The following is a 230,686-nucleotide window of genomic DNA, read 5'->3' as shown; positions in this document are numbered from 1 at the left end:
CCGACCCGTAGAGCGCCGCCATGGCGGCCTTGGAGCGGAACGCCTTCAGGATGAACAGGTCGACCAGCGCCACGGCCCGCTCGGGCCCGCGCGGGGTCGAAACCGTCTGGTGCACCAGCGCGATGTGGCCCACCTTGCGGCCCTCCGCGTGGGCGGCCAGCACGGTGGTGCCGTCCGTGAAGGCGCGCTCGTAGAGCCAGCGCAGGCCCTCGGCGGTGAAGCGGCCGGGCTCCGCCCCGAAGCCCTCGGCCGCGAGGGCCGCCGTGGCGGGATAGTCGAGCGCAGCCTCGGGGCGCACCTCGACCTCGGCGCGCCGCGCGCGGCGGGCCGCTCCGGGCCGCGGCGGCGCGGCCTCGACCGGGGCGGCCTCGAAGCCGTCGGCGGCGCGGCTGGGAACTGCCGACATGCGATCATCCCTCCTCGCGCCGCTGCACCGCGTCGGGGGCGGGGCGCCCTGGCCGCCCGACGGGTGAGGCTGCCACGCGAACCCTGAAGGGGGCTTTAAACGCGGGGTGGGGCGATCCTCACCAGTTCGGCAACCGCCCGTGGGCGAAGTGGAGGCCGAGCCAGACCAGCCCGCCCAGCGTCGCCACGCCGAGCCCGTCGACGGCGAGGCGCGCCGCCCGCAGCAGGGCGCGCCCCCGGCGGCCCGGCTCGGGGCCCTTCGGGGCCGCGGGCGGCGGGGCGACCGTCGCGGCGCGGCCCATGGAGGCCAGGAGCTGCTCGCGCTCGACGAGCCGCCGGGCGATGTAGGCCGTCACGGCCGCCACGGCGGCGGAGGCCCCCTCGCCCTCGTGCAGCACGGTGCGGGCGTGGCGCCGGTCCTGGATCAGGCGGTAGCTGCGCCGGTCGCGCGCCATCTCGACGAAGCACACCATGTCGATGAACAGGCGGGGGTGCTCGCCCGGCACGAGGCCCGCGTCGAACAGGTCGACCTCGGGCGGCACCTGGGCCAGCACGGGCTCCAGCATCTCGCGCAAGAGTTCGAGCCGGGCGAGCTCGGCGTCGCGCAGGTCGCCGAGCGCCTGCGCGCGGTCCGCCACCTCGGCGCGGGCGATGCGGACCGCGGCCGACAGGCTCGGCAGCCGCGCGATCCGCTCGGCCCCGCTCCGCTCCGTCCCGTCCCGCTCGGCGGGCACCTCGTCCATGCGGCTCCCCTGATCTCCCGGACCGGACGATATCAGGGGCCGGCGGCGTGGTCCATTTCGGGACGGAAAGGGCGCCCGGCCCGGGTCAGCCCGCCGCGACGGCGGCGAGCAGGTCCTTCAGCGTGGCGGCGGCGCCGCGCTCCTTGATCGAGGCGCGGTAGCGCGCGTAGTCGGCGACGAAGCCCGCGTCGTCCTGCACGCCCCAGCCCTTGAAGGCGCCGAGGCCGAGGCCCTTCGACAGGTCGGCGTCGTTCGCCAGGGCGAAGTCGGCCTCCGTCACGTTGGGCTCGACGACCGGGAAGCTCTCGCCCTTGTCGTCGACCCCGCGCAGGTATTCGGTGAAGGCGGCGAGCAGGAAGGCGATGCGGCGATGGTCGCCGCCCTTCCGCACCACCTCGCGCGCCGTGTCCTGCACGAACTGCGGGAGCTTGGAGGCGCCGTCGGATGCGATGCGCAGGAGCTGGTCGCCGATCGCCGGGTTGCGGTAGCGGCTGAGCAGCATGTCCTTGTACTGGCCGACCGACATGGAGGGCGGCGCGTCGAGCAGCGGGCCCGCGTCGCGCGACAGGAACTGCTCCAGCAGCGCGTCGACCGCCGGGTCCTTCATGGCGAGGTGGACGATGCGGTGGCCGAGCAGGATGCCGGGGAAGGTCATCATCGAGTGGGACGCGTTGAGCATCCTGAGCTTGACCTGCTCGTAGGCGTCCACGGCGTCGGTGAACTCGACGCCGACCTTCTCGAGCTCGGGCCGCCCGTCGCAGAACCTGTCCTCGACGACCCACTGGATGAAGTCCTCGGCGAAGATCGGCGAAGCGTCGTCGATCCCCGTCTCGGCGTTGAGCCGCGCCCGGTCGGCGGGGCCGACCGCAGGCGTGATGCGGTCCACCATGCAGGACGGGAAGGTGACGTTCGCCTCGATCCACTGCGCCAGGGCGGGGTCCTTGGCGCGGGCGTAGGAGAGCAGCGCGTTCTTCACCACGCCGCCGTTGTGGCGGAGGTTGTCGCAGCTCAGCACCGTGAAGGGCTTGGTGCCGGCGTCGCGGCGGCGGCGCAGCGCCTCCGTCATCACGCCGAAGGAGGTGGCGGGCATCCCGCCGGCGAGGTCCTTGGCGACGGCCGGGTCGTCGAGCTTGAAGTTGCCCTTCTCGTCGATGTTGTAGCCGCCCTCCGTCACCGTCAGGGTCACGATGCGGATGGCGGGGTCGGCCAGGCGCTTCAGCACGGCCTCGGGATCGGCGGGGGCGTGCAGGTACTCGACGATCGCGCCGACGACGGACACCTCGGGCGTGCCCTCGGGCGGGTAGGCGACGAGGGAGTAGAGCCCGTGCTGCCCCTGCAGCGCGGCCGCCTTGGCGCGCTCGCCCTCGACGTCCATCAGGCCGATGCCGAGGATGCCCCAGCCCTCGTGGCCGGGCAGCGCCAGCACCTTGTCGATGTAGACCGCCTGGTGGGCGCGGTGGAAGTTGCCGACGGACAGGTGGGCGATGCCGGCCGTGACCTTCGAGCGGTCATAGGCGGGGCGGGCGACCGAGGCCGGCAGGGACGACAGGGCGGAGGGATCGATCACGGGCGGCCTCGTTCGGCGGTCGGCAGTCAGGCATGCATCGAGGGCGCGCGCGACGGGCTCAGGTGTTCCTCGCCTGTCCCCGCGCTCCCCCGGCGCGGGTTGGACCGCGACAGTGCATCGCGGCGCCGGGTGGCGCAAGGGAGGGGGCGATCGACCACGGACGGACGCGGCCGATGGGCCGCGGCGGCGCGTCAGGCGTCGGCGTAGGCCTTCTGCACCTGGTCGGGCGACGCGCTCGGCGCCCCGCTCGACCCCGCCGTGCCGGCCGCCGCGGACTCGTCGTCCTGCGCGGAGGATGGCCCCGCCGCGGGGGCTTGGGGCGCGACGAGCTGGGACAGGAGCACCTTGAAGCGCTTCTGCGACGCTTCGAGCGACGCGGCGGCGCCCGACGGGTCGGATCCGTCCTGGGACAGGCGGTCCGCGGCGAACTGTGCCGCGCTCTGCTGCATGCCGATGGCGAAATGCCTCTCGATGTCCTCGTCCGTCGCGGCCCGAGGCGTGGCCGCGCTCCGGGCGAGGTTCACGCTCGCGGTGTTGCCCGAAGCTCCGACCCCCACGCCGGCCGAGCCGACGCCGGTGGCGTCGGCGGAGGCCGCTGCGGAGGCCGCGACGGGCGCGGCGTTCGTCGTGGCCCCGGCCGGAGCCGACGAGGCGGAGGAGACCGTCGAAGCGGAGGCCGGGGCCGTCGACGTCGAGGTGGACGACGAGGTCGAGGTGGTCGGCGTCGAGGTCGGGGACGTCGACGGACCCTGCGTGGCTCTGTTCTGGGTCTGGAACGCCCCGAACATGGAACTGACTGAGGCGGCCAAGTTCACGGTCAAACTCATCGTCTACTCCCCATAGATCGGCTACGATGGAGACATCAGACCACGGGTCATTCAGAGTTGAAACCTCTTGATCTATGTTAGATGATCGATGGGATAGCGAGATCTGCGCAATCGATCGAACGGCCGTCATCGTCCGTTGACGACGTCGCGCGGCGTCGAGGGTCGCGATCCCCGCGGGACGCCGTTCCGCCCGTCCATCGCCGCCGGGTCGGCGCCGATGCCGCGCGGGGACCGACTCGACCCGCGCCCCGCGACCGGCCATCCTGGCCCCCGCCGACGTCACCCGGAGCCCCGCCCTGCCTTCTCACGTCATCCGCGACGCCGTCACGGCCCTGCCTCTCCCCGATCCCGCGCTGCTGCGCGAAGCCGAGGGCGGGGACGCCACGGCGGCGCGGCACGACGCGCTGGCGGCCCGCGTGCCGGCGCTGCGCCTCGTCGAAGCCGTCCAGCCGCGCGGAACGCCACGCCGCCCGCCCGAAAGCCTGCGCGTCGCCGCCTGGAACCTCGAACGCTGCTGCGATGTCGAGGCCTCGGCGGCGCTGCTGCGGCGCGCCGGGGTCGACCTCGCGCTGCTGAGCGAGATGGACCTCGGCATGGCGCGCTCGGGGCACCGCCACACGGCGCGCGACCTCGCCGCCGCGACGGGCGCCGGCCACGTCTACGGGGTCGAGTTCGTCGAGCTCGGGCTCGGCTTCGGCGCCGAACTCGCCCGCTTCGCCGGGCAGTCCAACTCCGGCGCGCTGCACGGCAACGCCGTGGTCACCGCCCTGCCGTTCCGCGATCCCTTCATGCTGCGGCTCGACGCCGGCGGCGCCTGGTTCGGGCTCGACTGGCACCACCGCCGGCTCGGCGGCCGGACGGCGGTGGGCGCGACGGTGGAACTCGCGCGCGGGCCGGTGCTCGTCGTCAGCGTCCACCTGGAGAGCGATTCGACCCCGGCCGAGCGGCGCGGCGCGGCCGAGCGGCTGCTCGCCGCCCTGCCGCCGGGGATGCCGGCCGTGGTGGCGGGCGACCTCAATACCAGCGCGCTGCCGGACCCGTCCGCCGAGCCGGACCTCGGCTGGTTCGAGCGGCCGGACGGGCGCGAGCCGCTGTTCGGTGCGATGCGCGAGGCCGGCTTCGACTGGCTGTCCTGCAACGCGCCGGACCAGACCCGGCGCCTCATCCCGGACGGGCGGCGGCCGCCCCACGTGCGGCGCGTCGACTGGTTCTTCACCCGCGGCCTCGCGGCGTCGAACCCGCGCACCCTCCCCGCCGTGGACGACGGCGGCGCGCCGCTGTCCGACCACGAGCTGGTCACGGTCGACGTCGGATGAGGCCGGGATGGCCGCCGGGAAGCCAAGCTCGTGAGGGCCGCGGCGGCCGCGCCTGCATCAAAAAGACATATTTGAGCGTTGGCCGGGCGGAGGACGCGCCGCGCCCTCCCGCCGTGCCGATGGACCTACCATGAACCTCATCATCCTGCTGATCGTGCTGCTGCTCCTGTTCGGCGGCGGCGGCTTCTACGTGGGCGGCCCCTACGTCGGAGGCGGGCTGGGGACGATCCTGCTGATCATCCTCATCATCGTGATCATCAGGGGCGTATAGGCGGGCGGGGGCCCGATCGAGCGCCGACCCGGAGGGCGGGTCGGCGCCGTCTCGTCGGCCGGGCGCGCCGCTCAGTCCTGCGGCATCGTCTCGTTCAGCCTGTCGTAGTTCTTCACCACGATGTCGGCGTTGCCGGGGTACTGCAGTTTCGGGATCGTCGGCAGCGCGGCGTTGAGCTGGTCGACCGTGTCCTTCTTGTCCTTGGCCGAGATCTGCTTGTCCGCCTGCACCTGGGCGATCTGCTTCTTGATGACGGCCTCAGGGCCGATGTACTGCTTGGTCTGCGGATCGATGCCGGCCATCACGATGCCGATGTTGCTCTCGACCGCGTCGTACTGCTTGTAGTCGGCGAACTTGTACTTCTGCGCCGTGGCGTCGAGCTTGGCCATCGTCGCGGGGTCGGGCTGGTCGGTGCCGTCGGGCAGCTTGTCCAGGATGCCGTTCACCTCCTTGTTGGCGGCGACGAACTGGTCGACCAGCGCGGGCGTGAGGGCGATCTGCTGCACCGCGGCGGCGTCGCCAGCGGCGTCGGCGGCGGGGGTCTGCGGGGCCGCGGGGGCGCCCGGCGCGGCCGGACTGGCGATCGGCGCCGTGGTCTGGGCAGCGGCGAGGCTCGGCAGGGCGAGCGAGAGGCCCAGGCTCGAAGCCAACAAGGTCGAGGCGAGGAGGGCCGGGGTGAGGGTGGCGCGCATGGACGTGTCCTTCCGGTTCGGGCCGGGCTCGCCGTCCCGAGCCGGGTCGGCGGCGTCGTGCCCCGGCCCACAACGCGTTCGGCGCGCCGGGGGTCCCGGCGCGGTGCCGCCATGTCGGCGGCGCGGCCGCGGGCCGGCGGAGCCCGGCCGCACCGAAACGCAGGGCTCCGAACTCAGGTTAACGGTGCCGCTTTGCCCTTCTCCCCTCTGGGGAGAAGGTGGCGCGAAGCGCCGGATGAGGGATCACGACAGGTTCGACATGCGACGCAGGGTCGACATCCGGTCGATGCGGCGCGCGTCCCCCCCCCTCATCCGTCGCCGCTTCGCGGCGCCCCCTTCTCCCGCCAGCGGGAGAAGGGCGCTTCCGGCGGCCCTGCGTTAACCTGAGTTCAGAGCCCGGCCGCGCCGAAACGGCATCGCCTTGACACGGCACCGGAAAGAGTCCCTGCTTGGCGGGACCGGACCCTTCGGGCGCTTCGCGGCGTCAAGGGACAGGTCGGCGGCGGCCACGGGCTTCGCGAAGCCGGCGGCCACGAGGACCGCGCTGTCCGGCGCTTCGCGGCCGGGCGCGCGATCGGGCGGGATGACCTCCAGGGCCGGGCTCACATCCACCGTCGGACGACGGGCGCCGCGACCGGCGCGATGCTCGGCCACGAGGACCACGCGCCATGACCAGCCCCAAGGCTCCCGCGGACGCCCGCGCCAAGGCCGAATCGAAGTTCCACCTCGCCGAACGGCGCAAGAGCGAGGCCGACCAGGCGCTGGGCGAGGCCCGCGCCGCCAGGACCGCGGAGGCCCAGAAGACCGCGCGCCTCAAGGCCCTCCGCCTCGCCAAGGAGGAGGCCGACCGCGCCGCCGCGGCCGCGGCGCCCAAAGCGGCCCCCGCGAAGGCGCCGCCGAAGCGCAAGGCCCGCGTCGCCGCTACGGCTTGAGGCCGGGGCGCTTCCCGAGGATCCACCCTTCCCAGCGGCGCGTGGCGTCCGTGAGCGGCGGTGCCGCCGCCCGCTCGCCCGTCACCACGGCGAGCGCCGCCAGGAGCCCGACGGCGGCGTCGAAGCCGTCGTCGTTGCCCGCGTCCGGCGGGAAGCCCGCGGCGAGCGCCGCCGACAGGCCCTCGTCGAGCACGACGCGCCGCTCCTCCGCCCATGCGGCGATCTGCGGCGCCAGGGCCGCCCGCAGCGCCCGGTCCCCCTTGCGCCGGATCGCGAAGCCGAGCTGCCCGTAGCCGTCGCCGGGGTAGGATTCGGCGAGCACGAGGCCGCCGCGCTGCGCCAGCGCGGCGAGGTGGCCCTCGAAGGGCCAGAGCGCCGCGCCGCCGCGCCGCGCCGGGCCGATCACCTCCCGCCAGCCGTGCAGCGCCGCCTTGCCGACCTGCTGCGCCCCCAGGGTCCAGAACATGCAGCCGGCGGCCCCGCCCTCCGGCCCCGGCCGCTCGCATTCGCGCACGAGGTCCGCGAGCCGCGCGGCGCCGTGCCCGTCGAGCAGGTGGGCGAGGCGGGTGCCGCCGGGCCGGGCCGGGTAGAAGGGCCGGCGCGGGCCGACCTCGGCGGGCGTCGCCGCGACGGCGAAGATCTCCGGCCAGTCGCCCGCCGCCACCGCGTCGAGCGCGGCGGCGAAGTCGCGGTAGCCGGTCGCGGCCCCGAACCGGGCCGGAAAGCCGATCGGGAAGTCGAAGGCGGCCAGCGTGGGCCCGTCGGCCGCGAGCGCGCCCAGCCGCCGCACCAGCGCGGCGGGCTCCGGCACGCCCGCCGGGCCCGAGGCGCGCCACCCGCCGTCCGGGCCGCGGTGCGCCTCGGCCGACCAGCGCCCGGCCGCGCGGACGCTCCAGTCGCAGTGGACGACGTGGCGGAACACGCGAAAAGCGGCGGGCCCGCGGTCAGGCGGCCGGCTTGGCCGTGGCGGGGAACATGTGGCGGCGCGCCTCGTCGTCCATCTCGGCCTTGAAGCTGTGCCGCCCCTTCAGGGCCTCCGCGCGCTGCGCCGCCGGCCGCGCCCCCACGGCGTCGAACAGGCGCTTGACGTTGGGGAGCTTCGCCCAGGCGTCCTCGCCCATCACGAAGGGCAGCCGCCCGGCCCAACCCCACACCGCCATGTCGACGATCGAGTATTCGTCGCCGAGCATGTAGCTCCGCTCCGCCAGCCGCGCGTCGACGATGCCCCAATGGCGGGCGGCCTCGAAGTCGTAGCGCTCCACCGCGTAGTCCTGCGGCTTCGGGGCGAAGTGCTTGAAGTGCACGGCCTGCCCCGAATAGGGGCCGATGCCGGTGGCGACGAACATCAGCCAGGACAGCATCTCGCCCCGCGCCCTGTCGCCCGCCTTCGGCAGGAAGCGGCCGGTCTTCTCGGCGAGGTAGAGCAGGATCGCGTTGGAATCGAACACCGTGGCGTCGCCGTCGACGATGACGGGGAGCTTGGCATTGGGGTTCAGCGCCTTGAAGGCGGCCGCGTGCTGCTCGCCGCGGCGGGAGTCGACCGGCACGGCCTCGTAGGGGAGTTCCAGCTCCTCCAGGAGCAGCGCGACCTTCATGGGGTTGGGGGCGAGGTTGTAGTAGAAGGTGATCACGGCACGGGGTCTCCCGACGGTTGGGATCATAGACGCGAGCTTGATGCGTCAGCAGCATCGTCTATCGGCGATCACATCGATTGAGCGCCGAAATACTGATCTGTTCTCGTTTTTCGACGTCGCGACCGCTCGACATCGTGACCCGACGTTTCTACACGAGCCCGGAAAGGGTTTCCAGCCTCGACCATGAATCCGGCGAGGAGACGGGCTCTCAGAGCCTGACCCAAATGGCAAGCGGGAGGGCGGATCGGATTCCCGAGCGCGTCCATGGCCCGTTCGAGCGCGCCGGCAGCGCCAGCGGTGGAGACGAGCCCGCAGCGACTCGGACCGAAATGGAGGGCTGTTTCAGCGGCCTGCCAGCTCCACCCGCATCAGGCTCACCGCGCCGCCCAGGAGCGCCAGCGCGGCCGCGACCCCGAGCCCGATGCGCGGCGCGGAGGCGGCCGGCGCCAGCGCGAAGAGCAGCGACATCAGCACAGCCCCGAGGGTCTGCCCCGTCAGGCGCGCCGTGGCCTGCATGCCGCCGGCCGCGCCGCTGCGCGGCTTCGGGGCGGACAGGAGCATGTTGCGGTTGTTGGGCGTCTGGAAGAGGCCGAAGCCGAAGCCGCTCACCACCGTGAACAGCACCAGCGGCAGCAGCGTGCCGTGCAGCGGCCACAGCGCCGCGAAGCTCAGCCCGACGCACAGGCACGCCCCGCCGAGGCCGCACAGGAGGCCCGTCGACACGCGCTCGGCGAGGCGGCCCGACAGCGGCGCCGCCAGCGCCACCGTGAGGGGCCAGGGCGTCATGTAGAAGCCCGTCGTCACGGCGTCCTGCCCGAGCCCGTGCTCCAGGTAGAAGGGCAGCGCCACGAAGCTCGCGGTCGCGGCCGAGAAGCAGCACACCGACGACACGACCGACAGCGCGAAGGAGGGCGCGCGCAGGAGGTCGAGCGGGATCAGCGGCGCCGGCAGCGGCCATTCGCGCCGCACCAGCGCCGCCCCGCAGGCGATCCCCAGCGCGACGAGGCCGAGCCCCAGCGCGGGCCGGCTCGCCGCGAGGTCGACGCCGACCACGATCGGCGCGAAGAGCCCGGCGTTCAGCGCCACGCTCCAGCGGTCGAGCCGCCGGCCCGTGCCGCGCGTCGCGGGCAGCGCCGGCGAGAACAGCAGCACCACGGCGCCGATCGGAAGGTTCACGGCGAACAGCCAGGGCCAGCGCGCGACCGACAGGATGGCGGCGCCGATCGTCGGCCCCGCCGCCGAGGCCAGCGCCACCGTCAGCGCCGTCCAGCCGATCGCCCGCCCGAGCAGGCGGTGCGGGTAGGTGTGGCGCACCATGGCGGCCATCAGCGACATCACGCAGGCCGAGCCGAGCCCCTGCAGGAAGCGCGCGCCCACGAGCACGGGCAGGCTCGGCGACAGCGCGCAGAGCACCGAGGCCGCGGTGAACAGCGCCACCCCGGCCACGAAGACCCGGCGGTAGCCGAGCGATTCGCCGAGCGCCGCCGCGGGCAGCAGCGTCACCACCACGGCGAGCTGGTAGCCGGTGACGACCCACACCGAGGCCGCCGGCGACACGCCGAGCGCCGCCGCCATGGTGGGCAGCGCCACGTTGGCGATGGCCGTGTCGACCACCGCCAGCGCGATGGCGGCCAGCACCGCGACGGCCGCCACGGCGCGCCGCGGCATGGCGAGGCCGTCCTCCTCCAGGGGCAGGGTCGCGGCGCTCATCGGGCGGCGAACTGCGCGTCGTGGAGGCGGCGGTAGGTGCCGTCGCGCGCCACGAGGTCGCCGTGGCGGCCCTGCTCGACGAGGCCGTCGCGGTCCACCACCACGATGCGGTCGGCGTGGCGGATGGTGGCGAGGCGGTGGGCGATCACCAGCGTGGTGCGCCCGGCCGACAGCTCCGTCAGCGAGCGCTGGATCGCCACCTCGGTGGCGGTGTCGAGCGCGCTGGTCGCCTCGTCGAGGATCAGGATCGGCGGGTCCTTGAGGAAGATGCGCGCGATGGCGAGCCGCTGCTTCTGCCCGCCCGACAGCTTCACGCCGCGCTCGCCGATCACCGTGTCGAGCCCCTCGGGCAGCCGCTCCAGCACGGCGTCGAGCTCGGCCCGGCGGGCCGCCTCGCGGATCTCCGCCTCCGTGGCGCCGAGCCGGCCGTAGGCGATGTTCTCGCGCACCGTGCCGGCGAACAGGAACACGTCCTGCTGCACGATGCCGATCTGCCGCCGCAGCGACGCCAGCGTCACGTCGCGCACGTCCGTGCCGTCGATGAGGATGCGGCCCCGGTCGACCTCGTAGAAGCGCGGCAGCAGGGCGCAGAGCGTGGTCTTGCCGGCGCCGGACGGGCCCACGAAGGCCACCGTCTCGCCCGCGCGGATCTCGAGGTCGATGCCGTCGAGCACCGGGCGGCCGGGGCCGTAGCCGAAGCCGACGCCCTCGAAGCGGATGTCGCCCCGCAGGTCCGGCGCGGGCCGCGCCTCGGGGCGATCCGCGACGTCGGGCGCGGTGTCGAGCAGGGCGAGGTAGCGGCGGAAGCCCGCGATGCCCTTCGGGTAGGTCTCGATCACGGCGTTGATCTTGTCGACGGGGCGCAGGAACACGCCGACGAGCAGCAGGAAGCCGACGAAGCCGCCCTCGGACAGGCTGCCGTGCAGCACGAACCAGGAGCCCGCCACCATCACGACGAGCTGGTTCACCCGCATCGCCATGTAGGACAGCGAGGTGGAGGCCGCCATGACGCGGTAGGCGTCGAGCTTGGTGCGGCGGTAGCCGGCGTTGTCCTGCGCGAAGAGGGCGCGCTCGTGGTCCTCGTTGGCGAAGGCCTGGACCACCCGCATGCCGCCCACGTTCTCCTCGATCCGGGCGTTGAAGTTGCCGACCCGCCCGTAGATGGCCTGCCAGTTGCGCGTCATCTGCCCGCCGTAGCGCGAGGTGATCCAGGCCGTCAGCGGCACGATCAGCGCCGTGATGAGCGCGAGCTTCCAGTCGATCGCCGCCATGAGGGCGAAGGCGCCGAGGAAGGTCATCACCGCGATGAGCAGGTCCTCGGGGCCGTGGTGGGCCACCTCGCCGATCTCCTCCAGGTCCTTGGTGACGCGGGCCACGAGGTGGCCGGTCTTCTGCTCGTCGTAGAAGCGGAAGGACAGGGTCTGCAGGTGGTCGAAGGCGCGGCGGCGCATCTCGGTCTCGATGTTGATGCCGAGCCGGTGGCCCCAGTAGGTCACCACCGCGAGCAGCCCCGTGTTGACCGCGTAGACGACGAGCAGCGCGGCCGCGGCCAGCGCGATCAGCCCCCAGTCCTGCCCGGGCAGCAGCCGGTCCACGAAGGCCCGCACGGCCAGCGGGAAGCCGAGCTCGAGCAGGCCCGAGACCACCGCGCAGCCGAAGTCGAGCAGGAACAGGCCGCGGTGCGGGCGGTAGTAGGCGAAGAAGCGGCGCAGGAGGGTGGCGTTGGTCATGCCCACCCCTATACCGCGCGGGGCGCGCGGTGGCATCGGCGGAGCTGCCGTGCATGCGGTCGCCCTTGACGCTGTCGCGCCCGACCCGATACCGTCCGGCGAAGTTCGGGCCTCGGTCACCTTCGCTGGTGTCACGGGGCCTTTTGCCGTTTCGGGTCGCACCCGGAGGCGGGTGGAGAGGACGAGCACGGATGGCCAACGTCGTGGTGGTCGGCGCCCAGTGGGGCGACGAGGGCAAGGGCAAGATCGTCGACTGGCTGTCGACCGAGGCCGACGTCGTGGTGCGCTTCCAGGGCGGCCACAACGCCGGCCACACGCTCGTCATCGACGGGAAGGTGTACAAGCTCGCCCTCTTGCCCTCGGGCATCGTGCGGCCCGGCAAGCTGTCGGCCATCGGCAACGGCGTGGTGCTCGACCCCTGGCACTTGGCGAAGGAGATCGAGGCGCTGCGGGCCCAAGGCGTCGCGGTCGACCCGAGCAACCTCAAGGTCGCCGAGAACGTCACGCTGATCCTGCCGCTCCACCGCGAGCTCGACGCCCACCGCGAGGGCGCGGCGGGGCCGGACGGCGCCATCGGCACCACCAAGCGCGGCATCGGCCCCGCCTACGAGGACAAGGTCGGCCGCCGGGCCATCCGGCTCTCCGACCTCGCCGAGCCCGACGCGCTCGACCGCAAGATCGCGCGGCTGCTCAGCCACCACGAGCCGCTGCGCCGCGGCCTCGGCCTGCCCGCCATCGCGGCCGCCGACATCAAGGCCGAGCTCGTGGAGATCGCGCCGAAGGTGCTGCCCTACATGGCGCCGGTGTCGACCATCCTCGACGCGGCGCGGCGCTCGGGCAAGCGCATCCTGTTCGAGGGCGCGCAGGGCGCCATGCTCGACGTCGACCACGGCACCTACCCGTTCGTCACCTCGTCGAACACCGCGGCGGGCGCGGCCTCGACCGGCTCGGGCCTCGGGCCGGGCGCGGTCGGCTACGTGCTCGGCATCGTCAAGGCCTACACGACGCGCGTCGGCGGCGGCCCCTTCCCGACCGAGCTCCACGACGCGACGGGGCAGCTCATCGGCACCAAGGGCCGCGAGGTCGGCGTCAACACCGGCCGGCCGCGCCGCTGCGGCTGGTTCGACGCCGTGCTGGTGCGCCACGCGGTCCGCACGAGCGGCATCACGGGCCTGGCGCTGACCAAGCTCGACATCCTCGACGGCTTCCCCGAGGTGAAGATCTGCACCGGCTACCGGCTCGACGGCGAGGTGATCGACCGCCTGCCCGCCAGCCAGGCCGCGCAGGACCGCGTGGAGCCCATCTACGAGACCTTCGCGGGCTGGGAGGGCACGACGGCCGGCGCCCGCTCCTGGGCCGACCTGCCCGCGCAGGCGGTCAAATACGTGCGCTACATCGAGGAGCTGGTCGGCGCGCCGGTGTCGCTGCTGTCCACCAGCCCCGAGCGCGACGACACGATCCTGGTGCGCGACCCGTTCGCGGACTGAGGTCCGGGACCGACGCGCGCCTCTCGCTCGTCCCCGCGCAGGCGGGGATCCAGCGCGGGAGGGCGACCCTGGGCCTCGGCCTCACCGGCTCTCGAAATCGCCCCGCTCGGCACCTGCGGTCAGCAGCCGCCCGGGGTGTGGTGCGTGGCGAGGCCGGGCGGGTCGAGGCGGATCACCGGCCTCTCGAACGGTTCTGCCGCCGGCGCGCCGGCGCGCGCCGGACCGGCGATCACGGCCCAACGGGCGGGACGAGAGCTCCCGGTCCGCGGCCACCCGCGCGTCAGGGCTCGTCGAACAGCGCGGCGGCGTCGAGATCCAGCCCCGGCGGGTCGAGGCGCAGGGGGCCGGAGGGGACGAGGCGCGTGCGGATCTCGTCGCCGTCGCGCGCGTGGTGGATCACCATGCGGCGGTCGATGTCGACGATGAGGTAGTGCCGGATGCTCGGCACGGCGAAATAGCCGGCGAGCTTGCCGTGGCGGTCGAAGAAGCCTGTGCTCGGCGACAGCACCTCGACGACGACTACCGGCGCCGGGACGATGACCTCGTTCGCCGGCAGGCGCGGCCCGCAATAGACCAGGGCGTCCGGCTCGTAGGCGGTTCGCGCGTCGATGCGGACCGTCATGCCGTCCGGAAGAGCTTCGCAGAGCACGCCTGCCCGCGCGATGGCTCCTTCCAGCGCGCGCTGCGCGCGGAGCTTGGCCCTCGCGTGCCCGGCGCGCTCCGGCGCCATGGCGCAGACGCGCCCGTCCACGAGCTCGTGCCGCCCCGGCCGGCCCTCGGCCCAGACCAGGAACTCGTCGACCGTCATGGGAGCGGGCGAAGGCTCGGACATGGGCGCGAGCCTACCACCGCCGCAGCGGTCCGCAACGCGAAAGGGCCGTGCGGTCTCCCGCGCGGCCCTTCCCCGTTTCAGCGACCGTCAGGCCGCCTCGGGCGATCTCAGGCCGCGTCCTGCAACAGGTTGCGCAGCACGTAGTTGAGGATGCCGCCGTTGCGGAAATATTCCAGCTCGTCGGCGGTATCGATGCGGCAGATCACCGGCACGTGGCTGACCACGCCCTTGTCCGAGGTGATGACCAGTTCCATCGTCTGGCGCGGCTTCAACGTGTCGCCGAGGCCCGAGATCGTGACGGTCTCGTCGCCCTTGAGGTTGAGCGTCTGCCAGGAGGTGCCCTCCTCGAAGACGAGCGGCAGGATGCCCATGCCGACGAGGTTCGAGCGGTGGATGCGCTCGAAGCTCTGCGCGATCACGGCGCGCACGCCCAGCAGCTTGGTGCCCTTCGCGGCCCAGTCGCGCGAGGAGCCGGTGCCGTATTCGCGGCCCGCGAAGATCACCAGCGGCACGCCCTCCTGCTTGTACAGCATGGCGGCGTCGTAGATCGGCATCTCCTCGCCGCCGGGCTGGTGGCGCGTCACGCCGCCCTCGACGCCGGGCACCATCTGGTTCTTGAGGCGGATGTTGGCGAAGGTGCCCCGCATCATCACTTCGTGGTTGCCGCGGCGCGTGCCGTACTGGTTGAAGTCCTGCGGGCGCACCTGGTGCTCCAGCAGGTAGCGGCCGGCCGGGGAGGCCGCCTTGATCGAGCCCGCCGGCGAGATGTGGTCGGTGGTGATCGAATCGAGGAACAGGCCGAGGACGCGCGCTTCCTTGATGTCGGAGACGGGCGCGGGCGCCTTGGTCATGCCCTCGAAGTAGGGCGGGTTCTGCACGTAGGTGGAGCCCATCGACCAATGGTAGGTCTGGCCCAGCGCCACGTCGATGTTCTGCCAGTTCACGTCGCCCTGGAACACGTTGCCGTAGCGCTCGGCGAAGATCGCCTTGGTGATGGCGTGGCGGTGCAGCGTCGCCACCTCCTCCTGCGAGGGCCAGATGTCGCGCAGGAACACCGGGCCGTCCGTGCCCTGGCCCAGCGGCTCGGTGGCGAGGTCGACGTCGAGCGAGCCGGCCAGCGCGTAGGCCACCACGAGCGGGGGCGAGGCCAGGTAGTTGGCCTTCACGTCCGGGTTGACGCGGCCCTCGAAGTTGCGGTTGCCCGAGATCACGGCCGAGGCCACGATGTCGTTGTCGTTGATGGCCTTGGATACGGCGGTCGGCAGCGGGCCGGAGTTGCCGATGCAGGTCATGCAGCCGTAGCCGGTGAGGTTGAAGCCGAGCGCGTCGAGGTCGGCCTGAAGGCCCGTGGCCTGGAGGTACTCGCCCACCACTTGGCTGCCGGGCGACAGCGAGGTCTTCACCCAGGGCTTGGACTTCAGGCCCTTCGCGACCGCGTTGCGGGCCAGCAGGCCAGCGCCCAGCATCACGGCGGGGTTCGACGTGTTGGTGCAGGAGGTGATGGCCGCGATGACGACGTCGCCGTGGCCGAGGTCGAAGCTCGTGTCGTCGACGACGAAGCGCTCCTCCGGCTTCTCGACCTTGTATTCCTTGACCAGCGAGGACAGGAACGAGGACTTGGCGCTTTCCAGCGTCACGCGGTCCTGCGGGCGCTTCGGGCCGGCGAGGGACGGCACGACGTCGGCGAGGTCGAGCGCGATCAGCTCGGAGAAGACCGGCTCGTCGGTCGAGGAGCGGAACATGCCCTGCGCGTTGGCGTAGGCCTTGACCAGCGCGATGCGCTCGTCGCCGCGGTTCGACGCGTCGAGGTAGTTGATCGTCTCGCCGTCGATGGGGAAGAAGCCGCAGGTGGCGCCGTATTCGGGGGCCATGTTGGCGATGGTGGCGCGGTCGGCGAGCGACAGCGAGTCGAGGCCGGGGCCGAAGAACTCCACGAACTTGTTCACCACGCCGAGCTTGCGCAGCATCTGCGTGGCGGTGAGCACGAGGTCGGTGGCGGTGCGCCCCTCGCGCAGCTTGCCCGTGAGCTTGAAACCGACCACGGGGGGCAGCAGCATGGACAGCGGCTGGCCCAGCATCACGGCCTCGGCCTCGATGCCGCCGACGCCCCAGCCGAGCACGGCGAGCGCGTTGACCATGGTGGTGTGCGAATCGGTGCCGACCAGCGAGTCCGGATAGGCGACCTCGACCTCCTGGCCCTCGTGCGTCTCGGTGCGGGTCCACACGGTCTGGGACAGGTATTCCAGGTTGACCTGGTGGCAGATGCCGGTGCCGGGCGGCACCACGCGGAAGTTGGTGAAGGCGTTCTGGCCCCAGCGCAGGAAGCGGTAGCGCTCGCCGTTGCGCTCGTATTCGAGCTCGACGTTGTCGCCGAAGGCCTTGGGGGTGCCGAACTCATCCACGATCACGGAATGATCGATCACGAGGTCGACCGGCACCAGCGGGTTGATCTTCTCGACGGGGCCACCGAGCTTGCCCATGGCGTCGCGCATGGCGGCGAGGTCCACCACGGCCGGCACGCCCGTGAAGTCCTGCATCAGCACGCGGGCCGGGCGGAAGGCGATCTCGCGCCCGTCCGCGCCCTTCGACGTGAGCCAGCTCACCACCGCCAGGATGTCGTCCTTGGTGACGGAGCGGCCGTCCTCGAAGCGCAGCAGGTTCTCCAGCAGCACCTTCATCGAGTAGGGCAGCTTCGACACGCCGGGGAGCCCGTTCTTCTCGGCCTCGGGGATCGAGAAGTAGTGATACGTCTTGGAACCGGCTTCGAGCGTGCGGCGGCACTTGAAACTGTCGAGCGAGGCCATGGGGCATCCTTCGCGGGTCGGCGGGAGCGTTCTGGAGCGGTTCGAATATAGGATTTCCATGCCCCGTGGCTACAGGCTAAGTGCGGTGCAGCATGGTGGAACGATGACGCGGCCCGACACACTTCCGCGGCTGACCCTGACGGTGGACGGCCTCGCGGCCGAGCGCGGCGGTCGCCCGGTCTTCGCCGGCCTCGGCTTCGCGGCGCGGGGCGGGGAAGCGCTCGGCGTCGTGGGCCGCAACGGGGCCGGCAAGTCGACGCTGCTGCGCGTGCTGGCGGGGCTGCTGCGCCCGGCCGCCGGCACGGTCCGGCTCGACCCGCCCGACGCGGACGACCCCGACACGCCGGCCGGCGAGCGCGCCCACTATCTCGGGCACCTCGATGCGCTGAAGCCCGCCCTGAGCCCGCTCGACCACCTCGATGCGGCGGCGGCCCTGCTCGGCCGTCGCGGCGACCTCGCCGCTCCGAGCGGGGGAGCCGCCGTGACGCTCGAAGAGGCGCTGGACCGGGTGGCGCTCGGCCACGCCGCCGACCTGCCCTGCGGCTACCTGTCGGCCGGGCAGCGGCGGCGCGTGGCGCTCGCCCGGCTGCTGGTCGCGGCGCGCCCGCTGTGGCTGCTCGACGAGCCCGCGACCGCCCTCGACCTCGCCTCGCAGGAGGTGCTGCGGGGCATGATGCGCGACCACCTCGCCGGCGGCGGCCTCATCGTCGCGGCGACGCACGGGCCCCTCGGGCTCGACGGGGTGCGCGAGCTGTCGCTGGAGCCGCGGGCGTGAGGGCGCCATCCCGGAAGGCGCGCGCCTGATGGGCGCGCTGTGGGCGCTGTTCCGGCGCGACCTCCGGCTCGCCCGCCGCATCGGCGGCGGCGGCACGACCGGGGTGGTGTTCTTCCTCTGCCTCGTCACCGTGGTGCCCTTCGCGGTCGGGCCCGACCTGAACCTCCTGTCGCGCATCGGGCCGGCGATCCTGTGGATCGCGGCGCTGCTGTCGACGCTGCTCGGCCTCGACCGGCTGTTCGGCTCCGACCACGAGGACGGCTCGCTCGACCTCCTGCGCACCGCCGGCACGCCGCTGGAGGCCGTGGTGGCGGTGAAGTGCCTGGCCCACTGGTGCGGCACGGGGCTGCCGCTGGTGCTGGCCTCGCCGGTGTTCGGGCTGATGCTGGCGCTCGACGGGCCGGCGCTCGGCGGCGTCGCCGCGACGCTGCTGGTCGGCACGCCGGCGCTGACCTGCCTCGGCGCGGTCGGGGCCGCGCTCACCGTGTCGCTCCGGCGCGGCGGCCTGCTCCTGTCCGTGCTGGTAATCCCGCTGGCGATCCCGGTGCTGATCTTCGGCGTGTCGGCCGCCGCGGCGGCGGCCGGCGGGACGGTGCCGTTCCTGCAGCCCTTCCTCGTGCTCTGCGGGTTGAGCGCCGCGGCCCTGGCGGGCACGCCCTTCGCGGCCGCCGCGGCGCTCCGGCTCACCGCGGAATAGGGGCGGACAGGCCGTCCTCATCCCGGCCGGCGCAGCATGGCCCTCAGGCGCCGGAGCGGCGGCCAGGCCGCCGCGCGATGCACGGGGGCGAGGCGCTTCTGGAGGACGGCCAACCGCTCGCCGAGCCGCACGATCTCCTCCTGCCGCTGCGCGATCGACCCCTTCAGCCGCGCGTTCTCGGCGCGCAGGTCGGCGAGGTCGAGCTCCAGGCGGCGGACGCGCTCCGCCGCCGGCCCCTCGAAGTCGCCCGCGCTCACGCCGCGACCCGCCACAGGCTGGGATCGAAGCCCCGGCTCTCCGCTTCCCCGGCGAAGAACCGCGCGTAGGCGGCCACGCCCGCGGGGTGCTGGAGATCGTAGGAATGGCGCAACGCCGCGTGGCGGCCGTGGTGGTGGTGCATCAGGTTCGTCACGATCTCGCCGCCCGTGCCGATGCGGCAGCCGGGATGCGGCAGGCGGCAGTAGCGGTCGTAGGTGGCGAAGGGGTCGCCCGACCAGGTGAGGTGCTTGTCCCGGAACATGTGGCGGACCGCGTCGGGGATGCGGATTCCCGACGCGAAGCGCCCGTAGGCGTAGGGCCGCGCCTCGGCCCCCGCCGGCGCGGAGGCGGCGCGCCGGCGCTCCGCGTAGTCGGCGAGCAGCGCCGCGAGCGCGCCGGTCGCGGGCGGCTCGGGCGTGTAGCGCGACACTTCGAGCGGCCGCTCCGGCGCGAAGCCGGAGAAGTGGAAGAAGCCGAGCGGCCGCCCGTCGACGGTCCAGCCCCCGTCCGCGCCCCAGCCCACCGTGCGGCGGCCGAGGTTCCAGTAGGCGACGTTGAAGCCGGTGTCGCGCGCCACCACGGCGTGGGCCGCGAGGCCGGGGATCAGGTCCATGAACTTCTGATCGACGAAGAGGCCGCGGTCCTGCTCGTTGACGCAGTCGTGGCGCAGCCGGCCGGCCCACCAGCGCAGCAGCGGCTCGGTTTCGGGCGTCTGCGAGGCCGCGATGAACCCCAGGTTAAACACGCCCGTCTGCAGGATGTGCAGCTCCGTGCGGGCCGCCCCCTCGCCCGGCGGCGAGCAGAAATGCGGCGTCAGCACGAGCGAGGCGCCGCCGTCGAGCAGGGCCAGGAGGTCGTCGAGCCGGCGGTAGAGCGCGATGTCGGGGTCGAAATACACGACGTCGCGGTGGCCGCGCTCGAACAGGCGCAGCATCAGGAACGGCTTGATGGCCGTGTTGAACTCGGTGACGTCGTAGGCGAAGGCGAAGGACGGGAAGTCCGCGACGCCCAGCGCCGCGGCTTCCACCACCTCGACGCCCTCCGGGTAGGCGCAGGACGGGTCGACCAGGTCGGCCAGGCCCAGCACCAGGGCGGCATCGGGGTGGAACCGGCGGACCGTGTCGAAGAACACCCGCGCCTGCGACAGGTAGTTGTTGGAGCAGATCGTGGCGATGACGGTTCGGGCGACCATGGTGCGGCCTCTGGTGCCACCGCGCCGCGGCGATGTCCAGGCGAGGCCCCGCCCTCGCCGCCCTCGTCCCACGGCCCAGGGTTCCGAACTTGGGTTAACGCAGGGCCGCCGGAAGCGCACTTCTCCCGCTGGCGGGAGAAGGTGGCGCGAAGCCGCGACGGATGAGGGTGGGACGCGCGCCGCATCGACCAGATGTCGACCCGCGTCGCATGTCGAACCTGTCGTGACCCCTCATCCGGCGCTTCGCGCCACCTTCTCCCCGGAGGGAAGAAGGGCAAAGCGGCACCGTCAACCTGAGTTCGGGGCCCTCGCCCCACGGCCGCCGGGCCTTGCGCGCCGCGCGAGCCGGATGATTATGCCGGGCGCCGGGTCGGGCGGGGCCCTGCCCCCTCTTGCCGTGATGGAAGGACGCCCATGATCCGGGTGCTAGTCATCGAGGACGACGCCGAAACCGCCGCCGAGATCGTCGAGGACTTCGCCGCGGCGGGGTTCCACGTGGCGCTCGAGGCGGACGGGCCGTCCGGCCTCGCCCGCGCCCAGGCCGAAAGCTTCGACGTCGTGACGCTCGACCGCATGCTGCCCGGCCTCGACGGCCTGACGGTGCTGGACCGGCTGCGCGCGGGCGGCGTCGCCGTGCCGGTGCTGGTGCTGAGCGCGCTGTCCTCTGTCGACGAGCGCATCCGCGGCCTCAGGGCCGGGGGCGACGATTATCTCGCGAAGCCGTTCTCGGCCGCGGAGCTGCGCGCCCGCGTCGAGGTGCTGGCGCGCCGGCCGACCGACCGCGACGGGCTCGTGCTGCGCTTCGAGGACGTGCACCTCGACCTGCTCGGCCGCACGGCGCGGCGCGGCGAGCGCGTCCTCGACCTCTACCCGCGCGAGTTCAAGCTCCTGGAGTTCCTGGTGCGCCATTCCGGGCAGGTCGTGACGCGCGCCATGATGTTCGAGCAGGTGTGGGGTTACCGCTTCGACCCCGGCACCAACCTCGTCGACGTCCACCTCGGCAAGCTGCGCCGCAAGGTCGACGCGCCCGGCGAGCCGCCGCTGATCCACACGGTGAGGGGCACGGGCTTCGTGCTGCGCGCCCCGTGAGCAGCCCCGCGCGGGCGGGCTCTCCCGCTTCCGCCCCGCTCGCGGCGGCATCGCGGCCCGTGCGCGCCCCGCCCGCGCGGCTGAGGCGCCTCCGGCTGGTGCAGACCACGGCCTTCCGCTGGACGCTGGCCTCCGCGGCCGTGGTGGGGCTCGGCATCGTGGCCACCGGCGGGTTCTTCTACGGGCAGACCGTGGGCTACCTCACGAGCCGGCTCGACGCCGGGCTGCTGCTCGAAGCCCGGTCGCTCGCGCCGGAGTCGCGCCGCGTGCTGGCGCTGCGGCTCGAAAAGTCGCTCGCCGTCGACGCGCACGGCACCAAGGCCTACGGGCTCTTCGGGCCGGACGGCGCGCGGCTCGTCGGCGACGTCGCGGCGCTGCCCCCGCGCCTGCCCCCGCCCGACCGGCCCACCCCGGTGGCGGTGGAATGGGACCGCGGCGGGGTGCGCGAGTCCATCGAGGTGCGGGCCATCGCGGAAACGCTGCCCGACGGCTCCGTCCTGTTCCTCGGCCGCAGCACGGCCGACATCGCCGAGATCGACGAGATCGTGAAGCGCGCCATGGCGCTCACCGCGGCGCCGGCGGCGCTGCTAGCGCTGATCGGGGGAGCGCTGGCGAGCCTCGGCACGCTGCGGCGCGTCGAGGCCGTGCGGCACGCCTGCGCGCTGGTGATGGGCGGCGAGTTCTCCCGCCGCCTGCCCGTGGGGCGGCGCCGCGACGAGTTCGACCGCCTGAGCGAGATGGTCAACCGCATGCTCGACGAGATCGAGCGGCTCGTGGAGGAGGTGCGCGGCGCCGGCGACGCCATCGCGCACGACCTGCGCACGCCGCTCACGCGCCTGCGCGCGCGGCTCGACCGGGCGCTCGACCCCGCGGCCCGCCACGCGCCCGTGGAGGAGGTGCTGGGCAAGTCGGTGGCCGACCTCGACCAGCTCCTCGCCACCGTGACGGCCGTGCTGCGCCTCGCGGAGGTCGAGGAGGGGCGGCGCCAGGGCGGCTTCCGCGACGTCGACCTCGGCGAGATCGTCGACGCGGTGGGCGAGCTCTACGGCGCGGTGGCGGAGGAGAAGGGCGTGGCCTTCGCCCTTGCGCGCCCGGACGCGCCCGTGCCGCTGCGCGGCGACAGCGACCTGCTGTTCGAGGCGGTCGCCAACCTCGTCGACAACGCGGTGAAGTACACGCCGGCCGGCGGGCGCGCCGGGCTGGAGCTGTCGGCCGGGGCGGACGGACCGCTCGTGCGGGTGTGGGACACCGGACCGGGCATTCCCCCTGAGGACCGCCAGGCGGTGATGCGCCGCTTCTACCGCGTCGACCGCTCGCGCCACCTGCCCGGCACGGGGCTGGGCCTGAGCCTCGTGGCCGCCATCGCGCGGCTGCACGGCTTCGCGCTCACGATCGGGGAGCGCGAGGGCGGCGGGTGTGAGGTGGGGATGGGGGACGAGGATCAGGCGCGTCCGGGTCGCAACCGCTCATCGCAGCGAGACGCCTTCCCCGGGAGGTGATCCGTGACGGAAACACCCATGGTTCCACGGGCAGAAATCGATCACCGTTTACGCGGGCCGCCAGCATAATTTCAGCGGTTCTACAATAAGGATCAGTGCCCGCGCACCGCGCGCCGCCGCTTCGGGCTCGCGCCGGGTGCGCCCGCCGAAACCCTCCGACTTCTCGGTGAGGACGAGACCGCCGTCTCGCGCGTGTCCGCGGACGGGGCCCGGTGCCGAAGGCGGGATGGGTTCGGCACGCTCCAGATCTCCGCTCCAGTGCCCGGCCAACGTATGCCGCGCCCGCTCCGAAACGCGATCATGGCTCCGGCGGATGGCGAAGACGACGCTGCGATCCTTCCACCAGCCGTGACGATTTCGGATCCTATGGGGAGCGCTCGATCCCGGAAAAAGCGGGCAGGCTGGCTGTATGGGGATCCTCTGCTTCCCGGAATGGGAACGTTTCGCCTCACCTCACACTGTGTGGGGATACCCATAACTCGACCACTCCCGCCCTGGAGCAGCGTCGGACATGCGCCGCATAACATGCCCACTGGAACCCAATAAGTTGCCTATCGAACCACGCTCGCAAATTGCGAGGGCACGGCCCCTCGAGGCGTCGATGTTCCCGCCCTCACGATAGGAACCCCGACGCGAACGCCCGACGCCGAAACTTCAAGTGGACGGAGGCCATGTCTCCCGACATCGGCCGATATCCCGCGTGGTCCGGTTCGTCCGTCTCGCCTCCGTCAGGGTCGTCGTCGGCCTCGGCGGGACACACCCTCGCGGGAATCTCTTCGAAGCGGCCAGGGGACAGTCGACGCGCGCTCTTGCGCCATTCCGATCCGTTCCGTTTATGTTCGATCCTCAACCGCGGCCGGCGGTCGACGTGACGAGCGGGAACGGTTGAACGGAACGGAGTCGACGATGGGCAAACGGCTGAAGTTACCTCCGAGGAAGCAAGCCAAGGTCTCGATCCGGAGCCGGGACTTGCGCACGCTCGTGATCCGCGGGATTCCCGTGGTGGTGGTCGGAGGCGGTGACCGGCGCTCCCCGATGTTCACGAAATGGGGCTGCCTGGAGCAGGACATGCTCTACGACCTCGAGCACTCCGCAAGCGGGCTCAACGACGACCTCCATTGGTGGGAAAACACCCGTCAGAGGCTTGTGCGGGGAGCGACCGATGAGGAGGTCGCCGCATTCCGTGAGGCGCGGAAGAGAGCCCCGACGCCCGGCGAGATGATGTTCCTTGAGCTTGGCACGACCGACACCGATTGGGAGTCGCCGCTCCTTTGGTTGGTCGACGAGGCAGGCATGCGCACCGTGCTCTTCGGCCCGCTCGCCTCGCGTTCGGGCGCCGCGGACCAAGAGGTCGTCGCCGAAGCGTCTTGATCGCGTCGACGAACCGTCCCACGCACGCGGCCGGCGTCGCCGCGACCCGAACGTGGACAAGTCGTGAGTTTCCGGAGTCGGCCGTTCGAACGTCGGGGATACGGCCGTGCCCGGCGAGTGGCCGCGACGCGAGCCTCACCGATGGGCGGAGATCAACCGCCACCCTCATGCGGGTGGTAGGGTCGCACGCCTCAGTTCCGCTTCCCACTCACCCCTCCTGAACCGGACGATCGTCAGGGATGCGCTTCCCCTCCAGAGTACGGAGAAGACCCTCCCGTCCTTGCGGATGTCGAGGCCGAGCTTGGGTGGAATGTCCGTTTTCGGGTTGGCGTCGCGACCCGCTCGGAACCGAGGCTCGGCGTCCTTCGGCAGGCGGTGAGGCGGCTCCCGCATCATCAACGTCACGTCGCCGATCGTCGCCGTCGCGGTGAGGACGTCCCCTGCCCTGTGCACCTTCCCATCCCTCCAGAGCACGAAGAGTGCGTCGTTCAACAGCCTCGTGGCCTCTTCCCTGACGCGCGACATGTGACTCCCTCGCCATTCATCGGGGCAAACGGCGCCCCACCACCCGTCCTTGCCGTCCCGGACCCGCCGACCTCCCGGAGCCGAGCACGCGCGCCGGTGGCCCACATCGGCGCACGGGGCCGTTCCCGGCGACGGTCGACCTCGATGGCGCATGTTCCGCCCCATCACGGACGGACACGACGAAGCCGCCGATGCACCCCCGTGACCGATCCTCGCGACAACCGGCACCGTTCCCGTCATGTCCAAGTCGTGCGTGTCGGTGGGGATCGGCTCGACGTCCGCGATGGATCGCCAGGGAGACGACTTCGGCGGAGCCTCCGGAACCAGCGCCTTGAAGGTCGGCGAGCGTGTCGACCCGGGCCCTGGGCCCGGGCACGCTCGAATCATCCGAGATCCCGGTGGTCGTGGTCGGGGCCGGTCCCCACGTCTCGTCCCGTTGACGAACCGCGCGAGCGTCCCCGACCGTCCCCTCGGTCGACCCGACCAGCTCGCCGGACTGGAGTCCATGCCTTCCCACGCGGCCCATCGACCCGAGCCTGCCCTGGACCCGGACCCAGGCGGCCAACGCCGAACGTCCTCATGACGTTGTGGTGCGCCCCAGGAGAATTCGATTCATCGGCGCCCCCGAATGCCTCGCGGGCGGAACCCGGCCTTCGGCTCGGCGGGCCCGCCCGCGCTCCCCGTCCGCATCGGGGCGGTCACCCGTCCGCATGATCCCGTCCCCACGGTCGATGTGGATGTGCGAAAATTGGGGCGGCCGCGATTCGGCGCGACCCGGACGGATGACGTCGGGCGACCACCTCGTGGACCCGTCCAGTGGTGTTCGAGGACCCCCGCGGGAGGGCGAGGATGAGCCGTTTGCATGCGCCGTTCCGGACCACTGCGGACGCCCGACGCCTGGGGGCGATCGGCTTCCACATGGCCGAGATGGTGTTCACTCCCGAGGCGCGGGCGAGGCGGGAGAGAGACCCCGTGTTCCGGGACGACCTGCATCCGGTGATGGAGTTCCTGCGCCCCCATGTGTTCTCCGACCGCGCCGCGCGGGACGCGGCTTGCCGCTCGACGATGCCGGGAGGAGTCTTCGCGCTGGAGCCCGTGGGCGTCGACGGCTTGGCCTTCAGGTGGCCCGGCATGTGCCTGTTCGCGATCGGGCACGGCGTCGGCGACCTCGGTTTCGAGGACGTGGCGTCGGCCATAGCGGATCCGGAGATGATCGGCCTCGTCGAACGGTGCGCGTGGCGGGGCGGTCCGAATGGGAAGCATCGGGCCGACTCGATCGTCCTCTCCGTGTCCGGGGCGCTCTACAGGCTCCTCGTGGACGAGGATGGGATGGCGGAGGTCAGGGCGAAGTCACTATTCGGAGCCGTCCCGGACGACGAAGTCGCCGCGACTGCGACGTGGCTGCTAGAGCGGCTGATGGGGCGCCTCGATTTCGGGCCGAAGCCGGTTGCCTGAATGGATGGTTCGGGATCTGGCCGGTGCCGTCCGCCGGACCACCTCCGGCCGACTTCGCCGTTCGACCATCGTCCAGGCCTCGTGTCCGGACGTGAAGGCGTCGCGGTTCGGTGGCCCCACGGTGAGCATCAGGAACAGCTTCCCCGGAAGGCACCGGCGCTTTTCCGGGATCAGCATCGGGCGAGCGATGCGCACCAGGGTCCTGCCAAGGAGATGAACCGCGTTCGGGGGCCAGGGACGTCCCCGGCGCGCGGCACGTCGGCTCCTCGGCGATCGTCGGGGCTCCCCGTGCCCCGCCACACGTCCTTCGCCGCCCCCTCGCCCGACCTCGGTGAACGACCCTCGGTCCATCGGACCCGTGCTCGCCCCCAGCCCTCCCCGGCGATCGATGGCTCGGGGGAACATGTCCCTTCTCCGATGCCGACGGACATCTCGAAGCGATCGGTGGACGCGGGCCGATCGACCCTTGCGACGGGGCGCCTCGTTCCCTCAATGTTCGAGCGGATCGCGCCCGCCTCGGTGAATGATCCGTGCGGGAATGGATCGGGATGGAGGTGACGATGGCCAAGCATCTGAAACCGGTCACGCGGAAGGTGGTGGGCGTCTCGACCCGGAGCCGGGACCTTCGCACGCTCGAGGTCTCCGGCACTCCGGTGGCCGTGGTCGGGGGCGGGTCCCGCCTCTCGTCCATTTTCACGAGTTGGGGGAGCTTGGAGCACGACATGCTCCAGGATCTCCGATCTTCCGCGACCGGCCTCGATGAGGAGTTGGACTGGCAGGGGAACACGCGGGAGAGAACCGTGCGGACGGCTTCCACGCAGGAAGCGGCCGCATTCCACGCGGCGCGGGCCGATGGTGGGACGTACGTCGTCGAGACCGGTAGCGGCGACACATACTGGCGGACGCCCGTACTCCGGTTGATCGACGAGGCGGGCATGCGCACCGTGCTCTTCGGCCCGTTGGCGCCCGCGTCGGGCGCCAAGGTCCCGGACGAGGTTTCCGAGGCGGTGTGACTGCGCTCGCCGATCCCGTCCTCGCCACATCCGGCGTCACTCGAAGGGGGGATCGGGTCGGTGGCCCACCGGGGCCGCTCGCTCGGGCCCGGCGAAGGGGCACCCCTCTTGGACCGTTATCGTGGCGTTGGAGGCATCGACCCGCGGAGATCCAAGGCCCGCTCCAACTCGGGGAGGGTCACGCCGAGTAGATCGGCCATCGTCTCCGGGACGATCAGGCCCGCCTCGTGAGACCCGAGGCATGCGCCCAGCAGCCCACCCGACCGTTGCATCTTGAGCCCCGGAAGCTCGTCGTGGACCCGCGGAAGTTCGGCGTCGATCCAGTCCGTGAGCTCCACCGGACCTATTGATCGGAGGACCCGGTCGCTCACGGCGCCCTTCGACCCGAGCTTGATCTGGATCCTGGCACAGGTGAGGCTAACGCCGAACGTCCTCATGACGTGGTGGAGCGCCTCGGGGGTGCGACCGCCGTCCAGGAACGCCTTCCCCACCACGGCCGCGGGCGCGAGGAGTTCACCGGCGAAGGCCTGCGCACGATCCTCGTTCGGATCGGGTCGGCGATCCGCCCCCATGATCTCGTCGCTCCAATCGATGCGGATGGCTTCGAGGTCTTCGTCCGCGTCCCAGAGCGCATGGCAAAGTTCGTGCGCCAGCGTCACGCGTCGCGTGCCGGGGTTCTCGTTGATCCCGAGCACGTTGACCAGCACCCCACGGTCCTCGCCATTGCGGATGGTCGCGCCGGCGAGCGCGGGCTGCGAACGCATCCGCACCACCGGTATTCCGAACCTTCCTTCCATGAGCTCCGCAAGGTCGCATACGGGACCGGTACCCAGGGCGAGGAGTTCCCGGGTGCGGCGGGCCAAGTCCGCGCCTTGCCGCCAAGCTTCCTCCTGCGTCCGGGGACGCCGGTGCTTCGGTCGGTGCGGCGCCCTCCTCCGTGGTGGGACGTCGCCCCCGATCCCCGCGAGCCAGGACGCTAGGCGAAGCTGGGCGTTGTGGATCGACGCCGCCTCGAGCAGATCCAGGACGATCTCGGTGCTTGGGGGCTGGGGCGCCCCCGTGACCTCCCTCCGCCTGTGCGCCAACGACTCGGTCGCCTCCGCGGGTACCTCGTGGCCGATCGTCCAGTAGTCGAACCCCAACGCCCAAGCGATGCGGGTCAGCAGCCACATCGGGATCTTCCGCAGGCCGGACTCCGCCTTCTCGAGGACCTCCGGTCCGACCCCCACCCTGCGAGCGAGATCCCCGGTCGGCACCCCGAAACTTCGCCGTCGATCCGCGAAAACCTCCGCGACCGACGGTCCCGGCCGAGCGATCAGAACAACGGGTTCTTCGGCGAGCCGCGCCATGAGCGGCCAGCCGAATGCCTCGATGCATTCGAACGCCGTCATCTTGCGTCCCTTCGCACCCTCCTTCCAGCGCGCCAGATGGGTTTGACTTCGGACGAAGCGCACGCCGCTCGCCAGGGCTCGGTGCTTCGGCTCCAAGTCTCGGTGCAAGCTGGGGCCGAACACCGCGTCCAGCGCGTCGTTCAAGTCGCCGGTCTCGGCATCGCTCATCGGATCCATTCGATGTCTTCCTTTCCGGCTGGGGCTTTGGGGTATTCCTTCAACTCCTCGTCATACGGAATGTAAGCGACGTCATAACCGCGATCCTTCAAGGCCTGGGCTGCTCCCACCAACTCGTCTTCGCGGTCGGGTCCATATCTTCCCGAGTTGCCATTTATCAGGATGGTGCGCTCGCCGAGGAACCACAGCTCGCCCCCGCAGTGGGCGTCGGCGCCCCCCGTCAGGTTCGTGTGCTTAATCGCGTTCCCCGCCAATCCGAGCGCTTCGGCGAAGGCACATATCTCGGGGGCATATGGTGCGGTGTCGGGCAGGATCACCCAGAGGCGGCGACCCTTGGCGGGGTCCCCGTTCGCAAGCGGCAGGCCCACGATGCAACGGGTGTCCGCCTCGCCGTCGAGATCTCGTCCTCCATTCCCGGGACCGATAACCTCCTTCTGCGCGTGCGTCGGGGCGATCCGCGGTGGCCTCTTGCCGTACTTCCGTCGGAAGGTTCGGAGGGTGTGGGGCATGCGACGGCCTTCGTCAGGTCTTGTCCTTGTTCCCAAGTTCTTGACGGACATGGGTTAACCAAGCCTGCCCGTCCACGCCGCGGTGGGTCGTGATCGTCGACACGACGAAGACCACCATACGGGGCGGGCATTCGGACCGCCGTCGGCGTTCGTTGCATGTCGTCCGGGACCCGCCGGGCACCGGCCGACGGTCCCCGAAGCCGACGCCCCGCGTCGAGGACGCCTCGGAGCGGGTTCGATGCGTCGATGGTGTCCGGGGGTGGACCTCGTTCGTACCGCTCGCGATGCGTCCCCCTCGGACGGGAGCCGAGCCGGGGGCGGCGCTCCGTCGGGTGCACCGAGGACTCAATCGGACCGGACCGGCCCCCGGACGTTCTCGATCGGCAGGACGGCTTCCACCCTGGCTCGGTCGTAGAAGTTGGCCAGGACCTGACCGTTGGGGATGGCGGGGTCCACGCCCTTCTCGTCGAGCAGGCGCTTCATCTTGCAATTGTGCAGGCCGTACGTCCGGCTGAGTTCGACCAAGCTCGCCATCCTCGCGGTGAACGCCTCCACCGACGCCAGGGTGACGAAGCGGCTGGTCCGATGGGTCCTCGCCCCGACGACGGTGGTGGTCCGCAGGTGGCCCCTGGCGGCCAGCGCCGCAGGCGTGCAAAGGTTCACCTGGAGCCGTCCCGCGACGGCGCTGAACCTGAGGTGAGGAACTACCTGGGCCTTGTGGACCCTCTCGATCTCCGCGACGTCGACGAGGAAGGACGGCACCCCGGGGATCGTGGGCCGCCTGCGGGCGCCGGGCAACTTGCGCGCCATGAGGAGCCGGATGATGGCCGCGGACCCGACGTTGGTCAGGCGCGCCGCCTCGGCGATCCCCACGGCTCCCGGCGGGGGCGCCTCGCAGGGTCGGGCTCCCTTCGCGAGGCGAGCCAGGAATGCCTCGAGTTCCTCCGCGCAGAACCTCGACCACGTCCGCTCCGTCCTGACCTTCGGTACGACGGGATGGATGAGGCCGTCGTCGACGAGGCGCTGGAATTGAAGGATGGACAGGCCGAGGTGCGCCGCCGCCTGCGCCTTCGACAGGGCCGCCGCGAGCCGCCCCACGAGCGCGTCGACCCGCTCCACCGGCGCCGCGACCGCGCGGTGCCTGTCGTCGTCCGGGACGTCGGACAGCACGCCGGCCGCGACGAGCTCGCGGCGAAGCCGCCGCGACGTCTGGCGCCCGTCGTGGCACGCCGTCGCGACCGAGTGGACCCTGCGTCGTTCGACCACGACCCCGAGGACGTCGTCGCCGACGTCGACGGGCATCGTGTCGAGGATGTGTTCGCGCAGGAGGTCGCGGACCGGCGCGTAGTCGGGATCGCCGGCGCCCGCCCTCGCCCAGGCGTACAGCTTGCCGAAGACGTCGCGCGACTTGCCGTTCCGGGACCTGCCGGGTTCATGCGTGTCCTGGAGATGGTCGAGCAACGACCGGACCTGCCCGGCTCCTCCAGAGACCAGGTCGAAGCCGGCGGCCGACGCGGCGCGCCAGTCCTCCTCATCCAGCACCCCCACGGCGACCTTGGGGCCGAACAGGGCCACCGCCCCCACCATTTCGCAGGTCCGCGTCGCCGCATGCAGGGGCATGTCGTCCAGCAACGGCGAGGGTCGACGCGGGTCGCGCCCGCGCAATCGATGTCCGAGGTACGTCTCGAAGGCGGACGGTCTGCGCCGTGGAGCCGCCCGCTCCAGAGCGTCGAGATCCTCCAGGGCGGTCGTGAGCCGCTCCACGGACACGTAAGGTCCCCCGCTTCGGACCGGATTGCGCCCTTCCCCCGCCAGGCGCACGAAGCCCACGTCGTGGACGGGGCAGGTCCGGATGCCCCTGACGAACCAACTTCCCCTGACGTACGTCGCGACGTCGGGTTCGAGGCTCGATCCGGCGAGGTCCGCACGCAGGCAGGCGGGGCAGCCGTGGAGCTCCACCCTCCTCAGGTCGCGTCGCTGGAACGTCTGGCCCCGGTACGCGACGCGATCGGGATCCAACCGGACGAAGGCGCGGGGCCGGAGCGTCGCCGCGGGTATGCCCGTGATGTCCGCGACCCTCGCGATCGCCCGGTCGGCCCCGGTGGTCAGGCCGGTCACCGAAATGCCCGCGACGTCGCAGAAGTTCGCGAGGTCGGTCTCGTAGTGGCGCGCGACCCGCGAGACGAACCCTTGCAGCGTCTCGTCGGCGGGGAAGGCGGGGAACTCGAAGGGAAGGGCCATGGTCAGCCCCTCCGGCGCGGTCGGGACGGCTTCGCGCCACGGCTCGCCTTCGCGCCCCCGGCGGCGTTCGGGGCGGAGCCCCCGTCGCCACCGAGGATCGCGGCCACGTCGAGGTCGGCCCAGCGCGCGGTCAAGAAGGGGTTCTCCGTGTTGGCCGCGCCGGTCGACCGGGCCCAATGCGTCGCGAAGTGCTCCAGCGTGAGCGAGCTCGGCGACCGATCTCGCCCGTCCTTGATGCGGAGCGCCCCCACGATCGTGAAGCGCGTCATCTCGATCGCGGTGCCGAACTGGCCGAGGGCGGCGTGCGCCAGGCGGGGCACGACCTGGTTGCGCAGGTTGCGCGGCGTCCCCATGCCGACCTTCTCGGCGAGCCTCGCCACGGTCTTCGCCAGGACCTCGAGCATCCCCCCGTCCAACGGGGCGAAGGCGAAGACGTCGGAGCGCCTCCGGACGTGCGCGTCGCCGCGGAGGAAACCGACGATGGACGGATCGCCGGACAGCACCAGACCGACCTTGTGGCGGGCGTTGATCAAGGCCATCTTCAGCGTGTTCCGGATCTGCCTCGCGGACTTGGCGTTGGCCACCTCCGTGATCGAATGGACCTCGTCGATCCAAAGGAACCGGATCTTCTTGACCCGGATGACGCGCCAGGCGGCGTCCCACGCCACGGGCGCCTTCAGGCCCTTCCGGACCGGGTGCCCGGCGGCGGTCGCGATCTCGGCGCCGAGGTCGGCGAGCGAGCAAGGTGACGGGACCTGGACGAACAGCATGCCCGGCCTGCGGCCGTCGAGCGAGAGGCCGGGGACGCGCCGCGACGCGTGCTCCACCAGGGACGTCTTCCCCGCTCCGGAGGGGGCCGCGAGGATGATGGCCCGCCCGTCCTTACCGGACAGCGTCCCCACCACCATGTCGCGCAGGCTTCCCTCGAACCGCCCGTCGTCCGAGCGCCGGGCGTAGACCTTCAACAAGGTCTCCAGGATGCGTCCATCCTCCTCCAGGTCCTCGACCCGCACGCGCACGGGGCGGTCGCGGGCCACCTTCGGCTCGGGGCCGTACTCAAGCATCGTCGTCCTCCTCGAACTCGACGTATTCGTCGGAAACGGGTCCGTCGTCGCCGTCGCCACCGTCTTCGGCCCGCCCGTCGTCCGGCGGGGATGGGGGCGGGGCGGCCCCGGCCCCGGCCACGGCGTCCGCGGTCCCCGCGCCGTCGCCGACGGGCGAGGTCTCCTCGTCGACCTCGTCGATCCCACCGACGACGACGCCGCCGGTGAACGGCGTCCCCCGGGGGGTGGCGTCGGCCATGACCTCCTCGAGGGTCGGGTGGGTGCCGCGCTCCCACGGCGGCACGTACCGGCTCGCGAGCGCGGCCTCGATGCGGTCGAGTTGCTCCGCGGTGGGCCTGAGGCGGCCGAGCCCGAACTGCTCGACGCCGGCCTCGACGAGTTCCTTGGTCTTGGCGATGGCGTCGAGGACGACGGACTCGCGCACCCTCGCCTTCGCCTTGAACCTGCGTCGGAGGTCCTGGTCGGCGGCGATCTTCACCGCGAGCGAGGTGCCCTGCATCCCGGGATCCCGGCAGACGCAGGTCTCCCATTCACCGTCGATGAGGACGGACACGCATCCGAGGTCCATCGCGTCGACGCGGACCGTCGCGTCCCGTGCGCCGCGCTGGTTGAAGTCGCGCACGAGGGCGGCGGACCTGTAGGTGAGGTCGAGGAACCCGACGCCGTGGGGTCCGGTCCTGCAGATCCGGTCCACGCCCAGGGCGTTGCGCCGGACGGTCGGGCCCGGTTCCGCCCCGATGCCGTGCGTCCCGTCGAGCCGCTCGAAGGCGTCGATCGGGGTCTCCCTCCTCAACCCCCTGTGCGGTCGACAGTGATAGGAGTCCACGACCGAGAGGATCAGGATCTTCCTCAGCACGGTCTCCAGGATCGCGGCCCGTTCCGCGGAATCGTAGTCGCCCCGGTCGACGGGGTTGGAGAAGGTGCGGCCCGGGAGGCGCCCGCCGACGTGGAGCTCCAGGGTCCTGAAGAACCGCTCCACCCGTGGCCTTCCCCGGGGCCTGGCCGCAGGGGGCAGCTTGATGTTCGCGTGCAAGCCGGCCGCAGCCATTTTGAACGCGTCGGACTTGAACCCGGCGCCCCCGTCGGTGACGATCAGTGTGGGCACGCAGCTCATGTCCCAGGCCGTCTGCGCCCCGGCCCATCGCGCGAGGCGCGTCTTGTCCGAGACCACCATCGCGAGGCACGAGACGGCGTTCTCGGCGGTGTTCCCAGTCCGCGAGAGGCTCATGGCGAGCACGATGCGGCTGGCCGTGTCCAGGGCCGTGCAGGCCCAGAGTCGAACCCGCCCGGCGCTCTTCCGCCATTCAGCGTCCAGGCGCTGCCACACCCCGTGCTTCTCCAGCACCGCCTGGACCTGCACCTCCCATTCGTCGATCTCGACGCGCTGGCCGATCCACGTCACGTCGAAGCCGTCCTCGTTCGACTTGAGGTTCTCCACGGAACCGGCGCCGTACCGCGCGGCGTGCACCCTGGCCTTCGGCATCCCCCCGATCGCCTTCGTGAGGACCTTCTTCGACGGACACGCGAAGGGTCGGAGACCCTCGCGCTCGCGCTCGACGTTGGCCGCCCTGACGGCGATCTTGAGGTCGAATAAACATTGGTCGATCGTCGGGCGCTCCATCGAGAGATAGCCGTCGGCCGCCCCGGCGACGAGGCGCTCGAGGCCGGGATCCAGGCGCCGGTGGTGTCCGCTGCTGACGTGGCGACGGTCCCGTAGGGCGAGTGGATCGCGCCCGCCCCGCACGAAGGCCCGCGTCCACCTCAGCAGCCCGTCGCTCGACGGGCGTCTGACGGGTGGGCATTCCGCCTCCGCCGACTCCCGATGGGCGTCCACCCGTTGCTTGGGACCCTCGCCGCCCTCGCCGAGGCGCGCGAGGCGCTCCGCCTCCAACTCGGCCGCGATGACGGCGATGGCCTCCGTCGCCCCGGCGTGGGTGCGGACGGCCCGGCCCGCCTCCACGAGCGCCAGGAATCTCCCGACCCACTCGCGCCGCCGAAGGACTTCGGGCCTCTCGGCTTCCGGCAGGGAGGAGATGTCGTCCAGGGCGGCTCGCGACCTGGCCCTCTCGCGGCCGGGGGCGTGGTGGTCGCGATTGAAGATGTAGTCGTGGCGGCCGGCCTCCTCCGTGAGGCGGGCGTCGTCGAACGTCTCAAGGATCCCGGGCTCGCGGAAGCGCTCGAAGGTGTGGGCGCGGCCGTGCGACTCCCGCCATCGATACTCGATGCCCCTGACGACCAATCGGTCGTCCGCCCCGAACCTGTGGTGGCGGGGTTTGCGGGGCCTCCCAGCGGTCACGGTCGCGTCTCGCGCGGCGCGACGACGGTCTCGGGCGCGATCCTCCCGTCGGTGAGGCGCTCCAGCGCGCCCGCGCCGATGAGCCTGGCCGCCGCCCGCATCCCCTCGCCGCGGAGCCCGCTCGCCACGCAGGTCTCGGCGATGGTCGCGCCTCCGACCGGCAGCGCGGCGAGGAAGCGTCGGTCGTTGTCGGGGCTGGGATGCCGCCGCGAGGAGGAGATGAGGTCGGCGTCGTGGAGGACGTCCGGCGGCACCTGCAGCTCCGTGACCAGCGTCGCGGCGTCCGCGACGCCGACCGCGAGCTGCGAGGCGATGAGGTCCACCAGCTCGCGCGTCCCCTCGCGGTCGGCGATCTCGGAGGGTTTCACCTCGACGAGGATGCGCCGGCCATCGGTCGTCTCGAGCAGCAGGTCGAACGTGTGGCTCATGGGCCGGCCCTCCGCGACGTACCTGACGGCGGTCGGCTGCTCCCACACGTTGCGGACCCAGGTGCAGGCCAGCAGCGCCAGCATCACGGCGTATTCCAGGAAGGACTCCGCCAGCAGCTTGCGGAGGTCGGGCCCGACGACGGTGCCGCGACCCGAGCCCTTGGACGGAGCGCCGGGGATCCGCGTGGCCGTGGACGGGCGGAGGACGCGGCGCGAGAAGTCGTGCCGCGTCGGCGAGGCGCCGTGATCGCGCGGGGGCGCGGTCCCGCCGCGGGCGGAGGTCCGCCGGCGACGATCCGCGCCGGGACGCCCGGGCTCGCGCCGGGGCGTGGCGCGGCGCGGCGACGTCCGGCGCCCCTCGGCGTCGCCGCCGCACCCGGCGTCCTCCGACACTTCGCCCCGAGGGCCGTCCCGGCGGCCGGCGGCGCTCACGGCCGCTTCCCGCGGGCCGTCCGTCCGCGGGGATCGTGCGGCCGGGGGCGGGCTCGCCGCGGGTGCGGCGCTCCGCCCGGGACGAGCCCCTCCGGCGGCCGGCGCATCGGCCCCGACGCGTCGAGGTCGTCGAACCCGAGGCCGCGCGATCGGGCGACCATGAGCGCGGCCCTGATCGTCGCCGGCCCGGCGAGATCGTGCATGGCGGCCACGGCCGCGTCGAAATCCATCGTCATTCCGGTCCTCCTTCGTCGTTCGATCGATCGTGCGTCGCCCCACGCACCGACACCGCTCCGGGGCGATCCCCGCCTCGTCCCGGCGGACCTCGCGCGGACGGGTGCCCGGCGGAGCGCGGGCCCCGATCGCCCACCGGCCGGTCGGTCCGGGCCATGGCGCCGGACGCCGTCAAACCCCGTCCCCGTCTTCGACGGGCGTCGGCTCCACGGTCCGCTCCGGCGCGACCGACCAGCCGTCGCGCATGCGGACGAGGCCGTCGGCGATCAGGCGCACGACGGCGGGAAGGCCGTCGTCGCCCAGCCCGGACGCGAGGACGGCCTCGGCGATCATCATGGGTCGGGTGATCGTCCCGCGCATGTGGACGACCGCGGGATCGTCCGCGGCCGGACCGTTCGCCAGGACGGCCGCGACCATCTCCGCCCGGCGCGAGGGGGACCACATCGGGGCGGCGACCTCGCCGAGGCTCCGCCACTGGTCGAACTGGACGGGGTCGGCTGCGTCCGGTCGACCGATGGGACGTCCCGCACCGCTCGGGATCGCCGACGCACCCGCGACGGCGTCCGTCCCGATCCGCTCGGCGGCCGCCCGCCCCCGCTCCTCGACGAAGGACCGCGGGAACGATGCACGGGTGTGGGTCCCGTCGGGCAGCGGCGGCTTCGATGCGAATGCCGCGCGCCGCCGCTGGGCCGCCCTCGCCTGCCCTTCCCTGCGCCGCGCCGCCAGCGCCAACGCGCGCGAGTCGCCGTCGAACAGCGCCGTCACCGTGGTGACGAAGGCTGCCGCCCGGCGCCTGGGATGGGCGGCGACCTGCGGGCGGGGCACCTCGCGCTGCGGGGGGGGCACCTCGCGCCGCGCGCGGGGCCGAGGCTCGGTCCGACCGACGGACGGCTCGACGACATCGCCGTCCGCGGCCCGCCGGATCGTGCGTGGGGCGGCGGCGCCGACCCGGATGGTCCCGTCGCTCAACCCGCCCTCCCCGACCCCACGGTGTCCGCGGCCGCTCGCGCGGCCGGCGGCGGCACGAGGCCGTGCAGCGCCCGATCCCGCGCCAGCGCGGCCGCGAGCACGTCGCGCAGCAGGTCCCCGGGACCCCCTTGGTGGCGCGAGAAGATCCGCTCGCGACGGGGTACGTCCGCCGGCGTCGCCGCGGGCTCGTCGGCGATGGCCCAGAGCGCGTAGCGGCATCCACCACGGATCTGGCGCACCATGTCCGGGTCGACGCCGATGCCGAGGCCGAGCCTGTCGCGCATGTCCAGCAAGCGGTCGGCGCGAGCGTAGTCGTCGTCGATGGTTCGCGGGGCGAGCATCGCCGCGAGGGCGGACCGATCCGTCGCGGGGAGGCCGACGGCGACCGCGTCGTCGCGCCAGAAGTCGGGCGGGGCGCCGTCCAAGGTGGTCGGGCCGCTCGACGTCCGGGCACCGCGGGCCGGCGGGAAGCCGAACAATATCGGGCGAGGCCGACCCTTGGTCGTGATGCGGCCGTTCTGGTCGAAGATGTCCATGGTCGTCGTCCTCATCTGAGGGGTTGAATCGTCCGCGCGGCGGCTGGACGGGTGGGTCGTCGTCGCGCCGGTGGGAAAATCGTCCCGGTCGGATGCGACCGGGACGACGTCTCAGCTCCCGCCGATGCGGGGCGGCATGCGATCGCGCCGGTACGTCCCGGCCGCGCGGTCGCGCCGACCGAGCGGCGGGCGCCTCGTCGTTGCACGCGATCCGACCCCAGCCGCCGGTCGCTCCTCGCCCGGGGTCGTTCCCCTCCCCCGCCGGTCGATCCGGGGGTGGCGCACGCCCGGAACCCGTGGCGTCGAATGCCATCTCCACATCCGGAGGACGTCGTCGTACAAGATCTTCGCGATCAGGTTGTTTAAGTCGGTCGACGTCGGGGCGCGGCTGAGGTCTCGGTTCCGCTCGAGGCTCGCGATCGCCCGGTGCGTCGCGGAGGTGTGGGCCGCGGCGGCCCTGAACCGGGCCGGCTGGCTGGGGCGCGTCACCAGGGGAGCCGGCGTCGAGGGCTCCGGGGGCGGCCCGGGCTGGAACGCCTCCGCGGAATCGGCGGCGAGCACCGGTGCGGGCACCTTGCCGAGCATCAGGATCGCCCGGATCGTCGCGGGTCCGGGCCGGCCGGCGTCGGTGATCGAGGCGGTTCCGTGTGCCATGTATCTTCCTCCATTCGAGTACGGTGAGGCGCGGCCGTTCCCGACCGGGGGCGCCCTCGCCCCATCGCCCGGTTGACGGGGTGAGCGGTGCGATTTGGAAAGCCGCGCTCGAAAAAGATTCACCTCCGCGCGACGTCGTGCGACCGCATGGGGATGGACGCCGGGGTCCAGCACGGCCCGGTCGTGGGCCCCCGTATCGACCCCCGCTCCTTCGGGCGTGCCCGCGATGGCGTCGGCGCGCGCGAAGGGCCCCGTCCAAGTGTGGTTCGATCCGACGAGCATCGTCGCCGGCTGCCCGGCGACTCGCGCCCGCCGCCCGTAGCGTGAGGACCAGCCGGCCCGTGGTCCGGGATCGGACGTGGCCCTTCAGAGAGTCTCCGACCCATGCTCGCGATCCCACTCGGCGGCCGACGAGATCGCGGATCCGGGGGCACCCGACGCGAGACGGCTATATAATCATCTAAATGAGTTATCATAACTCTCACGATTTGCAATTGCGGCTCCGTGAGATTCACCGTGGACGCGACGGACGACCGGACCTTGGGTCCCTGACGTGCAGGGGTCCTACGGGCGAGACCGCTCCGTCGGGTGGATCCGATGTGATGGAGGGACGACGTGGGCATGCCGGCGACTGCGCGTCCCGTTCACGACGCGCCCGGTCTCGTCCACTGGACGCGCTCGACGCCGGGGCGGTCGCGGGCGTACCCTCAGAAGCTCGCCGGGGTGGGTGCGTCGTGTGGCGGACGTCGTGGATCCGAGGACCGGCGTCCTCAGGCGGATCCCGGATCGGAGCCGCGGTCGGCCGCGGGTTCGCCGCACCCGGAAGCCGATCCGGGCGACGTACGGCCGGTTCGGAGGTCGAAGGAAGGACGTCGACGCGACGTGGGTATGCGTCGATGCGGGCGCGACCCGTGCGATCGCCGCCGCCGTGACGGCCGTGCGCGCGAACGTCCTTCCGCAGGGGCGAGTGGCCTGACCACGGATTTCCACGAGGGGACCGGCCGGGGCGACTTCGCTCCCGGCGTCACTCCGCCGTGTTCACCCCGACCCCGCGCGTGCACGCGCCCGGACGCGGCGGCTCCGACGCGATCAGGCCCGACGGACGACTTGCAGGAGACCTTCGAGCTTCGCGAGGTGGGGCGATGCGGCGCTGTCGCGCCGGCCATACCTCGATGCCCTGTACAAGCGGACGTGTTCGCTTGCGCGGGTGACGGCGACGCGGAAGATCTCGTCCTCCGCATCATGCTCCCCGACGACCCGTCCGAGCTTCCTCATCCCCCCAATGTGGACGGCGCGGAACTCCATGCCCCGGCTCGCGGGCATCGTCATCGCGCGGACGGCGTCGATGTCCGCGGTGGACAGGGTCACGTGGCGATGGAGGCGCGGCCGATCGAACGCGTTCTGGTTGTCGATGCGGTCGAGCAGCGACGGGAGGTCGCCACTTCCCAGCGCCTCGCCCTCCTCGCAGACGACCAGGACCTGGTAGGCGGCGACCAGCCCCAATCGGTCCTCGAGCGAGGCGTCCGGGCGCAACGCCTGCGCCAGCGTGCCGGGGCGGTCGAGGATCCACGCCACGAGCGCCTTGTGGCCGGTCCGGGAGGCCAGGGCGACGAGGTCCGTCGCCAGCCGCGCCAAGCCCTCGGCCGCATCCCTCCCGAGGTCCGGAAGATCCCGGAGCGATGCCAGGATGCGTCGGGGGGTCGACCCTTTTTGTGAGGCGCACGCGAGGACGAGTCCCGCGTCGCGCGCGGGCACGCCGTAGGGCGGGGACGCCGCGAGCGCGAGGAATTCTTCGACGGTCGGATGATGATCGGCCGCGAGGGCCAACACGGCCTTCAAGGCGAGCACGTCGTGGCGGAGCCGAACGTCCCCGAGGGTGAGGACGGGCACTCCCAAGGCGGCGAGGGCGCCCGTGAGATTGTCCAGCATCTTGTGCGACCTGGCCAGCAAGGCTTGTTCCCGCAAGGGGACGCCCGCCGCACGCAGTTCCTCGATCCCGTCCCGGATCGCCTCGGCCTCCGAAGCGAAGTCGGGCGTCACCGTGAGCCGCCCACCGGTGGCGCATCCCCGTCGCCGTCCGCTTGGCCCGTCGAGCGCCTCGTGCAATGCGAGGACGCCGCCGTTCCGCGCCCTGTACCGGCGTTCGAGGCGCAACGTGCGTCCCCCGAAACGCCGTTCGAAGTCCACCACGCCATCCGCCCCGGCTCCCCTGTGGCGGTCGACGGCCTGCCCGGCGTCGCCGGTCGCCCATAGGCCGGGACCTCCCTCGCAGAGTACGCGGAGCAGCTCCAGCCCGGCCGGCGGGACGTCCTGCAGGTCGTCGACGAGGACGTGTCGATGTCGGTGACGAAGCTCGGCGACGAGGACCTCGTCCTCCGCCAGCACTCGGACCGCCATGGCCAGCACGTCGCCCGCGTAGACGGCGTTGCGGCGGGCGAGTTCCCGGGCGAACTCCGCCTCGACGCCGTTTTCCGTCGAACCTTCGATGCGACCGGCCGCGAGGTCCCGCAGGACGCGCGCCGGCGACTCCGTCGGGAGGTCGGCCAGGATCCCGATGGCTTCGGTCCGGTCGGCCACGCGGACGCGTCCGTCACGCTTGATCCGGTCCGGCCATCTGACGACGATGTCGTGCGCGAACTCGACCAGGGTGCACGCCGCGACCTGGCCCACCATCGCCGGGTCGTGCGCCGCGACGTGCTCCTCGAGCGCCTCGGCCGCCCACGGCGTCGAGGCGATGGCGAGGATCGTGGCGGGCGTGTCCCCCGCCCGCGTCGACGACGGGGGGCTCCCCCTGGTCCGGTCCACGAGTTCGAGCAGACGCTCCGCCACGACCGTGGACTTCCCCGTTCCCGCGGCGCCAATGACGAGCAACGGCCCATCCGACCAAGACGCGCACTCGCGCTGCCGGGCGTCGAGGTCGACCCGTCGCCATGCCCGCGGCGGGCGATCGTCGGGGGGGAGCAGCGCATGGGTCGCCTGACGGACGACGATGCTCTCGGGAAGCCGCAGTCCGGTCGCGATGTCGGTCACGCCCATGCCGGCCGCGAGAAGTCCGCGGACCTTCGTGGACGGACAGAGCACCTCGTCCGCGAACAAGATCGCCTGGATCTCGACCCTCTGCCTCGTCGAGTAGCCGTTCATCAGCAAGCCGCCGTCCGCTCCCCGTCGCGACCGGCCGACGCCCAGCCTGGGATCGCGGTGCATCACGGCGTGGCCGACCTCGTGAGCGATCTCGACGGGGCGTTCCGGCTCGGGCACGATGACGGACACGCCCACGGTCTTGCCGAAGAGGAAGGCGCGGTCCGGCAGGCTCGGGCTCGGCTTGTAAGTGGCGAGCGTCAGGCCGTGGCCCGCCAACAAGCCGTCCGCGACCGCATGGGGCGTGTCCCCTGCCAAGAGTCGCGACGAGGCGTCCCTCGCACGCCTCGCGATCCAACGCACCGCGCGCCACCTGTCCATCGACCCCGCCTACGCCGCGCCCGGCCCGTCCCGGATCCGTCCCAACGCTGCGGTCCAGCCTGGCAGCCACGGGTGAACCCCAGGTTTCCGCCACGGTCGACGTCAAGGGTCGCGGAGCCAGTACTCCTTCCGCGCGTCCGACATGTCGCCGGCGAGGACGAGGTCGTCGCAGGTCGGGAGATCGACCACGGTCTCCCCCTTGCTGGCGTGCCAGGCGCGCGGTCGGAGCCGGGATGCGTTGGCCGCGGCGACGATGCCGATCGGATCGACCGCGAGTCCATCCGCAAGGTCGTGGACGATCTGAGTGGGGACGGCGCCCTTGAACCGACCGGCCTCGAGTTGCAGCAGCACGGAGACGTCGATGTCCATCGTCCGGGCGAGTTCGTCCATGGTGGTCCCCGCCCCTTCCAGCAGATCGGTCAGGTCCGGGTCGCCCTCCCGCGGTCTCAGCACACGCATCACGTCGATGGGCGCTCCTGCGGGATCCTTCGTCCGCTTACGTCGGGTCGGGGCATCGTCGAGCCCCTCGTCCACGAACGCCATGAAGGCGTCCAGCTTGGCGTCGACGTGCCCGCGGATGCCGACGGCGTGCTCCACGTGCCGCCCGCACCATTCGTCCACGTCGGAACGGGTCGGGACGGGGCACTCCCGATCGAATGCGCGCAGGATCTCCTCCAGCGTCGCCTGAGCTGCTTCGGTCATTGATGTCTCCAGGTCGTTGTTGATCACAGGCTCTTGTACTTCGCGACGAATCTGTAGAAGGTGTTTCTGACGGTCTTTTTCGTCACGTTCAGGGACTTCGCCAGGGAAGTTATCGTCTCCCTCGCGAAAATGCCTTCCACCACCACTTTCTCCGTTGGGGTTCCCAATCTCCCGACCGCGTGCAGGATGTCGAACGCTTTCCTCCTCCTGAGCTCATCCTCGCTCCCACCCGGGGACGTCGCCCACTTGGTCACCCCCGAGCCTGCGATCGTGGCCTTGTCCTGCCTGTTCAGGGCCGATCCCACTTCGTCTATGATCAACCACTTGAGCTTGTAATTGAACCTCTGCCTGAGGATCCGCGCGAGCGCACCGCGCTTCCCGACCAGCGCCATCTTCAATGCGGTCTCCACGTTGCTGGTCATGACCGACCCGCACTCCGAGTAGAGTGCCTTTCCGGCCTTCTTCCGGGTCCTTTGCTCCACGATCTCGAACAGCCTCTCCTCGACCATCTCATAGGCCTCGGAGGCCATGCTCTCCGCGTGATCCATCAGACCGGAGAACAGGATCGACGGGTCGATGTCTCGCCATTGACCTCCGGAGATCAGGGATCGCCACTCGTCCTCGCCCATCGGCGGCGGTGCCGTCTCCGCCTCGCCGTCGTCCGCCTCGTCCAGTTCGTGGGGATCCTCGGTCGCCCTCTCGTCCATTCTCCGGTCCTTCCCAGCGATCTCGGCGCCGTCCCGGTGGATCGGTCGCACGACGCGAGCCTGGATCGAAGGGATTGTTGATGGCCTAACGGCGGATGTCCCGACCGATCGCCGGAGCGCGACGCATGAACGTGCGCGGGGGAACGACGTGCGTCGGTGCCGTCCCTCGACGGGGGTTCGCATCGGAGCGGCGCGGCCCGTGGACCGCGGCGGGTCGCCCGCGCGGCGCTCGCGCACGCGTCAGGGCCCTCCAGGGTCGATCGAGCCGTGGTTCCAATGGTGACCTGCCATCCCAGGCGTCTCGACACCGCCGTCCGGCGGCACATCGGGATGTGGTCGTCCAAGACGCGCGACATCGAGGGCGTGCACCCGCTCCAGCTCGGCGGCGACCGCCGCAAGGACTGGCGGCAGCGCCGCTCCGACCTGCGGGTGGAGAACCCGCCCGTCTTTTACCCCCGTGGGATGGTCGAGCAGATGGCGACGGTCGCGAGCTGGCTGTCCCTCGCCGCCCGTTACCGGCGCATAATGAATCGCGTGGTGGCCGACGTGCGCACCGCGCACTACACGGACGAGGTGCTGCGAGTGACGATCCGGCGGGCCGACGAGCAGGCGGGCTCCGTGCAGGCCTTCGCCGACGTCATGCCGGCGACCCACGCAGCCCTGGCGCGGAAGGTCGTCGTTGCTGGGTGATCCGATGGCCAGCCGGGGCGAGCGGCGTGCCGAGCCGAAGTGGCGGCGGTCATCTGGGTGCCGGCCGGACGCAGGCGCGGGACGGGCGCCCGGGAACCGTGAACCACTGCGTCGTCGGCCACTCCGGATCACCGCTCAGAAGAGCGACAGAAAGCCGAGCAAGTCCCAATGCATCGCCGCGTTCCCGGCGCCGAGGGAGGCGCCCGGACCACCGGCCTTCATGAGACTGGCCGCCGCTCCGAGTACCGTCGGGAACGAGCAGCCGAGGAGGAGCGCCAACCACATGGTCGGTGTTCCCCTGTAAGGGTAGATCGCGGCCACGAGCGCCCCGAGCAATCCGTAGAGGAGGACCACGACTGCCCACTCCCACCTGAACACGAAGGCGACGTTGGGCAGTTCATTGTACATCTTGATGATCGTGGGCGCGAAGCTGCCGACGAAACCGACGGCCCCGAGCTGCAGGCGGGTCGCCGGGCGCAGCGAACGCTTCTCATGACCTGAGCGCCCAGTGGTGCCGCGGGTCCCCGATGTAGACGAAGGGTGACCAGAGGGCCGGGTGCCCGAAGCGAGCGGCTGCGGCGAGGCGTCCGAGGCGGAGGGCCTCGGCCGGGTCGGCGCCCCCGAGCGCGGCTGCGAAGGTTCGCTCGATGACGATCTGGGTGACATTCGTCCTCACCTCCCATTGCGTGACCACGATCGACCTCGCGCCGGCGTCGATCAACGATTGCGCGAGGCCCGAGAAGCCGTTCCGGCCCGGGGTGCCGTCGGATGCCGCGGTGTCGCACGCCGAGAGCACGACCAGGTCCGCATCCAGTCTGAGGGTTGAGATCTCCGACGCCGTGAGAGGATCGAAGGTTTCCGGGTCGCCTTCCGGGGGCGTCAGCACGAGTAGGGGTTCGGGTGTGTTCGGATCGACGTCGGCGGCCAAGCCATGCGTGGCGAAGAGGATGACGCGGGATCTTTCGAGCGACCTCGCCTTGAGGATCTCGGATCGGCGCGCACCGAGGCCCGCGTGGAACTGCGCGAGGTCGCCGCCGAGTTGCGACAGCACGTGCCGGCCGAAAGTGGCCGTCTCGGGTACTGGTTGCAGATGGACGCCGCCGAGCCATCGACCCAATCTCCACTGCGTCCTCGCGAACCAGTCCTGCGCCGCGGCGAGGTGACCGGCGATGGAGCTGGTGGCGCGGACGTCGTCCGCCATGATCGGATCGGCCACGACCGCCACGGGAAACGGGGCGGACGAGGTCGCCGCATCCGATCGGAGCTCGAGAAGGGTCGACAGGCCGGGAAGGTAGGCGACGCGTTTGGACAACCCCGGCCAAAGCTCCGGATGCCGACCCACGTCCGCCACGTCGATGGGCGTGGCCTGCGCGAGTGGGATGGCCTCGAACGGGATGTCGCTGAGCGCCCCGTGTGCGATGACGACCAGACCGCCCTTCGCCACGTCCTGGCCGAGCAGGTCCAAGGTGAAGGGTCGCACGGCGCCCAGCGCCGAAGCGTCCACCAAAGCGTAGTTCGCGGGAGCGGGCGAGCCGTCCGCATTCGGTGGAAAGTCGAGGGCCGCCCTCATCCTGGCTATGGCGTGCAGCACCTCGACGTTGGAGGTCGGGGATGAGGCGAGGCGTGCACCGGTGCGCGTTATGACGAGGGCGTGCACCGAATAACGCGTCGGGAGGAGGTCCAGGACGACTTCGTCGTCCGTGAGTCTATCCTGCACGGCGCGCAGCAGAGCCTCGCCGGATTGAGGGGCGCCGGTCGCCGGCAGGGTCGTCGCGAGCACGGCCGACGCCTCCGAAGCCCTCACCGCGGCGGACGCGCTTCGCGCCCTCGCTTCCTCCAACTCCCTCAACGTGCCCTTAAGTTGGCCTCCGACGATGGCGTTCAATTGGCGTGATGCATGGTCTGCGTCCGACGTGGCGGCGGCCCAGGTCTCGAACGCGGCGGACTGCGCCGGCGTGGAGGCGCGCCGGCGCAACCGCGCCACCTCGAAACTGCGGGCGAACGGGTCGACTGCTTCGAGTGCGGAGAACATCCCCACCGCGGCGCTCAATCGCGCCCGTTCCTCCATCCCACGTTCGGAGGCGTACCAATCGAGAGTCTGGAAATAGGCCGAGAGGAACAGATCCCGGACGTCGTGGCTGAGCGTGCCCAGCGCCCCGGGCGCAGCGGGATCATCGAGACCGACCGCGTGGACCAGCATCTCGAGGTTGCGATCGTCCTTTCCCATGAGGCGCCGCACCAACGCCAGGCGCGCCGCCGCCCGTACCGTGAGATCGGTCCCGGGACCGGTGGAACCGAGTCCGGCGTCGAGCGCGCCTTCCAGGATCGGCTCGTCGTGGGACCACGGGCGTCTCCCGAACCAGTAGGCCTCGCCCATCCTGAGCAAGGCGCTCCCCACCACGGACGACTTGGAAGCGGGTCCGAACACCTGCGAGACGGCGGACGGCAGTTCGATGGGCAGGACGAGCGGATCCGCCTTGTCCCGCTGGCCGGCGTCGGCTTTGGCATGGGGTATGACGTGGCCGGCCGCGATCAAGCTCGCGGACGCGTGCCCCTCACCAGCTTCGGCCTCGGCGAAGCCGACGTAGGCCGACATGTCTCCTGTGGTCACCTCTTCCGGATCGTCCAACAGATCCAGGGCGACCAGCCGTCGCCAGTAGGTGTCCGCCCGATCGGGGTCGCCCGCGGCGACGTACAGCTCTGCCAGGCGATGTATCGATTGCCGGTACAGCGCACTGGGGAAGCCACGGGTCGCGCCGTCGTCCGCCGGCAGAGTGCTCGACAGCGCCAGGGCTTGGCGCGCGTAGTATATGGCGTGGCCGAGATCTCCACGCCGGGAGGCGAGGGAGCCCGCCTCCATCAACGCGTCGACGAGGAACGTCGAGGGCGTCGCGTCAAACGCCTCCAGTCCTCGCACGGCCTCCTCGGCCGCCTTGCCGGCGTCGTCGAGCCGTCCCAGGCGCGCGAGGGGCTCGGCCATCATGGCACCGGCTCGGAAGGTCTCCATGGAAACGGCGCCGTACCGCGCAAGCGCCAAGTGACGTTCCGCGGTGCGCAGCCGCAGGCTCCGAGCGAACTCACCCCTGGCCTCCGCTTGCATCGCGAGCACGGAAGCGTTCATCTCGACCATGGCCGCCATGAGGCCGTCGGCCTTCGACGCATATTTGGAGTAAAACCAACCGATCGCCTCCCCGTCGGCCTCCAGACCTGGACCCGGCGCTCCATCCCACTCCCTGTCGATCTCGTTCGGCGTGGCGGTTCCAGGGGGAGGCAAGTTCAGTCGAAGCCGCCCGGCCATCTGGCGAGGGGCGAAATCGAGGTAGAGGCGCAGCCCGTCCGGGACATGACCGGTCAGGACGCTTCGTCCGTCCACCAGGACCTGGAACTCAGTTCCCCCCTCGACGACCGCCGCCACCCTTCCCAAGTCGGGCACGACGAGTTCCGTCGGAGCATCGAGGCGTGACGTCGCCTCCGTGTAGGGCGACGTCGCCAGCGGCTCCGTGCCAAGTCGGAAGCGCTCGTCGGAGGGATCGTGCAGCACGATGGCGTCCTCCGGGCCATCCAACGCTCGGAGGACGACGTGGCTGTCGGGGAGGCGGGTCGGCCCCGCGACCTCGATCCGCCTTTCGACGGTGAGGCGGAAGAAGGCTGGCGCGAACGGATCCCTGGGGACGGGTGCCGTCAGCGCGACGCCGGCTGGGTCCATGAAGGACCCCAGAGGTTCGCCCGAGTCCGGATCGCCGAGGCGAATGATCTCGACCGTCTCACCCCATCGCAGGAGCAGTCGATCCCCTTCGTACAGGGTCGCGCCGAACACCTGTCGCCCGTCCTCCGCCCGTACCTTGACGATGGACCAGCGGTGCGCCGCGAACGTCGGCGACCCCGTCGGCAGACCACGCGAATACGTTGTGACCTTCCCGCTGCTGGGGAGGCGACCGGGGAGCAAGGCCGCCACGATGCCACCGAGTTCCGACTCCTCCTTCCGCCAACGATCGGCTCCTTGGAGACGGAGAAGCGCGAGTTGCGCCCTCGCTGATCCCCGTTCCGCCGCGAAGGAATACAGGCCGGTCGCTCGTTCGTCCGTCAGGCCTGGCATCCCGAACTCGTGCAGCACGGCGAGGCGCTCCGCGGCGGGCGCGCTCCCGCGTGCGCTAGCCTCCTCCAAGAGTTGTGTCCCTTGCTCGAACTCCGCATCGTCGCGTGCGTGGAACGCCGACAAGGTGCCGAGCGCGACGACCGCGGGGAGATAACCCTGACCAGCGGAGGCGAGGAGGAGGGTACGCGCCCTCTCGACGTCCCGATGCAGCGACAGTTGCTCATTGAGTCGCCGCTCCTCTTCGAGGAGATGCGTTCGCGCCCGGCCCGTTGCCTCCGGATCGGCTCCGGGGTCGCCCGTCGCCCTGAAAACCTCGTCGGCCTCCTGCTTGACGCGGGCGAACAGGGGCATGGTCACCTTCGGTGGATAGTTCCAGCCATCCTTCATCAGCATCGCCAAGGCGACCTCGGCTTCCGCCGAGCCCGACGCGACGGCCCGCTCCAGGAGTTCGACGGCGCGCCCCTGATCCAGGTCGGGGGTCCGGGCACTCGCCATGCCGGCCAACTCGATCAAGGCGGCGGCGCTGCCCGCCCCGGCGGCCCGCTCCAGGTGGTCGCGGCCCGACCGTCGTTCGGCGTCGTTCCGCGCTGTCGACAGCAACGCCGCCCCGAGTCGGGCTTCGATCGGTGCGCCCTCGGAGCGTATGCGATCCTCGAGTCCCACGACGGCCTTACGACGCTCCTCGGGATCGGCGCTGTCGTGTAGCGTCGCCAGGTCGAGCCCTTGCTCCGCGGCGCTCGCCACGGAGCTTCCCAAACCACGGTAGATGTCGATCGCTTCCTTGCTCCCCGGCTGGCCACCCATGTCCGCGAGTAGGTCCGCCAGGAGGAGACGGCCGTCGTCATGGCCACGCATCGAGGGCCGACGCAGGACTGCGATGGCTTCCGTGTAGTCACCGGCGAGCGTCAGGTAAGTCGCGCGTGCGAAGGATGCGCGCGGATCCTCGGGGTCGTCGACGCAGGTGGCGAGCGACGCCGCGACGGCCGGACGCCCGATGGGGAACCGCAGGAGCCGCATGGCATCGGCGGAGCGCGTGGGCGCTGGCTCGCAGGTGGCCCGGGCTCCTTGGCAGCCTACGATCTGCGACATGACCAGGGCGAACGCGAGGAGGACGCTCCGCATGTCGTTCCCTCGTTCGCGATTGCTCGGTGGCGCGCGTCGTCACCGCAATTTGAGCATCCGATGCTACCCGCGGTCAACTTTGCCGACAAGGACCCTCACTTGTTCCTCACGCGCCGTCGTCGTAGGTTTTCGCGCGCAGGCGCGCCGTCCAAGCCGTCGCGTCGCCGTCCCGCGCGGATCGCGTTCGTGGATCATCCAGGATCAGGGCCGCGGCCTCGTCGGCTGCGTCGTGCGCGTCATGGAATGTCCTCCCTCCCCCCGCGACGCGGCGCGAACAGGGCGTCGATCCGCCAACCGGGGCAAACGCCGGGACCCATCCTGTCGAGCCCGCTCGATCCCTCGCGCGTCCGGGACGGATCAGGTCTCCCGCCGCAAGGCCCATCACGCGTGCACCTTCCCGTCCTGCTTCAACGATGCGGGCACACATGGGCGGGCGTCAGAAGGCGAGGACGATCACGGAAACATTGTCCCTTCCCCCCGCGGCGAGGGCCGCCTCGACGAGATCCGTCGCCGGGCGATCCGAACCCGACCGCAGGAGGGCCGCTATATGCCCGTCGTCCACGAGATCCGTCAGACCGTCGGAACAGAGGAGCACGACGTCACCCCGGCCCAGCGTCGTCGACGAGAGATGGGGCTTGAGGCGTCTCCGGTCGTAGGTGCCGCCCAACGATTGGGTCACGGCGTGGCTTCTGCCGCCCCTCGCTCCGCCGACCTCGGGAACGTGGTCGCGGCTGACCATCTCGAGGCGGCCATCGCGCAGGAGGTACCCCCGGCTGTCCCCGACGTTGAAGAACGTGCACTCCCGCGCGCTCATGAGGAGGCCGACGATGGTCGTGCCCATGGCCGGCCGGCCCCCGGGGACGAACATCGCCGCATGGACCCGCTCGTTCGCTCGTTCGATCGCCGGTTCGAGGCCGGGCGTATCGGGGATGCCCGGCAGGAGGTCCGCCAGCGCCTGGAGTGCGACGCCGCTGGCGACCTCGCCGGCGCCGTGCCCGCCCATCCCGTCCGCGATCAAGGCCCAGCCACACGTGCGATCGATTTCCCCCGACCATGTCTCATCCTGGCCCGTGCTGCGCCAGCGGGAGGTGCCGCAGCGATCCTCGTTCTTCGCCCGGACGTATCCGATGTGGGTCGCGGCCCATGCCCGAACGTCGTCAGGCATCGGTGATCGGATGGCAGGCCGCGACCGCCATCTCCCTGATCCGTTCGACGTTCGGCGGATGGCGCGTCACGAGACCGTCGACGCGCGAGAAGCTCGACCGGCGCGCGACGTCCCCGAGGAATGGCCTGTTCGACACGACGGCGAGGTCGTCGTCGCGGATGAGGAAGAAGAAATCGCCCCGCCGCGTCTGGGTGAGCTGCATGCGACCCTTGTGGGACCACTTCGACAATTCGGACGCCGGGTCGTATTGCCCTCCCCGGGGCTCGGTGCGGGGTGCCAGGTATGAGGCGACGTGCAACGGGATCCGCCCGGTCAAGAGGCGGTCGAGGTCCCGCATGAGATGGGGGGTCAGCATGCTCGGCTGCAGCCCGGCGCTGGTGATGGTGAGAGAACGGGTGGCGCCGGCGATGGCTTCCGCGAGCAGTTCGCTTTGTTCGTAGCAGGCGAGCGGGCGCAACTCGAAGGCGTCGAGGTCGCGCCGGGCCGCAGACAGCCTCCCCTTGGCGACCGACAACGCCTGAGACACCGCGGGGCTCGGCCGCCCGGAACGGCTCGCCTCGACCGCGAGTTCGACGGATCGAAGCTGCGTCGACGCCTCGGCCTCCTCCTTCCGCCTGGCGGCGAGGCGTGGTCCGTCCGGAAGCGACGCCGTCAGCGCTCCACCGAAGAACCGTCCCAAGCTCCTCATCGAACCGCTTTCCTGAACCGCGCGGACGAAACCCATCTTACGTGGTCCACCGTGTTCGGCGAACGAGCGCTCATGGGCGTCCGACAGCCTCCCATCCAACGCGAACGCGACCTGGACCTCGTTTCCACGGTCGGCCGCGAAGATCAGCGCGACGGCCTCACGGAACAGGTTGCCGCGGCGCACCACGCGCTTGAGGGCCAGCACGGTGCGTTTGAAGTCCTCCCCGCTTTGTCGACGGATCGCCTTGGTGACCTCGGGGATCGCGAGGTCGTGCAGGGCCGGCGTGGTGGCCGGATACGGCCTGATCTCGACCGCCCCGAAAAGTCTGAGGTCGGCGGCCCTCACGACGTTCTCCCCGGCGAGTCTGATGGGCATGCGGCGGATGGCGTCGTAATCGACGACGAGCATCTCCTCCTGCACGATCTCCCGCGACTCCTCGTCCAACCTCTCCATGCCCAGGGAAGATAGGCGGAAGCCGTTCGAGCCCTGCCCGGCCGAGGAGCGGACGGAGAGCCCGTCGAACACCAGCGCGTCCACGGCGCCACGGACGATGTCCTCCCGAAGCCCGAGCATCCTCGCCACCGCCGGTTCCGAGTCCTCCCCAAGGGCCATGCAGCGCATGACGAACTCCTGGATGGTCGGAAGCGACCTGATCGACGTCGTGACGGCCTCGATTGTCAGTCGGAAGACCGGAAGGCCGACCTCGGCGTAGTCGACCAGCGTGAAGCCCTCCCGGAACTGGTGCTTGCGGGCGACGTCCTCGGCCCTCACAACACCGACTCCGTCGCGCAGGTCGCCTCGTTCGCGTCGATGTGCCGGAGCACCGGCGTGAACGGGTTCCTCCCCCTCGCCGTCCGGCAGAACTCCTGGTCTCCGACGATGGCCAGGGCGCTTCGACCACGCGACAGGGCCACGTTCAGCCTCGGCGACTCCTTCAGGAACCCCAACTTCTTGCGCCGGTTCGACCGAACCACGGAGTAAATGCACACGTCGGCTTGGCGACCCTGGTACGCGTCGACCGTGTTGCTGGACACGTCCAGGTCGGGCCATTCGGCGATGCCTCGCGAGACCATGCCCTCGAGCGCCTGGACCTGCGCCGTGTAGCCGGAGATCACCGCCACGGACAGGCGGCGCTTCTGGGAGGTCGCGACGAACTGCAGTCTGAGCAGCAGTCCCCTGATCACCGAGACCTCCGCGGGATTGTGGAAGGTGTCGCCGGACGGATGCTCGTCGTGGTCGGCGAGCTCATGCGTGGTGTACCAGGTGACCGGTCTGGGGAAGACCAACCCGAGCTTGAGACCGTGCGTCGCCGTCGGGCTGATCAAGCCGCCGTCGTAGAAGCATTCGCTCACGAGGTCGCCGATCGGTTCGATCATCCGATATTGGTGCCTCAGACGTTCCTTGCAGCCGTCCGCCAGGCCGGCGCCGTCCTGCAGGAAGCGATCGAGCAGGGTCTCCTTGACCTCGCGTTCGTCGAACGCCTCGAGCAGGTCCTCACCCAGGTTCTCGAAGAATGGTGGGAGTTGCTTGGGATCGCCGACGATGATCCAGCGTTTGCTCCGGGCCATGGGGATCAGGATCTCGGTGGGCGTCGCCTTCGACGCCTCGTCGACGATGCACAGGTCGTACGCGACCTCCTCCATCCCCCTCACGCCCGCCATGCCGACGCAGGTGCCGGCGATGATCTGCGCGGACGAGAGCATGGCCGCGTTGAAGTCCGACGACCGACCGACGCGGAGTTGCCAATCCTCGAGCAAGGCCAGCCGGTCGCGGCACGCCTGCACCTCGTCGCCACCTTGCATGAAGTGCACGGCCCAATCCGCCAGATCCTGGACGTCGCCCGCCCCGGCGAGTTCGGCCGCATACCCACCCATGCGGCCCATCTCGATCCGCAGCTCCCCCTCCTCCTTGCGCAGGCTCGCCAAGCGCCTCTGGAGATCGCCGATCTCGCTGTCGAGTTGGGTCGCCTCGTCGCCGGCCTCATCGTCGTCGAAGTCGATCTGGACGTCCTCCACCTCGCCCACGACCTCCTCCTTCTCGACCTGCAATGCCGCGATGGCGCGCACGATCTCGTCCTGCCGGCGCTGCAGCTGGAGCAGCCGTTCGACCCTCATGCCGACCGTGACGGCCGCGCGGTCGACGCCCATCTCCGCCGCCCAGCGGTTCATGTCGTCCTCGGCCAGCCTCCTGACCTCCGTGATCCATCTCTCCACCCGCCGATCCAGGAGCAACCGCTTGCTGGCCTCCGAGATGCGGGGCTCGTCGGGACGGCCGATGCGAATGATCTCGAGCCTTGGATCGAGCGAGGTCACCCGCTCGAGGACGTTGTCGAGGGCGATGTGGGTCTGGGACGAAAGCAGGATGCGGTGCCCGGGATTGCGTCGCAGCCATTGCACGACGATCTCGGTGATGAGCTTCGTCTTGCCGGTCCCGGGCGGACCTTCGATGGTGAGTACGTCGCGCACTCCCAACGCCTTCCGCAGGATGCGCAGCTTCTCGTCGTCGAATTCGGGATCGCTGGGCACGACGGCGTCCACGGGTTCGCAAGGCGTCGCGGACCTCGGATCGAGGATGATGGGCTTCAACCGCGGGCTCACCGCACGGTCGAACAGCACCGCGTCGAGCGCGTGCGTCTGGTGGGAGAGCGCCTTCTGCGCGGCGATGGTGTTCATCGAGAGCTCGCCGCGCCGGGGGACGAGGCGAGCGTCGCCGTGCGTGACGTCCATGGTCACGAGGTCGAAGGCCACGGCCGAGATCTTGCCGCCCGCCTTTCCGGCGGGACCCACCACGACGCGTTCCTGCCCGACGATGTCCTCGGATTGTGCGATCTCCGTGGTGAACGTCACCCGGTCGCCGGTGGCCTTGCGGTCGACGTATTTGATTGCGCTGCTCTTCTTCGCCTCGCGATCCGCCCGGTCGCGCAGGTATCCGCGCCAGACGCGGAAGATGCGCTGCGTCGCGCGGGAATTGCGCTCGTCCTTGATGCGGGCCGCGACGTCGCGTGCCTCCGCCAGGAGAAGGTTCAACTGCTGCCCGGCGCGCCGCTCGTCCCTCGGCCGACCGAAACGTGCCTGCACCTCCCGCACGAGGGTGAACTCCTTCAAGTCGGAGGCCGCGGCCGCGCCGATCTCGCCGGCCTTGGTCACGTGCAGGAGTTCCTTCTCCCGGCCGGCGACGATGGCGTCGAAACGCCAGCCTTCGCCGATGATCTCCACGCGCGTGGCGTCGTCCTGCGCCTCCGCGGTGATGCCGCAGGAGGCGCCGAGCTCCTCCGAGACGAAGCGTTCCAGGACGTCCCTGTCGTCGGTGCCGAGACGGTGACGGAGCGCCCCCATCGTCCTGTCGTTGAGCCTGAGGAAGACCTCGATGGGCGGTGCGTCGCGCAGCTCATCGGCCGCAAGGGCATGGCGCAGTTGCTCGAGCAGCAAGGACCCCAGGCGGGGCCGTAGCTTGGCGTCGGGGTTGAGGCAACGCTCGACGACGGACCTGACCGCTGGGGACAACGCCGCTTCCTGCAATGCGACCGCCAAGTCGGCGTCGTCCTCGAAGCATCTTCCCAGGACGCAGGAGAGCAGGACCGCGGCGAATGAGTAGCAGTCGCGCGAGAGGGGGTGGTTCTCCTCCGGCTTCTCGGGCGAATAGCCCGGCGTTCGGTCGAACCGGAACGTGTGCCCGGCGACGGGCGCCCAGGAGCCGCCGTTGTCCAGGAGCTTCGCGATCCCGTAGTCGGCGAGCTTCGGGACGTCGTCGTTGGAGACGAGGATGTTCTTCGGCTTGATGTCCCTGTGCGCGACGCGCGCCTTGTGCCCGAACGCGATGGCTTCCAGAAGCTTCTCGCCGAACTGGTCCCAGAAGACTCCGACGGTCATGGGGCCATGCTTGCGGATAACGTCCTCGAGGTTCTGATCCAGCCATTCGAGCACGAGGAACCAATTGCCGTCCTCGTCCTGGTCCACCTCGATCAACTCGACGATGTTCGGATGACGCAGGTCCTGAAGCAGACCGGCCTCTCGCTGGAAGCCGACCCGGCCGCGCTCGTCGTCCGGACCGAACCTCACCCGCTTGATCGCGACCATGCCCTTCCGCTCGGTGTCGAACGCTTGGGTGACCGTCGCTTGTGCACCGCTCCTCACGGTTCGGGTAGGAAAGTATCTGCCGGCGAGAATGGGCGGATCCGCTCGTCCGTCGACGCTCAAGTGGGGCCGCCTTTCAGAGTCACTTCGGAATGACTCGGTCGAGCGTGCGGGATGGTCCGGGTCAAGCCCCTCAAGATCATCCGCGGATGCTCCCCCACCGCCGACCCTCATCCCGCACCTCGGAGGAGCGTCGCAAACCGAAATGCCAAGGTCAAGCCGGCCGCGGGCGGCCGGACGCCGAACCCTCCCCCTCGGTGACCGTCGCCGGGTTCCCAGGGCTCGGTCGATGACGCGTCGCGTGAGTGACCAGGCCGCATGCTCCGGTGAATGCCCGCGACGCGGCGGACCTTCGGGCGAGCGTCGTCGAGATCTGGGGGATGTCGGCGGATGCGCGGGGCAGGTGCTCGGGGGGCGGCCCGACGAGCGGCCTCCGCGGCGAGAGGAAGCGCTTGGCCGATCCCTGTCGACGCGCCGGGGAGGCCACCATCGATCACCTCCGCGGTCGACGACACTGGCCGGGAGCAAGCCGGGCACCGCCAACCTATCGACGGTGGTGAGGAGGCCGTCGCGCCTGCTTCCGGTGATGTTGGGACGAGCAGCTCCGCTCGCGGCTAACCACGTTGCGGAGAGATACAATATCTCTCTTGAGTTCCTGGTGTTCAGGTCGCATCTTCCGAGCAGCCCATCTGGGCTTGGAGGAAAACCATGCTCGACATCGTGCGCAACTCGGTCTCGAACCAGGGTGCGACTGAACCGGCCCGCGACGACCCGACGTCGCTCAAGGCCTTCCTGGCGGCCTTCGTGTGCGCGGGGACGGCGAAGTTGGGTGAGGAGGTGGGCTTCCCGGTCGCGGTCGTCGCGGCGGTCGCCGATCCGGCGCGGCACGCGACCCACCTCACGGAGACCTTCCACGCGGCCTGGAAGGCGAACGACGGGAAGGCGCCGATCGCGTTCGCCGCCGCGGCGGAAGCGGAGGAGTTCGCTTACGACCACCTCCCCTTCGAACGGAACTGGCTCGACGGAACTCCGCTCCCGGCCGGCGTGCACCTGCGCCGCGGTGCGCTCGTCGTCGACCTGCCGCCCGGCGCGTCGCCCGACGATCTCTCCTCGCTCCTGCAGGCCGGCATGGACGACATGTCGTACGAGAAGGTCGCGCGCCGCCCCGACCAGGTCCACCACCGCTTCCGGACGGGGCGCTCCCTCGTGGCGGCCCCGCGCTACGCGCTGGCGGGGTCCGGCGACGTGGGCAGGCTCGTCCCCGTGGACGACCTCTACCGGCTCCGTCCGCACGACCTCCCGAAGATTGCGGCCGCGCTCGCCCTCGCGGTGGCGAGCCTCGGGCTGGCCGTCGGCATGGACGTGCCCGGCTGCGCGACCACGACGCCCTAGCGTCATGGTTGGGTCTGTAACTTGGTCCGGTCCCCTGACCGACTTCGATCACGTCGACGTGGAGCGCTGGGCCTCGCTGGGTCGCCCGACGGCCCGGTCCGATGACCCCTTGCGCGCGGTGACGCGCGCCCGGCCCCCGCGCTCCACCACCGGCCGGTCATCCGGCGACGAGGTGTGCGCCTGTCCGGCTCGTGAGGAGGCGTCCGCCATCCTGGGTTCGGCGGCGCACCGGCCGCCCCCCTCCAGTGCGGCGACGGGCGCCTCGCGCTCGGCGCGCCGGCGCGGTCCCATCCGGACGCTCTCCCGGGCGTCATCGATCGCGCGGCGCTCGCTCGAGAGGACGGACACCAGGCTCGCTCCCCCATCGTCGATGTGCACCCGCCCGAGGGTCGCGAGCGCCGTGGCGGCGGCGCCCCGGTCTGATCCGGGCATCCACGTCCAGGTCGACGCAGCCTGACGCCGGGACGGCCGTCCCGGCGGGCGCGACGGTCGACGCGTCGGGCCCCACCCCGCATGCGTCCGGGGACTCCTCGCTTCCTCTGCGGCTTCCCCCGCCCCCGACCTCACCGACACCTCGCGCCGCACATCGGCGCACATCCCACGGCGTCCGCCGCGCCCGGCGAGGGTACGCCCACACGCCGTCCATTGAACCGCTTCCCGGAAGGACAGAGATGATGGATCGATCGCCGCCGAAGGATGGACACGTCGGTGCGCCCGGCTTCCCGGCGCGCATCGTGACGCCGGGGTTGCGCCGTGGCCCCCGGAACCGCCCGCGGCCCGGTGCCGGCCCGTGCGGGATGCGCGTCGCCGCATTCGACTCACCGGGGCTGCACGCGCTCGGCGCGCGCCTCGGCTCATCGCTGGCGGTGATCGCCGCCATCCCCGATCCGCAGGCGCACTTGGCGTGCTTGGTCCGGGAGGAACACGCCTGCTGGACCCTGGAGGAGGATTGGTGCTTCGGCGGCGTCGGCGGCCAGGAGGTGGACCCGCTCGCGCCCCAGTTCCGCCAGATCCGCCTCGACCCGCGCTGGATGGGCGACCGCCGGCTCCCGGCCGGCGTCGCGATCGAGGCCGGGAGTTTCCTGGTCGCGCTGCCGCACGCCGACTCGCGGTCCCGCTTCGCCGACGAACTCAAGTCGAGGCTCGCCCGACGACGCTTCGAGGTCGCCGGGGCACGCCCGGGGCGCGTCCTTCGCCGGCGGATGACCGGTCGCCCCCTCGTCGCGGCGCCCCGTTACTCGCGGCCTCCTTCGGCCGGCGAAGGCGCCACCGCCTTCAGGATCGTCGACGATCTGTACGAGTTCAGGCCCAAGGATTTGCCTGCCCTGGCGGCGGCCGTGGTCGGCGCGCGGGATCGTGTGACGCTGGCGACCGACCTCGACGCGCTCCTTCGTCGCGCATGGTCCTGAACGGTGAACTGCGGATGGCGAGCGGGCGAGGACGGGATGCGGACCAGCCGGCCCGGTCCACCGGAAGGACTCCTCGTGCCCCCCGCCTCAGAGGCCGACGTGAGACGATCTCATTTGGACCGGCTCCGGTCCCCCCGGTCCCTCGCCCCGTCCGACGACGGCCTGCGCCTATGCCTCCCCGTTCTCCGACCCCCCACCCGTCTCGGACGGAGAGGGATCGGACGGACCCGTTTCGGGCGAGCCACCGATCGCGGAAAGCGAATCCGTCGCCGGAATCGCGGCGTCGGCGGCTATGCGGAGACGCGTCGCTTCGGGGAGCTTCGGGGCGGGCTTGAGCACGACCCCGACCGCGCCGGTGGGTATGCCGTCGGTAGAGTCCTCGTCGATGAAGAGCGCGCCGGCCTCGACCAGCGAGCGACGCAGCGCGTCCGAGTAGAGGGGACCGATCTCGAGCCCACCCTCGAAACGTCGAATGGTCGACAGACTGACCTGCGACAGGCTCGCCAGTTGCTGCTGCTTGAGGTGAAGGAGGGCTCGCGCGGCGCGCAGTTGGTCTCGGGTGATGCTCATGCCGCAAGCATATGGGTTGGTGGCCTGGGTCTCAATCGAACGTCGGGCATCCTGGAGGCTTCCGAGATCGTCCAATCCAAGGTCGCCTCATTGCTCCCCACCGCGCCGATTGACATCCACGGCGCGCGGGGAGTGCTCGGGCCGACGACCGACGGAGCGAGTTCCCTTCCGTGGTGGCCAGCGAGGGAACGGTGGGAGAGCGCCGGGGCCGTGCGGCATGAGCTTGCTCCAGGTCGCAAAATAGTGAGCTGGTGTGAGCCATGGCGAGCCGACCCTCGCATTCTCCCTGTGCCCGATGCCTCCCTAACCCGCGCTTGCCTCCCAGGTCGTCGACTGCCGCACCGAATCCAAGGCGCGGGCGCCGATGAGGAGTGTTCGACGGGTGGGCGGTTTTCGACACCGGACGTCGGAGGCGAACCGAGGGTGCGGCGAGTGAGCGCCGCATCGAAACTGCGGTAGACGCGCCGTGGTCATCCCGATGCGCCTTCGGGCGCAGCCCTTCACAGGGCTTTTCCTCCCCAGAATAGGGCCGCTCGCCGCGAGGCGCGGCGGCCCCCCTTTACCATCTTCGAGGTCTTGCCGGCGGACACGGGAAGCGGCGCGCCGTCGATCGGCGGGGCGAGCGCGGTCGCCTGCCACGGCATCTTCAACATCCTGACCGACGGACGTGCTCGCGTGCGCGGCCTACCGAGGTGCTCGACGGGCCGGAGATACGTCCCTCTCAGGAGCCGAGGGGATCAGGTCGGTCGTGGCGGGGGCTCGGGCCGAACGCATTCCTAGGAGCCCGTGCTCGCTCGGCCCCCTGGCTCGCTGCCTTGGAAGCTCGACCTCGGGACGGGTTTCCTGGCATCGACCATCGGACGATCGCCTCACGGCGCTCGACCGTGCGACGCCTCGCGCGCTCCCGCGAGCTCCATGCGGTTTCGTGAAACCGGTACCTTTCTGGGCGAATCTCCCTGACGTGCCGTCGGTTCGATCGTCCTGCGACGTGGCCCGGCTCCGGACGAGCGCGGGTCGCGCTTCGCGGCGCGTTAATCCGGTTGGGGCAACCTGCGATGCGACGGGGGTCGGACGGCCGGATGGGATCATGAGTCTGGGTGAGGATGGAGATGTTCCCCTGTCCCTTCTCCGGGATGCGCTGGAAGTCTCGCCGGAGGCGCTCGCCGTCCTCGATGGGGACGATTGGTTCGTGTTCTGGGATCAGGGGTCTGTCGAGGTCCACGGCGAGGGGGGCGACATACGCCGCGGCGTGCGATCGGCGGACCATCTCAGTGCCTGCCGCGCCGACGGACGCGTGCCGGCCGCGGTCGGGCGTGAGGAGGAGTGCCTCGTTGAACGGCTCGCCCGCTTCGCCGCCGAGACGGGGGACCACAAGCACAGGCTCTCGAACGGCCGCTGTACGCGCGTGCAGGATCGCAACCTGGCCAAAGGAGGCAGGATCGGCATCCGCAGCGACGTCATCGAGGCGACGGGTTGGGAGCAGTCCTTCCGGCTTCCCTTCGAGGCCAACCCGGCGCCGATGATCGTGTCCGATCTGCACAACCCTCGCGATCCCTGCCCTCAACGACGCCGCCGTCGCCTTCCACGGCCACCCGCGCGACGTGTTCCTGACGGTCGTGGTCCGCGACACTGCCGCGCGCTTCGGCGGCGACGAGTTCGCGGCCCTGCAGGCTCCCACCATTTCGGTCGGAGAGGCGCAATGGCTCGCCGGACGCCTCACGTCGGTGCTCTCGGCGCCGTACCTCGTCCAGGGGCGCCGGCCAGGCGTGGGCGCCTCGATCGGCGTCGCGTTCGCCCCTTTCGATGCCGTCGATCCCGACGTCCTGCGGGCGCATGCGGACATCACCCTGCACCGCGCCAAGCGAGACCCGAGGAGCGCGTTGCGCTTCGCTTCTTCGAACGACGTGAACGCGGGGGTGGCACCGAGGACGGCATGATCTCCCCTCCGGGTACGAGAATGAGCGACGTCGGGCGCCGCGCGCGGCGCCTGCGGGAAGGGACTGTTCCGTCCCACGATGCGGCGGCGGTCGTTCACCGCCGCCGTCGGTTGGCTGCGCGAGACCGGACGCGAGGGGGATCGGCATGAGCGGGTTGAGGGGAAGGTTTGACGCCGAGCGCCGTCGCCGCGAGCTCATCGAGCAGGTGACGACGAACCAGATGGTCGCGGTGGGCAAGCTGGCCGAGGCGCAGAGCTACGCGCCGGCCCGCGAGCTCCTGACCGATCCCCGCCTCGGCCTCGGCGTGCCGGTCCAGAGCGTCGTCATCGACGCGCCCGTTCCTTTCGGGAGGGAGCGCCCCGATATCCAGGTCTGGTTGGAGGGTGTCCCGCTTGCGCTGAGGAACGAAGGGGAACACCTCTACGCGATCCTCGAGCTGAAATCCGGATCCCGAGTCGCCGACGGCGGAAGGGCCATCGCGCGCGGCGAGTTGGAGACTTACTCATACGGCAAGTTGCGTCACTTTTTCCTCGCCGACGCACGCGTGGTTCAGCGCTACGACCTCGACGGCGGCGGGCTGCCCGAGCCGTTGACGGTGGAATGGCGCTTCCTCGCCGACGAGGCGAGCTTCCTGGCGTTCTTCTCTCCCCTCACCCCGGGCCGCAGGACGCTGCGCGAGCAGCTCGCGGCCTTCTCGGCGATAGACGTGCCGATCGGGAGGCCCATCCGGAGCGCCCGGGATAGGCGGAGGTTCGTCGACTCCATCGTGACCACGGCGAGGATCTTGAACCAAGCCGTCGGCGCCCTCGTGGACGCGAGGCTCGTGCCGGACTTGCGGGATGCGCTCGGGGCGGTTGCGCGGATGGAGGCGAACTATGGTGTCGCCACCTTCGATTTCTCGGCCGACGAGGCGATCGCCTTCGCGGGCGAGCCTCCCGCCACGAACCCCGCCGCGCACGCGGCATTCAACGAGGCCTACACCCGCCTTATGGCGGCGGTCGAGGACGGGTTGTACGCGCTGCGGGCCGAAAAGGAGATCTTGCCGGCCTATGCCGTGAGGTCGGGACTCGACCCCGGCCACGCATCGTTCCTGGCTGTCACCTCGTCGAACAAGGATGTCCGGGCCGTCGCCGTGAGCGCTCGGGCGAGCTTCGTCCAGGAGACCTCGACCTTGCTGTTCTCGCGCCTGCTGATGATCAGGTTCTCCGAGGACAACGGCCTCCTGCCGCGCGTCCTTTCGAACGGCGGTTTGTCCTCGTTCTCCCGGTTCGCCGAGCACGTCTCGGATCGCTTCCAATCCCTCGTGAGGACGGCCTACGACAAAGCCCGGCCGGTGTACCGCCATCTCTTCGAGCGCAAACCACTCGACTGGCTCCTCGACGGCGACGACGTGCATCTGTCCGAGACGTTGCTTCACGCCATGTGGATCATGGCGGGTTGGGACTTCAGGACCGTCCGTGGCGACTTGCTGTCGGGCATCTACGACCGCAACCTCGACCCGGAGCAACGACGCACGCTCGGGGAGGTCTACACCCGTCCGGAACTCGCGCAATACATGCTCGGGGCCTGCGGCTACGATGGGGCGCAGAAGCTGCTCGATCCCGCCTGCGGATCGGGCACCTTCCTCGTCGAGGCGTTCGAGATGGCCCGCCGGCGCAAGGAGGCCGTGGGCGTCGACTTCGGCGCGGACGACGTGGTGGAGACGCTCGGGAGGTTGAGCGGCCTCGACCTGAATGGTTTCTCGGCCACCTTGGCCCAGATCCAGCTGCTCTGGCACGTGATCTCGGGTTCGCAAGGGGATGCCGTCGCGCTCATGCGACGCGCGATCGCCGCGCTTTCGATCGAGGGAGGGCACAGCAGCCTCGAGACGTGGGGCGCCTCCATGCGCGACGACGATCTTTTTGGAGGTCTGGGCGGCCGTGCCGACGCGGAGGTCCGTGCGGGCGCCGGCCCGGGTCGTCGACGCCTCAAGACCGCCGATCGGCGCTTCCGGGACATGTCGGTGCGCCGGGGTGGGTACGACATCGTCGCCGGGAACCCACCGTTTGTGCGGGTCGGGCGCGTTCGCCTGGACGAGGCGACCAAGCGCGAATACCGCGACGTCAGGACCAAGCAGTGTGACTTGGCCGTCCTCTTCGCCTACAGGGCGACGGAGTGGTGGCTGGCCGAAGGTGGGCGCCTCGGCTTCTTCCTGCCGCTCGCCATTTCCGAGTCGGCCTATGCGGAACCACTCAGGATGGTGCTCGGGCGCTACCGCATCCTGGAGATCATCGACCTCGAGGAGATCGGCAACGTCGCGTTCCACGGCGCGAGGGTGGTCACGATGGGGCTCGTGATCGAGAAATCCCCGGCCAGCGAGGCCGACGTGGTCCGGGTGACGAGGGTAACGCCCGAATGCCTGGATGCGGAGACCGGTCACATCGACATGTCGAGGGCGACGTCGGACGACGTCCCCCGCTCGGGGCTTCACCTCGCGCGCTACCTGCCACGCGTGTTCCCCGAGGCGCAGGTCGAACCGGAGGACGGCGAGGCCCAGGCGGGAGAGGGACAGGACGGCGCCGACGCGGGCGGGCACGACGCCTGGTTGACCAAGGTTCGCGCGTCCGACGTACCGGTCCTTGACGCGATCGCGGGCTCCCCGCGCTTGCAAGACTTGGTCCTCAATGGCTGGAAGCCCGCGTCGCCGAGCGATAGGGCCCCGTTCGCCGCGGCTCCGCCGGCGGGCGCCAGGGCAGGCGCCTGGCGCTCCGCCAAGGTCATGGGCTACGGCCTCAAGGTCGGCAAGCGGGGGATGCCGGAGGTCGCCGGTGGCCATCCCGTCTTCCGCGCCAAGCACCTGCCTCCCGATGGGACGCTCCTCGGGGTGAGCGCCGGATCCTGGGACGGTGATCCGGCGCTCGTCGACTCGGTCCGGTTCTACGCCTGGGACGGCGTCGGTGACCCCGGGCGCGCGTTCGCGGTCAGGAACATCTCCACGCAACCCGTCTTCGCGCCCCATCCCCCCGCCGTGTACCTGACGAACACCGTCTATTGCGTCCGGCTGCGGGAACGCTTCCCGCTGAACGTCTGGTCCCTTTCGCATGTGATCGCCTGGTTCATGGCGATGACCTCGAGGACGTCCGTGGTGCAGGACTACTTCTCGACCAACTATCCCCGTCGCACCCTCCTGATGCCCGTGCCCCGCGTGCGGGACGTGGCGCTGCTGGATGGCTTGGACGACATCGGCCGGCGTATGTTCGCCTGCGACCTCGAATTGGCCGGCGGCGAGCGGGAACTCGAAGCGCTGCGGGCGGGTGCGGGAACGAAGCCACTCCGGAACCGCCTCGACCTGATCGCGGACGGGTGGGTCGGCGCCCCGAAATCGATCTCCTGGCCCGCTCCCGGGACCGATTGGTCCGCCGCGACCGTGGTCGAGACGGAGAACGGCGTGAGCTTCCTCGTCGCCGACCCCTCGGGCGACGCGGTCCCCGCCCCCACGCTCACGGGCACGCCTTGCCACGTCCCGGTGCGCGATCCCGCATTGCGGTCCTGGATGGCTGCGGAGGCGCGCCGTTGGATCCGCGCCGGTCGACTGCCCGACCGCAACTGGCTCCAGTCCCTGCCGGTCCCGGAGCATGTGGACGACGCCGTGCGGCTGCTGGAGCGCTATCGCGGGGCCGCGGCCCTCACGGAACTCAACGCCGCCTGGCGGGAGTTGGACCTAGCGGTGGCCCATGCCCTCGGGCTCGGCGACGATCAATTGGACCACATCCTCGCGGCTTTCGAGACGGACGAGCTCCTCAGGAGCGTCGTTCCGCAGTGGGTGCACAGGCCCCGCGACCTGACCGGGCGCGGTTGAGGCGCCCACTGTCACGCCCTTGATGCGTCGTGGCCCCGACCGAGTCCGCTGCCGGCCATCGCGACGGAGGACGCGATCGCAGGGCGCGCGTCGCCTAGAATCCGACGTCCACCTCGTCCTCCGGCAAGGTCGACTGCGACGCCGTCGTGAGCGCCGTCGCGATCGCCTCGAGGAGATCGGCCTTCGCCTCGGCGCGGTGGTGGCCCGGCGCCGACTCGATGAGCAACCACCTCGAATCCCACGACTCGACGACCTCGGCGGCGTGGTCCCGCCATGCGTCCAGGAACCAGGCCGGCAGGCAAACGAACGCGTCGGGGTCCCCGCCGGCCGGCGGATGGTCGTTCCAGACGACGCATCGGCGTTCCGGTCCATCCCCCCGGCTGCGGATCCAGTCGAGGCACGCGGCGATCGACCTTCCCTGGAAGAGGCAGTTCCTCGGGCGCGGGAAGCTTTCGGTGACGAAGTATCGTTCCATGCCGGGCATCGCTCCGCGTCTTCCTGATCCGACGTTGCTGGGCGGCCCTCGTCCGGCCGGAGGCCGGGTGAGCCGAGAGGTGTTTCAGGCAGTCCCGGCTGCGCCGGCCCGCCAGGCTCGATCGAGGGAGAGGCACTTGCGCAGGACGGCGGCGACGACGGGGCGCTCCCGACGGAAGGCCAACCAGAGGATCAGCAGGGTCCTCTTCCGATCCCGTCCGCCCCGGCACGAAGCCGAGGTCTCGAAGCAGGGCGCGAGGGCGATCCGCTCGAGCCGGTCCCACAGGTCCTCCGCCGCTTCGCATCCCGTCGGAACGGCCAGGAGTGCGCGGACGGTCTCGATCGAGTCCATGACCGCCTCGTCGACATCCAGCGTGGTGACGGCTTCGCCGACGGGATCGATGCGGACATCTCGCGCGAGCGCCGTCCCGCCCGACGGCGGTCCGTGCCGGCCACCGAACGGGCGTTCCGCCCAGGGCGGTAGGCCGACGGCGATCCGCGCCCAGGCCCCGGCGTCGAGGGCGGCGCCCATGAGGGAGGCGACGTGCGCGCGCCGGGACGGGCGCGTCGCCATGATGGAGAGCTCGAGCGACGCGATCCTGTCCGCGTGGGAGCGGGCGTCGACCGGCGCACTCGCGGCGACGCGCAAGGCGGCGACGAAGGCGGCCACGGCGGCCTCGCGCTCCGCGGCCGTGGGCCTGGGCCCATCGACCCTCCCGGTCGTCGGCTCGCCATCTCCTCGCCCGTGGTGAACGCTCATGGTCGGCGCTCCCGCATGAAGCCGATCCGGCGATCCGTCCCGCCTTCGTGCACGACGACGTCCCCGGGCCCGATCGACCGGCGCCCGTCGGCGGCGGCGCGGACCATGGCGTCATCGACGGCGCGCCGGATGCCCCGCACGTTGGTCCCGAGGAGGTGACGCATGGTCTCCTCGCGAAGCTCCGCGTCGAAGAAGCCGTCGCAGTTCGCGTTGGCCTCGCCGTAGACGCTCGCCGCCACGGCACGCAACTGCCCCTCGTCCATCGCGGGGATGCGCACGACGGTGAGGCGGTCGACGATGGGTGGCGGCAGGGCGTCCGTCGAGTTCCCGGCGAGCACCCAGAGAATCGCGCTCGCGTCCATCGGGAAGGATAGGTACTCGTCGACGAACGACCTCGCGCCCTCCGGCTCGAGCAGGCCGTAGAAGGCCCGGTAGGGATCCTCGGCTCCGATGAGGGGCGGCTTGTCGGCCTCGTCGACGAGGATCATGACGTTGGCGACCGGTTCCGACAGGAGCGTCCTGGCGACGAGGCCCGGCCGGGCGTTGCGCCACGACGCGTGGGCGCCGAACAGTCCCTCCCCGAGCGACGACAGGTTCATGGGGTAATGCCGGAACGGCACGCGCAGGACCTGGGCCAAGCGCGACAGGTACCAGGACTTGCCGATCCCGGGTTCGCCGACGAGCATCAGCGGTGGAAGGCGGATCGGTCGACCGATGACGAGGGCGGCCCGCAGGTGCCGACGGACGAGGCCGGTCACCTCCCGCATGTGCGGCGCGCGCCGGTCGAGGTCGTCGAGGTCGTCCAGCCCGGCTTCGTCGGGCCGGACCAAGGAGCGCCACCGCGCGCGCTCGCCGGCGTCGAGGATGCCGCGCAGGTGCGCTTGGTGGCCCGTCCCGTCGTGCGGGACCCCTTGGTCGCACGTCGTCGCGGGCGCCTCGCCGAGTGCCGCGGAGATCTCTTCGATCCGATATAGGGCGAAGGTCCTGTCTTCGATCGACGCGGGGACGGGCGGCTGGTCGACGGCGTCGGCGTGGTGGTCGCAGAGGGCCCACTCGAGGGCGACCAACCGTCTGTGGGCGGGGCCGCCGCACATCCGGCACGTCGAGGAGGACGCCAGCCTCGTTCGCGCGATCACCCGCCGCACCGCCTCGAGGCGTGGGTCGGGTCTGGCCGAGGTGCGCAGGGGGCGGACGTCGAAGAACAGCCTTCCCCGGAGCTCGCCGACGGAGTGGAAGGCCAGACGGAGGGGCCTGCGGCCGTCGACGACCTCGGTGAGCGACGAGAAGGTCGTCGCCAACAACTCAGACCATCCTGGTGGCACCGATGCGCCCTCGGTGAGGTCGATCGCCCAGGAAGCGTGCTCGCGGCATAGATCGGAAAGGAGCGAGGGCCCGGTGGGGAGCGCGTCGGCATGTCCTGGGCCGCGCCCCCCACCCACGTTCGCGCAACGCCGAGGCATGCTTCCTCTCCACGATCGACCGCGACTCGCCGCCGCCGACTTCAGGAAGTAGCTTTCATCCTTCTGAGATTCAATACCTCAATTGAGCTTTCATCGAGGTCTGGCAGTTGGTGCTCGGATGCGGCCGCCGGCGCGGGAGCGGGGCGATGCGGTTGAACTCAGGTTGGGGGCACCAGCTTCGAGACGGGGCTCCGGAGGCGACCTCCCGGAACGCCCGACGCGCGTGGCTGGGGACACGTCGGCGAGAGGTCGCCTGCGATGCGCGCGCGGATCGACCTGGGGCGGATCAGGAGGCCGGCTGCGAATCGCCGGTGGACCCATTCCGGCCGTCGGACCCCACCGCCTTTCTTCACGCCCGGCTCAGGTTCGGCGGGATCTCGCGGGCCTCCGAGCATAGTGCAAGTTCTCGCTAACCCCGGTGTCCCTGGATGCCCCGCCGCTTGGACCCGCCGTATCAGGTTACGTCCCTCACCACGGCTTCCGCTTCCCGCAGGCACGGCCAGGGAAGGAGCCGGTGGCTGGGCCTGTCCGCCATCGGGGCCAACTCGACGGTCGTGTCGATCACGGCTCTCTCAACCGGCTCCGCAATATGCCGGGTGAGGGCCGAGGTCGACCGGCCTCGGCCGCCGCGGCGTTCACGAAGCGGCCACGCGCCGCGCGTCCTCGAGCACCATGCGGGCGCCCTTGTCGCCGATCATGACCGTGGGCGTGTTGGTGTTGCCCGACGTGATGGTCGGCATCACGGAGGCGTCGATCACCCTCAAGCCGTCGAGCCCGATCACGCGCAGCCGCTCGTCCACGACCGCGGCCGGGTCCGAGGGCCGACCCATCCTGGCGGTGCCGACGGGATGGAAGATGGTCGTGCCGATGTCGCCCGCGGCCCGCGCCAGCGCATCGTCGTCGTCCCCGACCGACGGGCCGGGCAACACTTCGTCCGGGCGGTAGCGCCCGAGCGCGGGCTGCCCCATCAGTCGTCGCGTGACGCGGATCGCGTCGGACGCGACGCGCCGGTCCTCGTCCGTGTCGAGGTAATTGGGGGCGATGCGGGGCTTGTCGGCCGGGTCGGCGGACCGCAGCCGCACGGTGCCGCGCGAGCTGGGCCGCAGGTTGCAGGCCGAGACCGTCACGGCCGGATACTTGTGGAGCGGATCGCCGAACTTGTCGAGCGACAGCGGCTGGACGTGGAACTGGAGGTTGGGTCGATCGTAGTCGCGGGACGAGGTCGTGAAGATGCCGAGTTGCGAGGGCGCCATCGTGAGCGGTCCCCGCCGGAGCAGGGCGTAGTGCAGGCCCATCAGGCCGCGCCCCATGAGGGAGTGGTAGGTCTCGTTGAGCGTCTTGACGCCGTGGACGCGATATATCGCACGCTGCTGCAGGTGGTCCTGGAGGTTGCGGCCGACCCCGGGCCTGTCGAGGACGGTGGGTATGCCGGCCTCGGCGAGCCAGGCCGCCGAACCGATGCCCGACAATTGCAGGAGTTGGGCGGAACCGAGCGAACCCGCGGACAGCACCACCTCGCCGCGGGCTCGCGCCTCGAGGACGCGGTCGCCACGGCGGAAGCGCACGCCCACCGCCCTCCCGCCCTCGACCAGCACGCGCTCGACCAGCACCCCGGTCTCGAGGCGCAGGTTGGGACGTTTCAGGGCGGGCCTGAGGAAGCCGCGAGCCGCCGACCAACGGAAGCCGCGCTTCTGGTTGACGTGGAAGTATCCCACGCCGGTATTGTCGCCGGTGTTGAAGTCATCCGTCGCGGGCACGCCCATCTCGACCGCGGCTCGCCCGATGGCGTCGAGCACGTCCCAGCGCAGGCGAGGCTGCTCGACCCGCCACTCCCCACCCGCGCCGTGGTGCTCGGTGTCACCCAGGAAGTGGTCGTCGAGGCGGCGGAACACGGGCGCGACGTCCGCCCACGACCAGCCGGCAAGCCCGAGTTGGCGCCACCCGTCGTAATCGGCGGCTTGGCCCCGCATGGAGATCATGGCGTTGATGGCCGAGGATCCCCCGATCACCTTGCCGCGGGGGTACTTGAGCGAGCGGCCGTTCAGGCCCGGCTCCGTCTCCGTCTGGAACATCCAGTCCGCGCGTGGGTTGCCGATGGCGTAGAGGTAACCGACCGGGATGTGGAACCAGATCCAGTCGTCGCGCCCGCCCGCCTCGAGGACGAGGACCCTCTTCGTCGGGTCCCCTGAGAGCCGGTTCGCCACGACGCAGCCCGCCGAACCCGAACCGACGACGATGTAGTCGTAGTCGCCGTCGAGCCTCAGGTGTTCGCGCATGGGCGCCTCCTCTGCCGGGGTTGCATGCGACGACGGGGGAGTCTGCCGAGGCTCCCCGGGGGTGAGCGGCGCCCCAGCGGCGCGGGCGACGTCCGGCCCATCAGGTCCCCGCGATCAGGATGGCCCGGAAATCGTTGACGTTGGTCAGCGTGGGGCCGGTGAGGACGAGGTCGCCGAGCGCGGAGAAGAAGCCGTATCCGTCGTTCGCGGCGAGGCTGGCTCGCGCGTCCAGACCCAGGGCGCGGGCCCGTGCCAGTGTGTCGGCGTCCGCGAAGGCGCCCGCATTGTCCTCCGAACCGTCGATCCCGTCGGTGTCGCCCGCGAGGGCTGAGACTCCGGGCAGGCCGTCGAGCGCGATCGCGAGCGCGAGCAGGAACTCGGCGTTGCGCCCGCCCCGCCCCGTCCCCCGGACCGTCACGGTCGTCTCCCCGCCCGAAAGGAGGACGCAGGGCGCCGGCTGTGGATGGCCATGGGCGCGGCACGACCTGGCGATCGCGGCCATGACCCGGGCCACCTCGCGCGCCTCGCCTTCGATCGCGTCGCCGAGGAGCACCGGCGTGACGCCGGCGGCCCGCGCGACCGCGGCCGCGGCGTCGAGCGCCGATTGCGGTCGTGCGACGAGCACGGTCCGCGAGCGGTCGAAACAGGCGTCGCCCGGCTTCGGCGTCTCCGCGATCCCGGAGGCGAGCAGGGCCGCGACGGCGGGCGGCGGGCTGATCCCGTACTTCTGCAGCACCGCGCGCGCATCGGCCAGGGTCGTGGGATCCGGCACGGTCGGGCCCGACGCGATCGTGGCGAGGTCGTCCCTCGGCACGTCCGAGACGGCGAGCGTGACAAGGCTCGCGGGCGCGACGGCCCGCGCCAGGCGACCGCCCTTGACGGCCGAGAGGTGTCGGCGGACGCAGTTCATCTCCGCGATGTCGGCGCCGCTCCTCAGCAAGTCGTGGTTGACGGCCTGCTTGTCCGCGAGGGTGAGTCCCGGAGCCGGAGCCGCCAGCAATGCCGATCCACCACCGGAGAGCAGACAGAGGACGAGATCGTCGGAGGTGAGGCCGCCGACGCGCTCCAGGATGCGTGCGGTGGCCCTCGCCCCCGCATCGTCGGGCACGGGATGTGCGGCCTCGACGACTTCGATCGACGAGGTCGGCGCGCCGTGGCCGTAACGCGTGATCACCAGGCCGTCGAGTGGCGACGTCCAGCGCGCCTCGACGGCCGCCGCCATGGCGGCCGCCGCCTTGCCGGCGCCGATCACCACCGTCCGACCCTTGGGCCTCGGTGGAAGGTGCGGGGCGATGCAGCGCTCCGGATGCGCGGCGGCGATGGCGGTGTCGAAGAGGATGCGTAGGAAGCCTCTCCCGCCCTGGGTGGGGTCGGCCTCCGGTCGCGCCCCGTCGTGCCGATCCGGCGCGGATGGGAGGTCGGGCTTCATGCGCGTGCGCCGAGTTCCTCGAGGACGATGGGAAGCGCGACCTCGAAGGTCTCGATGCCCAGGGTGCTGGCGAGTTGCATCACCTCGAGGATCTCCTCCGCGCTCGCGCCGAGGCCGAGAGCGTTCTCGACGTGGATGTGGGTCCCGGGGGCGAACTGGTGCGTCGCCGACACATCCGTGGCGATGTAGATGAACTCCTTGACCTTGGGCTCGAGGGCCCCCGAGCGCCAGGGCATGGACGAGAACGCCGTGAAGGCGGCGAAGTAATCGGGATCAAGGGCGAGCAGGCCGTCCCAGACCGGGTTCCAGTAGCCCCGGCGTTTCACGAACTCAGCCTTCAATGCTCCCCGTCGAGCGTCGTCGCGGGTCGGAGATGCGGCGGTGTCCCCCTTGGCGGCGAGCTTCTCGGTGAGGATCGGCACGCCGAGCACGCAGGCGTGGACGCCGAGCGTGCTGGCCAACATCAACGTTTCCAGGATCTCGTCGGCCGTCGCGCCGGCGTCGATCGCCGCACGGCAATGTGAGCGGATCCCCGGCCGGTAGAGGTGGGTTGCGGCCGCCGACAGGGACAGCCCGACGAGGTGCCGTGTCTTCGGTGCGAGGCGACCGGCCCGCCATGGATGGCTCGCGAGATCGACGTAGGCCTCGACGAAGTCGGGGTGGGTCTCGATGAGCGGGTCGAGCGCCGCGGACCAGAGCCCCCCGAGCCCCACGAGGTCGGCGACCTTGTCGCGGGCTTGGTCCCTCGCCCGGCCGCCGCGCGTCGTCCCCCGATCCGGCGCCCCGTCATTCGGCGACATGGGCGGCTCCCCAATCGCCCGCGACGGTGCGGGGCTGGCGTCTGAGCACGAGCACCAGGATCACGATGGCGACGATGCCGTAGCCGGCGATCACCTGCAGGCCGCCTTCGAGGTGGCCCGTCGCGTCCTTGATGGCTCCGACGATGTATGGCGCCGCGAAGCCCGACAGGTTGCCGAGGGAGTTGACGACCGCGAAGGCGATGGCGGCCGCGGCGGGCGACAGCAGGCCTGGAAGCAGCGCCCAGAAGACGGGGAGCGCGGAGAAGACGCCGAAGGCCGCCACGCACAGGAGGACGAGCTTGGCGACCGGAGCGGCGACGAGGGTGGACCCGCCGAGACCCGCCACCGCGAGCGCCATGGGAACGACGAGGTGGATCCGGCGCTCGTCGCGCCGGTCGGACCTGCGGCCCCACGCGACCATGCCGACGGCGGCGACGAGGAACGGCAGGGCGGCGACGAGGCCGGTCGTGGTCAGGCTGAGTCCGAATCCGTGCACGATCTGGGGCAGGAAGAAACTCAGGCCGAAGTTGAAGAAGACGATGCCGAAGTAGACGGCGGACAGGAGCAGGATGAGGGGGTTGGAGACGACGCCGGAGAAGCCGTGCGTCACGATGGCCGTCCTGCCGCCGCGCTCGGAGGCGAGCTGCGCGGCGAGCCAGGCCCGCTCCTCGGGCGCGAGCCATTCGGCTTGCGACGGGGAGTCGCGCAACACGAGGAGGACGACTCCGGCCAGCAGTACGGCCGGCAGGCCTTCGACCAGGTAGAGGAGCTGCCAGCCCTTGAGTCCCCAGAGTCCGTCCATGCTCATCAGGTAGCCCGAGATCGGGGAACCGATGACGCTGGCCAGCGGCATGGCGGCCATGAAGCTCGCCACCACACGCCCGCGATGACGGTTCGGGATCCAGTAGGTGAGGTAGAGCACGACGCCCGGGAAGAACCCGGCCTCCGCGGCGCCGAGCAGGATCCGGGCGCCGTAGAAGCTCCACTCGTTCCAGACGAACGCGGTCAACATCGACAGCACGCCCCAGGTCGCCATGATGCGGGCGATCCAGCGCCTGGCGCCGTAGCGCTCGAGCGCGAGGTTCGAGGGCACTTCCAGGAGGAAGTAGCTGACGAAGAAGAGCCCGGCGCCGAGGCCGAACACGGTGGCCGAGAAGCCGAGGTCCCGGCTCATGGTGAGCGCGGCGAAGCCGACGTTCACGCGATCGAGGAAGCCGACGACGAAACACGCGACGAGCAGCGGCACGAACCGCCGCAGCACTTTCCGCATCGTGCGGGCCTCGATCTCATCCATGGCCAACCCCTCCCGGACGACGCGTCTTCGACGCCGATTCATGTTAGCGCAAACATAAGAGCCGGCGCGCCGGGTTGCAAGCGTGAAACGCGCCGAGGTCGTCGCACCCGGCCCGACCAGACGGGCCGGCCCGCTCGGAGCCCGCGTGGGATCGGGGCCGGATCCGTCTCGAGCGCGCGGAGGACGTGCGCGGACCCGGTTTCAGGCGCTGGCGCGTTCCACGATGGTGAAGCCGAGGTCGAGGACGGCCGGGCCGCTCGCGCGGCCCGTCAGGCGATCCATCAGCATGGAGGCGGCGCGGCGGCCGATCTCGTAGCGGGGGAAGCGAAGCGTGGTCAGGGGCGGCGACACGCTCTCCTGCAACTCGTTGTCGTCGGATCCCACGATGGCGATGCGCCCCGGGACATCCCAGCCGCGGCGGTTGGCTTCGAGGAGGGCTCCCGTTGCGAGGACGTCGCCCGAAAGGAAAACCGCGTCCATGTCCGGTGCGGACCCGACGAGCCGCACGAGCGCCTCGCCGCCGCTCCGGAGCCCCGGTTGGCTCTCGAGGATCAGGGCGGGGTCGGCGTCCACGCCCGCGCGCGCGAGCGCCGTGAGGTGTCCGGCCCGTCGCTCGGCCGCCCGGTCGTTCTCCTTGACGGGCAGGCTGACGAAGCCGATGCGGCGGTAGCCTTTCTGAAGCAGGAACTCCGTCATGGCCTGCGCGGCGTCGTGGTTCGAGAAGCCCACCGCCATGTCGACCGGCGGCCGGACGACGTTGCCGGTCTCCACGCAGGGGATCCCGGCGTTGCGCAGCATGGCCCGGCTGCGGGCCGTGTGCTTCGTGTTGTGGAGCAGGATTCCGCAGATCCGCTGCGTCAGGAACGCCCGGATGGCGACCTCCTCGCCCCTGAGCGTGTAGCCGCTGTCCGAGATCATCAGGGGGTGTTCCGAACCCAGCATGTCCGACACGCCCTGGATGGTCTCCGCGAAGAGGGAGTTGCGCAGGCTCGGCACGATGAGGCCGACGATGTTGGTCCGCTGCGAGGCGAGGCTGCTGGCGATCCGGTTCGGGACGTAGCCCGTGGCGTCGACCGCGGCCTCGATGCGTTGGCGCGTCTCGGCCGTGACGGAGTTCGGGTCCCGCAGCGCGCGCGAGACCGTCATGGCCGAGACGGCCGCCATAGCGGCGACGTCCTCCATGCGAGGTCCCGGGCGGCGGATGTCCTTCCCCGTCGTCCGAGTCGAACCAAGGTCCCGTCGCGTCATCGGTTGTGATCCAGCAAAGACCCGACCTTGCCCCATCTCCCGGACGGATGAAATGGCCGCGTCGCACCGGACCATGTTGCCTCCCCGACCAGGCTCCGGTATGTTTGCGCTAACAGACACAGCTGCGGACGACCGACCGGCCCGACCCGCAGCCCACGATGGGAGATGCCCTTGACCCGTTCCGAAGCGTTCCGCGCCCTGCTGAGGCGCCCGCCCTTCGTCTGCATGGGCGCGCACGACGCCGTGACGGCCAAGCTCGCCGAACAGGCGGGTGCCCCGGCGATCTACGTCAGCGGCTTCGCCGCCTCGGCGATCGTCGCGGGGGCGCCCGACATGGGGCTCCTGTCCCAGACGGAGATGTTCGAGCACATCCGCCGCATCTGCCGGGTCACGAAGGTCCCGGTCTTCGCCGACGCCGACACGGGCTACGGCGGCGTGCTCGACGCACAGCGCACGATGCGCCTGTGGGAAGAGGCCGGGGCGTCCGTCCTCCATCTGGAGGATCAAGCCGTTCCGAAGAAGTGCGGGCATTTCGCGGGCAAGCAGATCGTCAGCGCCGAGGAGATGCAGCAGAAGCTCCGCGCCATGCTGCAGGCGCGCCGCGATCCCAACTTCTTCATCGTCGCGCGCACGGACTCGCTCGCCGTGACGGGGCTCGAGGACGCCATCGCCCGGTTGACGAGGTATGCCGAGGTCGGGGCGGACGGATTGTACTGCGACGCCATGGAGAGCGTCGAGCAGATGAAGGAGATCAGCCGCCGCCTGCGGCCCCTCGGCAAGCCGTTGCTGTTCAACATGGCGCGATCGGGCAAGAGCCCGTACCTTTCGCTCAACGAGGTCCATGAACTCGGCTTCGACTACGCGCTCTGCCCGATCGAGCCGATGTTCGCCATGCACAAGGCCGTCAAGACCATGATGGAGCGCTTCATGGCCGAGGGCTGCTCGACCGATGCCGTCGCGGACCTGCTGACGCCCTTCGATGAGTTCAACGAATTCGTGGGCATGTCCGAGATGGTGGCGAGCGAGCGGCGGTTCGCCGGCTGAGCCACGAGCGGGCGGAGGCGCCCGGAAGGGAGGGGAGCATGACCGATGTCCTCGTCGAGCGGAGGGGGCGCGTCGCCGTCCTGACCCTGTCGCGCCCGCGGGCCGGCAATCGCATCACGCAACCCATGGCGGCCGAATTGATCGCTGCGCTCGACGGAGCGAGGCGGGACTCCGGGACCGCGGGCTGCGTCCTGACCGGGGCCGGCGACGTGTTTTGCCTGGGCGGTGACTACCAGGGTGCGGGGCCCACGACGGCGGGCCGCATGGAGTTCGGACGCGCCCACATCGACCTCATCGATGCGATGTCGCGGCTCGGCAAGCCGCTCGTCGCCGCCGTGAACGGCGATGCCCATGCGGGCGGTTTCGCCCTCACGGTCGCCTGCGACATGGCGTTCGTGGCGGAGGACGCCACCATGGGGCTGCCGGAGGCGGCGCACGGGCTCTTCCCGTTCCTGGCCCTCTCGATCGTACGGGACACGTTGCCCAAGAAGCTCCTGTTCGAGATCGTGTACGGCGCGCGACTGCTCGATGCACAGGAGGCCTGCGCGCACCACCTCGCGAACGCGGCCCTTCCGAAGGACGGCGTGCTGGCGCGGGCCATCGAGACGGTCGAGCGGGCGGCGCGCGCCAACCCCGACGTCCTGGCCCTCGGCCGGGACCTGTACCACGCGGCGCGGAGCACCAGTGGGGCCGAGGCGCTCGACATGGCCCGTTTCGCCCTCGGGGCAGCCCTGGGGGCCCGTGACGAGGCTCGGCCCTGACGCAACCCGCCGGGCGAGCGTGGCTGGGCATCGCTCAAGCCAGCTTGCCACAGACCGCCTCCAGCTCCGACCAAGCTTCCGTCCCGTACCTCGCCTTCCAATCCGTGTAGTAGGAGGTCTTGGCGAGCACGGCGCGGAACTGCGCCTTGTCGACGTCGCGGAACGCCATCCCCTTGGCGGTCAACTCGCTTTGGAGCGTTCGGTCCCGCTCGGCCAGGTCGGCGCGCTGGTCGAGGACGGACCGATCGAACTCGGTGACCAGGATGGTCTTGAGATCGTCCGGCAGGCGGCCCCAGGCGCGCCGGTTGGCGAGCGGCCAGTAGCCGTCCCAGCTGTGGCCCGTCATCGAGCAGAACCTCTGGACTTCGTAGAGCTTGGTGGTCTCGATCAGCGACAGCGCGTTCTCCTGACCGTCGATGACGTGCGTTTGCAGGGCGGCGTACACCTCGGCGAAATTCATCGGCGTCGGCGAGGCGCCGATGGTGGCGAAGAACGACGTCAGCATGGGCGCGGGCGGGACCCTGACCTTGAAGCCCAGCAGGTCGCGGGGCTCGCGGATGTCCCGGTTCGACGCCGTGATCTGGCGGAAGCCGTTGTCCCATACCTTGGCCGGGCAGAGCAGGCCGACCTTCTCGATCTGGGCTCGCGTGTAGCGGCCGAGACCGCCGTCCATGGCCTTCCAAACGGCGTCGTATTCCGGGAACGCGTACGCCGTGTTGGCGATGCCCGCGACCGGGACCAGGGTCGCGAGGATGGAAGCCGACAACAGGAGGAGTTCGATGCCGCCGACGCGGAGTTGCGACAGGACGTCGGTCTCCGTGCCGAGTTGATTGGCCGGGAACAGGCGGATCTCGATCCGCCCGGCCGTCCGATCGCGGATTCGATCGATGGCCTCGCGCATGCGGACGTTGTTCGGATGGGTCGGGGCTTGGCCGGTGGCGAACTTGAGGCTGAACTCCGGGCTGGCCGCCCGAACCACGGCGGGTGCGGCGAGCGGTGCCAACAGGCCCGCGGCCAGGACCGTGCGGCGATCGGGACCGGCCCCGAGGTTATGCTTCGTCATGGACTTCCCTCCCTCGTCTCGAGCATCCTTCCACCAGATCCCGTGCCGCGCGGGCTTCGTCGGTGCGGGCGTTCGCCGGCGGCCGTCCGGCGGGGATCGCGGGACCGGGGATCGACCGTCCGCGGTTTCCACCTGCCCTCTTCGGCGAGACCGGGCCTGCGCCCGTGACCACACGTCCAGGTCCGCTCGGCTTCTCTCAGTCGCCGCCCGTCGCGGGGTCGAGCTCCTCGCCGGCCACGAACGTCTCGATGTTGTCGATCAGGCGATCGGCGAGCCCCTGCATGGCCTCGTCGCTGGCCCAGGCGACGTGCGGTGTGACGATGACGTTCGGAAGCGCCGCGATCCGCATCAGCGGACTGTCGCGGGTGGGCGGCTCCGGCGAGGTCACGTCTATCCCCGCGCCACTGACGAGCCCCTCCCGCAGGGCGCGCTCAAGGTCCTCCTCATTCACGAGACCACCGCGCGCGGTGTTGAGGAGCAGGGGCCTGCGCTCCATGCGCCGGAACTCGGCCATCGCGATCAGCCCCTGGGTCTCGGCCGTCAGTGGAACGTGGAGGGAGATCACGTCGCTGGTGGCGAGGAACTCCTCCCAGGACACATGGGACGGACCGGGCGAACGCTCCCCCTTCCGCCCGGCGAAGCGCACGTCCATGCCAAGCGCTTCGCCGATCGCCGCGACCCTCTGCCCGAGGGCTCCCTTGCCGACGATCCCGAGGCGCGCGCCGCCGAGGTCGCGGATCGGGTGATGGAAGAAGCAAAACTGTCCGGCCCGTTGCCATTCGCCGTCCAGGACGTCCTGCCGGAAGGGGATGAGCGACCGGCGCAGGGCCAGCATCAGGGCGAGGACATGCTCGGGGACGGTTCGAACGGCGTAATCGCGGATGTTCATCACCGTGACGCCGGCCTCGCGGCAGAACGCCTTGTCGATGCAATCGGTGCCCGTGGCCGCCACGGCCACGAGCCGGAGCGTCGGGAGGCGACCGAGGATCTCGGCCGTCAGGACGACCTTGTTGACGATCGCGATCGTCGCGCTCCGAAGCCGATCGAGCACCTGCTCGGGAGACGTTCTCTCGTACTCGACATAATCGTGGGCGAAGTTCGGCCGACGCAGCGCGATTTGCCGGGCGATGGTTCCGCGATCCAGGAAAACGACTTGGTGCATGCCGGCGCGTGTCCTCGTTCAGCCGGGACGGACCAAGACGGCGCTCGCCGATCCGCCCTGTATCGTGTTATCGATAACATACCAAGCGAGCGCTCAATGCAAGCGCACTTCGGGATACACACCCCGATCGAAGAGGAGGCGACCCGCAAGGCTTGAAGTGCGGCTGAACGCCAAGCGCCACCTCTCCGTTGATTGCGCGAACATGGACGGTTCGCCGACCCGCGGAGATCGGCCGTCAGACGGCTTCCACTTCGGCCGTCCACTCGCCCGCAGGCGTCCCGACCGCCGTCGGGTGCGAGTCGATGGGGTGCAGGAGGCACGGGGGTGAGGGCCACGATCTCCCGCACGCTCCGGCAATCGTGCATTCTCCCGACTGGACAGGGATGCGAGGCCGCGTCGCGTCGGGAGCGCATGTCATGCGCACCGCATGTGGGCGGCCGGGCGTCGCGCCGATGCGGGCGCTTGTGGCGCCCGATCGCACCACCCCGATGCCGACATTTCCACGTCGTCGAGCGGCGACGACCGCCCTGCGATCGTGGGCGCCCCGATGATGGCCGGAGCCCATCGACCATGGCCTCTGCCCCGCGTGGCTCCGGCGCCCACGCGATGAGCGGCCGACCCGGATCCGCGCGTCGACGACCCCGCCGCGTGTTCGGTCCGAGCGAGGCGCATCGCAGCCGCGTCGTCTCCCGGAGGTCGGGACGGGGATCGCGCCATGGTTCCGCCGTCGGCGCTCGCGGACCGGGCATCGAGTCGTCGGACGCGGGCGGCGGTGGGCGGGGCCTGCCCGTCACGCGACCCGCCATGGGACCCTGTATGGGGCGATGCACGCTCCGGGTCGGCGATCCGAAGCCAAGAGGCACCTGCCGCACCTCGCCTGAGGTGGTGCATGGTAGAACCGGGAACTTTCCGCTTCGAGCTACGTTGGGACGTTCGGCGATGGAGTTCGCCATCGAATGCCGTCAGGGCTGATGACTCCTACCTGAAGTGCCACATGGCACGGGAGCGGCATCGCCTTGTCTCGGGCTTCGAGAACTCGTTCGGCATTCCCGCGACGTCGTGCTCGCTCAAACGAGCGTCCTGACGTTCGATCGTGCGGTGTCCCATCCCATCCCAGGCTCCATGTCCCACGGTCCGAGCGGACGAGCGTACGCGGCCGCGCGCCCGATCCCAGGGTGCGGGTCGACGCCGGTCCTGGATCTTCGGCCCGCCCCGGTCGATCCACGGCGATCGGACCGGGATGGTATCGGGCGGATGGCTCGAAGCGGGTGCGTCCCGAGCGATCGAGAACGGGTCCGGGGGCGCAGCGCCGGTCGGGACGGCGCGCGGGAACGTCGCCGCGAAAGGTGGATCGCTCCCCGAGATCAACGTCGCGAGCTTGGTCGTGGATGGCCCGGTGAGCGCGCCTCCCGGAAACATGGAGGACTCCGAGATGGTCAGATCGATCGACGGTCGTGCCGACCCGGTCCCGGGAGGGAGCGTGGGCATGGCGGGCTCCGCGTCGACGGTGGTCGAGCCGGCGCCCGCGCCCGCGCGGGACATGCCGTCGCGCTTCAACGACGACCTCGCGCTCGCGGCGGTCGGGAACTGCAACATCGCCGCCCTCGTGGACCGCAACGCGCGCATCTCCTGGTGCTGCTTCCCGCGCCTGGACAGCGATGCGATCTTCTGCGGGCTGATCGACGACGCCCATGACCCCTACGACGGTTGCTTCACCGTGGAGATCGAGGACCTCGCCCGATCGGAGCAGCACTACCGTCGCAACACCGCCATCGTGAGCACCGTGCTCACGGCGCACGACGGCAGCAGCGTCGAGGTGGTGGACTTCGCGCCGCGCTTCAGGAAGCACGATCGCATGACCCGTCCCTCGATGATCGTGCGGCGCGTCTTCCCTCGCGCCGGCAGTCCCCGCATCCGCGTGCTGGTCCGTCCCAAGCCCGCGTTCGAGGGTGGGACCTTCGTCCGCCGGGTTGGCAGCCATCACATCAGCTTCGTCGGGAACGAGACGTCGTTCCGCCTGATGGCGAGCGGGCCGATCTCCTACATCGCCGAGGAGGTCCCGTTCGTCCTCGGCGAGCCGCTCGACCTGCTGCTCGGACTCGACGAGTACCTCCACAAGTCGGTCGCCGAGACGGCGCGCGAACTCTTCGAGCAGACGGAGCAGCACTGGTTCGAGTGGTCGCGCAATCTCTCCATCCCCTTCGAATGGCAGGACGTCGTGATCCGCTCCTCGATCACACTCAAGCTGTGCAGCTTCGAGGACACCGGCGCGATCGTCGCCGCCCTCACGACCTCGATCCCGGAATCGGCGGGCTCCGGACGCAATTGGGACTACCGGTATTGTTGGCTGCGGGACTCCTTCTTCGTCGTGAACGCGCTGAACCATCTGGGGGCGACGAACATGATGGAGGAGTTCATCGCCTACATCACCAACGTCGCCGCCCTTTCCGACGACAAGTCGCTCAAGCCGGTCTACGGCGTCGTGCCGGGTCACCCGCTCGAGGAACGCTTCGTGGGAAGCCTCGGCGGATATCGCGGCATGGGTCCCGTCCGGGTGGGCAACAAGGCCGAGGAGCAGGTCCAGAACGACGTCTACGGCAGCACGATCCTGGCGGCGACGCAGATGTTCTTCGACGAGCGTCTGTCGCGTCCCGGCGACCGTGGGCTCTTCGAGCGGCTCGAGAGCCTCGGGAGGGTCGCCGCCCGGGTCGCCTTCACCCCGGACGCCAGCCTTTGGGAGTTCCGGGGGAGGACCGAGGTGCACACCTACACCGCCGCGATGTGCTGGGCGGCATGCGATCGCCTGGAGGCCATCGCCGACCGCCTGGGATTGCGGGAGCGCGCGGCGCACTGGGCCGAACTCGGCGGTCCCATCCGGGAACGGATCCTCGCCGAGGCCTGGGACGAGGATCGTGGGACCTTCGTGGGGAGCCTCGGCGGCGATGAGCTCGACGCGAGCCTGCTGTTGCTCAGCGACATCGGATTCGTGGCCGCCGACGATCCCCGTTTCATCGGGACCGTCGAGGCGATCGGTCGTGAACTGAAACGTGGCGATCACCTCATGCGCTACACTCGCCCGGACGACTTCGGGGAGCCCGAGGCGGCGTTCATGGTGTGCACCTTCTGGTACGTGGATGCCCTGTGCGCCATCGGCCGCACCGACGAGGCGCGGGTGATCTTCGAGGCGGTGCTGGCGAGCCGCAACCACGTCGGGCTCCTGTCGGAGGACATCGACCCGAGGACCGGCGAGCTCTGGGGCAACTTCCCGCAGAGCTACTCGATGGTCGGCCTGGTCAACTCGGCGATGCGTCTCAGCAGGCCCTGGAACAACGCCCTCACCCGATCACGGTGACGGTTCACCCCACCCACCAAGTCAACGACACTTCGGATCGATCGATGCCCTCCTATCGCTCACGCACCACCACCCACGGCCGCAACATGGCCGGCGCCCGCGGACTGTGGCGCGCGACCGGCATGAAGGATGCGGATTTCGGCAAGCCCATCGTCGCGGTGGTGAACAGCTTCACGCAGTTCGTGCCCGGCCACGTCCACCTCAAGGACCTCGGCCAGCTCGTCGCGCGCGAGATCGAGAAGGCGGGCGGCGTCGCCAAGGAGTTCAACACCATCGCGGTCGACGACGGCATCGCCATGGGCCACGACGGCATGCTGTACAGCCTGCCGAGCCGCGAGGTCATCGCCGACAGCGTCGAGTACATGGCCAACGCCCATTGCGCCGACGCGCTGGTGTGCATCTCCAATTGCGACAAGATCACCCCCGGCATGCTGATGGCGGCGCTGCGCCTCAACATCCCGGCCGTGTTCGTGTCGGGCGGCCCGATGGAGGCCGGCAAGGTCGACCACCGCGGCAAGATCAAGCCGCTCGACCTCGTCGATGCGATGATCGCCGCGGCCGACGACGACTACACCGACGAGGAGGTCAAGGTCATCGAGCGCTCGGCCTGCCCGACCTGCGGCTCCTGCTCGGGCATGTTCACCGCCAACTCGATGAACTGCCTCACCGAGGCGCTGGGCCTCGCGCTGCCGGGCAACGGCTCGACGCTCGCCACCCACGCCGACCGCGAGCGGCTGTTCCTCGAAGCCGGGCGGCTCGTCGTCGACCTCGCCAAGCGCCACTACGAGAAGGACGACATGAGCGTCCTGCCGCGCTCGGTCGCGACCTTCGAGGCCTTCGAGAACGCGATGACGCTGGACATCGCCATGGGCGGCTCCACCAACACGGTGCTGCACCTGCTCGCCGCGGCCCACGAGGGCGAGGTGAACTTCACCATGGCGGACATCGACCGATTGAGCCGCCGCGTGCCCTGCCTGTGCAAGGTCGCGCCCGCCAAGTCGGACGTCCACATGGAGGACGTGCACCGCGCCGGCGGCATCATGGCGATCCTCGGCGAGCTCGACCGCGCCGGCCTGATCAACGGCCACTGCCGCACCGTCCACGCGGGCTCGATGAGCGACGCGCTGGCGAAGTGGGACGTGATGCGGACCGACAGCGAGGCGGTGCGCGAGTTCTACCGCGCGGCGCCGGGCGGCGTGCCGACCCAGGTGGCCTTCAGCCAGAGCCGCCGCTACGAGGAGCTCGACGCCGACCGGCAAGCCGGCGTCATCCGCGACAAGGAGCACGCCTTCAGCCAGGACGGAGGCCTCGCGGTGCTCTACGGCAACCTCGCCGAGGAAGGCTGCATCGTGACGACCGCGGGGGTCGACTCGTCGAACCTCGTGTTCGACGGCACGGCGCGGGTCTTCGAAAGCCAGGACGCGGCGGTTGACGCGATCCTGACCAACCGCGTCACGGCCGGCGACGTCGTGCTGATCCGCTACGAGGGCCCGCGGGGCGGCCCCGGCATGCAGGAGATGCTGTATCCGACGAGCTACCTGAAGTCGAAGGGCCTCGGCAAGCTCTGCGCCCTGGTGACGGACGGGCGCTTCTCCGGCGGGACCGCGGGCCTGTCGATCGGCCACGTGTCGCCCGAGGCGGCCGAGGGGGGCACCATCGCCCTGGTGGAGACCGGTGACCGCATCTCGATCGACATCCCGAAGCGGAGCATCCACCTCGACGTGTCCGACGCCGAGCTGGCCCGCCGCCGCGCCGTCCTGGCCGACGGCCGCGGCTTCAAGCCGGCGGCCCCGCGCAAGCGCAAGGTGTCGACGGCGCTCAAGGCCTATGCGGCGCTTACCACCAGCGCCTCCAGGGGCGCGGTTCGCATGCCCCCGGAGTGAGGTGACGTAGTTCCCTGACCACCGACTCGGGTCTCACGGGTGCCCGAGGGAAACTCCCGAGTCGGGCCGTCATTGGCGTTCCAAGTCGACTTGAGCCAGCGGGCCGGGGGCTGATGCCCCGAGCGGTACGCACGTTGGATCGGTGCCCCTCCGCTCCTTTCGACTCCATGACTTCGTCCGCGAGGGATACTTCTTGCGCCCTCATCGAGGCGCCGCGATTCGGCTGATGGAAACCACCGAATCGAAGACGAGGGTCCTTGCGGCGAGTCGGCGTACGCGTTAGTCTATGAATACCGGGATGGGGTTCCCGTTCAATCGCCTCGTGGGCTGATGACTCCTGCTTGGGTCCGTTTTTGGACTTACGGAGTCTCGCCATGTGCCACGTTCCCGAGAACGTCCGCGCGAGTATCGATGATCCGATTGTCCGCGTGTGCATCACCGCGGAACGCGCCGATGGGAATGCAGCACCATCGAGCAGGTCGTCCTCGGCGTCGGCGCGACGTCGCTGCAGGACTCCGACGCTCCCCGGACGCGCCCATTGCGCAACCCCACGACCTGCATTCGCACGACGGCCCACGACGGCGCTCATGCTCCATCGAAGCCGCGGATCACCATGATCGTGATCGTACGGTGTTCGATTGTCGCTGGTGCGCGCCTCACCGGTCCCTCTCGATTGGATCGAAGTGAAGGGGAAGTCTAGAGGCTCGTAGGACAAGCGTCCGGCTTGGCTCCGACATCGATGAAGGTCGACCACGCACTGATTTCTTTCACATCGATGTACTAATACTACGATAAAGGTGGAAATATCGTCTCGAACAGTGTCGGCGATACTGTTCCAGAGTTCTCATACGGCGTCCGCAAGAGGCGGGCGATCGACGCCAAGGATCGAACATGCTGAAGCATCTCCTTCACCGGGTCATCCGCCACGGTCGCCTCACGGTGACCACGCCCTCGGGCGAGATTTCGGCCGGCCAGCTCGACGCCGGTCATCACTCGGGACTCCTCGACGTCCGCGTGCGGATCCGAACGCCGAGGGCGGTCCTCAAGATCGCCACGAATCCCGACCTTTACCTCGGGGAGGCTTACATGGACGGCGACCTCGTGGTGGAGCGGGGCAGCCTCTACGAGTTCATGGAACTGATCGCCTCGAACATCGCCGCGCTGGGCCACGATCCGAGTCCCAGGATCGCGCGGTGGGCCGGCCGGCTCGCGGGGGTCGTCTCCCAGCGTAACGATCCTGCGACGTCTCGGGCGAACGTCGCGCACCACTATGACCTGTCGGATGGACTCTATCGCGTCTTCCTGGATGAGGACCTGCAATACTCCTGCGCTTACTTCCGCGACCCGGACGACGATATCGCGACGGCTCAATCCGCCAAGAAGCAGCACATCATCGCGAAGCTGCTGCTCAGGCCCGGCCAGCACGTGCTCGACATAGGTTGTGGATGGGGCGGATTGGCGTTGTCCATCGCCCGGGCGGCGCACGTGCGCGTGACGGGCGTGACGCTCTCGAAGGAGCAGCTCGCGACGGCGCGCCAGCGCGCGAGGACGGAGGGTCTGGAGGACCGGGTCGATTTCCAGCTCATCGATTACCGACGGCTGCAGGGGCAGTTCGACCGCATCGTCTCGGTCGGCATGTTCGAACACGTGGGACGTCCGAACTATGAAACCTACTTCGGCGCGATCAGACGGCTCCTGACCCCTTCCGGGGTGGCGTTGGTGCACTCCATCGGCAAGATGCATGGCCCTTCCCCCACCAGTCTCTGGATATTGAAGTACATCTTCCCGGGTGGTTATATCCCAGCCCTGTCCGAGGTCTTGCCGGCCATCGAGCGCAACGCATTGTGGATCACCGACCTTGAAGTGCTACGACTCCACTATGCCGGGACTTTGCGCCTCTGGCGCGAACGCTTCATGAGTCGTTGGCCCGAACTCAGCCGGACGTACGACGAGCGCTTCCGTCGCATGTGGGAATTCTACCTCGTGGGCAGCGAGATCTCCTTCCGATACTCCGGTTTCATGGTGTTCCAGGTCCAGCTGTCGAGGGCGATCGATGCATTGCCGACGACCCGCGAATACATCCATGAGGCGGAGGATTTCCTGCGTCAGCAAGCCTTGACCCTGGCCGACGCCGCCGTGGCGGAGAAGTGCCTCTGACGATCGTCGGGATGGAGGGGCGTACGCCCTGGCGATGAAATGGGAGAGCATGTCGACTCAAGCCTGGGCGACCCCGCCTTGGGTTGCGACTCCGGCGTCGAGGACTTGTCGCTTCGGTCCGAACAAGGGGGGAGGCTCCCCGTGAAGGCTGGGGTGGCGCCATGGTTTGGGTGGGTTGCGACGGCCCAACGCCGCCGGACCTCACGCGTGTCGCCGGATCGCCGGAACGACCCGACTCTCGCCCGACGGTCGATGATGGGCATGGATCGTTTCAGATCGGCGAAAGCCCGTGAATTCGTCACCGATGGAACACGCACGTACTATCGTTCGACGCTGGCCACCATTTCCGGGGCACGATCGAGGCACATGTGACTGCTCCCGCGGGGCGGAAGGCAGCCGGACGAAGGAGAGGACGGGTGTCCTGGCGGGGATGAACGGGCGGCTTCGTCCACGACCGTAGCCCCTGATGTACAATGATCCTCCGGTGCTCGTCGCGATGACGATGCCGAACATCGAGATCCGACGCTTCCACGTCGTCGATGGCCTGATGCCCTCGCAAAGCCGAAGCTGTTCCGGAGCGTGCGGTTTCGATCTCCCCCGGTTCCTCCGAGATGCGCGACGACACGAGGGAAGCGTGTCTGCCCAGCCGAACGGCGCCTCGGGGAAGCACGTCCCAAGCTGGCTGCGATGGCCCGCCCCGAACACCCTGCGGCGCCGATCGGGTCGGGGACACCTCCGGCGACGCCGAGGGCGCATGATCGCCGCGCAGGCTTCGGAGCGGTCGCCCCCCGATCCGGTTGCGCCGGGCGCACCGGCTCACGCGGGTCGCTGGTGGCCGGGTCCGTCGACCCCACCGCCGACCTGACCCGAGTGGACGACGAGCATCGTCGAGCGCCAGCCACCTTCGTGGGCGCGAGCGCATCCCGCCCGGGGCAATTTCACGACCGTCGCACATTTCTGCCCCGAGCACCTGTGCCTCTATCCCGGGACGAGCCACGAACCCGACGCGACGCCTCCGCGCGGTCCTGACCCTCCGTCGCTCTGAGTGGCGGCGTCGTGACCGTCCTCGCCCGGTCACCGGACGACGGCACGATCACTCCTGGACCCTGGTCATGGCGCCGCGGACGTCGGCGACGAGTTCCTCGACGTTCGCCGGGGCCATGCTTCGCATGTCGACGCCGACGTCGATACGGTACGGGTCGAGATGGGGCACGCGCGGGTCGGCGGGCGTCCCATGCACGTGACCGTGGCACGCGATGCTGTGCACGTCGCCGTCCTGGTTGCGCTTGCTCCCCTGCCAGGAGAGCAGGGGATAATGGCACAGGACGAGGCGCACGCCGCAGATCCGCAGCGAGGTGAGTTCATGCACTGAGAACCAGCCGCAAGATCGGGCTTCGTCACCATCATGATTGCCGACCACCAGATGTTTGCGGCCATTGAGCTTGCGGAAGTAACGCTTGGTCGCGCCCTTCGGGGCATGGGCGAAGTCCCCGAGGTGCCAGACGACGTCCTGAGGCCGGACGATCGCGTTCCACGACTGGATCAGCGCGTCATCCATACGACTCACGCTCTCGAACGGGCGCCCGGCTTTCGCGAGAATGCCTTCATCCCCGAAGTGCGTGTCGCTCGTCAGCCAGACCGTCACGTCATCTCCCGACACCGCTAGGCAGCCGGATGGACCGGCGTCCCCGAGGTTAGATCATGGGCCCGGACCTCATGCCAATCTCAGAGATCCATCCTCTCCGGTTGCGAGTCGGGATCTTCGAACCCAACGTTCGGCGCCGACGCTCCGGCGTTCTCCGAAAGCTCGCGTCGCGACGTCGGCGGGCGGCTCGCTCGATGCGCGCAAGTGCGACGGCGGCGCGCCACGAGCGGGTCGGTGCCCCTATGCCGTCCATCCGGCATCCGTGGGACTTGGAATCCAGGGCGTGTCGCTCGCGGCTTCCGTGATCCCTGCGCAGGCCTCCGGTCGTCCGCGACCGGCGCGCGCGGCGCCTCGGCGCTCTCGGCTGAATTGCGAGGACGCGTCTCCTCCAACTCGCCGGGTTGGCGTCGAGGACTTCCCCGTAATCCAGGATCTGCACGTTCCCGAGATCGAGTGGGTCGGACGACGCCTCGAACTCACGTCGTTGGCCCACCTCCCGAGCTCAAACGAGGGCCCCGCATTGGATTGCGCTTCGGTCGGGTCGATGAAGCCGTGGTCCGGACAAGCGGTGCCGCGGCTGGCCGGGAGATTCGTGGTGAGACCCGACGTGGTCGCCTTACGCCTCGGGGCTTCGACCTCCGGACCCGTGTCCGTGCCTCGGGAACGACCGCACTCGCCGATCCGACGACGATCGCAATCCGCGCGTTGCCGCCGGTCGAAGACCCGTTCGGGTTCCCGGCTCGAAGCCAACCGTCGGATCGCGCCGTTCCAAATGGGCGTCCGCAGAAACCCGGTCCGGAGGGAAGCCCCTGCCGAAGCCGGTAGGCTCCACGCACGGTCCGAACCTGCCACGGCCCGAGCCCGCCCGAGGGGGTCTGGACGGGCGGGGCTTGCGGCATCGAACGTGCCAGGGGATCCACGGCGCCTGGGACGTCAGGGAGCACCTTTCCCAGGCTTCGGCCGTTGTCGGCGTGTTTCTTCGATCTGGACTGATCCCATGACCCACGACACCGGCTACGCCCCTCCCCAGGGCGGCGGCGCGCACGACGCGTCCACGCACGCATCGACCGGGACGGCCAAGACCGAGGCGCTGAAGCGCGACACGATCGAGCCGCGCGAGGCCATGACCTCCAACCAGGGCCTGAAGATCTCGGACGACCAGAACTCCGAGAAGGCCGGCGTGCGCGGCGGCTCGCTGCTCGAGGACTTCCTCCTGCGCGAGAAGATCACCGCCTTCGACCACGAGCGCATCCCGGAGCGCGTGGTCCACGCCCGCGGCGCGGGCGCGCACGGCTACTTCGAATCCTACGAGGACCTCAGCGACATCACCATGGCGGCGCCCTTCGCGGCCAAGGGCAAGCGCACGCCGATCTTCACGCGCTTCTCGACGGTCGCGGGCTCGCGCGGTTCGGCCGACACGCCGCGCGACGTTCGCGGCTTCGCGGTGAAGTTCTACACCGAGGCCGGCGTGTGGGACCTCGTCGGCAACGACATACCGGTCTTCTTCATCAACGACGCGATCAAGTTCCCCGACCTGATCCACGCCGTGAAGCCCGAGCCGCACATCGAGATCCCGCAGGCGGCCTCGGCGCACGACACGTTCTGGGACTTCGCCTCGCTCTCCCCCGAGCTCTCCCACATGATCATGTGGGTGATGAGCGACCGCGGGCTGCCGCGCTCCTTCGCACACATGGAGGGCTTCGGCGTCCACACCTGGCGCCTCGTGGACGCCAAGGGCGGCAGCCGCTTCGTCAAGTTCCACTGGAAGCCCGTCAAGGGCGTGCATTCCCAGGTGTGGGACGAGGCGCAGAAGACGGCCGGCAAGGACCCGGACTACCAACGCCGCGAGATGTTCGAGTCGATCGAGCGCGGCGACTTCCTCGAATGGGAGCTCGGCCTGCAGATCGTCGAGGAGAAGGACGAGTTCGCCTTCGACTTCGACCTGCTCGACGACACCAAGCTGATCCCCGAGGAGCTCGTGCCCGTCCGCATCGTCGGCAGGATGGTGCTGAACCGCAATCCGGACAACTACTTCGCCGAAACCGAGCAGGTGGCCTTCTGCGTGAGCCACGTGGTGCCGGGCATCGACTTCACCAACGACCCGATGCTGCAGGGGCGCCTGCATTCCTACCTCGACACGCAGCTGCGCCGCGTCGGCCCGAACTTCGCCGAGCTGCCGATCAACCGGCCGCTGAACCCGGTGTCGAACGGGCGTCGCGACGGCTTCGCCCGCAACACGATCCACAAGGGCCGCGTGAGCTACTTCCCGAGCGCGCTCGGCGGCACCCACCCCATGCACCAGCCCGAGGCGGTCGACGCCTTCCGCTCCTACGCGGAGAAGGTCGACGGCCACAAGATCCGCGCCCGCTCGAAGAGCTTCACCGACTACTTCACCCAGGCGACGATGTTCTTCAACTCGCTGGCCGCGTGGGAGAAGAAGCACCTCATCGAGGGCATCGCCTTCGAGCTGAACCAGTGCGAGACCAAGGCGGTGCCGAAGGCCGTGATGGCGAACCTCCTCGTCAACATCCATCCCGACCTCGCGGCCGGCGTGGCGGAGCAGACGGGCCTCGACATCGAGGAGTGCAAGCGCGCCGCCCCGAAGCCCGTGGCGACCGCGGTCGCCGAGCCGAAGGAGATGCCGAGCGGCCGCCTCAAGGTTGACCGTTCGCCGGCGCTGTCGCAGGACAAGCCCGCGAAGGGCATCAAGGGCCGCAAGGTCGCGGTGCTGGCCGGGAACGGCGTCGACGGCGAGCAGCTCGGCGCGCTGCGCTCCGCGCTGGAGGCGCGGGGCGCGGTGATCGAGGTGATCGCGGCGCACGGCGGCACGATCACCTGCTCGCTCGGCAAGAGCGTCAAGGTGGACCGGCCGGCGGTCAACGCGCCCTCGGTGATCTACGACGCCGTGGCGGTGCCGGGCGGCGCGTCGGCCGGGGTGCTGGCCAAGACCGGGCTCGCGCTCGCCTTCGTGGCCGAAGCCTTCAAGCACGGCAAGCCGCTCGCCTTCATGGGCGAGGGCGCGGCGCTGATCGCCAAGGCGCACCTGCCGGTGCCGGCCGCGGGCGCCCCCGAGCAGGGCGTGACGGCGGGCTCGGCCGCGGAGGCTGTGGACGCGCTGGTCAAGGGCCTGGAGAAGCACCGCTACCACGACCGCGACATCGAGGCCGTGGCGGCCTGAACGTCAGCGCAGGGTGTCCGGAGGATCGGACCGGAGTCGCCGAAGGGTGCGTCGCCCCTGCGACACGGCCTCCGGCGACATGCGGGAGGCATCGTTCTCGACGGATGGGCGACATCCGGCGCCGAACGTCGTTCCGAGCGAGGCGTGGTGAGCCTTCTCCGGCTTGGTCGCCCGCCCAGGCCCCAGGGGAACGGCTGAGCCGGCGCACGAAACAGCACATGGGGCCGCGGAACCTCGGCCCGGGTCGCGTCCTTGATCCCTGGGACATGCGCATGGTCTCGACGGGGCGACCTCGCGCACGATCCCGTCGATTTCCCGGACGATGGTACGTCGGGGGTCTTGCCTTCGAACGCGGACTTCCCTAGAAATAGGCAACCGGGATGGAGTTCCCGTTCAACCGCCATTTTGGCTGATGACTCCTGCTTTAGCCCTCCATCGGGCTAGCGGAGGCTCGCCGTGCGGTGTTTACCTGAAAATATTCAGCTCATGATCGCCGACCCGATCGTGCGCATGCTGATGGTCGCGGATCGCGTCGACGAAGGCGAATTGCGTTCGATCCTGACGCGCGCACGCGAGCGGGTCCCCCCGTCGGAAGACCTCATGGATGCCCCAGCGCCGGGCGCCTCGATCGAAGTGTCTCCGAACTTCTCTCCCTTGCCGCTGGGCTGGGCCTCCTTCGGGGCCCCCTTCGGCTGCCCCTCGCACGCTTGACGGAGGGGATCATGAACATCGACCTGATACCGATCGGACGGGATGCGCCGGAGGAGTTCAACGCGGTCATCGAGGTCCCGGTCGGGGGCGAGCCGGTCAAATACGAGTTCGACAAGGCGACCGGCGCCCTTTTCGTCGACAGATTCCTGCAAACCGCGATGCGGTGTCCCGGCAACTACGGCTTCATCCCGCGCACGCTGTCGGAGGACGGCGATCCATGTGACGTCCTGGTGCTCGGGGATCATCCGGTGATGCCGGGTGCGGTCGTGGCCGTGCGACCGATCGGGGTGCTCCGAATGAGCGACGAGAACGGCCCCGACGAGAAGGTCGTCGCCGTGCCGGCCACACGGGTGACGCGTGATTTCGAGCGCATCGCCTCCATCGACGACCTTCCGGTCTCGCTCTGCGAACGGATCGAGCACTACTTCGCCCACTACAAGGATCTCGAAGCAGGCAAGTGGGTCACGCTCGGGGGGTGGGAGGGACCGGACGCGGCTCGATCCATGGTCCGGGCGGCCATCGATCGGCACGGTGCATCGGCGAACAAGGGATCGTGAGGACATCATGGGCGCGAAGATCGCAGACATCGACGCCATCGAGATCCTGGACTCGAGGGGCAATCCCACGCTCAAGGTGGACGTCACCTTGGACAACGGCGTCGTCGGGACGGCATCCGTGCCGTCGGGCGCTTCGACGGGTTCGCGGGAGGCGGTGGAGCTCCGGGATGAGGATGGGGGCCGCTATGGGGGACGCGGCGTCTTGAAGGCGATCTCCCGGATCCGGGAGAGGATCGCCCCGAGGCTCCACGGACACGATCCCCGTCGACAGGCGACGCTCGATCACATGTTGTGCAAGCTCGACGGGACGCCCGACAAGTCGTCGCTCGGGGCCAACGCCATGCTGGGGACGTCCATGGCCATCGCGCGGGCTGCGGCCCGCGACCTGGACCTCCCGCTGTACGCGTACCTCGGCGGGATCGCGGCCCGCCGCCTCCCGATGCCGATGATGAACGTGATCAACGGTGGCGCGCATGCGGACAACGGCCTCGACGTGCAGGAATTCATGATCGTGCCGGTGGGAGCCACCAGTTTCTCCGAAGCGATGCGCTTCGGTGTGGGGACGTACAGGAGCTTGAAGGCCTCGCTGCTGGCGCGCGGTTTGGCGACGGGCGTGGGGGATGAGGGCGGTTTCGCTCCGAACCTCGGCGATACGGAGGAGGCCCTCGGGCTGTTGGTCGAGGCGATCGAGGGGGCCGGCTTCGTTCCAGGGCGCGACGTGGCGATCGCGCTCGACCCCGCCGCCTCGGCATTCCGCGACGGTGCGGGGTACAGGATGAAGGGCGAGGGGGGCGGACACCTCACGAGCGACGACCTGGTCCAACTCTACGGCCGCTTGATCGACGCCTACCCCATCGTCTCGATCGAGGACGGGTTCGCGGAGGACGACTGGGACGGCTTCCGTGCCCAGACCGAGGTTCACGGCGCGCGAATCCAGACCGTCGGGGACGACGTCTACGTGACGAACACCTCGCTCATCGCCAGGGGCGTGCGGGAGCGCACCACCAACGCGGTGCTGATCAAGCCGAACCAGATCGGCACGGTGTCGGAGACGGTCGCCGCCGTCGCGCTCGCCCGGGAGGCGGGCTGGCGCTTCGTCATCTCACATCGCTCGGGCGAGACCGACGACGCGTTCATCGCCGATTTCGCCGTCGCCATGGGTGGGGGACAGATCAAGGCCGGGGCGCCGTGCCGTGGCGAACGCATGGCCAAGTACAACAGGTTGCTCGAGATCGAGAACCAACTCGGGGAACCCCTCTTCTCCAATCCCTTCCAGCGATGACCCGGGTTGGAAGCGTTCCGGGTCGAAGGCAAAGGGGGAACCAATGATCGAAGCCAAGATCAAGGAGGAGACGAGCGGCACGGACCCGGCCGCCCAAGCCGTCCGACTGTCGAAGGTCGAGGACGGCACCTTCGAGGTGACCCTCCGTTACCTACCCAGCCGGGACCCCGACAGCGACGACCTTTCGTGCCCCGTCACTTCCGTCAGACATTTCTCGAGTCGAGCCGCCGCCGAGGCCCGCTACGAGGACGTGCTCGCCTGGATAAGGAGCCTCACCGAGGCTACTCGGGCGGATTCGAACTTCGAGGGTGATGGAGGATCGCAAGTTACGCCCGCACGCGAGGGATGAGTCACTGCATTCGCTTGCCGATCGCGGCATGTATCTAGGAACGAAGCAAGGAACGAGTGCATCGAGGTTCGGGCGATGAATTTCGCCGACAAGGTCGCCCTGAGGGCCGATGACTCCTGCACAACGTGACCCACCCCTGCCGGAGCGCGATTTCGGCCTGGCTAGTCGGAGAAGCCCATGTTCTTGCGGGACGTTACTGTCTACCTCGATCCCGGACCGGAGACTCACCGACGCCTCGGGATAGCGGCGACCCTGGCCAAGGCGCATGATGCGTGCCTCACCGGTGTGGATCTGTCCGCGGCGGTGTCCAGCCGGGTCGGATTCCGAGCCGCGCGTGGTGCGCTTCGCGCGGCGTTCCAGGCGAAGGCTTCGGAGATGGGCATCAGATCGATCTATCGCGAGGTCGACGTCGATGCGATCGAGGACGGCGACCCCCGGTGCGCCGCCTCGGACCTGATCGTCGTCACGCGGGGTGATGGGCGCGACGGGTCCTCCCCGTCGGCGGATCTCCCGGAACGCCTGCTCATGACCGCCGGCGCTCCCATCCTCGTCCTTCCCCGTGGTTGGGAGGGGTCCGGTCCGGTCGGACGCCGCCCCATCGTGGCGTGGGACGGAAGCGGCGAGGCGACCCGCGCGGCCCACGATGCATTGCCGCTCCTCCGGCGGTCGGAACGAACTTCGGTGTTCGTGTTCGAGGACGACTCGGACGGGAATGCGGCCGGCCTTCATGTCTTCGCGGCGCACCTCCGGCGGCACGAGGTGCCGACCGTCGTGATCGGTCAACGGAGTGGACCTCATGGGAGGGCCACCCCCGCCCTCCTGGCCCACGTCGAAGCGGAAGGTGGCGATCTGATCGTGGCCGGCGCCTACGGTCATCCACGGGTGGCCGAGCGCCTGTTCGGCGGGGCGACGCGCGAACTGCTCGCGGGAGCCCCGGTCCCCCTGCTCATGTCCCATTGACCGAGGTTTGAGGAGGGAGGCGCGTCATGTGTCTGGTGGACATGGTCCTATGCGTGGACTCGACGACGGATTCCTGGGCGGTGTCGTTGAACCGAGCCGTCGACCACGCCGCGGCACTGCGGGCGCATCTCGCCATCATCGACGTCGCCGCCCTGGACGACGCGGTCCCGAAGACCGATCCGCGCACCTTCGACCTCGACATGGAGGCGAGGACGGCGTTGCGCGGTAAGCAAGTCGACGGTCGCCTCATCCACGACGGCTCGGACGGAGCTTCCTGGCTCGATCACGTCCAGGCGTCGGACCTCATCCTGGCGTCCCCGGACGATCGTGCCTACCCCGCCGTCCCCTCCTTCCTTCCGACCCTCCTCAGGAGTTCGGGCGTTCCGGTGCTCCTCGAACCCGAACCAGCCCAAGGCTCCCTCCCCGGCCGGCGCATCCTCGTGCCGTGGACGGCGGATCGTGCCTGTGCACGCGCGCTCCATGACTGCCTCCCCCTGCTTCGCCGGGCGGAAGAGGTCACCCTGCTCCATCGCCGTTCCGACGGGCATGCGCCCCGTGACTGCGTCGAGGGAGTCTCCGACCACCTGGCGCGGCATGGGATCCGTTCCCGCGTCGAGTGGACCGAGGGCGCCGACGCGCTCGACTCCCACGAGTTGACGTCTCGGGCGTCCCGCTCGGGAGCCGACCTGATCGTGCTCGGCCTCGGCGGACCGTCGCATTGGCCGCAGCCGATCATCCCGGGCCCCATCGATGCGCTGTTGCACCGATCGCAGGTCGCTTTGTTCCTGTCCCCTTGAAGCCCCCCGGAGTCCAATCCGGTCATGGGAGGTCACCATGACGTCCACCATCCTCGCCGTGCTGGCGAGCCGGCCCGGCGCCCGTGCTTGCCTCGAGGCGGCGTTCGCCGCGGCCGCCGCCATCCCCGAGGCCGAGGTCTCGGCGCTCCACGTGCGGATCGATCCCCGGACCACCATCCTTCCGACTGAGGAGATGCTCACCGATGTTCGGCGGCGCGAGATCGAGTCGTTCGAGGCGAAGTTGCACGACGATCTTCGGGCGACCTTCGACGTCGTCTCCGACGCCCTGGGTCCCGCATCATTCCGCTGGGTCGACGGCCATGGGACCGAGACGGCGAGCGTCGTGGAGCATGCCCGCGAGGCCGCGCTGGTCGTCCTGGCGCTCCCACCTTCGCACCATGCCGGGGAGGCGCAGGAAGCGGAGCACGCCGCCCTGTTCGACGCGGGCAGACCCTTGCTGCTCGTCCCGCACGCCTACGAGCGGGCGCCCGTCCGACGGATCGCCGTGGCGTGGCACGACGACGAGAAGTGCCGGGGGGCCGTGACGGGGGTGGAACCCTGGTTGAGGCGTGCGACGACGGTGGAAGTCCTGGCGATCGGCGATGGCGACGCAAGCGTCCTGGAGCCGGCTCGCGCCCTCATGGACTCCTTGGAGGTCAAGGCGGATTTCAGGGTGCTCGACCGCGGTGGAGCGACGGTCGGCGAACGTCTCCTCTCCGAGGCCGCCCACGCCGACTGGCTCGTGATGGGGGCGTTCCGCCGCGGGCGTGTGCTGGACTGGTTCCTCGACAGCGCCACCGAGGTCGTGATCCACGACCTGAGGATACCGGTGGTCATGCGGCATTGAGGATCGGACACAAGGGACGGATGACATGAACGACGCAGCTTGGAAGTTCTGGGGCAAGCGGCACGGCGAGCTGTCCTGCTTCATCGTCGCGTGCGGCGACCGCGAGGAGGCCGAACGGCGGGTGGCCAACCATGATCCCTTCTTCGAGATCATCGACGCCGAGCGGGTGCCGGACAAGGTCCGTGCCCTGCTCGACCTCGAGCCGGGGCAGGTCAGTGGTTGGAGTTCGATGAACATGCGGGCGGCGTAGAGCGACCCCGCCGATCGTTCGGGCCGTCGCGTGACACCCCACCGGACAGTCGATCCGGACCGACCTCCGACGGCGGGCCCGCGGGCCGGTGCGGGGGATCAGCGCCGACGCCGGTCGGACGATTCGTCGACGGTCCGTCCCGGGCGCACCGAGTTGAGCGTGAAGGCGGAGGGCCCCGCGCCCTCCTGCGCGTCTCCGGACGCGATGCCCCGGATCAGGGCGGCCACGGTGGTCGGGTCGATGCAACGGGAGCGGTCCAGCCCCGCGCTCATCACACTCTGGCCACCTTCGATGTGGCCGAGGCCGATCCAGTGACCCATCTCGTGCAGCATGGCGTGCAGCAGGTCGACTTCTATCGCCCCGGTTCCGATCGGTGGAACGGAAGGGGAGCCCAGGAAGAACCGATAGTCGCGGACATTGTATTCGGTGAGATGCTCGTCCGCTCGACAGGCGATGATTTCAGGATCGTCCCCGCAATACGTCCGACCTCGACGCAAGGTCACCTGGATGGAGCTCCTGAGCCTTTCGTCCATCGTCTTCGGCGCGCAGAGCGCGATCCTGACGTTCGTCAGGACGGGTTTGTCGCCGCCGGCGACCTCCAGCGAACAAAGCCTGCGCAAGGCTTCGCCGTCCGGCGCCAGCGGTTCATAGGGCTCGAGGTCCTTCACCGCATGCGTCGCATCGTCGGGCTTCCCGGCACCCAGCACCATCGAGGGTTCGAGCTTGGACACGAGCTCCGCGTCCAGCGCACGCATCGCCGTGTCGCTCGCCGGCGATGTGGGTCCCTCCCCGAACTTGGTCAGCCACTCCGCCAAACCGCGACGCGCCAGGAGTCGGCCATCCAAGTGGACGACGGTCAACTGCTCCGTCCTGCAGGCGCCGCAGGCCGTCGCCCAGAGCGATACGGCCCTGAGGATGACTTCCTCTATCGCGGCACGCTGGGATGCGTCGAGCGGAGAGGCGGCGTCGTCGAGGTCCACGTCGAGGCGGACCTTGCCCGCGAAGCCGGTCCTGACGCGGCGCGAACGGAATGCCTCGTCGCTTGACTCCAAGCAAAGGAAACCGAGGGCGTTGTTCCAGGGTTCGGGGAGACGGGTCCAATCGGGATCGGCGGCTTGCCCGGGAACGCGCGACAATTCGATCCTCCCGACCTCGCCGCGTTCCGCCGTTGGCTCGGTGGACACCTCGACCCTCCACAAGGAGCCGCCCAGGGCCGCGGGGGCGCGGGCGACGAGACCCGGTCCATCGGCGCGCAACGGCGTGGAACGGCATACGCCGGTGAATGGGCCGTCGTCGGCCGTCTGCTTGAAAAGGACGTTGACCCGGGCGTGCGTGCCCCGCTTCATGCCGACCGTCCTGATCACCAGCGCGTCGCCGGCGGACACCAACACGACCCTCGTCGCGCCGAGTTCCCCCGCTGGTATCCCGAATTCCTGGATCGCCTCGATCTTTGTCGGACCCTCGCCGGATAGGTCGCAGGACGGAGGAGCGGGTTCGAGACCCGGGAGGATGATCCGCATCTGGGCGACCGAGCCATCCGGGACCCCGGCGAGGAGGATGACGAGGGCGATGCAAGCCCATCGCCCCCCGGCCGGGCTCGTAGCCCCCGGGGCGCGACACGCGCCGGGAGGAGGCCTTGGCGGGCTCATCGTGGCGTCATGAGCTTGGCGATCAGTTCGGACCAAGTCTCACGCCGCACGAAGTCGACGGGCCTGTCCTGGTTGCGCTTGGAGTAGCCGTCGTGGAAGTAGTCGGCCAGGAACGCCTTGCGCGACTCGGGGAAGTAGATGGCCAGTCCGTCGGAACCGTACGGTGCACGGTCCGACGGACGGGCGCTGCGGGTGCTCGCGTAGTTCGCGATCACGTGCCGCATGACGGCGCCCCGTAGGGCGCCCGCCCGCGCCTTGAGGCGGGCGTCGCGCGTCAGCGCGCCGAAGCGGTCGAGCAGCGCCACGAGGTCGACGGACGTGCGCATGGGGGCTCCGTACGACGCCAGGCCGACCCTGGCGGTCCGCAGTTCGGCGATTCCCTTTCCCCCGCCGAAGCGGAGCGCGTCCGCCAGGGGGGAGATGCCCGACAGATCCGTCCTCAACCCGGGGAGGCTCAGCGCCGACAGCGTGGTGAGGTAATCATCGCGGTACTCCTCGTGGTAAGCGTCCACGAGGTGAGTTCCCAAGGCTGCGGCGGAGGACTCGGGGTCGGCCACCAGGCGCGCCATCCAAGCGGCGTACGGCCACCCCGGCCCGGGCTCCAACTCCTCGCTGGCGACCAGCACGTCGACGGTCGGGGCGAACGCGTACGCGGTCTCCACCATCGCCATGAGGCAGGCGTCGAAGCCGAGCACGTCGAGTCTGTCGCTCCCGAACTCCCGGGCGACGACGTCCTGCACCTCGCGGTTGTAGAGGATCGAGCCCGTGTCGTCGTCGCTCGATATGGCGCGGAAGCCGCCGACGATCTTCGGAACGGCGCCGGGCGTGACGGGGGCGGCCCCGACCCCACTCGATGATCCCGCCGGAGTCGCTCCTCCGCCCGCGAGTTGCAGACGCCAGCCCTGGCCGTGGTTCCACATCACCAACATGTAATGTCGGGCGGGGAACTCGGTCCGAGCCCAGTGCAGGAACTCCGCGAGCGCCTTCGGCCTCCCCATGTCGACGTCGCCGCCCCCTGCGCCCACGTCGAGCAGGGATTGGGCGACGACCGGGGATGAGCCCTTGGAGACGAGGTATCGACGGACCCCGGACCAATCCCCATCCCGGGCGTCGGTCACGTGCGGTACCCTCTTCGGGCGACCGAGCTCGACGACGAAGTTGACGTGGTCGGAGCTGCCCACCTTGGCCATGTCGTGGAAGTTGTCGAGCGCGTCCGGCTCCAGGTTGTTCTTGCCGTTCATGAAGATCATGACGGTCCAGTCGCGCACAGGCTGCGCGGCGTGCGCGCTCGGGACGCTGTGATTCAGTGCGAGGAGCGCGAGGGCCGTCGAACGGGCGACCCCTTTCCTCCGTGTCGGTCGCGACGTCACCGGCATCCCTCCCCTTCGTGCGCGTGTGCCGTCGTGGCCGCCGCATCGCCGCGGGACGGTCCCGGACCGGCGCACGGCTCCGTGCAAGGTCGCGTCCAGCGGGTCGCCGTCGTTCCGGACGTGGCTCCGACGATCCTCACCTTCCCTGGATGGACGCTGCGACGGCGCTGCCGATCTGCGATGCCAAGTGGCTGCTGAAGGCGCTCGCGGACGGGCCGAGATTGCGGGTGGTCACACGCCCGGTCCGCTTGTCGACCCTCTTCTCGGTCGCGCCCGGTCCCACGGTGATCAGCAGCTCGTGGGTCCGGGTGCGGTTCAGGTCGATCAGGGGCGTCGCCCCCGTGCCGACGCGCACAAGGTTCCACGTGGCGGACAGGCTGCCGTCGGACACGATGAGGAACTTGTTGTCGTAGGTGGCGGAATCGGAGGTGAAGGACCCTTGCGTGCCGAGGGCGGCTCCCTCGCCGTTCTCCGACGAACGCGACGACCGCTGGAACGCCGTCACGCCGACGGCACCGGGCAACCACTCGCGAATCCCGAGGTTCCTCGCCTCGACGAACGGCGAGCTCGACGTCGGGGGACCGAGCAACTTGGTCGGTGGGGCGTGACACACGTCCGCCGGTCCGGCGTTCCTGACCAGGTCACGTGCAGTGTAGTAGAAGTCGAACTTGTCGTAATGGATGTTCTGCGAGGAAAGCGCGCCTCCGAGGCCCAATGCGAAGCTTTGCGGCACGGATTGTCCCAGCGCTCTCCCGGGGCTCAGCGGCTCCTTGATGGAGACGATGGGAGTCAACGAAGATTTCTCGTCGGCGGTCAAGGTGAGCGTGACCTGCACACCCCAGGAGTCCGGCAATGGGCCATCCTCGACGGAGGTGACGTTTCTCCGATCATAGAAGTAGGTGCTCGAGTTCACCCCGCGCGCCTCCAGCGCCGCCTCCCTCAATTCACAGAAGATCGCCCGCTTGACCTGCATCTCCATGTGTGCGGTCGCGAATGGATCGGAACGGTCCCAGATTTCCGGGAGTTGCGACACTCCCAGACCACATCCACCGGCGGGCAGCGCCAGGAGCAGGGTCAGCCAGCAAGCCCGTCCCGCCATCATCGACCCGACCTCCACGACGCATTCGCGATGGGCGCCGGCTCAGTCGATGAACCGACATCCTCGATGGATCGCGCCAAGTCGCCCAAGAATGCCTTAGCGTGTCCCGAGATACTGTCTCAATCGAGCCGCCAGCGCGGAGTCGGCCCTCGAGATCCGAAGCGTCAGGACGCCCGTCTTCGATGCTTCGGAGGACCTGGGAGCGGCTAGACGTACACAGTAATCGTCGCAGTCGGAGCCAAGACACTGGTGCACGCATTGCCGACCCGGGCATCTGGGATCCGGACAGGTGAGCGCCGTGCCGCTTGTGGGAACGAGGACTACGCCCAGGAGCATCAGGCAGGTAATGAGACGCATGCATCGCCTCCGTGTTGCTGCAACGTAGGACGCCTCGACCCCGGCCATCAATCATCGAGTCCCGCCGGATTTGAGAAGACGATGGGATGCGGCATTCTGGCAACAGTCATCCCCGGAGAGGTCCGACGGTCGTTTCGGGCCGCCTCGCGGGCACGGTGTTCTTCGCGACCACCACGGTCCTGGCCCCCGTGGTGCTCGGGCCGGACCGGCGCCGCCACTCAGTGGGACGTGCGATTCGCTCGCTCGCCATCCGCGAGCGACTGGGCGGCATCGAGGGCATCGGTGAGGGCGACGGCCACCTCCGGGTGACCCGCTCGCCTCGCATGTGCCCTGACGACTCGGATCAGGCCCGCGAGCCAGCGAGCGTGCTCCGCCTCGCGGTCGGCGGGGAGGGCGGTGCTGGCGGGCGGGGTGTCGTCATCAGCCATCCGGCGAGTATGAGCCGTCGGCGGTCGTTCCGAAACTATGATTGGTCGAACATGCTTGCGGCGCGCGGGCCCACGGCCGCACGTCCCGGGTCTCGGATCCCGGTGCAAGCATCCGCTCGGTCGTCTTCCCCGCGTCCCGGCGCCACAAGGACTTCGTGGAACGGCTGTCCGGCCTCGTTCGCCGCCTCGCTCGTCCAGCACACGGTGCCGTCGTGCATCGGAATGACTCTCGCCTGCGCTTCCGTTCGCGGGCTCGATGCCGGCGGGGACCAACGCGGGCCCGTGCGGAAGGGCGATGGATCCCATGTGCTCCGGTCGGTGCTCGTACGGGTTGGAAGTGTGAGCGCGGCGTGGGAGGCACTGGAGGATGGGCGCGTCCACGCATCCCACGGGCATCGTGGCCCGATCGCCGGGACGGCGATGGGCGGCCTCCACCGGATGCACGGATGCATGCGGTGGCACGTGTCTCAGTGCGTCGTCCGAGCGGTCCCGCACCGGCCGCCGCAACGATCGATGCCCTTTGCCGTTCCGCGATCTCCCGCACGGCCCCGCGAAGCGCCATGCAATTCATGGTGGCCCCAACCCCTTGGGCCATGGGACCTCGACGCGGGCGTCGTCGGCGTCCGAGCCCCGGCCCCCATGACGTGCCGGGACGAGCTGATGGCTGCATGGCGATTCGAGCGGGGCCGCCGAGGCCGCCTTGCGCAGCGCGAACAGGTCCGACGCCCACAGGATCTTCGTCGTGCCGTGGTAGGCCGTGGCGAACCCGTCGATGGCCGTCGGAACAGGCGGACCGTGGCGGCGACTTGCACGAACTCGGCCCTGGCATGTGCCCGTTCAAGTCGACGATCCGAGCTTCGATCTCCGCCTCCCCGAGGAAGGGCCGGGTGAGTGGTGGGGGGCTGGGACCTGGCCCCGATCATCGCCGACCGAGGCTTGCCGGGGCGGATGGGCGTGGGTGAGCTCGCCACCTAGGACGACGGCCGCGAAGGTTCCCCTTGGATCGTCCGTCCGCCCGCATGAACATGCCCGTGCGATGGGCCATGGTCCGATGGCAGGCCCTTGCCCGCGATCGGGCCGGCCTCGTCGAAGATCCTGGCGAAGAGGTCCGGGCCGTAGCTCGTCGGCAATGGGTCGGCTTCGGTGATCGCGAAGTTCCTTCCGCCGTCCACGTCCCGCCCGGCGCGGAGGAACAGCGTCGCCCGGCTCCCGCGCTCGTGGAAGCCCCGCGCGAAGGTGTACTGGTGCGTCACGAAGACGATCCGGACACCCCGTGCGAGCAAGGCCGACACGATCTGCCGCGCCACCTCCGAGCCTTCCCGCTCGTTCGTCGCGGAGAAGGACTCGTTGAACAGGACGAGCGAGTTCGGGACGAGCGCGTCGGCGATGCCCGACATGCGCGCGAGTTCCTCGTCGAACTTGCCGCTGCGGAGGGAGGCGTCCTCCTCCCGCCGGTGGTGGGTGAACACGCGTTCGGGCACCTCGGCGGCGAAGGCGTCCGCCGCCACGAACAGGCCGCAGCGCATCATCACGGCGGCTTGCCCCAGGCTGCGCAGGAAGGTGGACTTGCCACCCCGGTTGGCCCCGGTGACGACCAGCAGGTCCTTGCCGTCCGCCGCGAGGGCGTTGCCGACGATGCCGTGACCGAGGCTCAGGGCGAGGGACGCATCGCAGAGGTTCCGAGCCGACATGGAGCGGTTCCCGGGCGGTCGCGGGTCGGGCAGGCAGGTCGGGCATCCCGAAGCGGCGAGCGCCTCGTGCAGGTTCAGCGCTCCGACGCAGAAGGCGAGTTCCGCGCGCAGCATCTTGAAGAAGTCGACCACGTGCTCGACGGAGCGCGCCACGGCGCCGCTGGCGACCTCGACGCCGCGGTCGCGCAACTCGGACAGCGCGCGCGCCCCGCTCTCGTCGCGCGGCGCGAGGGTGAAGTCGTAGCCCTCCGGACCGCGGCCCAGGAGGTGCAACAATCGATCCCGTCTCAGGTCGGCCCTCCGCAGGGTGTAATCCCGCCCCGCATTCCCGGAGCCCAGTCGCGCGCTCATCAGCATCCCGCCGGGGAACTTGAGGCTGCCGAGGCTCCGGTTCACCTCGGCGAGATAACGCTCGCCGAGTTCGCGCCGGACTGTGCTGAAGAGGACCCCGAATCCCTGCGAGCGGAAGGATGGACCTTGCTCCTCGGCGACGATGCGGAGCCGACGAAGGTGGGCGACGAGTTCGCCCATCAACTCGATCGAGCGGGACAGCACCATCCCGGGCGAACGGAAGAACGCGCCGATCGCGCTCTTGCGCTCGGTCTCGATGGCGTCGATCGTCAGCGCGTACAGGTCCCGGACGAGATCCGGATGTGCGAGGCAGTCCCTCACCACGTCCTGGCGGTGGCGGATCGTCGCGAGGTCCGCGGTCCCGGCGAGGAGGACGCCGCGGGCGGCCTCCCGCAGCCGCTCGTCGCCCTTCGCCATCGCCTCGACGAGCGTCGACAGGCCGAGGTCGCGGACCAGGTCCCCGGTGCCGGGCGGGTCGGGGCGCTTCCAATCGAAATCGCGGTCGGGATGGAGGAGGAGGGCTTGCACGGCGGTCGGCTCCCGGAAGGGGGTCGGAGGTCAGAAGCGGAGCCGTTCGCTCAGCTCGGCGAAGGTCAGGCGATACTTCTCGGCCACGGACAGCGCGTAACTGCGCCCGTCGGCGGGCCGCCGGACGACCTCGAACGTGCGGCGCGCGGGGTCCTCCGGCACGACCGTGCTCACGGCGCTGACGATCGTCGGGCTCAGGCCGACGAGTTCGTCGAGGAAGGTCACCAGCACGCAGAGGCCGTCGAGGGCGACGATGCGACGGACCACCTCGCTGCCCAGGAACACGGCGTCGTCGAGCGTGGTCGAGCTGAAGATCTCGTTCAGGATGATGATGGATCCCGGCGTCGCCGCCTCGAGCAGGGACCGGACGCGGACGAGGTCGTCCTCGAGCTTGCTGCGGCGGTCGGCGACCTGCTCCTCGCGCTCGAAGTGGGTGTGGATGGCGTCGAACAGGTGCAGCTTGGCTTCCAGACCGGGCACCGGCAGGCCGAGGGCCGCCAAGTGGTGCATCTGCCCGAAGGTGCGCGCGAAGGTGGTCTTGCCGCCCTGGTTCGGGCCCGACACCAGGAAGATCCGTTCCCCCTCGTGTAGGTCGAAACCGTTGGTCACGACCGGTCGTCCCTCGCCGACGAGCCTGGCGGCCAGGACGACGTCGAAGGCGGCGCGGCCCCGGACGGTCTTGTCCGACGTGACGATCGGGAAGCAGAAGGGCAAGCCGACGCGCCGCATGGGCGCCACGGCCTCACGGTACGCGAGGAAGAATTGGATCTCGCGGTCTATCCTGACCAAGGTGCGGTCGACCGCGTCCCGGGCCCCGAGGGCGGCCGCGGCGAGGCGGCCGAACAGCTTCGGATGGAGCCTGGCCACGAACTCGAGGATCTGTTCCTCGATGGCGTTCAGTTGGGGCGCGTCCCGGGTTTCGCCCGGCCGTTTCCCCTGGTCGCCCTGGCGGAACTTGGCGAACAGCTCCTCGACCTCGGCTCCCTGGTCGTGCTCGCCGGCGTGTCGCTCCACCCGGAAACCGCCGCCGTAGACGCGCACGTCGTAGTGGACGGCCGCGAGGTCGGCCACGATGGCGTTCACCTCGCTCCGGAGGGCCACGTGACCATCGCTGGCGAGGAGGTCGGCGACGTAGGTCCGGAGGCCGAGGAAGGCCTCCGACGCGAGCGGGAGGGCGTCGAGCGCCTGCGCGAGGTTCGCCGTCCCGGCGCAATAGGCCTCCAGTCCCTCCAGCAGGAATCGCTGCTTCTGGAGTTCGTGGTAGCGTTTCTCCGTGCGGGCGAAGGCGTCCCGGGTGCGCCTCATGGCGGTCGCGAAGGCTTCGCAGGCCGCCGCCGTCCCCTCGGCCTCGATGTCTCGCATCGCGTCCTGACGATGGATCACGGCTTCGGAGGTGAGGAGGTGACGGTGGTAGAGGGGAGCGAGGTCGTGGAATTCCCGTCCCGCCGTCAGGGAGGCGACGAGCTGGTCGAGGGCGAGGTCATGGAACCAGGCGGGCTGGGGATCGTCCTCCGCCGGGATCCGGCCGTCGTGCCACAGAAGGCTGCACCGGTGGCCGGGTGAGTTCCCGGACGACGTGCCTGGGGCGGCGCGCGTCGCCGGGGTGGGCGTGGTCCTCGCATCCACGAGTTGTCTCCTTCCGGTTCATGTCCGGCAGGAGTCATCAGCCTCGCGGCGGTTGCGGGGAACCCCATCCCCTTCGGGCCCGGCCCGATATCTCTCGAACACGGTGCCGGCGCGCCGGTTCCCGTGGTCGACGCCGTTCACGCCTCCTCTTCCAGCTGGGCCTGGGCGATCTGGGCCGCACCGCCGTTCAACCGGGCCGCGATGGCGTGGCCCGCCGCGACGGCGCACAGGCAGAGGGCGACGGAGATCGCGACGTTGAGGCAGCCGCGCACGATCGCGTCGGTCCTGAGCAGGTCCAGCGTCTGCAGCGCGAACGATGAGAAGGTGGTGAATCCACCGCAGATGCCGACCATGACGAACAGGCGGGTCGTCTCCGACACCGGGTATCGCCCGCTCGCCAGGGTCAACGTGCCGAAGAACCCGATGACGAACGAGCCGAGCACGTTGATGACGATCGTCCCCCAGGGAAGCTCCTGGCTGACCGGCGCAAGGAGCAATCCCAGCCCGAAACGGCAGAGCGTACCGAGCGCTCCGCCCACGGCGATCAGCAGATATGTCGTCATCGGGTCCCCTTGCGCGATGCTGGTGGCGAGGTCCGGTCCTCGATCCGTGGTTTCGGCGTCGGATGCCGCCCCGACCCTCGCGCCGTCCGAGGGTCGCGCGTGGTCCTGCGTGGGCCGCGGGCCGACCCTCCGCCGGCGCCGTCGTCGTCGCCGGAGGGCTCGGACGGCAGCCTATCCCTCGAGGCCCACGCCGTCCGCACCCCGGGCCACGCGGGCCCCGACCGATGTGGGCGGGCCCGGCCCTCGTTCGATCCGTCGACCGGCGACGTCCACCGCGCCCTCGAAACACCGATCGTCGCCTCGATGCGTCGTGCGTCCGTCGACGTCACCCGGCTCCCTCCGTCCGGTTCAGGATGCAAGCAGGTCCTCTCAAGGACGAGGTCCGTCGTGGCCCATCCACGCAAGAGCAACGCTTCGGCTGGAGGCCCCTCCCCCATCGACGAGCCGGGCGCGGAAGTCGCCGCCATCCTGGCGATGCTGCTTCCGGGTCTCTGGATCGTGCGCCGCTCCGCCGTGGGGCGTGACGACATCGACCTCCAAGCCGGGAGCATGCGACGACCGCACGTTCACTCGGTTTCGAGTTCCCCGAGTTCCGAGACCTCGGTCTCGGACAGTTCGGCCTCGCCTCCCACATTCGGGGCGGAACCGATCTGCCAGTGCTCGAGGTGCTTGTAGACCATCACCTTGTCCCGCAGCAGCTCGCCGTGGCGGCGGCAGAAGGTCTCCAGCATGACCTTCGGCCCGATCATCTCGACGCACATGGTGAGGTCGACGTTCATGCCCTCCGTGTCGCGTTGACGGACCTCGCCACCGTTGCTGAATCCGTAATGCGTGTGGTGCGCCACGGCGTTGACGAGCCCCGCCCGCTTCGCCTCGTTGACCAGTTCCTGGTACAATGGGCGACCCGAGAAGGCGGCCTTGAGCCGACTCTCGCCCGTCTTCCTGAACCGCTCCTTGGGCGTCATGTAGACGCGCAACATCCCGATCTCCTTCGCGGTGACGTGGTGTTTGTGCGGCATGTCGATCTCATCCTCGAGTTCGTAGGCGTCATCGTCGGCCCCGACGCCGAAGATCGCGTCGCGGGCGCCGAAGCGGGGCGGTGAGAGTTCGCGCACGTGGCGCAGGGCGATGTCGGGCGGGATGAAGCCCGCGCCGCTCTTCGGCACCGCCAGCCTCTGCGCCAGGTAGATGCCCGAGTGGCCGCTGCAGAGGTACGCGACGAAACAGGCGACGGCGACGTAGGGGGCGTTGGAGGCGCCGAAGAGCTCGATGCCCATGATCGTGCAGGCGATGGGCGTGTTGGACGCCCCCGCGAAGATCGCCACGAAGCCGAGGCCCGCGAAGAGGTCGACCGGGGCGTCGAGGAGGGCCGAGAGGGCGTTGCCGAGCGCGGCCCCGATGAAGAACAAGGGGGTCACCTCGCCTCCCTTGAAGCCGCTGCCCAGGGTGACGACCGTGAACAGGATCTTCCAGGCCCAGGCCCAGGGGAACACGCGGCCGCCGAAGAACGCCACGATCGAGGCGTCGCCGGGGTTCGGCGACGTCACCCCGAGGCCGAGGTACTCGCGCGTGCCGATCGCGTGGGTGAGCCCGATCACCAGCAGGCCGCCGATGACCGGCCGCAACCATGCGACGGGGCACAGCCTCTTGAAGGTCGAGCCGAAGGAGTGCGACGCCTCGGAGAACGCGAGGCCGGCGAGGCCGAACGCGACGCCCGCCAACGCGACCTTGACCAGGAGCGCGACGTGCGACGCGACGCTCCCGCCATGCGGGCCGGCGACCTCCGAGAAGGCGATGTGGTAGGCGACGTGGGTGATGCCCCAACTCTGGCAGGTCCAGTCCCCGATCAACGCGGCGAGGACGCACGGCACGAGGGCCTCGTACTCGACCCGGCCTACGGCGAGGACTTCGAGGGCGAACACGGCGCCGGCGACGGGGGTCCCGAAAACCGCCCCGAACCCGGCGGCGATGCCGGTCGTCAGGAGGATCCTGAAGTCCGCCGGGGTCAATCCGAGACGCTGGCCGAAACCGCTCGCGATGGTGCCGCCCAACTGCACGGCGGTCCCCTCGCGACCCGCCGACCCGCCGAACAGGTGCGTGATCAGGGTCGCGGCGACGATGAGGGGCGCCATCCGTAGGGGGACGCCGCCGCCGGGCTCATGGATGCGGTCGAGGATCAGGTTGTTGCCGCCCTCCGCGGGCCGACCGACCCAAGCGTAGGTGGCGCCGATCGCCGCCCCCGCGAGCGGCAGGCCGTAGAGCAACGCCGGGTGCTCGAAGCGGGTCTCCGTCGCGAGGTCGAGTAGCCAGAGGAACGCCGCACAGAAGCTCCCGACGGTGGCGGCCATCGGGACGGTGAGGCCGATCCACTTGACCGCGACGACGACGTGGGCGACGCGCGCGAGGAGAAGGGAGAGGGAGGCACTCCACGCATGGACGACGGACGTGGCCGTCCGGCGCGACAAGGCATTCGTCAAACGGATTCCCCCTCACGGCGTGCAAGGTAGGAATCATCAGCTCGTCGGGGAGCGGTTCGACCCCGGGAAGGGTCCGGCAGAAATCCATTGCCGCGAGGGTGTCTAACGAGGAAGGGCCGATTCGTAAAGCCCCCTCGGTCCCATATGCCCGAGCGCCGGCCCCGACGTCCGTTCCCCGGTCGCTCCGTCTCGAGGATGAAGGTGGAGTGGATCCGAAGCGCACCCCGCCGGAGATCGTCGTCGCCGGAGTTGACCGCGGATCTCGCCGCGATGGTCTCGCGGACGCCGGTCCCACGCACGTCGAGCCCGGTGAGGTCGCGGCGTCTCTTTCGGGGCCCTCGATGCGTGCCCGTCCACTTGGTGGTCGGCCTCGGAGCCGTCGCGATCCCCTCTCGGCGACGAACCCTGCCGGCGTCAGGTCCCGATCGATCCGAGGTCTCCCGGAGCCACGGTCCGGGGCGTTCCGACGAGGTTCGGGCGCACGTCGCCGGACCACGTCACCCTCCGGCCGCTTCGAACGCCGCCGAATAGGCGGCGAACGCGCGATCCATCGCGCCCGACTTGCTGGTCAGCCATGGGAAGTGCCCGTAGCGGAACGACAGCTGTCGATCCGCTGTGGCCGGCGCCCTGTGCATGACGGCGAGTTCGTAGAGGGCCGACGCCAATCCCGAGCGGTCGGCGCCGGCGTCGCAATGGAGGAGCAGAGGTCTGGGCGACGTCCGCAGGACCTCGATCAGGCGCGCCATGGTGACCGCGTCCGGCTCGTGGGCCGCCGAGAGCTGGATCGACACGAGGGTCGCCCCCGCTTCCGAGACCGCCCCGATCTCGGCGTCGTACCATCCCTTGCCTGGGTTTTCGCCGCGGAGGTTCAACACGGTCCTGATGCCGTGCTCGCGCACGAAGCTCGACAGCCGCTCCGGGCCTAACTGGCCGGATCGGTACATCCCACCGTCGAATTCGTGGATGTTCCCCGAGAGCCTTAGCCAACCGGCCCATCCCCCGGCCGCGAGGCCGACCGAGAGCACGACGGCCATCGCACCGGCCAGGCCCGTCCGCGATCGCCGCGGGTGTGCGTCGACGGGGCCTCGGTCGGGCTCCTTCCATGCCCGGACGTCCACGTCCGCCTCCCTCATCGGCAGGTCATGCGGGACGCGTCCGCTCATCGGCCGGCGTCCCGGTGCCGTCCCACCCACAGGAACGTCGGCACCGCGGCGAGTTGGAGGACGACGCAGAACGCGACGGTGGCCGGGATCGATCGTTCGTAGAGGAAGCCGATCGCGGCGCTGCCGAGGAACCAAGCCACTCCGTAGCCGGCCGTGAACAGACCGAACGCGGTCGCGCGGCGTCCCGCGGCCACCATCGGTGCGACCGCGGCCGGGATGATGGATTCGTGGACGCCCATCCCGATCCCCCAGACCACGGCCCCGACGAGCGCGACCCGGAAATCCCCCAGGAAGACCAGGGGCGCGAAGGCCGCGGTGACGGCGGTGAGGCCGACCAGCACCTTGAAGCCGAACCGGTCGAAGAGCCTGCCGAAGACGAGGGATCCGGTTCCGCTCACCGCCATCGCGATCGCGTAGAACACCGCGATCCATTCCCCCGGAACGACGTGCGCCTTGTCGAAGTGGTATGCGATCAGGGGATAGTCTGCGAAGCCCGCGGCCACGAGCGCGGCGCCCGCGAGGTAGGTCCAATAGATCGGGGGCAACCGCTCACCCGCCCCATCCTTCGCTCCCTCCTCCATGTTCCGCGGGTCCGGGTAGAGCCGCGAGGCGACGACCACCAGCGTCAGGTTCGCCGCCGCCGGAATCAGGAGGACCGCGAAGGCACGGTGGTAGTCGCCGTGCCCGGCCAGCACCGCCGCGACGGCCAACGGCCCGAACATGGCGCCGAACTGGTCCATGGCCTCGTGGATGCCGAACACATACCCGAAGCCACCCACGCGCTTCGCGGCGTGCGACAGCATGACGTCGCGGGGCGGGTTGCGGATCGCCTTGCCGACCCTTTCGAGGATGATGAGCGCCGCCGCCTCGGGCCAATTGCTCGTCAGGGCGAGCAGGGGCACGGAAGCCATCTGCACGACGTAACCGGAGATCGTGATCGGCCAGTAGCGCTGCGTGGCGTCCGCCAGCCGTCCCGACGCGAGGCGCAGGCCGTAGCCGAGCAGCTCCCCGATCCCGGTCACCACGCCGATCACGAAGGCGCTGGCTCCGAGGACGGCGAGGTACGGCCCCAGCACGCTCCTCGCACCCTCGTACGTCAGGTCGGCGAAGAAGCTGAGGACCCCGATCACCAACACGAACCGGAACGCGGTGCGTCCGGACACCGGCGCCTCGGGACGATGCTGCTTCATGTTCGACGCGATCATCACCTATGCCCTGCCCTGTCCCGCGGCCCCGGCCGGTGCGACGATCCCGAGCGGGGACGTTCCTCCACCGGCCGGGATGTCGTGCTGGCTTCATCCAGGTGCATCATGTAGCATTCACGACATCCCGTCCACGTCTCTCCGACGAGCGAAGGGCTGTTCGGGGCGCCCGCCTCCAAACCGGGCTACGGAGCTTCCAGCCTCCCGCGTCCGGGGATGGGAGGTTCGAACCATTCGACGCGACGCCGCCCGATCGCTTCGCCTCGCGAGGACTGGCGTCCCTCCGGGGCAGCGCAGGCTCGTGGGACGGGGTCGGACCTACCCGGCGGGATCCCGTGTGAGGCGACGGATCAGGCTCGATCGGTCGTCGGTCGTGGACGACTCGGGATCGAGGTCACGCCAGGGGACCACGGGCAGGAGCAGGTACGACGACAACCTTTCCAGCAGAGGTTCGTACGTGGCCCGCAACGCCGCCATGAGTTCGACCCGGGAGTGATCGACGTCCCAGGTGCAGCCCGCCGACGACAGGGCGACGGCCAGGTCGCCGATCTGGGCGGCCGAAGGAAAGCGCCCCGCCTCGGTCGTGCCCCGCACGGCGATGTGGAGCGAGCCGCCGATCTCCGAGAGGACGCGCCTCGCGGCGGCGAACGTCGCCGACGCCTGCAGGTGCGGTGGTCGCCCGCTGGCGATGAGGAGGACGCAGCAGTCGAGGATCATCGCGAGCGACGCCAGCCACGAGTGCCCACGATGTTGGGATCGGTAGAAGGCCAGCATCGGGTAGGACGTGTGGCTTTCGATCAACCGCGCCGCCCACAGCTCCCACTCGGCCAACCATGCATCGAGCGAACCGCGATCGGCTTCGGTCGCGAAGCGCAACAGCATGGTGGCGCCCGAAGCCGGCGTCCCGGCGCGTGCGTCGAGGCGGATGAGTTGGGTGTCGCGATCCGAGAAGTGCTGGTGCAGCACCGGTAGGTAGCCGATGGTCAGGGCGACGAAGCCGAACCCGACTCCCGCCTCCAGGATGACGAGGATGCGCGACAGCGCCGTGCGTGGGACGACGTCGCCGTACCCCAGGGTGAAGAAGGCGTCCCCGCTCATCAGCATGCGGCTGGCGAGGGTCGTCGACCCATCCGCCGGGGGACCGGCGTCCGTACCCCATTGCATGAGGCCGAAGCCCACGATCAGTCCCGACGCCCAGAAGGCGAACAGGAGCACCATGGACAAGGGACCGTAGATGGACAGGTAGTCCTCGCGTTTGGGACCCACCGGCATCCTCCGCCCCACCGCGCCCCATGCGCACCACGTGACGACGAAGAAGGCGCGCATCAGGCGCCAGCGCCTGAAGACGCGGCGTGGCAGGAGGACGACCTCGAAGGCGTCCTGGAGCGAGATCAGCACGACGACCGCGCCGAGCAGCGACGCGGCCGCCCTGGAGGGATCGATCATCGCATGCTCCCCGATCGGTCCTCGTCCGTCGGAGGGCCGACGTGCGCCCCCGGCGCGAGGTCCGTCGACGTCCCGCCTGCGATGTCGGCGCGCAGGCGTCCGAGGCGTCGCAGGTTCTCCAGGCTTTCGTCGGGTCTCCTGGCGGCGGCCCCGACGAGCAGGGCCTCGACGAAGCCCAGGGTGGCGGTGTGCATGCTCAGCATGTCCGCCCGGCCGCGGGCGACGAGCAGGACGGGGTCGAACGGCTCACGGAGTCGGGGGTCCAGGTCGTCGGTCACCAGGGCGCGCCTCAATCCGAGGCGTTCGGCCTCGCGGAGCAGCGCCACCAGCTCCGCGTATCCGGTGCCGTAGGCGAAGACGACGAGCGCGTCGCCCGGCCGGAGGCGATTGAGGTCGTCGGCGCACAGGATGCCCGTCCGCGTGCAACTCCAGGCGTCGAAGCCGAAGCGTGACAGCTGCGTGACGAGGTAGTCGGCCACGGCGCTCGTGGGACCGATCCCGAAGGTGACGACGCGCTTGGCTTCCACGACCAGGTCGACCACGCTCCGGAAATCGGCGGCCGGCACGTCGTGGGTCATCTTCGTCAGGGCCCGGACATGCTGGGCGACCGTGCGACCGAGGATCGACGTCGGGTCCCGCACCACGTCATCCAAGGTCGCCGCCAGACGATCGGCCTGCGAGGGTTCGGCCCTCATCTCGGAGGCCATGGCGAGGCGCAACTCGTCGAACGTCGAGTAACCGAGCGCTCGGACCGTGCGCACCACGGTGGCGTCGCTCGTCCCCGCCTTCTTCGCCAGCGCCGAGGCGGACGCGAACAGGATCTCCTCCCGACCATCCCGGAGAACATGCGCCACCCGGCGCTCGGCGCGGCTGAGGGCGCCCATGTTGCCCGCGATGCGGGCGGTGAACGGCGCGGGGGGGTTCGACATCGAGGCTTTCAGATCGGACGGACTTCGTCGATGGCGAGGGCCTTCGACGGATCGCGACCATCCGTCCCCGTCGACGGCCGAGCCTGCGATGGATGGAGATCGGGAGGGTTCCAAGCGCTGGTGGAAGCTAGCATCTGTTGGATGACGGGTGCCGGAATCGGTGAGGGCTCATGATCCCACTTCCATGTCCGACAGTCACCAGGGCCGACCACGGATGCCGGAAGATCCGGTGCGACGGCATGGGTCGGCCCGTCGCTCGGCGGAGCGATGCCCGTCGTCGCTTCCGTTCGCGACTTGACGGCCTCCCGACGTCTCCCATATCGAACGTCGATGGGGATGGGGTCCCCCGAAAGCGCCGTCAGGCTGATGACTCCTACACCATGCTCGTGCTGGGTAGGAGATCGCCATGCTCGCGATGATGATTTTGTGCGCTTCCCTCTTGGTTGCCCGGCATCGGCCCACCTTCGCCGTTCCCAAGGTTGTGCGTCCGAACTCCCTGCCCGACCATCGCCGGCCCTCGCGTCTTGGGTCGGGGTTGGTGACGTAGGCCGGTCTCCAACGTCGAAGGGCCGCCCTTGATCGGGTCCGGGGTTCAACGTCGCGCGCCGGAGCCGGTCTCCTCTTCCGGCGAGCGGTCGACGAGGACCGTGGTCGGCCGTGGCGGCCCCTCCGGCGCGGCGAGGTCCTTCACCGAGTATGCCGGGCTTCTAGATCGATGATTGGGACGGGGACGATGGCGCGAGTCGAGTTCGACGCAGACCGTGGGCACAATGGTGAGTTCCTAGTAGAGGGCGAACACTTCACGCCCGTCGACTGCATGCCGTTCGCGCAGGTCGAGATCGCACGGGCCGGGATCATCGACGCCGTCCTCAGGACCATGGACGAGCGCTATTTCCGCGTGACCATGGTCACAATGACGACTGCGCCCGGGGAAGCGCGTCGGCCCTCCTGGTACGAGGCCCATTTCGTGGGTGTGCTGGAAGCCAATTTGCTCCGCGAAAGCTGGGCCGTCCAGGTCGGACAACCTCCGGCGTCCAACGTGATACCCTGAGGGTTCATCGCGCGGGTTGGTCTCACGCTGGTTCCGGCGGCGGACGTCGTGTCGTTCGACGTGGGGGTGGCGCGTGGCCCATCGATGGCGGGATGTTGCAATGGCGGGCTCCCGCGCTCCCGCATGCACGCCCGAGGACCGCACCATCCCCCGACGGAAGGCGCCGTTCTGGCTTGCGGACGGGCGACGAAATATTCCAACCTCCACGCGGGCATCGACGTCAATGTGCGTCGACCGCCGCGGGGGGGAGAGCGCCATGACCAAGGACGAGATCAAGGCCAAGATCGTGGAACACCGGGCCGAACTCGAGAGCTTGGGTTCCGGAACAGGTGAAAGCGGCGAACCCGAGGTGGACGCCAAGACGCGCCAGGAACACCTCGAGCGCGAGATAGCGAGCCTCGAAGCGCTCTTGGAGGAGGTCTGAGGCCGAACGGCCCCGACGTCGAATGCGGTCGGTGCCGGGGTGGCGCGGGTGGCGTCCCCGCATCGCGCCGGTTCATGGATCGTCCCCGTATCGTCGGAGGCGATGACACGTGATGGCTTCGCCCCCGTTCATCGTTGGGTTCACCCGCTCACCCTCGTTCAGGATCCCGCGCTGCCCCAGCTCGGATGAGTCACCGCAAGCGTCGGCCGAGGTTGATCATGGCGAGTTCCAGCGATTCGAGCGTGGCGGTGGCCGATGCGAGGGCCTCGCGCTCCTCGTCGATACCGCTCGCCGTGAGCGCATTCCTTTCCCGCGCGTAGGACAGCGCGGCGTCCACGACCCTGATCTCGTTCTCGATCTCGTCCTCGATTTTGGAAGCCCACTGCCGAAACGCGTCCTCCAGCCACTGGCGGACCGCCCATTGGAGGCTCGACAGGTTGCGGACGATCGCCGCGTCCAGGCCGGCGCGGAGCCGTCTCCGCGCCCTCGCATGCCGCAGACGTCGGGGCAACAGTCGGGCGATCCCGTCGACGGTCAGGGAACCCATCGTGTCCGTGTGTCCGGAGGCGACCCAGTAAGGCTCGCGCAACGGGGGCCCACCCTCCGGTTGGACCTCGGTCCGACGCTCGATGCCCATGATCACCTCGGCCGCGCCCGCGATCTCCCTCACGATCTCGTCGCGGCGCGATCTCTGCGCCTCGACGGCCGAGGCGACGTCGGCCTCGGCCCGCGCGACCAACCCCGCCCGAGCCCCGGTGAAGAAGGCGGAGACCGCGGACGCCAGCCTCCCCTCGCCCGCTTCGGGGGTCGTCGCCGGGAGCGAGGCTCGTTCAAGCGCCGCGTGGAGGGATCCCGAGGCCTCGACGTGCAGTGCGTCGCATGCCCGGTCGAGCGCGGCGACCGCGCGGCGATGGTCGCCCGACAGGAGATCCCGGGCCCACTTCCGCCTTTCCGCCAGCGCATCGACGGCGTCCTTGAAGACGGTCGTCCTACGGTCGAGTTCCTCGCGGGTCAGTCCGAGGGCGACGTACCGCAGCGCGATCGTCGAGCGCAGGGCGACGACCGATCGCGCCGCCTTGCCGACGACCGCCGCGACGAGGAGGGCCCCCTTGTCCCGGGCCAGGACCTCGACGAGGTGGCGTTCGAGCGACGCGAGACCCGATCGGGAGAGCGCGTCGGCGTCGCCGTGGGACTTGGCCGCTATGGCGTCGCGGGCCGAGACCACCCAGACGTCCGGTGCCGCGGCGTCGGGCGACGCCTCGGCCAGTCGCCCGCGTAGGAAGTGGACCAGCAGTTCCAGGTCGTCGCCGACCGCGAGGTCCGCCTTCGTCATGACGACGAGCGTCGTCGGGGTGACCGCACGGATCTCGTCGAGGTAGGCGACCTCGCCCTCCCCGATCGGCAGGTCGGTCGAGAACACGACCAGGACGGCGTCGCACGTGGACAGGGCCGCGCGGGCCGCGTCCGTGTTGTGGCGATGCGTCGAACCGATGCCCGGCGTGTCGACCAGCACGACGCCCTCGCCGAGCAGGCCGGATGGGACCCTCGCGTCGACCTGCGCCAGGCCAAGCACGTTGCCGGGGTTCCCGGCCTCCGTCACCAGCCTGGCCAACTCCGTGCCGAGCGCCGCGCCATCCGCGACGGCCCGACGCTCGACACGACCGTCGCGGTGGACGATGTCCAGGCCGTACGAGGACCCGCCGGCGACCGTGGTGGCGACGGCCGTCGCGGGCAACACGGAGGTCGGCATCAGCGCCTCGCCCACCAGCGCATTGAGGAGCGTGCTCTTGCCACGCTTGAACTGCCCGACGACGCCGAGCCGGAACCGATCGTCGTCGAGGCGTCGAGCGAGCTCTTCGAGGCGGTCGCGAGCGGGGTCGACGCCGGGAAGGCCGCGTGCGACGGCGAGTGCCTCGGCGATCAGCCCCGCCGCCTCGCCGCGCGGGGGCGCCCCGACGATCCCCGCCCGAGGCCGCATCAGTGGGACAGCAACACGGGCATGGAAACGTTGTTCAGAAGCGTTTCCGTGGTGCCGCCGAACATCGTCTCGGCGAGGGGGGACCGCCCGTAGGCGCCGGCGACGATGAGGTCGACCTCGTCGCGGTCCAGCCCGGCGAACATCGCGCTCGCCACCTCCACCTCGCCCGTGTCCTGCCAGCCCGACACCTCGACCTTGGCGCCGTGGCGTTCGAGGTGCTCCTTCACGTCGGTGACGTCCAATCGCCTCCTGTCGAAGTCCTGCTCGAACAGGAACAGGAACACCTTCTCTGCCGCCGCGAGCAGCGGCATCGCGTCGTGGACGGCGCGGGTCGCCTCGCGGCTGAAGTTCCAGGCGATCAGTAGGCGGCGGCCGAGCGTTTCGCGGGAACGCCATCCCGTCGGGAGCAGCAACATCGGAACGCCCGCGCCGACGAGCACGTCCCTCGGGACGGCCTTCGCGGAGAGGTGCTCCGCGTCGGGATGGGGTTGGGTCGCGACGATCAGGTCGGCGCAATGGGCGCCGAAGTCGTGCGCGACCCGGGCTTCGGGGGCTGCGACCCGGAAGGTCGTCGCGACGTTCGCCGAGCGGGCCTTGGTCTCGAAGGCCTCCCGGAGGCCCAGCGCCCGGTCGCGCCAGTGTCCCTCGGAGGCCGCCGGCGTGCCGACGTCGACGCCGACGAGACGCGCCCCGTGTCGCGCCGCGAGATGGACGGCCACGTCGGTGCGCGCCGCGCAGTCCTCGCCCACGTCGAGGAAGACCAGGATGTCCTTGTATTCCGTCATGTTCCCTCCTTCCATCGCCGCGGAGAAGGGAAACGTTCCCCCACGCGCGCGATGCCTCACGCTGCGTAGGAGTCATCAGCCCGGGAAGGGCGGTTGAGGGTGAACTCCATCACCCAGGGATAGAATGCCACGTCGCGGCGCCCTGTTCCATGGCGTGGTGCGCTCCGCGGAAGATCTTCGCGAGGGAAATCGGCCGCCCCTTCCCTTCGACGATCATCCGCCTCGCGGGGACGCGAAGCTGCGTCCGCCGGCTGCGCGCCCCTCCCCTGGTCCGACCGGACGCCGCGGGTGTCGAGGTGGGTGCGACCCGTCGACGGACGGGAGGACGCCACGCTTGCGCTCGCTCCCCGATCGGCGCCGTCGCTCGACGGTCCACGCATCCTGGATCGAGGCCGGGATCGCCGGGATCATGCGTCCGCCCCCGTCGTGCCGTAGGATCCCGCGGCTTCCGACGTGGAACCACCTTCGGCTCGATTGACAACGTTCACGAAGCGCATTTCAATCCGCTCGCTTCAAGCAGGCGGTGGGGTCCGCCTTGTAACCGCCCGTTGGGCCGATGACTCCTTCCGATCCTCGATCTCGGGGAGGAAGGAGTGCGGGCGAAGATGGCGGACCTTGTCTTCCGAAGTGAGCCGGGACCCACGACGGGTGGGGCGTGAACTTGCGCGACGCCTCGCTGCAGGTCGCTCAGGTCGCGACCGTGCTCGCGCTGTCACCCCTGATCCAGGGACTAATCCAGCAGTTCGAGGAAAGGGTCCAGCGCGGCCAAGGGCCGGGCTCTCCGAGGCCCATGCCTGACCATTCGCGGACGGCTCGCCTGACCGCCTCGGCCCTGGACACCGATGGAGCCATGATCCGAGCCACTGAATCCGCCACGATCCCCATCGGCGTGCTCCCTGGAGGTGTCGCGCTCGCTTGCCGGAGGGCTGTCCCGAAGTTCGAGCTTGAGGAAGGCATCGCGGTCAGACGTTGAAGTTCCAACCCTCAACCGTAGCTGTCGCGCTAACGTTCGTTGCCGGCAGCGTGGACGGGCTCACCCTCATCGTGGTCGGCCGTTTCGCCTCGCACATGACCGGGACGACATCGATGCTTGTGCACGACCTCGCGCGAGGCCGGCTCGCGGTCGGCATGGCGGCTCTCGGGGCCTTGTTCGCGTTCGCTTCCGGAGCATCGGTCGCGGGGCTCCTGGTCGGGGATCGTACTTCGGACAGGCAGGTCGAACGTTTGCCGTTGCTCCTGGTGATCGAGGCGGTGAGCTTGATCGGCGCCGGTGTGGTGGGCGATGGGGGCTCCAACGACGTCGCCGTCATGCTCGCGCTGTCGGCCTTCGCCATGGGTGTCCAGAACGCCTCCTCCTCCCTCTGTCTGGGCGACCGCGTCCGCACCACGCACCTCACCGGCACATTGACGGATCTGGGGATCGCGGTGGGCCGCCTGGTCCGCGTCGGGAGGATGGGTCCGCACCATCCGCCGATAGCCGAGATGCTTCGGCGGTCCTCATCGCGACTCGCGGCGTTCGCCATCGGCGGCCTCCTCGCCGGGATGGTCGCCCCGGCCGTGGGCAGGCTCGGCCTCCTCGCGCCATCCGCGGTACTGTTCGCCTGCGCCCTGGGCCGCCTGCCTACTCATCGACGGTGATCGATCCCGTCGAGCATCCGGAGGCACGGGCGTGCGATCTCGAACCGACCGACAGCCCGAGCTCGGCCGGCTTGACGCCGCCGGGCGGGCCTCCATAGTCGTTCGCATGAGCGAGCGAACCTCGACGACCGATGATCCCGCGTCCGAGCCCGCCGAGGCCGAGGTCGAGCACCGCGCGATGGAGCTCGCCAAGGCCGACGGTTTGACTTGGGCGGCGCCGGGGACGCCCGAGCATGGCGCGGAAGGCCAGCCCGGCGCGGCGACCAACGACGACCGGGACAGGTATCGCAGGCTTGCACGCGAGCGATTGGAGTCCGAACGCGGATTGATCGTCGGGTGAGCCCCCCAAGGGCCCTCGCGCCGGAGGGCGCGGATGTGATCGTGGACCGTCCCGAGGCTTCCTAGCGGTCCCTGGGGCGATGGATCACTCAGGACGTCCAGCCTGGACGGCGCATCGACGGACCATCGAGCCTTCGTCGCTCCGGCTACCCCGGATTCGGTCGCGTCGGCCGCCACGCACGTTTCGAGCCGCCGTCCCCGGATCCACGCTCGTGGGGAACGCGGCGGGGGAAGCGGTCAGGGTGCGACCTCGACGACGGTCGTCCGCCCCTGCCGTTGCAGCCGAACGGCCGCGTCGCGGACCGAGGCGTGGTGCGTGAAGAGCAGGACCTGCGTCGCCCCGGCGAAGTCCGCGAGGAGATCGAGAGTGGCTTCGGCCCGTCCGTCGTCGAAATGGACCAACAGGTCGTCGGCCACGAACGGCAGCGGTTCGGCGGCGGCGCAGTAGGCCCCGACGCTGGCGAGCCGGAAGGCCAGGAACATCTGGTCCCGCGTGCCCTCGCTCATCGTGGCGACGGGCTGCGGGTCCCCTCCGGTGGAGCGGACCCCCCTCACGATAGGATCGCCTCGGTCGTCCACGTCGGCCGCGGCGCCGGCGTAGGCGCCGCGCGTCATGCGCGAGAACAGGATCCCCGCCTCCCTGACGAGCGGATCCTGGCGCTCGTCCCGGACGACGCGTATGGCCCGGTCGAGTAGGTCCTTGGCGACCTTGAGCTCCACCCATTGTTCCGCCGCGGCGTGCATGTCCGCCACGGCCGCCTCCCGGACCGCGACCAAACCCGCGTCGCCGGGGGACCGGCCATGCCCCCGGAGGATCGCCGTCGTCCGAACCTCCTCGGCGATCGACCCCTCGATCCTGCCGTCGAGAGCGTCGAGACGCCCGGCGATCTCGGACGACTCCGCCCGCACGGCATCGAGGTCGCAGCCCTCGGCTTCCCCACGCAGGAACTGCAGGGGCAGGTCATCGCCGGCGACGCGCGCCGCCTCGCCGAGGGCATCGCGCTCACGCCGCAACACGGCGAGCCGGCGCCCGCGCACCACGGTCGCGCGCAGGCGATCGAGGTCGCGGGCCCCGCCGATCTCGTCCGCGATGGTCGCGAGCCGTCGCCCGAGGGAACCGAGTTCCTCCTCCCAGCCCGCGACGTCGGCCTGGGCCTTGGCCACCTCCGGCCCGAGCGCCTCACGGCCGAGGCGCGCCGCCTCGTTGCCCTCACGGACGCTCAACAGCATGTCCCCCGCCGCCACGGGATCCACGGCCGTGGCGAGTCCGATCCGACCCGCGATCGAGGCGACCTGGCCTCCGAGGGTGGCCTCCTCCTCGTCCATGCGCATGACGAGGGCACGCGCCTGCGCGACCGCCCTCAGGTCACCCCGGGCCCGCTCCCACGCCCCCGCCAGCGCCGCCGTGGACGCGACGGGTTCGTCGGCGCCGACGCCGAGCGCGGCGGTCGCCGCGGCCCACGCGGCGGCCCACTCCCGCCGCTCCCGCTCGACGTCCTGGAGTTCCGCGAGCGACTTCCGCCGCCGTTCCTCCAATCCCGGCATGGCTCCCCGTTCCCTCAGATAGGCCTCGTGCGCGCGGTCGTGCGCGCCGATGGCCGAGGCCACGGCCCGCACGCGGCCGCCGAGCTCCGCGGCGGCATGGGACGCGAGGCCGGCCCGAAGCTCCGCCCACGCGAGGCGCGCCATCGCCGGCGCCAGGTCGCGCAGGGCGGTCTCGGCCACGCGACGTTCCGCGGCGGTCCGGTCGGAAGCTTCCACGATGCCGCGCCGCGCCGCCGCGAACGGCTGGAGCGAGGCGAGTTCCGGCCGCAAGGCGCAGGCTTCGGGGAAAGCGCCGCGGAAGGCCTCCCCGGCCTCGACCAGTTCCCGGTCGAGGCGTCGCGCGGCGCCCTCCGCGGCCTCGACCGCCCCTTGCGCCGTCGCGATCCGTCGCCGGGTCTGCGCGAGGGTGGCGACGCGGTCCGCTTCGGCGACGCGCTTGTCGGCGAGGCGGTCGGCGTCGGCGATGCTCGCGTCGAGGCGCCCGGCCATCGCGTGCCGTTCCGCCTCGGCCGCGGGCGCCTGCCCGCCGACGTACGAGGCGCGGACCGACGCCCAGGCGTCGTCGCGTGTCCGGCGGGCGACGTCGACGGCCTCCCCGTTCGCCACCTCGCCCTCCCCGAGCAGCGCCGCCATCTCCACGCGCGCGGCCTCTCGGTCGGCCATGGCTCGCGCGAGCGACGAGATCACCCGTGCCCGTTCGGCCCTGAGCGCGTCCCGCGCCTTGATCTCGGCACCGACCTGCTCGACGTCGGGGCACGCCAGCCGGCGCACCGCGGCGACGTCCTTCATCCCGAGCTCGACGGCCCGGCCGAGCTGTTCCCCATCGGCACGATCGGCGGCCTCGATCCGCGACGTCGCCGCCGCCCACTCGGACGGGAGCGCCGCGAAGCTGGTCGCCTCGATCCCGAACGGTCGATGGTGTCCCCGGGCGGTCATGGCCTCGAGGCGTCCGGTCGCCTCGGACAGGACGTCGGCCGCCACCGCCGCCTCCTTGCGGGCCGACCGGAGCCGGACGCCGATGCCGGCGTCCCGTTCCGCGAGGTCGACGACGACCCGCAAGATGGGGCGCGTGGGAAGCAGCGCGACGAGGTCCGCGTCCTCCCCGAGGCCGAGGCGATCGCGCAACAGTCCGAGTTGGGCGTCGGCATCCCCGACGTCCCTCTCCCGGGCGGCCCTGTCCCCGCGGAACGCCCGGACGACGGCCAGCCTCGCTTCGACGTCGCGCAATTCCGGCTCCGCCGCGACGAGGACATCGTCGACCTTCAAGCGCTCGCGGCGATCCCACACGTCGGCCAGGCGACCACGGGCCTCGTCCCGACGCCCGAGGGCGGCGGCGTGCGCGTCGAGGAGTGAGCCGCACCTTTCCGGGAAGTCGCCGGACAGATGCGCGACGTCCCCGAAGGCGAGGATCCCCTCCTCCGCCGCGTCGAGCCGCCGCAGGATGGGTACGACGCGCGCGAGGCACCGCAGTCGCGACGCGCGCTCGCCGAGCCCGCGCCTTTCCCCGCGCAGGCGCGCCGTCTCCGCCGCGGCGTCCACGGCCGCGCGCCGGTCGCGTTCGTGCATCTCCCAGGTCAGGACCTCGGCCTTCGAAGCCTTGTCGGCCGCGTCGTGCGCGGTGAGCGCGTCGTAGAACGCCCTCCCTGCCTTGCGTCGCGGTGCGAACAGGGCATCGATCCGCGTCTCGAGGCCGTCGAGCCTGTCGACCAGGGCGCGGAGGCCGCCGCCCGCCTCCACGATCAGCCTGCCGATGTCCCCCCGGGCCGAGAGCAGGGCCTCACCGCCCTTGCGAAGGCCCTCGTGGTCCAGTCCGAAGAGCGTCTCGAACCGATCGCGGTCGACCGCGCCGAGCAGGGCCGAGAGCACGGCGTCCTCGCAGGGCGCCCCCGCCTCGTCGATCAGGGTGCGACCCCGGCCGCACCGCCGCCGCAGCGAGACCGGGGCGCCCGCGGCCGTCGTGAGCCTCGCCCCGATGCGGGCCGCGTCGGAACCGAACTTCGCGGAGCGTGGCGAGCGCTCGGGAATCCTGAACAGGAAATCCCGGATCGCATGCATGCAGGTGCTCTTGCCGCCCTCGTTGGGTCCGTGGACGACGTTCAGACCCGGCGTCAGCGTCAGGGTGCGACGCTCGAACGCTCCGTACTTCTCGAGGGTGAGTTCATCGAAGCGCATCGGTGCCCTCCTCCGTCGCCATGGTCGACAGCGCCAGGTCCACGCCGCCCGCGACGACCTCGCGCCGGATCCTCGCCGCCAGGTCGTCGAACCTCGCGCCCGCCGGCATCCGGGTGCGGATCTCCCCGAGGCATCGCTCCACGAGCGCCCCCACCTCCCGTCCCTCACCCAACCGGCGGACCTCGTCGGCGAGCCGGCCGGCGACCGTGGGGTCGGCGCCGTGGGTCGGCATGGGTCGGCGCGTGCGCACCTCCACGCGCTCCAGCCAGACGGTGGCGGACAGCGTGGACGCCATGACCTCGACGTCCTCCCGCGTCCCGGCGGGGTCGCGCACCAGGACGGCATGGAGCGGGGTCTCGCCACGGAGGACGAGGCGCAGCGCCAGCGAGCGGTCGGCGGCCGTCGCGGCGAGGCCCTCGAGCACGGTCCTGATCGCCGAGCGCGCCGCCTCGGCGTCCACGGCGCCGGTCAGGTCGACCTCGCCATGCACCCATCGAACGTCGGCGACGTCCCGATGCTCGAGCCCCCGCACGACGCCGCCCGACACACGGACCAGCGTCACGCCCTTCGAGCCCGTCTCCCGGACGCTGCGCCCCTGGATGTTGCCGGGGTGGACGACGTGCGGATGCTCGTTGAGGATCTGGCGGGCATGGACGTGACCGAGCGCCCAATAATCGTAGCCGTGGTTGACGAGCTGCTCGAGCGTGCAGGGCGCGTAGGCCGCGTTCTCGCCCCCGCCACCCTGGCAGGCGGTGTGCAATACACCCACGTTGAAGTAGCTCGGGTGCGGTGCGGGGTAGCTCGCCGCGAGATTCTCGGCGACGTCGCGCCGGGGGAAGCTTCGGCCGTGGACGGCGACCCGGAGATCATCGTCCAGGAAGGTGTGGGCGGCCCGATGGTCGAACCGGCGAACGTTGTCGGTGTGCGTCAGCTTGTCGAACCAGCGGTTCGCCGCGTCGTGGTTGCCGGCGATCATGTAGACCTTGATCCCCGCACCGCGCAGGCGGTTCATCCCGGCGAGGAAGAACAGGCCACTCCTGTAGTCCCTCAGGTCGCCGTCGAAGGTGTCGCCGGCGAGGACGACGAAGGGGCAGCGCTCCTCGATCGCGAGGTCGACGAGCCTGTCGAACGCCCGCCGCGAGGCTTGACCCACCCGCGAGGCGAGGTCGGCGGCCCGGCTCGACAATCCCAGCAACGGGCTGTCGAGGTGGAGATCCGCCGCGTGCAGGAACGTGAACTCGTCCGTCATGCCTTCCGCCATCTCGTTCGACGTGCGTCGCTCCACCCCCGTCCCACCGGCGCCACGCGGCGGCAGGAGTCCGGTGCCGACCCTCCCGACATCTAGGCCTGAGTTTTTTGAGTTCAATTGCGCTTTAAGATTTTGCGCGACCATGGAACCGCTCGGGCGACGATCCGTAGGGGTGGAAGCCGATCAGCCGTTCGGGGCGGCGGCGTGGAAGACCACCCTGGCTGCGTCGGGGTCACCGACGTGCCCTGGATCGGCGGAGCGCCAGCCATCCGTGCCCCGGCGACACGGCCGCGGCCGACAATGGTCGAATGGCCGGGGGAACGCACCGCATCCCAGGGCCTGCCGGGGGCAACCCGGATCCCCGCCGCTCGGGCGGTTGCCGTCGCACCCGTCCCTCGGTGGGCGTCCGGCCCGCTCCGGGACGTGTCCGCCAACTGGCCTGCCCAGCCAGGGCCGACGTGGGGGGAGGAGATCCGAGTCGGCGTGTCGTTGGACCGAGACGCGCCGTCGTGGCACCAGCGAAGCGACGGGATGACTCGACGGAGGGAAGGCATGAGGAAGACGCTCGCCATCGTGGGCGCCGGTGCGAAGGCGGCGGCGGTCGCGGCCCGGGCCGCGGCGTTGCGGGCGATCGGCGGGCGCGACGTCCCCGAGATCATCGTCTTCGAGGCCGAAGGCGTCGGGGCGGCCTGGAGCGGCGATGGCGGTTTCAGCAGCGGTTTCCTGACGCTCTGCACCCCGGGTGAGAAGGACGTGGGTTTCCCGTACGATGAACGAGCCTCCCGTGGTGGGCACGAGCCGATCGCCCCGATCATCTTCGGCCGGTTCTCGTGGGCGGCGTTCCAGGTCGCCACGGGAAACTTCTCGGACTGGGTCGATCGGGGGCGCGGCCACCCGAGCCATCGAGCGTGGGCGGAGTACTTGACCTGGGTGATGAGGAGTGCCGATCAGGAGGTCGTCCGATCGAAGGTGACCGCGGTCAGGCCGGAAGGCGACCGCTGGCGCATCGAGCATGGATCCGACCTCAGCCGGGGCTCGACGCTGGTGGACGGGGTCCTGCTGACCGGTACGGGGCGGGCACGGGCGATCCCGGCGTCCCCGGGCACCCCGGCGGAGCGTATGCTGGACACCGAGAATTTCTGGAGGCACCGCAAGCTGCTTCTCGAGCGGCCCGACCTCACGGTCGCCGTCGCGGGTGACGGGGGAGCCGCGGGCGCGGTCGTCGCTTGGTTGGTGGAGCAGTTCGCCGAGCGGCAGTCCACGGTCGTCAGCATCAGTCCCATGGGGACCTTGTTCCCACGCGGCGACGGGCATGCCGAACGCCGTTGGTTCAGCGATCCGACGGACTGGAGGGAACTCAGCGTCGAACATCGGCGCAAGCTACTGGAGCGCACCGAGGCCGGGGTCGTCTCGCTGCGGAACAAGCAACTCATCGATCAGTCGATCGCGGTCGCGTACCGACGCGGTCGGGTCCTGAAGGTCGACTGGACCGACGAAGGTCTCGACATAGACATCGAATATGACGGGCAGACCGCGGCCCCGCACAGGGCCGATTACCTGGTGGCCGCGATCGGCTTCGACAATTGGAGCCTGCTGGACCTCGTCGACCACTCCGCCGCGGAGCGATTGCGCGATCCATCCAGGGGCGACGAGCGCAAGCGCGTGGAGGAGGAGATCCTGCCCGACTACGGCCTGCCCCCCTCCGCCGGCCTGCCGCCGGGCCTCCACGTCCCGGCCTTGGCCGGGCTGGCGCATGGTCCGGGGATCGGCAACCTCGGGTGCCTGGGGCTCATGGCCGCGTCGATCCTTCGACCATACCTCGCTTGACCCGCGGCGGATGACGTATATATGTATATACGGCAGGGCCGACAACGGAGACGCGACGATGGTCGACGACATGGTGATGCGATCTGTCTACCTAAGACCGGCGGAGGACAGCGAACTCCGTCAACTCGCCCACGAACTCAACGTGACCAAGAGCGACCTGATACGATCGGCGATCGGGATCAAGCTGCGTGAGTGGCTTGCATCCGACGACACCGACCTGATCATGCGCGACCTCACCGTCGGTCGTCGCGACCCCGGCGCGGCGTCGGCGAGCGTCACCGTTCGAACCGCGGCGGGACGACAGGCGACGACCGAGGACGCCCCGACGACCCCCGAGGCGGGACGTCCAGGGACGGCCGACGTCGGGCCGCCCGTCCAGGACGGGGCCGGGGCGGGCTCCCGGTCGAACGGCCTCGGGGGAGGAGCCGCCTAGGGCGCCCAGTCACCAGGCGTGTGGGATGAGTGTTCGTGGGGCGGCTTGCGCCGGTCCGGGATCGGAGTGACAGCGTAGATTGGTTTCGTTGGCGACCGACCAGTCCAGACGATGGCCGGCGGCCCCGCCCTAGTCCAGTGCGGTATGCTCGTGAGAGGAGCCTGACATGAACGATCCGGTGGCCGTCCCGACCGTCGACACGCAACACTCCGTCGATCTCTCGATCGTGGAACACATACTGGCTTCTTATTCCGACGAGATGCGAAGCGACGCCCTCCTCGCCATAGGGAATTCGAGTCGGAAGGTCCTCGGATGGATCGTTTACTCCTCGCCGGACACAAGTTATTGCGACACCATCTGTGAAGGAAGCTTCGACATCACGTTCGCGGCCTCCACGCACCATTTCCTCGTCACCGACATCAGAGCCGCAGAAACCCCCTCGACCGATCGGTTGGGGGGGTTTCTCGTCGTGAGGGACAAGCGAGCCCTGGGGGTGAAATTGAAGGCGACCCCGGAGGGACTGTTCCAGCGTCTCCTCGAACCCACCCATCCGGCATCGACGCACCCCGCCGAGGCGCAGATCCGAGACGGGACAGTCTCACCGACGAACGATCGCTTCATCGACCGGCGGGACGCGACGATGATCGGTGAAACGACGAATCCGTCCCCGTTCATATACTTCATGGACGATGGTGCGAACGAACGCACGATCTTCGCTTCGTGGATCGCCGCCGCCCGGGCGTCGCTGGCGGAGTGCTTGGATATTCTTGTCCTGGATCATCGACCGGGCTTTCCCGACGCTCGCGACGTCGACGCGTGGGGCGATGGTCTCCGTCTCCGTTCGGACGCCGGCTCCACGCCCGCCGTCGGCACCCATCGTCGAGACGGAGGACCCATGGGAGGTGAGGCGCACCAAGGCCACGATCGCGTGGGCCGGCTCGCGACGCCGTGGGGTCGTGGCTTCGGCCATCCCTTGGACGTCGGCGGCTTGCCCGTCGTTCGGACGCATCCCGACCTCGTCTCTTGCGCGGATGGCGCCGGGGTCCGAGCGTCGCACGGCGCGGGTCGGCCCACGATCCGTCGGGTGGACGACATGCCCGATGCATGTGCCGTGGACGCCCTGCCCGCCCGTGGGATGCGCCACCATGTCGAAGCGTGCAGGAACCAAGCGGCACGTTCCGGGGAAGATGGCGCGGATCAGCCCGCGACCATTCGAGGCGATGCGCGGAGGTCGGGAGATCGGGAGGGAGGGGGCCTACAATGGTCGACGCTCGCTTTCAACGCCGCCACCTCGGGGCCGACCGTGCATTCATCACGGGGTGAGGACAACAACTGCGTATCCGGCATGCGGATGCACGACGCCGGGCGCTGGCACGACTGCATCCCGCTGTCCGCCGCCTCCGCGACCCATGGCTTTCCGCAGCAAGTTCATCGGGAGTGCCTCGCACGGCATTGATCGTCGACCGGATGACATGGCGGGCATCGATACGTCTCGTCCGGTGCCCGGAGTCGCCGCGTGACGAATGCGACGTCGAGCGGCGTGTGCACGGGGCGTGGGCAGCCCCAGAAATGTGTTGCTCCCCGAACGTCGACGCAGCATGGTTCGGCGACGCTCGGGGATCTGCTCATGGCCTGCAGCCACGTCCTACTGGCCTGTCCCTTTTGCGGTGGAGCCGCCCGTTTCGTCGATCGTGGGGCCGACCAGGGGACCGGCGTGGCCTGTACGGGGGTCGAATGCACGTCCTGTTCGGTGCGCTTCCCTGGAGTGAGCTACTTCGCGGCGGTCGACGTCGCACGGGAATTCGTGGCCGCGCAGTGGAACCAGCGTAGCACCGCCCGTCCGCTCGCGGTCGGACGTATCAAGCACGCGTCGGGCAGGCTCACGACCCATTGACGCGGCCGGCGTGATCAAGGGACTGATCGGATCGAAGCACGCGGGGGACGATACCCGCATGCTTGCTTCCGGAACTGTCCGACGCCGATCGCGATCGACGGACCCGACGCCGCCGGAAGGCGAGTTGGGGTCCAGCATCCGCATCGACGGGATCGCTTCCCGTGGCGCTGGACCGCAGTCGATCTGAATCCCGCCTGGATCGGTCGAGGCACAGATGCGGCCACCTTGGACAGCCCCTCGGGCGATGTCGGCTTGGGAAGAGGGCGATCCAAGGTCGTCGCGTGGGCGTGGCTCACATCCACGGTCCCCGAGGTCGGAATGCCCTCGCCTCGCCGGTCGTTGCCGACCGGCTCGAACGACCGCATCGCGGTTTCGGTCCGGGCGATGCGGACCGCCCGGCATCCACTCCCGCATGTTCGCGAGGTGGCTTCGGCCGCCGATCCTCCGGCTGGTCCCGAGTGCGAGGGCCGATCGTGTTCGGGCGAGCGGTCGCGCGGAGCCGGATGCGGCAGGGCCGAAGTCTCGGTGAGGGGTTGGCGGGGATGTCCGCCGCCACGACCGTTTCACGTCGAGGCGGGAGACGGGCCTGGCGGGTTCGGGCTTTCCGAATGAGGTGTGCTGGTTCGGACGAACCACCCTTTCCCTTCGAGCGTCGCGCGCAACGCGTCGTCGCCGACGGCGTCCACCATCGTCAAGTGCATCTCCGGGAGGTTCGTCGCCAAGTGCTCCAGGACGTCCTGGAGGGCACCGAAGGGCACCAGGATGAAAGCGTCGTCGCCTTTCCCCGTCAAGGTCGCGGCGACCGCGCCGATCAGCGTCCTCGCCTTCCGAGGGATGGGGAACGGCATCGGTGTCAGGTCCCTCCTCCTGAGATGCTCCTCGGCGACCTGCATCACGGGAACTGCCTTGGGGCAGTACGGCGGTCCACCCCAGGCGTCCGTCGGCCCCGGCCAAGCGATATAGTGGCACCACGCCCCAGGTTCGATGGCGCTCTCAAGTCCCTTGAGGTAAGTTCTCAGCAGCGTTTCGATCTGGTATGATGGTCGCTCGATGACGGCCTTCATCGCCATGAGATCCCAGGGATCGGGACCACCGACCAACCATCGTTCGTACTTCCTGCAGCACCTGACGTATTTGAGATAATCAGGATCCGCGACCGCGTCCCTCGGTTTGTAACCGACTTGGATCGTCGGGCGGCCATCGCCCGCATCTTGGCTCAACTTCGCCTGGAACAGGCTCAGGCGACAGAGGTCCTTCCCGGCCATACTCTCGTCGGGCCGCCGAACGACGATGCCGAAGTCCGCGCCGAACCGCCTCTCGACGTCTCTGGGTTGGTGCGCCCAGGAGATCTCGGGAACGCGGAACTCCTCCGGGGCGTGCCCGGAGCACAGGTGGGCCAGCAGCCACCACCTCAGGTTCGTGCCGAGGTGCCCCATGAAGGCCGCGGTCTGGTGCTCCTCCCCGAGGCCGCCGGCTCCCGACATGAGCGTGGCGTCGAGCACGGCCCCGATCGAGGCGCGGATGAAGGCGTGATCCGGCGATCCGACGCTGGACGAGCCGAGGAGCTCACGGACTTGCCCACCCACGCCATACCCCGTCGCGCGCTCCATCAGGAGGTCCTCGGCGGTCGCGATGAGGTCGAGTTTCGGCATACCGACCGTTCCTTCCAATCGCGACCACGCGCCATCACCGGGTCGGTCAAGCGTACCTTTCGGGGTCTTCCCGCAGCTTGACGACCGTGCTCAACGCGGTCTCGTTGCCCGTCGCCTGGAACCGGGCGACGAAGTCGTCGACGCTTCCCCGGCGATGGATCCGCTCCGCCCCGACCTCGCCCTCGAGGAAGGCCCGGAGACGGCGACGGGTCGTCGAATACGCGACCCTCGCGTGGCGATGGCGCAGCATCGCGCGGCCGGCCGCCGACTCGGTGCGCTCGGCGAGGGTCGCGGGCGAGAACACGGGACGCCGATCCTCGGCCGAGCGGGCGATCAGGATCGTCCTGACGCACCAGACGGCCCTCCTCGCCACCATCGAACCATCCAGGACGGCGCCGTGTCGGACGAGGAACCAGCCGAGATCCCTGGCCCGCTCGATATCGTCCGCATAGTCCTTCCGGAACGCGAAGGCCGCACGCAGGCTCGACAGCAGGTCCTCGGGGTCGACCAGGGCCATGGCCTCGAACGCGACGTGGCACACAAACAGGTCGCCCGCGCCGGCGCCCTTCAGCAGCGTCGACCATGGATAGTGGAACACCGACACGTGCCCGCTCGTGACGTGCCGGATGGCGTCGCCGTCGTCGACGACCAGCACGTCGACGTCCGAGCCCGCCGACGCCTCCCGCCGGGCGTGGCTGCCGAACAGGAGGACCGCCCTCGCCGTGCCCGCCACCGCACCGACCATCGCGGGGGGCACGCCGGCGCCCCTTACCGTCCGACGTTCCGGGCGCGGGAGAGGGCCTGCGCGGCCATCTTGCGCATCGAGCTCCGCGCGGCCTCGACCTCGTCCCGGTTCTGCAGCACGATCTGCTGTTTCTCCGGTTTGAGGACGCCCGTCTCGACGTCGAGGTTGTGCTCCGACATCAGGTAGAAGCTCAGGCTGAGGCGGCACGATCGAACGAGCCGCCCGTCCTCCATCCCGTGCTGCGCGGCCACCGCCGCCCAGCGCTCCGGCGGCAACATGGGATTCGGCACGATCACCAGGTTGATCCTGTGCGTCCATTCGTAGTCCAGCGACACGTCGACCTGCGCCGGACCCTTGCCGCTAATCTGAAAGATCCGGTTGATGTTGTAGTCCCTGAAATCGTCGTGACCCCGGGACCAGGCCCGCATGTACCAACGGCCGCCCCATTCGAAGATCGCGTGCGGGCGGACGACGCGCGCCTGCTCGCGCGAGCCCGTGAGCGACGCGTAGCTGACCTCGAGCTCGCAACCATCGCGCACCGCGTCGAGGACCTGCAGGAGGAACGAGGGCCGGATCCGGTGCCGCCCGAGCGTCACCACCTCGAGCGGCATGGTCGGCGGCGCGTCGAACCAGGTGTGTTGGAGGTCGAGCCATTCGTTCCTCACCGCCACGAGTTGGAGGAGGTAGCGCTCCATCGTGTCGCCGACGAACAGGGGCGCGAAGGCCGCGGTCCGTCGATAGAGCTTGGAGACCCGGTCGTACGCCATGTTCGAAGGCGCGAGGTCCTCGTACTGCGAGAGGTCGGCGGAGGCCTGCGCGGTCGATATGCCGAAGGTCGTCACGAGGTCGGACCGGTTTATGACCCCGTTCCAGAACAGCCTGAAGTCGATGAACTCGAGCCGACGCTGGACGCCCCACCTCGTTCGACCCTTCTCTTCCTCCATGGGGATCCTCCCAGAAATTGCACATAAGTACCACTAGTGCGTACAGAAACTTGACGAGACCGACGATCTCTCCTATATCCTATCGACGGATGCAGCGGGCCGACAACGGGGTGCGGGCCTGGCGGAGCAAGCGCGATAGGAGGTTTCCATGGACGCGAGGGTTGAGGGTCGCGACGAGAGCGACGTCTGGCGGCTGTCGATCGACGGTGACGCGCACGAGGTGTTCCATCGCCGGATCCCGGCGATCGAGTTGTTCGACCTCGCCGGCAAGTCGCCGCACGAGTGGGTGCTCGAGGTGGAGTTGGACGGCGACGCCCGCGCCTCGCTCGACAAGCACGAGCACGTCGACCTCTCCGCCGACGAGGTCACCCGCTTCCACCTGCGACCCCGGCACCACCGGCGCCCGCAGCCCTTGGCGCTCGTCGTGGTGGTGAACAGCGAGCCGATCGCGGTGGAGGCCGTCCCTTCCGAACTGCTGTCGGCTTTGGTCGACGGTGTCCTGGAACGGGCGAAGCCCGTCGGGCGCGCCGACGACGAATGGCAGCTCAAGACGGAGGCCGGCGTCGTGCTGGACCTCGCCCTGACCGTCGAGGCCGCGGGAATCCAGGACGGCGCGACCTTGTTCCTGTCGCTCAAGGCCGGCGCCGCCGGCGAAGCGGACGTCGAGGCGCTCGTCGATCCCGCGGTGTCCCGCGCGAAGTTCGACCGCGAGGTCGCCGCCTTCGGCGCCGTCGCCGCGGCGAACGGACGACGGGGCGTCTGGCTGATCCGGGCGGAGTACCCGCGCGTCGTCCTCGCCTTCGCGGCGCCCAACACCGGTCCCCTCCGCCTCGTCGCCTTCGGCGCCGTGGTGGACTTCCGGAACTACGACCTTTGGGCCCCCTCGGTGCGCATCGTGGACCCGATCACCGAGGTGCCGTACCGGGCCAACGAGCTTCCGCCCCATGCGCAGCTGCTGCGGCTCCAGCCGCCCGCGACCCGCGCGCCGACGGATCCGGCGGTGATGGAGGTCGGCCGGTTCATGCAGTGGCATCGCCCGGACGAGGTGCCGTTCCTGTGCCATCCGGGCGTGAGGGAATATCACCAGCATCCCGCCCACGACGGCGACAGCTGGCTTCTCCACCGCGGGAAGGGCGAGGGCACGCTGTCGCGGATCATCGACATCCTCTTCCAGTACGGATCCTCCAAGGTGGTGGGTTTCCAGGTCGGCCCCGCGATCGCGACGCCCGATCCATGAGCTGGCTCGGCAAGCTGCTCGGGGACGCCGGGGCGCCCGGCGAGGGTGGGCCGCTGGGAAGGCGAGGTTTCGAGGCGGTCACCGAGGTGATCGTGCCCCCTGCCCTGGCGGACCGAACCCAGGCGGCGCTGCGCGCGGCCGGGGTGGCGGGAAACGAGGGGCTGGTGGCCTGGAGCGGCGTCCAGGACGGCTCGAGGTTCCTGGTCCGGACCGCGACCGCCCCGCGGCAGCGTGGCATCCGCACGTCGGACGGGGTTTGCGTCGTCGTCGACGGCGACGAACTCCACCGTCTTAACGTCGAGACGTTCAAGAGGGGCGAGCGCCTGTTCGCCCAGGTCCACTCGCACCCCGGGCGGGCCTACCATTCCGAGATGGACGACCGATACGCGATCGTGACCTCCCCGGGCGGCCTCTCGCTCGTGGTGCCCGACTTCGCCGTGCGTCCCTTCGCCGTCGGCGAGTGCGCGGTCCTCCGGCTGTCGTCGGACGGGGGGTGGCGCGAGGTCGGCGCACGCCGGGCGGCCGGGTTGATCTCGTTGCGGGAGGATCCGGCATGAGGCTCGCGAACTTCTTCGGCAGGAGCCTGACCGCCGTCACCGAGGTCCTCGCCGGCGCCGATGCCGGCGCGCTGCGGGCGAGGCTCTCCAGGACCGCCGTCGAACTCGCCTTCGACCGCGTGGCGGCCGCCTCGGGCGAGGGACGCGTGACCCTGGCTTTGGCCGCGGACCTGCTCGTCCGTCTCTACCCCGGCCTCGCGTTGACCCCGCTCGACGATGGGCTGGGGACGGCCGCACTCGCGGACGATCTAGCCCGCACGGCCAAGGCCATCCACCGCGACATCGACCTCCGGCCGCGCCGCGACCGCGTGGCCTTTCGCATCGTGGTGGGTGCGACGGCACCTCCGGGTTATTGCCGGGGCGTGTTCGCCGGCTCGGAGGGGTGGACCGCGCTGTTGAATCCGGGGGCGCCGGTGGCCGGCGCCGACTCGGACAATCCCTTCGGCGCCGCGGCGGCCGCCTGTCTCGCCGTGGCGGCCGCGTTCCGCGCGATCTTCTCCGACCACCTGCCGGACGGACGACCCGATGTGCCGGTCGAGCTCGACGTGCTCCATGGCGTCCCGGGCCGCTCGTCGGCGCCGGTTCGCCTGCCGGTTGGCATCGATCTGTCCGGGACGCACCTCGTCGGCCTCGGCGCGATCGGGCGCGCCACGGCCTGGACGCTGGCCCGCGCGCCGGCGCTGCGCGGAGACTTGCACGGCGTCGACCATCAAACCATCGAACTCTCCAATCTCCAGCGCTACGTCGGTTCCACACAAGGCGACCAAGCCAAGAGGCGCCCAAAGACCGCGTCGGTCGCCCGGATGTTCGAGGGCACGTCGATCGAATTCATCGGTCATCCGCTGACCTGGGGACGGTACTTGGCGGGGCGTGGATCCTGGGATCTGGACAGGGTCGCCGTCGCCCTGGACACGGCGGAGGACAGAATCGCGGTCCAGGCCTCGCTGCCGCGCCGCATCCTGAACGCGTGGACGCAGCCGGGCGACCTCGGGGTTTCGCGGCACGACTTCGGGGTCGGGCCCTGCCTGGCCTGCCTCTATCTTCCCGATCGGGGCGTCCCGAGCCTCTCGGAGAACGTCGCCGGCGCCATCGGCCTGCCGGAGTCGGAGGTCCGATCCCTGCTCCATCTCGGTTCGAGGGTCGACCATGCCCTCCTCGCGCGGATCGCGACCGCCTCGGGGGTGGACATCGAGAAGCTCAGGCCGTTCCAGGGCGAGCCGCTCGCGTCGTTCTACGCCAAGGCGGTCTGCGGCACGCACCATTTCGGCGCCTCGCGGGGCGGCGACCGCGGCGCAGCCGCCGTGCCGATGGCCTTCCAATCCGCCCTCGCCGGAGTGCTGCTCGCGGCCGAGATCGTCGCCGACGCCGGGTCGATCCGTACGGGTCCGATCGCGCCCTTGACGAAGATCAACCTGCTGCGGCCACTCGGTCGTCACCTCAACGAACCGGCGGGCAGGCACCCGTCGAACCGATGCTTGTGCCACGACCCGGACTTCGCGTCGGCGCATTGGGCGAAATGGTCTCGCCCCGGAGCGCGCGCCGACGAGGAGCCAATGTTCGTCGCGGGGTGAACGGGCTCCGCACCCGTCGCGGCACGGGGCCGAGCCAAGCCGCGAGGTCCCATCCCCCAGCGAAGGTGCCCACGTCGCCGAGGCCGCCACCTGGGCCGTGGCGTCCGGCGCGCCGATGCCGGAGAGGGACGGCAGGCGCTTCGCCCCGTCCCGCGCCTTGGCGGCTACGGCGAACTCGGCATCGAAGGACTCGGTGCGCCCGTCGAGGACGACCCATTGGCGGCGCATGTCGACGATCAGCTCGTGGGTCCGCGCGGCCAGACGCCCTCCTCCCCTCGGCCTCGATTGGTCCTGGTCGCCCGTCCATCGAACGCGGACATCAGAGGCTCCGAGCCCCGGCGCGAGCGCACGTCCGAGCCCGGCGCGATGCGGACCATGCGGATGTCCGGCGCGTGATGGATCGGTCTCGGTCCGCGGAGTCGTCGGCGACCATCGTCTTCGGGCGACGCCGGGGATGAGATTCACCATACCTCCGAGTTCGGCGAGCCGCGTTCCGGGTGACTGGATCCAGCATAGGGAATAGTTGAGGGTTGAACGGCAGGGTGCGATGATCGATGCGTCGAGGGGGGGATCGTGGGCATGAACATGCCGTCCGCACGAACACCCGCAGGATCGCCGAAGGCGGCGTGGTCGGGTGACGACTACGTTTGTTGGTCCCGCATGCAGGCGGAGGCGGGAGAGGGGCTCGAGACGATCGTCGCTCGCAAGGACCTCGAGCGCCGCGCGGGCGACGGCACCTTCTTCTGGGGGATCGGCAACTCGCCGTCCGCCGCGATAAGCCAGCTCGCGCGTGCGGCGGTGCCGGTGAAGGTGGTGTTCTCGATCATGAAGTCGCCGCCGAAATCGATCGACTCGGCGCCGTCGAGGACCGTCGCCTGGCGACGCTATGTCGACGTCAGGGGTTCGGAACGCCCTCTTCCCGTCCACGTGCTGGTGACCAGCCGTGGCGACGCCACGGGTGGCGCGAAGAGGTTCCATTGCGCTCTCATGTGCCGGTCGGACGCGCCCTTGACGCTCAGGCGCGGCGTGCCCTTCGATCCGACGGGATTCCGCAACGCGGGCGGCACGGGAGCCCCGGTCGGCGCGTCCCAGGTCACCGCGTTGCTCCGCCGCACCGGCCCAGGGGATGGATGCCCCGACTACGAGGAGAACGTGACGGCATGGCTGGCCGGCAGCTACTGGGTGCGCCTCGTGGATCCCGTGGAGCTCGACGAGCCGCGCCTGGCCTCGCTGCGGGACCTGACCGTCAATGCCCGGGACTGGCGCGCCGCCGTCTCCGACATACGAGGCGGTGACGGGGGGGATCGTTGGAGCGTGCCGGACGGGATGCTTTTCTGAGGCGGACCTCCCGCGAGGGCGGCCGCATGTCGGTGACCGGGGGTACGAAGTGGCGCGGGGGCGATCGGTGGCACACGACGACCAGACGCTCGTTTCCCAATTGCGCAGGGCGGGCATCAGCCGCGCCGCCATCCGGGCGGCGTGGCCGTCCTGGTGGTCGGAGGAGGCCGCCGCCACCGCTTCCGGCCGCGCGGAACTGCGGTTCGCGCTCGCGCGGCGCCTCGGGCTCCAGCCCAAGCCGTTGCTGGGCGAACGCGTGGAGTTCGTCTGGAACGACGAGGCCCGCTTCAAGAACCTGGACGTCGAGCACGACGAGCACAGGGCCGCGCTGACCTCGTTCGGGATGTCTGTCGGTCGCCTGTTGCTCCGCGCCGCACCCGGCGGGCAGACGGATGCGCTCGGCGCGGAGGCGCTGAGGGCCGCCATCCTGGCAGGTTCGGCGTTCGTCGACCTCGGATCCCTCGTCGCGACCTGCTGGGCCTTGCGCATCCCGGTCGCCCACCTCCGCGTGTTCCCGCTCGAGGCGAAGAGGATGCACGCCATGGTCGTGGGGGTGGACGGCCGCCACGCGATCCTGCTCGGGCGCGACGCGGGCTATCCCGCGCCGGTCGCGTTCACGCTCGCGCACGAGCTCGGTCACATCATGCTGGGGCACCTCGCGGGCGTGCCGGCGCTCGTCGACGTCGAGGATCCGGCGCTCGCTCGCGGCGGCGACGAGGAGGAGGACGCGGCCGACCGATTCGCCCTGACCCTGCTGACGGGCTCGTCCGAGCCGGACATCCGGGCGAACCTCGAGCGGTTCAACGCTCCCACGCTCGCCGCCGCCGTGCTTCGGGCCGCCCCGCCCAACGGCGTGGAACCTGGGACGCTGGCGCTGTGCCTCGGCCACCGACGCCGCGCGTGGCCGGTCGCGATGGCCGCGCTGGGCTACATCTACGCCGAGCGGAAGCCGGCGTGGCGTGAGGTGAACGGCATCGCGGGCTCGGAGTTGGAGTGGGACCGCCTTGGCGACGACTCCGCTGAGTACCTTCGTCACGTGATGATCGGCGAGGATGCCTGAACCCATCCTCATCGACGCCGACGTCGCGCTGAAGGCGGCGTGCTACGACCTCGGGGCGGAGACCGTGGCGGCGACGCGGGCCGACGGCCTCCCGCCCGCGATCCTCGACGTATGCAGGTTCGTCGTGCGCGGGCGACTGAGGCGGCGCGGGACGGTCGGGGATCCGGCGAGGGCCGCCGCCAGCTTCGAGCGGATGCTCCGGGCGATGTCGCTCGTCGAGCCGGACGACGCCCAACTCGCCGCGGCCGCGGACCTGGAGGCGGAGGCGACCCGCCTCGACCTCGAGCTCGACGCCGGGGAGAGCCAATTGCTCGCGATCCTGGCGAGCCGCGGAGGGCGCGCCCTCGTCACCGGCGACAAGCGCGCCATACGGGCCATGGCCGTCGTCGGGCGACCGCACGCCGAGGGTCGCGTTGTCTGCCTGGAGCAGCTGATGTCACACCTCGTCCGCGTCGCAGGCGCGGCGACGATCCGTCCACACGTGTGCGCGGAACCGGCCGTCGACCGGAGCCTGACGTCGTGCTTCGGCTGCTCGTCCGCCCACGTCGACGGCGGCGAGATCCTGGAGGCCCTCGCCAGCTACGTCCGGCACCTGGACCACGAGGCGCCCGGCGTGCTCCTGCCGGGCGGGGACCTCGCGGCGGTGCCGGCCTGAGACCCACGCCGCCCGTCGGGCGATGGACCCCGGACGCCCATGCCGACGTCCGCCGTGGCCCGGCCCGATACAGGTCGGACCCCGGGGGACCGGTCGACGCCCGCGGGTCCGGATCCTTCAGCGTTGGCCCCTCAGGAAGACCGCGTACGGGGCCCGCATCGTCGCGACCAGGTCGATCTGGATCTCGCGGGGTTTCTCGTCGTTCGACAGTTCGGGGGCGTCGAGGAGCTCGAGGCAGGCCTTGTCGACCCGACCCTGGACGTACCGGCTTCCGAGGCGACCCGTGCTCGGGCCCACCGGCACCCGGGTCTGGGCGAGCGGGAGCGTGAAGCGCCTTTCGCGCAGGTCCTCGATCACCAGGGCGTACCGCGAGCCACGCACCTCGATGGTGTCCGGGATGAGTTCCCATCTGACGCCGTCCACCGAGTACTCTTCGGCGCACAGGGGATCCGCGAGATGGTTGGACTCCATCGCCTCCATGCAGAGGTGGATGGGCCTACCGTTTCGGACGAAGCTCCTCGCGAACGGCTGCACCATCGACGAGGGGTGACAGGTGTTGCCCCCGTAGCCCCACATCCCGTAGCCCGTCCTGCGGATCTCCAGCGTCTTGCGGGCGATGATGTCGGCGAGCTCCTCGCCGGCGTGGGTGCCGACCTTCATGAAGAGCAGCCCCTCACCGGGCCTCACGATGTCATCCACGGGCATCCTCCAGGAACTCCAACTCGTACTCGTCCTCGTGCGCGACGCCGTAGTCCAGCCTCCGCCGCGCGCGAACGTAGCGGACCCTCGGTCCCTGGGACAGCCCGTAGAAGTTCTCGAGCCGCACGGGATCGACGATCGGGGAGCTCGGGCCGAGGGCGGCGTTGCCCGGGAGCGCGGACAGGTAGAGATTGCAGGACTTGAGTTCCGGGGCGTCGTCGAGGTGGTACTCGTGCAGCTTGCGTTGCATGCGGGACACGTAGAATCCACGGCGGGCGGAGAAGCCCTGCACATTCGCGAGCACCCGCTTCGGCCATTCGAGTTCGTCGTCGTCGGCGATCACCACGACGCCCTCCCCGACGTGCCGGGTCGCCTCCATGCCGCGCTCGACGAAGACGTTGACGCTCTCCCCGTTGTTGGAGGCGCCCCACGGCGGGTTGGTGTAGAAGCAGTCGTAGGCGACGCCCGGCTCCATGGCGTCGAGGACGTTGTAGAGGCGCGCATCGAGGTTGGTGATCCGCTCGCGGTCCGCGAACCTCGTCACCGCCTCCACCGTCCGCTCGTCGAAGTCGAAGACGGTGACGTGGGACGGCCCGAAGTCGAGGACCTCGCGCGCCCGCAGGTGGGCGAGGCACACGCTGATCGCATCCCCGTCGCCGATGAAGGCGAGCCGCTTGCCGTCCGCCCAGTCGGCGATCGTCTCGCTCTGCATCACCATGTCGCCCGTCTTCATGTGGATCTGGTCGAACACCCGCAGCGGCCGCGGCCTGTTCTGGACGACGTCGGAGACCGCGTTGATGGCCTTCCGCAGGTCGACGCGCCGCCGCTCGCCCGACGGCGCCGCCGGGACCGGCGGAGTGCCCCCCGGGGCCTGTGCGCCACCGCGCACCACGCCGCCGATCCACCCCAGCAGACCGGTCAAGACAGACGTCCGGCGAGCCGCGCGACCAGGTCGTCACGGGGAACGGCGGCGTCGAAGACGTGGACGGGGCAACCGACGAGCACGCCGTAGGTCGCCGCGACCGCCGCCTGGAGGTCGGCGTGTCGCCGGGCGTCCTCCACGGAGACCATCGGCCGGCCGCCGGCGTCGACCCCGATCCGCCGTCGCGTCTCCAACGGATCGGCGTGGAGGACCCAAATCTCGTCGGGCGCGAGTTCGACGATCCGATCCTGCGGGAAAGCCGTGATCCGGAAACCGTAGGCCTCCTTCGTGACGGGATGGCTGTCGATGAGGATGCTGCGTTCGCCACGGTGCGCGCGGACGAACGCGAGGAGGCCGCGGTCGACCTCGACGACGTCGTCCGGCGTCACCACCTCGGCCGACCTGGAACGAAGATCGGTCTGGTCGTTCACGGCGGCGGAGCGCGTTCTGACATGCTCGGTGAGGCGGGCGCCGTACTCCCAGACGAGGAGATCGGGCACGCGCTCCGCCAGCAGTCTTGTCGTCGAGCTCTTCCCCGACGCGGGTGCCCCCGTCAGGTAGATCACCTTCGCCATCCCGTTCCCCCCGCCACCGGGGATCGTCGTCCCGACGTCGACCCGGCTCGAACCCCGTGCCGAAGGTGGAACATCCCACGTCCCTCGGCAACTTTCCCTCGCCCACCCCTGGGACCACGAACCCACATGTCGGCCGGCATGCGCGCCGGGGCGACGGCGGCGTCGCGGCGCGCCCACCACCGGGCGGGCATGATCGTCGCGGCGCACGCCCGTGGGGCCCGTGCGGTCCCGGCGGGCCGAATGACCGTTCCCGCGGTCCCCACGCGGCATGCTGGTCCAGCATGGGGAGCGAGGTCGCGTCCGCGCCGAACAAGGTCGGCGTCCCGGCCAGGTCGAAGGGGACCGCGCTCATGGCCGACCCCGGTCGATGGCGGCGCTTTGAACCCGCACATGCGCCGGCCACACGCGATCCGCAGGTTCCAAGTTTTCTCCGCTGCCTATCAAGCATCCATCCGCCGCGGGCGCCGGTCCGGGCGCCGCAACCGGTCGAACGGTTTCATGCGCGCATCGTCAGCGCAAGTCAGCCCGAAGCGGGTCGTGACGACGCTCCACCGCCTCCCTCAATGGGACGACCCCAGCCGAACATGTTGCCCTCCGAACCGGATGACCGTGGGCCGATGCTCCTGGCGAGGAAGGTGTAGGAACGTGTCTCGTTGTCGCGTCACACAGATGTGGGGTCGGCGTCCCTCGGAGGGACGTCCCTCCCGACGGACAACAAGCGGGGCGTCCCTTGAGACAATTCGTAGCAGAAGTTCCGCCGATCACAACGAATATCTATTGAAGATTGATAACGCCCGAAATGGGTGGCTTTTGCGTTCCCTCGAGTGGTCGAGTTATCAGTGTTCCTACACACTGGCCGCCCCCCGGCCCCGCGTGCCAACATGCCGCCATGATCCAGCCCTCCCGAATCAAGGTCCTCAAGGACGGCCCCGAGAACGAGGAGGGCCGCTACGTCCTCTACTGGATGGGTCTTTCGCTCCGGGCCGCCTTCAACCCGGCGCTGGAACACGCGGTGGACGAGGCCAACGCGCGCGGGCTGCCCGTGGTGGTCTGCTACGGCATCGCGGAGGGCTTCCCGGAGGTCAACGCGCGCCACTGGACCTTCCTGCTGGAGGGCATGGCCGAGATCGGGCCTGCGCTCGAGAAGCGCGGCATCGGCTTCGTCGCGCGGCGCGAGGGCGGCCCCGTGGGCACGGCGCTGACATACGCCGCCGACGCCCGCCTCGTGGTGATGGACCGCAACTACCTCAAGCCCATCCGCGCCTTCTACGACGACTTCGTGCGCCGCGCGCCGTGCCGCGTCGTGCAGGTCGAGGGCGACGTGGTGGTGCCGGTCGAGACGGCCTCGCCCAAGCACGACTACGCGGCCCGCACGCTGCGGCCGAAGATCTACAGGCAGTGGGAGGAGTATCTCCACCCGCTGAAGGAGCGGAAGGTCAAGCACCCCGCCCGAAACCTCGGCCTCGACTCGACGCTCGACCTCGCCGACGTCGCGAAGACCGTGGCGGGCCTGAAGTGCGACCACGCGGTCGGCCCGGTGAAGCGCTTCAAGGGCGGCCACGCGGAGGCGGAGCGGCGGCTCAAGCGCTACCTCGGCGGCCCCTTCGACCATTACGCGACGGTGCGCGGCAAGCCCGAGGCCGGCGCGGCCTCGCACATGAGCCCCTACCTCCACTACGGGCAGATCTCGCCGGTCGCGATCGCGCTCGCCGTGCGGGCGTCCAAGAAGGGCGACGACGAGGACCGGGCCGCCTACCTCGAGGAGCTGGTGGTGCGGCGCGAGCTCGCCATGAACCACGTCTTCTACCAGCCCGACTACGACGACCTGAAAGGCGTGCCGGACTGGTGCCGCAAGGCGCTGGACGCGGCGCGGAAGGACGAGCGCCGCCACCTCTACACGCGCGAGCAGTTCGAGCGCGGCGAGACGCACGACCGCCACTGGAACGCCGCCATGACCGAGATGCGCGAGACCGGCTACATGCACAACCACATGCGCATGTACTGGGGCAAGAAGATCGTGCAGTGGTCGAAATCGCCCGAGGAGGCCTGGGACATCGCGATCCGCCTCAACAACAAGTATTTCATCGACGGGCGCGACGCCAACTCCTTCACCAACGTCGGCTGGCTGTTCGGCCTGCACGACCGGCCGTGGGGACGGCAGCCGGTGTTCGGCACCGTGCGCTCGATGAGCGAGGCCAGCCTGAAGAAGTTCGACGCCGACGGCTACGTGCGCGACGTGGAGAGGCTCGCGGCGGCCGAGCGGGAATGATCCCGTTCACCTTCGCGGTCGCGCTGACGCCGCGCGCCAACGCTCGGCATTGGCCGCTGGTCGAGGCGCTGCTCGACCTGACGCTGGCCTCGGTGCGGGCGCAGACCGACCCCGCCTGGCGCGCGCTGATCGCCGTGCACGAGCGCCCGCGCCTCGCGGTGCCGGACCCGCGGGTCGAGTTCGTCGAGGTCGGCTGGCCGGTCGAGCCGCCGGGGCCCTACAACGACGATTCCGGGCGCAAGAAGCACCTGCTCTCCGACACCGTGCGGGACCGCGGCGGCGGCTACCTGATGGTGCTCGACGCCGACGACTGGGTCGACCGCAGTCTCGTCGCGGCCGCGCGGGCGGCGATCGGGGACGCGCATGTCGGCGGGCTGATCGAGGACGGGCTCGCGGTGGACTTCCGCACGCTGCGCGCCGCCCCCCTGCCCCACCCCGCGCTCGAAGGGCTGCCGTTCCACCGCTTCTGCGGCTCCTGCGGGGTGGTGCTGATCCGCCCGGACGGGGCGAGCGAGATCCGGCGCGACCCCTTCGCGGTGCTGCGCTCGCACCACCGCTGGGTCGAGGTGGCGGCCGAACACGGCGAGGGATTGGCGCGGCTGCCGACCTCCGGCGCCTACCTGGTCAATACCGGCGAGAACCATTCGGACGTGCACGGCCCCTACGCGGACTGGCGGCGGGGGTTCATCGCGCGGGTCAACGCGGTCGGGCGAGACATGGACGAGGCGACGGCGGCGCGGTTCGGGCAGGAGGTCGGGGCGCTGCGGGAGTTCGTGCCTCATGGAGTTTCCGCGAGATCGGATCGGTAGCACCCGGTCCGCCTCCTCCACCACCCTTCGGGCAGGGTACCCATCCCGGCCTGCCGGGATGGGAGCCCTGGTCCCCCTCCTCCGCTTCGCAGAGGAGGATCAGCGCACGGCGCTCGCCGCTTTGATCCTCCTCCGCCTGCGGAGGGGGACCATGCGAAGCATGGTGGAGGAGGCGGACCGCGTGCGACCGCTGGGATCGACCCCCGAACCCATCACGCGAAAGGCGCCTCACACCAGCATGGCGGCGCCGCGGTCGAGGTAGGTGTCGAGGAACTGCTCGATGCGGGGGTGGCGCGGCTTGCCGAAGACGGCGCAGGGCGCGCCCTTCAGCAGGATGCGGCCGCCGTCGAGGAAGGCCACCTCCTGGCCCACCGAGGCCGCGAAGCCGATCTCGTGGCTCACCACCACCATGGTCATGCCGTCGGCGGCGAGGCGGCGCATCACGTTGAGCACCTCGCCGGTGAGCTCGGGGTCGAGCGAGGAGGTGGGCTCGTCGAACAGCATCAGGCGCGGCTCCAGCGCCAGCGCGCGGGCGATGGCGACGCGCTGCTGCTGGCCGCCGGACAGCTGGGACGGGTAGTGGCCGGCCCGCGCCTCCAGCCCCACCCGGCGGAGCTCCGCCATGGCCCGCTCCTCGGCCTCGGCGCGGGGCTGGCGGCGCACGACCCGCAGCACCTCGGCCACGTTGCCGAGCGCCGTCCGGTGCGGCCACAGGTTGAACTGCTGGAACACCATGCCGATGCCGGCCCGCACGGCGCGGATCCGCGCCGCCGGCAGGCGCCGGCGCCCCTCAGGCCCCTCGACGAAGCCGAGCGGCTCGCCCCCGACCAGCACGGTGCCGGCGCTCGGCTCCTCCAGGAACGCCATGCAGCGCAGCAGCGTGCTCTTGCCGGAGCCAGAGGGACCGATGAGGCAGGTGACGCCGCCGGCCGGCACTTCGAGGTCGACTCCGCGCAGGACCTCGTGCGCGCCGAAACTCTTGCGCAGGCCGCGGATCGAGACCGCGGCCGGCGGTGCCGCGGGCGGTGGGCCGGGCGGGGCGCTCAAGCGGCCGCGGCCCGGTAGCGCGACAGGCGCGCCTCGGCGAGGCGGCCCAGCGCGCCGCAGCCCTCGACGAGGCCCCAGTACAGCAGCGCCAGCAGGAACAGCGCCTCGACGAAGCGGTAGGTGGCCGAGCCGATGGCGCTCACCGCCAGCGTGAGCTCGGGCACGGTGATGATCGACAGCACGGCCGTCTCCTTCAGGAGCAGGATGGTCATGTTCACCAGCGCCGGCATCACCAGCACGGCCATCTCGGGCAGCTCGACGCGGAACAGCGCCTGCGCGCGGGTGAAGCCGAGGCAGGCCGCCGCCTCGACGTGGCCGGGCGGCACGGCCGCGAAGCCGCCGCGGAAGATCTCGCTGTAGTAGGCCGCGCCGTAGACCGAGAGGGCGAGGAGGCCGGCCGGCACCGGGTCGAGCGACAGGCCGAGGTAGGGGCCGCCGTAGTAGAGCAGGAAGAGCTGGACCAGGAAGGGCGAGCCGCGCAGCAGCTCGACGCAGAGCCGGAGCAGCAGCCCGACGGGCCGCGGCCCGAAGCGCCGGGCCGCCGCGACCGCGAAGCCGAGCGCGACGCCGAGCACCGCCCCGGCGGCCCAGATCGCGGCGGTGACGCCGGCCGCCGCCAGCACGTCCGGCAGCTGCGCCAGCACGAAGGAGGGGTCGAAACTCACGCGGCGCCCCAGCGCAGGCGCCGCTCCAGCGCCGCCCCCGCCCCCGCCAGGGTCCAGTCCACCGCGACGTAGAGCGCGCCGGCGGCGGCGTAGACGGGCAGCGGACGGTAGGTCGAGGCGGCGATGTCCTGCGCGGTGCGGGTCAGCTCGACGACGCCCACCACCGACACGAGCGAGGAGGCCTTCAGGACCATGATCGCCTCGCCGACGAGGGCGGGCAGCGTCAGCTTGAAGGCGATGGGCGCGCGCACGCGCCAGAACCGCTGAAGCGCGGACATGCCCGCGACCTCGGCCGCCTCGACGAGGCCGGGCGGCACGGCCAGGAACCCGCCGCGCAGGTTCTCGGCCTGGTAGGCGGCCGTGCAGAGCGTGAGGCCGAGGGCGGCCGCGGCGATCCCCGGCAGCACGACGCCGACCGCGGGCAGGACGTTGTAGATCAGCAGGAGCTGCACGAGCAGCGGCACGCCGCGGAAGAAGCTCACGAACAGCCGTGCCGGCCCGCGCAGGGGCCGCCGCCGCGACAGCAGGGCGGCCGACACGGCGAAGCCGAGGAGCAGCCCCGCACCGATCGACACGGCGCCCAGCGCCGCGGTGACGCCGGCCGCCTCGACCAGCAGCGCGAGGATGTCGGGCGTCACGCCGCCCCCGCGCGCAGGGACGCCGTCAAAGCGCCGGGTCCGTCACGGCGTCCGGCGTGTCGAAGGAGGAGCCGAACCACTTCACCTGCAGCGCGGCGAGGCGCCCGTCGGCCTTCATCCTGAGGATCTCGGCCGACAGCGCATCGGCGAGCGGGGCCGCGTCGGGCGACTTGGGGATGATGTAGCCGAAGTAGGACTTCGGGCCGAAGGGCGGGCTCACCACGGCGAAGGTATCGGGCCGGGTCTTGGCCACGTAGGCGATGTTGGTGAGCGAGTTCGCCGCGGCGGCGATGCGGCCGGCCGCGAGGTCCGCGTAGGCGTCCGTGTTGGCCACGTATTCGCGCACCGTCACGGGCTTGCCCAGCGTCTTCGCGAAGTCCTGGAGCTGGGCGAGCTGGGCGGACGACTTCTGACCGCCGACGGTCCGGCCGGCGATGTCGGCCGGGACCTTGATGTCGGCGTCGCCCGTCCGCTTCATCAGCGCCGCGGTCGCGTCCGCGATCGGCGGCAGGAAGCGGTAGCGCTCCATCCGGGCCTTGGTGATGGTGGCGGGGCCCGCCACCACGTCGAAGCGGCCCGCCTCGAGCCCGGGCAGCACGCCCTCCCAGGGCAGCGCGACCCACTCGAGTTTGAGGCCCATGTCCTTGGCGGCGGCCTCGAACAGGTCGACGTTGAGGCCGACGTGCTTGCCCGCGTCGATGAAGTCGAAGGGCGCGAAGGCGGTCTCGGTGCCGACGCGCAGCACGCCCGCGGCCTTGACCCTGGCGAGGGCGTCCTCGGCCCGCGCGGCCCCGGCCGCCAGCCCGGCGAGGGCGAGGCCCAGCGCGGCCTTCACGAACATGCGTCTCGTCATCGCGGCTCGCCCCTCCATTGAATGCGCGAGCTTAGCAATTTCCACGCCGCCGTCGAGGTGCCCCCGGCCGGGATGACCCGTCACCCCGCTTCGAGGTCCCGCCCCCGCGTTTCCGGCATCATCAGCGCCGCGGCGGTGCCAGCCAAGCTGAAGGCGACGAGGTAGTAGGCCGGCATCAGCTTGTCGCCCGACACGGCGACGAGCTTGTTGACCACGTAGTTGGTGCTGCCGCCGAAGATCGACACCGCCAGCGCGTAGACGATGGACAGGCCGGCGGAGCGCACGGCGCGCGGCAGCGACTCCGGGATCGCGACGATGATGGCGGCCGCGTTGATCGAGGACAGCGCCGACAGCAGGAAGGTCACGAGGTAGACCGCCAGGGGCGAGCGCTCGCGCACCATCCACAGGAAGAGCGGCACGGCGAGGACCGCGATGGCGGCCCGCGGCCAGATCAGGACGGGCCGGCGGCCGGCGCGGTCGGCGAGGTACCCGCCGAGCAGCGGGAACAGCACGGAGGCGAGCCCGAGCGCGATCGGCACCGCGGTCGACACCGCGTCCGCGAGGCCCAGCGTCGCCTTGGCGTAGACCGGCATGTTGGTGCCGACCGAGGTCGAGACGGCCGAGGCCGAGATCACCGCGAAGGTGACGAGCAGCAGGCGGCCGTGCTCGCGGAACAGCCGCCGCATCACCCCGAGGGTGGAGTCCGCCGCCTCCGCATCCTCGCCCGCCCCGGCGGTCTCGGGCAGGTGGCGGCGGATGACGAGGCCCACCGGCACGACGAGGAGGCCGAGCAGCACCATGGCGCGCCAGCCCCACTGGCCCATGGCGCCCTCCCCCACCACGAAGCCCAGCCCCGTCGCGACGAGGCCGGCGAACAGCGCCGCGCAGCCCTGGCTGGCGATCTGCCACGAGGCGATGAAGCCGCGGCTGCGCTTGGGCGCGGCTTCGAGCAGGTAGGCCGTGGAGGGGCCGACCTCGCCGCCGAGCGCGAGGCCCTGGATCAGCCGTCCCGCGATGACGATCGCCTGCGCGGGCCAGCCGATGCTGGCCGTGGAGGGCGTGACGGCCAACATCAGCATGCCGAGCGCCATCAGGCCGATGGTGAGCACCATGGCGGGCTTGCGCCCGGCGCGGTCGGCCAGCGCGCCGATGACCGCGCCGCCGATCGGCCGCATGACGTAGCCGATGCCGAACAGCGCCAAGGAGGCGAGCAGGCTCGAGGTCGGGTCCCTGGCGGGGAAGAAGGCCTCGCCGATCGGCACGGCGAAGAAGGCGTAGACGGTGAAGTCGTAGAACTCGAGCGCGTTGCCGAGCACCACGGCCGCCACGGCCTTGCGTTCGAGCTTGGGAGGGGCGGCGTCGGGCGATGTCATCCGGTGATGATGCCTCGCGGACGGTTCGGTTTCAAAAGGCCGATGGCCTTTTGCGGGGTGCGGGGCGGAGCCCCGCAGAGGATGGATCGTCTCGTACCGACGGCTAAACACCCTGACCCGTCGTCTCAACCTCTCTCATCCTGAGCCGGGCGCGGAGCGCCCGTGTCGAAGGACGCAGGCGCTCTCCGCGCAGCAGCGGGCCGCTTCTGCGTCCTTCGACACGGGTCCTACGGACCCTGCTCAGGATGAGGGAGGGTGAAGAGTTTCGGCCTTCGATCCCGATCGCCCTCACAGATGCAGGTGGATCGGCCCGAGCGTGTCCATGGCCCAGCGGGCCGCGACGCCGTGGGCGGCGTAGATCTTCAGCGCGGCGTCGTCGGGCTCGCGGCCGCCGTGCCAGTCGGGGCGGTGGTGGAGCTTCAGGCGCAGGTCGCGCAGGCAGGTGATGACGAAGGGGTACACGTCCCCCACGGGGCTCACCACCGTGACGGCATCGCCCGCGCCCTTCACGGACCATTCGATCATGGATCTCGTCTCCCGGAGGCGGAGATTGTATGCGCGATCGCCGCGGCGGTCCTAGGGCGCGATCGTGTCGAGGGCATCACAAGTCGGACGAAATGCGCCACGGTCGGTCAGGCCGCGACGCCTTCGCCGAGGTAGCGGCGGCGCAGGTGCGCCCGGTAGCTGTCGATGCCGAGCGGGCGGCCCGTGGCGCCCTCCATGATCTCGTCGGTGCCGAGCGACGAGCCCTTGGCATGGACGTTGGCGCGCAGCCAGGCGAGCAGCGGCGCGAAGTCGCCCTCGGCCAGGCCGGGCCGGATCTCCGGCACGGCCGCGGTGGCGGCCTCGAACAGCTGCGCCGCCGCGATGGCGCCCAGCGTATAGGTCGGGAAGTAGCCGAAGGCGCCGCCGGGCCAGTGGATGTCCTGCAGGCAGCCGCGGGCGTCGTCGGGCACGTCGAGGCCGAGCAGCGCCTTCACCTGCGCGTCGAAGGCCCCCGGCAGGTCCGCCACCGCGAGGTCGCCGTCCACCATGGCGCGCTCCAGGTCGTAGCGGAGCAGGATGTGGGCCGGGTAGGTGCACTCGTCCGCGTCGACGCGGATGAAGCCCGGCGCCACGTGGGTGTAGATGCGGTGCAGCACCTCGGGGGTGAGCGCCGCGCCCTCGGCCCCGAAGGCGCCGGCGAGCACGGGCGCGAGGTGGCGCATGAACTCCGGCGAGCGGCAGGCCTGCATCTCCATCAGCAGGGACTGGCTCTCGTGCAGCGTCATGCCGCGCGCGTCGCCGACCGGCTGGCTCAGCCAGGCCGCGGGGCGGCCCTGCTCGTAGAGGGCGTGGCCGGTCTCGTGCAGCACGCCCATCAGCGAGCGCGTGAAGTCGCCCGCCTCGTAGCGCGTGGTGATGCGGACGTCGCCGGTGGCGCCGCCGCAGAAGGGGTGCAGGCTCGTGTCGAGCCGGCCGCGCGCGAAGTCGAAGCCCAGCGTCCGCATCAGGGCCTCGCCGACCGAGCGCTGCGCCTCGACCGGGAAGGCGCCGGCGACGGCCGGCGGCGCGCCCTCGCGGGCCTGGCGCTCGCGGGCGGCGCGGATCAGGTCCGGCAGCTCGGCCCGCAGCGCGTCGAAGACGGGATCGATGCGGGCGCGGGTGAGGCCGGGGTCGTACTGGTCGAGCAGCGCGTCGTAGGGGGCGAGGCCCAGCGCCTCGCCCTTGGCGCGGCCGACCTCGCGGGCGAGGCGCAGCACCTCCTCGAGGTGGGGCCGCAGGAGCGCGAAGTCGCTCCGCGCACGGGCCTCGCGCCACGCCATCTCGGCCACGGACGAGGCCTTCGACTCCGCCTCGACGAGGTCGCCCGGCACCGCGGAGGCGTGGGCGTGGGCGCGGCGCATCTCGCGGAGGTTCGCGGCCTGCCAGGGGTCGAGCGCGTCCTCGCCGGCGGCGAGCAGCAGGTCGGCGGTGGAGGGCGCGACCAGCAGCTCGTGGGAAAGGCCGCGCAGCGCGGCGAGCTGCTCGGCGCGGCCCTCGGCCGAGCCGGTGGGCATCAGGGTCTGGGCGTCCCAGCCGAGGATGCCGGCGGCGTCGCCGAGCGCGCGCAGGCGGGCGAAAAGGCGTTCGAGGGTGAGGTAGGGGGTCATGCGCCCGTTCGTAGGACAGGGGACGCGGCGGCCGCAACCGTCGCCAGCACGTCGACGCGCGCCGCGTCGGACAGCACGTCGGCGGCGCGAAAGCGGAGCAAGCGGACACCCTGCCCCGACAGCCAGACGTCGCGCCGCGCGTCGCGGGCAGCCCGCGATGCTTCGTCGTGGGCGGTGCCGTCGACCTCGACGGCCAGAGCGTGCTCCGGGCAGAGGAAGTCGAGGACGTAGGGGCCGAAGGGGTGCTGGCGGCAGAACGGCAGGCCGTCGAGCTGGCGCCGTCGCAGGTCTCGCCAGAGCAGGACTTCGGGGAGGGTCATCTCGCGGCGGAGGTGTCGCGCGCGGTGGACGGTGGATCGCGGCGCCCGCATGGGAGGTTGCACCCGGTCGGCCTCCTCCACCGCCCTGCGGGCGGTCCCCCCTCCTCCTTGAACGGAGGAGGATCAGGTCGAGCCAGCTTAAACGCGGATCACCGCGACTCAACGACTTTCGGTCGAGATCGAAAGCGCCGTGCGCTGATGCTCCTCCGTTCACGGAGGAGGGGGACCGTGCGAAGCACGGTGGAGGAGGCGTGGCGCCGCCCTCTCCGGACGATCAGTGAGCCGCTTCGAGCGCCGCCTTGCCGGCCTCGGTCAGCACGAGCTGGCCCTTCTGGCGCGGCACCGGGCGCTTCTCGACCAGGCCGCCGCTGATCATCGGGTCGAGCTCGGACATGTTGAAGAAGATGCCGAGCACGGGCTCCTTGGCCTCGACCCAGCGCAGGAGCTTCGTCTGGTTCGTGTCGAGTTGCATGGCGGTCTCCGCTTTGGTCTGCCGCGGAGTCTCGCCCGTCGTGGTTAACGGAGCGTAAAGTCAGATCAGGCCGTGGGCGACCGCGTAGTCCTCCGCGGCCTTGCGGGCGAGCTCCAGCGTGCGCAGCGGCGTCGCCACCGGCAGCGTGCCGACCTTGACGTCGGTGCGGACGGGCTTGCGGGTGGCGTGGAGCTCGTCGAGCGGGAAGGTGAAGCGCTGGCCGGCCTCGTTCGTGCACTCCAGCCGGTCGTCGGCGATCGCCACCACGCTGAAGTTCATCGTCCCAAGCCCCGCTGCGCCGCCCTCCCCCGTAGAGAAGCGCGGCGCGGCCGGCAAGGCATGCGTCACCCGATCGCCATGAGGCTGGCGTTGCCGCCCGCCGCCGCCGTGTTGGTCGACACCGTGCTCTCCTCCAGCAGGCGCACCGGCGGGTAGTCCTCGCGCGTCGCCGAGCCCACGGCCTCCAGCAGGAGGATGGGGCCCGGCCGCTCCGCCACGCGGCCCTGCAGGGCGAGCAGCGCCGCGGCGTCGCCCTCGAACAGGACCCCGCGCAGCCCCTCGGCGGCGGACCAGTCGTCGACCACCAGCACGCGCGCCGCCGCCTCACGCGGCATGCCGTCGAGGGCGGCCGCCGCCGCGCGCTCCACCACCGCCGTGTTGCCGGTGGCCAGGATCGCGCCGACCTGCGCGCGCAGGCCCGCGGGCCCGCTCGCCAGCGCCGCGACGCGGCCGCGCGGGCGCAGCGCGTAGGCGTTGCGCTCGCCGACCGGCCCCGCCAGCTCGGCCCCCGCGCCGAGCGGCGAGCGCGCCAGCGCGGCCCGGCAGCGCTCGGCCTCAGCGGCATGGCCGGCGGCGGCGAGCCAGTCGGCGTAGAGGCGCGCGGCGGCCGGGGGCTCGCCCCCCGTCAAGCCGTCGAGCGCGGCGGCGGGCGGCGCCTGCACGAGGCGGCCGAGGGTGAGCGGGCCGCCGGCCTTGGGGCCGGTGCCGGACAGGCCCGAGCCGCCGAAGGGCTGCACGCCCACCACCGCGCCGATCACGTTGCGGTTGACGTAGACGTTGCCGGCCTCGACGCGCCCGACCACGCGCGCCACCGTCTCGTCGATGCGGGTGTGCAGCCCGAAGGTCAGGCCGTAGCCGGTGGCGTCGATGTCGTCGACGAGGCGGTCGAGCGCGCCGCGGCGGAAGCGCAGCACGTGCAGCACGGGGCCGAACACCTCGCGCTCGACGTCGGCGACCCGCGACACCTCGACGATCGTCGGGGCCACGAAGGTGCCGTGCCGGCAGGCGTCGGGCAGCGGCAGGCTCTCGACACGGTGGCCGCGCGCCCGCATCTCGGCCAGATGGGACAGGATGCCGTCGCGCGCCTCGGCCGAGATGACGGGGCCGACGTCGACCGACAGGGCGCGGGGGTCGCCGACTTCCAGCTCGCGCAGGGCGCCGCGCAGCATGGCGAGGGTGCGGTCCGCCACGTCCTCCTGCAGGCACAGGATGCGCAGGGCCGAGCAGCGCTGGCCGGCGGAGTCGAAGGCGGAGGCGACGACGTCGGCCACCACCTGCTCGGCCAGGGCCGAGGAATCCACCACCATCGCGTTCTGCCCGCCCGTCTCGGCCACCAGCGGCACGGGGCGGCCCTCCGGGGTCAAGCGCAGGCTGAGCTGATGCTGGATCATTCGCGCGACCGCGGTGGAGCCGGTGAACATCACGCCCATGGTGCGGGCGTCGCCCACCAGGGCGGCCCCGACCTCGCCCGCGCCGGGCAGGAGTTGCAGGGCATCCTCGGGCACGCCGGCCGCGTGGAGGATCCGCACCGCCTCGGCGGCGACGAGCGGCGTCTCCTCGGCGGGCTTGGCCAGCACCGGGTTGCCGCCCGCCAGCGCCGCCGCGACCTGCCCGGTGAAGATCGCCAGCGGGAAGTTCCACGGGCTGATGCAGACCACCGGGCCGAGCGGCCGATGCTCCCCGCCGCCGAGCGTCCGCACGGCCTCGGCCGCGTAGTAGCGCAGGAAGTCGACGGCCTCGCGCACCTCCGCCACCGCGTTGGCGTAGCTCTTGCCCGCCTCGCGCACGACGAGCCCGATCAGCACCGGCATGCGGGCTTCGAGCGCGTCGGCGGCGCCGCGCAGGCACGCGGCGCGCGCCGCCGCGGGCACGAGGGCCCAGGCGGGCGCCGAGGCCGCGGCGCGGGCGAGCGCGGCCTCGACTTCGGCCGGGGTCGCGTGGCGCGCGTGGCCCACGGCGTCGCGGCGGTCGGCGGGGTTCAGCACCGGCTCGGCGCCGGCCTCGTCCGTGGTGCCGGCCGGCAGCGCGGTCCAGCGGGTCGCGGCGCTCTCCTCCAGGGCGGCGCCGAGCGCGGCGAGCGCGTCCTCGTCCGCGAGGTCGAGGCCGCGACTGTTCAGGCGTCCGGGCAGGAGGTCGCGCGGCGCGGCGATGCGGGGATGCGGCGCGCCGACGGGCGTCTCGGCGCGGACGGCCGCGACGGGATCGGCCACGAGGTCGTCGACGCTCACGCCCTCGTCGGCGATGCGGTTGACGAAGGACGAGTTGGCGCCGTTCTCCAGGAGGCGCCGCACGAGGTAGGCCAGCAGCGTCTCGTGGGTGCCGACGGGCGCGTAGATGCGGCAGGGCCGGCCGAGCTTTCCCGCCCCCACCACCTCGTCGTAGAGCGGCTCGCCCATGCCGTGCAGGCACTGGAACTCGTAGTCGCCGGGTCGGAACTCCGGGCCCGCCATGGCCAGGATCGCGCCCAGCGTCTGCGCGTTGTGGGTGGCGAACTGCGGGAACACGGCGTCGGAGGAGGCGAGCAGTTTCCTCGCGCAGGCGAGGTAGCTCACGTCCGTGTGGATCTTCCGGGTGAAGACCGGGAAGCCGGCCTGCCCGTCCACCTGGGCGCGCTTGATCTCGGAGTCCCAGTAGGCGCCCTTCACCAGCCGCACCATGATGCGGCGGCCGGCGCGGCGCGCGAGGTCCACGACGAAGTCGATCGCGGTGGGGCAGCGCTTGCCGTAGGCCTGCAGCACGAAGCCGAGGCCGTCCCAGCCCTTCAGCTCCGGATCGAGCGCCAGGGCCTCGAGCAGGTCGAGCGACAGCTCCAGCCGGTCGGATTCTTCGGCGTCGATGTTGAGCCCGATGTTGAACGAGCGGGCGAGCGCGGCCAAGCCCTTCACGCGCGGCAGCAGCTCCGCCATGGCGCGGTCGCGCTTGGCGCGGCTGTAGCGCGGATGCAGGGCCGACAGCTTGATCGAGATGCCCGGCCCCTCGATGGGTCCGCGGCCCGCCGAAGCCGCGCCGATGGCGCGGATGGCGCCCTCGTAGTCGGCGAGGTAGCGCGCGGCGTCCTCGGCCGTGGTCGCGGCCTCGCCCAGCATGTCGTAGGAATAGCGGAAGCCGCGCGCCTCCAGCGCCCGGCTGTTCGCCAGCGCCTCCGCGATGGTCTGGCCGGTGACGAACTGCTCGCCCATCATCCGCATGGCGAGGTCGGTGCCGCGGCGGATCAGCGGCTCGCCGCCCTTGGCGATGAGGCGCGTCAGCGCGCCGCCGAGGCCCGCCTCGCTGGTCGTGGCCGTGAGGCGGCCCGTGACGACGAGGCCCCAGGTGGCGGCGTTGACGAAGGGCGACGGGCTCTGCCCGAGGTGGGCGCGCCAGTCGCCGCCCGCGATCTTGTCGCGGATCAGCGCGTCGCGCGTGGCGCTGTCGGGGATGCGCAGCAGCGCTTCCGCGAGGCACATCAGCGCCACGCCCTCCTGGCTCGACAGGTCGTATTCCTGGATCAGCCCCTCGACGCCGCCGCGCTTCGCCTTGGCGCGCAGCGCGGTGACGAGGGCGCGCGCCGTCCGGGCGGCCTCGGCGGCCTGCGCGGGGGGCAGCGTCGCGCCGTCGAGCAGCGCCGCCACGCAGTCGGGCTCGGGCCGGCGCGCCGCGGCCGTGATGGCGGCGCGCAGCGGCGCCTGGGGCCGCACCGAGGGCGCGAAGGCCGCGAAGGGGGAAGCCGGGACGTGGACGGTCATCGGGAGGCTCGCGCGGGAAGCCGGGACGGGGAACGCGCGCGGGGGCCGGCTTTCCCCCGTCGATGCGTCATCGTATCACCGGCTTCGCCGCGTCTCCATCGGTCGAAAAGGCGGAATGGCGGAGCCTTCGGCGGCGAAGAGCGCGATTCAGCGGAGGATCAGCGGTGGACGGCAGCGACCTCAAGATCCTCGACATCCTGCAGGCCGACGGCCGCATCACCACGAGCGACCTCGCCGAGCGGCTCGGCCTGTCGCCCACCGCCACGGGCGAGCGGCTGCGGCGGCTGACGCGCGACGGCGTCATCACCGGCTACGGGGCGCGGCTCGACCCGAAGCTCCTGGGGCTCGGGCTGCTGGTCTTCGTGGAGGTGTCGCTCGACAAGACGACCTCGGACGCCTTCGACTCCTTCGCCCGCGCGGTGCGGCTGACGCCCGAGATCCTGGAATGCCACATGGTGGCGGGCGGCTTCGACTACCTCGTCAAGGCACGCGTGGCCGACATGGCGGCCTACCGGCGCCTGCTCGGCGACGTGCTGGTCGGCCTGCCCGGGGTCAGGGAGACGCGCACCTACGCCGTGATGGAGGAGGTGAAGCGCGACGGGCCGCTGCCGGTGCGGGGCGGGAGGGCGGGGTGAAGCCGACGGGGGCCGGACCTCGGCGTCCGGCGCGGCCCCCGACGCTGCATGCAGGCACGGCCTTTGCTGGCCTTCCTGCACGAACGCTCAGCGGGACCCGCTTCGGATGCCGTTCCACCCACCATCGATCGCGTCATCGTCGACGAGGTCGCGGGTCCCATCGGAGGAGCCACACGATGACCAGCTCTGCCCTTCCCGCCATGGCCGGCGTCAAGGCCACCAGACCCTTCTACACCTCCCTGTTCTTCCAGGTGGTGGTCGGGTTGATCCTCGGCATCATCCTGGGGATGGCCGCGCCGGACTTCGCCCAGGGTCTGAAGGTGCTGAGCGACGCCTTCCTGAAGCTCATCAGCATGATCGTGGCGCCGATCGTGTTCTGCGTCGTGGTGCACGGCATCGCCGGGACGGGCGACCTCAGGAAGGTCGGCCGGGTCGGCGTCAAGGCGCTGGTCTACTTCGAGGTGATGACGACCGTGGCATTGATCCTCGGCATCGTGCTGGCCTTCGTGGTCGGGCCGGGCCACGGCATGAACATCAACACGGCCACCCTCGATCCCAAGGCGCTGGCGACCTATCAGGACAACGCCAAGCACCTCCAGGGCTCCGGCATCGCCGCGTTCCTGCTCAACATCATCCCGACCACGTCCTTCGACGCGCTGGCGCGCAACGACGTGCTCCAGGTGCTGTTCTTCGCCATCATCTTCGGCATCTCGCTCGCCCTCGTCGGCGGGAAGCAGGGCAGGATGGTGACGGACGGCATCGACGCGCTGGCCTCCGTCCTGTTCAAGGCCATGGGGCTCATCGTGCGGGTCGCGCCGCTCGGCGTGCTCGGTGCCGTGGCCTACACGGTGGGCAAGTACGGCGTCGGCTCGCTGACGCAGCTCCTGTCGCTCGTGGCCCTCTACTACGCCGCGGTCGCGCTGTTCGTGCTGGCCATCCTCGGCGGCGTGATGCGGCTCGCGGGCGTCAACATCTTCAAGTTCCTGGCCTACCTGCGCGAGGAGCTCACCATCGTGCTCGGCACGGCCTCGTCGGACGCCGTGCTGCCCCAGATCATGCGCAAGCTGGAGTTCATGGGCGTGAAGCCGTCGGTCGTGGGCCTCGTGGTGCCGACCGGCTATTCCTTCAACCTGGACGCCTTCTCGATCTACCTGACGCTGGCCGTGGTGTTCATCGCGCAGGCCACCAACACGCCGCTGTCGGTCGGCGACCTGCTGCTCGTGCTCGGCATCTCGCTCGTCACGTCCAAGGGCGCGCACGGCATCCCGGGCTCGGCGATCGTGATCCTGGCCGCGACGCTCAACGCCGTGCCGGGCATCCCGGTCATCGGCCTCGTGCTGGTGCTGTCGGTCGACTGGTTCATCGGCATGGCGCGCGCGCTCGGCAACCTCGTCGGCAACTGCGTCGCGACCGTCGTGGTGGCGGCCTGGGAGGGGGACCTCGACCTCGCCCGCGCCACGCGCGTGCTGAACGACCCCGCCGCCGAGCCGACGGACCTCGACATCGTCAGCCAGGGCTCGGGCGTCACCCAGAGCGCCTGACCGCCCGGCGGGCTCGATCGGAGGCCCGCCTCACCGCTGGCAGTCGAAGCTGCCCTCGGCCTGCCCGCGCTTCCAATAGTTCAGGATCGGCCGGCGGCACGCGTCGAGGCCGCAGCGCTTGCGGGCGTAGGCGCGGATGCGCCGCGCCGCGCCGGCCTCGGCGCCGGCCCACAGCACGCAGTCCCCCTCGCAGGGCCAGGGCGCGCCCAGCACGGCGTCGGCGAGGTCGCCCTCGACCCAGCGCACCTCGACGCCCGGCGGCCCGGCGAGGTCCTGGCGGTCCGCCGCGTCCTCGACGGCGATGAGCGCCAGCCCGCGCGTCGCGGCGGGGAGCTGCTCCAGCGTGTAGGCGATGGCGGGCAGCGCCGTGCGGTCGCCGGCCAGCACGATCCAGTCCGGCGCCGGCGGCACCGGGATCACGCCGGGGCCCAGGATCGCGAGCGCGTCGCCGGGCCCGGCCGCCATGGCCCAGCTCGCCCCGATCCCGCGCGGCTCGTGCAGCATGATCTCGACGGCGAGCTCGCAGCTCTCGGGGTCGAAGGCGCGGACGCTGTAGGTGCGCCAGGCGAGCGAGCCGTCCGGGCGCGGGAACAGCAGCTTGAGATAGGGGCCCCAGCAGCCCCGCGGCAGCGCGAAGCCGCGCAGCGCCTCGCCGCCGAGGGTGATGCGCCGGCTGCCGGGCGTCGGCGAGGCGACCGACACCACCGTGGTGCGGAGCGCGCCCGCGGGCAGGACGGGCCCGGACGGGACGGGATCGAGCATCAACAGTCTCCGGCGGAGGAACGGCGCAGCAGCAGCGCCGCGAAGAAGGGCACGCCGACGACGGCGGCGACGAGGCCGGCCGGCACCTCGAAGGGCGCCGCCACGATGCGGCCGAGCGCGTCGGCGAGCACCATGGCGGCGGCCCCCACCAGCGCCGAGCCGAAGAGGTGGGCGCGGGCGCGGCGGCAGCCGAGCCGGGAGGCCACCTGCGGCCCGACGAGGCCGACGAAGCTCAGGGGACCGACGGTCTCGATCGCGCCCACCGTCATGGCGGCGGCGAGCAGGGCCACGAGGCCGCGCGTCAGGCCGAGGTGCAGGCCGAGCGCGCGGGCCGCGCCCGCGCCGAGCGGCAGGATGTCGAGCGCGCGGCCGAGCAGCAGCGCCGCCGGGCACAGGGCCGCGGCCAGGGCCAGCGCCGCCGCGGCGCCGCCGGGGCTCGCCCCGTAGGTCGAGCCCGACACGAAGGCGAGCAGCCGCGCCGCGCGGGCGTCGCCGAGCGCCAGCACCAGGGTCAGCAGCGATTGGAGGGCCGCGCCGAGCGACACGCCGACGAGCAGCAGCCGCCCGGGCGCGAAGCCGCCGCGGAGCGACGCCGCGCCGACGAGGAGCATCGCCAGCCCGGCGCCGCAGAGGCCGGCGGCGAAGAGCGCGGGAGCGCTCGGGGCCGCGGCGAGCAGCAGCGCCGCGGCGAGGCCCGCCGTGGCGCCGGCGCCGATGCCCAGCGTTTCCGGGCTGACCAGCGGGTTGCCGGTGAGGCGCTGGAGCAGCGCGCCGGCCGCGCCCAGCAGCGCGCCGGCGCCGAGGGCCGACAGCGTGCGCGGCGCGCGCCAGTCGAGCACGGTCGCCCAGGTCGCGCCGTTCCCCGGCACGGGCCAGCCCAGCACGGCCCAGCCGGCGCCGGTGCGGCCCACGGCCAGCGCGGCCGCGACGGCGACGGCGAGGGCGAGCGCCAGGGCGGCGAGCGGCACCGCCGCACGGCGGGCGCGGGCCGCCGCGGGGGCGGCGCCGGCCGCGCCGTCGCGGAACGGCGCGGTCTCAAGGCGCAGCGCGAGGATCAGCAGCGCCGGCGCCCCGAACAGCGCCGCCGCGGCGCCCGCCGGGAAGGGCACGGACAGGCCGTCGCCCAGGCCCCGCGCGGCGGCGTCGACCAGCACCAGGACGGCGCCGCCGAGCAGCGGCGCGTGCAGCATCTGCGCCCCGAGGCGGCGCGCCCCGGCGGCGCGGGCCAGGGCCGGCGCCAGGAGTTCCACGAAGGCGATCACGCCGACCGAGGCCGTGACGGTGGCGCCGAGCAGCGCCGCCACGGTGAGGGCCGCGGCCCGCAGCGGCAGCACGGGCACGCCGAGCGCGCGCGCCGAGCCGGCGCCCAAGGTCAGCACCGCGAGCGGCCGCGCCATCAGGCCCGCGGCGAGCGCCAGGACGAGGAGGCGCGGCAAGAGGAACAGCACCGTGGCGGGGCCGGCGCCGGCGAGCGAGCCCGCCCCCCACAGGAACACCCCGGCGGCGTCCTCGCGGTCGAGCAGCTCCAGCGCGGCGCCGAGCGCCCCGGCGAGCAGCCCGACCGCGAGCCCGGCCAGCACCACGGCGGCCGGCGAGAAGCGGTGGCGCGCCGCGACGAGCCCGACGAAGCCCATGGCGAGCAGCGCGCCGAGCGCCGCCGTGCCCTCGCGGCCGAGGCCGGGCACACCGGCGGGCAGCGCCACGGCGGCGACGGCCAGCGCGAGCTGCGCCCCGGCCGACACGCCGAGCGTGGAAGGCGCCGCCAGCGGGTTGTCGAGCACGGCCTGGCAGACCACGCCCGACAGCGCGAGCCCCGCGCCCGCCAGGAAGGCGGTGGCGACGCGCGGCAGCGCGGCGTCGCGGAACAGCAGCGCGGCGACGCCGTCCGGCCCGGGATGGAGCAGCGCCGGAAGCCACAGCGGCGGCGGCAGTTGTTGCCAGAGCATCAGCAGCGCGACGGCGAGCGCCGCGGCCAGCAGGGCGGCCGTGACGGCGCGGTAGGGAGGCCTCGCCGCTTCAGCGCGCATCGGCGCTCCTCCCGTCCCGGCTGCTCTCCCCGCGCGTCAGCGCCGCCGCGAGCAGCGCGGCGAAGCGCAGCGCCGCGGAAGCCTCGCCGAAGGGCCAGACCGCGGGCAGGCGCACGAGACGGCGCCCCGCGACGAGGCCGGCCCAGAGCGCGCCGCCCGTCAGCACGGCCTCGGCCTCGGCCGGCACGGGCTCGACCAGCACGAGCGTGGCGTCCGGCACGGCCGCCAGCGCGGCGAAATCGGCCGTCGCGGTGCCCCAGGGGCTTGTGGTGCCCGCCCAGGCCGAGGCGAGGCCGATCCGCTCCAGCGCGTCGGCGTAGAGGCTGCCCGCCCCGTAGAGGCGCAGGGTGCGGCCGTCGGCGAGGTTGAAGGGCAGCACCGGCGGCCGCGCCGCGGCCCCGAGCGCGGCGCGGGCCCGCGCGAAGCCGGCGTCGACGCCGCCGACGACGGCATCCGCCTCGGCATCCAGCCCGAAGCGCCGGCCGAGCGCGCGCAGCGCGTCCTCGGCGGCCGCGAGCGGGCGACGGCCGTCGCCGTAGATGTCGATCGACAGGGTCGGCGCGATCCGCTCCAGCCGGGCCCGCAGGGCGTCGTGGAAGCCGTTGACGAGGATCAGGTCGGGCGCGAGCTGCGCCAGCCCCTCGAGGCTCGGCGCTTCCCGCACGCCGAGCTCGACGGTGCCCGCCGGCAGCGCGGGCTCCACCACCCAGCGCCCATAGGCCCGCGTTTCCGCGACGCCGGCGGGGACGAGCCCGAGCGACAGGCAGGCCGAGGCCAGCGTCCAGTCGAGCGAAGCGACGCGCGGCGCGGGCGGCGCGGCGGCGGCGGCCCACGCAGGGCCGGCCAGCACGGCGGCCAGCGACAGCAGCGCGCCGCGGCGCGTCAGCTCCGCTCCCCTCACGCCGGCACCGCCACGGGCGCGGCCGCGCCGTCGCGCCGGAGCACCGCCATGGGCAGGCCGTAGATGCGTTCGAGCACGGCGGGCGTGACGACGGCGGCCGGCGGACCGTCGGCCAGCACGCGCCCGCGCTTCAGCGCCACGAGCCGGTCGCAGAAGCGCGCCGCCATGTTGATGTCGTGCAGCACCACGACGACCGCCGCGCCGTCGCGGTGGGCGAGGCGCCGCAGCACCGCCATCACCTCGACCGTGTGGGCCGGGTCGAGCGCCGCGGTGGGCTCGTCGAGCAGCAGGCTGCGCGCGCCCTGAGCGATCAGCATGGCGATCCAGGCGCGCTGGCGCTCGCCGCCCGACAGCGCGTCTGCCATGCGGTCCGCGTCGCCGCCGAGGCCCGCCGCCTCCAGCGCCGCCGCCACCGCGGCGCGGTCCGCCCCCGTGGCGCGGCCGAGGGCGCCGTGCCAGGGGTAGCGCCCCTGCTCGACGAGCTCGCGCACCGTCAGCCCCGTGCCGGCGGGCAGCGCCTGCGGCAGGTAGGCGACGCGCCGGGCGAAGGCGCGGGGCGCGAGCCGCCCCAGCGCCTCGCCGCCGAGCGCCACGCCGCCGCCCGTCGGCGCGATCTGGCGCGCGAGGAGCTTCAACAGGGTCGACTTGCCCGAACCGTTGTGGCCGATGATCCCGTGCACGGCGCCGGGCGCGAAGCCGAGCGTCACCGGCCCGAGCAGGCGGCGGCCGCCCGCCTCGACCGCGACGTCGGTCACCGCCAGCGTCGCGGAGTCGGCGGTCGGGACGGGGGTGGTCGGCAACAGCGGGGCCTCGCGGGACAGAGAAGATCGGCGGACTGTCTATGTCATCTCCGCGGAGGATGGCACCTCGCACGCAGCGCGGCAGATCAGATCAGAGCCGTTCAAATCTCGACACGAGAATTGGAATGGTTCGAAACCGGCGATGCTTGCGGCGATCTTGGGCGTCGTCTTCGCCGCGCCGCCATCCCGCGGCCGCGCGGGCTTGGCGCTGGAGGCTCACCGCGGCGGATCGGAGCCCAATGCTACGGAGCGCGCCTTGACGAATGTGGGACCGCGCGGCGGGCGTCCCCTCCTCCCCGCGCGGGGACGGGCGGGGCCGCCGCGTGCAGGGCTTGACGCGGAGCCCCCCGAAAGCAACCCTCGATCGTCACCGCCGCGGGGGCGCCGCATGTTGTCGCGATACACCGAGGGATGGACGGCGAGGGGCCTGGGCGTGGCGCTGGCGGTGGGCCTCGGCGTGGTCGGGCTCGTCGCCGTGGCGGCCTGGATCGGCGCCGCGCCGCCGCACAGCGTCGTCAGCCCGCCGTCGGACCTCATGGAGCAGGCGCTCGACAACCACATCGGCGCGTCCATGCGGGACTTCCAGGTCTGGAACCGGATCAACATCGCGGTGCAGAGCGCCACCATCCTGCTCGGCCTCGCCGCGACGCTGCTGACCGCCTCGACCACGGCCGACAACACGCAGCGCCTGAAGACGCCCACCGTGACCGTGACCGCGCTGACGGCGGCGCTGGTGGGCGTGCAGTCGACCTTCCACCTGCGCGAGAATATCCACACCGACGTGGCCGCCTTCACGAAGCTCGTCGCCCTGGAATCCAACTACATCTTCCAGCGCGACCGCCTGCCCGGCGAGGGCCCCGAACGGGCGGCGCTGCGGCGCAACACCGTGCGGCGGCTGACCCAGATCAGCGTCGAGCGCATGACGGCCCTCGCTAACATCGGGGGGGCCGGCCCGGAGCCGGCGCAGGGGGACGCGAAGGGCGACGGGGCGGAGTGAGGGGGCGACGACGCGCGAGGAGTCTTCGGGCCCGCACGCGCCGTCATCGCGAGCGCAGCGACGCGATGACGGGAGAGAGAGCGGAAGTCGCACGCGCGACGAAGGCGGCCAGCCTGACGCGGTCGATCGAGCGGCTTCGGACTTCTGCCGCTCGGTCCGAGGGCGGATCGGGAGGCCGAGGCGCCGAAATTGTGCCAGAAGGGCCTCGGCGCCACGGCGGGCGTCCACCTGCGTGTTCGCGATCGCGCAGGGGCTTTTGACGTCGGGAGATGTCACACCGTGCTCGCCGGACGACAGGATGCGGTGCTTGAAACGCGGCGCGTCGGACATAGCCTCGGCCCCCTGCTTCAATCGAGCAATACAGGGGCTGAACGGTCAGCCGTCATCCGGTTCGGCCTCGCCGCAGTTCCGAGGTCTGCGCTACCGTCCTATATCCGCGCGCATTCAGCGTCGAACCAAGCGTGGAATACGCGCAACCGCTCGGCGCAGTCGGGCGCCGCTCTGCGGCTCGCGATGGCATCGATCTCCTCGGTAAAGCGCCGCGCGATTTCGGCTTTCGCAGCATTAGCAACCATCATCAATCGATCCTTTGTTCTGTGTCGTCACAACAGTTTGAGCGCCGTCTCGAAAGATTTCAAACTAAATGCTGATGCCATTTTCGGCAGCGATATGCTATAATCACCCGCATTACGCTCATTGATGTGAATGTGCCAGTAATACGAGTTCCCTTCTCGAATGGTTATATTAAGTCCTGGGAGCAGTGTCTGCATGACCGTACGTGGTATGACAAACGCTTTTGGCAGATCCGCGCACCCAAGGACGAAGACGGAATTTAGATCATCTTTGAGAAAATCATCCCATTGCGGGTGATATGCGTACCAGTATGGTGGAGCACCGCGACGTTCATATCGCTTCGAAATAGCACAAATCATGCGTCTTGTATGATCCGCGCTCCAATACATCGCCCGACTTCTCTTGATCAATGAAGTTCCAAATTTCCCCGACACAGTGAGCGCAATTCGTTCGCGACAAAGCTGGAGTTTGTCCACATCTCTTCGGTCGCCGCTGGTCTGTAATTCCAAGCTAGGCTCATCACGCTCCATCTGCGGCGGATCAGCACCACCCTCGGAGTCCGTTGCCGCGGTGAACACGATTTCAATAAGCTTATCGAGCTTCGTGTATTCCATGGGCGCCAGAATGCTTCTAATCTTGCGACTGGTCTCTGACGCTTCTGTATTTTCCTTCAGTTTCACTAGAGCTGTTGCCGCTCAGGTTGGGTCATAGGCATCGTAGCCTGCTGCAGCGAGATAGTTTCGGCACTCATCGGGTCTGAAGCGCGTGAAGGCGTCGCGGATGGCAGCCCACAGGTCGGGGACAGTGCGGGCCGCCGCGGTGCGCAGCAGGGCCTTCAGCTTTGCGAAGGCTTGCTCGATCGGGTTGAAGTCCGGGCTGTAGGCCGGAAGGTAGAGCAGCTTCGCCCCCGCCGCTTTGATGGCCTGCCGGACGCCGGTCACCTTGTGGGCCGCGAGGTTGTCCATGACGACCGTGTCACCTGGTTTGAGCGCGGGCACGAGCGTGCCGGTGACGTAGCATAGGAACCGCGTCCCGTTTGTGGCCCCGTCCATGAGGTCGATCGCGAAGGACCGCTCGCCCGCAGGGCGGCCGTGACGGTGGTGGTCTTGTAGTGGCCGTGGGGCACCGCGATGCGGCAGCGCTCGCCCCGCGGAGCCCGCCCGTAACGCCGCTCCATGTTGGTGGCGGTGGCGGTCTCGTCCAGGAACACGACGCGATCAGGGTCGATGTCGAGTTGCCCCTCGAACCGGGCCTCGCGTGCCTCCATCACGTCGGGCCTGTCCTGTTCGGCGGCGTGCAGATCCCCTTTTTACGGGTGATGCCGTGACGCCGGAAGAAGCGGGACAGCCCGCTCAGGCTTGCCGTGGCGCCGCTTTCCCCCAGCACGTCCCTCACCTCGCGCAGATAGATCTGCGGGCGCGCCTCGTAGGCCTTCAGGATGGCGGCCGAATGGGCCTCAGTTCGGTGGGAGTGCCGGTCCCCACCCATCGGCTTGGCCGCGATCTCGCCCTCGGCCCGGAAGCGTGCGCGCCACCGGATGGCCGTCGCCACCCCGACGCTGAAGCGCTCCGCCGCCTCGCGGCAGGACGCGCCCTCCTCGATGGCGGCAATCACCCGCTCGCGCAGGTCCAGCGACAAAGCTCGGGGCATCGGTCTTCTCCGTGATCCGGCCACCACCGAATCACAGCACCGCCCCCTGCGCTACCTCGCCCGAGCCAACCTGAGCGGCAGCAGCTCTAAAGCGACTAGGCGGTGTGGACGAATTTGACCAAGCACAGTCCTGCGGCGAAAGCGACGATGGATCGGAAGTTTCTTGCGGTCTTCTCGCATCGGAGGGCGACGCGCTTGAAGCGCTTCAGCCGACCGATGCCCTGCTCGATGCGGGCCCGGGCCTTGTAAAGGGTGCGAGCGAAGAAGGCCGGCTTGTTCTTCTCGTTCGCTTTGTGGGGGATCACAGGGGCGATACCGCGCGTCCTCGCGGCGTCTCGGTTGGCTTTGCTGGCATAGCCCTTGTCGCAGATCACGGCACGGGGCTGAAGATCGGGGCCGATGTCGAGCAGGGTTTCGAAGTGTCGCCCGTCGGAAGCTTCACCGCCGGTCAGATCAAAGGCGATGATGTCGCCGGAAGCGTCGGACTTGGCATGGATCTTCGTGGTGAAGCCGCCGCGAGAGCGACCGAGGGCTTGTCCGTGCTGCCCCCTTTTGCGCCGGCTGCCGACACATGGGCGCGCACGATAGTCGAGTCGAACATCTGAACGAGATGAGCGGTGTCGCTCATCGACGCGAGCGTGTCGAAGAAGGCTTCGAACACGCCGGCCTGGCTTAACCGATCAAACCGCTTCCACACGCTGTTCCACAAACCGAAGCGCTCGGGCAAAGCGCGCCAGCGAACATTTTCGACGCTGAAAAAATGAAGCGCTTCAAGAAAAAGCCGATCATCTGTTGCCTTCCGTCCCCGCCGGGGAAGGCAGGCGCGGAACACCGCGAGTGTATGCGTCCAGTCTTGCTCCGTCATTCGCGTCGACATCGATCTCACCCCCCGAATGCCTCGGGGCATGAGAATCAGACCTGAGCCAGCAAGGGAATCCCCAAAAGCGTTGCTGCTCTAAATTCGTCCACACGGCCTAGCGACTCCACGCTGATGAGGCGAATATCCCAAGCATGCCTTGACCCGCGAATCTGCGCCTCTAACTCGCCTGTATCTTGTCGACCGACGACGATCAAAACCGAAGAGGTCGAAACAATCGACCTTTCCGCTATCAGCTTTTCACGGTAGGCGATCAGTGTATCAAGCAATATACGATAACTATCTGTGGTCTTTACCTCTGCAATAATGGTATGATCTTCTGGGGACATCCAGAGTCCGTCATAGCCGATCGCATTGCTGGTTCCTTGATAGCGCCCGTTTTTGACACCATACTCAAGCCTCCGGCCAAGCTCATTGACCAAATCCTGGAGCACCATTCCGCTTCGGGTAAATGCAATGCCGAGACAATGAGCGACATATTGCTCGATCTTGTTTGTTGAAATCTGTGATAGGTATTCTCTTAATTCTTTCGAACATATAGATTGATCGCGCAGAATGCCATCGCCTGCTGTTGCGACCACCTGCTCGATACTGAACTGATCGACAGCTTCCTGGTTCGTCGCCCAGAGAGCGAGTAGGGGCATGGACGTTCGATCCCGATAGAATTCACCGAACAACATGCCATTGTTTTTCAGCTCCGTGCAAAGAAATCCGAAACACCGCCCGCCTTGACACCCCCTCCCCTCCTCCCCCACCACCCTCGCCGACCCCGCCACCCCCGTCCCGAGGGCTCATGATGACGCGCACCCCCCCGGCCCGCCGGCCGGCCAACCCCTGCTTCTCCTCCGGCCCCTGCGCCAAGCGCCCCGGCTGGTCGCTCGAAGCGCTGGAGGGCGCGGCGCTCGGCCGCTCGCACCGCGCGCCGGTCGGCCGGGACAAGCTGCAGGCCGCCATCACCCTCACCCGCGAAGTGCTGGAGGTGCCGGCCGACTACCGGATCGGCATCGTGCCGGCCTCTGACACCGGCGCGGTCGAGATGGCGATGTGGAGCCTGCTCGGGGCGCGGCCCGTCGACCTGCTGGCCTGGGAGTCCTTCGGCGAGTCCTGGGTGACGGACGCCGTGAAGCAGCTCCGCCTGCCGGACGCCCGCGTGCTGAAGGCGCCCTACGGCCAGGTCGTCGACTTCGCCGAGGTCGATTTCGACCACGACGTGGTTTTCACGTGGAACGGCACCACCTCGGGCTGCCGCGTGCCGGCCGGCGCCGCGATCCCGGCGGACCGCGCGGGCCTGACGATCTGCGACGCCACCTCGGCGGCCTTCGCGCAGCGCCTGCCGTGGGACAGGTTGGACGTCGTCACCTTCTCCTGGCAGAAGGCGATGGGCGGCGAGGCGGCGCACGGCATGCTGGTGCTGTCCCCCCGCGCCGTCGAGCGGCTGCTGAGCTTCGAGCCGCCGCGGCCGCTCCCCAAAATCTTCCGCATGGTGTCGGGCGGCAAGCTGATCGAGGGGATCTTCAAGGGCGACACGATCAACACGCCCTCCATGCTGTGCGTGGAGGATTACCTCGACGCGCTGGAGTGGGGCCGCTCGGTCGGCGGGCTCGACGGGCTGGTGGCCCGCGCGGACCGCAACGCGGCGGCGCTCGACGCCTGGGTGCGGCGCACCCCCTGGATCGCCAACCTCGCGCAGGACCCCGCGATCCAGTCCAACACCTCGGTCTGCCTGCGCGTGGTCGACCCCGCCGTCACGGCCCGGCCCGAGGCCGAGCAGGCGGCGTTCGCGAAGAAGCTGTCGGCGCTGCTGGAGCGCGAGGGCGTGGCCTACGACATCGCCTCCTACCGCGACGCCCCCGCGGGCCTGCGCGTGTGGTGCGGCGCCACCGTCGAGACGGCCGACGTCGAAGCGCTGACGGGCTGGCTCGACTGGGCCTACGGGGTGGCGAAGGACGAGCTGGAGGAGTGAGCGAGTGCCCTTCTCCCCTCGCGGGAGAAGGTGTCAGGCGGAGCCTGACGGATGAGGGGGCCTGGCGCTGCCCTCCCAGACCTGTCATCCCGGCCTTGAGCCGGGATCCGACCGAACGGCTGGGTTCCACCGGCCGAAGGGGCACCCCGCCGCACCGCTGGATCCCGGCTCAAGGCCGGGATGACAGCGGAGAGCACCGCGCCCCGACCCCTCATCCGACCCGACGTCGTCGGGTCACCTTCTCCCCGGAGGGGGGAAGGGCGCGGCCGTCGCCGATGCGCTATAGAAGCGCGACCGCACCCGCCGAGACCCCGCGCCATGACCGCCATCGCCGCCGACGTCCGCCGCATCCTCGCCGACCTCGGCGTCGCGGAGGAGCGCTTCATCGGCGGCACGCTCACCGCGCGCTCGCCCATCACCGGCGAGAGCATCGGCGCCGCGGCCGAGACGCCCGCCGCGGCCGTGCCCGAGGCCGTCGCCCGCGCCCACGCGGCCTTCCTGCGCTGGCGCCTCGTGCCGGCGCCGCGGCGGGGCGAGCTGGTGCGCCTGCTCGGGGAGGAGCTGCGCGCCGCCAAGGCGGCGCTCGGCCGCCTCGTCACGCTAGAGGTCGGCAAGGTCGCGTCGGAGGGCCTCGGCGAGGTCCAGGAGATGATCGACATCTGCGACTTCGCCACCGGCCTGTCGCGGCAGATCGGCGGCCTCGTGCTGCCCTCCGAGCGGCCCGACCATCGCCTGGCCGAGCAGTGGCACCCGGCCGGCGTGGTGGGCATCATCTCGGCCTTCAACTTCCCCGTCGCGGTCTGGTCCTGGAACGCCGCGCTGGCGCTGGTCTGCGGCGACGCCATCGTGTGGAAGCCCTCCGAGAAGGCGCCGCTGACCGCGCTGGCGGTCGACGCGCTGTTCCGGCGCGCGGCCGCGCGCTTCGGCGCCGAGGCGCCGGAGGGCCTCGCGACGCTGCTGATCGGCGGGCGCGACGTCGGCGAGGCGCTGGTCGACGATCCCCGCGTGCCGGTGGTCTCCGCCACGGGCTCGACCCGCATGGGCCGCGCGGTCGGCGAGCGTCTGGCGCGGCGCTTCGGAAGATCCATCCTGGAGCTCGGCGGCAACAACGCCTCGATCGTCACGCCCTCGGCCGACCTCGACCTCACGCTGCGCGCCGTGGCCTTCGCGGCCATGGGCACGGCCGGCCAGCGCTGCACCACGCTGCGCCGCCTCATCGTGCACGAGGACGTCTACGACGCGCTCGTGCCGCGGCTGGCCGGCGTGTGCCGCACCATCGCGGTCGGCAGCCCCGTGGAGGGCGACGCGCTGGTGGGCCCGCTGATCGACGGCGACGCTTTCCTCGCCATGGAGGCGGCGCTGGAGGCGGCGCGGGCCGCCGGCGGCACCGTGCACGGCGGCGGGCGCGTGGACGTGAACGGCGAGGGCTCGTTCTACGCCCGCCCCGCGCTGGTCGAGATGCCGGGGCAGCACGGCCCCGTGGTCGAGGAAACCTTCGCGCCGATCCTCTACGCGATGAAGTATCGCGACCTCGACGAGGCCATCGCGCTCCAGAACGGGGTCCCGCAGGGCCTGTCCTCCTCGATCTTCGGCAACGACCTGCGCGAGGTCGAGCGGTACCTGTCGGCGCAGGGCTCGGACTGCGGCATCGCCAACGTCAACATGGGGCCCTCGGGCGCCGAGATCGGCGGGGCCTTCGGGGGCGAGAAGGAGACCGGCGGCGGGCGCGAATCCGGCTCCGACGCCTGGAAGGGCTACATGCGCCGCCAGACCAACGCCGTGAACTACGGCCGCGCCCTGCCGCTGGCCCAGGGCGTGCGGTTCGAGGTGTGAGACGGAGCGGTCGCGCCCCGTCGGCCTCCGCCTTGACGCCTCACCCGAAACGTGTGGTGAACTGCCCGCCAGCCCCCTCCCCCATTCGGCCGCCCCGCGCGGCTTCGAGGACCTTCGACCCGTGAACTACCTTTCGACGCGCGGCACGGCCCCCCGCCTCGGCTTCGAGGACGTGCTGCTGGCCGGCCTCGCGCGCGACGGCGGCCTGTACCTGCCCGAGTCCCTGCCGACGCTCGACGCCGCCGCCATCGCCGGCCTCGCGGGCCGCCCCTATGCGGAGGTCGCGGAGCGGCTCATCGCCCCCTTCACGGGCGACTGCTTCGCGCCCGGCGCCCTGCGGGCCATGACGGAGGGCGCCTACGGCACCTTCCGCCACCCGGCCGTGGTGCCGCTGAGCCAGCTCGACAGCAACTTGTACCTGCTCGAGATCTTCCACGGCCCCACGCTCGCCTTCAAGGACGTGGCGATGCAGTTGCTCGGGCGCATGATGCAGGAGGTGCTGGGGCGCCGCGGCCGGCGCACCACCGTGGTGGGCGCCACCTCGGGCGACACGGGCGCGGCCGCCATCGAGGCCTTCCGCGGCCTGCCCGCCGTCGACGTCTTCATCCTCTACCCGCACGGCCGCGTGTCGGACGTGCAGCGCCGCCAGATGACCGGCGTCGACGCGCCCAACATCCACGCGATCGCGGTGGAGGGCACCTTCGACGACTGCCAGGCCATCGTGAAGGCCATGTTCAACCACCACGGCTTCCGCGACGAGATGAACCTGTCCGGGGTCAACTCGATCAATTGGGCGCGCGTGCTGGCCCAGCTCGTCTACTTCTTCACCGGCGCGGTCGCGCTCGGCGCGCCGCACCGGAAGGTGTCCTTCGCGGTGCCGACCGGCAACTTCGGCGACGTGCTGGCGGGCTGGATCGCCAAGTCCATGGGCCTGCCGGTCGACCGGCTGGTCGTCGCCACCAACGAGAACGACATCCTGGCCCGCTGCCTCGCCACCGGCATCTACGAGGTGCAGGGCGTGCGCCCGACGCAGTCCCCCTCCATGGACATCCAGGTGTCGTCGAACTTCGAGCGGCTGCTGTTCGAGGCCTACGGCCGCGACGACGCCGCGGTGCGCGGGTTGATGGCGGGCCTCGGCCAGTCGGGCCGCTTCGCGATCGCGGAGGGCCCCATGGCGCGCATCCGCGCCGAGTTCGACGGCGTGCGGGTCGACGAGGACGGGACGCAGGCCGAGATGCGGCGCACGTACCGCGAGGCCGGCGTGGTGCTCGACCCCCACACGGCGGTGGGCGTTGCGGCGGCGCGCGGCGCGCTGGAGCGCGACCCCGCCACCCCCGTGGTGGTGCTCGGCACCGCGCATCCCGCGAAGTTCCCGGACGCGGTCGAGCGCGCCACCGGCCAGCGCCCCGCCCTGCCGGCCCACCTCGCCGACCTGCTGCACCGGCCCGAGCGCTTCACCGTGCTGCCCAACGCCGTCGAGGCCGTCGAGCGCTTCATCCGCGACCGGGCGACGGCCGAGGCCGCCGCGTGACGGCGCGCGTCACGACGCTCCCGTCCGGGCTGCGGATCATCACCGACCACATCCCCCACATGCACACGACTTCGCTGGGCCTGTGGGTGGGCATCGGCTCGCGCCACGAGACCGAGGCCGAGCACGGCCTGTCGCACTTCCTGGAGCACATGGCCTTCAAGGGCACGAGGACGCGGTCGGCGCGGCGCATCGCCGAGGAGATCGAGGGCGCGGGCGGCGACCTCAACGCCGCCACCTCGACCGAGCAGACCGCCTATTACGCCCGCGTGCTGCCCGGCGACGCGCCCCTCGCGCTCGACATCCTGTCCGACATCCTCACCGACAGCGCCTTCGACCCCGCCGAGATCGAGCGCGAGAAGGAGGTGGTGCTCCAGGAACTCGGCGCCGTTGAGGACGTGCCGGACGACCTCGTCTTCGAGCTCTTCACCGAGCACGCCTATCCCGGCCAGCCCATCGGCCGCCCGATCCTCGGCACGCCCGCCGGCGTCAGGCGCTTCGACCGCGACGCCGTGAGGGGCTTCCTGGAGCGCCGCTACCGGGCGGACCAGACCGTGATCGCCGCCGCCGGCGCGGTGGACCACGACACGGTGGTGGCCGAGGCCGAGCGCCGCTTCGCGGGGCTGCAGAACCTCGACGCGCCGCCCGCGCCCGCGGCGGACTACCGCGGTGGCGACGTGCGGCTGAAGCGCCGGCTCGAGCAGGCCCACATCGTGGTCGGCTTCGAGGGCCTGTCGTTCCACGACCCGCGCCGCTACGACGCGCACGTCTTCTCCCACGCGGTGGGCGGCGGCATGTCGTCCCGGCTGTTTCAGGAAGTGCGCGAGGAGCGCGGCCTCGCCTACACGATCAACAGCTTCGACTGGACCTACGCCGACACCGGCCTGTTCGGCTTCTACGCCGCCACGGGCGCCGCCAACGTCGCCGAGCTCGTGCCCGTGGCGCTCGACTGCCTCGCCGAGGCGACCGCGACGCTGACGCGCGAGGAGGTCGAGCGCGCGAAGGCGCAGCTCAAGGTGTCGCTGCTGGTGGCGATGGAATCCTCCTCCTCGCGCGCCGAGCAGATCGCCCGCCAGCACATGGCCTACGGCCGCCTGATCGACGCCGACGAGATCCTGCGCGAGGTCGACGCCGTGACGGTGGAGTCGGCGCGGGCGACCGGCGCGGCGATGATCCGCTCGGCCCCCACCGTGTCGGCCATCGGCCCCGTGTCCAAGGTGCCGGGACCCGACGCGGTCGCGGCGCGTTTAGGGATCACGGCTTCGCGGCACTGAGGGGGCCTGACGCGGATGGCGCTGTTCCGGCTGGGACCGAGTTTCGACGCCGCCACGCTGGTGCGGGGCGACGGCGTCTACCTCCGCCCGGCCGAGATGCGCGACTTCGACGAGTGGGCATCCTTGCGCGAGCGCTCGCGCCAGTTCCTGTCGCCCTGGGAGCCCGTGTGGCCGTCGGACGACCTGACGCGCGCGGCCTTCCGCCGCCGCATCCGCCTGCACGGCGAGGAGATGAGCCGCGACGAGGCCTTCCCGTTCCTGGTGTTCCGCGACGACGACACGCTGGTGGGCGGCCTCACCGTCGGGCAGATCCGCCGCGGCGTGTCGCAGACCGCGACGCTCGGCTACTGGATGGGCCACGCCTTCGCGGGCCGCGGCTACATGAGCCGCGCGGTCCGCACCGCGGCGGGCTTCGTCTTCGGCACGCTGCGCCTGCACCGGCTCGAAGCCGCCTGCCTGCCCCACAACGAGGCCTCGATGCGGCTCCTGCAGAGCGTCGGCTTCGTGAAGGAGGGCTACGCCCGCGCCTACCTGCGCATCGACGGCCGCTGGCAGGACCACGTCCTCTTCGCCCTGCTCGACGGCGACCCGGTCAACCCGCCGCAGCGGCGCATGGGGTGACGGGTTTTCCCCGACGCCTTTGCACACCATGGCCTCGCCCGTATCGTGAACGAGGCTGAACATCTCGATCCGATCCGGGCCGCTGTTCCAGGGTCAGATCGGAATGGTCGGACCCGGTCCGCCTCCTCCACCACCCTTCGGGTGGTCCCCCTCCTCCGCGGGCGGAGGAGGATCAAAGCGGCGAGCGTCGTGCGCTGATCCTCCTCTGCGCAGCGGAGGAGGGGGACCGCGCGGAGCGCGGTGGAGGAGGCGGACCGGGCGCGACCGAGCCGGTGCCACGCAGGACTCATGACGCTTCCCAGCATCTTCCACCTCGCCCAGCTCAACCTCGCCCGCTTCCGCGTCCCCGCCGTCGACCCCGCCAACGCCCCCTATCTCGCGGCCCTGGCCGAGGTGGACGCCGCGGCGGAGCGCCAGCCGGGCTTCGTGTGGCGGCTGCGCGGCGCGGGCGCGCTCGCTTCGGGCGCGGAAGCCTTCGGCGACCCGCGCGTCGCCGCCAACCTGTCGGTCTGGACGGACCGCGACGCGCTGGTCGCCTTCGTCTACGGCGACGCGGCGCACCGGGGGATCATGGCGCGCCGCCGCGAGTGGTTCGACCGGATGGAGAACCACCTCGCCCTGTGGTGGGTGCCGGCCGGCCACCGGCCGGACCTCGCCGAGGCGCGCGACCGGCTGGACCGTCTGCGCCGCGACGGGCCGACGGCCGCCGCCTTCACGGTGGCGCGCGCCTTCCCGCCGCCGGGCTGAAGGATCAGCAGCGCGAGGGGACGTTGTTGCAGCGCGTGGTGCGGGTGCGCTGGCGCTGCTTGCGCTTGCCCGCCATCGAGCTGCCGGTCAGCGACGCGGCCGTGGCGGCGGAGGCGGCGGGCGTCAGGTCCTGGTGCGCCATGGGGGCCGCCGCGGCGCCGCCGGCCGACAGGAGCGCCAGGGCGCAGGCGGCGCCGATGATCTTGAAGCTGGTCATGCAGAGTCTCTCGCCTCGATGGGTCGGGCATCATAGGTTAGGGCGGCCCGGCGGCGCGGCCAGGGCGCGGAAGTCCGGTCCTCCGGGGCGGCGGTGCGGGCTGACCCCGGCGGGGCGGCGCTGTACTGTGCCGGGCCTCACCCCGCGAGCCCGCAAGATCCCCGACGCATGACACCGGCCGAGTTCATCAGGAAGTGGGGCGACAGCACGCTGCGCGAGCGGCAGGGCGCCCAGTCGCATTTCAACGACCTGTGCGCGCTCATCGGCGAGCCGACGCCGACCGAGGACGACCCCTTCGGCGAGCGCTACTGCTTCGAGCGCGGGGCCGAGAAGGTGGGCGGCGGCGACGGCTGGGCCGACGTGTGGCGGCGCGGCTGCTTCGGCTGGGAATACAAGGGCAAGCACAAGGACCTCGGGGCCGCGCTGCGCCAGCTCCAGGCCTACGCGCTCGACCTGCAGAACCCGCCCTACCTCGTCGTCTCCGACATGGAGCGCATCGTGGTCCACACCAACTGGACCAACACGGTGTCGCGCCGCCTGGAGTTCTCCCTCGACGACCTCCACGAGCCCGGAAAACTCGACCAGCTCCGCGACGTGTTCCGCGGCTCGGAGCGGCTGCGCCCCGGCACCAGCCCGCAAGCGATCACGCACGACGCCGCCGAGCGCTTCGGCGGCCTCGGCCGCCGCCTGCAGGAGCGCGGGCACGACCCGCGCGCGGTGGCGCACTTCCTCAACCGCGTGATCTTCTGCCTCTTCGCGGAGCACGCCGGCATCCTGGTCGGAAAACCCTTGGTCCGCATGGTCAAGGCCCTGCAGGCGCGGCCGCGCCTCGCGAAACAGCAGTTCGAGGCGCTGTTCGCCACCATGGGCGAGGGCGGCTTCTTCGGCGCCGACGCGGTGCTGCGGTTCAACGGCGGCCTGTTCGACGACGCGGGCGCGCTGCCGCTGGAATCGGACGACCTGAGACTCATCGCGGACAGCGCCGCCGAGCACGACTGGGCCGAGATCGACCCCGCCATCTTCGGCACGCTGTTCGAGGAGGCGCTGAAGGCGGAGCGCAAGCGCGCAGCCCTCGGTGCCCACTACACCGACCGCGACAAGATCCTGAAGATCGTCGAGCCCGTCATCGCGCGGCCGCTGCTCGCCGAATGGGCCGGCGTCGCGGACGGCATCCGCGCCGCCATGGAGGACGCCCGCGGGGCCGCGCTCGACCGCAAGCTCGCGACCGAGCGCGTCGCCGCCACGCTCGACGCCGCGGGCGCGGACCTCGTGATGGAGGGCGAGCGCCGCGCCCTGGCGACGGGCGCGAACCTGGAGCTGTTCGAGGACGCGGGCGCGACCCGCCTGCCCGGCGCCGCCGGCCGCGCCATGAAGAAGGTCCAGCCCGAGCTGACCGCCCTCGCCCGCCGCCGCACCGTGGCGCTGAACCGCGCCCGCGACCTGCGCGACGGCTTCCTCGACCGGCTGGCCAGCTTCCGGGTGCTCGACCCCGCCTGCGGCTCGGGCAACTTCCTCTACGTGGCGCTGCACGCCATCCGCGACATCGAGCTGCGCGCCCTGATGGACGCCGAGCGCCTCGGCGTGCCGCAGGTGCCGCCGCGCGTGTCGCTGCGCAGCTTCCACGGCATCGAGGTCGAGCCCTACGCGGCCGAGCTCGCGCGCGTGACGCTGTGGATCGGCGACCTCCAGTGGAAGCGCCGCAACGGCTACACGAGCTACCCGGAGCCGGTGCTGGAGGCGCTCGACGGGATCGAGAACCGCGACGCCCTGCTGAACCCGGACGGGACCGAGGCGGCGTGGCCGGAGGCCGACGTCATCGTCGGCAACCCGCCGTTCCTCGGCGGCAAGCGGATGCGCGCCGGGCTCGGCGACGAGGCGGTCGAACGGCTCTTCGCGGCCTACAGGGGGCGCGTGCCCGCGGAGGCGGACTTCGTCTGCTACTGGGTCGAGAAGGCGTGGCGGGCGGTGGACGGGGCGGAGCGCCGGGCCGGCCTCGTCACCACCAACTCCGTGCGGGGCGGCGCGAGCCGCAGGGTGCTGGAGCCGATCGCGGCGGCCGGCGCCCTGCACGAGGCCTGGGCCGACGAGCCCTGGGTGCTGGAAGGCGCCGCCGTGCGCGTGTCCATGCTCGGCTTCGGCGAGGGATTTGGAGGGACGCAGCTCGACGGCGCACCGGCGGAGCGGATCAACGCGGACCTGACGGCGGCCGGGACGGACCTCACTCAGGCGAAGCGGCTGAAGGAGAACGCGGGCGTCGCCTTCATGGGCGACACGAAGGGCGGAGCTTTCGACGTGCCGGGCGAATTGGCCCGGCAATGGCTGAGAGCACCCAAGAATCCAAATGGCCGGCCGAACAGCGACGTTCTCAAGCCCTGGCGTAATGCCATGGATGTCACACGCCGATCCGCTGATAAGTGGATCATCGATTTCGGTTGGACGATGGATGAAGCGGCCGCCTAACTATACGAAGCACCATTTCGTCATATTCTGCTTCACGTACAACCTGAGAGAAGTAAAAATAATCGTGAAGCGTATCGCGTAAATTGGTGGAGGCATGTCGAGCCACGTCAAGGCATGTGGCGGGCCATCGCAGAGCAGCCTCAATATATTGTCACGCCGACCGTCGCAAAATATCGAATTTTCTGTCAGATCAGCGCACTCATTTGTGCAGATCACCAACTAATTGCCATTACGTGTAGTGACCACTGCAATCTGGGAGTCCTTCACTCTCGCTTTCATGAGCTTTGGTCACTTCGTATGGGCACGTGGCTCGGCGTCGGCAACGACCCGCGCTACACGCCCTCGACCTGCTTCGAGACCTTCCCCTTCCCCGAGGGCCTGACCCCGAACCTCCCGGCGGCGTCCTACGCCGAAGACCCGCGCGCACGCGCCATCGCCGAGGCCGCGGCGGAGTTGGACCGGCTGCGGGAGGCGTGGCTGAACCCGCCCGACCTCGTGCGGGTCGAGCCCGAGGTGGTGCCGGGCTACCCGGACCGCGTGCTGCCGCGCGACGCCGTGGCGGCGGCCGAGCTGAAGAAGCGCACGCTGACCAACCTCTACAACGCCCGCCCGGCCTGGCTCGACATGGCCCACCGCCGCCTCGACGCCGCGGTGGCGGCCGCCTACGGCTGGCCCGCCGACCTCCCCGACGAGGAGGTCCTCGCCCGCCTCTTCGCCCTCAACCAGGAGCGCGCCGCCGCGGGCCGCTGACGCGCCCTCCCCCTTCTCCCCTCGCGGGAGAAGGGAATCTACGCCCACGTGCGCTCCAGCAGCCCGAGCCAGTTCTCGGATGCGATCTTGCGCAGCAGCGGCTCGCCGTAGCCCGCCCCCCGCAGGTGCGCGAACAGCGCCGGCAGGCCGGCCGCCGAGCCGATGGCCGAGGGCACCACGGCGCCGTCGAAGTCGGAGCCCAGCGCCACGCCGTCCTCGCCCAGCCGCTCGATCAGCGCGTCGAGGTGGCGGCGCATCACGTCGAGGTCGGTGTCGGCCCGCATGGCGCCGTCGGGGCGCAGGAACGCGGTGGCGAAGTTCAGCCCCACGAGGCCGCGGCTTTCGCGGATGGCGTCGAGCTGGCGGTCGGTCAGGTTGCGCGAGGACGCGCAGAGCGCGTGGACGTTGGAATGGCTCGCCACCAGGGGCGCGTCCGTGAGCGCGGCCACGTCCCAGAAGCCCGCCTCGTTGAGGTGGGACAGGTCGACCATGATCTTGAGGCCGTTGCAGGCCTTGACCAGCGCGCGGCCGGCTTCCGTGAGGCCGGGGCCGATGTCGCCGGTGGAGGGGAAGCGGAACGGCACGCCGTGCGCGAAGGCGTTGGTGCGGCTCCACACGAGGCCGAGCGAGCGCAGGCCCGCCGCGTGCAGCACGTCCAGCATGGCGAGGTCGGGGTCGACCGCCTCGGCGCCCTCGATGTGCATCACCGCGGCCACGCGGCCGGCCGCCATGGCGGCGCGGATCTCGGCGACGGTCCGGCACACCGCGAGCCCGTCCGGGAAGGCGCGCTCCAGCCGCAGGAGGATCGACAGCATGCCGACCGTCGAGGTGCGGGCGGGGTCGAGCGCCAGTTCGGGGGTGGGCGGGCGCTCGGTGATGGGCTTCGCCGGCCCCTCCTCGCGCAGCGGCGGCGGGAACACGGCGAAGAGCCCGCCCGCGAGCCCGCCCGCGCGGGCGCGCGGCAGGTCGATGTGGCCCTTGGGGTCGCCCGCGAAGAGCTCCTCGGGCCTGCGCTCGCGGTGCAGGGCGAAGCGCAGCAGCATGTCGTTGTGGCCGTCGAAGACCGGGATCGGGGCGGGATCGGGCATGGAGGTCCGGCTCGGGGGCTGCGTGGCCCTGATGATCGGGACCGGACGGGCGCGCGGCAAGGGCGGCCGGGTTTCTCCTTCTCCCGCCTGCGGGAGAAGGGAGTTGCTCTACTCCACCTGCTCGCCGGGGTAGACGCCCCACAGGTTGCTCTGCTGCTCGTAGCCGTCGAAGCCGTCGCCGTAGATGCGGCACCATTGGCCGTCGCACTTCTTCACGCTGCCGATCACGCCCGGCTGGAGGTTGGCCACCACCTCGGCGTCGGCGCGGGGGTCGCGGAAGAGCGGCAGCGTCTTGTCCTTCTTCCAGGGGGCCACCAGGGCGGTGCGGCGGCCGGACAGCAGCGAGTGGAGCACCCAGCCCTCCGTGCCCTCGGAATCGCGGATCTTGCGCCAGGTGTCGAACTCCGCCGTCACCTCCACGGGCAGGCCCGCGCGCTCGAACACGTAGGAGGAGCGGTGGTCCTTCGAGGGGCCCTCGCGCAGGTTCACCCGGTCCGACTTCAGGCTCACGTAGCGCGGCACCGGCAGGCCGGTCATCGGGCCCTTCTGGTCGACGGCGGCGCCGGCGCCCGACGCGCCCGCCAGCAGCGCCGCCAAAGCCAGTCCGGTGAGGGCCAGTCCGGTGAGGCGGGCGGGGATGGGCATGGGCGGGTCCTCGGGGTCGTTGCGGCCCGTCCCTTTGCCGTTTCGGACGCGCCTGAATGCGCTAGGATGAAGCGACGGCAGGGTTAAGGCGGGGTGAAGCCCGCCGCGCCGTCGAGTCCGCAGGAGCGAAGCGTCAGCGCCATGGCCCGCAAACCCCACGTCGTCGTCACCCGCAAGCTGCCCGAGCGCATCGAGACGCGGATGCGCGAGCTGTTCGACGCGCACCTCAACATCGACGACGAGCCCCATTCCCCCGCCGCCCTCGCCGCCGCGATGGCGGAGGCCGAGGTGCTGGTCCCCACCGTCACGGACCGGATCGACGCCGCGCTGATCGAGGCGGCCGGGCCGCAGCTCAAGCTCATCGCCAATTTCGGCACCGGCACGGACAACATCGACGTCGACGCGGCCCACAAGCGCGGCATCGTGGTCACCAACACGCCGGGCGTCCTCACGGAGGACACGGCCGACATGACCATGGCGCTGATCCTGTCCGTGTCGCGCCGCGTGGTGGCGGGCGCGGGGGTGATCCCGTCGGGCGAGTGGAACGGCTGGGCGCCGACCTTCATGCTGGGCAGCCGCCTCACCGGGAAAAGGCTCGGCATCGTCGGCATGGGGCGCATCGGCCAGGCGGTGGCGCGCCGCGCCAAGGCCTTCGGCCTGTCGATCCACTACCACAACCGCCGCCGCCTCGCCGCCGAGGTCGAGGAGGGGCTGGAGGCGACCTACTGGGACTCGCTCGACCAGATGCTGGCCCGCACCGACATCGTGTCGGTCAACTGCCCCCACACGCCGGCCACCTACCACCTGCTGTCGGCGCGGCGGCTCAAGCTGATGCGGCCGGAGGCCATCCTGGTCAACACGGCGCGCGGCGAGATCATCGACGAGGCCGCCCTGACCCGCATGCTGGAGGCCGACGAGATCGCCGGGGCCGGGCTCGACGTGTTCGAGCACGAGCCCGCGGTGCCGAACAAGCTCGTTCGGTTGGCGCGGGCCGGCAAGGTGACGCTGCTGCCCCACATGGGCTCGGCCACCGAGGAGGGGCGCCTGGAGATGGGCGAGAAGGTGCTGGTCAACATCCGCGCCTTCGTGGACGGCCACCGCCCGCCGGACCGCGTGCTGCCGTCGATGCTGTGAGGGTTGGCGCCCCCTTCTCCCCTCGCGGGAGAAGGTGTCAGGCGAAGCCTGACGGATGAGGGGGCGTGGCGCCGCGCATTCAGCCTCCTGGTCGCCTCGTTTTCAGAGCGGCCTCGACCCGTTGAACCAAGATTTGGGTTCCGCCGATCGCGAGATCGTTCGAAAAACGCAGCACGCGGAAGCCTTGGTGTCCGAGCCATGCATCGCGCTCGGCGTCGCGCACCCGCTGCTCCGGATCGTCGTGTGGAGCCCCGTCGAGTTCGACGACGAGCTTGGCATCCCGACATAGGAAATCCGCCACATAGGGCCCGACCGGCACCTGCCGCCGGAACTTCGCGCCCGCGACTCGACCGTCGCGCAGGGCGCGCCAGACCATGGTCTCGGCCGTCGTCATCTCCCGCCGGAGGCGACGGGCGAAGGTGGTCTGCTCGTTCGGCACCCATCGCGCCATGGCAGCCTCTCGCGTCGCGCCATGCCCCCTCATCCGCCTCGGCTCCGCCGAGGCACCTTCTCCCGCGAGGGGAGAAGGGGATTGCGCCCGGGACTGTACCGGCCATCGTGACGGCACGCGAGGGGCGCTGCCCGCGTCATCCTGGCCCGGCGATCCCGTTAGGGTTTTCGTCCTACGATCGCCCGGCATGACGCCCCGCCCCGCCCGCACCCCGCTCCGCGCCGCCGTCGTGCTGCACGTCCACGGGCTGGAGCGCGCCGCCGACAGGGCCGGCGCGGCGCCCGACAACTACCCGCCCTACGACCTCCTGCGCGTGACGGAGCCGGCCGGCGGCGGCCTGCGGCTCGTCTTCGCGGTGGCCGGCTTCGCCCCGGAGCAACTTGAAATTTTCGTGACAGGGGACCAACTCACCGTCAGCGGCGAGGGGACCGGCGACGGGGACCCCGGCCGGTTCCTGCACCGCGGCATCGCGGCCCGCCGTTTCCGGCGCGCCTTCCGCCTCGCGCCGGGGCTGGACGTCGTCGGCGCCGAACTCGACCGCGGCCTCCTGACGATCGCGCTGGCGCAGCGAGCTGTCGGCTGCGCCGACGGCAGCGTCGCCATCCGCCCGCGGAGCACCTGAGGGAACACCATGTCCGATACGCAAGCCCCCCTGTCGGTCGACGAATTCGCCCACCTCGGCCACGGCGACATCGCCTACGTGAAGGCGATCCGCTCGGACGACGTGCCGAGCCTGTTCCCGCAGGCGCCGACGATCCAGCCCGGGCTCGACCTGTTCATGCTGCTCGGCGCCGACGGCATCCCGATCCTGCTGACCGACAGCCGCGAGACCGCGCTGGCCAACGCCTCGGAGAACCAGCTCGAGACCGTCAGCGTCCACTGACGGCCCCGCCGCGCGACGCTTCTGCGACACGCGGTCCGTTCCGGCGGGGGGCGGCGAACCCGGACCCGGCCGGGGCGTTGGGGACTGCACCGAGGCTTGACCTCGGCTGTAGTCCGAGTGTCCCGATGTCGAAGCTCCCCGTCGCCCTCGCCGCCGTGCGCCTGCTGCCCTTCGCGGAGCGCGGGCGGTCGCTGATCTACGTGGCTTCGGGCGACCACCGGGCCGAGGGCATCGCGCACCTCCTGTCGGAGCTGGCGCCGGAAGCGGCGGTGGCCTTCATCCCGGCCTGGGACTGCCTGCCCTACGACCGCGCGTCCCCCTCCCCCGACGTGCTCGGCCGCACCATGGCGGCGCTCCGCCGCCTCGACGCCCACGTCGCCGGGAAGGGGCAAAAGGCCGGCGCGATCCTGGTCACGACGCTGGAGGCCGCCGTGCAGCGCCTGCCGCCGGCCTCCGCCGCCGAGGCGCTCGACCTCGCGGTCGGCGACGCGGTCGATCCCGCCGCCCTGCGGGCCACGCTGGAGCGCTTCGGCTACCGCCCCGACGACCGCGTCGACGACCACGGCGAGTTCGCGCTGCGCGGCGAAGTGCTCGACCTGTTTCCGCCCGGCCCCGCCCCCTACCGCCTCGCCCTCGACGGCGCCCGCATCGCGGCGATCCACACCTTCGACCCCGCGAGCCAGCGTTCCGTCGAGGCGGTCGAGGCTCTCACGGTCGACCCCGTCTCGACCGTGCTGGCGCCCGCGGGCGCCGAGCCGCTCGACCGCTTCCCCGGCCTGGAGCACCGCTTGGCGGAGCATTACCCCGAACTCCGCACGGTCTTCGACCTCCTGCCGAAGGCGGCGCTGATGATGGAGCCGACCGCGGCCTCCCGCCTCGACGACGTGCTGGCGCAGGCGGCCGAGCACCACCGGGACGCGGTGGCGGCGGGCGGATCCCGCGCAGCCGGCGGCGCCCGACCGCTGCCGCCGGAGTCGCTCTACCTCGCGGAGAAGGAGTGGCGCGCCGCCGCGAAGCGGCGCCTCCAGCCCCTGCCCGGCGCCGAGCCGAGCCTGGTGCCGTATTTCCACGCCGCCCCGAACGCGAGGAAGCGCTGCGCCGCCTTCGTGGCCGAGCGCGCCGCCGCGGGCCACCGCGTGGTGCTGACGGGCGCGACGCCGAAGGACCGCACCGCGCTCGTGCGCGCGCTCGACCGGCCCGTGGACGGGGCCGAGGGCTGGCCCGGCGTGCTGGCGGCCGGGCCGGGCACGGTGCTGACCCTGGCGCTGTCGGCCGAGCACGGCTTCGTCGACGACGAGGAGAAGGTCACCATGGTCTGCGCGGCCGACCTGCTGGGCGGGGCCGCCCACCGTGCCGGCCACCACCATCACCACGCCGTGGCGGTGCCCTGGCACGCCGGCGACGGCGAGTTCGCCATCGGCGACGCGGTGATCCACATCGACCACGGCGTCGGCGTGCTGCGCGCGGTCGAGACCATCGCATCCGAGGCGGCGGGGTCGCGCGACACCGTGCGGCTCGACTACGCCAAGGACGCCGACCTCCTCGCCCCCGTGGAATCGCTCGACCAGGTGTGGCGCTATGGCGGCGCCGGCGACGCGGTGAAGCTCGACCGGCTCGACGACGGCTCCTGGCCGAAGCGGCGCCAGCGCGCCTTCGGCGAGATCGCGACCGCGGCCCGCGCCCTCGTCGACCTCGCCCGCCAGCGCGAGGCAACGCGGGCGCCGGTGCTGAAGGCACCGGCCGCGGCCTACCGCGCCTTCACGGCGCGCTTCCCCTTCCCGCCCACGCCCGACCAGGCCGACGCCATCGCGGCCGTGATCGCCGACCTCGCCTCCGGCCGGCCGATGGACCGGCTGGTCGTGGGCGACGTCGGCTTCGGCAAGACCGAGGTCGCGCTGCGCGCCGCCGCCGTGGCGGCCCTGGCCGGCCGTCAGGTCGCGCTGGTGGCTCCCACCACCGTGCTGGTGCGCCAGCACGTGGCCACCTTCACCCGGCGCTTCGCCGAGCTCGGCATCGGCATCGCTCACCTGTCCCGCCTCACGCCGCCCGCGGAAGCCAGGGCCGTCAAGGCCGGGCTGGCGGACGGCTCCGTCCGCATCGTGGTCGGCACCCACGCGGTGGCGGCGGCCGACGTGGCGTTCAAGGAGCTCGGCCTCCTGATGGTCGACGAGGAGCAGCGCTTCGGCGCGGCCGAGAAGGCGCGGCTGCGCGAGCTCGGCGCGGGCGTGCACGTGCTCACCCTCACGGCGACGCCCATCCCGCGCACGCTCCAGGCCGCGCTGGTGGGGCTGCAGGACCTCAGCGTCATCGCGACGCCGCCGGCGCGGCGCCGGCCCATCCGCACCGTGGTGGCGCCCTACGACGCCGCGACCGTGCGCGGCGCGCTGCTGCGCGAGAAGGCGCGCGGCGGGCAGAGCTTCGTGATCGTGCCCCGCGTCGAGGGGCTGGAGCGCATGGCGAAGGGCCTCGCCGAGAGCTGCCCCGAGCTCACGGTGCTGTCGGCCCACGGCCGCATGGCGCCCGAGGAGGTTGACGCCGCCATGGTGGACTTCGCGGAAGGCCACGGCGACGTGCTGGTGGCGACCTCCATCATCGAGAGCGGGCTCGACGTGCCCCGCGCCAACACCATGGTGGTGGCGGGTGCGGAGCTGTTCGGCCTGTCGCAGCTCCACCAGATCCGCGGCCGCGTCGGGCGCGGGCGGCTGCAGGGCCTCTGCTACCTCATGACGGAGGGCGAGGCCGGCGAGGCCGCGATGCGGCGGCTCGGCAGCCTAGCCGCCTTCGACCGGCTCGGCTCGGGCTTCGCCCTGTCGGGGCAGGACCTCGACCTGCGCGGCGCCGGCGACCTCGTGGGCGAGGAGCAGGCCGGCCACCTCAGGCTGATCGGCCTCGGCCTCTACCAGCACCTGATGGGGCTCGCCATCCGCGAGGCCAAGGGCGAGACCGTCGAGGACTGGTCGCCCGAGATCCACGTCGACCATTCGGGCTCGCTGCCGGCCGACTACATCCCGGAGCCGGAGCTGCGGCTCAACCTCTACGCCCGCCTGTCGCGCGTGTCGGACCCGCAGGAGGCCGAGGCGGTCGCCGAGGAGGTGGCCGACCGCTTCGGGCCGCCGCCCGCCGAGGTGGAAGCGCTGCTGGAGCGCACGCGCCTGCGCGCGCTGTGCCGCCAGCAGGGCGTCGCGCGGGTCGAGGCCGGCCCCAAGGGCATCGCGCTCGACCTGCGCCCCGGCCGGGACCCCGCGGCCCTGGCCGAGCGCGCGCCCGCGGCGCTGCGGGACAGGATCAGGCTGAAGGGCGCTCGGCTGATCTACCCGCTGCCATCGGACACCCCGCGCGAGCGGCTGTCGCTGGCGACGAGCCTGCTGGCCGAGCTGAACTGAGGGGCCCGGCCTCGCCCCGCGGCTCCAGCGGGGTGACGAGGCAGGAGCCCTCGCCGAAGGCGGCGTCGTCCGCCGCCTCCTCGCCGAGCCTCACCTCCAGCCGCACGACGCCGCGCAGGCCCGTGGCCTGCCGCCACGGCACGGAAGCGCGCGGCACCGCCAGGGCGAGGTCGGGGAAGCGGCGCAGCAGGGCGTTCAGCGCGATCTTGGTTTCGAGCCGCGCCAGGGACGAGCCGAGGCAGTAGTGCAGGCCGAAGCCGAGCGCGAGGTGCCGGCCGTTGTCGCGGCGCAGGATGTCGAACCGGTCCGGCTCGCCGAACACCGCCTCGTCGCGGTTGGCGGCCGCCAGCAGCAGGATCACCATGTCGCCCTTGCGGATGCGCGTCCCGGCGATCTCGAGGTCCTCCAGCGCGAAGCGCGGCGTGCCGTGCTCGACCGGGTTGGTGTAGCGGAAGAACTCCTCGACCGCGCCCTCCATCAGCGAAGGGTCGCGGCGCAGCATCTCCATCTGCTCGGGATGGTCGATCAGCGCCATCAGGCCGTTGCCGATGAGGTTCACGCTGGTCTCGTGCCCGGCGAAGAGCAGGAGGAAGATCATGCCGATCAGCTCGTCGCGGCTGAGGTGGTCGCCCTCCTCCTCCACCGCGATGAGCTTGGCGATCAGCTTGCCGTCGGGCTCGCGGCGGCGCAGGTCGATCAGGTCCTCGAAGAACTTGAGCAGCTTCGGCATGGCGGGGAGCCAGCGCATGGCGCGGCGCACCGGCTTGTCGTTGACCTCGATCAGCCGCACGACCTGGTCGTGGAACTCCAGCCGCCACTCCTCTGGGATGCCCAGCATCTCGGAGATGACGCGCAGCGGCAGCGGCAGGCAGAACGCGTCCATCAGGTCGACGGGGGCGCCGCCCCGCCCCCTGGCCGCGGCCTCGTCGAGCAGGGTGTCGACCATGCCCTCGATCCACGGCGCCATGTCGGCCACGGCGCGCGGCGTGAACACCTTGGACACGAGGCGGCGCAGCCGCGCGTGGGCGGGATCGTCGACGCTGACCATGGAGGCGCCGACGAGCTTGATGAGCTTGGGCGCGTAGGGGCCGCCGAAGCCGAACATCGGCGTGCGCTTGGCGTTGCGGGGGTCGGTCGAGAAGCGCGGGTCCTTGTGGACCTTGAGCACGTCCTCGTAGCGCGTCACCACCCATCCCGTGCCGCGGGTCGGGATCGTCGCCTTGATGACCGGCGTGTGGCGCCTCAGCTCCGCGTAATAGGCGTAGGCGTCACCCCGGCTGGCGGGGTCCCAACGGACAGCTTTCAAGGATCGGTCCTTCTCCGGGCAGCCGTCCGCGAGCGGCGGAAGCTTGGCCTCAGTCGGCGGTCACCTTGATATCATTTGCGGCTTTAGCAAGACTGGAGCGCGCGCGGGCGCGGCGGCGCGGCGAAAACACCGCCTCCGGCCGCCCGCACGGCGCCCGTCACATGCCGTGCAGCACCGTCGCGGTGTTGCCCTGGCGCAGGTTGCGATAGCGCGACAGCGCCCACAGCGGGAAGAACTTCGCGTATCCATTGTAGCGGAGGTAGAACACGCGCGGGAAGCCCGTGCCGGTGTAGTGCGGCTCCTCCCAGAACCCGTCCGCGCCCTGGTGCTTCTCCAGGTAGGCCACGCCGCGCTTCACCGCCGGATGGTCGACCTCGCCCGCCGCCATCAGGCCGATGATGGCCCAGGCGGTCTGCGACGCCGTGCTCTCGCTGGGGAGGTATTCCACGTAGTCGAGCGCGTAGCCGGCGTCGGCCTCGCCCCAGCCGCCGTCGGCGTTCTGGATCTTCAGGAGCCAGTCGACGCCGCGGCGCACCGCGGGGTGCGACGCCGGAACCCCGACCGCGTTGAAGGCGCAGAGCACCGACCAGGTGCCGTAGATGTAGTTCACGCCCCAGCGGCCGAACCAGCTCCCCTCGGGGTGCTGCTCCTTCAGGAGGTAGTCGACGCCGCGGCGCACGGCCTCGCTGGTGTCCGCGGTTTCCCCGAGCTGGCCCAGCATGGACAGGCAGCGCGCCGACACGTCGGCGGTCGGCGGGTCGAGCAGCGCGCCGTGGTCCGCGAAGGGGATGTGGTTGAGGTAGTAGGAGGTGTTGTCGACGTCGAAGGCGCCCCAGCCGCCGTTGGTCGACTGCATGCCGACCACCCACTCGACGGCCCGCTCGATGGCGTGGTCGTAGCGGCGCGTGCCGGACTTGTTGCGGGTGCGGTCCATCGCCATCACGACCACGGCCGTGTCGTCGAGGTCGACGTAGTGGTCGTTCTTGTACTGGAAGGCCCAACCGCCCGGCCTGAGGTCCGGCCGGCGCACCGCCCAGTCGCCCTTGAAGTCGAGCACCTGCAGCGGCAGCAGCCAGTCGAGCGCGCGCTCGGCCGCATCGCTCTCGTCGCGCTCGGCCTCGAGCAGGGCGTGGGACGCCAGCACCGTGTCCCAGATCGGCGACAGGCAGGGCTGGCAGAAGGCCTCGTCGCCGTTCTGGGCGACGAGCTTCTCCAGAGCGGCGCGGGCCACGATCATGTCCGGATGGTCGTCGGGGTAGCCGAGGACGTGGAACATCATCAGCGTGTAGGCGATCGACGGGTAGATGGCGCCGACGCCGTCGTCGCCGTTCAGCCGCTCGGTCAGGAAGTCGACCGCCTTCTCGACCGCGCTGTCGCGGCTCTTCTTCGGGAACATCGGCTCGACCACGCGCAGCGCCTTGTCGAGCCCGACGAAGAAGGCGCCCCAGAAGCCGACCTGGTTGGCGGTCTTGGGCCAGCGCTTCACGGCGTGGGGCGGCACGTGGAACAGCTCGTCGATGCCGACGCGGCGCGGGTTGGCCGCCTTGGGCTTCTTGGCCATCAGCACCAGCAGCGGCACCACGGTGTCGCGGGCCCAGTAGCTGAAGCGCCAGATGTTGATCGGAAACCAGATCGGCGCGTGCATGAGCTCGACCGGCATCACCGGCACCGCGCTCCAGGGCACAATGTCGAAGAAGGCCAGCATCATGCGCGTGAAGATGTTCATGTGCACGGCGCCGCCGTGGGCCAGGATGGCCTCGCGCGCCCGGACCATGTGGGGCGCGTCGACGGGATCGCCGGCGATCTTCAGCGCGAAATAGGCCTTCACGCTGGCCGACATGTTGAGCTCGCCCTTGGCCAGCATGGGCCAGCCGCCGTGCGGCTCCTGCAGGCGGCGCAGGTAGTTGGCGGTGCGGCGCTCCATGTCGGGGTCGCTTTCCCCGAGGAAGTGCTTCACCATGATGTATTCGGCGGGGATCGCGGCGTCGGCCTCCAGGTCGAAGGCGTAGTGGCCGTCCGCTCGCTGGTCGTCGCGCAGGGCCGACGTGGCCCGCGCGATGGCGGCATCGAGTCCGGTCAAACCGGACAGGGACGGCCGGGCGGCGGGTTCAGCGACGTGGACGGCGAGTGACATCAGGCGCGAGTTCTCAGGTTCTTTCCGGCGAAAGGTGGCGTGCAGCGCCGTCTTCGGCTTGCTGCACCGCGGGACAATGCCATGTAGAATGGCCGAACCATGGCTTTGTTTCACATTTGACGCCCCCTGTCCCGATGGCGCGGCGGTTAAGGTCAACCTGTGTCCCCCGTGGAACACCCCCACGGCGCCGTATCGCAACGCAGCGAAAAAAAGCCGTTGCCAAGCCGGATCGGAGCCTCTAGGGAGATGTTCAGCGGCGCCGCGGCGCCGCTCATCGCTGATCCCGCCCCGTCGGGATCGATGAACGCGCGGTCGTAGCTCAGCTGGATAGAGCACCAGACTACGAATCTGGGGGTCAGGAGTTCGAATCTCTTCGACCGCGCCATTATTCCCGGCCTTGGCCATACCGTGACAGCAACAATCCCTATCTGAACCCTGCGCGGGCTGGCGACAGCTTTCCGGCGTCGCACATCTGGTCGGATCCGCACGGCCTCGGGCATGCTGGGAACGCGCCTCGCCTGGATGGGGCAGCGCTGTCGAACACGGCTTCGCCCGGCATCTTCAAGTGGCAGCGCGCCTTCCGTATCGGGGCTCGACGCGGCCGGACCGGCGATGAACGGGCCGGCAGGATTTCTCGCGCCCCGGCCGGCCATGACAGAAGCGTGCTGAATATCGGCGAAGCCTCTTCTGCCCCGCAGGGGCGATCGGCCGGAAGCGCCGTACATCACCGATTGACGGGGCTGGTTCGATAGCCTCGGGTTCTGCCGCGTCCGTCGAAGATGACGATCTTTTAACGAATTGCCGGTGGTGGGAGCGGGGATTTTCGACGAAGGAAGTAGACCATGCGGCCCGCCGCTGCACGTCCGTCGCCCATGGATCGGGGATGCCGATGGGTCGTCGGGCGCGCCGGCCGAGGTCTTGAAGGCCGATGGCGGCGTCGCGCGGCGTCGCGGTCGGGCCTGCCGCAGGTCGGCCGCGGTTCCCGGCAGCACGCCGTGGACCACGGGCCTGGGCGACGGGTGAGGCGGCGCTCTCGGTCGGGACGCACCGTCTCGCCGACCGGCGTCCAAGGCCGCACCGCGTCGGATCGACGATCCGCCGCCCTCTCGTCCGGGAGATCCCGGCGAAACACTCAGCCTCGAAGGTGGACGCCAACGTGATACGCCCCCTCTGTCGGTCCCTCTCGCTGGCGGCGGCGACCGCCCTGGCCCTCCCGTCGCTGGGGGGCGCGGCGTGGGCACGGGCCGTCCTGCCGGTCCATCAGACGGTGCTGCCCGACGGGGCCCTCCGCTATTCCGTGCCGATCACGGTGGGCGACGGCGCGCCGATGGAGGCCCAGCTCGACACCGGCTCGTTCGGGATCCGGGTGCTCAAATCCGCGCTCCAACCGGACCAGTATGTCGCGACCGACATGCACCGCAGCTACAACTTCGGCGGTGGCGCCAAGTTCGACGGCGTGCTCGCCCGTGCGGTGCTCGGCATCGGCCCGGTCCGCGGCGGCGAGCCTGAGCTGTTCCAGCTCATCGAGAGCGTCGGCTGCATCGAGGGGCGGTCGCAATGCGCCGCCTCGCGCGTCAAGCCGGAGGACTACCGCATCGGCGGCGACGGCTATCCGAAGGAGGGCTTCCCCGCGATCTTCGGCATCTCGATGCAGCGCGCCACCAGCCCCGACAGCGCGCAGAACCCGCTGGCGGCGGACGGGAAGAGCTGGATCCTGACCCTCCCCCGACCGGGCGACACCGAGCCGGGCCGCCTCGTCGTCGACCCCGATGCGGCCGAGCGGGCGGGCTTCACGACCCTGCAGCTCAAGCCTGAGGACGACAAGTCGCGGCGGCTGTCCGGCTGGGACGACGCCGACGTGCCGGCCTGCCTCGTGCAGGACGGCGGCGACCAGCGCTTCTGCGGTCGCGCCCTTCTGGACTCCGGCACGGCCGACATGGTCGTGATGACCGACACGGTCACCCGCTTCCAGCCCTGGGGGGCCGGCAAGAAGGCCCGGCTCGAGATCGGCGGCGCGGGCGGGCCCGCTTCGGTGGCGTTCACGTCCGGGCAGGACCATTCCAGCCGGGTGATCCTCCGCCCGCCGTGGCTGGGCGGGACGCAGATCATCACCGGCCCGCTCCCCTTCTACTCCTACGACGTCCTGTTCGATGCCGCCGCGGGGACGATCGGGTTCAAGCCGCGGCCCGCCGCGGCGCCCTGACCTGTTCAGGACAGGGTCAGCCTCTGTTGCACAAAAGCGCTGAAGATCCCCGCTGACCTCCCGGTGGTGAAATGGAGGATTGTTGCTGTGGCTGATCGGATGCAGAGTCGGCGTGGCGGGCTGGCCGCTGTTTCGAGGGGTGAGGCAGATTTCGGCGATGGTGAGTTGAGTGATGGAAACCGAAACGGCCGTGCCGGTCTCCTACGCGCAGCGGCGGCTCTGGTTCTTCGAGAAGCTGCAGCCCGGCAGTGCGATCTACAACATCCACATGCTGCGCATGCTGCCGGGCACGATCGACTCCACGGCCGTGAGCCGCATCCTCGGCGAGATCGTCCGACGCCATGAGGCGCTCCGCACCGCCTTCCCCGAGGTCGACGGCGAGCCCGCGGGCCTGCTCCACCCCCCGTCGGAGTTCCCGGTCGCCTTCGTGGACCTGTCGGGCCAGCCCGAGGAGGCGCGCTCCCGCGAGATGCACCGCCTCGCCGCGGAGAACCGCGACCGCGGCTTCGACGTCGAGCGCGGCCCGCTCCTGCGCGCGGTGCTGATCAAGGTCGAGCCGCACAGGCTCGCCCTGTCGCTCTGCGTCCACCACATCGTCTTCGACGACTGGTCGGCGGCCGTGTTCTCCCGCGAGTTCACGACGCTCCAGGACGACCTGCGCGCGGGCCGGCCCTTCTCGCTTCCCCCGCCGGCGAGCCAGTATCCCGCCTACGCGGCGACGCAGCGCGCCCGCTTCGAGGCCGGATCGACCGACCCCAAGCTCCGCTACTGGCTCGACCGCCTCGCGGGGCTGCCCGCCACCAGCGAATTGCCGACCGGCCGGCCGCGTCCGGCAGCCCAAACCTTCAAGGGGGCGACGCGGGTCTTCGACCTCGCGCGCTCGACCGCGGACGGCCTGCGCGACCTGACGCGCGCCTCCGACGTCACGCTCTTCATGAGCCTCTTCGCGGTCTTCGCGCTGCTGCTGCACCGCCACGCGAACCAGGCCGACATCGCGATCGGGACCCCCGCGACGGACCGCGGGCGGCCCGAGTTCGAGGACCTCATCGGCTTCTTCGTGGCGACGCTCGTGCTGCGCGTCGACTTCTCCGACGACCCGTCCTTCGCGACGCTGCTGGTCCGGGTGCGGGAAGCGGTGCTGGGAGCGCTGGCCCATCGCGAGGTGCCGTTCGAGCGCCTCGTGGAGGAGCTGCGCCCCGAGCGCGACCCGTCGCGCCAGCCGCTGTTCCAGACCATGTTCGTGTTCCAGTACGGCGGGCTCGGCGGCGAGGACACGACGGGCGACGCCGACGCGGTCGGCGCCAAGTTCGACCTGACCCTGACCGCCGTAGACGCGGCGCCGCGGATCCGCCTGTCCTTCGACTACAACGTGGACCTGTTCGCGCCGGAAACGGTCGCGCTCTTCGCCGAGCGCTTCGACGCCCTCGCCGCGGCGGCCGTCGCCGCGCCGGACCGCCCGGTCTCGGAGCTCGCCGTCCTGGGCGCCCCGGAGCGCGCACGCGTCGTGGACGCCTGGAACGGCACCGACGCGCCGCTCCCGCCGCCCGTCACGGCACAGGTGGCCGCCGTGGCGGCGCGGGCGCCGGACGCGCCGGCCCTGGCCGCGGCGGGCGAAACGGTCTCCTACGGCGCGCTCCTGGCCCGCGCCGACGCGCTCGCGGCCGAGCTCAGGGCGCGCGGCGTCGGCCCCGAGGTGAGGGTCGGTCTCTGCGCCCGGCGCTCGCCCGCCTGGGCCGTCGCCCTGCTGGGCATCCTGCGGGCCGGGGGCGCGCTGGTTCCGCTCGATCCCGCCCTGCCGGCCGAGCGCCTCGGCTACATGGCCGGGGACGCGGGGCTCGCGCTGGCGATGGTCGAGCCCGGCCTCGAAGATCGGCTCGGGGCGGCCGGCGTGCCCACGATGCCGCTCGCCGGCGACGGTTCGGACGCGTCCGCCGACGGCGCCGGGCCGCCGGCGCCGTCGTCCCTCGCCTACGTGATCTACACGTCGGGCTCCACGGGGCGGCCGAAGGGCGTCATGGTGGAACACGCGGGCCTCGCCAACTTGGCCCTGGCGCAGGCGCGCGCCTGGGGCGTCGGCCCGGGGTCGCGCGTGCTGCAGTTCGCGGCGCCGGGCTTCGACGCCGCCCTGTCCGAGGTGTTCTCGACCCTGTGCGTCGGCGGCTGCCTGCACGTCGCGGAGGGCGACGACCTCATCCCCGGCCCGCCGCTGCTCGCGACGCTGCGGGAGCGGCGGATCACCCACGTCACCCTGCCGCCCTCCGCCCTCGCCGCCATGGCGCCGGAAGGGCTGCCGGACCTCGGGCTGATCGTCGCCGCTGGCGAAGCCTGCGACGCCGCGCTGGCGGCCCGCTGGGCGCAGGGGCGCCGCCTCGTCAACGCCTACGGGCCGACCGAGATCGCCGTCTGCGCCACGATGGGCGCCTTCGACCCCGCGACGGGCGAGTTCCCGATCGGCCAGCCGATCGCCAACGTGCGCGTCTACGTGCTGGACCGACACGGGGCGCCGGTGCCGCCCGGCGTGGCGGGCGAGATCCACGTCGGCGGCGCCGGCGTCGCCCGCGGCTACCTCAACCAGCCCGACCTCACCGCCGAGCGCTTCGTGCCCGACGCCGTGTCGGGCCGGCCCGGCCGCCTGTACCGCACCGGCGACCTCGGCCGCTTCGACAACCACGGCACGCTGCACTACCTCGGCCGCCTCGACCGCCAGCTCAAGGTGCGCGGCTACCGCATCGAGCCCGGCGAGGTGGAAAGCGTGCTGCGCCGCCATCCCCAGGTGGCCGACGCCGCCGTGCTCGGCCTCGGCACAGGGCCGGACGCGCGCCTGATCGCCTACGTGATCCCGCGCGGCACGCCCCCGCTCGCGGTGGAGCTGCGCGCCTTCGCGGCCGGGCTGCTGCCCGACTACATGGCGCCGGCCGCCTACGTGACCGTGGACGCCTGGCCCAAGACGCCCAACGGCAAGATCGACCACGCCGCCCTGCCGCGCCCCGACAGCCTGGCCCGGCAGGCGCGCGCCGCCTACGCGGCCCCGCAGGGCGAGACCGAGGCCCGCGTGGCCGCGATCTGGCGCGAGTGCCTGGGCGTGAGCGCGGTGGGGGGCGACGACAACTTCTTCGACCTCGGCGGCCACTCGCTGCTGCTGGTCAAGGTGCACGGGCGGCTGCGCGCGGAGCTCGGCTCGGCGCTGTCGCTGGTGGACCTGTTCCGCTTTCCCACGGTGCGGCTGCTCGCCGCCGCGCTGAAACAGGACGCCGCCGGCCACGCCGGCGCCGAAGCCGCGGCCCTCGGCCGGGCCGACCAGCGCGCCGCACAGCAGAACGCAGCGCGCCTGCGTCGCCGACGCCCAACCGGAGCCAACAATGCTTGACACCCCCGGCGCCGACGGGCGGGGCGACGGCGCCTTTCCCGCCTCCTACGGCCAGCAGCGGATGTGGTTCTTCGAGCGCATGCAGCCGGGGAGCGCCCTCTACACGGTCCAGCACACGGAGCAGCTGTCGGGGTCGCTCGACGCCGACGCGCTGAGGCGCGCCCTCGACGCGCTGATCCGCCGGCACGACGCGCTCCACGTCACGTTCGAGGAGCGCGACGGCCGGCCCGTGCAGGTCCCCCGCGCGCCGGCGCCGGCCGACGTGGCGTTCCACGACGTCGCCGACCTGCCGCAGGCGTCCCGCTCCCGCGAGATCGAGAAGGTCTTCCGCGAGCTCGTGACCCGCGGCTTCGACCTCGAGCGTGGGCCGCTCGCCCGCTTCGCCTTGTTGTCGATCCGGCCCGACCAGCAGCTCCTGATGATGGTGGTCCACCACATCGTCTGCGACCTGTGGTCCGTGGGCGTGCTGGTGCGCGACCTCAAGGCGCTCTACGGCGCCTTCCGCTCGGGCGCGCCCTCCCCGCTGCCCGAGGTGCCGCTGCGCTTCCGCGACGTCATCGCCGAGCAGCGCGCCCGCTACGACGCCGGGTCGATCGACCCCGAGCTGCGCTATTGGCGCGAGCGCCTGGCCGGGCTCCCCGCCACCAGCGAGCTGCCGGCCGACCGCCCCCGCCCGCCGGTGCAGAGCTACCGCGGCGCGGGCTGGAACTTCACACTGCGGCCCGAGGTCGCCGCCCCGCTGCGCGACCTCGTCCGCGGCTCCGGCACGACGCTGTTCATGGGCCTGTTCGCCGCCTACGCGGTGCTGCTCCACCGCCATTCCGGCCAGGCCGACCTCGCCGTCGGCACGCCCATCGCCAACCGCACGCGGCCCGGCTTCGACGGCATGGCCGGTCTGTTCATGAACATGGTGGTGCTGCGCCTCGACCTCGCGGGCGACCCCACGGTGCGCGAGCTGCTGGCCCAGGTGCGCGAAACCGCGCTCGGCGCCTTCGACAACCAGGACGTCCCGCTGGAATTCCTGATCGACGACCTCAAGCCGGCCCGCGACCCGTCGCGCGCGCCGCTGTTCCAGACCCTGTTCCTGTTCCAGCAGGGCCAGGGCGGCCCCGAGCCCGAGGACGGGCCGTCCCACACCAACGGCTCCAAGTTCGACCTCACCCTGACTCTGGTGGACTCGGCGCCCCGGATCACCGGCACCTTCGAATACGCGACCGACCTGTTCACCGCCGAAACGGTGGCGGGCTTCGCCGGCCGCTTCGAGGCGATCGCCGCCGCCATGGCGGCCGACCCGGACGCGCGGGTGTCGCGCCTCGCCGCCATGCCGCCGGAGGAGCGGCGCACCGTGGTCGAGGGCTGGAACGCCACGGACAGGCCCGTGCCGGACGGCGGGACGCTCGGCGGCCTGCTCCGCCGGGCGGTGGCGGACCATCCCGCCGCGGTCGCCGTGTCGTTCGGGGACGAGAGCCTGTCCTACGCCGAACTCGGCCGCCGCGCCGCGGCCCTGTCCGCCGAGCTGAGGCGGCGCGGCGGAGGGCCCGGCACGCGGGTCGGGCTCTGCGCCGAGCGCTCGGTCGACTGGGCGGTGGCGATCGTCGCCGTGCTGTGGTCCGGCTCGGCCTTCGTGCCGCTCGACCCGTCCTTCCCGCCGGACCGGCTCGCCTACATGGCGGACGACGCCGGCGTGGCCCTGGTGCTGACCGAGTCGGGTCCCGAAGCCAAGCTGGTCGGCGCGGGCGCGGCGCTGCTGGACATCCACGCCCCCCTCCCCCCGGCCGGGCCGGACGACGCGGGCGACGGGGTCGGCCCGGGCGACATCGCCTACGTGGTCTACACGTCGGGCTCGACGGGGCGGCCGAAGGGCGTCGTGGTGGAGCACGCGGGCGTGGTCGGCTTCATGCTCGCCATGGCGGACGCCTGGAAGATCGGCCCGGGCGCGCGCGTGCTGCAGTTCACCGCGCTCGGCTTCGACATCGGGCTGTCCGAGGTGTTCCTCGCGCTGACCGGCGGCGCGGCGCTGGAGCTCGCGCGCGGCCCGGAGATGATGCCCGGCCCGCCGCTGCTCGCGACGCTGCGGGAGCGGCGGATCACCCACGTCACCCTGCCCCCCTCCGCCCTCGCCGCCACGGCGCCCGAGAGCCTGCCCGACCTCCGGCTCGTCATCTCGGGCGGCGAGCCCTGCGACCCGGAGGTCGCGGCGCGCTGGGCCGCGCACGGGCCCATCGTCAACGCCTACGGACCGACCGAGGCCACCATCTACGCCACCGTCGGCGCCTTCGACCCCGCGACGGGGCAGTTCCCGGTCGGGCGCCCGATCCCCAACATGCGCGTCTACGTGCTGGACCGGCACGGGGCGCCGGTGCCGCCCGGCGTGGCGGGCGAGATCCACATCGGCGGCGCCGGCGTCGCCCGCGGCTACCTCAACCAGCCCGACCTCACCGCCGAGCGCTTCGTGCCCGACGCCGTGTCGGGCCGGCCCGGCCGCCTGTACCGCACCGGCGACCTCGGCCGCTTCGACAACCACGGCACGCTGCACCACCTCGGCCGCCTCGACCGCCAGCTCAAGGTGCGCGGCTACCGCATCGAGCCCGGCGAGGTGGAAAGCGTGCTGCGCCGCCATCCCCAGGTGGCCGACGCCGCCGTGCTCGGCCTCGGCACGGGGCCGGACGCGCGCCTGATCGCCTACGTGATCGCGCGCGGCACGCCCCCGCTCGCGGTGGAGCTGCGCGCCTTCGCGGCCGGGCTGCTGCCCGACTACATGGCGCCGGCCGCCTACGTGACCGTGGACGCCTGGCCCAAGACGCCCAACGGCAAGATCGACCACGCCGCCCTGCCGCGCCCCGACAGCCTGGCCCGGCAGGCGCGCGCCGCCTACGCGGCCCCGCAGGGCGAGACCGAGGCCCGCGTGGCCGCGATCTGGCGCGAGTGCCTGGGCGTGAGCGCGGTGGGGGGCGACGACAACTTCTTCGACCTCGGCGGCCACTCGCTGCTGCTGGTCAAGGTGCACGGGCGGCTGCGCGCGGAGCTCGGCTCGGCGCTGTCGCTGGTGGACCTGTTCCGCTTCCCCACGGTGCGGCTGCTCGCCGCCGCGCTGAAACAGGACGCCGCCGGCCACGCCGGCGCCGAAGCCGCGGCCCTCGGCCGGGCCGACCAGCGCGCCGCACAGCAGAACGCAGCGCGCCTGCGTCGCCGACGCCCAACCGGAGCCAACAATGCTTGACGTCGACCCTTCGGACGCCGGCGAGGACGCTCCGCCCCCCAGCGTGGCCATCATCGGCATGGCGGGGCGCTTCCCGCAGTCGCCCGACCTCGCCAGCTTCTGGGCCAACCTCGCGGCCGGCCGGGACTGCATCACGCGGCTCGGCCGCGAGGAATCCATCGCCGCGGGCGTGGACCCGCGCTCCGTCGCCGACCCGCGCTACGTCGGCGCCAAGGGCGTGCTGGAGGACGCGCTGTGCTTCGACGCCGGCGTCTTCGGCTACAGCCCGCGCGAGGCCGAGATCATCGACCCCCAGCAGCGGCAGTTCCTGGAATGCGCCATGGCGGCGCTGGAGGACGCCGGGCTTGACCCGAGCCGCTTCCCCGGCAGCATCGGCGTGTTCGGGGGGCAGGCCGCCAGCTCCTACGTGCAGGCCCTGCGCATGGACCCGCGCAACGCCGACCTGCCCGGCGAGCAGGTGATGATCGGCAACGACAAGGACTTCCTCACCTCGAAGGTGTCCTACAAGCTGAACCTCAAGGGCCCGAGCGTCGTGGTCCAGAGCGCCTGCTCGACCTCGCTGGTCGCGCTCGCGCTGGCCTACCAGAGCCTGCTCGACTTCGGCTGCGACGTGGCCCTGGCGGGCGGCGTGTGCATCGGCTTCCCCGACCACGAGGGCTACGTCTTCGAGGAAGGCGGCACCCATTCGCCGGACGGCTACCTGCGCGCCTTCGACTCCCGCCCCTCGGGCATCGTGGGCGGCAACGGCGTCGGCGTGGTGGTGCTCAAGCGCCTCGAGGACGCGATCGCCGACCGCGACCCGATCCACGCCGTCGTGCGCGGCGCCGCGATGAACAACGACGGCTCGGTGAAGATCGGCTACACGGCGCCGAGCGTCGACGGCCAGGCCGACGCCGTCTCGACCGCCCTCGCGCTCGGCGACGTCGATCCCGCCACGATCGGCTACGTGGAGGCCCACGGGACCGCCACCCGCCTCGGCGACCCGATCGAGGTGGCGGCGCTCACCAAGGCGTTCCGGCGCAGGACCGCGAAGACGGCCTTCTGCGGCATCGGCAGCGTGAAGACCAACATCGGCCACCTCGACGCCGCGGCGGGCGTGGCCGGCCTGATCAAGGCCGTTCTGGCCTTGAAGCACGAGGCGATCCCGCCGACGCTCAACGTCGAAACCCTCAACCCCCAGATCGACTTCGCGGCGAGCCCCTTCCGGGTCTGCAAGGCGCTCGAGCCCTGGCCCAAGGGCGAGGAGCCGCGGCGCGCCTCCGTCAGCTCCTTCGGCATCGGCGGCACCAACGCGCACGTCGTGATCGAGGAGGCGCCCGCGCCCGAGGCGCCGGAGGCGCCCGCGCGCGACGCCGCCGTCCTGCTCCTGTCGGCCAACTCGTCCTCGGCCCTGAAGCGGGTCGCCTCGCGCCTCGGCGCCGCCTTCCGGGCGGATCCGGGGATCGACGTCCACGACGCCGCCCACACGCTGCAGACCGGCCGCAAGGCGTGGAGGCATCGCATGGCCGTGGTCTGCCGCTCGGCGGCGGACGGAGCGGAGCTGCTCGAAGCGGGTTCGGCGCCGCTGGTGAACCGCGGCCAGGCGCCGTCCTCCGGCGTCGCGCCGGTGGCCTTCCTGTTCCCCGGCCAGGGCGCCCAGCACCTCGGCATGATGCGGGGCCTCTACGAGGCCGAGCCCGCCTTCCGCGCCACGATCGACGAATGCGCCGAGCTTCTGCGCCCCGAGATCGGCCACGACATCCGCGAGCTGCTGCGCGCGCCGGCGTCCGACGCGGCCGCCGCCGCAGAGCTCGACCGGACGCGGACCACGCAGCCGGCGCTGTTCGCCGTGGAGCTCGCGCTGGCCCGGCTGTGGATGTCCTGGGGCGTGCAGCCCGCCGGCATGCTCGGCCACAGCATCGGCGAATACGTCGCGGCCTGCCTCGCGGGCGTGATGGACCTGCCGGACGCGTTGCGCGTGGTCGCCCGCCGCGGCGCCCTGATGCAGTCGCTCCCCGAGGGCGCCATGGCGAGCGTCCCGCTGCCGGCCGAGGAGGTGGAACCGCTGCTCGGCCCCGGCCTGTCGATCGCCTCCGTGCTGGGCGCGCGCCTCTGCGTCGTGTCGGGCCGGGCCGGGCCGCTCGCCGCCTTCGAGGAGCGCCTGAAAAGCTACGGGGTGGCGTCGCGGCCCGTCCGCACGTCGCACGCCTTCCATTCGGCCGAGATGGACGCGATCCTCGGCCGCTTCGTCGACATCTTCGCGGGCGTGACGCTGCGGGCGCCCACCATCCCGTTCGTGTCGAACCTGACCGGCACCTGGATCACCGCCGAGCAGGCGACGGACCCGTCCTACTGGGCGAGCCAGCTGCGCGCGCCCGTCCGGCTGTGGGACGGGCTGGCGGAGGTGACCGCGCAGGCCGGCACGGTCTGCCTCGAGGTCGGCCCCGGCCGCGGGCTGTCGGCCCTGGTGCTCAACGCCGTCGAGGGCCGCCGCGTCGACGCCGTGGCGTCCTGCCGCGACCGCGGCGACCGGCGCGACACCGTCGACGACGAGACGACGCTGCTCGGCGCCGCCGGCCGCCTGTGGGCCCTCGGCGTGCCGGTCGATTGGCCCGCCGTGTCGGGCCCGGCGGCGCGCAACAAGCTCCACCTGCCGAGCTACCCGTTCGAGCGCGAGGAATATTCGCTGATCCACGCGGCGGGTCCGGCGACGGACGCGGGCCAGGCGCGCGAGCGGCCGAGCTCCGACCTGCTCTACGCGCCCGCGTGGCGGCGCGTGGCGGCGAAGCGGGCGGCCGAGACCGGCGCCGCGCTCGACTGGGTGGTCTTCTGCGACGGGCTGGGGCTCGGGGAGCGCTGCGCCGCGCTGCTCGCCGAGGCCGGCCAGCGCGTCACCACGGTCGGGCTCGCGGGCCGGGGCGGCACCGTCGACCATCGCCTGGCGCCGAACGACCCCGACGGCTGCGCGGCCCTGTTCCGGGACCTGGAGGAGCGGGGCCGCAGCCCCGACCGGGTGCTGCACCTGTGGGGTGTCGGCGGCGCCGACCCGGCCGCGAGCCAGCGCGAGCGGGTCGCCGCCGTGCGGGCGCTGGGCTTCGACAGCCTCCTCGAGGTCGCCAGGGCGCTCGGCGCCCGCAAGGCCCCGAAGCCGTGCCTCGTTTGCGTGGCCTCGACGGGGCTCTACGACGTCGTCGGCGACGCGGTCGAGCCCGAGAAGGCGCTGCTGATCGGCCCGGTGCGGGTCATCCCCGCGGAATACGACGGGGTCGGCTGCCGCAGCGTCGACCTGGCGCTGCGCGACATCGAGCGGCATCCGGACCGCGAAGCGCGCCTGCTGGTCGCGGAGGCCGGGCGCCCGGAGGTGGCCGACGCGGCGCTCCGGGGCGGGGACCGCTGGGTGCGCAGCTTCGAGAGCATCTACTTCGACCCGCACGGCGACCCCGCGCCCGAGCTGCCCTCGCGCCTCCGGGCGGGCGGCGCCTACCTGATCACGGGCGGCCTCGGCGGGATCGGCCTCGCCATCGCCCGCAGGCTCGCCGAGCGGGTCGGGGCGCGGCTGGTGCTCACCGGGCGGACCCTGCCCGAGGACGGCGGCGCGGCCATCCGCGGCGAGATCGCGGGGCTCGGCGGCGAAGCCTTGACGCTGAAGGCGGACGTGGCCGACCCGCACGCCGTCCGGGCCGCCCTCGACGAGGCGGAGGGCCGGTTCGGGCCGATCCACGGCGTCGTCCACGCGGCCGGCGTGGCGGGGCGCGGCATCATCCAGAGCAAGACGGGCGCCGACGTGGACCGCGTGCTCGCGCCCAAGGTCGAAGGCACGCTGGTGCTGGACGAGGCCCTGGCGAGCCGGCCGCTCGACTTCTTCGTGGCCTGCTCGTCGGTGTCGACCCTCATCGGCGCGCCGGGCCAGGCCGAGTACACGGCCGCGAACGCCTTCCAGGACAGCTTCGCCCAGGCGCGGCGGCGGGACGGCGTCCGCCACCTGTCGATCGACTGGGACCGCTGGGCCGAGGTCGGCATGGCGGTGCGGGAGATGGCCCAGCAGCACGGGGCGGCCCCCCCGCCGGACCTCCCGCCGGGGCTGGCCTCCGCGCAGGGCGCCGAGTGCTTCGAGATCGCACTCGACTCGGCGGAGCCCCAGATCGCGGTCGCGCTCGACCACTTCGAGTGGATCAGCCGCTACGGGCCGCCGCGCGCGCAGCAGGCTGCGGCGGCCAAGCCCCAGCGCTCCTACGAGCGCCCGGAGCTCGACACCGCCTTCGTGGCGCCGACCGACCCGACCGAGGTCGCCATCGCGGGGCTGTTCGAGGCGGTGCTGGGCATCAAGGACGTCGGCATCGACGACAACTTCTTCGACCTCGGCGGCCATTCGCTGCTCGGCGTGAAGCTCGTGAACAGCATCCAGGAGGTGCTCAAGGCGGAGATCGGCATCGGCGAGCTGTTCGGCCTGCCGACGGTCCGCAGCCTCGCCCGCGCCGTGGCGGCCCGGCGCGACTCCGGCCGGGGCGCCCCCGCGGCGGCCGTATGACGGCGGCGCCGCCCGACGCGGCGGGGCGCTGGGTCCTGCGCCGGCACGCGCGCCCCGACGCGCGGCTGCGCCTGCTGTGCCTGCCCCACGCCGGGGGCGACACGTGGATGTTCGCGGACTGGCACAACGCCCTGCCGCCGAGCGTCGACGTGTGCCCGATCCGGCTGCCGGGCCGCGGCAGCCGCATCGCCGACCCCGCCATCGCCGACCTCGACGCCCTCGTGGCGGCGCTGGTCGACGGGTTGAGCGGCCTGCTCGACCGCCCCTTCGCGGTCTTCGGCCACAGCATGGGCGCGCTGATCGGCGTCACCCTGGCGCGGGCCCTCGCGCGCGAGCGGGGCCTGAGCCCCGTGCTGTTCTGCGCCGCCGCCTGCCGGGCCCCGCACCTCGTCGGGGCGCTGGCGCCGATCAGCCAGTTGCCGGACCACCTCCTGCTGGCGGCGATGCAGCGCCGCTACGGCCGCCCCCTGGACTTCGCGGACAACCCCGACCTCCTGCGGCTCGTGCTGCCCACGCTCCGGGCCGACCTGTCGCTCTGCGAGACCCCCATGCCGTCCCGCCGGGACCTCGCGTGCCCGATCGTGGCCTACGGCGGTCGCCACGACGCCTCGGTCGACGCGGCGGCGCTCGACGGCTGGGAGGACCACACGAGCGGCGCGTTCCGCTACCACGTCCTCGACGGGGACCACTTCTTCCCGATCGGCGCCAAGGCCGAGCTGCTGCCCGTCCTGGCCGAGGACCTCGGCTGGGCGATGAGCTGAGCCCGGTCCCCGCGGACCTGAAGGCCGGAGGGCACCGGCGGACGCGCGCCCCGGCGCCGAGGAGGTCGGACGGTGGGGCACGGCCGCGGCGGCCGCAACCGCGCGCCCCGAGGAACCAAGCCAGCGCCGTCCCATTCCCCTCCCACAAGGAGGCCTCCATGCCGCTGAGCCCACGTCCCCTGCACGCCGACGAGCACCAGCCCGATACCGGCGACGCGCCGCACGGCTTCCGGGATTGGTCCCGGCACGTCGGCGACCCGGCCTCCGGCCTCGCGCCGGCCCGAGCGCCCGAGCCGGACCTGCTCGGCGTCGATCCGGGCCACCCGCTGCTGAAGGTCGCCGCGGCCGTCTTCGTGGGCTACACGCTGGGCCGCCTCGTCCACCGCGGCCCGGCGCGGGCGAGGCGCGCGGCGGCCCAGCGCCCCTCCGGCCCGCCGCCCCGGCCCGTGGCGGCCGCCCCCGTCCGCTCCCCGCGCGAGCCGCGGTCCGACATCCGCTTCCGGTAGCCGCGGCTCCCCGTCCGGCGCCGGCCCGCTCGCGGGAGCGCGGACATATCCGCTCCCGCGGGCGAAACCATCGGCGCGCCCTTCCGTAACTGGGCGCGGGTCGGCCCGCTCCGGGCCGGCCCAAGCGACCGCGGCGGGATCCCGTGCCCAACAGGACGCCGCGGTCGTACCCCGTGCCCCGTCGACCGCGAGGCACGGCTTCACGGCGATGTGACCGGCGACGCCGCGCAGCGGCGTATAGTGTGACCGTTCAGGATCGATACAGGGCCGGGATGGTGATGTCGGCCCGTTCTGGAGGGACGTGCCATGCCGAGCGACCAAGCCATCCGTCAGTCGGGCCAGCCCGCTTCGATCAGGACTCCCGACCAGTTGCAGCAGGCCAAACGTCCCGACGCGCCGCGGCCTGGCGGAAGCGCCGACCGGCCGCGCGAACCCGACGCGGCACAGCCCCGGCCCGAGGGCATCCTCGGCCAGCTCGAAACCGAGCGCGCCCACGACTGATCCCGAAAGCGAGAAGCCCTGACCTGTCGCCTCATCCTCAGCCGGCCCGAAGAGCCCGGCTCAGGACGAGGGATGGACGGAGATTCCCTGCCGTCGGCATGACCTGAGGTCCGGCTGGACCGGCCGGGTCGCGCGCCGCGCGCCCGCACGGGGCCCGCCGCGAAGCCGCACGACCGTCGCCGGGCGCGTCCTGAACGGACACGACGCGGCCAAGCTCGGCGGCCTCGCGGCGCTGGCCGCGGGTGCCCTGACCGGCCTCTGGCTCGCGGCCGAGCGCCGCCGCTGACGGTTGGGGGAGCGGGACGGCCTCAGGCGGCGCGGGCGCGGGCGATCGCGTCGTCGACGGGGCGGATGCCGAGGCGCTCGAGGTGGGACACGCAGCGGCTGATCACGGGCGCGGTCTCGCCGGGCGCGAGGCGCGCGATCGTCGTCACCGACACGGCCTCCCGGCCGACGAACAGGTTCAGCACGAGGTCGACGGCGCCGCCGCCCGTCGCCGTGCGGCACAGCTGATAGGCCATGGGCCGCGGATCGTCGCTCGCTCGAAAGGCATCCATCGGGAGGTCGCCTGCAGGCGTGAGTTGAGGCACGCAGGATTGATGACCCGTCTCGCTTAACGAATCGTTAATGCGGGGCCGATCGCCTTAACCATGCCGCCGGCAGGCCATCCCCGGGAGCCGGCTCGGACGGGCGCCGATCCCCTCCCCCTTCGATCACCCGCGCGCCGCGCGAGGTTGTGATCCCACGGGGCGCAGGCCATTGTGACGCCCTCGATGATGAGGCAGGGGGGAGACTGCGATGGCGGACCGCTACGCCGATGCCGAACCGGACGAGACCGTCACAGTGACCGGCGTGGGCCCCATGACGCTGCGCAGAGCGGTCCGCAAGTGCGACGACTGGCGCGAACACCACGGGCTGTCCCTGGTGCTCGTGTATCGCGGGGCCGGGAAGGAGCCGCCCACCTTCGATATGGGCGATCTCGACCGCCTGTCCGAGATCGACCGCTTCAGGTAAAGCGAGCCCGCCCGGCGGGACGGCGTCACGTCGTCCCGTGCCAGGCGGCGGCGTGGAGGGTCAGCCACGCCCGGAACTGCTCCGGCATGCATCGCCCGCACGGGCGATAGCCGGCCGCCGTCGCGGTCGCCTCGTCGGCGAAGAACACGCGGTCGCGCCGGTAGCTCGCGTCGTCCCGGAGGGCGTCGAGGGCCGCCGCGCAGTCGAGGCGGCCGTAGACGCCGCGCCGGTGCCCGCCGAGCGCGCCGGGCCTGTCGCTGAGGCTTTCGCGCCCGTCCGGGCCGATGAGCCGGTACTGCTTCGGCATCGTGCATCGACCCGCGTGGGACCCGCCGGACGGCGTCCGCGCCGATGGTAGCGGGGCGCCCGCCCGCCGTCGACGGCCCGGGTGCCCGGCTTGAGCCGCCGCGGCTTCTGCCCTAACCGGTGGGCGCGCGGGCGCGGGCTCCATCGGCGATGGGGCGGGCGGCCCCGCCGGACGGGAAGGTGACGCGTGCGAGGTTCGCCTGGATCGGCTTCGACGGGGACACGGGGCAGCGCCGCGCCGCGGCGCGCCTCCGCGCGCGCCGTCGATCCCGCCGCGGCGCTGATCGCGGTCCTCGGCGCCGCCACCGTGGCGGCGGTCTGGACCCTGCAGGCGCGCGGCTACACGCCCTGCGAGCTCTGCCTCAAGGAGCGCGTCCCCTTCTACATCGGCACGCCGCTCGCCGCCGCCCTGGCCGTGCTGGCGCCGCGGCTGCCCCGCGCCGCGGTGCGGACGGGTTTCGGCGTGCTCGTCCTCCTCTTCGCCGCCGGCGCCGCGCTCGGCGTCTACCACGCCGGCGTGGAAGCCAAGCTGTGGGCGGGCCCCACCGGCTGCTCCGGCGCGGCCGCGGCGCCGGCCGCCGTGTCGGACTTCCTCGCCCAGCTCAAGACCGTCACAGTGGTGCGCTGCGACGAGGCCGCCCTGCAGGTCCTCGGGCTGTCCCTCGCGGCCTGGAACGCGCTCCTGTCGGCGCTTCTCGCCGCGGTGGCGGCGGCCGGCCTGCGCGGCTCAGCCTGAGCCGGGCACGAAGGCGTCGAAGGCGGCCCAGAACTGCTGCCTGAAGCAGTCCTGCTCCATCAGCACCTCGTGCCGGCTGCCCGGCACGGTCACGACCCGGCTCGCCCGCAGGCGCGACACCAGCCGCTCGGTCGCGCGGGGCTCGACGACGCGGTCGGCCCCCGGCACCACGGCCAGCACCGGCGTCGTCATCCGCTCCGGGTAGTCGGGCGCGTGGAGCTGCGCCATGGCGCCGAAGGCGGCGTGCAGCCAGCCCAGCGTGGGGGCCCCGAGCGCGAGGCGGGGCTCCACCGCCACGTGGTCGAGCGACACCCGGTAGCGCGCCTCGTCCGAGGTGAGCAGGTTGCTCTCGAAGGCGCGGAACAGCAGCGAGCGCCCGCGCCCGCCGGGCACGAAGCTGCGCGCGAGGCCGCCGTGGCGGCACAGCCGCGCCACGGCCCGCGCCGTCCCGGCGAAGGGCAGCCGCGCGATCTCCACCATGGGGGCCGACAGCACGAGGCGCCGGAACAGGCCGGGGTGGTCGGCGGCGGCGTTGAGCGCGATGGCCCCGCCCATCGAATGCGCCAGCCCGAACAGGGGCTTCGGGCAGAACGGCTCCACCACCTGGTCGACCACGGCGAGGAGGTCGCCCTCGTAGTCGGAGAAGCGGTCGACGTGGCCCTTGTGGGCGTCGCCGAGCGGCCGCTGCGACAGGCCCTGCCCGCGCCAGTCGAAGATCACCACGGCGAAGCCGCGCGCCCGGAGTTCGGCCACGACGAACAGGTACTTCTCGATGAACTCGCTGCGCCCGGTGCAGATCAGCACGGTGCCGGGCGCGGCGCCGCCGTCCGGGGCGGGCCAGCGCGCGGCGCGGATGTCCGCGCCCTCGCTCGCGACGCGGCTGACCACGGCGCCGGGCGGGATGGGATGGCCCGCCTCGACGAGGCGGAAGCGGCGCTCGCCCCGCTCCGGGGCGCGGTCGCGCTCCCCGCCCCGGAACGGCCCGAGCAGGGACGCGAGCCACCCGCCGCGCCCCGCCGCCGCAGCCCCGTCCCCCGCCGCCGTCGATCCCATGCCGTCCCGTCCCGACCTCGCCCCCGCGCGGGCGGGAAACGTTCACCCGTCCCTAAGCCGGGCCGCCGTTTGGCGGTTCCGGCCGGCCCGCGCGGCGCGGGCGAGGAACATTGTCGTCCCCCGGGCGTAGGGGCTCCATGACTCTGCCTCACCCTTCCGGCCGCGCCGTCGTCCTGATCGTAGAGGACGAGCCGCTCGTCCGCATGATGGTCATCGAACTCTTCGAGGACGAGGGCTTCGAGGTGTTGGAGGCGGCCGACGCCGATCAGGCGCTGGGCATCTTCGACCGGAGGCCCGACGTCGCGTTGCTGTTCACCGACGTCGAGATGCCGGGCTCGATGGACGGCTATGCTTTGGCCCGCTGGGTGCACGTGCACCGGCCAGCGGTGAAGACGATGATCGTGTCGGGCCGCGCCCTGCCCCGCGCCGGCGACGTGCCGGAGGGCGCGGCCTTCATCGGCAAGCCCTACGACCACGACGACGTGATGCGCCGCGTTCAGACCATGATGGCGGGTTAGCGTCCCCGCTCTGCCGCTCGGGGCCGCACCATGACCGACAGGACGGACAGGCGATCCACGGTGTTGATCGTCGAGGACGACGCCGAACTGTCGCGCATGGCGCGCGACATGGTGGAGGAATGCGGGCTCGCGGCCGTGGAATGCGCGACCGGCCAGGCCGCCCACGACCACCTCACCGCCCATGCCGACGACGTGCTGGCGCTGTTCGCCGACATCGGCCTGCGCGACGCGATCGACGGCGTCGCCCTGGCCCTCACCACGGCCGAGCGCTACCCCTGGATCAGCATCTGCGTGACCTCGGGCCAGTCGGCGATGCGGCCCGAGGTTCTGCCGCAGAAGGTGCGCTTCATCTCGAAGCCCTGGCGCGCCGCCGAGGTGCTGGCCTTCGTCGAAGGGGCTTCCTAAGCCCCCGTCATCGCCACCGCCTGCCGGAAGGCCGCGCGCAGGCTCGCGGGATCGGCCCGGCCCGTGCCGGCAAGGTCGAAGGCGGTGCCGTGGTCGACGCTGGTGCGCACGAAGGGCAGCCCCACCGTGATGTTCACCCCCTCGTCGAGGCCGAGGTACTTGATCGGGATCAGGCCCTGGTCGTGGTACTGCGCCACCACGACGTCGAACTCGCCCCGCCGCGCCCGCATGAACACCGTGTCGCCCGGCCAGGGCCCGGAAGCGTCGATGCCCTCGGCCCGCGCCGCCGCGACCGCGGGGGCGATGACGTCGAGGTCCTCGCGGCCGAACAGGCCGTTCTCGCCCGCGTGGGGGTTCAGCCCCGCCACGGCGACGCGCGGCTCCGCGATGCCGAAGGCGCGCGTGGCCCGCCGCGCGAGGCGGATGGCGCGCAGCTCGTTCTCGAACGTGACGGCCCGCACGGCGTCGGCCAGCGACAGGTGGATCGACACGAGCAGCACGCGCAGCTCGTCGTTGGCGAGCATCATGGCGAAGTCGGCCGTGCCGGTGCGGTCGGCCAGGATCTCGGTGTGGCCGGGGTAGCCGACGCCGGCGGCGCGCAGCGCGTCCTTGTTGATCGGCGCCGTCACGATCGCCGCGATGCGCCCGGCCTTGGCGTCGTCGATCGCGCGCACCACCGCCGCGTAGGCGAGGGCGCCGGCCGCGGCCGACACCCGGCCCATCGGCAGGTCGGCCGGCACGTCGCCGACGCCGATCACCGGCACGGCGCCGGCCGGGACCGGAGCGCCGGGGCCCGGAACCGGCGCGAAGGCGAGCGCCGCGCCGACCGCCGCGGCGCCGCGCCGGAGCGCGCCGACCTCGCCGTAGACCACGGCCGGACGATCCGGGCCTTCTGCCATGAGCTTGGCCACGATCTCCGGGCCGATGCCCGCCGGATCGCCCATGGTGATGCCGATCGGCGTTGTCATGGCGGGCATGCCTCCGTTATGCGCAGCCATCCGTACCAAAGCGTCGCATCGCGCACCATGTGATAGGGCCGCGACGCCCTCGCGACCGACTTCCGGACGACCCGCATGGACCAGCCCCACCCCTCCCCCGCCCTGCCCTTCGCAGCCCCCGCCGAAGCCGCCCCGATCGTGGAACGGCTGGCGGGGGACGGCTACGACTTCGTCGCCGGCGCCGCCATGGGCCGGCTGCTGGCGGCGGCGGGCAGCGCGGACTGGGACGGTTACGCGCGCTCCTGGGACGACCTCCGTCCGGACCGCTTCATGGCCGACGGCGGCACATACCGGAAGCGCCGCTTCGCCTGCTTCGCCGTGTCGGCGGGCGGGCTCGCGCCGAAGCCCCCGCGGCCGCACTTCCAGACCCGCGAGAACAACCCGCTGAACGGCGGCGTGGCGCGCGTCTTCGAGCCCGTGCTGCCCGCCATCGCCCTGCACCCCGCCAACCGCGCCGTGATGGCGGCCTGCCTGCACCTCTTCACCGAGGCGACCCCGGCGGCGCGGCGCCCGGCGGCGTGGCACGCCGAGATGCACCAGTTCCGCATCGAGGCGCGGCCCGGCGAGAGCGGCCAGCCGACCCCGGAGGGGCTGCACCGCGACGGAGTCGACTGGGTGCTGGTGATGATGGTGCGGCGCGAGAACGTGGCCGACGGCGTCAGCACGATCGCGGATGCGGAGCGTCGCCCGCTCGAGACCGCGACGCTGCTCCACCCGCTCGACGCCTCGCTGGTGGACGACCATCGGGTGTTCCACGGCGTGAGCCCCATCACGGCCGTCGACCCGTCACGCCCGGCGTTCCGCGACGTGCTGGTCGTGACCTTCCGCGCCGAAGACGAGGTGGCGTGACATGGCCCGGCTCAGCGTCAACCTTAACAAGATCGCGCTGCTGCGCAACTCGCGCCGCACCGGCGTGCCGGACGTGCTGCGTTTCGGGCGCCTCGCCCACGACGCGGGCGCGCAGGGCCTGACGGTCCACCCGCGGCCCGACGAGCGCCACATCCGCCGCTCGGACGTGCCGGCCCTGGCGGCCCTGATGGCGCCGTGGCGGCCGGGCTTCGAGTTCAACATCGAGGGCTATCCGGACGAGGGCTTCCTCCGGCTCGTGGACTCGGTGCGGCCCGAGCAGTGCACGCTGGTGCCGGACGCGCCCGACACCTTCACCTCCGAGGAGGGCTGGCGGCTCGACGGCGATCAGGCCGGGCTCGTGCGCTCCGCCGTGGCGCGGCTGAAGGCGCAGGGCTGCCGGGCGGTGGTCTTCGTCGACCCCGACGCGGGCGCTGTCGAGCGCGCCGCGGCGGCCGGCGCGGACGGCATCGAGATCTACACGGGCGGCTACGGGGCGGCCTTCGCGCGCGGCGACCACGGGGCCGTGCTGGAGCGCTGCGCCGAGGCCGGGCGGCGGGCCGCGGAGCTGGGCCTCGTCGTCAACATCGGCCACGACCTCAACCTCGACAACCTGCCGCCGCTGGTGGCGGCGCTGCCGGCCCTGCACGAGGCCTCGATCGGCCACGAGCTGACCGCCGACGCGCTGGAGATGGGATGGGCGGCCGCGGTGGCGGCCTATCGGGACGCGCTGGCAGGGAGGGGGACGCCTTCGCCCTGGCCGGTTCGGTGAGGCTTCGACCCGCCCGCGACTAGCCTCGCAGGCCCCCCTGTTCTCGACGGTCCATCGCTCGCCTCCCTCCCCTGGAGGGGAGGGTGTCGCCCGAAGGGCGACGGGTGGGGCGAACAGGGCGTCGCCGAGCGGCGCTGCGCGCCGCTCATCCCCATCCGCCGCCGCTTCGCGGCGGCACCTTCCCCTTGCAGGGGAAGGAGGGAACGGCGGTCACAGCCCGTCGAACAGCGCCGTCGACAGGTAGCGCTCGGCGAAGGACGGGATGATCACCACGATCGCCTTGCCCTCCATGCCGGGCCGGCAGCCCACTTCGAGCGCCGCCGCCACCGCGCTGCCCGACGAGATGCCGATCGGGATGCCTTCCAGGCGCGCGACCAGGCGCGCCATCTCGAAGGATTCCTGGTTGCCCACCGTCACCACCTCGTCGATGAGGTCGCGCGCGAGGATGCTCGGCACGAAGCCGGCGCCGATGCCCTGCAGCTTGTGCGGGCCGGGCTGGCCGCCGGACAGCACCGGCGAGTCCTCGGGCTCGACCGCCACGACGTGCAGGGACGGGCGGCGCGGCTTCAGCACCTGGCTCACGCCCGTGATGGTGCCGCCCGTGCCGACGCCCGCCACGAAGACGTCGATGGCACCGCCCGTGTCGGTCCAGATCTCCTCGGCCGTGGTGTTGCGGTGGACCTCGGGATTGGCGGGGTTGTCGAACTGCTGGGGCATCACGGCGCCCGGCGTCGCGTCGATGATCTCCAGGGCCTTGGCGATGGCGCCCTTCATGCCCTGGGCGGCCGGGGTCAGCACCAGCTCGGCGCCGAGCAGCATCAGCATCTTGCGCCGCTCGACCGACATGGACTCGGGCATGCACAGCATCAGCTTGTAGCCGCGCGCCGCCGCCGCGAAGGCGAGGCCGATGCCGGTGTTGCCCGAGGTGGGCTCGACCAGGGTGTTGCGGCCCGGCGCGATGCGGCCGGCCTTCTCCATGGCGTCGATCATGGCGACGCCGATGCGGTCCTTGACGCTCGACATCGGGTTGAAGAATTCGAGCTTGGCGAGGATCTCGGCCTTGCAGCCCTTCTCGGCGGCGAGGCGGCGCAGCCGCACCAGCGGCGTCGAGCCGGTCGTGTCCGTGATGGAGTCGTAGATGCGGCCGCGGCCCACCTTCGGCTTGGGACTGTTGTCCTGCGGGAGGGGGTCGTCGTCCCGACCGATCGACGCGAGCGACATGGGGCTTCCTTCCTGGATCGGCCGAGGCGCGCCGGCGCCGCAGCCCGTGGGGATGGAAGATGGCGGCGCGCCCCCGAGGCGTCAACGCTCGGGCGGCAGGCCTCCCTCAGCTGGCGCCGATGAGGACGCCGGTGGCCAGCACCAGCCCGCCGCCGAGCATGACCTTGGCGACCGCCGACAAGGGGCGCGCGTCCATGAAGCGCCACTGGATCCAGGCGATGGCGGCGAGCTCCGCCACCACCACGGCGCCCGCCAGCGCGGTCGCGGTGGTGAAGTCGGGGACGAGGTAGGGCAGCGTGTGGCCGATGCCGCCCGCGATCGTCATCAGCCCGCAGACGAGCCCGCGCAGCAGCGGCGTGCCCCGGCCCGACAGCTTGCCGTCGTCGGCCAGCGCCTCGGCGAAGCCCATCGAGATGCCGGCGCCGAGCGAGGCCGCGAGGCCGACCAGGAAGGCCTTCCAGGGATCGTGCGTCGCGAAGGCGGCCGCGAAGACCGGCGCCAGCGTCGACACCGAGCCGTCCATCAGCCCCACGAGCCCCGGCTGGATCACCTGCAGCACGAAGCGCTTCTTCGCCTCCTCGTCCTCCCGGTCGCGGGCCTCGCCCGGCAGGCGCCGCTCCTCGGCCTCGCCGGCGCGGCGCTCGTGGCCGGCCTCGTCGGCCGCGATGTCGCCGAGCAGCTTGCGCGTGCCGGCGTCGGTCGAGCGGGCCGCGGCCTGCCGGTAGAAGCGCTCGGCGTCGCGCTCCATCGCGGCCGCCTGCCGCCGCACGGCCGCCACCCCGAGCGGGCGCACCTGCCACGGCGGCCTGCGCGCGATGTTGCCCTTCACGTCGGCGCGCCGCACCAGCGGGATGTGGTCCCCGAAGCGGCCCGTGAAGGTGTCGATGAGGCGGCGGCGGTGCTCGTTCTCCTCGGCCGCCATGTCGTCGAACACGCGGGCCGTGTCGGGATACTCGTCCCGGAGGCCGTGGGCGAAGTCGGCGTAGATTCGCCCGTCCTCCTCCTCGTTGGAGATGGCGAGCGCCAGCACCTCGCGCTCGGTCAGGTCGTCGAAGGCCCTCATGCACCGTTTCCTGTAAATGGAATAATTCCAAACTATGCCTGTCGCGGCCCCCGTCAAGGGTGGATGCGGCCGCGGCATGGGAGGCGCGCTGCAACGGGGTGCCGGGGCCCGGCATTGGGAGGCGGAACGGCGAGGGATGCAGGCCATGGCGAGCGACGACACACCCGTTTGGTTCATCACCGGCTGCTCGACCGGCTTCGGGCGCGAGCTCGCCAAGGCGGTGCTGGAGCGCGGCTGGCGCGTCGTGGCGACCGCCCGCCGCCCCGAGCAGCTCGACGACCTCGTGGCGCCCTTCGGGAATCGCGCCCTGAAGCTGCGCCTCGACGTGACCGACCATGCCGAGGTCGTGTCCGCGATCCGGGAAGCCGAGGCGCGCTTCGGCCGCATCAACGTGCTGGTCAACAACGCCGGCTACGGCTACCTCGCCGCGGTCGAGGAGGGCGAGGACGAGGCCATCCGCGCCCAGTTCGAGACCAACGTCTTCGGCCTCGCCGACCTGATCCGCCAGGTGCTGCCCAGCATGCGGAAGCGCCGCAGCGGCAACATCGTCAACTATTCGTCGATCGGCGGCCTCGTGAGCTTCGGCGCGACCGGCTACTACCACGCCAGCAAATACGCGGTGGAAGGTCTGTCCGAGTCGCTCGCCGTCGAGGTGGGGCCGCTCGGCATCCACGTCACGCTGGTCGAGCCGGGGCCGTTCCGCACCGACTGGGCGGGCCGCTCCATCGTCGAGTCGAGGACGGTGATCGACGACTACGACGCCACCGCGGGCGCCCGCCGGCGGCAGACGCGCGAGCGCTCCGGCAACCAGGTCGGCGACCCGGTCCGCGCCGCGGAGGCCGTCATCGCGGCCGTGACGGCACCGGCGCCGCCCCTGCGCCTGCTGCTCGGCGCCCCCGCGCTGGAGCTGGCCTACGGCAAGCTCGACAGGCTCCGGGCCAACTTCGACCTGTGGAAGGAGACCACGCTCGGCGCCGACTATCCCGAGCACCAGAAGACGGTGTGAGGCGGCGATGCGGCGCGCGGCCGGCGCGGTCTCGGCCCTCCTGTCCCTTCTTCCCCTGACGGCCCTGGCGGGCGCCGCCGCTGCGGCCCCGCCCGGGCCCGCATCCTGGCCCGACGACGCGACCTCGCGGCTCGAAGCCCTGGCGCTGGTCGAGACGCTGAACGCCGACCTCCTCGCGCACGACAGCGCCACGCTGACGCTGGAGCGCTGGTGCGGATCGCACGGCCTCGCCTCACCGCCCACCGTCACGGCGGCGCGCGTGCCCGAGGCCGAGACGCCGGCCGACGAGGCCGTGCGGCGCCAGCTCGGGGTGGACGCCGCCGAGCCGGTGCGGCACCGCCACGTGCGCCTGTCCTGCGGCTGCCACGTCGTGTCGGAGGCCGACAACTATTACCTGCCGGCGCGGCTCACGCCCGAGATGAACCGCGCGCTCGACACCACCGACACGGCCTTCGGCCGCGCCGTGGCGGCGCTGAAGTTCCAGCGGCGCACCCTGTCGGCCGAGCTGCTGTGGCGGCCGCTGCCGCCGGGCTGGGAGCGGGCGGACGCGCTGCCGCCCCCCGCCCCCGGCGCGCTCGCGGTGCCGCCCGAGGTGCTGCGCCACCGCGCCGTGCTGGTGCTGCCCGACGGCACGCCCTTCAGCGCGCTGGTCGAGACCTACACGGGCGAGGTCCTGGCCTTCCCGAAGCCGCCACCGCGCTGAGGCCGCTCAGCGCGGTGCCGGTCGGCGCGCCGCGATGGCGCGGCGCCGCTCGGCCACCAGGGCGCCGAGCTTCGCCGCGACATCGGGGTCGCGCCACAGCAGCACCAGCGCGGCGAGGAGCCCGCCGTGCAGCAGCAGCGAGCCGAGGCCCAGGTGGACCATGGCCCAGATCAGCACCGGGCCGGCCGCCGCGGCCGCGGCGGCGAGGAGGTAGGCGAGGAGCCGCACGGCCCCGGCCGGCAGCGCCATGCGCCACCACACCAGGCCCAGGGCCGCCGCGGCCATCGCAGCCTTCAGCACCGCCATGCAGCGCAGGAGGCGCGTGAGCTCGTCGCCCGCGCGGGCCGCGGCCTCGGCCGTGTCGGCGCGGCCGGTGGTCCAGGCCGCCCAGCCCGCCCCGGCGAGGAGCGCCGCGAGCAGCAGCCCCCGCCGCATCCGGCGCTCCCCCGCCGTGCCGGCGGCGGGCGCCGCGGGGCTCCGCGCGGCGAAGCCGCCGGCCCCGGTCCATGACGCGATGCTCATCGTCCCCTCCAGGCCCGCTCGTTCCGCCCGAGATTACGCCCCCGCCCCGCGGGATCGGCCCGCGTGCAAACGTCGCGGCCCCGCCCGCGCCCGCGCCCGGTTTGCTCGGGGTGCAAGCGGCGCGGCTCCCGTCCCGACGCCCGGCCCGTTCCCGCGCCCGGCGGAGCTCTGCAGCCCGCGGTCGCGGCGCCGCCGGATCGGCCGCCCGAAATTCATCATAAACGGGCATGGCTCTCCGGATGCGGCAACTTCAGATCTACGGCACCGAATAACACACGTCGGCACCGGAGGTTTTCATCGCCATCCGGCGCCGGACGAACGGACGGGCACACCGGATTGCGCGTTTCCGGGCCACCATTTCGGACGTTTCACGTGTATTCTGGTCACCGCCGCCCAGCGTTCCGCCGCGACGGCGATCGACAGCGTGGTCCCGGAAGTGGTTTTCGCGAGACGCCGCGATCGAGATCGAAGAATGACAGACATGGACGGGTCAAATTTCGCGACGGCGACGGGACAGGGCTGGCCTTGGCTTCCGGTTCATCCCTCGCCGGAACACGAGCGGGACGGCGGCGTGAGCGCATCGGCTTCCTTTTTCCAGAACGTGCTGCGCCTCGTGGAAGAACAGGGGCAGATCGGCTTCTGGTGGCACGACCTCGCGAGCGGGCAGATCACGGCGTCGCCGGGGCTGGCGCGGATCAGCGGCGTGCCGGCTTCGGCCACCCGCACCCGCCAGTCCATGTTGAATTCCATTCACCCGCAGGACCGCCCCTACCAGGCGGACATGATGGACCTGATCGACACCGGGCATCCGCTCCGCCGCGAGTTCCGCATCGTGCGGCCGGACGGCACGATCCGCTGGGTGTCGTCGCGCATCGACGTCGTGCTGGGCGACGACGGCAAGCCGGTCCGCTTCGTCGGCGTGGTGGCGGACGTGACCGAGCGGCGCGAAGCGCAGCGCGCGGTGGAGTTCAACCACGGGCGGCGGGCGGCCTTCCTGGAAGCCACCTCGGCGCTGACCTGGATCGCGGACCTGTCCGGCCAGTCGATCGACTACACCGCCTGGTGCGAGCTGACCGGCATGCTGCCGGAGCACTGCACCGGCCAGGGCTGGCTCGACGCCGTCCACCCGAACGACCGCGACCGGGTCCGGGCGGCCTACCGCAATGCGCTAGCGCGGAACGAGGTCTACAACGTCGACTACCGGGTCATGACCCGCGACGGGGCCTATCGCTGGTACAACGCCCGCAGCGCGCCGGTGCGCGACGCGACGGGCGCGATCCGGGAATGGCAGGGCGTGCTGCTGCCGATCGACGAGCACCACCGCCCCGTGGTGGGCGAGGCGGGCAGCGACGAGGTGACGACCCTGACGGGCGCGCAGATCCGCGGCGCCCGCGGGCTGCTCGACTGGTCGCTGGCGCAGCTCGCGCAGGCCTCCGGCGTCTCCGTGTCGACGATCAAGCGCATGGAGGACGGCAGCGAGGGCACGACGCGCCCGAGCAAGGCCGAGGCCGTGCGGCGCGCGCTGCAGACCGGCGGCGTGTCGTTCCGCACCGTGGACGGGGTGACCTGGATCAGCCGCTGACGCAGGAGCGGGACGGGATGCGCCCCGGCGCCCGCGGGATCGCTTCCGCGGGCCGTTAAGGTTATCCCAACCTGAACGCCCTATCAGGCGCCGACGGTGGGCGCCCGCCCGCGGTCCGACCCGGACGGATGACACATCCGGTCGGCCCACCGGCTTCGAGGGGGCGCGCCGCGGCAGGATCGAAGTTCCACGGATGACGAGATGAGCACCAACTCCATCGAGGCCGGTCACCTGATGGCCTTCATCGAGCGCATCGAGCGCTTGGAGGAGGACAAGAAGACCGTGTCCGACGAGATCAAGGACGTCTACGCGGAAGCCAAGGGCACCGGCTACGACGTCAAGATCATCCGCAAGATCGTGTCCATCCGCAAGCAGGACCAGGACAAGCGCCGCGAGGAGGAGGAGATCCTGGAGCTCTACCTGCAGGCCATCGGCATGCAGGCCTGAGGCGGCCGAACCCGCTCCGCCCCGGCGGCGTTCACTGGGTCGGGCTCAGACGCCGCCCGCCCGCGGGGAGGTCCGCCGCCATGTCGATCCGGACCGCCCTCCTCGGCGCGGCCCTCGCGCTGCTCGTCGCCGGCACGGCCGCGGCCGAGCCCGCCTGGCGGCTCGTGCCGACCGAGCCCTACCGGCTCAACAACAAGCAGGACGCGCTGGCCTTCGGCACGCCCACCGTCGGACTCTACGGCAACGGCACCGGCCGGGTGTTCCGCACCGACGACGCCGGCGCCCACTGGCGCCCCGTGTGGCACCACCCCGGCACCTACGTGCGGGCGCTCGACATGGTCGACGCCGACACCGGCTTCATGGGCAACGTGGGCCCCGGCTACTTCGACGGCGTCACCGACCCGCGCCCGCTCTTCGTCACCCACGACGGCGGCAGCCGCTGGACGCCGGTGGCGCCGGTCACCGGGCCGCCCGTCACCGGAATCTGCGCCATCGACGTGCTGAAGGTCGACGGCCGCGTCGCGGCCGTGCGGGCCGGGGGCCGCGTCGGCGGGCCGGCCGGGATGATGACCTCGCTCGACGGCGGCGCCACCTTCACGGCGCGCGACATGGGCGCCGTGACGGGCATGATCCTCGACATCCACTTCGTGGACGAGAAGACCGGCTTCATCGCCGGCGCTTCCGCGTCCGACGAGGGCGTGGCCCACGCCCGCATCCTGAAGACCACCGACGGCGGCGACACGTGGCGCGCGGTGTTCGACTCGCCCCGCGCCGGCGACAACGATTGGAAGCTCGCCTTCCCGAGCGCGCGCGTCGGCTACGCCACGATCATGAGCTACGGGGCGCCGGCCACCGAGGCGCGGGGCTACGTGGTCAAGACGGAGGACGGCGGCGAGCACTGGCGCAAGCAGGTTGTGACGACGGACCACGGCTGGATCCCCTACGGCATCGCCTTCCTGGACGAGCGGCGCGGCTGGGTGGGCGGCGCCACCGGCGGCTACGAGACGCTCGACGGCGGCGACACGTGGCACCCCGCCCACATGGGCCTGTCGACCAACAAGATCCGCTTCCTGCCCCTGCCGGACGGCGGCACGCGCGCGCTGGCGATCGGCCACGACCTGTTCGCGCTGGACCTGCCGCCGCCGGGGAAGTGACGCCCCGGCCCGAGGCGGTCGGCCGGGCGCGGCGCGAAACCGGTTGGCGATCCGCGCCCGGCGCCCGATGATCTCCCGCGAAGGAGATCACCATGTCGATCCAGGGCCTCACGGCGCGCAAGGGCCTCGTCGACATGGCGGACGACGGCGGCGCGCAGGCGCTGAAGAAGACGCTCGGGCCCTGGAGCATCACCGCCATGGGCATCGGCGCCATCGTGGGCGCCGGCATCTTCGTGCTCACCGGCACGGCGGCGGCGCGCTACGCCGGGCCGGCCGTGATGCTGTCCTTCGTGCTCGGGGGCGTCGCCTGCGCCTTCGTGGGCCTGTGCTACGCCGAGCTCGCCGCCATGCTGCCCGTCTGCGGGTCGAGCTACAGCTACACCTACGCGACGCTGGGCGAGGTCTTCGCCTGGATCGTCGGCTGGGACCTCATCCTCGAATATGCGGCGGGCGCCGCCACCGTGGCGGTGGGCTGGTCGGGCTACGCGGTCAGCCTGCTCGGGCAGGCCGGGATCGCGTTGCCGCCGCGCCTCGCCGCCGCGCCCGGCGCCGACGTCGCCCTGCCGGACGGCTCGCACGCGGCGGGCCTCGTCAACCTGCCGGCCGCGGGGATCGTGCTCGCCATCACGGCGCTGCTCGCCGTGGGCACCACGGAGTCGTCGCGCTTCAACAACGCCATGGTGGCGGTGAAGCTCGCCGTCGTGGCGCTGTTCGTCGGCTTCGGCGCCTTCAGCCTCGACCCCGCGCACTGGCACCCCTTCCTGCCGCCGAACGACGGGGCCTTCGGCCATTTCGGCGCGAGCGGGGTGCTGCGCGGCGCGTCCGTGGTGTTCTTCGCCTTCATCGGCTTCGACGCCGTGTCGACCGCCGCCGGGGAAGCGAAGCGCCCGCAGCGCGACATGCCGATCGGCATCCTCGGCTCGCTGCTGGTCTGCACGCTGCTCTACGTCGCGGTCGCGGCGGTGCTGACCGGCCTCGTGCCCTTCGCGGAGCTGAACGTCGCGGACCCCATCGCCAGGGGCGTCGACGCCATCGGCCGCGCGTGGCTGTCGCTGCCGGTGAAGCTCGGCGCGCTCGCTGGCCTCACCACCGTCATGCTGGTGCTGCTCTACGGGCAGAGCCGCATCTTCACCACCATGGCGCGGGACGGGCTGCTGCCGGAGATCTTCGGCCGCCTCCACCCGCGCTTCAAGACGCCGCTGGTGAGCCAGTTCGCCATCGGCGCCGCCGTGGCGGCCGTGGCGGCGCTGGTGCCGATCGACGTGCTCGGCGAGATGGTGTCGATCGGCACGCTGCTGGCCTTCGGGCTCGTGTGCTTCGCGGTGGTCCGGCTGCGCCGCACCGACCCGGAGGCCGAGCGCCCGTTCCGCTGCCCGGCCGTGCCGGTGCTGCCGGGGCTCGGCATCCTGTGCTGCCTCGTGCTGATGGCCGGCCTGCCGCTCCTCACCTGGGCGCGGCTGGTGGTGTGGCTCGGGATCGGCTTCGCGGTCTATTTCGGCTACGGCCGCCGCCATTCGCGGCTGCGGGAGGGCGGCGCGGGCTGATCAGCCGAGCCGCTCCAGCAGCCCGCGCGCGAAGACCGACAGCGTGTCGTCGCGCGCGCCCATCACCACGATCCGGTCGCCGGGCCGCGCCAGCGCCGTGAGCCGCGCCCCGCAGGCGGCGCGGTCCGCCAGGGCCTCGGCCCGCCGCCCCGCCGCCGCGATCCGCTCCGCCACGGCGCGGCTGCCGACCGACCGGTCGACCGTGCCGCCGAAATACACCGGCTCGGGCATCACGAGCACGTCGTCCGCGGCGAGGCCGGCCGCGAAGCCGGCCGCGAGGTCGTCGCCCATCAGCCGGAGCGGCCCGTAGCCGTGCGGCTGGAACATCACCAGCAGCCGCCCCGGGAAGGCGTGCAGCGTTTGGAGCGTGGCCGCGATCTTGTCGGGGTTGTGGGCGAAGTCGTCGATCACGGTGACGCCGCCCGCGGTGCCGACCACGTCGAGCCGCCGCCGGATGCCCGAGAAGCCGCCGAGCGCCGCCGCGGCCTCGCCGAGCGGCACCCCGCAGGCCAGCGCGGCGGCCAGCGCTGCGAGCGCGTTCGACACGTTGTGGAGCCCCGGCACGGCGAGCGACACGGAGGCCGTGGCGGCGGGCCGCCCGGCGCGGGCCGCGAGCGTCACCGCGAAGTCGACGCCGTCGGGCCGGAAGCGCGGCGCCTCGGCGCGGAGGTCGGCCGCGGGGTCGCGCAGGCTGTAGGTGAAGGCGCGCTCGCCGGCCTCGCGCGCCAGCGCCGCCGTCTCGTCGTTGTCGAGGTTGAGCACGGCGCGCTCGGCGCGGGCCACGAAGCCGAGGAACAGCGGGCGCAGCTCGTCCATGGGCTTGTGGTCGAGCGACATGTTGTTCACCACCGCCACCGAGGGCGCGTAGAGCCGGATCGAGCCGTCGCTCTCGTCGACCTCGCTGACGAAGGCCTCTCCGGCCCCCACCACGGCGGAGGGCGCGGCGCCGTCGGGGCCGGCGAAGTCCTTCATCTCGGCGCCGTTCATCACGGTGGGGTCGAGCCCGGCGCGGTGGAGGATCAGGCCGATCATGCCGGTGGTGGTGGACTTGCCGCTGGTGCCCGCGACGCCCACCCGCAGCCCAGCGGCGTTGAACAGTTCGGACAGCAGCTCGGGCCGCGTGACGATCGAGGCGCCGGCGCGGCGGGCCGCCACGACGTCGGGCACGGTGTCCTCCACGGCGGCCGACACGACCAGGATCTGGTCCGCCGAGGTGAGGCCGCTGCCGTCCTGCGGGAACAGCGTGAAGCCGCGCGCCTCCAGGGCCGCGAACTTCTCCGGCGTGCGCCCCTGGTCGCGCGAGCGGTCCGAGCCCGCGACGCGGGCGCCGCGCGCCCTCACGATGGCGGCCAGCGGGCTCATGCCGCTGCCGCCGATGCCGCAGAAGAAGTAGGGTCGGGGTCCGGTCATGGTGCGACGCTACAGGCGGCTCCGCTGCGGCGCAACGCGAGGCGTGGGCGCCGGGGGGCCGGAGCGGGCCGGGCGCGTTGCGGGCCCGTCGACCGCTCCTTAACACAGTCCTGAGCAGGGTGGTTCTGTCGCGGTTCGTCGGGGAGGCGGTGAGGCATGAGGATCGCCGTGGTGGCGCCCGCGTCGTCGATGTCGCCCGAGGTGCCCGAGCGCGTCCGCGCCGTCGCGGCCGCGCTCTTCCCCGAGGCGCCGCCCGACATCGCCTTCCATCCGCAGTGCTTCCTGCGCCACGGCCACTTCGCCGGCGACGACGCGGCCCGCGCCGCGGCCCTGATCGAGGTCGCCAACGACCCGGAGGTCGACGCCGTGTGGTTCGGCCGGGGCGGCTACGGCTCCTGCCGCATCGCGGAGGACGTGCTGGCGGGTTTGTCGCCCGCCGCCCGCGGAAAGACCTTCCTCGGCTACAGCGACTGCGGCACGCTGCTGGCCGGGCTCTACGGCGCGGGCTGCACGGGGGCGGCGCACGGCCCCGTGGCGCAGGACGCGATGCGGGACGGGGGCGAGCGCGCCGCCGCCCGCGCGCTCCGCTGGCTCGTCGCGCGCGATGCGGGCGCGCTGGAGCCGTCGCTCCGGCCGGGCGTGAAGGCGGCGGCCTTCAACCTCACCATCCTGAGCCAGCTGCTCGGCACGGCCCTGCAGCCCGACCTCGACGGCCACGTGCTGATGCTGGAGGAGGTGTCCGAGCACATGTACCGGATCGACCGCGCCTTCTGCCACGTCACCGGCAACCCCGGCATCCGCCGCGTGGCCGGCATCCGGCTCGGCCGCTGCAGCGCGGTGCCGCCCAACGACCCCGACTTCGGGCTCGACGAGGAGGCGGTCGCGCGCTTCTGGTGCGAGCGCTCCGGCATCCCCTGGCTCGGGCGGGCCGACATCGGCCACGACGTCGACAACCGGGTGGTGCCCTTCGGATGACCGGCCTCGCGATCCGCCCCGCCCGCCCCGCCGACGCCCCCGCGCTGTGGGCCGTGCTGGAGCCCGTGATCCGGGCCGGCGACACCTACGCGCTCGACCCCGACATGGGCGAGGCCGAGGCGCTGGCCTATTGGCTCGGCCCCGACAGGGAGACGTTCGTCGCCGAGGAGGACGGCCGCGTGCTCGGCACCTATTACGTCCGCGCCAACCAGGCGGGCGGCGGCCGGCACGTGTGCAACTGCGGCTACGTGACGGCCCCGGCCTCCGCCGGCCGGGGCGTGGCGCGGCGCATGTGCGCGCATTCGCTGGACCACGCGCGGGCGCGGGGTTTCCGGGCGATGCAGTTCAACTTCGTCGTCTCGACCAACACCCGCGCGGTCGCGCTGTGGCGGTCGATGGGGTTCGAGACGGTCGGGCGCCTTCCGGGGGCGTTCCGGCACCCGGTGCACGGGGACGTCGACGCGCTGGTGATGTTCCGGGCGCTGTGAAGGCAGGATCTGGCATCGCCCCCCAGCAAGGGTGTCGCGCGGGAACGTCGTCGAGCGACCTGACGGCAAGCCGCGGTCGGGCCGATGCCAGTCTCATCGAAGGGGGACTGAACGGACCGACGATGCTCGCATCCATCCCGGACGGGACAGCCATAGCGCGGCCGGGCGGCGGTGCCGAGACGGGCGACGTTCGGCCGCCCTCGTCCGCGGCACGGAGCGACGCGACCCCGATTGGCCCGGCCGGCTTCCACCCTATAATCAGTCGGAACTCACACAGTCTGTCTCGAGCACCGCGAGGGCGCCCATGTTCGTCGAAGGGGGAGGCGGGTGGAAGCCGCCGCCGTGGCAGCCGCCGCCGCGCCGGCCGCGCATGACCAAGAAGCAGGAGCGCGTCCTCCTGTGGCTCGTCGGCGTCAACGTCCTGTTCCTGCTGATCGCGCCGATCGGCGGCGTGACGATCGTGCAGACCATGATCTCGCTGCTGATGCGCGGCTGAGCCCGCGTCCGGGTCACCCGTCCGACGCCCGCCCGATCTCCTCCGCGAGCAGGCGCGCGTGGGCGCTGGGCTCGGCGAAGCGGCGGGCGCAGACGGCGAGGCGGCGGTCCGCCCAGCCGTCGGTTAGGCGGAGAACGGCGATGTCCAGGCCGCGGTGGCGCTCCACGGCCGCCAGCGGCAGCACCGCCACGCCCACGCCGGCCTCGACGAGCCGCGCCGAGTGGTCGTGCAGCGCCCCGGCCCCCCAGACCCACGAAGGGCTCCGCCAGGAGTTCGGCGAAGCCACCTCGCCCCGCGCCGCCAGGGGATGCCGGCGCACCACGGCATGCGGATTTCGCCCCTGAACCCGGCCGAGAAGGCGCGCAGCTCGCCCCGCATACGCTCCACCTCGGCCGCGATGGCGCGGGCGCGGCCGAGCAGCGCCCGCCCGGCCGCGGTCGGCACCACGCCGCGCCGCCCCCGCTCCAGCAGCGGCACGCCCAGCGCCGCCTCCATGCCGGCGATGCGGGCGCTGGCCGAGGCGAGCGCGAGATGGGCCGCCTCGGCGCCGCGCGTGATGCTGCCGGCGTCCACGGCGGCGGCGAAGAGGCGGAGGTCGAAGCGCATCGGCGAGCCTTCGGTCGCGGCGAATGCGTCGAGCACCGTGGCGCTGTGTCCGGGCGGCGCCGCCAGCGCCTGGGTGGACCGGGGCGGGCCCGGGCGGTGCAGTGGCGCGCCGCGGCGCTGGTGTGGCTGGGCGCGCTCTTCGGCGGCCACGGCGGCGCCCACCTCGGCCGGCGCGCGCCGGCTCGCCTCGTGCGGGGCGGCACGGTGGCGCTGGCCTACGCGCTCACGGCGCTGTTCTTCCTGCGCGCCTACGGCTGAGCCCCGCCCTTCACGCCCGCGAAGCGGTGGCGCTCGGCCGGCGGCACGACCGTGCAGTCCTGCCTCCGGCCGAACAGGCGGTAGCGGTGGCGCGCCACGAGGTCGTAGACGCCGTCGCGCAGCGGGCGCGGCACGATCCGCGCCGGGCCATCGCCACGGCGCCCGCAGGTGGCGCAGGATGGCGAAGGCGGCGTCCGACTGCGTCAGCGCGCGATCGTCCTCGACCACCAGGAAGGTGTCGTCGAGGTCGTCGCGGGTGAAGCCGTGGCGCCCCGCCAGCGCCAGGCCCTCCTCCGACCACGCCCCGGCGAAGTGCAGCGCGCGGTCGCGCTCGTGGGCCAGCACGAAGCGCACCATGCCGCTGCACAGAACGCAATCCGTGTCGAAGACGATGGTGGGCGGGGCGGCCATTCTCGGCGTCTCAGGGGGTGCGGGGTCCATGCCCGAGATGAGGGCGCGGCACCGCCGGCGCAACGGGCTCACGGTGAAGCCCGGAGGCGGCCGCGCATCGACGCTGTCCCCGAAAACCGACATAATGGGCGGGTGTTGATGGCGCTCCTACCCGCACCTGCGCCGCCGGAGCCGTCCTCTCGATGCCGACCCTGACCCGCCGCTCGGCCCTGGCCCTGGGCTCCACGCTCGCGGGCGCGGCGATCACCCGCACCTGGCCGGCCTCCGCCGACGCCGCGCCCGCCGCGTCCCCCGCGCCCGCCGCCTGGCCCGAGCCCCTGCCCGCGGGCTGGGCCGAGAGCCACGGCCTGTCGGCGTTCGGCGAGCTGAACCTGCCGGCCGACTTCCAGAACCTGCCCTACGTCGACCCCGCCGCGCCGAAGGGCGGCATCATCGTGCTGGAGCCGACCTCCGCCGGGCTGAACCAGAACTTCACCACCTTCGACTCGCTGAACATCTACATCCTGCGCGGCGACGGCGCCGCCGGCATGGGGCTGATCTTCGACACGCTGATGACCGGCACGCTGGACGAGCCCGACGCGCTCTACGGCCTCGTGGCTAAGTCGGTGCGCGTGTCGCCAGACAGGCTCACCTACCGCTTCCTGCTGCGCCCCGAGGCGCGCTTCCACGACGGCTCCAAGCTCACCGCCGCCGACGCCGCCTTCACGCTCGACCTCCTGAAGACCAAGGGCCACCCCAACCTGCGCACGGGCCTGCGCCACCTCGTCTCCGCGACGGCCCTCGCCGACGACCTCCTGGAGGTGAAGCTCGACCCCGAGCGCACGCGCGAGACCCACCTCACGGTCGCGGGCCTGCCGATCTTCTCGAAGAGCTATTACACGGCCCACCCGTTCGACCAGACCACCATGGACCCGCCGCTCGGCTCCTCGGTCTACAGGGTCGGGCGCGTCGACCAGGGCCGGACCATCGCCTTCGACCGCGTGCCCGACTACTGGGCCAGGGATCTGCCCATCAACCGCGGGCAGGCCAACTTCGACACCATCCGCTACGAATATTACCGCGAGCGGCAGGTCGGCTTCGAGGCCTTCAAGTCCGGCGCGACGACATTCCGCGAGGACTTGACCTCGTACAACTGGGCCAAGGGCTACGACTTTCCGGCCGCGAACGACGGCCGCGTGCAGCGCCGCACCGTGCCCGACGATGCCGCGGCCGGCGTGCAGGGCTGGTGGATGAACCAGCGCCGCGACAAGTTCAAGGACCCGCGGATCCGCCAGGCCATGGGGTTCTGCTGGGATTTCGCGTGGGTCAACAAGAACATCATGTACGGCCTCTACCAGAGGACCGTGTCGTTCTTCCAGAACACGCCGATGGCGGCCGTGGGCCTGCCGCTGCCGGACGAGACGCTGCTGCTGGAGCCGTTCCGCGGCCGGATCCCGGACGCCGCCTTCGGCCCCGCCGTCCTGCCGCCGGAGGGCGACGGCTCGGGGCAGGACCGCGCGATGCTGTCTCAGGCCAACAAGCTGCTGATGGCGGCGGGATGCAGGCGCGACGGCAACACGCTGAGGCTGCCCTCGGGCGAGCCCTTCCGCATCGAGTTCCTCGACTTCCAGAGCTCGCTGGAGCGCCACACCCAGCCCTTCATCAAGAACCTGCAGCTCCTCGGCGTCGACGCGTCCTTCCGCGTCGTCGACGCGTCGCAGTACCAGGGCCGCGTGCAGAACTTCGACTACGACATCGTCACGGCGCGCCAGGGCGCCGATCCCACGCCGGGCGAGGGCCTGCGCTACCTCTACGGCTCCGAGGCCGCCCGGACGCCGGGCTCGCCGAACCTGACCGGGATCAGCGATCCGGTCGTCGACGCGCTGATCGAGAAGGCGCTCCACGCGTCGAGCCGCCCCGAGCTGACTGTGATCTGCCGCGCGCTCGACCGGGTGCTGCGCTCCTATTACCTGTGGGTGCCGATGTGGAACAACCCGGCCCACTGGCTCGCCTACTGGGACGACTTCTCCTGGCCCGCGCGGACGCCGAAGCTCGACCCCGGCGTGCTGTCGACCTGGTGGTACGACGAGGCCAAGGCCAAGGCCACCAAGGCCAAGGGCTGATCGGCCGATGCTCGCCTACATCGCCCGCCGCCTGCTGCTCATGGTGCCGACCGTGCTCGGCATCCTGTTCGTGTCCTTCGTCATCGTGCAGTTCGCGCCGGGCGGCCCCGTCGAGCGCGTGATCTCGCAGCTCCAGGGCACGGCGAACGGCTCCTCGCTCGGGGGCGGAGGCGCCGACGTCGGATCGGGCGGGGGCTTCCAGGCCGGCGCGGAAGGCTCGAAGTACCGCGGCGCCCAGGGCCTCGACCCGAAGTTCATCAAGGAGCTGGAAAAGCAGTTCGGCTTCGACAAGCCGGCCTACGAGCGCTTCGGCCTGATGATCAAGAACTACGCGACCTTCGACTTCGGCCAGAGCTACTACCGCGACACGCCGGTGCTGAAGCTCATCGGCGAGCGCCTGCCGGTGTCGATCTCGCTCGGCCTGTGGATGACGCTGCTCTCCTACGTCATCTCGATCCCGCTCGGCATCTCCAAGGCGGTGAAGGACGGCTCGCGCTTCGACGTGTGGACGTCGAGCGTGGTGACGATCGGCTACGCGGTGCCGTCCTTCCTGTTCGCCATCCTGCTCATCATCCTGTTCGCGGGCGGCTCCTTCTACCAGATCTTCCCGCTGCGGGGCCTCGTCAGCGAGAACTGGGCGGAGCTCACCTGGCCGCACAAGATCACCGACTACCTGTGGCACATCACCCTGCCGGTGGCCGCCATGTCGGTCGGCGCCTTCGCGACCTCGACCTTCCTGACCAAGAACTCCTTCCTCGACGAGATCAAGAAGCAATACGTGCAGACGGCCCGCATGAAGGGCCTCTCCGAGCGCCGCGTGCTCTACGGCCATGTGTTCCGCAACGCCATGATGATCGTCGTGGCGGGCTTCCCCGGCGCCTTCGTGTCCGCCTTCTTCACCGGCGCCATCCTGATCGAGGAGATCTTCAACCTGCCGGGGCTGGGGCTGCTGTCCTATGACAGCATCATCAACCGCGACTATCCGGTGGTCTTCGCCAACCTCTACATCTTCGCGCTGCTCGGCCTCGTCGTGAACCTGATCTCCGACCTCACCTACACCTGGATCGATCCCCGGATCGACTTCGAGACGCGGGGGGTGTGAGATGGACGCGCTCGTCGACCCGAAGCTGCTGAGCCCCCCCGTCGGCCGCCGCGGCTGGCTGAACCTCACGCCGCTCAACCGCCGCCGCCTCGACGCCTTCAAGCGCAACCGGCGCGGCTACTGGTCGTTCCTGATCTTCGCCGCCCTGTTCGTCGTGGCGCTGAACGCCGAGTTCATCTGCAACGAGCGGCCCCTCGTCGTGTCCTACAAGGGCGACATCCTGTTCCCGGTGTTCAACGACTACCCGGAGGCGCGCTTCGGCGGCTTCCTGGCCCACACCGACTACCGCGACCCCGGCACCGCCAAGGAGATCGAGGACCACGGCTGGATCGTCTGGGCTCCGATCCGCTACTCCAACTCCACGCGGAACCTGTCCCCGCCCACCACCCTGCCCTCCCCGCCGACCTGGCTGCTGTCGAACCGGGAGTGCGACCATGCCATCCGGGACGCGGGCGGAACGCCCCCCGCCGCCCGCCCCTGCGACGCCATCGAGTGGAACTGGCTCGGCACGGACGACCACGGGCGCGACGTGCTGACCCGGCTCGTCTACGGCTTCCGCCTGTCGGTCGTCTTCGCGCTGCTCCTGGCCGGCATCTCGTCCGCGGTCGGCATCGCGGCCGGCGCCGTGCAGGGCTATTTCGGCGGCTGGACCGACCTCATCATGCAGCGCGTGATCGAGATCTGGTCGTCGCTGCCGCACCTCTACATCCTGATCATCGTGGCGGCGGTGATCACGCCCTCGTTCTTCGTGCTGCTCGGCATCCTGCTGCTGTTCTCGTGGGTGAACCTCGTCCACCTCGTGCGCGCCGAGTTCCTGCGCGCCCGCAACTTCGAATACGTCAACGCCGCCCGCGCGCTCGGCCTGTCGAACCTCAGGATCATGTGGAAGCACGTGCTGCCCAACGCCATGGTGGCGACGCTGACGTTCCTGCCCTTCATCCTGTCGGGCTCCATCACCACCCTGACCTCGCTCGACTTCCTCGGCCTCGGCCTGCCGCCGGGCTCGCCTTCGCTGGGCGAGATGCTGCTGCAGGGCACCTCCAACCTGCAGGCGCCCTGGCTGGGGCTCACCGCCTTCCTCACCATCGCGATCATGCTGTCGCTGCTGATCTTCATCGGCGAGGCCGTGCGCGACGCCTTCGACCCGCGCAAGACGATCCGGTGACGTCGCGTCGGATCGGGGGGATGCCGCTGAGGGTCCGTAAAGGATCGCGGACCTAAGCTGCCGCCACGATCAGGAGCGGGACAGCCTCGGAGCATGATGGGTCTCGGGAGAGTGTGGAAGGCCGTCACGGGCGGCAAGGACGGCGGGGCGCCGGCTCAGCCGGCCTCGACGGTCCCGCGCGCCGTCACGGCGCCCCGGCCCGTGACCGTCGAGCCGTCGTGGAGCTTCGCCGACGTCGAGCCGAGCGAGACGCGGTCGGCCGAGCGTTTCGTTCCCAACAAGACCTCGACCGTGCTGACCACCGCGGGCGGCAAGCGCATCGCGGCCCGCATCATCAACATCTCGCGGACCGGCGTGGCGCTGGAGCCGGAGGCGGCCGGCGTCAGTCCGGCCGAGGTCACCCACGTCGGCACGCGCCCCGTCACGCCGGGCCGCCGCATCGCGCTCGGCATGGTGTTCCTGTTCGTGAAGCCGCTCGACCCCAAGCTCTGCAAGCCCGAGATCGTGCTGTAGCGGACGCCGCGCGGCGACGCCCCTCGGCCCCGCTCCGGGGCCCGCAGAGGGCCGAAGGGCCCTTCGATCCCCCCTACTCCGCCGCCTGCGCGGCCGCGCCCGCCATCGCGGCCTCGACGGCCTTGAGCGCCGCCTCGGCCTGCGCGCCGTCCGGGCCGCCGCCCTGCGCCATGTCGGGGCGGCCGCCGCCGCCCTTGCCGCCGAGCGAGGCGACGCCCGCGCGCACCAGCGCCACCGCGTCGAAGCGGCCGGCGAGGTCCTTGGTCACGGCCACGACGAGCCCGGCCTTGCCGTCCTCGCCGACCCCGACCAGCGCCACGACGCCCGATCCCAGCGCGGCCTTGGCCTCGTCGGCGAGGCCCTTGAGGTCGCGCATGTCGATGCCCGTGACGGCGCGCGCCATGAGGCTCGTGCCGGCGACGCTGCGCGGCGCGTCGGCCTTGGCGGCCCCGCCGCCGCCGAGGGCGATCTTCTTGCGCGCCTCCACGAGCTCGCGCTCCAGCCGCCGCCGGTCCTCGACGAGGCCGCCGAGCCGCTCCGCCGCCAGCTCCGGCGAGGCCTTGAGGGCCTGCGCGAGCTCGCGCAGCTTGGCGCTGTCGGCGTTGAGGCCGCGCCGCGCCGCGTGGCCGGTGCGGGCCTCGATGCGCCTCACCCCGGAGCCCACGGCGCTCTCGCCGAGGATCGACACGAGGCCGATGTCGCCCGTGCGCGCCGCGTGGGTGCCGCCGCAGAGCTCGATCGAGTAGATGGCGCCCGTCGCGCCCTTACCCTCGTCGGGCCGGCCCATCGACACGACGCGGACCTCGTCGCCGTATTTCTCGCCGAACAGCGCCCGCGCGCCGCTGGCCCGCGCGTCGTCGAGTCCCATGAGGCGCGTCACCACCGGCTCGTTCTGCAGCACGACGCGGTTGGCGATCTCCTCGACCTCCGCGAGCTCCTCGGCCGTGATGGGCTTGGCGTGGGAGAAGTCGAAGCGCAGCCGGTCGCCGTCGACCAGCGAGCCCTTCTGGGCGATGTGCGGGCCGAGCACCTGGCGCAGCGCCTCGTGCAGCAGGTGCGTCGCCGAATGGTTGGCCCGGATGGCGCCGCGGCGCGCGTGGTCCACCTCGGCCACGAGCGCGGCGCCGACCGCGACCGAGCCCTCGACGACCTCGACCTCGTGTACGAACACGTCGCCGAGCTTCTTGCCGGTGTCGGTGACGCGCAGGACGACGCCCGGCGCGGTGAGCGTGCCGGTGTCGCCGACCTGGCCGCCGGACTCGCCGTAGAAGGGCGTCTGGTTCAGCAGCACCTGCCCCTTGTCGCCGGCGCCGAGGCGCTCGGCCTCGCGCCCGCCGGACAGGAGCGCGGTGACCTGGCTCTCGGCCCGCTCGGCCGCGTAGCCGAGGAACTCGGTCCCGCCTACGCGGTCGCGGATGCCGAACCACACGGCGTCGGTCGCGGCCTCGCCCGAGCCCGCCCAGGCGCGGCGCGCCTCGGCCTTCTGCTGGGCCATGGCGGCGGCGAAGCCCTCCTCGTCGACCGCGATATCGCGGGCCCGCAGGGCTTCCTGCGTGAGGTCCAGCGGGAAGCCGTAGGTGTCGTAGAGCTTGAAGGCGACGTCGCCGTTGAGGCGCCCGCCGGCCTGGAGGTCGCGCGTCTCGTCCTCGAGGATGGAGAGGCCGCGCGCGAGCGTCGTGCGGAAGCGCGTCTCCTCCGAGCGCAGCACGTCCGAGATGCGCGTCTGCGCCTCGACGAGCTCGGGATAGGCCTGGCCCATGAGCTGCACCAGCGTCGGCACGAGGCGCCACATCAGCGGCTCGGCGGCGCCGAGGAGCTGGGTGTGGCGCATGGCGCGCCGCATGATGCGGCGCAGCACGTAGCCGCGGCCCTCGTTCGACGGGTCGACGCCGTCCGCGACCAGGAACGACGAGGCGCGCAGGTGGTCGGCGATGATGCGGTGGCTGGCGGCCTGCGGCCCGTCCGGGTCGACGCCGGTGAGGTTGGCCACGGCTCCGATGATGGTCCGCATCAGGTCGACGTCGTAGTTCGACGTCACCCCCTGCAGGACGGCCGAGATGCGCTCGAGGCCCATGCCGGTGTCAATCGAGGGGCGCGGCAGCGGCACGCGGTCCCCGGGGCCGAGCTGGTCGTACTGCATGAACACGAGGTTCCAGAACTCCAGGAACCGGTCGCCGTCCTCCTCGGCCGAGCCGGGCGGCCCGCCCCACACCTTGTCGCCCTGGTCGAAGAAGATCTCGGAACAGGGGCCGCAGGGGCCCGTGTCGCCCGCCGCCCAGAAGTTGTCCGAGGTCGCGATGCGGATGATGCGGTCGTCGGAGAAGCCGCCGATCTTCTTCCACAGGTCGTAGGCCTCGTCGTCGTCGTGGTAGACGGTGACGAGCAGCCGGTCCTTCGGCAGGCAGAAGGTCTTGGTGACGAGGTTCCAGGCGTTCTCGATCGCCACCGGCTTGAAGTAGTCGCCGAAGGAGAAGTTGCCGAGCATCTCGAAGAAGGTGTGGTGGCGCGCCGTGTAGCCGACGTTGTCGAGGTCGTTGTGCTTGCCGCCCGCGCGCAGGCACTTCTGCGCCGTCGTGGCGCTAGTGTAGGAGCGCTTCTCCACGCCGGTGAACAGGTTCTTGAACTGCACCATGCCGGCGCTGGTGAACATCAGCGTCGGGTCGTTGCGGGGCACGAGCGGCCCCGACGGCACGACCTCGTGGCCGGCCTTGCGGAAGAAGTCGAGGAAGGCCGAGCGGGTCTCGTTGACGCTGGTCATGGCACTGAAACTCGGGGTCCGGAGGGCGAGGAGCCCTCGCGACACGAAAAAGGGCGCGAGCCCCATTTAGCCGCGCCCTCCAGAGCTGTCGAGCGAAGGGGCCGAACCCCTTCA

Annotated in this window: 186 protein-coding genes, 1 tRNA gene, 3 pseudogenes and 8 riboswitches (1 of these 198 running past the window's edge); of the genes and pseudogenes, 89 read left to right on the top strand and 101 right to left on the bottom strand. The window is 71.4% G+C overall.

The window, feature by feature from the left end; all coding sequences use genetic code 11:
* From L7N97_RS12995 to L7N97_RS12980, 4 genes are all read right to left on the bottom strand, one after another.
* On the bottom strand, positions 1–406 hold the 5' end (the start) of the coding sequence (locus tag L7N97_RS12995; protein ID WP_237478718.1) for a GNAT family N-acetyltransferase. Its footprint begins 638 nt before the window's first position; the window shows 406 of its 1,044 coding nt (coding positions 1–406); the start codon lies at positions 404–406; its stop codon lies beyond the left edge, outside the window.
* A 118-nt stretch (positions 407–524) separates the two neighbouring features.
* On the bottom strand, positions 525–1,148 hold the full coding sequence (locus L7N97_RS12990; RefSeq protein WP_237478717.1) for a hypothetical protein: 624 nt from the start codon (positions 1,146–1,148) through the stop codon (positions 525–527).
* Positions 1,149–1,233: 85 nt separating this feature from the next.
* Positions 1,234–2,715, bottom strand: coding sequence for a mannitol dehydrogenase family protein (locus L7N97_RS12985; protein WP_237478716.1), 1,482 nt, complete (start codon positions 2,713–2,715; stop codon positions 1,234–1,236).
* A 191-nt stretch (positions 2,716–2,906) separates the two neighbouring features.
* A complete protein-coding gene (locus L7N97_RS12980) occupies positions 2,907–3,239 on the bottom strand; it encodes a hypothetical protein (protein WP_237478715.1) in 333 nt (110 codons plus the stop codon).
* 10 nt (positions 3,240–3,249) lie between these two features.
* On the opposite strand from L7N97_RS12980, the gene L7N97_RS12975 reads away from it, so the two are divergent.
* From L7N97_RS12975 to L7N97_RS12965, 3 genes are all read left to right on the top strand, one after another.
* Complete coding sequence (locus tag L7N97_RS12975; protein WP_237478714.1) at positions 3,250–3,558, top strand: hypothetical protein; 309 nt, start codon at positions 3,250–3,252, stop codon at positions 3,556–3,558.
* Between the two features lie 400 nt (positions 3,559–3,958).
* A complete protein-coding gene (locus L7N97_RS12970; protein WP_237478713.1) occupies positions 3,959–4,858 on the top strand; it encodes an endonuclease/exonuclease/phosphatase family protein in 900 nt (299 codons plus the stop codon).
* Positions 4,859–4,988: 130 nt separating this feature from the next.
* Entirely contained in the window at positions 4,989–5,129 is a 141-nt protein-coding gene (locus L7N97_RS12965) for a DUF3309 domain-containing protein (RefSeq protein WP_237478712.1), read from the top strand.
* Between the two features lie 71 nt (positions 5,130–5,200).
* Here the strand turns inward: L7N97_RS12965 and L7N97_RS12960 are convergent, their stop codons facing one another.
* Positions 5,201–5,821, bottom strand: a complete 621-nt coding sequence (locus tag L7N97_RS12960) for a hypothetical protein (protein ID WP_237478711.1) — start codon at positions 5,819–5,821, stop codon at positions 5,201–5,203.
* Between the two features lie 668 nt (positions 5,822–6,489).
* Here L7N97_RS12960 and L7N97_RS12955 point away from each other — a divergent pair.
* Complete coding sequence (locus tag L7N97_RS12955; protein WP_237478709.1) at positions 6,490–6,753, top strand: hypothetical protein; 264 nt, start codon at positions 6,490–6,492, stop codon at positions 6,751–6,753.
* On the opposite strand, the gene L7N97_RS12950 is transcribed toward L7N97_RS12955, so the two are convergent.
* The 4 genes from L7N97_RS12950 to L7N97_RS12935 all read right to left on the bottom strand — a co-directional run bounded on the left by L7N97_RS12950 (position 6,743) and on the right by L7N97_RS12935 (position 11,827).
* Positions 6,743–7,675 (bottom strand): DUF429 domain-containing protein, encoded by a 933-nt coding sequence (locus L7N97_RS12950; RefSeq protein ID WP_237478708.1) that lies wholly within the window; start codon positions 7,673–7,675, stop codon positions 6,743–6,745. The two genes, L7N97_RS12955 and L7N97_RS12950, sit on opposite strands and share 11 nt — an antisense overlap.
* A 22-nt stretch (positions 7,676–7,697) precedes the next feature.
* Positions 7,698–8,384, bottom strand: coding sequence for a glutathione S-transferase family protein (locus L7N97_RS12945; protein WP_237478706.1), 687 nt, complete (start codon positions 8,382–8,384; stop codon positions 7,698–7,700).
* A 345-nt stretch (positions 8,385–8,729) separates the two neighbouring features.
* A complete protein-coding gene (locus L7N97_RS12940) occupies positions 8,730–10,097 on the bottom strand; it encodes an MFS transporter (RefSeq protein WP_237478704.1) in 1,368 nt (455 codons plus the stop codon).
* A complete protein-coding gene (locus tag L7N97_RS12935) occupies positions 10,094–11,827 on the bottom strand; it encodes an ABC transporter ATP-binding protein (RefSeq protein WP_237478702.1) in 1,734 nt (577 codons plus the stop codon). The genes L7N97_RS12940 and L7N97_RS12935 overlap by 4 nt, the downstream gene beginning before the upstream one ends.
* Positions 11,828–12,018: 191 nt before the next feature.
* Here L7N97_RS12935 and L7N97_RS12930 point away from each other — a divergent pair, with 191 nt between their 5' ends.
* Positions 12,019–13,314: an adenylosuccinate synthase gene (locus L7N97_RS12930; protein WP_237478701.1), complete on the top strand. Its 1,296-nt coding sequence runs from the start codon at positions 12,019–12,021 to the stop codon at positions 13,312–13,314.
* Between the two features lie 280 nt (positions 13,315–13,594).
* Here the strand turns inward: L7N97_RS12930 and L7N97_RS12925 are convergent, their stop codons facing one another.
* Both L7N97_RS12925 and acnA read right to left on the bottom strand, forming a co-directional pair.
* Positions 13,595–14,122 carry a Uma2 family endonuclease gene (locus L7N97_RS12925; RefSeq protein ID WP_237478700.1) on the bottom strand — a complete coding sequence of 176 codons (528 nt, stop codon included), beginning with the start codon at positions 14,120–14,122 and terminating at the stop codon, positions 13,595–13,597.
* Positions 14,123–14,253: 131 nt separating this feature from the next.
* Entirely contained in the window at positions 14,254–16,950 is a 2,697-nt protein-coding gene (acnA, locus tag L7N97_RS12920; RefSeq protein WP_237478699.1) for an aconitate hydratase AcnA, read from the bottom strand.
* Here acnA and ccmA point away from each other — a divergent pair.
* Both ccmA and ccmB read left to right on the top strand, forming a co-directional pair.
* Entirely contained in the window at positions 16,949–17,725 is a 777-nt protein-coding gene (gene ccmA / locus L7N97_RS12915) for a heme ABC exporter ATP-binding protein CcmA (protein ID WP_428980990.1), read from the top strand. The genes acnA and ccmA overlap by 2 nt on opposite strands.
* Before the next feature lie 28 nt (positions 17,726–17,753).
* On the top strand, positions 17,754–18,422 hold the full coding sequence (ccmB, locus tag L7N97_RS12910) for a heme exporter protein CcmB (protein WP_428980989.1): 669 nt from the start codon (positions 17,754–17,756) through the stop codon (positions 18,420–18,422).
* Between the two features lie 17 nt (positions 18,423–18,439).
* Here the strand turns inward: ccmB and L7N97_RS12905 are convergent, their stop codons facing one another.
* Positions 18,440–18,679 carry a hypothetical protein gene (locus tag L7N97_RS12905; RefSeq protein WP_237478697.1) on the bottom strand — a complete coding sequence of 80 codons (240 nt, stop codon included), beginning with the start codon at positions 18,677–18,679 and terminating at the stop codon, positions 18,440–18,442.
* Positions 18,676–19,872: a hypothetical protein gene (locus tag L7N97_RS12900; RefSeq protein WP_237478696.1), complete on the bottom strand. Its 1,197-nt coding sequence runs from the start codon at positions 19,870–19,872 to the stop codon at positions 18,676–18,678. The genes L7N97_RS12905 and L7N97_RS12900 overlap by 4 nt, the downstream gene beginning before the upstream one ends.
* 414 nt (positions 19,873–20,286) lie before the next feature.
* On the opposite strand from L7N97_RS12900, the gene L7N97_RS12895 reads away from it, so the two are divergent.
* The 3 genes from L7N97_RS12895 (at position 20,287) to L7N97_RS12885 (ending at position 23,831) form a co-directional block, all read left to right on the top strand.
* Positions 20,287–20,961 (top strand): response regulator transcription factor, encoded by a 675-nt coding sequence (locus L7N97_RS12895; protein ID WP_237478695.1) that lies wholly within the window; start codon positions 20,287–20,289, stop codon positions 20,959–20,961.
* 59 nt (positions 20,962–21,020) lie between these two features.
* On the top strand, positions 21,021–22,460 hold the full coding sequence (locus tag L7N97_RS30260; RefSeq protein ID WP_237478694.1) for a sensor histidine kinase: 1,440 nt from the start codon (positions 21,021–21,023) through the stop codon (positions 22,458–22,460).
* 969 nt (positions 22,461–23,429) lie between these two features.
* A complete protein-coding gene (locus L7N97_RS12885; protein ID WP_237478693.1) occupies positions 23,430–23,831 on the top strand; it encodes a hypothetical protein in 402 nt (133 codons plus the stop codon).
* A 165-nt stretch (positions 23,832–23,996) separates the two neighbouring features.
* Here the strand turns inward: L7N97_RS12885 and L7N97_RS12880 are convergent, their stop codons facing one another.
* Positions 23,997–24,356, bottom strand: coding sequence for a hypothetical protein (locus L7N97_RS12880; protein ID WP_237478692.1), 360 nt, complete (start codon positions 24,354–24,356; stop codon positions 23,997–23,999).
* Positions 24,357–25,274: 918 nt separating this feature from the next.
* Between L7N97_RS12880 and L7N97_RS12875 the strand changes: the two genes are divergently transcribed.
* Both L7N97_RS12875 and L7N97_RS12870 read left to right on the top strand, forming a co-directional pair.
* Positions 25,275–25,811 carry a hypothetical protein gene (locus tag L7N97_RS12875; protein WP_237478690.1) on the top strand — a complete coding sequence of 179 codons (537 nt, stop codon included), beginning with the start codon at positions 25,275–25,277 and terminating at the stop codon, positions 25,809–25,811.
* A gap of 560 nt (positions 25,812–26,371) precedes the next feature.
* Complete coding sequence (locus L7N97_RS12870; protein WP_237478689.1) at positions 26,372–26,824, top strand: hypothetical protein; 453 nt, start codon at positions 26,372–26,374, stop codon at positions 26,822–26,824.
* Positions 26,825–26,940: 116 nt separating this feature from the next.
* On the opposite strand, the gene L7N97_RS12865 is transcribed toward L7N97_RS12870, so the two are convergent.
* The 12 genes from L7N97_RS12865 to L7N97_RS12810 all read right to left on the bottom strand — a co-directional run bounded on the left by L7N97_RS12865 (position 26,941) and on the right by L7N97_RS12810 (position 42,623).
* On the bottom strand, positions 26,941–28,383 hold the full coding sequence (locus tag L7N97_RS12865) for an ImmA/IrrE family metallo-endopeptidase (protein ID WP_237478687.1): 1,443 nt from the start codon (positions 28,381–28,383) through the stop codon (positions 26,941–26,943).
* Positions 28,380–28,901, bottom strand: a complete 522-nt coding sequence (locus tag L7N97_RS12860; protein WP_237478685.1) for a hypothetical protein — start codon at positions 28,899–28,901, stop codon at positions 28,380–28,382. Before L7N97_RS12860 ends, L7N97_RS12865 begins: the two co-directional genes overlap by 4 nt.
* A gap of 345 nt (positions 28,902–29,246) precedes the next feature.
* Positions 29,247–31,142, bottom strand: coding sequence for a TniQ family protein (locus tag L7N97_RS12855; RefSeq protein WP_237478684.1), 1,896 nt, complete (start codon positions 31,140–31,142; stop codon positions 29,247–29,249).
* Between the two features lie 2 nt (positions 31,143–31,144).
* Positions 31,145–32,206, bottom strand: coding sequence for an AAA family ATPase (locus L7N97_RS12850; protein ID WP_237478683.1), 1,062 nt, complete (start codon positions 32,204–32,206; stop codon positions 31,145–31,147).
* Positions 32,199–34,445, bottom strand: coding sequence for a hypothetical protein (locus L7N97_RS12845; RefSeq protein ID WP_237478682.1), 2,247 nt, complete (start codon positions 34,443–34,445; stop codon positions 32,199–32,201). The genes L7N97_RS12850 and L7N97_RS12845 overlap by 8 nt, the downstream gene beginning before the upstream one ends.
* Before the next feature lie 53 nt (positions 34,446–34,498).
* A complete protein-coding gene (locus tag L7N97_RS12840; RefSeq protein WP_237478680.1) occupies positions 34,499–35,362 on the bottom strand; it encodes a Tn7 transposase TnsA N-terminal domain-containing protein in 864 nt (287 codons plus the stop codon).
* Complete coding sequence (locus L7N97_RS12835) at positions 35,359–35,598, bottom strand: hypothetical protein (RefSeq protein ID WP_237478679.1); 240 nt, start codon at positions 35,596–35,598, stop codon at positions 35,359–35,361. The genes L7N97_RS12840 and L7N97_RS12835 overlap by 4 nt, the downstream gene beginning before the upstream one ends.
* 169 nt (positions 35,599–35,767) lie before the next feature.
* On the bottom strand, positions 35,768–36,565 hold the full coding sequence (locus L7N97_RS12830; RefSeq protein WP_237478678.1) for a hypothetical protein: 798 nt from the start codon (positions 36,563–36,565) through the stop codon (positions 35,768–35,770).
* Positions 36,562–37,101 (bottom strand): hypothetical protein, encoded by a 540-nt coding sequence (locus L7N97_RS12825; RefSeq protein ID WP_237478677.1) that lies wholly within the window; start codon positions 37,099–37,101, stop codon positions 36,562–36,564. The genes L7N97_RS12830 and L7N97_RS12825 overlap by 4 nt, the downstream gene beginning before the upstream one ends.
* A gap of 1,743 nt (positions 37,102–38,844) precedes the next feature.
* Positions 38,845–41,112, bottom strand: a complete 2,268-nt coding sequence (locus L7N97_RS12820) for an ATP-dependent helicase (RefSeq protein ID WP_237478676.1) — start codon at positions 41,110–41,112, stop codon at positions 38,845–38,847.
* Between the two features lie 204 nt (positions 41,113–41,316).
* Positions 41,317–41,916, bottom strand: a complete 600-nt coding sequence (locus L7N97_RS12815) for a hypothetical protein (protein ID WP_237478674.1) — start codon at positions 41,914–41,916, stop codon at positions 41,317–41,319.
* Between the two features lie 23 nt (positions 41,917–41,939).
* The gene (locus L7N97_RS12810; protein WP_237478673.1) at positions 41,940–42,623 is read right to left on the bottom strand and encodes a hypothetical protein; all 684 of its coding nucleotides are present in this window, start codon (positions 42,621–42,623) and stop codon (positions 41,940–41,942) included.
* 330 nt (positions 42,624–42,953) lie between these two features.
* Between L7N97_RS12810 and L7N97_RS12805 the strand changes: the two genes are divergently transcribed.
* Positions 42,954–43,313, top strand: a complete 360-nt coding sequence (locus L7N97_RS12805; protein ID WP_237478672.1) for a hypothetical protein — start codon at positions 42,954–42,956, stop codon at positions 43,311–43,313.
* A 135-nt stretch (positions 43,314–43,448) separates the two neighbouring features.
* Here the strand turns inward: L7N97_RS12805 and L7N97_RS12800 are convergent, their stop codons facing one another.
* From L7N97_RS12800 to L7N97_RS12785, 4 genes are all read right to left on the bottom strand, one after another.
* Positions 43,449–43,721 carry a hypothetical protein gene (locus L7N97_RS12800; protein WP_237478670.1) on the bottom strand — a complete coding sequence of 91 codons (273 nt, stop codon included), beginning with the start codon at positions 43,719–43,721 and terminating at the stop codon, positions 43,449–43,451.
* A gap of 82 nt (positions 43,722–43,803) precedes the next feature.
* Positions 43,804–48,531: a CHAT domain-containing protein gene (locus L7N97_RS12795; protein WP_237478668.1), complete on the bottom strand. Its 4,728-nt coding sequence runs from the start codon at positions 48,529–48,531 to the stop codon at positions 43,804–43,806.
* 436 nt (positions 48,532–48,967) lie between these two features.
* Complete coding sequence (locus L7N97_RS12790; RefSeq protein ID WP_237478666.1) at positions 48,968–49,696, bottom strand: PP2C family protein-serine/threonine phosphatase; 729 nt, start codon at positions 49,694–49,696, stop codon at positions 48,968–48,970.
* A 1,455-nt stretch (positions 49,697–51,151) separates the two neighbouring features.
* Positions 51,152–54,691, bottom strand: a complete 3,540-nt coding sequence (locus L7N97_RS12785) for a serine/threonine-protein kinase (protein WP_255721656.1) — start codon at positions 54,689–54,691, stop codon at positions 51,152–51,154.
* Positions 54,692–55,225: 534 nt separating this feature from the next.
* On the opposite strand from L7N97_RS12785, the gene L7N97_RS12780 reads away from it, so the two are divergent.
* Both L7N97_RS12780 and L7N97_RS12775 read left to right on the top strand, forming a co-directional pair.
* Positions 55,226–55,909: a hypothetical protein gene (locus tag L7N97_RS12780; protein WP_237478663.1), complete on the top strand. Its 684-nt coding sequence runs from the start codon at positions 55,226–55,228 to the stop codon at positions 55,907–55,909.
* 797 nt (positions 55,910–56,706) lie between these two features.
* Entirely contained in the window at positions 56,707–57,318 is a 612-nt protein-coding gene (locus L7N97_RS12775; protein WP_237478661.1) for a hypothetical protein, read from the top strand.
* A 168-nt stretch (positions 57,319–57,486) separates the two neighbouring features.
* Here L7N97_RS12775 and L7N97_RS12770 read toward each other — a convergent pair whose 3' ends face one another.
* A complete protein-coding gene (locus tag L7N97_RS12770; RefSeq protein ID WP_237478660.1) occupies positions 57,487–57,888 on the bottom strand; it encodes a helix-turn-helix transcriptional regulator in 402 nt (133 codons plus the stop codon).
* A gap of 1,601 nt (positions 57,889–59,489) precedes the next feature.
* Here L7N97_RS12770 and L7N97_RS12765 point away from each other — a divergent pair.
* Both L7N97_RS12765 and L7N97_RS12760 read left to right on the top strand, forming a co-directional pair.
* Entirely contained in the window at positions 59,490–59,825 is a 336-nt protein-coding gene (locus L7N97_RS12765) for a diguanylate cyclase domain-containing protein (protein WP_237478659.1), read from the top strand.
* A 145-nt stretch (positions 59,826–59,970) separates the two neighbouring features.
* A complete protein-coding gene (locus tag L7N97_RS12760; RefSeq protein ID WP_237478658.1) occupies positions 59,971–63,663 on the top strand; it encodes an Eco57I restriction-modification methylase domain-containing protein in 3,693 nt (1,230 codons plus the stop codon).
* Between the two features lie 94 nt (positions 63,664–63,757).
* On the opposite strand, the gene L7N97_RS12755 is transcribed toward L7N97_RS12760, so the two are convergent.
* The 8 genes from L7N97_RS12755 to L7N97_RS12720 all read right to left on the bottom strand — a co-directional run bounded on the left by L7N97_RS12755 (position 63,758) and on the right by L7N97_RS12720 (position 73,338).
* Positions 63,758–64,147 (bottom strand): hypothetical protein, encoded by a 390-nt coding sequence (locus tag L7N97_RS12755; RefSeq protein ID WP_237478657.1) that lies wholly within the window; start codon positions 64,145–64,147, stop codon positions 63,758–63,760.
* A gap of 75 nt (positions 64,148–64,222) precedes the next feature.
* Positions 64,223–64,807, bottom strand: a complete 585-nt coding sequence (locus L7N97_RS12750; RefSeq protein ID WP_237478655.1) for a hypothetical protein — start codon at positions 64,805–64,807, stop codon at positions 64,223–64,225.
* An 86-nt stretch (positions 64,808–64,893) separates the two neighbouring features.
* Positions 64,894–66,198, bottom strand: a complete 1,305-nt coding sequence (locus tag L7N97_RS12745) for an AAA family ATPase (protein WP_237478654.1) — start codon at positions 66,196–66,198, stop codon at positions 64,894–64,896.
* 794 nt (positions 66,199–66,992) lie between these two features.
* Positions 66,993–68,633, bottom strand: a complete 1,641-nt coding sequence (locus L7N97_RS12740; RefSeq protein ID WP_237478653.1) for a GMC family oxidoreductase — start codon at positions 68,631–68,633, stop codon at positions 66,993–66,995.
* Between the two features lie 100 nt (positions 68,634–68,733).
* Positions 68,734–70,062, bottom strand: coding sequence for a glycerate kinase type-2 family protein (locus tag L7N97_RS12735; protein WP_237478651.1), 1,329 nt, complete (start codon positions 70,060–70,062; stop codon positions 68,734–68,736).
* Complete coding sequence (locus L7N97_RS12730) at positions 70,059–70,862, bottom strand: carboxymuconolactone decarboxylase family protein (protein WP_237478650.1); 804 nt, start codon at positions 70,860–70,862, stop codon at positions 70,059–70,061. The genes L7N97_RS12735 and L7N97_RS12730 overlap by 4 nt, the downstream gene beginning before the upstream one ends.
* Positions 70,849–72,156, bottom strand: coding sequence for an MFS transporter (locus L7N97_RS12725; RefSeq protein ID WP_237478648.1), 1,308 nt, complete (start codon positions 72,154–72,156; stop codon positions 70,849–70,851). The genes L7N97_RS12730 and L7N97_RS12725 overlap by 14 nt, the downstream gene beginning before the upstream one ends.
* 201 nt (positions 72,157–72,357) lie before the next feature.
* Entirely contained in the window at positions 72,358–73,338 is a 981-nt protein-coding gene (locus L7N97_RS12720) for a LacI family DNA-binding transcriptional regulator (protein WP_237478646.1), read from the bottom strand.
* Positions 73,339–73,575: 237 nt separating this feature from the next.
* Here L7N97_RS12720 and L7N97_RS12715 point away from each other — a divergent pair, with 237 nt between their 5' ends.
* Positions 73,576–74,448, top strand: coding sequence for an isocitrate lyase/PEP mutase family protein (locus L7N97_RS12715; RefSeq protein ID WP_237478645.1), 873 nt, complete (start codon positions 73,576–73,578; stop codon positions 74,446–74,448).
* Positions 74,449–74,486: 38 nt separating this feature from the next.
* Complete coding sequence (locus tag L7N97_RS12710) at positions 74,487–75,209, top strand: enoyl-CoA hydratase/isomerase family protein (protein WP_237478644.1); 723 nt, start codon at positions 74,487–74,489, stop codon at positions 75,207–75,209.
* A gap of 34 nt (positions 75,210–75,243) precedes the next feature.
* On the opposite strand, the gene L7N97_RS12705 is transcribed toward L7N97_RS12710, so the two are convergent.
* Complete coding sequence (locus L7N97_RS12705) at positions 75,244–76,272, bottom strand: TRAP transporter substrate-binding protein (RefSeq protein WP_237478643.1); 1,029 nt, start codon at positions 76,270–76,272, stop codon at positions 75,244–75,246.
* A 196-nt stretch (positions 76,273–76,468) separates the two neighbouring features.
* Positions 76,469–77,434: a D-2-hydroxyacid dehydrogenase gene (locus tag L7N97_RS12700; RefSeq protein WP_237478642.1), complete on the bottom strand. Its 966-nt coding sequence runs from the start codon at positions 77,432–77,434 to the stop codon at positions 76,469–76,471.
* Between the two features lie 926 nt (positions 77,435–78,360).
* Positions 78,361–78,422, top strand: a riboswitch (Fluoride riboswitch).
* A gap of 498 nt (positions 78,423–78,920) precedes the next feature.
* On the opposite strand from L7N97_RS12700, the gene L7N97_RS12695 reads away from it, so the two are divergent.
* The 3 genes from L7N97_RS12695 to L7N97_RS12685 all read left to right on the top strand — a co-directional run bounded on the left by L7N97_RS12695 (position 78,921) and on the right by L7N97_RS12685 (position 84,826).
* Complete coding sequence (locus L7N97_RS12695) at positions 78,921–80,786, top strand: glycoside hydrolase family 15 protein (protein ID WP_237478641.1); 1,866 nt, start codon at positions 78,921–78,923, stop codon at positions 80,784–80,786.
* Between the two features lie 44 nt (positions 80,787–80,830).
* The gene (gene ilvD, locus L7N97_RS12690) at positions 80,831–82,669 is read left to right on the top strand and encodes a dihydroxy-acid dehydratase (RefSeq protein ID WP_237478639.1); all 1,839 of its coding nucleotides are present in this window, start codon (positions 80,831–80,833) and stop codon (positions 82,667–82,669) included.
* Between the two features lie 285 nt (positions 82,670–82,954).
* Positions 82,955–83,016: riboswitch (Fluoride riboswitch) on the top strand.
* 544 nt (positions 83,017–83,560) lie between these two features.
* A complete protein-coding gene (locus tag L7N97_RS12685) occupies positions 83,561–84,826 on the top strand; it encodes an SAM-dependent methyltransferase (RefSeq protein ID WP_237478637.1) in 1,266 nt (421 codons plus the stop codon).
* Positions 84,827–85,919: 1,093 nt separating this feature from the next.
* Here L7N97_RS12685 and L7N97_RS12680 read toward each other — a convergent pair.
* Positions 85,920–86,471 (bottom strand): metallophosphoesterase family protein, encoded by a 552-nt coding sequence (locus L7N97_RS12680; protein WP_237478635.1) that lies wholly within the window; start codon positions 86,469–86,471, stop codon positions 85,920–85,922.
* A gap of 997 nt (positions 86,472–87,468) precedes the next feature.
* Here L7N97_RS12680 and L7N97_RS12675 point away from each other — a divergent pair.
* The 9 genes from L7N97_RS12675 (at position 87,469) to L7N97_RS12635 (ending at position 95,402) form a co-directional block, all read left to right on the top strand.
* Entirely contained in the window at positions 87,469–89,649 is a 2,181-nt protein-coding gene (locus L7N97_RS12675; protein ID WP_237478633.1) for a catalase, read from the top strand.
* A gap of 367 nt (positions 89,650–90,016) precedes the next feature.
* Positions 90,017–90,078: riboswitch (Fluoride riboswitch) on the top strand.
* 57 nt (positions 90,079–90,135) lie between these two features.
* The gene (locus tag L7N97_RS12670; RefSeq protein ID WP_237478632.1) at positions 90,136–90,360 is read left to right on the top strand and encodes a hypothetical protein; all 225 of its coding nucleotides are present in this window, start codon (positions 90,136–90,138) and stop codon (positions 90,358–90,360) included.
* An 11-nt stretch (positions 90,361–90,371) separates the two neighbouring features.
* Positions 90,372–90,917, top strand: a complete 546-nt coding sequence (gene ppa / locus L7N97_RS12665) for an inorganic diphosphatase (RefSeq protein ID WP_237478630.1) — start codon at positions 90,372–90,374, stop codon at positions 90,915–90,917.
* A 7-nt stretch (positions 90,918–90,924) separates the two neighbouring features.
* Entirely contained in the window at positions 90,925–92,199 is a 1,275-nt protein-coding gene (gene eno / locus L7N97_RS12660; RefSeq protein WP_237478629.1) for a phosphopyruvate hydratase, read from the top strand.
* Positions 92,200–92,242: 43 nt separating this feature from the next.
* Entirely contained in the window at positions 92,243–92,548 is a 306-nt protein-coding gene (locus L7N97_RS12655) for a hypothetical protein (RefSeq protein WP_237478628.1), read from the top strand.
* A gap of 177 nt (positions 92,549–92,725) precedes the next feature.
* Positions 92,726–93,508: a universal stress protein gene (locus L7N97_RS12650; RefSeq protein WP_237478627.1), complete on the top strand. Its 783-nt coding sequence runs from the start codon at positions 92,726–92,728 to the stop codon at positions 93,506–93,508.
* A 26-nt stretch (positions 93,509–93,534) separates the two neighbouring features.
* The gene (locus L7N97_RS12645) at positions 93,535–94,305 is read left to right on the top strand and encodes a universal stress protein (RefSeq protein WP_237478626.1); all 771 of its coding nucleotides are present in this window, start codon (positions 93,535–93,537) and stop codon (positions 94,303–94,305) included.
* Between the two features lie 58 nt (positions 94,306–94,363).
* The gene (locus L7N97_RS12640) at positions 94,364–95,152 is read left to right on the top strand and encodes a universal stress protein (RefSeq protein WP_237478625.1); all 789 of its coding nucleotides are present in this window, start codon (positions 94,364–94,366) and stop codon (positions 95,150–95,152) included.
* 25 nt (positions 95,153–95,177) lie between these two features.
* On the top strand, positions 95,178–95,402 hold the full coding sequence (locus L7N97_RS12635) for a hypothetical protein (RefSeq protein ID WP_237478624.1): 225 nt from the start codon (positions 95,178–95,180) through the stop codon (positions 95,400–95,402).
* Positions 95,403–95,500: 98 nt separating this feature from the next.
* Here the strand turns inward: L7N97_RS12635 and L7N97_RS12630 are convergent, their stop codons facing one another.
* The 11 genes from L7N97_RS12630 to L7N97_RS12580 all read right to left on the bottom strand — a co-directional run bounded on the left by L7N97_RS12630 (position 95,501) and on the right by L7N97_RS12580 (position 112,281).
* Complete coding sequence (locus L7N97_RS12630) at positions 95,501–96,922, bottom strand: hypothetical protein (protein ID WP_237478623.1); 1,422 nt, start codon at positions 96,920–96,922, stop codon at positions 95,501–95,503.
* Positions 96,923–97,047: 125 nt separating this feature from the next.
* A complete protein-coding gene (locus L7N97_RS12625) occupies positions 97,048–98,301 on the bottom strand; it encodes a clostripain-related cysteine peptidase (RefSeq protein ID WP_237478622.1) in 1,254 nt (417 codons plus the stop codon).
* Positions 98,302–98,557: 256 nt separating this feature from the next.
* The gene (locus L7N97_RS12620; RefSeq protein ID WP_237478620.1) at positions 98,558–99,523 is read right to left on the bottom strand and encodes a hypothetical protein; all 966 of its coding nucleotides are present in this window, start codon (positions 99,521–99,523) and stop codon (positions 98,558–98,560) included.
* A gap of 1,753 nt (positions 99,524–101,276) precedes the next feature.
* Entirely contained in the window at positions 101,277–102,875 is a 1,599-nt protein-coding gene (locus tag L7N97_RS30255) for a MutS-related protein (RefSeq protein WP_237478619.1), read from the bottom strand.
* A gap of 30 nt (positions 102,876–102,905) precedes the next feature.
* Entirely contained in the window at positions 102,906–104,501 is a 1,596-nt protein-coding gene (locus L7N97_RS30250) for a MutS-related protein (RefSeq protein ID WP_237478618.1), read from the bottom strand.
* Positions 104,502–104,522: 21 nt separating this feature from the next.
* A riboswitch (Fluoride riboswitch) is annotated at positions 104,523–104,582 on the bottom strand.
* 56 nt (positions 104,583–104,638) lie between these two features.
* Positions 104,639–105,064 carry a fluoride efflux transporter CrcB gene (gene crcB, locus L7N97_RS12605; protein WP_237478617.1) on the bottom strand — a complete coding sequence of 142 codons (426 nt, stop codon included), beginning with the start codon at positions 105,062–105,064 and terminating at the stop codon, positions 104,639–104,641.
* 566 nt (positions 105,065–105,630) lie between these two features.
* On the bottom strand, positions 105,631–107,529 hold the full coding sequence (locus L7N97_RS12600; protein ID WP_237478616.1) for a DUF190 domain-containing protein: 1,899 nt from the start codon (positions 107,527–107,529) through the stop codon (positions 105,631–105,633).
* Between the two features lie 32 nt (positions 107,530–107,561).
* Positions 107,562–107,642: riboswitch (Fluoride riboswitch) on the bottom strand.
* A gap of 396 nt (positions 107,643–108,038) precedes the next feature.
* Positions 108,039–108,704, bottom strand: coding sequence for a fused DSP-PTPase phosphatase/NAD kinase-like protein (locus L7N97_RS12595; RefSeq protein WP_237478615.1), 666 nt, complete (start codon positions 108,702–108,704; stop codon positions 108,039–108,041).
* Complete coding sequence (locus tag L7N97_RS12590) at positions 108,701–109,867, bottom strand: MFS transporter (protein ID WP_237478614.1); 1,167 nt, start codon at positions 109,865–109,867, stop codon at positions 108,701–108,703. The genes L7N97_RS12595 and L7N97_RS12590 overlap by 4 nt, the downstream gene beginning before the upstream one ends.
* 357 nt (positions 109,868–110,224) lie before the next feature.
* Entirely contained in the window at positions 110,225–111,352 is a 1,128-nt protein-coding gene (locus L7N97_RS12585; protein WP_237478613.1) for a potassium channel family protein, read from the bottom strand.
* The gene (locus L7N97_RS12580; protein ID WP_237478612.1) at positions 111,349–112,281 is read right to left on the bottom strand and encodes a MurR/RpiR family transcriptional regulator; all 933 of its coding nucleotides are present in this window, start codon (positions 112,279–112,281) and stop codon (positions 111,349–111,351) included. The genes L7N97_RS12585 and L7N97_RS12580 overlap by 4 nt, the downstream gene beginning before the upstream one ends.
* 323 nt (positions 112,282–112,604) lie before the next feature.
* Positions 112,605–112,664, top strand: a riboswitch (Fluoride riboswitch).
* 350 nt (positions 112,665–113,014) lie between these two features.
* Between L7N97_RS12580 and L7N97_RS12575 the strand changes: the two genes are divergently transcribed.
* Together L7N97_RS12575 and L7N97_RS12570 are read left to right on the top strand one after the other, a co-directional pair.
* Positions 113,015–113,332, top strand: a complete 318-nt coding sequence (locus L7N97_RS12575; protein WP_237478611.1) for a hypothetical protein — start codon at positions 113,015–113,017, stop codon at positions 113,330–113,332.
* A gap of 256 nt (positions 113,333–113,588) precedes the next feature.
* On the top strand, positions 113,589–113,756 hold the full coding sequence (locus L7N97_RS12570) for a hypothetical protein (RefSeq protein ID WP_237478610.1): 168 nt from the start codon (positions 113,589–113,591) through the stop codon (positions 113,754–113,756).
* Between the two features lie 190 nt (positions 113,757–113,946).
* On the opposite strand, the gene L7N97_RS12565 is transcribed toward L7N97_RS12570, so the two are convergent.
* A complete protein-coding gene (locus tag L7N97_RS12565; protein WP_237478609.1) occupies positions 113,947–115,734 on the bottom strand; it encodes a dynamin family protein in 1,788 nt (595 codons plus the stop codon).
* Positions 115,734–116,519 (bottom strand): universal stress protein, encoded by a 786-nt coding sequence (locus L7N97_RS12560; RefSeq protein WP_237478608.1) that lies wholly within the window; start codon positions 116,517–116,519, stop codon positions 115,734–115,736. The genes L7N97_RS12565 and L7N97_RS12560 overlap by 1 nt, the downstream gene beginning before the upstream one ends.
* 59 nt (positions 116,520–116,578) lie before the next feature.
* A riboswitch (Fluoride riboswitch) is annotated at positions 116,579–116,642 on the bottom strand.
* A 387-nt stretch (positions 116,643–117,029) separates the two neighbouring features.
* Positions 117,030–117,092: riboswitch (Fluoride riboswitch) on the top strand.
* Positions 117,093–117,488: 396 nt separating this feature from the next.
* On the opposite strand from L7N97_RS12560, the gene L7N97_RS12555 reads away from it, so the two are divergent.
* Positions 117,489–118,157 carry a YoaK family protein gene (locus L7N97_RS12555; protein ID WP_255721654.1) on the top strand — a complete coding sequence of 223 codons (669 nt, stop codon included), beginning with the start codon at positions 117,489–117,491 and terminating at the stop codon, positions 118,155–118,157.
* A gap of 106 nt (positions 118,158–118,263) precedes the next feature.
* Positions 118,264–118,497, top strand: coding sequence for a hypothetical protein (locus tag L7N97_RS12550; RefSeq protein WP_237478606.1), 234 nt, complete (start codon positions 118,264–118,266; stop codon positions 118,495–118,497).
* 236 nt (positions 118,498–118,733) lie between these two features.
* On the opposite strand, the gene L7N97_RS12545 is transcribed toward L7N97_RS12550, so the two are convergent.
* Both L7N97_RS12545 and L7N97_RS30055 read right to left on the bottom strand, forming a co-directional pair.
* Positions 118,734–122,213 carry a YhaN family protein gene (locus L7N97_RS12545; RefSeq protein ID WP_237478605.1) on the bottom strand — a complete coding sequence of 1,160 codons (3,480 nt, stop codon included), beginning with the start codon at positions 122,211–122,213 and terminating at the stop codon, positions 118,734–118,736.
* Positions 122,200–123,462, bottom strand: coding sequence for a metallophosphoesterase family protein (locus L7N97_RS30055; protein WP_305069255.1), 1,263 nt, complete (start codon positions 123,460–123,462; stop codon positions 122,200–122,202). Before L7N97_RS30055 ends, L7N97_RS12545 begins: the two co-directional genes overlap by 14 nt.
* A 552-nt stretch (positions 123,463–124,014) precedes the next feature.
* Between L7N97_RS30055 and L7N97_RS12535 the strand changes: the two genes are divergently transcribed.
* From L7N97_RS12535 to L7N97_RS12525, 3 genes are all read left to right on the top strand, one after another.
* Positions 124,015–125,289, top strand: a complete 1,275-nt coding sequence (locus tag L7N97_RS12535; RefSeq protein ID WP_237478603.1) for a SidA/IucD/PvdA family monooxygenase — start codon at positions 124,015–124,017, stop codon at positions 125,287–125,289.
* Between the two features lie 58 nt (positions 125,290–125,347).
* Complete coding sequence (locus L7N97_RS12530) at positions 125,348–125,722, top strand: hypothetical protein (protein ID WP_237478602.1); 375 nt, start codon at positions 125,348–125,350, stop codon at positions 125,720–125,722.
* Between the two features lie 166 nt (positions 125,723–125,888).
* On the top strand, positions 125,889–127,178 hold the full coding sequence (locus L7N97_RS12525; protein WP_237478601.1) for a hypothetical protein: 1,290 nt from the start codon (positions 125,889–125,891) through the stop codon (positions 127,176–127,178).
* A gap of 1,001 nt (positions 127,179–128,179) precedes the next feature.
* Here the strand turns inward: L7N97_RS12525 and L7N97_RS12520 are convergent.
* The 3 genes from L7N97_RS12520 to L7N97_RS12510 are packed head-to-tail and all read right to left on the bottom strand — an operon-like array spanning position 128,180 to position 130,957.
* Positions 128,180–129,268, bottom strand: a complete 1,089-nt coding sequence (locus tag L7N97_RS12520; protein ID WP_237478600.1) for a hypothetical protein — start codon at positions 129,266–129,268, stop codon at positions 128,180–128,182.
* Positions 129,269–129,314: 46 nt separating this feature from the next.
* Positions 129,315–130,025 carry a nucleotidyltransferase domain-containing protein gene (locus L7N97_RS12515; protein WP_237478598.1) on the bottom strand — a complete coding sequence of 237 codons (711 nt, stop codon included), beginning with the start codon at positions 130,023–130,025 and terminating at the stop codon, positions 129,315–129,317.
* Positions 130,026–130,036: 11 nt separating this feature from the next.
* Positions 130,037–130,957 (bottom strand): WYL domain-containing transcriptional regulator, encoded by a 921-nt coding sequence (locus L7N97_RS12510; protein ID WP_237478597.1) that lies wholly within the window; start codon positions 130,955–130,957, stop codon positions 130,037–130,039.
* A 148-nt stretch (positions 130,958–131,105) separates the two neighbouring features.
* Here L7N97_RS12510 and L7N97_RS12505 point away from each other — a divergent pair, with 148 nt between their 5' ends.
* The 6 genes from L7N97_RS12505 to L7N97_RS12480 all read left to right on the top strand — a co-directional run bounded on the left by L7N97_RS12505 (position 131,106) and on the right by L7N97_RS12480 (position 137,375).
* Positions 131,106–132,194, top strand: a complete 1,089-nt coding sequence (locus tag L7N97_RS12505; protein ID WP_237478595.1) for a putative metal-binding protein — start codon at positions 131,106–131,108, stop codon at positions 132,192–132,194.
* Positions 132,191–132,751, top strand: coding sequence for a Mov34/MPN/PAD-1 family protein (locus L7N97_RS12500; protein ID WP_237478594.1), 561 nt, complete (start codon positions 132,191–132,193; stop codon positions 132,749–132,751). Before L7N97_RS12505 ends, L7N97_RS12500 begins: the two co-directional genes overlap by 4 nt.
* A 119-nt stretch (positions 132,752–132,870) precedes the next feature.
* Positions 132,871–134,322: an E2 ligase fold family C protein gene (locus tag L7N97_RS12495; RefSeq protein WP_237478593.1), complete on the top strand. Its 1,452-nt coding sequence runs from the start codon at positions 132,871–132,873 to the stop codon at positions 134,320–134,322.
* A 579-nt stretch (positions 134,323–134,901) separates the two neighbouring features.
* Complete coding sequence (locus L7N97_RS12490) at positions 134,902–135,660, top strand: hypothetical protein (protein ID WP_237478592.1); 759 nt, start codon at positions 134,902–134,904, stop codon at positions 135,658–135,660.
* Positions 135,614–136,720: a M48 family metalloprotease gene (locus L7N97_RS12485; protein ID WP_237478591.1), complete on the top strand. Its 1,107-nt coding sequence runs from the start codon at positions 135,614–135,616 to the stop codon at positions 136,718–136,720. The genes L7N97_RS12490 and L7N97_RS12485 overlap by 47 nt, the downstream gene beginning before the upstream one ends.
* Complete coding sequence (locus tag L7N97_RS12480; RefSeq protein ID WP_237478590.1) at positions 136,713–137,375, top strand: hypothetical protein; 663 nt, start codon at positions 136,713–136,715, stop codon at positions 137,373–137,375. The genes L7N97_RS12485 and L7N97_RS12480 overlap by 8 nt, the downstream gene beginning before the upstream one ends.
* A 117-nt stretch (positions 137,376–137,492) precedes the next feature.
* Here L7N97_RS12480 and L7N97_RS12475 read toward each other — a convergent pair whose 3' ends face one another.
* Genes L7N97_RS12475 through L7N97_RS12465 form a run of 3 tightly spaced genes read right to left on the bottom strand, consistent with a single transcriptional unit; the run spans position 137,493 to position 139,571 of the window.
* Positions 137,493–138,080 carry a hypothetical protein gene (locus L7N97_RS12475; protein WP_237478588.1) on the bottom strand — a complete coding sequence of 196 codons (588 nt, stop codon included), beginning with the start codon at positions 138,078–138,080 and terminating at the stop codon, positions 137,493–137,495.
* Positions 138,067–138,996 (bottom strand): bis-aminopropyl spermidine synthase family protein, encoded by a 930-nt coding sequence (locus L7N97_RS12470; RefSeq protein WP_237478587.1) that lies wholly within the window; start codon positions 138,994–138,996, stop codon positions 138,067–138,069. Before L7N97_RS12470 ends, L7N97_RS12475 begins: the two co-directional genes overlap by 14 nt.
* On the bottom strand, positions 138,993–139,571 hold the full coding sequence (locus tag L7N97_RS12465; RefSeq protein WP_237478586.1) for an AAA family ATPase: 579 nt from the start codon (positions 139,569–139,571) through the stop codon (positions 138,993–138,995). Before L7N97_RS12465 ends, L7N97_RS12470 begins: the two co-directional genes overlap by 4 nt.
* An 889-nt stretch (positions 139,572–140,460) precedes the next feature.
* On the opposite strand from L7N97_RS12465, the gene L7N97_RS12460 reads away from it, so the two are divergent.
* Positions 140,461–141,840 carry a deoxyribodipyrimidine photo-lyase gene (locus L7N97_RS12460; protein ID WP_237478584.1) on the top strand — a complete coding sequence of 460 codons (1,380 nt, stop codon included), beginning with the start codon at positions 140,461–140,463 and terminating at the stop codon, positions 141,838–141,840.
* Positions 141,837–142,649 (top strand): hypothetical protein, encoded by an 813-nt coding sequence (locus L7N97_RS12455; RefSeq protein ID WP_237478583.1) that lies wholly within the window; start codon positions 141,837–141,839, stop codon positions 142,647–142,649. The genes L7N97_RS12460 and L7N97_RS12455 overlap by 4 nt, the downstream gene beginning before the upstream one ends.
* 228 nt (positions 142,650–142,877) lie before the next feature.
* On the opposite strand, the gene L7N97_RS12450 is transcribed toward L7N97_RS12455, so the two are convergent.
* The 11 genes from L7N97_RS12450 to putA all read right to left on the bottom strand — a co-directional run bounded on the left by L7N97_RS12450 (position 142,878) and on the right by putA (position 154,153).
* Positions 142,878–143,696: an amino acid ABC transporter ATP-binding protein gene (locus L7N97_RS12450; RefSeq protein ID WP_237478582.1), complete on the bottom strand. Its 819-nt coding sequence runs from the start codon at positions 143,694–143,696 to the stop codon at positions 142,878–142,880.
* Positions 143,693–144,361 carry an amino acid ABC transporter permease gene (locus L7N97_RS12445; RefSeq protein WP_237478581.1) on the bottom strand — a complete coding sequence of 223 codons (669 nt, stop codon included), beginning with the start codon at positions 144,359–144,361 and terminating at the stop codon, positions 143,693–143,695. The genes L7N97_RS12450 and L7N97_RS12445 overlap by 4 nt, the downstream gene beginning before the upstream one ends.
* Positions 144,358–144,999: an amino acid ABC transporter permease gene (locus tag L7N97_RS12440; RefSeq protein ID WP_237478580.1), complete on the bottom strand. Its 642-nt coding sequence runs from the start codon at positions 144,997–144,999 to the stop codon at positions 144,358–144,360. The genes L7N97_RS12445 and L7N97_RS12440 overlap by 4 nt, the downstream gene beginning before the upstream one ends.
* Positions 145,000–145,024: 25 nt before the next feature.
* Positions 145,025–145,852, bottom strand: a complete 828-nt coding sequence (locus L7N97_RS12435; RefSeq protein ID WP_237478579.1) for a transporter substrate-binding domain-containing protein — start codon at positions 145,850–145,852, stop codon at positions 145,025–145,027.
* 80 nt (positions 145,853–145,932) lie between these two features.
* On the bottom strand, positions 145,933–147,225 hold the full coding sequence (locus L7N97_RS12430) for an MFS transporter (RefSeq protein ID WP_237478578.1): 1,293 nt from the start codon (positions 147,223–147,225) through the stop codon (positions 145,933–145,935).
* 288 nt (positions 147,226–147,513) lie between these two features.
* Positions 147,514–147,750 (bottom strand): hypothetical protein, encoded by a 237-nt coding sequence (locus L7N97_RS12425; protein ID WP_237478577.1) that lies wholly within the window; start codon positions 147,748–147,750, stop codon positions 147,514–147,516.
* Between the two features lie 107 nt (positions 147,751–147,857).
* Positions 147,858–149,357, bottom strand: coding sequence for a carboxypeptidase M32 (locus L7N97_RS12420; protein ID WP_237478576.1), 1,500 nt, complete (start codon positions 149,355–149,357; stop codon positions 147,858–147,860).
* A complete protein-coding gene (locus L7N97_RS12415; RefSeq protein ID WP_255721652.1) occupies positions 149,354–149,728 on the bottom strand; it encodes an endonuclease domain-containing protein in 375 nt (124 codons plus the stop codon). The genes L7N97_RS12420 and L7N97_RS12415 overlap by 4 nt, the downstream gene beginning before the upstream one ends.
* 223 nt (positions 149,729–149,951) lie before the next feature.
* Complete coding sequence (locus L7N97_RS12410) at positions 149,952–150,149, bottom strand: hypothetical protein (RefSeq protein WP_237478574.1); 198 nt, start codon at positions 150,147–150,149, stop codon at positions 149,952–149,954.
* Between the two features lie 60 nt (positions 150,150–150,209).
* Positions 150,210–150,428, bottom strand: coding sequence for a hypothetical protein (locus tag L7N97_RS12405; RefSeq protein WP_237478573.1), 219 nt, complete (start codon positions 150,426–150,428; stop codon positions 150,210–150,212).
* Between the two features lie 65 nt (positions 150,429–150,493).
* A complete protein-coding gene (gene putA, locus L7N97_RS12400) occupies positions 150,494–154,153 on the bottom strand; it encodes a trifunctional transcriptional regulator/proline dehydrogenase/L-glutamate gamma-semialdehyde dehydrogenase (protein WP_237478572.1) in 3,660 nt (1,219 codons plus the stop codon).
* Between the two features lie 164 nt (positions 154,154–154,317).
* On the opposite strand from putA, the gene L7N97_RS12395 reads away from it, so the two are divergent.
* Positions 154,318–154,788, top strand: coding sequence for an Lrp/AsnC ligand binding domain-containing protein (locus L7N97_RS12395; protein ID WP_237478571.1), 471 nt, complete (start codon positions 154,318–154,320; stop codon positions 154,786–154,788).
* Positions 154,789–154,964: 176 nt separating this feature from the next.
* Entirely contained in the window at positions 154,965–156,329 is a 1,365-nt protein-coding gene (locus L7N97_RS12390) for a dicarboxylate/amino acid:cation symporter (RefSeq protein ID WP_237478570.1), read from the top strand.
* Positions 156,330–156,359: 30 nt separating this feature from the next.
* Here the strand turns inward: L7N97_RS12390 and L7N97_RS12385 are convergent, their stop codons facing one another.
* Genes L7N97_RS12385 through L7N97_RS12370 form a run of 4 tightly spaced genes read right to left on the bottom strand, consistent with a single transcriptional unit; the run spans position 156,360 to position 160,819 of the window.
* A complete protein-coding gene (locus L7N97_RS12385; RefSeq protein WP_237478569.1) occupies positions 156,360–157,091 on the bottom strand; it encodes a siderophore-interacting protein in 732 nt (243 codons plus the stop codon).
* A complete protein-coding gene (locus L7N97_RS12380; protein ID WP_237478568.1) occupies positions 157,091–159,118 on the bottom strand; it encodes an iron chelate uptake ABC transporter family permease subunit in 2,028 nt (675 codons plus the stop codon). Before L7N97_RS12380 ends, L7N97_RS12385 begins: the two co-directional genes overlap by 1 nt.
* Complete coding sequence (locus L7N97_RS12375) at positions 159,108–160,019, bottom strand: ABC transporter substrate-binding protein (RefSeq protein ID WP_237478567.1); 912 nt, start codon at positions 160,017–160,019, stop codon at positions 159,108–159,110. Before L7N97_RS12375 ends, L7N97_RS12380 begins: the two co-directional genes overlap by 11 nt.
* On the bottom strand, positions 160,016–160,819 hold the full coding sequence (locus tag L7N97_RS12370; protein ID WP_237478566.1) for an ABC transporter ATP-binding protein: 804 nt from the start codon (positions 160,817–160,819) through the stop codon (positions 160,016–160,018). Before L7N97_RS12370 ends, L7N97_RS12375 begins: the two co-directional genes overlap by 4 nt.
* A 388-nt stretch (positions 160,820–161,207) precedes the next feature.
* On the opposite strand from L7N97_RS12370, the gene L7N97_RS12365 reads away from it, so the two are divergent.
* Positions 161,208–161,816: a hypothetical protein gene (locus L7N97_RS12365; RefSeq protein ID WP_237478565.1), complete on the top strand. Its 609-nt coding sequence runs from the start codon at positions 161,208–161,210 to the stop codon at positions 161,814–161,816.
* Positions 161,817–162,418: 602 nt separating this feature from the next.
* Here the strand turns inward: L7N97_RS12365 and L7N97_RS12360 are convergent.
* The 5 genes and pseudogenes from L7N97_RS12360 to L7N97_RS12340 all read right to left on the bottom strand — a co-directional run bounded on the left by L7N97_RS12360 (position 162,419) and on the right by L7N97_RS12340 (position 165,560).
* On the bottom strand, positions 162,419–163,003 hold the full coding sequence (locus tag L7N97_RS12360; protein WP_237478564.1) for a hypothetical protein: 585 nt from the start codon (positions 163,001–163,003) through the stop codon (positions 162,419–162,421).
* An 81-nt stretch (positions 163,004–163,084) separates the two neighbouring features.
* A pseudogene (locus tag L7N97_RS12355) lies at positions 163,085–164,039 on the bottom strand (IS630 family transposase).
* A gap of 95 nt (positions 164,040–164,134) precedes the next feature.
* Positions 164,135–164,572: pseudogene (locus tag L7N97_RS30545) on the bottom strand (IS5 family transposase); the annotation flags it as partial.
* A complete protein-coding gene (locus L7N97_RS30540) occupies positions 164,488–164,904 on the bottom strand; it encodes a transposase (RefSeq protein ID WP_237479109.1) in 417 nt (138 codons plus the stop codon). The pseudogene L7N97_RS30545 and the gene L7N97_RS30540, both read right to left, overlap by 85 nt.
* A gap of 47 nt (positions 164,905–164,951) precedes the next feature.
* Positions 164,952–165,560: a hypothetical protein gene (locus L7N97_RS12340; RefSeq protein WP_237478563.1), complete on the bottom strand. Its 609-nt coding sequence runs from the start codon at positions 165,558–165,560 to the stop codon at positions 164,952–164,954.
* Between the two features lie 149 nt (positions 165,561–165,709).
* On the opposite strand from L7N97_RS12340, the gene L7N97_RS12335 reads away from it, so the two are divergent.
* The 6 genes from L7N97_RS12335 (at position 165,710) to L7N97_RS12310 (ending at position 172,882) form a co-directional block, all read left to right on the top strand.
* A complete protein-coding gene (locus tag L7N97_RS12335) occupies positions 165,710–166,879 on the top strand; it encodes a phosphoserine transaminase (protein ID WP_237478562.1) in 1,170 nt (389 codons plus the stop codon).
* 318 nt (positions 166,880–167,197) lie between these two features.
* Positions 167,198–168,712, top strand: coding sequence for an L-piperidine-6-carboxylate dehydrogenase (amaB, locus tag L7N97_RS12330; RefSeq protein ID WP_237478561.1), 1,515 nt, complete (start codon positions 167,198–167,200; stop codon positions 168,710–168,712).
* A 121-nt stretch (positions 168,713–168,833) separates the two neighbouring features.
* A complete protein-coding gene (thrC, locus tag L7N97_RS12325; RefSeq protein WP_237478560.1) occupies positions 168,834–170,243 on the top strand; it encodes a threonine synthase in 1,410 nt (469 codons plus the stop codon).
* Positions 170,240–171,514, top strand: a complete 1,275-nt coding sequence (locus tag L7N97_RS12320) for a M16 family metallopeptidase (RefSeq protein ID WP_237478559.1) — start codon at positions 170,240–170,242, stop codon at positions 171,512–171,514. Before thrC ends, L7N97_RS12320 begins: the two co-directional genes overlap by 4 nt.
* 15 nt (positions 171,515–171,529) lie before the next feature.
* Positions 171,530–172,135 carry a GNAT family N-acetyltransferase gene (locus tag L7N97_RS12315; RefSeq protein ID WP_237478558.1) on the top strand — a complete coding sequence of 202 codons (606 nt, stop codon included), beginning with the start codon at positions 171,530–171,532 and terminating at the stop codon, positions 172,133–172,135.
* Between the two features lie 288 nt (positions 172,136–172,423).
* Entirely contained in the window at positions 172,424–172,882 is a 459-nt protein-coding gene (locus L7N97_RS12310; RefSeq protein ID WP_237478557.1) for a DUF3291 domain-containing protein, read from the top strand.
* A gap of 4 nt (positions 172,883–172,886) precedes the next feature.
* Here L7N97_RS12310 and L7N97_RS12305 read toward each other — a convergent pair whose 3' ends face one another.
* Positions 172,887–173,099, bottom strand: coding sequence for a hypothetical protein (locus L7N97_RS12305; protein ID WP_237478556.1), 213 nt, complete (start codon positions 173,097–173,099; stop codon positions 172,887–172,889).
* Positions 173,100–173,267: 168 nt separating this feature from the next.
* Here L7N97_RS12305 and L7N97_RS12300 point away from each other — a divergent pair, with 168 nt between their 5' ends.
* Both L7N97_RS12300 and L7N97_RS12295 read left to right on the top strand, forming a co-directional pair.
* Positions 173,268–175,559, top strand: coding sequence for a class I SAM-dependent DNA methyltransferase (locus tag L7N97_RS12300; protein WP_237478555.1), 2,292 nt, complete (start codon positions 173,268–173,270; stop codon positions 175,557–175,559).
* A 297-nt stretch (positions 175,560–175,856) separates the two neighbouring features.
* On the top strand, positions 175,857–176,309 hold the full coding sequence (locus L7N97_RS12295) for a hypothetical protein (protein ID WP_237478554.1): 453 nt from the start codon (positions 175,857–175,859) through the stop codon (positions 176,307–176,309).
* Between the two features lie 38 nt (positions 176,310–176,347).
* Here L7N97_RS12295 and L7N97_RS12290 read toward each other — a convergent pair whose 3' ends face one another.
* A complete protein-coding gene (locus tag L7N97_RS12290) occupies positions 176,348–177,397 on the bottom strand; it encodes a dipeptidase (protein WP_237478553.1) in 1,050 nt (349 codons plus the stop codon).
* Positions 177,398–177,505: 108 nt separating this feature from the next.
* Positions 177,506–178,042, bottom strand: coding sequence for an SH3 domain-containing protein (locus tag L7N97_RS12285; protein ID WP_237478552.1), 537 nt, complete (start codon positions 178,040–178,042; stop codon positions 177,506–177,508).
* A 141-nt stretch (positions 178,043–178,183) separates the two neighbouring features.
* On the opposite strand from L7N97_RS12285, the gene L7N97_RS12280 reads away from it, so the two are divergent.
* Positions 178,184–179,176, top strand: coding sequence for a 2-hydroxyacid dehydrogenase (locus L7N97_RS12280; RefSeq protein WP_237478551.1), 993 nt, complete (start codon positions 178,184–178,186; stop codon positions 179,174–179,176).
* A gap of 79 nt (positions 179,177–179,255) precedes the next feature.
* Here L7N97_RS12280 and L7N97_RS12275 read toward each other — a convergent pair whose 3' ends face one another.
* The gene (locus L7N97_RS12275; RefSeq protein ID WP_237478550.1) at positions 179,256–179,627 is read right to left on the bottom strand and encodes an endonuclease domain-containing protein; all 372 of its coding nucleotides are present in this window, start codon (positions 179,625–179,627) and stop codon (positions 179,256–179,258) included.
* Positions 179,628–179,814: 187 nt separating this feature from the next.
* On the opposite strand from L7N97_RS12275, the gene L7N97_RS12270 reads away from it, so the two are divergent.
* From L7N97_RS12270 to L7N97_RS12260, 3 genes are all read left to right on the top strand, one after another.
* Positions 179,815–180,249 carry an Hsp20 family protein gene (locus L7N97_RS12270; protein WP_237478549.1) on the top strand — a complete coding sequence of 145 codons (435 nt, stop codon included), beginning with the start codon at positions 179,815–179,817 and terminating at the stop codon, positions 180,247–180,249.
* A 9-nt stretch (positions 180,250–180,258) separates the two neighbouring features.
* Entirely contained in the window at positions 180,259–180,510 is a 252-nt protein-coding gene (locus L7N97_RS12265) for a BQ00720 family protein (RefSeq protein WP_237478548.1), read from the top strand.
* Between the two features lie 125 nt (positions 180,511–180,635).
* Entirely contained in the window at positions 180,636–183,893 is a 3,258-nt protein-coding gene (locus L7N97_RS12260; RefSeq protein WP_237478547.1) for a TRCF domain-containing protein, read from the top strand.
* Here the strand turns inward: L7N97_RS12260 and L7N97_RS12255 are convergent.
* Positions 183,796–185,199, bottom strand: coding sequence for a cytochrome P450 family protein (locus tag L7N97_RS12255; protein WP_237478546.1), 1,404 nt, complete (start codon positions 185,197–185,199; stop codon positions 183,796–183,798). The two genes, L7N97_RS12260 and L7N97_RS12255, sit on opposite strands and share 98 nt — an antisense overlap.
* A 157-nt stretch (positions 185,200–185,356) precedes the next feature.
* Entirely contained in the window at positions 185,357–187,333 is a 1,977-nt protein-coding gene (gene shc / locus L7N97_RS12250) for a squalene--hopene cyclase (RefSeq protein WP_237478545.1), read from the bottom strand.
* 308 nt (positions 187,334–187,641) lie between these two features.
* Here shc and L7N97_RS12245 point away from each other — a divergent pair.
* The 8 genes from L7N97_RS12245 (at position 187,642) to L7N97_RS12210 (ending at position 202,398) form a co-directional block, all read left to right on the top strand.
* Positions 187,642–187,718, top strand: a tRNA-Arg gene (locus L7N97_RS12245).
* Between the two features lie 771 nt (positions 187,719–188,489).
* Complete coding sequence (locus L7N97_RS12240; protein WP_237478544.1) at positions 188,490–189,536, top strand: hypothetical protein; 1,047 nt, start codon at positions 188,490–188,492, stop codon at positions 189,534–189,536.
* A gap of 172 nt (positions 189,537–189,708) precedes the next feature.
* Positions 189,709–192,903 carry a non-ribosomal peptide synthetase gene (locus L7N97_RS12235; RefSeq protein ID WP_237478543.1) on the top strand — a complete coding sequence of 1,065 codons (3,195 nt, stop codon included), beginning with the start codon at positions 189,709–189,711 and terminating at the stop codon, positions 192,901–192,903.
* Complete coding sequence (locus L7N97_RS12230) at positions 192,896–196,123, top strand: non-ribosomal peptide synthetase (protein WP_237478542.1); 3,228 nt, start codon at positions 192,896–192,898, stop codon at positions 196,121–196,123. Before L7N97_RS12235 ends, L7N97_RS12230 begins: the two co-directional genes overlap by 8 nt.
* Positions 196,116–200,630 (top strand): type I polyketide synthase, encoded by a 4,515-nt coding sequence (locus tag L7N97_RS12225; RefSeq protein ID WP_237478541.1) that lies wholly within the window; start codon positions 196,116–196,118, stop codon positions 200,628–200,630. Before L7N97_RS12230 ends, L7N97_RS12225 begins: the two co-directional genes overlap by 8 nt.
* Complete coding sequence (locus L7N97_RS12220; RefSeq protein WP_237478540.1) at positions 200,627–201,391, top strand: thioesterase II family protein; 765 nt, start codon at positions 200,627–200,629, stop codon at positions 201,389–201,391. Before L7N97_RS12225 ends, L7N97_RS12220 begins: the two co-directional genes overlap by 4 nt.
* Positions 201,392–201,549: 158 nt before the next feature.
* The gene (locus L7N97_RS12215; protein WP_237478539.1) at positions 201,550–201,897 is read left to right on the top strand and encodes a hypothetical protein; all 348 of its coding nucleotides are present in this window, start codon (positions 201,550–201,552) and stop codon (positions 201,895–201,897) included.
* Between the two features lie 306 nt (positions 201,898–202,203).
* Positions 202,204–202,398, top strand: coding sequence for a hypothetical protein (locus tag L7N97_RS12210; RefSeq protein WP_237478538.1), 195 nt, complete (start codon positions 202,204–202,206; stop codon positions 202,396–202,398).
* 308 nt (positions 202,399–202,706) lie between these two features.
* Here the strand turns inward: L7N97_RS12210 and L7N97_RS12205 are convergent, their stop codons facing one another.
* Complete coding sequence (locus tag L7N97_RS12205; protein ID WP_237478537.1) at positions 202,707–202,919, bottom strand: hypothetical protein; 213 nt, start codon at positions 202,917–202,919, stop codon at positions 202,707–202,709.
* A 277-nt stretch (positions 202,920–203,196) separates the two neighbouring features.
* On the opposite strand from L7N97_RS12205, the gene L7N97_RS12200 reads away from it, so the two are divergent.
* Complete coding sequence (locus tag L7N97_RS12200) at positions 203,197–203,412, top strand: hypothetical protein (protein WP_237478536.1); 216 nt, start codon at positions 203,197–203,199, stop codon at positions 203,410–203,412.
* A gap of 25 nt (positions 203,413–203,437) precedes the next feature.
* On the opposite strand, the gene L7N97_RS12195 is transcribed toward L7N97_RS12200, so the two are convergent.
* Positions 203,438–203,719, bottom strand: coding sequence for an Ada metal-binding domain-containing protein (locus L7N97_RS12195; protein ID WP_237478535.1), 282 nt, complete (start codon positions 203,717–203,719; stop codon positions 203,438–203,440).
* 186 nt (positions 203,720–203,905) lie between these two features.
* Between L7N97_RS12195 and L7N97_RS12190 the strand changes: the two genes are divergently transcribed.
* Positions 203,906–204,454: a disulfide bond formation protein B gene (locus L7N97_RS12190; protein WP_237478534.1), complete on the top strand. Its 549-nt coding sequence runs from the start codon at positions 203,906–203,908 to the stop codon at positions 204,452–204,454.
* Here L7N97_RS12190 and L7N97_RS12185 read toward each other — a convergent pair.
* Positions 204,446–205,507, bottom strand: coding sequence for an alpha/beta fold hydrolase (locus tag L7N97_RS12185; RefSeq protein ID WP_237478533.1), 1,062 nt, complete (start codon positions 205,505–205,507; stop codon positions 204,446–204,448). The two genes, L7N97_RS12190 and L7N97_RS12185, sit on opposite strands and share 9 nt — an antisense overlap.
* Before the next feature lie 137 nt (positions 205,508–205,644).
* On the opposite strand from L7N97_RS12185, the gene L7N97_RS12180 reads away from it, so the two are divergent.
* Positions 205,645–206,025 carry a response regulator gene (locus L7N97_RS12180; protein ID WP_237478532.1) on the top strand — a complete coding sequence of 127 codons (381 nt, stop codon included), beginning with the start codon at positions 205,645–205,647 and terminating at the stop codon, positions 206,023–206,025.
* A gap of 30 nt (positions 206,026–206,055) precedes the next feature.
* Positions 206,056–206,430: a response regulator gene (locus L7N97_RS12175; RefSeq protein WP_237478531.1), complete on the top strand. Its 375-nt coding sequence runs from the start codon at positions 206,056–206,058 to the stop codon at positions 206,428–206,430.
* Here the strand turns inward: L7N97_RS12175 and pdxA are convergent.
* Positions 206,427–207,398: a 4-hydroxythreonine-4-phosphate dehydrogenase PdxA gene (gene pdxA, locus L7N97_RS12170; protein WP_237478530.1), complete on the bottom strand. Its 972-nt coding sequence runs from the start codon at positions 207,396–207,398 to the stop codon at positions 206,427–206,429. The genes L7N97_RS12175 and pdxA overlap by 4 nt on opposite strands.
* A gap of 105 nt (positions 207,399–207,503) precedes the next feature.
* Here pdxA and L7N97_RS12165 point away from each other — a divergent pair, with 105 nt between their 5' ends.
* Together L7N97_RS12165 and L7N97_RS12160 are read left to right on the top strand one after the other, a co-directional pair.
* Complete coding sequence (locus L7N97_RS12165) at positions 207,504–208,277, top strand: 2OG-Fe dioxygenase family protein (protein WP_237478529.1); 774 nt, start codon at positions 207,504–207,506, stop codon at positions 208,275–208,277.
* A gap of 1 nt (position 208,278) precedes the next feature.
* A complete protein-coding gene (locus L7N97_RS12160; protein WP_237478528.1) occupies positions 208,279–209,046 on the top strand; it encodes a pyridoxine 5'-phosphate synthase in 768 nt (255 codons plus the stop codon).
* Positions 209,047–209,256: 210 nt separating this feature from the next.
* On the opposite strand, the gene cysK is transcribed toward L7N97_RS12160, so the two are convergent.
* Positions 209,257–210,267 carry a cysteine synthase A gene (gene cysK / locus L7N97_RS12155; protein ID WP_237478527.1) on the bottom strand — a complete coding sequence of 337 codons (1,011 nt, stop codon included), beginning with the start codon at positions 210,265–210,267 and terminating at the stop codon, positions 209,257–209,259.
* Between the two features lie 106 nt (positions 210,268–210,373).
* Complete coding sequence (mbfA, locus tag L7N97_RS12150; RefSeq protein ID WP_237478526.1) at positions 210,374–211,330, bottom strand: iron exporter MbfA; 957 nt, start codon at positions 211,328–211,330, stop codon at positions 210,374–210,376.
* Positions 211,331–211,475: 145 nt separating this feature from the next.
* Between mbfA and L7N97_RS12145 the strand changes: the two genes are divergently transcribed.
* Together L7N97_RS12145 and L7N97_RS12140 are read left to right on the top strand one after the other, a co-directional pair.
* A complete protein-coding gene (locus L7N97_RS12145) occupies positions 211,476–212,336 on the top strand; it encodes an oxidoreductase (RefSeq protein ID WP_428980987.1) in 861 nt (286 codons plus the stop codon).
* A gap of 7 nt (positions 212,337–212,343) precedes the next feature.
* A complete protein-coding gene (locus tag L7N97_RS12140) occupies positions 212,344–213,039 on the top strand; it encodes a hypothetical protein (RefSeq protein ID WP_237478524.1) in 696 nt (231 codons plus the stop codon).
* Between the two features lie 6 nt (positions 213,040–213,045).
* Here the strand turns inward: L7N97_RS12140 and L7N97_RS12135 are convergent, their stop codons facing one another.
* Positions 213,046–213,561, bottom strand: coding sequence for a hypothetical protein (locus tag L7N97_RS12135; RefSeq protein WP_237478523.1), 516 nt, complete (start codon positions 213,559–213,561; stop codon positions 213,046–213,048).
* A gap of 571 nt (positions 213,562–214,132) precedes the next feature.
* On the opposite strand from L7N97_RS12135, the gene L7N97_RS12130 reads away from it, so the two are divergent.
* From L7N97_RS12130 to L7N97_RS12115, 4 genes are all read left to right on the top strand, one after another.
* Positions 214,133–215,143, top strand: a complete 1,011-nt coding sequence (locus L7N97_RS12130; RefSeq protein WP_237478522.1) for a PAS domain-containing protein — start codon at positions 214,133–214,135, stop codon at positions 215,141–215,143.
* Between the two features lie 201 nt (positions 215,144–215,344).
* On the top strand, positions 215,345–215,590 hold the full coding sequence (locus L7N97_RS12125; RefSeq protein WP_129228650.1) for a DUF2312 domain-containing protein: 246 nt from the start codon (positions 215,345–215,347) through the stop codon (positions 215,588–215,590).
* Between the two features lie 80 nt (positions 215,591–215,670).
* On the top strand, positions 215,671–216,744 hold the full coding sequence (locus L7N97_RS12120) for a WD40/YVTN/BNR-like repeat-containing protein (protein WP_237478521.1): 1,074 nt from the start codon (positions 215,671–215,673) through the stop codon (positions 216,742–216,744).
* A 92-nt stretch (positions 216,745–216,836) separates the two neighbouring features.
* A complete protein-coding gene (locus L7N97_RS12115) occupies positions 216,837–218,288 on the top strand; it encodes an amino acid permease (protein ID WP_237478520.1) in 1,452 nt (483 codons plus the stop codon).
* On the opposite strand, the gene L7N97_RS12110 is transcribed toward L7N97_RS12115, so the two are convergent.
* Positions 218,289–219,698, bottom strand: a complete 1,410-nt coding sequence (locus tag L7N97_RS12110; protein ID WP_237478519.1) for a glutamate ligase domain-containing protein — start codon at positions 219,696–219,698, stop codon at positions 218,289–218,291.
* A 156-nt stretch (positions 219,699–219,854) separates the two neighbouring features.
* On the opposite strand from L7N97_RS12110, the gene L7N97_RS12105 reads away from it, so the two are divergent.
* From L7N97_RS12105 to L7N97_RS12095, 3 genes are all read left to right on the top strand, one after another.
* On the top strand, positions 219,855–220,673 hold the full coding sequence (locus L7N97_RS12105; RefSeq protein ID WP_237478518.1) for an LD-carboxypeptidase: 819 nt from the start codon (positions 219,855–219,857) through the stop codon (positions 220,671–220,673).
* Complete coding sequence (locus L7N97_RS12100; RefSeq protein WP_237478517.1) at positions 220,670–221,161, top strand: GNAT family N-acetyltransferase; 492 nt, start codon at positions 220,670–220,672, stop codon at positions 221,159–221,161. The genes L7N97_RS12105 and L7N97_RS12100 overlap by 4 nt, the downstream gene beginning before the upstream one ends.
* 304 nt (positions 221,162–221,465) lie before the next feature.
* Positions 221,466–221,657, top strand: a complete 192-nt coding sequence (locus L7N97_RS12095; RefSeq protein WP_237478516.1) for a hypothetical protein — start codon at positions 221,466–221,468, stop codon at positions 221,655–221,657.
* 123 nt (positions 221,658–221,780) lie between these two features.
* Here L7N97_RS12095 and L7N97_RS30245 read toward each other — a convergent pair whose 3' ends face one another.
* Entirely contained in the window at positions 221,781–222,299 is a 519-nt protein-coding gene (locus L7N97_RS30245; RefSeq protein WP_237482208.1) for a LysR family transcriptional regulator, read from the bottom strand.
* Between the two features lie 60 nt (positions 222,300–222,359).
* Here L7N97_RS30245 and L7N97_RS30240 point away from each other — a divergent pair, with 60 nt between their 5' ends.
* Positions 222,360–222,521, top strand: a complete 162-nt coding sequence (locus tag L7N97_RS30240; protein WP_237482464.1) for a hypothetical protein — start codon at positions 222,360–222,362, stop codon at positions 222,519–222,521.
* On the opposite strand, the gene L7N97_RS30235 is transcribed toward L7N97_RS30240, so the two are convergent.
* Positions 222,512–222,655 carry a thiol-disulfide oxidoreductase DCC family protein gene (locus tag L7N97_RS30235; protein ID WP_237482462.1) on the bottom strand — a complete coding sequence of 48 codons (144 nt, stop codon included), beginning with the start codon at positions 222,653–222,655 and terminating at the stop codon, positions 222,512–222,514. The two genes, L7N97_RS30240 and L7N97_RS30235, sit on opposite strands and share 10 nt — an antisense overlap.
* A 43-nt stretch (positions 222,656–222,698) precedes the next feature.
* Positions 222,699–222,878, bottom strand: a pseudogene (locus L7N97_RS30230) (thiol-disulfide oxidoreductase DCC family protein); the annotation flags it as partial.
* A gap of 236 nt (positions 222,879–223,114) precedes the next feature.
* Here L7N97_RS30230 and L7N97_RS12070 point away from each other — a divergent pair.
* The 4 genes from L7N97_RS12070 (at position 223,115) to L7N97_RS12055 (ending at position 227,814) form a co-directional block, all read left to right on the top strand.
* Complete coding sequence (locus L7N97_RS12070) at positions 223,115–225,034, top strand: extracellular solute-binding protein (protein ID WP_237478515.1); 1,920 nt, start codon at positions 223,115–223,117, stop codon at positions 225,032–225,034.
* A 7-nt stretch (positions 225,035–225,041) separates the two neighbouring features.
* Entirely contained in the window at positions 225,042–226,136 is a 1,095-nt protein-coding gene (locus L7N97_RS12065) for a microcin C ABC transporter permease YejB (RefSeq protein WP_237478514.1), read from the top strand.
* Between the two features lies 1 nt (position 226,137).
* A complete protein-coding gene (locus tag L7N97_RS12060; RefSeq protein ID WP_237478513.1) occupies positions 226,138–227,301 on the top strand; it encodes an ABC transporter permease in 1,164 nt (387 codons plus the stop codon).
* A 96-nt stretch (positions 227,302–227,397) separates the two neighbouring features.
* The gene (locus L7N97_RS12055; protein ID WP_237478512.1) at positions 227,398–227,814 is read left to right on the top strand and encodes a hypothetical protein; all 417 of its coding nucleotides are present in this window, start codon (positions 227,398–227,400) and stop codon (positions 227,812–227,814) included.
* 73 nt (positions 227,815–227,887) lie between these two features.
* Here the strand turns inward: L7N97_RS12055 and alaS are convergent, their stop codons facing one another.
* A complete protein-coding gene (gene alaS / locus L7N97_RS12050) occupies positions 227,888–230,572 on the bottom strand; it encodes an alanine--tRNA ligase (RefSeq protein ID WP_237478511.1) in 2,685 nt (894 codons plus the stop codon).
* Positions 230,573–230,686 lie beyond the last annotated feature (114 nt).

Source organism: Lichenibacterium dinghuense (genome assembly GCF_021730615.1).
In the GTDB taxonomy this organism is placed as follows: domain Bacteria; phylum Pseudomonadota; class Alphaproteobacteria; order Rhizobiales; family Beijerinckiaceae; genus Lichenihabitans; species Lichenihabitans dinghuensis.
The sequence above is the reverse complement of the archived record's forward strand: the minus strand, read 5'-3'. Positions and strand labels throughout refer to the sequence as shown.

Bases quoted from the DNA above. Each gene is read 5' to 3' on its own strand.
- L7N97_RS12990 (WP_237478717.1), bottom strand. From the start codon at position 1,148: ATGGACGAGGTGCCCGCCGAGCGGGACGGGACGGAGCGGAGCGGGGCC.
- L7N97_RS12965 (WP_237478712.1), top strand. From the start codon at position 4,989: ATGAACCTCATCATCCTGCTGATCGTGCTGCTGCTCCTGTTCGGCGGC.
- L7N97_RS12960 (WP_237478711.1), bottom strand. From the start codon at position 5,821: ATGCGCGCCACCCTCACCCCGGCCCTCCTCGCCTCGACCTTGTTGGCT.
- L7N97_RS12955 (WP_237478709.1), top strand. From the start codon at position 6,490: ATGACCAGCCCCAAGGCTCCCGCGGACGCCCGCGCCAAGGCCGAATCG.
- L7N97_RS12940 (WP_237478704.1), bottom strand. From the start codon at position 10,097: ATGAGCGCCGCGACCCTGCCCCTGGAGGAGGACGGCCTCGCCATGCCG.
- L7N97_RS12935 (WP_237478702.1), bottom strand. From the start codon at position 11,827: ATGACCAACGCCACCCTCCTGCGCCGCTTCTTCGCCTACTACCGCCCG.
- L7N97_RS12930 (WP_237478701.1), top strand. From the start codon at position 12,019: ATGGCCAACGTCGTGGTGGTCGGCGCCCAGTGGGGCGACGAGGGCAAG.
- L7N97_RS12925 (WP_237478700.1), bottom strand. From the start codon at position 14,122: ATGACGGTCGACGAGTTCCTGGTCTGGGCCGAGGGCCGGCCGGGGCGG.
- ccmA (WP_428980990.1), top strand. From the start codon at position 16,949: ATGGGGCATCCTTCGCGGGTCGGCGGGAGCGTTCTGGAGCGGTTCGAA.
- acnA (WP_237478699.1), bottom strand. From the start codon at position 16,950: ATGGCCTCGCTCGACAGTTTCAAGTGCCGCCGCACGCTCGAAGCCGGT.
- ccmB (WP_428980989.1), top strand. From the start codon at position 17,754: ATGGGCGCGCTGTGGGCGCTGTTCCGGCGCGACCTCCGGCTCGCCCGC.
- L7N97_RS12900 (WP_237478696.1), bottom strand. From the start codon at position 19,872: ATGGTCGCCCGAACCGTCATCGCCACGATCTGCTCCAACAACTACCTG.
- L7N97_RS12895 (WP_237478695.1), top strand. From the start codon at position 20,287: ATGATCCGGGTGCTAGTCATCGAGGACGACGCCGAAACCGCCGCCGAG.
- L7N97_RS12880 (WP_237478692.1), bottom strand. From the start codon at position 24,356: ATGTCGCGCGTCAGGGAAGAGGCCACGAGGCTGTTGAACGACGCACTC.
- L7N97_RS12875 (WP_237478690.1), top strand. From the start codon at position 25,275: ATGGCCGAGATGGTGTTCACTCCCGAGGCGCGGGCGAGGCGGGAGAGA.
- L7N97_RS12870 (WP_237478689.1), top strand. From the start codon at position 26,372: ATGGCCAAGCATCTGAAACCGGTCACGCGGAAGGTGGTGGGCGTCTCG.
- L7N97_RS12865 (WP_237478687.1), bottom strand. From the start codon at position 28,383: ATGAGCGATGCCGAGACCGGCGACTTGAACGACGCGCTGGACGCGGTG.
- L7N97_RS12860 (WP_237478685.1), bottom strand. From the start codon at position 28,901: ATGCCCCACACCCTCCGAACCTTCCGACGGAAGTACGGCAAGAGGCCA.
- L7N97_RS12855 (WP_237478684.1), bottom strand. From the start codon at position 31,142: ATGGCCCTTCCCTTCGAGTTCCCCGCCTTCCCCGCCGACGAGACGCTG.
- L7N97_RS12850 (WP_237478683.1), bottom strand. From the start codon at position 32,206: ATGCTTGAGTACGGCCCCGAGCCGAAGGTGGCCCGCGACCGCCCCGTG.
- L7N97_RS12835 (WP_237478679.1), bottom strand. From the start codon at position 35,598: ATGACGATGGATTTCGACGCGGCCGTGGCCGCCATGCACGATCTCGCC.
- L7N97_RS12825 (WP_237478677.1), bottom strand. From the start codon at position 37,101: ATGGACATCTTCGACCAGAACGGCCGCATCACGACCAAGGGTCGGCCT.
- L7N97_RS12815 (WP_237478674.1), bottom strand. From the start codon at position 41,916: ATGACCGAAGCAGCTCAGGCGACGCTGGAGGAGATCCTGCGCGCATTC.
- L7N97_RS12810 (WP_237478673.1), bottom strand. From the start codon at position 42,623: ATGGACGAGAGGGCGACCGAGGATCCCCACGAACTGGACGAGGCGGAC.
- L7N97_RS12805 (WP_237478672.1), top strand. From the start codon at position 42,954: ATGTGGTCGTCCAAGACGCGCGACATCGAGGGCGTGCACCCGCTCCAG.
- L7N97_RS12800 (WP_237478670.1), bottom strand. From the start codon at position 43,721: ATGTACAATGAACTGCCCAACGTCGCCTTCGTGTTCAGGTGGGAGTGG.
- L7N97_RS12795 (WP_237478668.1), bottom strand. From the start codon at position 48,531: ATGCGGAGCGTCCTCCTCGCGTTCGCCCTGGTCATGTCGCAGATCGTA.
- L7N97_RS12790 (WP_237478666.1), bottom strand. From the start codon at position 49,696: ATGCCTGACGACGTTCGGGCATGGGCCGCGACCCACATCGGATACGTC.
- L7N97_RS12785 (WP_255721656.1), bottom strand. From the start codon at position 54,691: ATGAGGGTCGGCGGTGGGGGAGCATCCGCGGATGATCTTGAGGGGCTT.
- L7N97_RS12780 (WP_237478663.1), top strand. From the start codon at position 55,226: ATGCTCGACATCGTGCGCAACTCGGTCTCGAACCAGGGTGCGACTGAA.
- L7N97_RS12775 (WP_237478661.1), top strand. From the start codon at position 56,707: ATGCGCGTCGCCGCATTCGACTCACCGGGGCTGCACGCGCTCGGCGCG.
- L7N97_RS12770 (WP_237478660.1), bottom strand. From the start codon at position 57,888: ATGAGCATCACCCGAGACCAACTGCGCGCCGCGCGAGCCCTCCTTCAC.
- L7N97_RS12760 (WP_237478658.1), top strand. From the start codon at position 59,971: ATGAGCGGGTTGAGGGGAAGGTTTGACGCCGAGCGCCGTCGCCGCGAG.
- L7N97_RS12755 (WP_237478657.1), bottom strand. From the start codon at position 64,147: ATGCCCGGCATGGAACGATACTTCGTCACCGAAAGCTTCCCGCGCCCG.
- L7N97_RS12740 (WP_237478653.1), bottom strand. From the start codon at position 68,633: ATGCGCGAACACCTGAGGCTCGACGGCGACTACGACTACATCGTCGTC.
- L7N97_RS12735 (WP_237478651.1), bottom strand. From the start codon at position 70,062: ATGAAGCCCGACCTCCCATCCGCGCCGGATCGGCACGACGGGGCGCGA.
- L7N97_RS12730 (WP_237478650.1), bottom strand. From the start codon at position 70,862: ATGTCGCCGAATGACGGGGCGCCGGATCGGGGGACGACGCGCGGCGGC.
- L7N97_RS12725 (WP_237478648.1), bottom strand. From the start codon at position 72,156: ATGGATGAGATCGAGGCCCGCACGATGCGGAAAGTGCTGCGGCGGTTC.
- L7N97_RS12720 (WP_237478646.1), bottom strand. From the start codon at position 73,338: ATGGAGGACGTCGCCGCTATGGCGGCCGTCTCGGCCATGACGGTCTCG.
- L7N97_RS12710 (WP_237478644.1), top strand. From the start codon at position 74,487: ATGACCGATGTCCTCGTCGAGCGGAGGGGGCGCGTCGCCGTCCTGACC.
- L7N97_RS12705 (WP_237478643.1), bottom strand. From the start codon at position 76,272: ATGACGAAGCATAACCTCGGGGCCGGTCCCGATCGCCGCACGGTCCTG.
- L7N97_RS12700 (WP_237478642.1), bottom strand. From the start codon at position 77,434: ATGCACCAAGTCGTTTTCCTGGATCGCGGAACCATCGCCCGGCAAATC.
- L7N97_RS12695 (WP_237478641.1), top strand. From the start codon at position 78,921: ATGGCGGGCTCCGCGTCGACGGTGGTCGAGCCGGCGCCCGCGCCCGCG.
- ilvD (WP_237478639.1), top strand. From the start codon at position 80,831: ATGCCCTCCTATCGCTCACGCACCACCACCCACGGCCGCAACATGGCC.
- L7N97_RS12685 (WP_237478637.1), top strand. From the start codon at position 83,561: ATGCTGAAGCATCTCCTTCACCGGGTCATCCGCCACGGTCGCCTCACG.
- L7N97_RS12675 (WP_237478633.1), top strand. From the start codon at position 87,469: ATGACCCACGACACCGGCTACGCCCCTCCCCAGGGCGGCGGCGCGCAC.
- L7N97_RS12670 (WP_237478632.1), top strand. From the start codon at position 90,136: ATGATCGCCGACCCGATCGTGCGCATGCTGATGGTCGCGGATCGCGTC.
- ppa (WP_237478630.1), top strand. From the start codon at position 90,372: ATGAACATCGACCTGATACCGATCGGACGGGATGCGCCGGAGGAGTTC.
- eno (WP_237478629.1), top strand. From the start codon at position 90,925: ATGGGCGCGAAGATCGCAGACATCGACGCCATCGAGATCCTGGACTCG.
- L7N97_RS12655 (WP_237478628.1), top strand. From the start codon at position 92,243: ATGATCGAAGCCAAGATCAAGGAGGAGACGAGCGGCACGGACCCGGCC.
- L7N97_RS12650 (WP_237478627.1), top strand. From the start codon at position 92,726: ATGTTCTTGCGGGACGTTACTGTCTACCTCGATCCCGGACCGGAGACT.
- L7N97_RS12645 (WP_237478626.1), top strand. From the start codon at position 93,535: ATGTGTCTGGTGGACATGGTCCTATGCGTGGACTCGACGACGGATTCC.
- L7N97_RS12635 (WP_237478624.1), top strand. From the start codon at position 95,178: ATGAACGACGCAGCTTGGAAGTTCTGGGGCAAGCGGCACGGCGAGCTG.
- L7N97_RS12630 (WP_237478623.1), bottom strand. From the start codon at position 96,922: ATGCGGATCATCCTCCCGGGTCTCGAACCCGCTCCTCCGTCCTGCGAC.
- L7N97_RS12625 (WP_237478622.1), bottom strand. From the start codon at position 98,301: ATGATCTTCATGAACGGCAAGAACAACCTGGAGCCGGACGCGCTCGAC.
- L7N97_RS12620 (WP_237478620.1), bottom strand. From the start codon at position 99,523: ATGATGGCGGGACGGGCTTGCTGGCTGACCCTGCTCCTGGCGCTGCCC.
- crcB (WP_237478617.1), bottom strand. From the start codon at position 105,064: ATGACGACATATCTGCTGATCGCCGTGGGCGGAGCGCTCGGTACGCTC.
- L7N97_RS12595 (WP_237478615.1), bottom strand. From the start codon at position 108,704: ATGAGCGGACGCGTCCCGCATGACCTGCCGATGAGGGAGGCGGACGTG.
- L7N97_RS12585 (WP_237478613.1), bottom strand. From the start codon at position 111,352: ATGATCGATCCCTCCAGGGCGGCCGCGTCGCTGCTCGGCGCGGTCGTC.
- L7N97_RS12580 (WP_237478612.1), bottom strand. From the start codon at position 112,281: ATGTCGAACCCCCCCGCGCCGTTCACCGCCCGCATCGCGGGCAACATG.
- L7N97_RS12575 (WP_237478611.1), top strand. From the start codon at position 113,015: ATGGCGCGAGTCGAGTTCGACGCAGACCGTGGGCACAATGGTGAGTTC.
- L7N97_RS12570 (WP_237478610.1), top strand. From the start codon at position 113,589: ATGACCAAGGACGAGATCAAGGCCAAGATCGTGGAACACCGGGCCGAA.
- L7N97_RS12565 (WP_237478609.1), bottom strand. From the start codon at position 115,734: ATGCGGCCTCGGGCGGGGATCGTCGGGGCGCCCCCGCGCGGCGAGGCG.
- L7N97_RS12560 (WP_237478608.1), bottom strand. From the start codon at position 116,519: ATGACGGAATACAAGGACATCCTGGTCTTCCTCGACGTGGGCGAGGAC.
- L7N97_RS12550 (WP_237478606.1), top strand. From the start codon at position 118,264: ATGAGCGAGCGAACCTCGACGACCGATGATCCCGCGTCCGAGCCCGCC.
- L7N97_RS12545 (WP_237478605.1), bottom strand. From the start codon at position 122,213: ATGCGCTTCGATGAACTCACCCTCGAGAAGTACGGAGCGTTCGAGCGT.
- L7N97_RS30055 (WP_305069255.1), bottom strand. From the start codon at position 123,462: ATGACGGACGAGTTCACGTTCCTGCACGCGGCGGATCTCCACCTCGAC.
- L7N97_RS12535 (WP_237478603.1), top strand. From the start codon at position 124,015: ATGAGGAAGACGCTCGCCATCGTGGGCGCCGGTGCGAAGGCGGCGGCG.
- L7N97_RS12530 (WP_237478602.1), top strand. From the start codon at position 125,348: ATGGTCGACGACATGGTGATGCGATCTGTCTACCTAAGACCGGCGGAG.
- L7N97_RS12525 (WP_237478601.1), top strand. From the start codon at position 125,889: ATGAACGATCCGGTGGCCGTCCCGACCGTCGACACGCAACACTCCGTC.
- L7N97_RS12520 (WP_237478600.1), bottom strand. From the start codon at position 129,268: ATGCCGAAACTCGACCTCATCGCGACCGCCGAGGACCTCCTGATGGAG.
- L7N97_RS12510 (WP_237478597.1), bottom strand. From the start codon at position 130,957: ATGGAGGAAGAGAAGGGTCGAACGAGGTGGGGCGTCCAGCGTCGGCTC.
- L7N97_RS12505 (WP_237478595.1), top strand. From the start codon at position 131,106: ATGGACGCGAGGGTTGAGGGTCGCGACGAGAGCGACGTCTGGCGGCTG.
- L7N97_RS12500 (WP_237478594.1), top strand. From the start codon at position 132,191: ATGAGCTGGCTCGGCAAGCTGCTCGGGGACGCCGGGGCGCCCGGCGAG.
- L7N97_RS12490 (WP_237478592.1), top strand. From the start codon at position 134,902: ATGAACATGCCGTCCGCACGAACACCCGCAGGATCGCCGAAGGCGGCG.
- L7N97_RS12480 (WP_237478590.1), top strand. From the start codon at position 136,713: ATGCCTGAACCCATCCTCATCGACGCCGACGTCGCGCTGAAGGCGGCG.
- L7N97_RS12475 (WP_237478588.1), bottom strand. From the start codon at position 138,080: ATGCCCGTGGATGACATCGTGAGGCCCGGTGAGGGGCTGCTCTTCATG.
- L7N97_RS12465 (WP_237478586.1), bottom strand. From the start codon at position 139,571: ATGGCGAAGGTGATCTACCTGACGGGGGCACCCGCGTCGGGGAAGAGC.
- L7N97_RS12460 (WP_237478584.1), top strand. From the start codon at position 140,461: ATGATCCAGCCCTCCCGAATCAAGGTCCTCAAGGACGGCCCCGAGAAC.
- L7N97_RS12455 (WP_237478583.1), top strand. From the start codon at position 141,837: ATGATCCCGTTCACCTTCGCGGTCGCGCTGACGCCGCGCGCCAACGCT.
- L7N97_RS12435 (WP_237478579.1), bottom strand. From the start codon at position 145,852: ATGACGAGACGCATGTTCGTGAAGGCCGCGCTGGGCCTCGCCCTCGCC.
- L7N97_RS12430 (WP_237478578.1), bottom strand. From the start codon at position 147,225: ATGACATCGCCCGACGCCGCCCCTCCCAAGCTCGAACGCAAGGCCGTG.
- L7N97_RS12425 (WP_237478577.1), bottom strand. From the start codon at position 147,750: ATGATCGAATGGTCCGTGAAGGGCGCGGGCGATGCCGTCACGGTGGTG.
- L7N97_RS12420 (WP_237478576.1), bottom strand. From the start codon at position 149,357: ATGACCCCCTACCTCACCCTCGAACGCCTTTTCGCCCGCCTGCGCGCG.
- L7N97_RS12415 (WP_255721652.1), bottom strand. From the start codon at position 149,728: ATGCGGGCGCCGCGATCCACCGTCCACCGCGCGCGACACCTCCGCCGC.
- L7N97_RS12410 (WP_237478574.1), bottom strand. From the start codon at position 150,149: ATGCAACTCGACACGAACCAGACGAAGCTCCTGCGCTGGGTCGAGGCC.
- L7N97_RS12405 (WP_237478573.1), bottom strand. From the start codon at position 150,428: ATGAACTTCAGCGTGGTGGCGATCGCCGACGACCGGCTGGAGTGCACG.
- putA (WP_237478572.1), bottom strand. From the start codon at position 154,153: ATGACCGTCCACGTCCCGGCTTCCCCCTTCGCGGCCTTCGCGCCCTCG.
- L7N97_RS12390 (WP_237478570.1), top strand. From the start codon at position 154,965: ATGACCAGCTCTGCCCTTCCCGCCATGGCCGGCGTCAAGGCCACCAGA.
- L7N97_RS12385 (WP_237478569.1), bottom strand. From the start codon at position 157,091: ATGCTCGATCCCGTCCCGTCCGGGCCCGTCCTGCCCGCGGGCGCGCTC.
- L7N97_RS12380 (WP_237478568.1), bottom strand. From the start codon at position 159,118: ATGCGCGCTGAAGCGGCGAGGCCTCCCTACCGCGCCGTCACGGCCGCC.
- L7N97_RS12365 (WP_237478565.1), top strand. From the start codon at position 161,208: ATGTTGTCGCGATACACCGAGGGATGGACGGCGAGGGGCCTGGGCGTG.
- L7N97_RS12360 (WP_237478564.1), bottom strand. From the start codon at position 163,003: ATGGAATACACGAAGCTCGATAAGCTTATTGAAATCGTGTTCACCGCG.
- L7N97_RS30540 (WP_237479109.1), bottom strand. From the start codon at position 164,904: ATGACGGAGCAAGACTGGACGCATACACTCGCGGTGTTCCGCGCCTGC.
- L7N97_RS12340 (WP_237478563.1), bottom strand. From the start codon at position 165,560: ATGCCCCTACTCGCTCTCTGGGCGACGAACCAGGAAGCTGTCGATCAG.
- L7N97_RS12335 (WP_237478562.1), top strand. From the start codon at position 165,710: ATGATGACGCGCACCCCCCCGGCCCGCCGGCCGGCCAACCCCTGCTTC.
- amaB (WP_237478561.1), top strand. From the start codon at position 167,198: ATGACCGCCATCGCCGCCGACGTCCGCCGCATCCTCGCCGACCTCGGC.
- L7N97_RS12315 (WP_237478558.1), top strand. From the start codon at position 171,530: ATGGCGCTGTTCCGGCTGGGACCGAGTTTCGACGCCGCCACGCTGGTG.
- L7N97_RS12310 (WP_237478557.1), top strand. From the start codon at position 172,424: ATGACGCTTCCCAGCATCTTCCACCTCGCCCAGCTCAACCTCGCCCGC.
- L7N97_RS12305 (WP_237478556.1), bottom strand. From the start codon at position 173,099: ATGACCAGCTTCAAGATCATCGGCGCCGCCTGCGCCCTGGCGCTCCTG.
- L7N97_RS12300 (WP_237478555.1), top strand. From the start codon at position 173,268: ATGACACCGGCCGAGTTCATCAGGAAGTGGGGCGACAGCACGCTGCGC.
- L7N97_RS12295 (WP_237478554.1), top strand. From the start codon at position 175,857: ATGGGCACGTGGCTCGGCGTCGGCAACGACCCGCGCTACACGCCCTCG.
- L7N97_RS12290 (WP_237478553.1), bottom strand. From the start codon at position 177,397: ATGCCCGATCCCGCCCCGATCCCGGTCTTCGACGGCCACAACGACATG.
- L7N97_RS12285 (WP_237478552.1), bottom strand. From the start codon at position 178,042: ATGCCCATCCCCGCCCGCCTCACCGGACTGGCCCTCACCGGACTGGCT.
- L7N97_RS12280 (WP_237478551.1), top strand. From the start codon at position 178,184: ATGGCCCGCAAACCCCACGTCGTCGTCACCCGCAAGCTGCCCGAGCGC.
- L7N97_RS12275 (WP_237478550.1), bottom strand. From the start codon at position 179,627: ATGGCGCGATGGGTGCCGAACGAGCAGACCACCTTCGCCCGTCGCCTC.
- L7N97_RS12270 (WP_237478549.1), top strand. From the start codon at position 179,815: ATGACGCCCCGCCCCGCCCGCACCCCGCTCCGCGCCGCCGTCGTGCTG.
- L7N97_RS12265 (WP_237478548.1), top strand. From the start codon at position 180,259: ATGTCCGATACGCAAGCCCCCCTGTCGGTCGACGAATTCGCCCACCTC.
- L7N97_RS12260 (WP_237478547.1), top strand. From the start codon at position 180,636: ATGTCGAAGCTCCCCGTCGCCCTCGCCGCCGTGCGCCTGCTGCCCTTC.
- shc (WP_237478545.1), bottom strand. From the start codon at position 187,333: ATGTCACTCGCCGTCCACGTCGCTGAACCCGCCGCCCGGCCGTCCCTG.
- L7N97_RS12235 (WP_237478543.1), top strand. From the start codon at position 189,709: ATGGAAACCGAAACGGCCGTGCCGGTCTCCTACGCGCAGCGGCGGCTC.
- L7N97_RS12230 (WP_237478542.1), top strand. From the start codon at position 192,896: ATGCTTGACACCCCCGGCGCCGACGGGCGGGGCGACGGCGCCTTTCCC.
- L7N97_RS12225 (WP_237478541.1), top strand. From the start codon at position 196,116: ATGCTTGACGTCGACCCTTCGGACGCCGGCGAGGACGCTCCGCCCCCC.
- L7N97_RS12220 (WP_237478540.1), top strand. From the start codon at position 200,627: ATGACGGCGGCGCCGCCCGACGCGGCGGGGCGCTGGGTCCTGCGCCGG.
- L7N97_RS12215 (WP_237478539.1), top strand. From the start codon at position 201,550: ATGCCGCTGAGCCCACGTCCCCTGCACGCCGACGAGCACCAGCCCGAT.
- L7N97_RS12210 (WP_237478538.1), top strand. From the start codon at position 202,204: ATGCCGAGCGACCAAGCCATCCGTCAGTCGGGCCAGCCCGCTTCGATC.
- L7N97_RS12205 (WP_237478537.1), bottom strand. From the start codon at position 202,919: ATGGCCTATCAGCTGTGCCGCACGGCGACGGGCGGCGGCGCCGTCGAC.
- L7N97_RS12200 (WP_237478536.1), top strand. From the start codon at position 203,197: ATGGCGGACCGCTACGCCGATGCCGAACCGGACGAGACCGTCACAGTG.
- L7N97_RS12195 (WP_237478535.1), bottom strand. From the start codon at position 203,719: ATGCCGAAGCAGTACCGGCTCATCGGCCCGGACGGGCGCGAAAGCCTC.
- L7N97_RS12185 (WP_237478533.1), bottom strand. From the start codon at position 205,507: ATGGGATCGACGGCGGCGGGGGACGGGGCTGCGGCGGCGGGGCGCGGC.
- L7N97_RS12180 (WP_237478532.1), top strand. From the start codon at position 205,645: ATGACTCTGCCTCACCCTTCCGGCCGCGCCGTCGTCCTGATCGTAGAG.
- L7N97_RS12175 (WP_237478531.1), top strand. From the start codon at position 206,056: ATGACCGACAGGACGGACAGGCGATCCACGGTGTTGATCGTCGAGGAC.
- pdxA (WP_237478530.1), bottom strand. From the start codon at position 207,398: ATGACAACGCCGATCGGCATCACCATGGGCGATCCGGCGGGCATCGGC.
- L7N97_RS12165 (WP_237478529.1), top strand. From the start codon at position 207,504: ATGGACCAGCCCCACCCCTCCCCCGCCCTGCCCTTCGCAGCCCCCGCC.
- L7N97_RS12160 (WP_237478528.1), top strand. From the start codon at position 208,279: ATGGCCCGGCTCAGCGTCAACCTTAACAAGATCGCGCTGCTGCGCAAC.
- cysK (WP_237478527.1), bottom strand. From the start codon at position 210,267: ATGTCGCTCGCGTCGATCGGTCGGGACGACGACCCCCTCCCGCAGGAC.
- mbfA (WP_237478526.1), bottom strand. From the start codon at position 211,330: ATGAGGGCCTTCGACGACCTGACCGAGCGCGAGGTGCTGGCGCTCGCC.
- L7N97_RS12145 (WP_428980987.1), top strand. From the start codon at position 211,476: ATGGCGAGCGACGACACACCCGTTTGGTTCATCACCGGCTGCTCGACC.
- L7N97_RS12140 (WP_237478524.1), top strand. From the start codon at position 212,344: ATGCGGCGCGCGGCCGGCGCGGTCTCGGCCCTCCTGTCCCTTCTTCCC.
- L7N97_RS12135 (WP_237478523.1), bottom strand. From the start codon at position 213,561: ATGAGCATCGCGTCATGGACCGGGGCCGGCGGCTTCGCCGCGCGGAGC.
- L7N97_RS12125 (WP_129228650.1), top strand. From the start codon at position 215,345: ATGAGCACCAACTCCATCGAGGCCGGTCACCTGATGGCCTTCATCGAG.
- L7N97_RS12120 (WP_237478521.1), top strand. From the start codon at position 215,671: ATGTCGATCCGGACCGCCCTCCTCGGCGCGGCCCTCGCGCTGCTCGTC.
- L7N97_RS12115 (WP_237478520.1), top strand. From the start codon at position 216,837: ATGTCGATCCAGGGCCTCACGGCGCGCAAGGGCCTCGTCGACATGGCG.
- L7N97_RS12110 (WP_237478519.1), bottom strand. From the start codon at position 219,698: ATGACCGGACCCCGACCCTACTTCTTCTGCGGCATCGGCGGCAGCGGC.
- L7N97_RS12105 (WP_237478518.1), top strand. From the start codon at position 219,855: ATGAGGATCGCCGTGGTGGCGCCCGCGTCGTCGATGTCGCCCGAGGTG.
- L7N97_RS12100 (WP_237478517.1), top strand. From the start codon at position 220,670: ATGACCGGCCTCGCGATCCGCCCCGCCCGCCCCGCCGACGCCCCCGCG.
- L7N97_RS12095 (WP_237478516.1), top strand. From the start codon at position 221,466: ATGTTCGTCGAAGGGGGAGGCGGGTGGAAGCCGCCGCCGTGGCAGCCG.
- L7N97_RS12070 (WP_237478515.1), top strand. From the start codon at position 223,115: ATGCCGACCCTGACCCGCCGCTCGGCCCTGGCCCTGGGCTCCACGCTC.
- L7N97_RS12065 (WP_237478514.1), top strand. From the start codon at position 225,042: ATGCTCGCCTACATCGCCCGCCGCCTGCTGCTCATGGTGCCGACCGTG.
- L7N97_RS12060 (WP_237478513.1), top strand. From the start codon at position 226,138: ATGGACGCGCTCGTCGACCCGAAGCTGCTGAGCCCCCCCGTCGGCCGC.
- L7N97_RS12055 (WP_237478512.1), top strand. From the start codon at position 227,398: ATGGGTCTCGGGAGAGTGTGGAAGGCCGTCACGGGCGGCAAGGACGGC.
- alaS (WP_237478511.1), bottom strand. From the start codon at position 230,572: ATGACCAGCGTCAACGAGACCCGCTCGGCCTTCCTCGACTTCTTCCGC.